Annotated in this window: 203 protein-coding genes and 3 pseudogenes (2 of these 206 only partly in view); 76 read left to right on the top strand and 130 right to left on the bottom strand. The window is 65.7% G+C overall.

Annotation, left to right across the window (positions count from 1 at the left end; translation table 11 throughout):
• On the top strand, window positions 1–1906 hold the 3' portion of the coding sequence (locus RPC_RS09355) for an AI-2E family transporter (protein WP_041801614.1). It extends 65 nt beyond the left edge of the window; only the last 1906 of its 1971 coding nucleotides appear in the window; its start codon lies beyond the left edge, outside the window; it ends in the stop codon at window positions 1904–1906.
• On the opposite strand, the gene RPC_RS09350 is transcribed toward RPC_RS09355, so the two are convergent.
• The 7 genes from RPC_RS09350 to RPC_RS09320 form a co-directional block, all read right to left on the bottom strand.
• On the bottom strand, window positions 1903–2226 hold the full coding sequence (locus RPC_RS09350; protein WP_157043166.1) for a hypothetical protein: 324 nt from the start codon (window positions 2224–2226) through the stop codon (window positions 1903–1905). The genes RPC_RS09355 and RPC_RS09350 overlap by 4 nt on opposite strands.
• A gap of 70 nt (window positions 2227–2296) precedes the next feature.
• Window positions 2297–3148, bottom strand: a complete 852-nt coding sequence (locus RPC_RS25005) for a hypothetical protein (protein WP_011472325.1) — start codon at window positions 3146–3148, stop codon at window positions 2297–2299.
• A 72-nt stretch (window positions 3149–3220) separates the two neighbouring features.
• A complete protein-coding gene (locus RPC_RS09340; protein WP_041801612.1) occupies window positions 3221–3613 on the bottom strand; it encodes a hypothetical protein in 393 nt (130 codons plus the stop codon).
• A 386-nt stretch (window positions 3614–3999) separates the two neighbouring features.
• Window positions 4000–4200: a hypothetical protein gene (locus RPC_RS09335; RefSeq protein ID WP_041801611.1), complete on the bottom strand. Its 201-nt coding sequence runs from the start codon at window positions 4198–4200 to the stop codon at window positions 4000–4002.
• 8 nt (window positions 4201–4208) lie between these two features.
• Entirely contained in the window at window positions 4209–4991 is a 783-nt protein-coding gene (locus tag RPC_RS09330) for a thioesterase II family protein (protein ID WP_011472323.1), read from the bottom strand.
• A 1-nt stretch (window position 4992) separates the two neighbouring features.
• Window positions 4993–5211 (bottom strand): MbtH family protein, encoded by a 219-nt coding sequence (locus tag RPC_RS09325; protein WP_011472322.1) that lies wholly within the window; start codon window positions 5209–5211, stop codon window positions 4993–4995.
• Window positions 5212–5239: 28 nt separating this feature from the next.
• Window positions 5240–6226, bottom strand: a complete 987-nt coding sequence (locus RPC_RS09320) for a phosphopantetheine-binding protein (protein WP_167532064.1) — start codon at window positions 6224–6226, stop codon at window positions 5240–5242.
• A 128-nt stretch (window positions 6227–6354) separates the two neighbouring features.
• Here RPC_RS09320 and sbnA point away from each other — a divergent pair.
• The 3 genes and pseudogenes from sbnA (at window position 6355) to RPC_RS26610 (ending at window position 8074) form a co-directional block, all read left to right on the top strand.
• Window positions 6355–7375: pseudogene (sbnA, locus tag RPC_RS09315) on the top strand (2,3-diaminopropionate biosynthesis protein SbnA).
• Window positions 7356–7697: pseudogene (locus tag RPC_RS26760) on the top strand (2,3-diaminopropionate biosynthesis protein SbnB); the annotation flags it as partial. The pseudogenes sbnA and RPC_RS26760, both read left to right, overlap by 20 nt.
• Window positions 7601–8074, top strand: a complete 474-nt coding sequence (locus RPC_RS26610) for a 4'-phosphopantetheinyl transferase family protein (protein ID WP_208855640.1) — start codon at window positions 7601–7603, stop codon at window positions 8072–8074. The pseudogene RPC_RS26760 and the gene RPC_RS26610, both read left to right, overlap by 97 nt.
• Before the next feature lie 302 nt (window positions 8075–8376).
• Here the strand turns inward: RPC_RS26610 and RPC_RS09305 are convergent, their stop codons facing one another.
• Together RPC_RS09305 and RPC_RS09300 are read right to left on the bottom strand one after the other, a co-directional pair.
• A complete protein-coding gene (locus tag RPC_RS09305) occupies window positions 8377–9261 on the bottom strand; it encodes an NAD(P)-dependent oxidoreductase (protein ID WP_011472320.1) in 885 nt (294 codons plus the stop codon).
• A 90-nt stretch (window positions 9262–9351) separates the two neighbouring features.
• Window positions 9352–11214 (bottom strand): potassium transporter Kup, encoded by a 1863-nt coding sequence (locus RPC_RS09300; protein WP_011472319.1) that lies wholly within the window; start codon window positions 11212–11214, stop codon window positions 9352–9354.
• A gap of 300 nt (window positions 11215–11514) precedes the next feature.
• Here RPC_RS09300 and RPC_RS09295 point away from each other — a divergent pair, with 300 nt between their 5' ends.
• From RPC_RS09295 to RPC_RS09255, 9 genes are all read left to right on the top strand, one after another.
• Window positions 11515–12210 carry a GntR family transcriptional regulator gene (locus RPC_RS09295; protein WP_011472318.1) on the top strand — a complete coding sequence of 232 codons (696 nt, stop codon included), beginning with the start codon at window positions 11515–11517 and terminating at the stop codon, window positions 12208–12210.
• A gap of 64 nt (window positions 12211–12274) precedes the next feature.
• Window positions 12275–13555 carry a formyl-CoA transferase gene (gene frc / locus RPC_RS09290; protein ID WP_011472317.1) on the top strand — a complete coding sequence of 427 codons (1281 nt, stop codon included), beginning with the start codon at window positions 12275–12277 and terminating at the stop codon, window positions 13553–13555.
• 214 nt (window positions 13556–13769) lie between these two features.
• Window positions 13770–14783: a Bug family tripartite tricarboxylate transporter substrate binding protein gene (locus RPC_RS09285; RefSeq protein WP_011472316.1), complete on the top strand. Its 1014-nt coding sequence runs from the start codon at window positions 13770–13772 to the stop codon at window positions 14781–14783.
• 126 nt (window positions 14784–14909) lie between these two features.
• Entirely contained in the window at window positions 14910–15407 is a 498-nt protein-coding gene (locus RPC_RS09280; RefSeq protein ID WP_011472315.1) for a tripartite tricarboxylate transporter TctB family protein, read from the top strand.
• A gap of 30 nt (window positions 15408–15437) precedes the next feature.
• Window positions 15438–16937, top strand: coding sequence for a tripartite tricarboxylate transporter permease (locus tag RPC_RS09275; RefSeq protein WP_011472314.1), 1500 nt, complete (start codon window positions 15438–15440; stop codon window positions 16935–16937).
• Between the two features lie 148 nt (window positions 16938–17085).
• A complete protein-coding gene (locus RPC_RS09270; protein WP_041801604.1) occupies window positions 17086–18060 on the top strand; it encodes a 2-dehydropantoate 2-reductase in 975 nt (324 codons plus the stop codon).
• A gap of 167 nt (window positions 18061–18227) precedes the next feature.
• Window positions 18228–19001, top strand: coding sequence for a fumarylacetoacetate hydrolase family protein (locus tag RPC_RS09265; protein WP_011472312.1), 774 nt, complete (start codon window positions 18228–18230; stop codon window positions 18999–19001).
• A gap of 147 nt (window positions 19002–19148) precedes the next feature.
• Window positions 19149–20531: a cation-efflux pump gene (locus RPC_RS09260; RefSeq protein WP_011472311.1), complete on the top strand. Its 1383-nt coding sequence runs from the start codon at window positions 19149–19151 to the stop codon at window positions 20529–20531.
• A 215-nt stretch (window positions 20532–20746) separates the two neighbouring features.
• Window positions 20747–23074 (top strand): PAS domain-containing sensor histidine kinase, encoded by a 2328-nt coding sequence (locus tag RPC_RS09255; RefSeq protein ID WP_011472310.1) that lies wholly within the window; start codon window positions 20747–20749, stop codon window positions 23072–23074.
• A 199-nt stretch (window positions 23075–23273) separates the two neighbouring features.
• On the opposite strand, the gene RPC_RS09250 is transcribed toward RPC_RS09255, so the two are convergent.
• Both RPC_RS09250 and RPC_RS09245 read right to left on the bottom strand, forming a co-directional pair.
• Complete coding sequence (locus tag RPC_RS09250) at window positions 23274–26240, bottom strand: bifunctional [glutamine synthetase] adenylyltransferase/[glutamine synthetase]-adenylyl-L-tyrosine phosphorylase (RefSeq protein ID WP_011472309.1); 2967 nt, start codon at window positions 26238–26240, stop codon at window positions 23274–23276.
• A complete protein-coding gene (locus RPC_RS09245) occupies window positions 26237–27697 on the bottom strand; it encodes an ATP-binding protein (protein WP_011472308.1) in 1461 nt (486 codons plus the stop codon). The genes RPC_RS09250 and RPC_RS09245 overlap by 4 nt, the downstream gene beginning before the upstream one ends.
• 371 nt (window positions 27698–28068) lie before the next feature.
• On the opposite strand from RPC_RS09245, the gene RPC_RS09240 reads away from it, so the two are divergent.
• Window positions 28069–29439 (top strand): diguanylate cyclase, encoded by a 1371-nt coding sequence (locus tag RPC_RS09240; RefSeq protein ID WP_011472307.1) that lies wholly within the window; start codon window positions 28069–28071, stop codon window positions 29437–29439.
• A gap of 188 nt (window positions 29440–29627) precedes the next feature.
• Here the strand turns inward: RPC_RS09240 and RPC_RS09235 are convergent, their stop codons facing one another.
• The 3 genes from RPC_RS09235 to RPC_RS09225 form a co-directional block, all read right to left on the bottom strand.
• Window positions 29628–31334, bottom strand: a complete 1707-nt coding sequence (locus tag RPC_RS09235) for a methyl-accepting chemotaxis protein (protein WP_011472306.1) — start codon at window positions 31332–31334, stop codon at window positions 29628–29630.
• 340 nt (window positions 31335–31674) lie between these two features.
• On the bottom strand, window positions 31675–32397 hold the full coding sequence (locus tag RPC_RS09230) for a winged helix-turn-helix domain-containing protein (protein WP_011472305.1): 723 nt from the start codon (window positions 32395–32397) through the stop codon (window positions 31675–31677).
• Between the two features lie 218 nt (window positions 32398–32615).
• Complete coding sequence (locus tag RPC_RS09225; RefSeq protein ID WP_011472304.1) at window positions 32616–34202, bottom strand: Do family serine endopeptidase; 1587 nt, start codon at window positions 34200–34202, stop codon at window positions 32616–32618.
• 334 nt (window positions 34203–34536) lie between these two features.
• On the opposite strand from RPC_RS09225, the gene RPC_RS09220 reads away from it, so the two are divergent.
• The 3 genes from RPC_RS09220 to RPC_RS09210 all read left to right on the top strand — a co-directional run bounded on the left by RPC_RS09220 (window position 34537) and on the right by RPC_RS09210 (window position 37788).
• Window positions 34537–35445 (top strand): ferritin family protein, encoded by a 909-nt coding sequence (locus RPC_RS09220; protein WP_011472303.1) that lies wholly within the window; start codon window positions 34537–34539, stop codon window positions 35443–35445.
• A 166-nt stretch (window positions 35446–35611) separates the two neighbouring features.
• Window positions 35612–36100: a ferritin-like domain-containing protein gene (locus RPC_RS09215; RefSeq protein WP_011472302.1), complete on the top strand. Its 489-nt coding sequence runs from the start codon at window positions 35612–35614 to the stop codon at window positions 36098–36100.
• A 200-nt stretch (window positions 36101–36300) separates the two neighbouring features.
• Window positions 36301–37788 carry an amino acid permease gene (locus RPC_RS09210; protein ID WP_041801602.1) on the top strand — a complete coding sequence of 496 codons (1488 nt, stop codon included), beginning with the start codon at window positions 36301–36303 and terminating at the stop codon, window positions 37786–37788.
• A gap of 70 nt (window positions 37789–37858) precedes the next feature.
• Here the strand turns inward: RPC_RS09210 and RPC_RS09205 are convergent, their stop codons facing one another.
• From RPC_RS09205 to RPC_RS09155, 11 genes are all read right to left on the bottom strand, one after another.
• Window positions 37859–38359 carry a cytochrome c-type biogenesis protein gene (locus RPC_RS09205; protein WP_011472300.1) on the bottom strand — a complete coding sequence of 167 codons (501 nt, stop codon included), beginning with the start codon at window positions 38357–38359 and terminating at the stop codon, window positions 37859–37861.
• A gap of 4 nt (window positions 38360–38363) precedes the next feature.
• Window positions 38364–40346, bottom strand: a complete 1983-nt coding sequence (locus tag RPC_RS09200; protein WP_011472299.1) for a heme lyase CcmF/NrfE family subunit — start codon at window positions 40344–40346, stop codon at window positions 38364–38366.
• Window positions 40343–40840: a cytochrome c maturation protein CcmE gene (gene ccmE / locus RPC_RS09195; protein ID WP_011472298.1), complete on the bottom strand. Its 498-nt coding sequence runs from the start codon at window positions 40838–40840 to the stop codon at window positions 40343–40345. Before ccmE ends, RPC_RS09200 begins: the two co-directional genes overlap by 4 nt.
• A gap of 3 nt (window positions 40841–40843) precedes the next feature.
• Entirely contained in the window at window positions 40844–41947 is a 1104-nt protein-coding gene (gene ccmI / locus RPC_RS09190) for a c-type cytochrome biogenesis protein CcmI (protein WP_011472297.1), read from the bottom strand.
• Window positions 41948–42080: 133 nt separating this feature from the next.
• Window positions 42081–43484, bottom strand: a complete 1404-nt coding sequence (locus tag RPC_RS09185) for a hypothetical protein (protein WP_011472296.1) — start codon at window positions 43482–43484, stop codon at window positions 42081–42083.
• A gap of 234 nt (window positions 43485–43718) precedes the next feature.
• Window positions 43719–44183 carry an RT0821/Lpp0805 family surface protein gene (locus RPC_RS09180; protein ID WP_011472295.1) on the bottom strand — a complete coding sequence of 155 codons (465 nt, stop codon included), beginning with the start codon at window positions 44181–44183 and terminating at the stop codon, window positions 43719–43721.
• Between the two features lie 259 nt (window positions 44184–44442).
• Window positions 44443–44610 (bottom strand): hypothetical protein, encoded by a 168-nt coding sequence (locus tag RPC_RS09175; protein WP_157043165.1) that lies wholly within the window; start codon window positions 44608–44610, stop codon window positions 44443–44445.
• 209 nt (window positions 44611–44819) lie between these two features.
• Complete coding sequence (locus RPC_RS09170; RefSeq protein ID WP_011472294.1) at window positions 44820–46196, bottom strand: ATP-binding protein; 1377 nt, start codon at window positions 46194–46196, stop codon at window positions 44820–44822.
• Window positions 46197–46268: 72 nt separating this feature from the next.
• Window positions 46269–46958, bottom strand: coding sequence for a response regulator transcription factor (locus RPC_RS09165; protein WP_011472293.1), 690 nt, complete (start codon window positions 46956–46958; stop codon window positions 46269–46271).
• Window positions 46959–47054: 96 nt separating this feature from the next.
• Complete coding sequence (locus RPC_RS09160; protein WP_011472292.1) at window positions 47055–47627, bottom strand: 3TM-type holin; 573 nt, start codon at window positions 47625–47627, stop codon at window positions 47055–47057.
• Window positions 47628–47629: 2 nt separating this feature from the next.
• Window positions 47630–48439: a glycoside hydrolase family 19 protein gene (locus RPC_RS09155; RefSeq protein ID WP_011472291.1), complete on the bottom strand. Its 810-nt coding sequence runs from the start codon at window positions 48437–48439 to the stop codon at window positions 47630–47632.
• 393 nt (window positions 48440–48832) lie between these two features.
• On the opposite strand from RPC_RS09155, the gene RPC_RS09150 reads away from it, so the two are divergent.
• Both RPC_RS09150 and RPC_RS25000 read left to right on the top strand, forming a co-directional pair.
• Window positions 48833–49720: a class I SAM-dependent methyltransferase gene (locus tag RPC_RS09150; RefSeq protein WP_011472290.1), complete on the top strand. Its 888-nt coding sequence runs from the start codon at window positions 48833–48835 to the stop codon at window positions 49718–49720.
• A 168-nt stretch (window positions 49721–49888) separates the two neighbouring features.
• On the top strand, window positions 49889–51040 hold the full coding sequence (locus RPC_RS25000; RefSeq protein WP_080507325.1) for a class I SAM-dependent methyltransferase: 1152 nt from the start codon (window positions 49889–49891) through the stop codon (window positions 51038–51040).
• A gap of 48 nt (window positions 51041–51088) precedes the next feature.
• Here the strand turns inward: RPC_RS25000 and RPC_RS24995 are convergent, their stop codons facing one another.
• The 8 genes from RPC_RS24995 to RPC_RS09105 form a co-directional block, all read right to left on the bottom strand.
• Window positions 51089–52915 (bottom strand): DUF2793 domain-containing protein, encoded by a 1827-nt coding sequence (locus RPC_RS24995; protein ID WP_011472288.1) that lies wholly within the window; start codon window positions 52913–52915, stop codon window positions 51089–51091.
• 191 nt (window positions 52916–53106) lie between these two features.
• Window positions 53107–56949: a baseplate multidomain protein megatron gene (locus RPC_RS09135; RefSeq protein ID WP_011472287.1), complete on the bottom strand. Its 3843-nt coding sequence runs from the start codon at window positions 56947–56949 to the stop codon at window positions 53107–53109.
• Complete coding sequence (locus RPC_RS09130; RefSeq protein WP_011472286.1) at window positions 56949–57392, bottom strand: peptidase; 444 nt, start codon at window positions 57390–57392, stop codon at window positions 56949–56951. The genes RPC_RS09135 and RPC_RS09130 overlap by 1 nt, the downstream gene beginning before the upstream one ends.
• A 169-nt stretch (window positions 57393–57561) precedes the next feature.
• Window positions 57562–58452, bottom strand: coding sequence for a DUF2163 domain-containing protein (locus RPC_RS09125; protein WP_011472285.1), 891 nt, complete (start codon window positions 58450–58452; stop codon window positions 57562–57564).
• A gap of 5 nt (window positions 58453–58457) precedes the next feature.
• Window positions 58458–59096, bottom strand: coding sequence for a phage distal tail protein, Rcc01695 family (locus tag RPC_RS09120; protein ID WP_011472284.1), 639 nt, complete (start codon window positions 59094–59096; stop codon window positions 58458–58460).
• Window positions 59097–59270: 174 nt separating this feature from the next.
• Window positions 59271–59858: a phage tail tape measure protein gene (locus tag RPC_RS09115; RefSeq protein ID WP_011472283.1), complete on the bottom strand. Its 588-nt coding sequence runs from the start codon at window positions 59856–59858 to the stop codon at window positions 59271–59273.
• Entirely contained in the window at window positions 59855–60082 is a 228-nt protein-coding gene (locus RPC_RS09110) for a rcc01693 family protein (RefSeq protein ID WP_011472282.1), read from the bottom strand. The genes RPC_RS09115 and RPC_RS09110 overlap by 4 nt, the downstream gene beginning before the upstream one ends.
• Window positions 60079–60414 (bottom strand): gene transfer agent family protein, encoded by a 336-nt coding sequence (locus RPC_RS09105; protein WP_011472281.1) that lies wholly within the window; start codon window positions 60412–60414, stop codon window positions 60079–60081. Before RPC_RS09105 ends, RPC_RS09110 begins: the two co-directional genes overlap by 4 nt.
• 627 nt (window positions 60415–61041) lie before the next feature.
• Between RPC_RS09105 and RPC_RS09100 the strand changes: the two genes are divergently transcribed.
• Both RPC_RS09100 and RPC_RS09095 read left to right on the top strand, forming a co-directional pair.
• Window positions 61042–61779 carry a hypothetical protein gene (locus RPC_RS09100; RefSeq protein ID WP_041801598.1) on the top strand — a complete coding sequence of 246 codons (738 nt, stop codon included), beginning with the start codon at window positions 61042–61044 and terminating at the stop codon, window positions 61777–61779.
• On the top strand, window positions 61776–61967 hold the full coding sequence (locus tag RPC_RS09095; RefSeq protein ID WP_041801597.1) for a hypothetical protein: 192 nt from the start codon (window positions 61776–61778) through the stop codon (window positions 61965–61967). Before RPC_RS09100 ends, RPC_RS09095 begins: the two co-directional genes overlap by 4 nt.
• A 51-nt stretch (window positions 61968–62018) precedes the next feature.
• Here RPC_RS09095 and RPC_RS09090 read toward each other — a convergent pair whose 3' ends face one another.
• Genes RPC_RS09090 through RPC_RS09075 form a run of 4 tightly spaced genes read right to left on the bottom strand, consistent with a single transcriptional unit; the run spans window position 62019 to window position 63766 of the window.
• The gene (locus RPC_RS09090; protein ID WP_011472279.1) at window positions 62019–62426 is read right to left on the bottom strand and encodes a phage major tail protein, TP901-1 family; all 408 of its coding nucleotides are present in this window, start codon (window positions 62424–62426) and stop codon (window positions 62019–62021) included.
• Between the two features lie 15 nt (window positions 62427–62441).
• Entirely contained in the window at window positions 62442–62852 is a 411-nt protein-coding gene (locus tag RPC_RS09085; protein ID WP_011472278.1) for a DUF3168 domain-containing protein, read from the bottom strand.
• A gap of 27 nt (window positions 62853–62879) precedes the next feature.
• Complete coding sequence (locus RPC_RS09080) at window positions 62880–63200, bottom strand: phage head closure protein (protein ID WP_011472277.1); 321 nt, start codon at window positions 63198–63200, stop codon at window positions 62880–62882.
• A complete protein-coding gene (locus RPC_RS09075) occupies window positions 63197–63766 on the bottom strand; it encodes a head-tail connector protein (RefSeq protein WP_011472276.1) in 570 nt (189 codons plus the stop codon). The genes RPC_RS09080 and RPC_RS09075 overlap by 4 nt, the downstream gene beginning before the upstream one ends.
• Before the next feature lie 51 nt (window positions 63767–63817).
• Here RPC_RS09075 and RPC_RS09070 point away from each other — a divergent pair, with 51 nt between their 5' ends.
• The 3 genes from RPC_RS09070 to RPC_RS09055 all read left to right on the top strand — a co-directional run bounded on the left by RPC_RS09070 (window position 63818) and on the right by RPC_RS09055 (window position 65804).
• Entirely contained in the window at window positions 63818–64579 is a 762-nt protein-coding gene (locus RPC_RS09070) for a S1 family peptidase (protein ID WP_011472275.1), read from the top strand.
• A gap of 181 nt (window positions 64580–64760) precedes the next feature.
• Window positions 64761–65354 (top strand): hypothetical protein, encoded by a 594-nt coding sequence (locus RPC_RS24990; protein ID WP_157043164.1) that lies wholly within the window; start codon window positions 64761–64763, stop codon window positions 65352–65354.
• Between the two features lie 123 nt (window positions 65355–65477).
• A complete protein-coding gene (locus RPC_RS09055) occupies window positions 65478–65804 on the top strand; it encodes a hypothetical protein (RefSeq protein ID WP_011472273.1) in 327 nt (108 codons plus the stop codon).
• Window positions 65805–65937: 133 nt separating this feature from the next.
• Here the strand turns inward: RPC_RS09055 and RPC_RS09050 are convergent, their stop codons facing one another.
• The 24 genes from RPC_RS09050 to RPC_RS08950 all read right to left on the bottom strand — a co-directional run bounded on the left by RPC_RS09050 (window position 65938) and on the right by RPC_RS08950 (window position 89024).
• Window positions 65938–66285: a DUF2019 domain-containing protein gene (locus tag RPC_RS09050; protein ID WP_041802624.1), complete on the bottom strand. Its 348-nt coding sequence runs from the start codon at window positions 66283–66285 to the stop codon at window positions 65938–65940.
• A 56-nt stretch (window positions 66286–66341) separates the two neighbouring features.
• Window positions 66342–66713, bottom strand: a complete 372-nt coding sequence (locus tag RPC_RS09045; RefSeq protein WP_011472271.1) for a DUF2019 domain-containing protein — start codon at window positions 66711–66713, stop codon at window positions 66342–66344.
• The gene (locus tag RPC_RS09040) at window positions 66710–67072 is read right to left on the bottom strand and encodes a hypothetical protein (RefSeq protein ID WP_011472270.1); all 363 of its coding nucleotides are present in this window, start codon (window positions 67070–67072) and stop codon (window positions 66710–66712) included. Before RPC_RS09040 ends, RPC_RS09045 begins: the two co-directional genes overlap by 4 nt.
• A gap of 171 nt (window positions 67073–67243) precedes the next feature.
• The gene (locus tag RPC_RS09035; protein ID WP_011472269.1) at window positions 67244–67558 is read right to left on the bottom strand and encodes a DUF3551 domain-containing protein; all 315 of its coding nucleotides are present in this window, start codon (window positions 67556–67558) and stop codon (window positions 67244–67246) included.
• A 219-nt stretch (window positions 67559–67777) separates the two neighbouring features.
• Entirely contained in the window at window positions 67778–69028 is a 1251-nt protein-coding gene (locus tag RPC_RS09030) for a phage major capsid protein (protein WP_011472268.1), read from the bottom strand.
• Between the two features lie 70 nt (window positions 69029–69098).
• The gene (locus RPC_RS09025; RefSeq protein WP_011472267.1) at window positions 69099–69761 is read right to left on the bottom strand and encodes an HK97 family phage prohead protease; all 663 of its coding nucleotides are present in this window, start codon (window positions 69759–69761) and stop codon (window positions 69099–69101) included.
• Window positions 69762–70066: 305 nt separating this feature from the next.
• Window positions 70067–70240, bottom strand: a complete 174-nt coding sequence (locus RPC_RS26465) for a hypothetical protein (protein ID WP_167532063.1) — start codon at window positions 70238–70240, stop codon at window positions 70067–70069.
• 19 nt (window positions 70241–70259) lie between these two features.
• A complete protein-coding gene (locus tag RPC_RS09020) occupies window positions 70260–70493 on the bottom strand; it encodes a hypothetical protein (RefSeq protein WP_011472266.1) in 234 nt (77 codons plus the stop codon).
• Window positions 70494–71053: 560 nt separating this feature from the next.
• Window positions 71054–71761, bottom strand: coding sequence for a PilZ domain-containing protein (locus RPC_RS09015; RefSeq protein ID WP_011472265.1), 708 nt, complete (start codon window positions 71759–71761; stop codon window positions 71054–71056).
• A gap of 727 nt (window positions 71762–72488) precedes the next feature.
• Window positions 72489–73664, bottom strand: coding sequence for a phage portal protein (locus tag RPC_RS09010; RefSeq protein ID WP_011472264.1), 1176 nt, complete (start codon window positions 73662–73664; stop codon window positions 72489–72491).
• A 266-nt stretch (window positions 73665–73930) separates the two neighbouring features.
• The gene (locus RPC_RS09005; RefSeq protein ID WP_011472263.1) at window positions 73931–75202 is read right to left on the bottom strand and encodes a DNA-packaging protein; all 1272 of its coding nucleotides are present in this window, start codon (window positions 75200–75202) and stop codon (window positions 73931–73933) included.
• Entirely contained in the window at window positions 75195–76046 is an 852-nt protein-coding gene (locus tag RPC_RS26605; RefSeq protein WP_011472262.1) for a hypothetical protein, read from the bottom strand. Before RPC_RS26605 ends, RPC_RS09005 begins: the two co-directional genes overlap by 8 nt.
• A 48-nt stretch (window positions 76047–76094) precedes the next feature.
• Window positions 76095–76247 carry a hypothetical protein gene (locus RPC_RS26460; RefSeq protein ID WP_167532062.1) on the bottom strand — a complete coding sequence of 51 codons (153 nt, stop codon included), beginning with the start codon at window positions 76245–76247 and terminating at the stop codon, window positions 76095–76097.
• A gap of 209 nt (window positions 76248–76456) precedes the next feature.
• Window positions 76457–76807 (bottom strand): DUF3147 family protein, encoded by a 351-nt coding sequence (locus RPC_RS08995; RefSeq protein ID WP_011472260.1) that lies wholly within the window; start codon window positions 76805–76807, stop codon window positions 76457–76459.
• 98 nt (window positions 76808–76905) lie between these two features.
• The gene (locus tag RPC_RS26085) at window positions 76906–77052 is read right to left on the bottom strand and encodes a hypothetical protein (RefSeq protein WP_157043163.1); all 147 of its coding nucleotides are present in this window, start codon (window positions 77050–77052) and stop codon (window positions 76906–76908) included.
• Between the two features lie 152 nt (window positions 77053–77204).
• Window positions 77205–77369, bottom strand: a complete 165-nt coding sequence (locus RPC_RS08990; RefSeq protein WP_011472259.1) for a Flp family type IVb pilin — start codon at window positions 77367–77369, stop codon at window positions 77205–77207.
• Between the two features lie 242 nt (window positions 77370–77611).
• Window positions 77612–79297, bottom strand: a complete 1686-nt coding sequence (locus RPC_RS08985; RefSeq protein WP_011472258.1) for a methyl-accepting chemotaxis protein — start codon at window positions 79295–79297, stop codon at window positions 77612–77614.
• 416 nt (window positions 79298–79713) lie between these two features.
• Window positions 79714–81291 (bottom strand): MFS transporter, encoded by a 1578-nt coding sequence (locus tag RPC_RS08980; RefSeq protein ID WP_011472257.1) that lies wholly within the window; start codon window positions 81289–81291, stop codon window positions 79714–79716.
• A gap of 287 nt (window positions 81292–81578) precedes the next feature.
• Window positions 81579–82862: a hypothetical protein gene (locus tag RPC_RS08975; RefSeq protein WP_011472256.1), complete on the bottom strand. Its 1284-nt coding sequence runs from the start codon at window positions 82860–82862 to the stop codon at window positions 81579–81581.
• Window positions 82863–82873: 11 nt separating this feature from the next.
• Window positions 82874–84934: a S8 family peptidase gene (locus RPC_RS24985; protein WP_011472255.1), complete on the bottom strand. Its 2061-nt coding sequence runs from the start codon at window positions 84932–84934 to the stop codon at window positions 82874–82876.
• A gap of 103 nt (window positions 84935–85037) precedes the next feature.
• Entirely contained in the window at window positions 85038–86198 is a 1161-nt protein-coding gene (locus RPC_RS08965) for a patatin-like phospholipase family protein (RefSeq protein ID WP_011472254.1), read from the bottom strand.
• Between the two features lie 176 nt (window positions 86199–86374).
• Entirely contained in the window at window positions 86375–86887 is a 513-nt protein-coding gene (locus RPC_RS08960) for a YcgN family cysteine cluster protein (RefSeq protein ID WP_011472253.1), read from the bottom strand.
• A complete protein-coding gene (locus RPC_RS08955; RefSeq protein ID WP_011472252.1) occupies window positions 86884–88629 on the bottom strand; it encodes an AAA family ATPase in 1746 nt (581 codons plus the stop codon). The genes RPC_RS08960 and RPC_RS08955 overlap by 4 nt, the downstream gene beginning before the upstream one ends.
• Window positions 88626–89024 carry an ATP-binding protein gene (locus tag RPC_RS08950; RefSeq protein ID WP_011472251.1) on the bottom strand — a complete coding sequence of 133 codons (399 nt, stop codon included), beginning with the start codon at window positions 89022–89024 and terminating at the stop codon, window positions 88626–88628. Before RPC_RS08950 ends, RPC_RS08955 begins: the two co-directional genes overlap by 4 nt.
• Window positions 89025–89450: 426 nt before the next feature.
• Here RPC_RS08950 and RPC_RS08945 point away from each other — a divergent pair, with 426 nt between their 5' ends.
• Genes RPC_RS08945 through RPC_RS08935 form a run of 3 tightly spaced genes read left to right on the top strand, consistent with a single transcriptional unit; the run spans window position 89451 to window position 92912 of the window.
• A complete protein-coding gene (locus RPC_RS08945; protein WP_011472250.1) occupies window positions 89451–91724 on the top strand; it encodes a transglycosylase domain-containing protein in 2274 nt (757 codons plus the stop codon).
• A gap of 34 nt (window positions 91725–91758) precedes the next feature.
• A complete protein-coding gene (locus RPC_RS08940; RefSeq protein WP_011472249.1) occupies window positions 91759–92337 on the top strand; it encodes a DUF1214 domain-containing protein in 579 nt (192 codons plus the stop codon).
• Complete coding sequence (locus RPC_RS08935; protein WP_011472248.1) at window positions 92334–92912, top strand: DUF1254 domain-containing protein; 579 nt, start codon at window positions 92334–92336, stop codon at window positions 92910–92912. Before RPC_RS08940 ends, RPC_RS08935 begins: the two co-directional genes overlap by 4 nt.
• Window positions 92913–92969: 57 nt before the next feature.
• Here the strand turns inward: RPC_RS08935 and RPC_RS08930 are convergent, their stop codons facing one another.
• Complete coding sequence (locus tag RPC_RS08930; protein ID WP_085978882.1) at window positions 92970–93731, bottom strand: hypothetical protein; 762 nt, start codon at window positions 93729–93731, stop codon at window positions 92970–92972.
• Between the two features lie 35 nt (window positions 93732–93766).
• Window positions 93767–93970 (bottom strand): hypothetical protein, encoded by a 204-nt coding sequence (locus tag RPC_RS08925; RefSeq protein WP_041801591.1) that lies wholly within the window; start codon window positions 93968–93970, stop codon window positions 93767–93769.
• A gap of 227 nt (window positions 93971–94197) precedes the next feature.
• Between RPC_RS08925 and RPC_RS08920 the strand changes: the two genes are divergently transcribed.
• Together RPC_RS08920 and RPC_RS08915 are read left to right on the top strand one after the other, a co-directional pair.
• Complete coding sequence (locus RPC_RS08920; protein WP_011472246.1) at window positions 94198–94461, top strand: PepSY domain-containing protein; 264 nt, start codon at window positions 94198–94200, stop codon at window positions 94459–94461.
• Between the two features lie 198 nt (window positions 94462–94659).
• On the top strand, window positions 94660–95625 hold the full coding sequence (locus RPC_RS08915; protein WP_041801590.1) for a DUF2336 domain-containing protein: 966 nt from the start codon (window positions 94660–94662) through the stop codon (window positions 95623–95625).
• A 270-nt stretch (window positions 95626–95895) separates the two neighbouring features.
• On the opposite strand, the gene RPC_RS08910 is transcribed toward RPC_RS08915, so the two are convergent.
• Genes RPC_RS08910 through RPC_RS08900 form a run of 3 tightly spaced genes read right to left on the bottom strand, consistent with a single transcriptional unit; the run spans window position 95896 to window position 98822 of the window.
• Window positions 95896–96240, bottom strand: coding sequence for a DUF1491 family protein (locus tag RPC_RS08910; protein ID WP_011472244.1), 345 nt, complete (start codon window positions 96238–96240; stop codon window positions 95896–95898).
• Window positions 96241–96277: 37 nt separating this feature from the next.
• Window positions 96278–96991 carry a peptidoglycan-binding domain-containing protein gene (locus tag RPC_RS08905; RefSeq protein WP_011472243.1) on the bottom strand — a complete coding sequence of 238 codons (714 nt, stop codon included), beginning with the start codon at window positions 96989–96991 and terminating at the stop codon, window positions 96278–96280.
• Window positions 96984–98822 carry a sensor histidine kinase gene (locus RPC_RS08900; protein ID WP_011472242.1) on the bottom strand — a complete coding sequence of 613 codons (1839 nt, stop codon included), beginning with the start codon at window positions 98820–98822 and terminating at the stop codon, window positions 96984–96986. Before RPC_RS08900 ends, RPC_RS08905 begins: the two co-directional genes overlap by 8 nt.
• Before the next feature lie 149 nt (window positions 98823–98971).
• Between RPC_RS08900 and RPC_RS26080 the strand changes: the two genes are divergently transcribed.
• From RPC_RS26080 to RPC_RS08890, 3 genes are all read left to right on the top strand, one after another.
• Window positions 98972–99136, top strand: coding sequence for a hypothetical protein (locus tag RPC_RS26080; RefSeq protein WP_157043162.1), 165 nt, complete (start codon window positions 98972–98974; stop codon window positions 99134–99136).
• 95 nt (window positions 99137–99231) lie between these two features.
• Complete coding sequence (locus tag RPC_RS08895; RefSeq protein WP_011472241.1) at window positions 99232–99642, top strand: DUF5330 domain-containing protein; 411 nt, start codon at window positions 99232–99234, stop codon at window positions 99640–99642.
• A gap of 229 nt (window positions 99643–99871) precedes the next feature.
• Complete coding sequence (locus RPC_RS08890; RefSeq protein ID WP_041802616.1) at window positions 99872–100300, top strand: SufE family protein; 429 nt, start codon at window positions 99872–99874, stop codon at window positions 100298–100300.
• On the opposite strand, the gene RPC_RS08885 is transcribed toward RPC_RS08890, so the two are convergent.
• The 4 genes from RPC_RS08885 to RPC_RS08870 all read right to left on the bottom strand — a co-directional run bounded on the left by RPC_RS08885 (window position 100301) and on the right by RPC_RS08870 (window position 103143).
• Complete coding sequence (locus RPC_RS08885) at window positions 100301–100942, bottom strand: DUF6456 domain-containing protein (protein ID WP_011472239.1); 642 nt, start codon at window positions 100940–100942, stop codon at window positions 100301–100303.
• Window positions 100939–101334 (bottom strand): helix-turn-helix domain-containing protein, encoded by a 396-nt coding sequence (locus tag RPC_RS08880; protein ID WP_011472238.1) that lies wholly within the window; start codon window positions 101332–101334, stop codon window positions 100939–100941. The genes RPC_RS08885 and RPC_RS08880 overlap by 4 nt, the downstream gene beginning before the upstream one ends.
• A gap of 144 nt (window positions 101335–101478) precedes the next feature.
• Entirely contained in the window at window positions 101479–101895 is a 417-nt protein-coding gene (locus RPC_RS08875) for a MucR family transcriptional regulator (protein WP_011472237.1), read from the bottom strand.
• Between the two features lie 243 nt (window positions 101896–102138).
• Entirely contained in the window at window positions 102139–103143 is a 1005-nt protein-coding gene (locus tag RPC_RS08870) for a hypothetical protein (RefSeq protein ID WP_011472236.1), read from the bottom strand.
• A gap of 315 nt (window positions 103144–103458) precedes the next feature.
• Here RPC_RS08870 and RPC_RS08865 point away from each other — a divergent pair, with 315 nt between their 5' ends.
• Window positions 103459–105108, top strand: a complete 1650-nt coding sequence (locus RPC_RS08865; RefSeq protein WP_011472235.1) for a glycosyltransferase family 39 protein — start codon at window positions 103459–103461, stop codon at window positions 105106–105108.
• A 138-nt stretch (window positions 105109–105246) separates the two neighbouring features.
• Here the strand turns inward: RPC_RS08865 and RPC_RS08860 are convergent, their stop codons facing one another.
• The 4 genes from RPC_RS08860 to RPC_RS08845 form a co-directional block, all read right to left on the bottom strand.
• Complete coding sequence (locus RPC_RS08860; RefSeq protein ID WP_041801588.1) at window positions 105247–106581, bottom strand: IS5-like element ISRpa8 family transposase; 1335 nt, start codon at window positions 106579–106581, stop codon at window positions 105247–105249.
• 214 nt (window positions 106582–106795) lie between these two features.
• Window positions 106796–108466 (bottom strand): anti-phage dCTP deaminase, encoded by a 1671-nt coding sequence (locus RPC_RS08855; RefSeq protein WP_080507324.1) that lies wholly within the window; start codon window positions 108464–108466, stop codon window positions 106796–106798.
• Window positions 108467–108756: 290 nt separating this feature from the next.
• Window positions 108757–110163: a M20/M25/M40 family metallo-hydrolase gene (locus tag RPC_RS08850; protein WP_011472232.1), complete on the bottom strand. Its 1407-nt coding sequence runs from the start codon at window positions 110161–110163 to the stop codon at window positions 108757–108759.
• Between the two features lie 20 nt (window positions 110164–110183).
• Entirely contained in the window at window positions 110184–111752 is a 1569-nt protein-coding gene (locus tag RPC_RS08845) for a helicase HerA-like domain-containing protein (RefSeq protein ID WP_011472231.1), read from the bottom strand.
• Between the two features lie 340 nt (window positions 111753–112092).
• Here RPC_RS08845 and RPC_RS08840 point away from each other — a divergent pair, with 340 nt between their 5' ends.
• From RPC_RS08840 to RPC_RS08765, 16 genes are all read left to right on the top strand, one after another.
• Entirely contained in the window at window positions 112093–112458 is a 366-nt protein-coding gene (locus RPC_RS08840) for a hypothetical protein (RefSeq protein ID WP_011472230.1), read from the top strand.
• A 21-nt stretch (window positions 112459–112479) separates the two neighbouring features.
• Entirely contained in the window at window positions 112480–112887 is a 408-nt protein-coding gene (locus RPC_RS08835) for a DUF4332 domain-containing protein (RefSeq protein WP_011472229.1), read from the top strand.
• A gap of 300 nt (window positions 112888–113187) precedes the next feature.
• The gene (gene folP, locus RPC_RS08830; RefSeq protein ID WP_011472228.1) at window positions 113188–114045 is read left to right on the top strand and encodes a dihydropteroate synthase; all 858 of its coding nucleotides are present in this window, start codon (window positions 113188–113190) and stop codon (window positions 114043–114045) included.
• Complete coding sequence (gene folB, locus RPC_RS08825; protein ID WP_011472227.1) at window positions 114042–114422, top strand: dihydroneopterin aldolase; 381 nt, start codon at window positions 114042–114044, stop codon at window positions 114420–114422. Before folP ends, folB begins: the two co-directional genes overlap by 4 nt.
• Window positions 114415–114903: a 2-amino-4-hydroxy-6-hydroxymethyldihydropteridine diphosphokinase gene (gene folK, locus RPC_RS08820; protein WP_011472226.1), complete on the top strand. Its 489-nt coding sequence runs from the start codon at window positions 114415–114417 to the stop codon at window positions 114901–114903. The genes folB and folK overlap by 8 nt, the downstream gene beginning before the upstream one ends.
• Window positions 114904–115178: 275 nt before the next feature.
• Window positions 115179–117044, top strand: a complete 1866-nt coding sequence (locus RPC_RS08815) for a methylmalonyl-CoA mutase family protein (protein WP_011472225.1) — start codon at window positions 115179–115181, stop codon at window positions 117042–117044.
• 2 nt (window positions 117045–117046) lie between these two features.
• Entirely contained in the window at window positions 117047–117511 is a 465-nt protein-coding gene (locus tag RPC_RS08810) for a GFA family protein (protein WP_011472224.1), read from the top strand.
• 60 nt (window positions 117512–117571) lie between these two features.
• Window positions 117572–119728 carry a methylmalonyl-CoA mutase gene (gene scpA, locus RPC_RS08805; protein ID WP_011472223.1) on the top strand — a complete coding sequence of 719 codons (2157 nt, stop codon included), beginning with the start codon at window positions 117572–117574 and terminating at the stop codon, window positions 119726–119728.
• 5 nt (window positions 119729–119733) lie between these two features.
• Window positions 119734–120006 carry a type II toxin-antitoxin system Phd/YefM family antitoxin gene (locus tag RPC_RS08800; RefSeq protein ID WP_011472222.1) on the top strand — a complete coding sequence of 91 codons (273 nt, stop codon included), beginning with the start codon at window positions 119734–119736 and terminating at the stop codon, window positions 120004–120006.
• Window positions 120003–120419: a type II toxin-antitoxin system VapC family toxin gene (locus RPC_RS08795; RefSeq protein WP_049766070.1), complete on the top strand. Its 417-nt coding sequence runs from the start codon at window positions 120003–120005 to the stop codon at window positions 120417–120419. Before RPC_RS08800 ends, RPC_RS08795 begins: the two co-directional genes overlap by 4 nt.
• Window positions 120420–120487: 68 nt before the next feature.
• Window positions 120488–120802, top strand: coding sequence for a nucleotidyltransferase (locus RPC_RS08790; protein WP_011472220.1), 315 nt, complete (start codon window positions 120488–120490; stop codon window positions 120800–120802).
• Window positions 120802–121146 (top strand): HepT-like ribonuclease domain-containing protein, encoded by a 345-nt coding sequence (locus RPC_RS08785; RefSeq protein WP_011472219.1) that lies wholly within the window; start codon window positions 120802–120804, stop codon window positions 121144–121146. The genes RPC_RS08790 and RPC_RS08785 overlap by 1 nt, the downstream gene beginning before the upstream one ends.
• A 45-nt stretch (window positions 121147–121191) precedes the next feature.
• On the top strand, window positions 121192–121965 hold the full coding sequence (locus tag RPC_RS08780) for a DUF3298 and DUF4163 domain-containing protein (protein WP_011472218.1): 774 nt from the start codon (window positions 121192–121194) through the stop codon (window positions 121963–121965).
• A gap of 80 nt (window positions 121966–122045) precedes the next feature.
• Entirely contained in the window at window positions 122046–123041 is a 996-nt protein-coding gene (gene meaB, locus RPC_RS08775) for a methylmalonyl Co-A mutase-associated GTPase MeaB (RefSeq protein ID WP_011472217.1), read from the top strand.
• A gap of 252 nt (window positions 123042–123293) precedes the next feature.
• Window positions 123294–123953, top strand: a complete 660-nt coding sequence (locus tag RPC_RS08770) for a pyroglutamyl-peptidase I (RefSeq protein ID WP_011472216.1) — start codon at window positions 123294–123296, stop codon at window positions 123951–123953.
• A gap of 70 nt (window positions 123954–124023) precedes the next feature.
• Window positions 124024–124275: a hypothetical protein gene (locus tag RPC_RS08765; RefSeq protein WP_011472215.1), complete on the top strand. Its 252-nt coding sequence runs from the start codon at window positions 124024–124026 to the stop codon at window positions 124273–124275.
• A 123-nt stretch (window positions 124276–124398) separates the two neighbouring features.
• Here RPC_RS08765 and torA read toward each other — a convergent pair whose 3' ends face one another.
• The 3 genes from torA to torC all read right to left on the bottom strand — a co-directional run bounded on the left by torA (window position 124399) and on the right by torC (window position 128731).
• Window positions 124399–126873, bottom strand: coding sequence for a trimethylamine-N-oxide reductase TorA (gene torA / locus RPC_RS08760; RefSeq protein ID WP_011472214.1), 2475 nt, complete (start codon window positions 126871–126873; stop codon window positions 124399–124401).
• A gap of 81 nt (window positions 126874–126954) precedes the next feature.
• Window positions 126955–127533: a TorD/DmsD family molecular chaperone gene (locus tag RPC_RS08755; RefSeq protein ID WP_415914814.1), complete on the bottom strand. Its 579-nt coding sequence runs from the start codon at window positions 127531–127533 to the stop codon at window positions 126955–126957.
• Window positions 127534–127573: 40 nt separating this feature from the next.
• Window positions 127574–128731: a pentaheme c-type cytochrome TorC gene (gene torC / locus RPC_RS08750; protein WP_011472212.1), complete on the bottom strand. Its 1158-nt coding sequence runs from the start codon at window positions 128729–128731 to the stop codon at window positions 127574–127576.
• 616 nt (window positions 128732–129347) lie between these two features.
• Between torC and RPC_RS08745 the strand changes: the two genes are divergently transcribed.
• On the top strand, window positions 129348–130712 hold the full coding sequence (locus tag RPC_RS08745; RefSeq protein ID WP_011472211.1) for a TIGR03808 family TAT-translocated repetitive protein: 1365 nt from the start codon (window positions 129348–129350) through the stop codon (window positions 130710–130712).
• Between the two features lie 7 nt (window positions 130713–130719).
• Here the strand turns inward: RPC_RS08745 and RPC_RS24980 are convergent, their stop codons facing one another.
• Both RPC_RS24980 and RPC_RS08735 read right to left on the bottom strand, forming a co-directional pair.
• Entirely contained in the window at window positions 130720–131199 is a 480-nt protein-coding gene (locus tag RPC_RS24980) for a TIGR03809 family protein (RefSeq protein WP_011472210.1), read from the bottom strand.
• A gap of 280 nt (window positions 131200–131479) precedes the next feature.
• The gene (locus tag RPC_RS08735) at window positions 131480–132262 is read right to left on the bottom strand and encodes a hypothetical protein (RefSeq protein WP_415914813.1); all 783 of its coding nucleotides are present in this window, start codon (window positions 132260–132262) and stop codon (window positions 131480–131482) included.
• 313 nt (window positions 132263–132575) lie between these two features.
• Here RPC_RS08735 and RPC_RS08730 point away from each other — a divergent pair, with 313 nt between their 5' ends.
• The 4 genes from RPC_RS08730 (at window position 132576) to RPC_RS08715 (ending at window position 136824) form a co-directional block, all read left to right on the top strand.
• Window positions 132576–133781, top strand: coding sequence for a GGDEF domain-containing protein (locus tag RPC_RS08730; protein ID WP_011472208.1), 1206 nt, complete (start codon window positions 132576–132578; stop codon window positions 133779–133781).
• A gap of 2 nt (window positions 133782–133783) precedes the next feature.
• A complete protein-coding gene (locus tag RPC_RS08725; protein ID WP_011472207.1) occupies window positions 133784–134905 on the top strand; it encodes a DUF2336 domain-containing protein in 1122 nt (373 codons plus the stop codon).
• A gap of 131 nt (window positions 134906–135036) precedes the next feature.
• Window positions 135037–135843 carry a hypothetical protein gene (locus tag RPC_RS08720; protein WP_011472206.1) on the top strand — a complete coding sequence of 269 codons (807 nt, stop codon included), beginning with the start codon at window positions 135037–135039 and terminating at the stop codon, window positions 135841–135843.
• Window positions 135844–135879: 36 nt separating this feature from the next.
• Window positions 135880–136824, top strand: coding sequence for a hypothetical protein (locus tag RPC_RS08715; protein WP_011472205.1), 945 nt, complete (start codon window positions 135880–135882; stop codon window positions 136822–136824).
• A gap of 111 nt (window positions 136825–136935) precedes the next feature.
• On the opposite strand, the gene RPC_RS08710 is transcribed toward RPC_RS08715, so the two are convergent.
• Window positions 136936–137574: an NrsF family protein gene (locus tag RPC_RS08710; RefSeq protein WP_041801585.1), complete on the bottom strand. Its 639-nt coding sequence runs from the start codon at window positions 137572–137574 to the stop codon at window positions 136936–136938.
• A 2-nt stretch (window positions 137575–137576) separates the two neighbouring features.
• Complete coding sequence (locus tag RPC_RS08705; protein ID WP_011472203.1) at window positions 137577–138122, bottom strand: sigma-70 family RNA polymerase sigma factor; 546 nt, start codon at window positions 138120–138122, stop codon at window positions 137577–137579.
• 245 nt (window positions 138123–138367) lie between these two features.
• Here RPC_RS08705 and RPC_RS08700 point away from each other — a divergent pair, with 245 nt between their 5' ends.
• A complete protein-coding gene (locus RPC_RS08700; RefSeq protein WP_011472202.1) occupies window positions 138368–139030 on the top strand; it encodes a hypothetical protein in 663 nt (220 codons plus the stop codon).
• Window positions 139031–139130: 100 nt separating this feature from the next.
• A complete protein-coding gene (locus tag RPC_RS08695) occupies window positions 139131–139910 on the top strand; it encodes an enoyl-CoA hydratase (RefSeq protein WP_011472201.1) in 780 nt (259 codons plus the stop codon).
• A gap of 353 nt (window positions 139911–140263) precedes the next feature.
• Here the strand turns inward: RPC_RS08695 and RPC_RS08690 are convergent, their stop codons facing one another.
• Window positions 140264–140545 carry a hypothetical protein gene (locus RPC_RS08690; RefSeq protein ID WP_167532044.1) on the bottom strand — a complete coding sequence of 94 codons (282 nt, stop codon included), beginning with the start codon at window positions 140543–140545 and terminating at the stop codon, window positions 140264–140266.
• Window positions 140546–141051: 506 nt separating this feature from the next.
• On the opposite strand from RPC_RS08690, the gene RPC_RS08685 reads away from it, so the two are divergent.
• Both RPC_RS08685 and RPC_RS08680 read left to right on the top strand, forming a co-directional pair.
• Window positions 141052–141852, top strand: coding sequence for a PstS family phosphate ABC transporter substrate-binding protein (locus tag RPC_RS08685; RefSeq protein WP_011472198.1), 801 nt, complete (start codon window positions 141052–141054; stop codon window positions 141850–141852).
• Window positions 141849–144233, top strand: a complete 2385-nt coding sequence (locus tag RPC_RS08680; protein WP_011472197.1) for a putative bifunctional diguanylate cyclase/phosphodiesterase — start codon at window positions 141849–141851, stop codon at window positions 144231–144233. Before RPC_RS08685 ends, RPC_RS08680 begins: the two co-directional genes overlap by 4 nt.
• Window positions 144234–144261: 28 nt before the next feature.
• Here RPC_RS08680 and RPC_RS08675 read toward each other — a convergent pair whose 3' ends face one another.
• The 7 genes from RPC_RS08675 to RPC_RS08645 form a co-directional block, all read right to left on the bottom strand.
• Window positions 144262–147600, bottom strand: coding sequence for an error-prone DNA polymerase (locus RPC_RS08675; protein ID WP_011472196.1), 3339 nt, complete (start codon window positions 147598–147600; stop codon window positions 144262–144264).
• The gene (locus RPC_RS08670; RefSeq protein ID WP_041801581.1) at window positions 147597–149198 is read right to left on the bottom strand and encodes a Y-family DNA polymerase; all 1602 of its coding nucleotides are present in this window, start codon (window positions 149196–149198) and stop codon (window positions 147597–147599) included. The genes RPC_RS08675 and RPC_RS08670 overlap by 4 nt, the downstream gene beginning before the upstream one ends.
• A complete protein-coding gene (locus tag RPC_RS08665; RefSeq protein WP_011472194.1) occupies window positions 149095–149898 on the bottom strand; it encodes an ImuA family protein in 804 nt (267 codons plus the stop codon). The genes RPC_RS08670 and RPC_RS08665 overlap by 104 nt, the downstream gene beginning before the upstream one ends.
• Window positions 149899–150347: 449 nt before the next feature.
• Window positions 150348–150845, bottom strand: a complete 498-nt coding sequence (locus RPC_RS08660) for a ferritin-like domain-containing protein (protein WP_011472193.1) — start codon at window positions 150843–150845, stop codon at window positions 150348–150350.
• A 118-nt stretch (window positions 150846–150963) separates the two neighbouring features.
• Window positions 150964–152136 (bottom strand): M20 aminoacylase family protein, encoded by a 1173-nt coding sequence (locus RPC_RS08655; RefSeq protein WP_011472192.1) that lies wholly within the window; start codon window positions 152134–152136, stop codon window positions 150964–150966.
• 335 nt (window positions 152137–152471) lie between these two features.
• Window positions 152472–153863 carry an aminobacteriohopanetriol synthase HpnO gene (hpnO, locus tag RPC_RS08650; RefSeq protein WP_011472191.1) on the bottom strand — a complete coding sequence of 464 codons (1392 nt, stop codon included), beginning with the start codon at window positions 153861–153863 and terminating at the stop codon, window positions 152472–152474.
• Between the two features lie 564 nt (window positions 153864–154427).
• On the bottom strand, window positions 154428–157016 hold the full coding sequence (locus RPC_RS08645) for an MMPL family transporter (RefSeq protein WP_011472190.1): 2589 nt from the start codon (window positions 157014–157016) through the stop codon (window positions 154428–154430).
• A 282-nt stretch (window positions 157017–157298) separates the two neighbouring features.
• Here RPC_RS08645 and ispH point away from each other — a divergent pair, with 282 nt between their 5' ends.
• The gene (gene ispH, locus RPC_RS08640) at window positions 157299–158243 is read left to right on the top strand and encodes a 4-hydroxy-3-methylbut-2-enyl diphosphate reductase (protein WP_011472189.1); all 945 of its coding nucleotides are present in this window, start codon (window positions 157299–157301) and stop codon (window positions 158241–158243) included.
• Window positions 158244–158284: 41 nt separating this feature from the next.
• Entirely contained in the window at window positions 158285–159436 is a 1152-nt protein-coding gene (gene hpnH / locus RPC_RS08635) for an adenosyl-hopene transferase HpnH (RefSeq protein ID WP_011472188.1), read from the top strand.
• 159 nt (window positions 159437–159595) lie between these two features.
• Here the strand turns inward: hpnH and RPC_RS08630 are convergent, their stop codons facing one another.
• The 8 genes from RPC_RS08630 to RPC_RS08595 form a co-directional block, all read right to left on the bottom strand.
• A complete protein-coding gene (locus RPC_RS08630; RefSeq protein WP_011472187.1) occupies window positions 159596–160603 on the bottom strand; it encodes a S41 family peptidase in 1008 nt (335 codons plus the stop codon).
• Window positions 160604–161107: 504 nt separating this feature from the next.
• Window positions 161108–161500 (bottom strand): GlcG/HbpS family heme-binding protein, encoded by a 393-nt coding sequence (locus RPC_RS08625; protein ID WP_415914837.1) that lies wholly within the window; start codon window positions 161498–161500, stop codon window positions 161108–161110.
• Between the two features lie 305 nt (window positions 161501–161805).
• Window positions 161806–162537 carry a phosphorylase gene (locus tag RPC_RS08620; RefSeq protein WP_011472184.1) on the bottom strand — a complete coding sequence of 244 codons (732 nt, stop codon included), beginning with the start codon at window positions 162535–162537 and terminating at the stop codon, window positions 161806–161808.
• Window positions 162534–164498 (bottom strand): squalene--hopene cyclase, encoded by a 1965-nt coding sequence (shc, locus tag RPC_RS08615; RefSeq protein ID WP_011472183.1) that lies wholly within the window; start codon window positions 164496–164498, stop codon window positions 162534–162536. Before shc ends, RPC_RS08620 begins: the two co-directional genes overlap by 4 nt.
• A 56-nt stretch (window positions 164499–164554) precedes the next feature.
• Window positions 164555–165811: a hydroxysqualene dehydroxylase HpnE gene (hpnE, locus tag RPC_RS08610; RefSeq protein ID WP_011472182.1), complete on the bottom strand. Its 1257-nt coding sequence runs from the start codon at window positions 165809–165811 to the stop codon at window positions 164555–164557.
• The gene (gene hpnD / locus RPC_RS08605) at window positions 165811–166650 is read right to left on the bottom strand and encodes a presqualene diphosphate synthase HpnD (RefSeq protein ID WP_011472181.1); all 840 of its coding nucleotides are present in this window, start codon (window positions 166648–166650) and stop codon (window positions 165811–165813) included. The genes hpnE and hpnD overlap by 1 nt, the downstream gene beginning before the upstream one ends.
• The gene (hpnC, locus tag RPC_RS08600; RefSeq protein ID WP_011472180.1) at window positions 166647–167525 is read right to left on the bottom strand and encodes a squalene synthase HpnC; all 879 of its coding nucleotides are present in this window, start codon (window positions 167523–167525) and stop codon (window positions 166647–166649) included. The genes hpnD and hpnC overlap by 4 nt, the downstream gene beginning before the upstream one ends.
• A gap of 193 nt (window positions 167526–167718) precedes the next feature.
• Window positions 167719–167952 (bottom strand): hypothetical protein, encoded by a 234-nt coding sequence (locus RPC_RS08595; protein WP_011472179.1) that lies wholly within the window; start codon window positions 167950–167952, stop codon window positions 167719–167721.
• A gap of 550 nt (window positions 167953–168502) precedes the next feature.
• Here RPC_RS08595 and RPC_RS08590 point away from each other — a divergent pair.
• Window positions 168503–169003: a hypothetical protein gene (locus RPC_RS08590; RefSeq protein ID WP_011472178.1), complete on the top strand. Its 501-nt coding sequence runs from the start codon at window positions 168503–168505 to the stop codon at window positions 169001–169003.
• Between the two features lie 123 nt (window positions 169004–169126).
• Here the strand turns inward: RPC_RS08590 and RPC_RS08585 are convergent, their stop codons facing one another.
• The 18 genes from RPC_RS08585 to RPC_RS08495 form a co-directional block, all read right to left on the bottom strand.
• On the bottom strand, window positions 169127–171496 hold the full coding sequence (locus RPC_RS08585) for an efflux RND transporter permease subunit (RefSeq protein WP_011472177.1): 2370 nt from the start codon (window positions 171494–171496) through the stop codon (window positions 169127–169129).
• Window positions 171497–171683: 187 nt separating this feature from the next.
• Window positions 171684–172472 carry an ethanolamine ammonia-lyase subunit EutC gene (eutC, locus tag RPC_RS08580; protein ID WP_011472176.1) on the bottom strand — a complete coding sequence of 263 codons (789 nt, stop codon included), beginning with the start codon at window positions 172470–172472 and terminating at the stop codon, window positions 171684–171686.
• 10 nt (window positions 172473–172482) lie between these two features.
• Complete coding sequence (locus RPC_RS08575) at window positions 172483–174069, bottom strand: B12-binding domain-containing radical SAM protein (RefSeq protein WP_011472175.1); 1587 nt, start codon at window positions 174067–174069, stop codon at window positions 172483–172485.
• Window positions 174070–174320: 251 nt separating this feature from the next.
• On the bottom strand, window positions 174321–175703 hold the full coding sequence (locus RPC_RS08570; RefSeq protein WP_011472174.1) for an ethanolamine ammonia-lyase subunit EutB: 1383 nt from the start codon (window positions 175701–175703) through the stop codon (window positions 174321–174323).
• Between the two features lie 66 nt (window positions 175704–175769).
• Window positions 175770–177119, bottom strand: coding sequence for a protoglobin domain-containing protein (locus tag RPC_RS08565; RefSeq protein ID WP_011472173.1), 1350 nt, complete (start codon window positions 177117–177119; stop codon window positions 175770–175772).
• A 225-nt stretch (window positions 177120–177344) separates the two neighbouring features.
• A complete protein-coding gene (locus tag RPC_RS08560) occupies window positions 177345–179051 on the bottom strand; it encodes a methyl-accepting chemotaxis protein (protein ID WP_011472172.1) in 1707 nt (568 codons plus the stop codon).
• Between the two features lie 50 nt (window positions 179052–179101).
• Window positions 179102–179515: a cache domain-containing protein gene (locus RPC_RS08555; RefSeq protein WP_157043308.1), complete on the bottom strand. Its 414-nt coding sequence runs from the start codon at window positions 179513–179515 to the stop codon at window positions 179102–179104.
• Between the two features lie 473 nt (window positions 179516–179988).
• Entirely contained in the window at window positions 179989–181188 is a 1200-nt protein-coding gene (locus tag RPC_RS08550; protein WP_011472170.1) for an NAD(P)/FAD-dependent oxidoreductase, read from the bottom strand.
• A complete protein-coding gene (locus tag RPC_RS08545; protein ID WP_011472169.1) occupies window positions 181185–182063 on the bottom strand; it encodes a transglutaminase family protein in 879 nt (292 codons plus the stop codon). Before RPC_RS08545 ends, RPC_RS08550 begins: the two co-directional genes overlap by 4 nt.
• Complete coding sequence (locus RPC_RS08540) at window positions 182060–184561, bottom strand: circularly permuted type 2 ATP-grasp protein (protein WP_041801576.1); 2502 nt, start codon at window positions 184559–184561, stop codon at window positions 182060–182062. The genes RPC_RS08545 and RPC_RS08540 overlap by 4 nt, the downstream gene beginning before the upstream one ends.
• Window positions 184562–184957: 396 nt before the next feature.
• A complete protein-coding gene (locus RPC_RS08530) occupies window positions 184958–186565 on the bottom strand; it encodes a glycosyltransferase family 39 protein (RefSeq protein ID WP_415914812.1) in 1608 nt (535 codons plus the stop codon).
• Window positions 186566–187137: 572 nt separating this feature from the next.
• Entirely contained in the window at window positions 187138–190410 is a 3273-nt protein-coding gene (locus RPC_RS08525) for a DUF2126 domain-containing protein (RefSeq protein ID WP_011472164.1), read from the bottom strand.
• A 222-nt stretch (window positions 190411–190632) separates the two neighbouring features.
• Window positions 190633–191409 carry an HpcH/HpaI aldolase family protein gene (locus tag RPC_RS08520; protein ID WP_011472163.1) on the bottom strand — a complete coding sequence of 259 codons (777 nt, stop codon included), beginning with the start codon at window positions 191407–191409 and terminating at the stop codon, window positions 190633–190635.
• Between the two features lie 24 nt (window positions 191410–191433).
• Window positions 191434–192519: a malate/lactate/ureidoglycolate dehydrogenase gene (locus tag RPC_RS08515; RefSeq protein ID WP_011472162.1), complete on the bottom strand. Its 1086-nt coding sequence runs from the start codon at window positions 192517–192519 to the stop codon at window positions 191434–191436.
• 17 nt (window positions 192520–192536) lie between these two features.
• A complete protein-coding gene (locus tag RPC_RS08510; RefSeq protein ID WP_011472161.1) occupies window positions 192537–193265 on the bottom strand; it encodes an ABC transporter ATP-binding protein in 729 nt (242 codons plus the stop codon).
• Window positions 193265–195046 (bottom strand): branched-chain amino acid ABC transporter ATP-binding protein/permease, encoded by a 1782-nt coding sequence (locus tag RPC_RS08505; protein ID WP_011472160.1) that lies wholly within the window; start codon window positions 195044–195046, stop codon window positions 193265–193267. The genes RPC_RS08510 and RPC_RS08505 overlap by 1 nt, the downstream gene beginning before the upstream one ends.
• Window positions 195043–195918: a branched-chain amino acid ABC transporter permease gene (locus RPC_RS08500; protein WP_011472159.1), complete on the bottom strand. Its 876-nt coding sequence runs from the start codon at window positions 195916–195918 to the stop codon at window positions 195043–195045. Before RPC_RS08500 ends, RPC_RS08505 begins: the two co-directional genes overlap by 4 nt.
• 255 nt (window positions 195919–196173) lie before the next feature.
• Window positions 196174–197319, bottom strand: coding sequence for an ABC transporter substrate-binding protein (locus RPC_RS08495; RefSeq protein ID WP_011472158.1), 1146 nt, complete (start codon window positions 197317–197319; stop codon window positions 196174–196176).
• Between the two features lie 202 nt (window positions 197320–197521).
• Between RPC_RS08495 and RPC_RS08490 the strand changes: the two genes are divergently transcribed.
• The 4 genes from RPC_RS08490 (at window position 197522) to RPC_RS08475 (ending at window position 200734) form a co-directional block, all read left to right on the top strand.
• Window positions 197522–197920, top strand: a complete 399-nt coding sequence (locus RPC_RS08490; RefSeq protein WP_041801572.1) for a 5-carboxymethyl-2-hydroxymuconate Delta-isomerase — start codon at window positions 197522–197524, stop codon at window positions 197918–197920.
• A 173-nt stretch (window positions 197921–198093) separates the two neighbouring features.
• Window positions 198094–199719 carry a thiamine pyrophosphate-dependent enzyme gene (locus RPC_RS08485; RefSeq protein WP_011472156.1) on the top strand — a complete coding sequence of 542 codons (1626 nt, stop codon included), beginning with the start codon at window positions 198094–198096 and terminating at the stop codon, window positions 199717–199719.
• 418 nt (window positions 199720–200137) lie between these two features.
• Window positions 200138–200473 (top strand): hypothetical protein, encoded by a 336-nt coding sequence (locus tag RPC_RS08480; protein ID WP_011472155.1) that lies wholly within the window; start codon window positions 200138–200140, stop codon window positions 200471–200473.
• A gap of 42 nt (window positions 200474–200515) precedes the next feature.
• Window positions 200516–200734: a hypothetical protein gene (locus tag RPC_RS08475; RefSeq protein ID WP_011472154.1), complete on the top strand. Its 219-nt coding sequence runs from the start codon at window positions 200516–200518 to the stop codon at window positions 200732–200734.
• 20 nt (window positions 200735–200754) lie between these two features.
• Here the strand turns inward: RPC_RS08475 and alkB are convergent, their stop codons facing one another.
• From alkB to RPC_RS08460, 3 genes are read right to left on the bottom strand one after another with little or no spacing between them, the layout of a single operon-like run.
• Window positions 200755–201405 (bottom strand): DNA oxidative demethylase AlkB, encoded by a 651-nt coding sequence (gene alkB / locus RPC_RS25805; protein ID WP_011472153.1) that lies wholly within the window; start codon window positions 201403–201405, stop codon window positions 200755–200757.
• Window positions 201406–201407: 2 nt separating this feature from the next.
• Complete coding sequence (locus RPC_RS25800; RefSeq protein ID WP_011472152.1) at window positions 201408–202094, bottom strand: DUF2848 domain-containing protein; 687 nt, start codon at window positions 202092–202094, stop codon at window positions 201408–201410.
• Entirely contained in the window at window positions 202087–203436 is a 1350-nt protein-coding gene (locus tag RPC_RS08460) for an amidase (RefSeq protein ID WP_011472151.1), read from the bottom strand. Before RPC_RS08460 ends, RPC_RS25800 begins: the two co-directional genes overlap by 8 nt.
• Before the next feature lie 393 nt (window positions 203437–203829).
• Between RPC_RS08460 and RPC_RS08455 the strand changes: the two genes are divergently transcribed.
• Window positions 203830–204243 (top strand): Zn-ribbon domain-containing OB-fold protein, encoded by a 414-nt coding sequence (locus tag RPC_RS08455; protein WP_011472150.1) that lies wholly within the window; start codon window positions 203830–203832, stop codon window positions 204241–204243.
• 5 nt (window positions 204244–204248) lie between these two features.
• Entirely contained in the window at window positions 204249–205388 is a 1140-nt protein-coding gene (locus RPC_RS08450) for a thiolase C-terminal domain-containing protein (protein WP_011472149.1), read from the top strand.
• 321 nt (window positions 205389–205709) lie between these two features.
• Here RPC_RS08450 and RPC_RS08445 read toward each other — a convergent pair whose 3' ends face one another.
• The 3 genes from RPC_RS08445 to RPC_RS08435 form a co-directional block, all read right to left on the bottom strand.
• Window positions 205710–207026: an OmpA family protein gene (locus RPC_RS08445; RefSeq protein ID WP_011472148.1), complete on the bottom strand. Its 1317-nt coding sequence runs from the start codon at window positions 207024–207026 to the stop codon at window positions 205710–205712.
• A gap of 630 nt (window positions 207027–207656) precedes the next feature.
• Window positions 207657–210446, bottom strand: coding sequence for a phosphoenolpyruvate carboxylase (gene ppc / locus RPC_RS08440; protein ID WP_011472147.1), 2790 nt, complete (start codon window positions 210444–210446; stop codon window positions 207657–207659).
• A 138-nt stretch (window positions 210447–210584) separates the two neighbouring features.
• Entirely contained in the window at window positions 210585–210830 is a 246-nt protein-coding gene (locus RPC_RS08435) for a hypothetical protein (RefSeq protein WP_041801570.1), read from the bottom strand.
• An 81-nt stretch (window positions 210831–210911) separates the two neighbouring features.
• Between RPC_RS08435 and RPC_RS08430 the strand changes: the two genes are divergently transcribed.
• From RPC_RS08430 to RPC_RS08410, 5 genes are all read left to right on the top strand, one after another.
• The gene (locus tag RPC_RS08430; protein WP_041801568.1) at window positions 210912–211469 is read left to right on the top strand and encodes a hypothetical protein; all 558 of its coding nucleotides are present in this window, start codon (window positions 210912–210914) and stop codon (window positions 211467–211469) included.
• Between the two features lie 180 nt (window positions 211470–211649).
• Window positions 211650–211913, top strand: coding sequence for a hypothetical protein (locus RPC_RS08425; RefSeq protein ID WP_011472146.1), 264 nt, complete (start codon window positions 211650–211652; stop codon window positions 211911–211913).
• A gap of 315 nt (window positions 211914–212228) precedes the next feature.
• A complete protein-coding gene (locus RPC_RS08420) occupies window positions 212229–215009 on the top strand; it encodes an ATP-binding protein (RefSeq protein ID WP_011472145.1) in 2781 nt (926 codons plus the stop codon).
• Window positions 215010–215326: 317 nt separating this feature from the next.
• Entirely contained in the window at window positions 215327–216394 is a 1068-nt protein-coding gene (locus tag RPC_RS08415) for a YeiH family protein (protein WP_011472144.1), read from the top strand.
• A 4-nt stretch (window positions 216395–216398) separates the two neighbouring features.
• Window positions 216399–217277, top strand: coding sequence for a LysR family transcriptional regulator (locus RPC_RS08410; RefSeq protein WP_011472143.1), 879 nt, complete (start codon window positions 216399–216401; stop codon window positions 217275–217277).
• A gap of 235 nt (window positions 217278–217512) precedes the next feature.
• Here the strand turns inward: RPC_RS08410 and RPC_RS08405 are convergent, their stop codons facing one another.
• A complete protein-coding gene (locus RPC_RS08405) occupies window positions 217513–218325 on the bottom strand; it encodes a crotonase/enoyl-CoA hydratase family protein (RefSeq protein ID WP_011472142.1) in 813 nt (270 codons plus the stop codon).
• Between the two features lie 105 nt (window positions 218326–218430).
• On the opposite strand from RPC_RS08405, the gene RPC_RS08400 reads away from it, so the two are divergent.
• The 4 genes from RPC_RS08400 to RPC_RS08390 all read left to right on the top strand — a co-directional run bounded on the left by RPC_RS08400 (window position 218431) and on the right by RPC_RS08390 (window position 222848).
• Window positions 218431–219303, top strand: a complete 873-nt coding sequence (locus RPC_RS08400) for an SDR family oxidoreductase (RefSeq protein WP_011472141.1) — start codon at window positions 218431–218433, stop codon at window positions 219301–219303.
• Window positions 219304–219888: 585 nt separating this feature from the next.
• Complete coding sequence (locus RPC_RS26075) at window positions 219889–220035, top strand: hypothetical protein (RefSeq protein WP_157043159.1); 147 nt, start codon at window positions 219889–219891, stop codon at window positions 220033–220035.
• Between the two features lie 193 nt (window positions 220036–220228).
• Window positions 220229–221809, top strand: coding sequence for a fatty acid--CoA ligase (locus RPC_RS08395; RefSeq protein WP_011472140.1), 1581 nt, complete (start codon window positions 220229–220231; stop codon window positions 221807–221809).
• A 259-nt stretch (window positions 221810–222068) separates the two neighbouring features.
• Window positions 222069–222848, top strand: a complete 780-nt coding sequence (locus RPC_RS08390; protein WP_011472139.1) for an enoyl-CoA hydratase-related protein — start codon at window positions 222069–222071, stop codon at window positions 222846–222848.
• Between the two features lie 205 nt (window positions 222849–223053).
• Here RPC_RS08390 and RPC_RS08385 read toward each other — a convergent pair whose 3' ends face one another.
• The 8 genes and pseudogenes from RPC_RS08385 to RPC_RS08350 all read right to left on the bottom strand — a co-directional run.
• The gene (locus RPC_RS08385; protein WP_041801567.1) at window positions 223054–223842 is read right to left on the bottom strand and encodes an enoyl-CoA hydratase/isomerase; all 789 of its coding nucleotides are present in this window, start codon (window positions 223840–223842) and stop codon (window positions 223054–223056) included.
• A gap of 124 nt (window positions 223843–223966) precedes the next feature.
• Window positions 223967–225196: a bifunctional alpha/beta hydrolase/OsmC family protein gene (locus tag RPC_RS08380; protein WP_011472137.1), complete on the bottom strand. Its 1230-nt coding sequence runs from the start codon at window positions 225194–225196 to the stop codon at window positions 223967–223969.
• Between the two features lie 182 nt (window positions 225197–225378).
• Window positions 225379–226044 carry a sulfite oxidase-like oxidoreductase gene (locus tag RPC_RS08375; RefSeq protein WP_011472136.1) on the bottom strand — a complete coding sequence of 222 codons (666 nt, stop codon included), beginning with the start codon at window positions 226042–226044 and terminating at the stop codon, window positions 225379–225381.
• Between the two features lie 74 nt (window positions 226045–226118).
• Entirely contained in the window at window positions 226119–227603 is a 1485-nt protein-coding gene (locus RPC_RS08370; protein WP_208855638.1) for an amidase, read from the bottom strand.
• A gap of 108 nt (window positions 227604–227711) precedes the next feature.
• Window positions 227712–228082, bottom strand: a pseudogene (locus RPC_RS25430) (ATP-binding cassette domain-containing protein); the annotation flags it as partial.
• 74 nt (window positions 228083–228156) lie between these two features.
• Window positions 228157–229074, bottom strand: a complete 918-nt coding sequence (locus RPC_RS08360) for an NAD(P)-dependent oxidoreductase (RefSeq protein WP_011472134.1) — start codon at window positions 229072–229074, stop codon at window positions 228157–228159.
• 15 nt (window positions 229075–229089) lie between these two features.
• On the bottom strand, window positions 229090–230340 hold the full coding sequence (locus RPC_RS08355; protein ID WP_041802589.1) for a Zn-dependent hydrolase: 1251 nt from the start codon (window positions 230338–230340) through the stop codon (window positions 229090–229092).
• A 72-nt stretch (window positions 230341–230412) separates the two neighbouring features.
• Window positions 230413–230686 carry the final stretch of a LysR family transcriptional regulator gene (locus tag RPC_RS08350; protein WP_011472132.1) on the bottom strand. The gene runs 692 nt beyond the window's last position, so the window shows 274 of its 966 coding nt (coding positions 693–966); the start codon falls outside the window, past its right edge; its stop codon occupies window positions 230413–230415.

Here is a 230686-nt window from a genome sequence, read left to right as displayed (position 1 = left end):
GCTGGCGATCCTTGCGGTCATCATCGTGATGGCGTTGTATCTCGGGCGAGAAATCTTCGTCCCAGTGGCCCTGGCCATTCTGTTGAGCTTCGTGCTGGCCCCGCCTGTGGCGTGGCTGCAGCGGGCCCATGTGCCGCGCGGCGGCGCCGTGGTCGGCGTGGTGCTGTTGGCCTTCGCGATCATTTTCGGCATCGGCAGCCTCGTTGCGACCCAACTGGCCCACCTCGCGGAGGAGCTGCCGCGTTACGAGACCACCATTCAATCCAAGATCCAGTCGCTGCGCGGTGCCACCGTCGGCGGCGGCACGCTGGAACGCGCCGCCGACATGCTGCAGGATCTCAGCAAGGAACTCGATCGACCGAACGGCACGCGCGCCGCGCCGTCGCCAAGGCTGGGGGGCGACACGCAGCGCCCGGCGGTGGCGCCGGTGCCCGTCGAAGTCCGGCAGCCCGATCCGGGGGCCCTGGAGAGCATCCGCTCGTTGATCGCACCGTTGGTGTCGCCGCTGGCGACCACCGGCATCATCGTCATCTTCGTGATTTTCATTCTGATCCAACGCGAGGATCTGCGAAATCGGCTGATCCGGCTCGCCGGCTCGCACGATCTGCAGCGCACCACGGCGGCGCTCGACGACGCCGCGGCGCGGCTCAGCCGCTTGTTTCTCAATCAGCTGCTGGTCAACGCCGGGTTCGGCGTTTTGATCGGCACCGGCTTGTGGCTGATCGGAATCCCCTCGGCCATCCTGTGGGGCATTCTGGCGATGGTGCTGCGTTTCGTGCCCTACATCGGCTCGGTGATCGCCGCGGCGTTTCCGCTGGCGCTAGCCGCAGCCGTCGATCCGGGCTGGAGCATGCTGGCCTGGACCGCCGCGCTGTTCTTCGTCATCGAGCCGGCCATCGCCCAGGTGGTCGAGCCGCTGTTGTACGGCCGCAGCACCGGGCTGTCCGCGGTGGCGGTGGTGGTGGCGGCGACGTTCTGGACCGCACTGTGGGGGCCGATCGGCCTGGTGCTGGCGACGCCGCTGACGGTCTGTCTGGTCGTGCTGGGCCGGCACGTCGAGCGGCTGGCGTTTCTCGACATCATGTTCGGCGACCGGCCCGCGCTGTCGCCGCCCGAAATCTTCTATCAGCGGATGCTGGCCGGCGATCCGACCGAGGCGACCGAGAAGGCCGAAGAATTTCTCAAGGAGCGATCGCTGGCGTCGTATTTCGACGAGGTCGCCATCAAGGGGCTGAAACTCGCGCAGATCGATCTCGATCGCGAAGCCTTGGACCAGGCCCGGATGGTGAAAATCCGCGATGCGGTGATCGAATTGGCCAACGATCTGGCCGATCAAAAAGACCGCGAACCGACCAGCGGTTCGACCGAGGACGCCGAGGCCATCGCGGCGGTCGAGCAGGCCGAGGGCACGCGCGACGAGGATCTGCCGTCGTTGTCGGAAGCCGATCGTCTGCCGGCGTGGCGCGGCGAACAGCCGCTGCTGTGCATCGCCGGCCGCACCGCGTTGGATGAATCCGCCGCAACCCTGCTGGCGCAATTGTGTACCGCCCATGGCCTCGGCGCCCGGGTGGAGAGCGCCGATTCGCTCTCGACCAAGAACATCTTCCGCCTCGATCCGGCCGGAGTCGCGCTGGTCTGTCTGTCGTATCTCGACACCAGCAGCTCGGCCCATCTGCGATACGCGGTTCGCCGGCTGCGCCGTAAAATGCCGGGGGCGAAGATCATGCTGGGCTGCTGGAACAGCGACAAAGACGGCACAGAACTCGAGGCGTTGCGCGACGGCGCCAATGCGGATTTCGTCGCGGCGACGTTGCGCGACGCCACGGCGATCTGCATCGCCGAAGCGTCCAGCGACAAACCGGCGCCCGAACAGGGCGCCACTGAGATGTCGCTGCAGTCGGCTTAGGGCAAGAACGGCTGCAACAGAGCCTTCATCTCCGGTGGAAGGTTGGCGACGATATAATCGTGAACGTCGCGCTGCGGATCGACGAACGCCATCGTTCCATGGATCACGATGCCGCCCACCACTCGGTAGCTCTCGGCCGCATCCAGCTCGACCACGAAGCCGCGAAAGCCGAGTCCTGGGTCCGGTGGGTCGCCCGAGAACGGTCGGCGCGGTCGCTCCAGCAGGCTTTTCAGCCGGGCAGCCTTCCCGTCGTCGAGTTCGAACCGCGGATTGGGCCTGCCGGAGAACACATCAATCTCGACCTGAGCGACCGGCGGCACGGTTGGCACCCTTTCGCTTCGATGGACCGCCGACGCCGCCGGCAACTCGGCGGCGCCGGCGCTGACAACGTCAAGAGATCGTAAGCCCGCGCTTGGTGACCATATAATCACAGAACACAGTATAGGGGCCACGATTACACGTCTTCGGATCGACGATTTTGTTGCCCGCATTGTCGATGTCCCTGACCGCGGTTTGGCCCGGCTTGTGTGACCAGCAGCCGACCTTGTCTTGCCGATACCAATGATAATCCGTGCCCGGCCAGATCACGAGGGCGACGTACCACCCCGCGCCGGCCGCCAGATTGGCGGTGAAATTCGCCGCGGCCACCAGGCCGTCGGCCGCCGCCGCCGGTTCAACGTGGGCGCAATCGAGCACGCTCGCCTGCTTGCCATGCGCCCTGCCCGGCTGCGCAAAGGTGTTGGTGGCGTTGTCGTTGGCATAATTGTAGCAATTGTTGTTGGGCTGAACCGACGGGATATTCCAAGCCGATGGATTGTACGCCGGAGCATCGGCCGCGTGGCACGTCGGGCACGGCGCCGCCAGCTCGCTCAACCGGAAATTCCGGGTCCCCGTCAGACTGGCGACGGCGTGCTCGTAGACGTCGGCCGGCAACTGGCCGCGAAACGCGTTGAGCAGAAAGCTCTCCGCCTCGGCGTTGTCGACCAAGTTCGGCAGACCGACGCCGCGATCCACGATCGATTCATGGATCCGAAATTGTCCGATGGCATCCGAAGTCGGATCGTGCCTGGCCACCGTGAAGCCGCGATAGCCGAGTCCACCGACGATGCCGGAGGGTCGCTGATCGGTCAACCGCGACAGCGACGACAGCCGCTCGTTCAGCGCGGACTCCTCCTGATCGCTGAGCCGCCATACCGGATTGGGGCGTCCGGAATACACATCCATTGTCACGACAGTTGCCATATTGTCCTCCTCATGATGCCCGGCTCCGACCAGAGCCGGTGATTGCGGCGATCGCCGCGTGGCAGTTTCGATTCAGATGATCGACACGCCCTGGCCGACCAGCATGTCGGCGTAGAACGAATACGCGACGACCACGTCGTCGATGCTTCCGGAGATCATCGGGCCTTGGTTGACCGTCCAATTCGCCGTGGCCGGGTCGCTGATCGCCGCCCCGGCAAAGTCGAAATTGGTGACCTGATCGCCGCCGTCCTTCTGCGACCACGAGATCGGCGGGCCGAAGGCGTCGCAGCGAACCCAATGGTAGTCCCCCGGACAGTCCACCGAATTGTCGGTCGGCGAGATCAGCAGCCCCACGACGTGCCCCGGTTTTCCGGCCGCCTGTTGCGTCGCCTCGGCGATGCTGGTGGCCGACAGCAGCACCAGCCCGTCCAACTGCGCGCCTTTCACCACATCGGCGCCGTTCATCGGCCCGGAGAGAAAAGCCGTGCATCCGACCCGGCTGCGCGAAGGAATTGGTCGCGATATTGCACGAGTAGTTGTAGCAATTGTTGTTCGGCTGGAACTTGTACGACATGAAGTTGCCGTCGCAGTCGGTGGCCGGATCATAGGCGGTGCTGGTTCCGATCACGGTCGGCGCGTATTGCGGCACCTTCTGTCCTCCGGGCACGGTGACATAGCTCGGCGCGATCATGTCCTTGGCTTCGCCGAGCAAGCGATGGCGAATGTCGTCGTCCGCAATGCGTCCGCTGAATTTGAATCTGGCTCCCGCTCTCAACATATTGACCTACTTCGACTTAGTCTCCAACGTGAGGCGCTGACGTACTTGCACTCGTCTCCGACCATCGCAGGCGTTATCGATCCGGCACCGCCTGATCGACATGGCTCCAATCGAGATATTTGCCGCGCGCGGCAATCCGCCGCCGCTGACTGCGTGCGGGTTCGACCACCACCCCGCGCAACGTGAAACGGCGGTGCAATTGCGCCGCCAGATAGCGCTGATGGGCGTCGTCGGAACTGAGAAAGACGATCTTCAGCCTCGGTTGGACGGACATGCGGCCCCTCAGCGGTTGACGACCTCGTTACGCGAGACATTGCTCGCCGGCTGAATGCATCGGAAGCGCCGTGTGATCAGTTCGGCGACCGTCTTGTGCTGATCGGCGATGAACAGATGCCCGCCGGGCAACAGGTCCAGTCCGAATGGGCCGGCGGTCAGATCCCGCCACCGGGCCAACCGCGCGACATCGACGAAGCGATCGTCGTGGCCGCCGAGCGCGGTGATCGGAATGGTCAACGACGGTCGCTGCCGAAAGACGTAGTTCTCGTGCCAGCGGACATCCGCCCGCAACATCGGCAGCACCAGGTCCGCGAGATGAGGGTCTGAGCCCAGCTCTGGCGGGAGACCTCCGAGCGCGATCAATTCGGCGAGAAATTGCGGCACCGGCAGTTCGGCGATGCGCGGATGATCGAGCCCGAGTTGCGGAGCCCCGGCTGCTGCGACGAACAAATGACGCATCGCCGGACCCGCGACATCGCGCAGAGCGTGGGCGAGTTCGAAGGCGAGAATGGCACCGCTGCTGTAGCCGAACAGAGCGAACGGCTTATCCAGCAGCGGCCGCATCGCAATCAGCAGGGCCTCGACCAAAGGCACGAGATCGTCGAGCGGCGGCTCCGCCAAGCGGTCCTGCCGTCCGGGCAGTTGGACGCCGCAGATCTCGATCGACGGCAGATGTTGCTGCAATCCGCCAAAGGCACTGCAACTGCCGCCCGCGTAGGGAAAGCAGATCAGCCGCGCCGGCGCATCGCGCCCGCTGCGGCGAATCCAGCCCGAGGAATTTCGCTGCACCTCAGCCTCCTGCGCTTCGACCAAGCTGCCCGCGCAGGCTGAGCGGACGCATGTCGGTCCAGACCTCCTTGATGAAGGACAAGCAGTGCTGCTTGCTGCCGGTGCACCCCGCGGCTGTCCAGCCCGCCGGGACCGGCTGATCGATCGGCCAGATCGAATATTGCTCTTCCGGGTTCTTCACCGCGGCATATTGCCGGTTGTCGTCCTCGTCCTGCCTCATCGCCTGCCCTCTGTTTCAGTCGCCAAAGTCAATCGCCGATTTCGGCGAGCAACGTCTCCAATTGCGTCTGATCGAGACGTTTCGCCTGCAGTTCGAACAGGTGCTGTGCCAATGCCGCGATCGTCGGCCGCTCGAACACCGCGCGCAGCGGCAATTCCAGACCGAACTCGGCGCGAATCCGCGACACCATCTGCGTCGCCATCAGCGAGTGACCGCCGAGATCGAAGAAATTGTCCTGAACGCCGAACTCGCCGGGCGGCAGGATGTCGCTCCAGATCGTCGCCAGCAGTTTTTCGTTCGGCGTTTGCGGCGCCGTCGTCGCGCGGGCCGAAACCGCCGCGACGCGCTGCAGAGCCGGCAGCCGCGCCCGATCGAGCTTGCCGCTATGCGTCAGCGGCAGGTGATCGACGACGACAAAACGCGCCGGCACCATGTAGTCTGGCAGCCGCGAGCGGCAGTAATTGCGCAGCTCATCGGCGTCGGCGGCAGGTGGGCCCGGTTCGGCGGTGACGCCGGCCACCAGGCTGCGGCTGCCGATCGGATCGATCGCGACCCACACAGCGGCCTGTCGCACTGCGGGATGGTTGGCGAGCACGGTCGAGACCTCGCCGATTTCGACGCGATAGCCGCGGATCTTCACCTGATTGTCGGCGCGACCGAGAAACGCGATCTCGCCATCGCTGCGCCATTGCGCGATATCACCTGTTCGATACATCCGCGCGCCGGGAATGGCAGAATACGGGTTGGGCAGAAATCGCTCGGCGGTCCAATCCGAATGCGCGGCGTAACCGCGGGCAAGACAGCTACCGCCGATATACAACTCGCCCGGCACTCCGAACGGCACCAGGTCGAGACCATGGTCCAGGATCAAGGCTTGCGCGCCATCGATCGGGCGGCCGATCGGTGGGGAACGCGGCCAGCCAGCGGGATCGCCGCCAAGCAGCCGATCGGTGACGACATGGGTTTCGGTCGGCCCATATTGATTGCGCAGCAGTTCGACTCCATGTTGCCGCACCAGTTCCTCGATCGCATTGGTGATGCGGAGCGGTTCGCAAGATTGCGCCAGCTCCACTTCGAGGTAGCACCTCTATCTAACTACTATCTGGAGTTGAGTATACTTAACGCATATCGCGGGGGGAGTCCATGCTCGCCAAACGCCCAAGTGAACTAATTCTCGGGGATGTGTTCGTTAGTATTCCGTTCTTGGTCCCCGGCCTCGGTATCAATGTGCATTTGAAGATCGAGGGCTTCAGTCTCGGGACGTCGATCAAGACCAAGACGGCCCGCCACATGATCGAACAGATGGAATGGTCCGGGCAGTTGCAAGCCGGTTCGCGCTTGATCGAGAGTTCGTCGGGCAATTTGGGCCTCGCGCTCAGCGCTATTGCGGCGGAGCGCAACTACCATTTCACCTGCGTGAGCGAGCCGAACCTGTCGCCGCAAACCTACAAACTGATGCGGGCCTATGGGGCGGAGGTCGCGATGGTCACCTGGCCCGACGACAATGGCGGCTATCTGGCCAGCCGGATCGCCTACATCAGGAGCCGACTGCAGCAGGACCCCGATCTGATCTGGCTCAACCAATACGCCAACCCCGACAATCCCGGGGCGCATGAGCGATTCACCGGTCCCGAGATCCTGCAGGCCTTCCCCCGGCCCGACTACGTCTTTCTGGGCGCTGGCACCACCGGGACGCTCGGCGGCGTCTCACGCTATTTGCGACGGGCGTCGCCGACCACCCGGATCGTCGCGGTTCGACGCGGTGGGCTCGATCACCTTCGGCAGCAAGCCGAGCAAACGTCACATTCCCGGTTTGGGAACCAGCCGACGTCCAGAGATCGCCGACGCTAGCGCGATGGACGAACTGGTGTACGTGTCTGAGCGCGACACCATCGCAATGTGCCGCCGGATCGCGGCGCGCGGCCTGCTGGTCGGCGGTTCGACCGGCACCGTTCTGGCTGCTGTTGCGAAGCGCGGACGCCGGATTCCGAGCAGCGCCTGCGTGGTCGCGGTTTCACCCGATCTCGGCGACCACTACGTCGATACGATTTACGACGACGATTGGGTGCGAGAGCGCTTCCCCGGCTTGTTGGAAAGCAATTGCCCGCTGGAGCCCACCGACGCCAACCAACTGGATATCCACGATGACCTGTTTGGTACCTAGCGATCGCTTTGCCTTCGGCGTGGTGCCCGGAAGCGCCGTCTCGGCGATCCTGGCCGAGGCGCTGCCGGAAATGGTCGACGTGGTGCGCGACGCCTATCTGGCGCACGCCGAAGGGCGCGCCAGCAATCCGCGCAGCCACTTCCTGCGGTTCGATGATCGGCCCACCGACCGCATCATCGCGCTTGCCGCCGATCTGCACGACGAGCAGCCGGTGGCCGGACTGAAATGGATCGCGAGTTGGCCCGAAACCGTTGCCGCGGGCATGCCGCGGGCCTCCGCCGTGCTGATCCTCAATCGGCGCGATACCGGATTTCCGTTTGCGATTCTGGAAGCTTCGATCATCAGCGCGGTGCGCACCGCAGCCTCGGCGGTGCTGGCGGCGGAAGCAATGATCGACACGATCAGACCGCGCCCTGCCGAGTCCGTGAATTCACGGCCGGACGCAATTGTGCCCGCGCCGCGTTGCGGATCATGGGACATCCAGCAACTCCGATCCCCGCGCGTCCGGATCGTCTTTCGTCCTGGCCGGCCGGCGTCTGCGGCAGCATCAGCCATGACGCGGACTATTGCGCGGTCGCCGTCGCGCAAGCGCGACATCTGCGATCGATCGGAATCGACGTGGAGCAGAACCGGGCGTTGGAAGTCGCGCTGCAGGACCACGTCTGTTCTGCGGAGGAACGACAATGCTGGCCTCGCTGACAATCGTGCGGTGCAGAGCATTGGGACGCCCTCAGTCTTTCGGCCAAGGAGAGCGTCTACAAATGCTACTATCCGCTCGCGCGCCAGTTCCTGGATTTTTGCGACGTCGCCCTTCGCTTCGACTTACCAAGCGGTCGTTTCTGTGCGCAGCCGAGGCGAAACGATCTGCCGTTTGCGGAGCTGCTGCCGTTGCTGCGCGGCAGCTTCGCCGTCGCGGGTCGGCGGATCGCGACGGCGGCATGGTTGCCGTGCGATCCGCGGCCTTGGTGATCAGCGTACTGACCTCGCGGCGAGCGCAGCCATCATCGTTCGGTTGCGCCTGAATCGCGCGCGGCCAACCCGCCGATCGCCGACCAATCGAGGTGTTCGCCACCTTGCGCCAGCAGCGCAAGAAAGCGGTCGCGCAACAGGCTGGCTACCGGCATCGGCACCTGCAAATCGCCGGCGGCGGCCAGCACCAGACTGACATCCTTGTAGCCCAGCGGCGCCGCAAATCCGGCCGGCTCGAATTTTCCATCGGCGATCAGCTTGCCGTAGGTCTTGTAGACCGGCGCGCCGAATAGCGTCGAGGTGAGGATCTCGAGATATTGTTGGCGATCGATGCCGTCCTTGGCGACCAGCGCCATCGCCTCGCCGAGCGATTCGATCACCGAGGCGATCAGAAAATTGCCGCTGAGCTTCACCAAGCTCGCGGCCTTCGGCGTCGGCGAGATCACGAAGGTGCGTTTGCCGATCGCATCCAGCGCCGGCTTTGCGGCGGCGAGCGCGGCTTCGCTGCCGGCGGCCACCACCGCCAACTCGCCGACGGCGGCGACCTCGGGCCGCCCGAACACCGGCGCCGCCAGGAAAAGCTGGCCGGCCGCCTGGTGGTCGGCGGTCAGCCGTTCGGCCAATTTGACGCTGATCGTACTCGAGGAGATATGCACCGCGGTGTTGGCAAGAGCCGCCAGCACACCCTGCTCGCCGCCGAGCACGGCTTCGACGGCGGCGTCGTTGGCCAGCATGGTGAGCACCGCGTCGCCGCGGCACGCCTCGGCGACGCTGCCAGCCACATGGGCGCCCTGCTCGGCCAGCGCATCGGCCTTGGCACGGCTGCGGTTGTAGACGGTCACCTCGTGCCCCGCCTTCAACAGCGACGCCGCCATGCCGACGCCCATCTGCCCCAGCCCGATCACACCGATCTTCATCGACTCAAACCTCCACTGAATGCGTTCGAGGTGGAGTGTATCAGATCGGATTGAGGGCGCTGTTCACATCGCCGATTGCGGAGCGCCGTCTCAGATTTCCAGCTGGGTGCCCAATTCGACCACCCGGTCGGTGGGGATCTTGAAAAAGATGGTGGCCCGCGTGGCGTTCAGCGTCATGAAAGTGAACAGCCGCTCCCGCCAATGCGCCATGCCGGGATTGAGGCTCGGCACGTAAGTCTCGCGACTGAGGAAGAACGACGTCGCCATCATGTTGAACTCCTGACCGAACGCCTTGCACAATTCCAGCGCCGCCGGCACGTCGGGGGTCTGCATGAAGCCGTAGCGGATGATCAGCCGATGGAAGCCGTCGCCGAGATCGGTCATGGTGACGCGCTCGCTGTCGGGAACGTAAGGCGTGTCCGCGGTCATCACCGTCGCCAACACGACGCGCTGGTGAACGGTCTGGTTGTGCTTCAGATTGTGCAATAGCGCCGGCGGCACGCCGTCGGTCGCGGCGGTGAGAAACACCGCGGTGCCGCGCGCCCGCGACACGTTGGGGCCGAGCGCGCGCATCACCACGTCGAGCGGCACCGCCAGTTTCTTGACCTGATTGCGCACCAATTCGCGGCCGCGCCGCCACGTGGTCAACACCGTGAACGACAGCACGCCGATGAACAGCGGAAACCAGCCGCCCTGCGCCACCTTGATGATGTTGGCGAAGAAGAAGGCGAGATCGACCAACAGCAGCGTGCCCGCCACCGCCGCCACGGCGATCCAATGCCAGCGCCACATCAGCGCCATCACGAAGGCGACCAGGATGGTGTCGATCATCATGGTGCCGGTGACGGCGATGCCGTAGGCGGCGGCGAGATTGCTCGACGACTGGAAGCCGATCACCAGCGCCATCACCGCGATGTACAGCGTCCAGTTGGTGAACGGAATATAGATTTGCCCCTCCTCCTCGCCGGAGGTGTGGACGATGGTCATCCGCGGTAGCAATCCCAATTGAATCGCCTGGCGCGCCACCGAGTAGGCGCCGGAGATCACCGCCTGCGAGGCGATCACCGTGGCGCAGGTGGCAAGCCCGACCATCGGCACCACCATCCATTCCGGAACTTGCCGGAAGAACGGATTCTGGATCGCGCTGGGATCGCTGAGCAACAGCGCGCCCTGGCCGAAATAGTTCAACAGCAGCGCCGGCAGCACCAGCGCGAACCACGCCACCCGGATCGGGAAGCGGCCGAAATGGCCCATGTCGGTGTACAGCGCCTCGCCGCCGGTGACCGCCAGCACGATCGAGCCCAGCGCAAAAAAGCTCATCATCGGATGCTTGACGATGAAGTCTGCCGCGTAAATCGGATTGATCGCGCCCAGCACGTGCGGGGCTGCGACGATATTGACGATGCCGAGCAAGGCCAGCACCAAGAACCAAAGGCACATCACCGGGCCGAACAGCTTGCCGACCAGCCCGGTGCCGCGCTTCTGGATCATGAACAGGCCGGTCAGCACCACCGCGGTGATCGGCACCACGTAGGGCGTCAGCCTCGGCGTCACCACTTCGAGGCCCTCGACCGCGCTGAGCACCGAGATCGCCGGCGTGATCATGCTGTCGCCGTAGAACAGCGCCGCCGCGATCACGCCGAGCAGCATCAACGGATAGTAGACGCGATAACCCCGGGTCAGTTCGGTGACCAACGCCAGCAATGCCAGGCTGCCGCCCTCGCCGTGGTTGTCGGCGCGCATGATGACGATGACGTATTTCACCGTGACCAGCAGCATCACCGTCCAGAACACCAGCGACAGCACGCCGAATACGTTGTCGGGGGTCACCGCGATCGGATGGTGGCCGGCAAAGGTTTCCTTCAACGCGTAAAGCGGGCTGGTGCCGATGTCGCCATAGACGACGCCGATCGCGCTGATCAGCAATCCGGCGCCCTTGGTGTTCTGGCTCATCGCGTGTCCCCGGCTAAAATTTCGAATGCGTGGCTGGGCTGAATCTGAAAATCGAATATCCCGACACGCTCTACATCGGAAAATTTGAGCCTTCGTTTCGCTTTGATGCCAGTCTCATAACCCGACGATCATGGTCTCGCAGTGCTTTCCACGGCCGCTCGGTGTCGCAGTTGATTTAGATCACCAATCCGCGACTTGCCAACGCGACCTTCGCCCACACCCCCGGGCGCGCCTTGACGCCGTGGCATCTGGTATGCCACAAAATGACGCGCGTACGCGACTGCTCGAACGGCGGACGGAATGGCAGAGCCAGAGCTTGCGATCGTCCGGATCGCCCCGGAGACCAGCTTCAAGACCAAGGCCTACGATGCCTTGAAGGAAGCCATCCTTAAGATGGATATCTACGCCACGCCGGAGCCGATCATGCTTGACGAGCGGGCGTTGTCAGACAAGCTCGGCGTCAGCCGCACCCCGATCCGCGAAGCCGTCGCGATGCTGGAGCAGGATGGCTTCGTCAAGATCGTGCCGCGGCGGGGCATCGTCGTGGTGCGCAAAACCAAGGCCGAGATCGTCGACATGATCCGGGCCTGGGCGGCGCTGGAGAGCATGGCGGCACGGCTGATCACCACCACCGCCCGCAAGAAAGACATCTCAGGGCTGCGCGACTACTTCAAGGAATTCAGCCAGTATCGGCTGCCGCAGGATCACATCGAGGAATATTCCACGGCCAATATCGCGTTTCATCAGGCGCTGATCTCGCTCGGCGAGTCGCCGACGCTGGTCGATATGACCACCGACATCCTGCTGCATGTCCGCGGCTATCGGCAATTGACGATCGGTCGCGCCGATCGCATCGCCGCCTCGCTACCCGAGCATCTGGCGATCATCGAGGCGCTCGAGGATCGCGACACCGAGCGCGCCGAGAAACTCTCGCGCGACCATACGCTGCGACTTGCTACCTATGTCGAGACACAGGGGCAGGAGCTGTTTCGCTGATGGGGCCGCCGCGCCGCCCCGCTTCCGCCCACACGCTGGGCTCGACCGACCACGGAGCACGACGATGACCAAGGCGCTGAACGGCGTTCGCATTCTGGACTTCACCCACGTCCAGTCCGGCCCGACCTGCACGCAACTGCTGGCCTGGTTCGGCGCCGACGTGATCAAGGTCGAGCGCCCCGGTGTCGGCGACATTACGCGGGGGCAATTGCAAGACATCCCGAACGTCGACAGCCTGTATTTCACCATGCTGAACCACAACAAGCGCTCGATCACGCTCGACACCAAGAACCCCAAGGGCAAGGAAGTGCTCACCGCGCTGATCAAGAGCTGCGACGTGCTGGTGGAGAATTTCGGCCCCGGCGTGCTCGACCGCATGGGATTTTCCTGGGAGAAGATCCAGAGCCTCAATCCGAAGATGATCGTCGCCTCGATCAAGGGATTCGGCCCCGGCCCCTATGAGGATTGCAAGGTCTACGAGAACGTCGCGCAATGCACCGGCGGCGCGGCGTCGACCACCGGCTTCCGCGACGGCCTACCGCTGGTCACCGGCGCGCAGATCGGCGATAGCGGCACCGGCCTGCATCTCGCGCTCGGCATCGTCACCGCCTTGTATCAACGCACGGTGACCGGCCGCGGCCAGAAGGTGACCGCGGCGATGCAGGACGGCGTGTTGAATTTGTCGCGGGTGAAATTGCGCGACCAGCAGCGCCTCGCCCATGGCCCGCTGAAGGAATACAGCCAGTTCGGCGAAGGCATTCCGTTTGGAGATGCCGTTCCTCGCGCGGGAAACGATTCCGGCGGCGGCCAGCCGGGACGGATTCTGAAGTGCAAGGGCTGGGAGACCGATCCCAACGCCTACATCTACTTCATTACGCAAGCGCCGGTGTGGGAGAAGATTTGCGACGTGATCGGCGAGCCGGATTGGAAAACCCATCCCGACTACGCCAAGCCGGCGGCGCGGCTCAAGCACCTCAACGACATCTTCGCGCGCATCGAACAATGGACCATGACCAAGACCAAGTTCGAGGCGATGGACATTCTCAACAAGGACGACATTCCCTGCGGGCCGATCCTGTCGATGAAGGAACTCGCCGAGGATCAATCGCTGCGCGCCACCGGCACGGTGGTCGAGGTCGATCATCCGACCCGCGGCAAGTATCTGTCGGTCGGCAACCCGATCAAGATGTCGGATAGCCCGACCGAGGTGATGCGCTCGCCCTTGCTCGGCGAGCACACCGACGAGATCCTGCGGCAGGTGCTCGGCTTCAGCGATCAGCAGGTCGCCGAGGTGCATGATTCCGGCGCGCTGGAACCACCGCGCAAGGCGGCTGCGGCGGAATAACATTCTCCGCGCCGCTATCGGATTCGCGCCGCGCCGGCCGGGCTCCCCCGGTTTTTGGCGGTGTTACGTTTCGTTCCGATGCCGCGGGATTCTTTTTGCAATGAGCCCCGTTTCTCGGGGCTTTTTTGTTTGCAAGGCGCCGCGGTTGATGGAACATTGTTAGCAACCACGCCGGCGAAGATCGGCTGAGCAATTCCACCGGGAGAGAAGCCAGATGATCCGTTCTGCTTCAGGTCTTGCGTCCGTTATCGTGGCAACGCTAAGCGTTGCCGGGTTCGCGACATCCGCCACGGCGGAGTGGGAGCCGACACGGCCGGTGGAGTTCATCGTCCCGGCGGGGACCGGCGGCGGCGCCGACCAAATGGCGCGCACCATCCAAGGCATCGTGACCAAACACAGTCTGATGAAGCAGCCCTTGGTGGTCGTCAACAAATCCGGCGGCGCCGGCGGCGAGGGCTTTCTCGACGTCAAGAGCGCCGCCGGAAATCCGCACAAGATCATCATCACGCTGTCGAACCTGTTCACCACGCCGCTCGCCACCGGGATTCCGTTCAATTGGAAAGACCTCACTCCGGTGGCGATGCTGGCGCTCGACGAATTCGTGCTCTGGGTCAATGCCGACAAGCCGCTGAAGAGCGCCGCGGACTATATCGCGGCGGTCAAGGCCGCGCCGACCGGCAGCATCAAGATGGGCGGCACCGGATCGAAACAGGAAGACCAGATCATCACCGTGGCGCTGGAAAAAGCCACCGGCGCCAAGCTCACCTACATTCCCTACAAGGGCGGCGGCGAGGTCGCGGTTCAGTTGGTCGGCAACCACATCGATTCCACCGTCAACAATCCGATCGAGGCGGTGGCGCAATGGCGGGGCGGCAAGCTACGGCCGCTCTGCGTATTCGACGCCAAGCCGATGGCCTATGACGACCCCATTGCCGATGGCCAGACCTGGAGGGACATCCCCACCTGCAAGTCGCAGGGGCTCGACATCGAGTATCTGATGCTGCGCGGCATCTTCATGGCGCCAAGGGCCACTCCGGATCAGGTCGCCTATTATGTGGAGCTGTTCAAGAAGGTCCGCGACACCGCGGAGTGGCAGGATTTCATGAAGAGCGGCGCCTTCAACACCACCTTCATGGCCGGCGCCGACTACGCCAAATGGGTCGATGGCGAAGACAAACGCCACGAGAAGCTAATGAAAGACGCCGGCTTCCTCGCCCAAGGCAATTGACGGACGGCGAATTGAGGAACTGCAACCGATCGACTGCAATGACCCGACAGCAGCCGATCGAAACGACCTGATCGACCACAGCGCCGGACGCCGACGCCCGCCATCCGGTTCCGTCGCGGAGATTTCATGGCCGTCATCGAGACAGAAACGTCCGCCCCCACCCAACGCGGCGTCGAGGCCGTGGTTGCGGCGCTGATTGCCGCATTCGGCGGCGTGGTGATCATCGGCAGCCTGCTGGCCGGAATCAGCTGGGGCGCCGAAGGCCCGCGCGCCGGGTTCTTTCCGTTCTATGTCGGGATCTTCATCGTCATCGCCAGCGCGATCAATCTGTTGAGTGCGTTGCGCAGCGATCCGAAGCTGCTGTTCGCCGAATGGGGCCAGATCCGCCACGTCTTCAGCGTGGCGATCCCGACCGCGCTCTACGTCGGATCGATGCCGTTCGTCGGGCTCTACGTCGCCTCCGCGGCATTCATCGCCTATTTCATGCGCCGGCTCGGCCGATATCGATGGCTGACCGCGTTGGCGGTCGCGCTCGCCATGCCGCTGATCACCTACATCGTGTTCGAACGCTGGTTCCTGGTGCCGTTGCCGAAGGGGCCACTCGAAGACTGGCTCGGCCTGTAACGCGGCCCCTCACCGTCAGGACCTGCCCGCATGGAAGAACTCGTCAATCTGTTTCACGGCTTCGCCGTGGCCCTGCAGCCGTTCAACATCGCGGTGATGCTGATCGGAATTGTGCTCGGCGTCATCATCGGCGTCCTTCCGGGCTTGGGCGGCGCCAACGGCGTGGCGATTCTGTTGCCGCTGACCTTCAGCATGCCGCCGACCTCGGCGATCATCATGCTGTCCTGCATCTACTGGGGGGCGCTGTTCGGCGGCGCGATCACCTCGGTGCTGTTCAACATCCCGGGCGAACCGTGGTCGGTGGCGACCACTTTCGACGGCTATCCGATGGCGCAGCAGGGCAAGGCCGGCGAAGCGCTCACCGCGGCCTTCACCTCCTCCTTCGTCGGCGCGCTGTTCGCCGTCGTCATGATCACGCTGGTGGCGCCGCTGGTGGCGAGCTTTGCGTTGCAATTCGGTCCAGCGGAAAAATTCGCGGTGTACTTTCTGGCGTTCTGCAGTTTCGTCGGTCTCAGCAAGGAGCCGCCGTTCAAGACCTTGGCGTCGATGATGATCGGCTTCGCGCTCGCCGCGGTGGGGCTGGATTCGATGACCGGACAATTGCGGCTGACCTTCGGCTTCACGCCGATGCTGAACGGCTTCGACTTCCTGATCGCGGTCATCGGGCTGTTCGGAATCGGTGAAATCCTGCTGACCATGGAAGACGGGCTGAGCTTTCGCGGCGGCCGGGCCAAGATCAATCTGCGCGTCGTGCTGCACACCTGGAAGGTATTGCCCGGCTATTGGATGACCTCGCTGCGCTCCTGCGTGATCGGCTGCTGGATGGGGATCACGCCGGCGGGCGCAACGCCGGCGTCGTTCATGAGCTACGGCATCGCCAAGCGGGTATCGAAGCGGGGCAAGAATTTCGGCAACGGTGAAATCGAGGGCGTGATCGCGCCGGAGACCGCGGCGCATGCCGCCGGCACCGCGGCGCTGCTGCCGATGCTGGCGCTCGGCGTGCCGGGGTCGCCGACCGCTGCGGTGCTGCTCGGTGGCCTGCTGATCTGGGGACTGCAGCCTGGCCCGATGCTGTTCGTCGAACAGAAGGAATTCGTCTGGGGACTGATCGCCTCGATGTATCTCGGCAATTTGGTCGGGCTTCTGGTGGTGCTGACTTGCGTGCCGCTGTTCGCCGCGATCCTGCGGGTGCCGTTCAGCATCATCGCGCCGCTGATCCTGGTGTTGTGTGCGATCGGCGCCTACTCGGTCCACAGCAGCACCGTCGACGTGATGCTGATGCTGGTGTTCGGCGTCGCCGGCTATCTTTTGAAGAAATGCAATTATCCGCTGGCGCCGCTGGTGCTCGCCATCGTGCTCGGCGACAAGGCGGAGGAAGCGTTCCGGCAGTCCCTGCTCGGCTCGCAGGGTTCGCTCGGCGTATTCTTTTCCAACGGCCTGGTCGGCTCGATCATGGTCCTCGGCCTCATCGCGCTGTTCTGGTCGGTGATCCACGACGGCTTCAATCGGCTGCGGACCGCAGCCGCATGAGACCTCCGTCATGCACGCGGCGACCGCTTGAACACGGCCTTGATCTGATCGATAACTGCCGATGGCAGAGCGCCAACGCCGGCGCCGCCGCGAGCCTCGTCAACCCACGGTGGCCGGGATCTGCCCGGCCCTTGCACTGGAACGATCAATGAAAGTCTGCATCTACGGCGCCGGGGCAATCGGCGGCTATCTCGGCGTGCAACTGGCGCTGTCCGGCGCCGACGTCAGCCTGGTGGCCCGTGGCGCGCATCTGGCGGCGATGAAGGCCAACGGCCTCAAGTTGTTGATCGGCGGCGAGGAGCGCGTGGCGCAGCCGCGCTGCACCGACAATCCGGCCGAGCTCGGCGTGCAGGATTTCGTCATCATTTGTCTGAAGGCGCATTCGATCACCGGCGTGCTCGAGCAGATGAAGCCGCTGCTCGGGCCGAACACCCGGATCGTCACCGCGGTCAATGGCGTGCCGTACTGGTACTTCTACAAGCACGGCAATCAGCTCGAGGGCACGATGCTGGAGAGCATCGATCCCGGCGGCCGGCAGTGGCGCGAACTCGGCCCGGAGCGCGCGATCGGCTGCATCGTCTATCCGGCGACCGAGATCGAGGCGCCGGGGGTGATCAAGCACGTCTACGGCGACAAGTTCCCGATCGGCGAGCCGTCCGGCGAAATCTCCGCGGACTGCGAACGGCTGTCGAAAGTTTTCGAAGCCGCCGGCCTCAAAGCCCCGGTGCTCGACCGCATCCGCGACGAGATTTGGCTGAAGCTATGGGGCAATGTCTGCTTCAATCCGATCAGCGCGCTGACCCACGCCACGCTCGACGTGATCTGCTCCGATCCGGCGACGCGGGCGCTGGCGAAGGCGATGATGCTGGAGACCCAGGCCATCGCCGAGAGCTTCGGCGTCAAGTTCCGCGTCGACGTCGAGCGCCGCATCGAAGGCGCTCGCAAGGTCGGCGCGCACAAGACCTCGATGCTGCAGGATCTGGAGCGCGGCCGGCCGATGGAGATCGACCCGTTGGTGACCGTGGTGCAGGAGATGGGGCGGCTGACCAAAATTCCCACGCCAGCGATCGACGCCGTGCTAGGCTTGGTGATTCAGCGCGCCAGGGTGGCGGGGCTGTACTAGGCGCTCTCATCTCATTGCGGTGGAAGCGCCCGCCGCGTCATTGCGAGCGACACGAAGCAATCCAAGGCTTCGGAGCGCGTAGCTCCTGGATTGCTTAGCCTCGCTCCACGCAATGACGTGGAAGAGGCTGGTTCCATACAATGATTAGTCGGTAGGAGGACTTCGCCGTGACCAAATGGGTTCGCTATCGCCACAACGACACGATCGGCTTCGGAACGATCGCGCACTCCGTCATTAGCGTTCACACCGGCGAGATGTTCGGCGAGGCGATGCCGACCGGCGAGACGCTGGGGCACGCCGATGTCGAACTGCTGGCGCCTTGTGAACCATCGAAGATCATCGGGCTGTGGAACAATTTTCACGCGCTCGCCGCCAAACTGAGCCAGCCGGAGCCGGCCGAGCCGCTGTATTTCTTGAAAGCGCCGTCGAGCGTCGCCGCGCCGGGCGCGCAAGTGCCGCGACCGAAATGCTACGACGGCAAGGTGGTGTATGAAGGCGAGCTCGGCGTGGTGATCGGCAAGCGCTGCGGCGCAATTTCCGTCGCCGAGGCCGACGAGCATATTTTCGGCTATTGCTGCGTCAACGACATCACCGCCGCCGACGTCCTCAACCGCGACCCCAGCTTCACGCAATGGTCCCGCGCCAAGAGCTTCGACGGCTTCGGTCCGTTCGGACCTGCGATCAAGACCGGCATCGATCCCGCCGGCCTCAACGTGCGGACCATCCTGAACGGCACCGAGCGGCAGAACTATCCGGTGTCCGATATGATCTTCAGCCCGCAGCAATTGGTCAGCCTGATCTCCCATGACATGACGCTATTGCCCGGCGATCTGATCTGCTGCGGCACCTCGGTCGGCGTCGGCGTGATGAAAGAGCCGGTCAATACCGTGATCGTCGCGATCGAGGGGATCGGCGAACTCAGCAACGAATTCCGCCGCTAACCGTCATTCGCGCAACCCGACCTCATGACACGTTGATGTCAGGCCGCGAGTTTCAACTCGGAACGATTCTCAGCCAGTGCCCGCACCGCGCGCCGGAGATCTCGCCACGGCTTTTATAGTCGGGTCCGTCCTGCTAAACCGCGCCGCATGAGCCAGTCAGTCGCCAATGTGAAAGCCCGTGTCGCCGCCATCTCGGTGTTGGCCAGCGCCACCATGGCTGCGGCCAAATTCACCGTCGGCATCGCGATCGGCAGCCTCGCCCTGATATCCGAAGCGCTGCACAGCTCGGTCGATCTGGTCGCCACGCTGATTACCTGGGTGGTTGTCCGGATGTCGGATCGCCCCGCCGACGATGCTCATCATTACGGGCACGGCAAGATCGAGAGCCTGTCGGCGCTCGGCGTCATTGCGATGCTTTACGTGCTGGCCGGCGGCATCGTGGTCGAGGCCTACAGCCGCTTACGCGAGGGCGCGCCGCCCCCGGTGCTGTCGGCGTTGCCGTTCGTGGTGCTGCTGGCCGATATCGTGGTCAATCTGTGGCGCGCCAGGGCCCTGCACAAGACCGCAGTGGCGACCAAGAGCCAGGCGCTGGCCGCCGACGCGCTGCATTTCGCCTCCGACGTACTCGGCTCGTTCGCGGTGATCGTCGGGCTGGCGCTGTCGGGATTGGGCTTCCCCTGGGGCGATGCCGGTGCCGCCATCGGGGTCGCGGTGATGATTTCGTTGCTCGGGGTGCGGCTGGGTCGCTCCACCATCCAGACCCTGCTCGACCGCGCGCCGGACGGCGTCTCCGACAAGGCCAGCGAGGCGATCAGCGGCGTCGCCGGCGTGGTCGGCATCGAACGGCTGCGTGTTCGGATGGTCGGGCCGACCTATTTCATCGACGCCATCGTCCAGGTGCCGCGCACCTACCCGATCGACCGCATCGAAGACATCAAGCGCAAGGCGCAGGCCGCCGTCAGCGGGGCGCTCGACGATGCCGACCTCACCTTCACCGCGGTGCCGGTGGCGCGCGACAACGAGAGCGTGCGCGAGCGCATCATGGTGATCGCGCGCAATTCCGGGCTGGCGATCCACCACGTCACGGTGCACGACCTCGGCGAGAAGCTCACGGTGAGCATCGATCTCGAAGTCGACGGCAACATGCCGCTGATCGAGGCCCACGACATCGCCCATCAGCTCGAGCACCATATCGTCGACGAATTCGGCACCGACGTCGAGGTCGACACCCATATCGAGCCGCTGGAGCCGGAATTGCCGCATGGCGCCGATTCCTCGGCCGCCCGGGTCGAAGAAATCCGTGCAGCGCTGGCAGGTTTCGCCTCCGACGGGGTGATCAACGACATCCATAGCGTGCGGGTGCGCGACACCGACGCGGGCGAGGTGGTGAATTTCCACTGCCATGCCGCCGCGGCGATGAGCGTGATCGCGGTGCACGAACACGTTGACGAGATCGAACGCAAACTGCGCCGAGCGTTCCCCAGCGTGAAGCGCGTGATCAGCCACGCCGAGCCGCCGAACGCCGATTGAGGGCGAGACATCGCCACGTCACCTCGCGTTCTTGTTTCGGACTCACGCGCCGTCGTTTCCCGGGCGGAAATTTTGCGTTGGAGAAGATTTATTTCGATTAACGATTTGTTGACTCTCGACAGCCCCCTCAAACTGGATTCAAATCGGCTCGATTCGAAGCGGCCGGGTGCCCTTCGAAACGGGTAAAGTCAGACATTACGCTGGGGGCCAAAAGCATGGCGCGCGCACAAGCTGCGAGCGCCTGCGCGCAATCCGATTCGATCAAGGGATTGGCGCAGTCGATCGCAAAACCGGCCTATCACCGGCTGCTGACCGCGGAGCCCGCGCTCCGCCGTGCCGTGCCCACGCTGATCATCGCCTTCCTGATCACCATCTGCTTCGGGGCTTCGGTGCAGATCATCGATCAGACCCGGCAGAAACGCACCGCGACCAACCGCGATCTCGCGGCGCTGGCCGATCTGCTCGCCGAGCGGATCGATCGCGCCGGATCGCCGCGACAACAGGACCGCGCGGCGAGCATCGGCCGTCTGCAAGGCCTGCTTCCGGGACTGGTTCCGGCCTGGGGAATTGCCGTTGGCCGTTACATCATCGTGGTCGGCGCCGATCAGAGCATCCTGGCGCGGCTTCCGGTCGATGTTCCGGTCGGCGACGCCACCCGCATCCTCGAAGTGCTGAGCGCGACGCAACCGCTCACCGCATCCGCGCCGCAATCCGGCATCACCGACATCGCCCTGCCCGACGGCCGCACCGCGATCGCTACCCAACGCGTCATCCGCTCGCTGCCGGGCCAGGTGGTCATCATTCAAGAAAATGTCGAACCGATCTGGCGATCCGACACCGCGCTGTCGATCACGCTGTCCGCCACCACCGGCTTCGTGGTGCTGATCCTCGGCTTCGCGTTTCACTGGCAATCGACGAGGGCGCGCGAGGGCGACCTGATCAACGACGCGGTGCGCGGCCGCATCGACACCGCACTGAACCGCGGCCGCTGCGGGCTGTGGGACTGGGATCTGTCGCGCGGGCGGATTTTCTGGTCGCAATCGATGTTCACCATGCTCGGCTTGGAAAGCCGCAGCGATCTGTTGACCTTCGGCGAAGTCAACGCGCTGGTGAAATCCGACGACATCGACCTGTTCGCGATCGCCAACCAACTGATCACCGGCACCATCAGCCAAATCGACCACACCTTTCGCATGCAGCACGCCAACGGCCATTGGATCTGGCTGCGGGTGCGCTGCGAACTGAGCCAGGGCGCCGGCGATGCGGGGACGCATCTGATCGGGATCGCGGTCGACATCACCGAACACAAGAGCCTCGCCGAGCGCACCGTGGAAGCCGATCTGCGGCTGCGCGACGCCATCGAGACCATCCCCGAAGCCTTCGTGCTGTGGGACGCGGAGAACCGGCTGGTGCTGTGCAATTCGCACTTCCAGCGCCTGCATAAACTGCCGGATTCCGCGGTGACGCCCGGCACCTCCTACGAGACGGTGGTCGAGGTCGGCACCATGCCGGAAGCGCGCACCCGGCTGCCCGAAGCCGGCCACCACCCGCCCGGCGCCCGCACCTTCGAGGCGCAACTCGACAACGGCAAATGGCTGCATATCAGCGAGCGCCGCACCAAGGACGGCGGCTACGTCGCGGTCGGCACCGACATCACCCGGATCAAGGAGCATGAGCAGAAGCTGGTCGAGAACGATCTGCGGCTGCGCGCCACGGTGGTCGACCTGAAGCGATCGCAGGCGACGCTGGAGCGTCAGGCCGTCGAACTGGTCGATCTGGCGCAGAAATACTCCGAAGAAAAGAACCGCGCCGAAGACGCCAACCAGACCAAGTCCAAATTTCTCGCCAATATGAGCCACGAATTGCGCACGCCGCTCAACGCCATCATCGGCTTTTCCGAGATCATGGGCAGCGGCATGTTCGGCTCGCTCGGCTCGGAGAAGTACCAGGAATATTGCCACGACATCCTGACCAGCGGGCACTATCTGCTCGAAGTGATCAACGACATCCTCGACATGTCGAAGATCGAGGCAGGACGCATGAAGCTCGATCTCGAACCGTTCGACCTCGCCACCACGCTGTCGGAATCGCTGCGGGTGGTGTCGGGCCGCGCCGACAACAAGCAATTGATGCTGCGCGCCGATATCGACAACGACATTCCGGTGCTCGCCGACCGCCGCGCCATCAAGCAGATCCTGGTCAACCTGTTGTCCAACGCGGTGAAGTTCACCCCCGACGGCGGCCGCGTCACGGTGCGCGGCCGGGTGTTCGAGGAGCAGATCGTGCTGCTGATTGCCGACACCGGCATCGGCATCGCGAAGCAATCGCTGCGCCGGCTCGGCCAGCCGTTCGAACAGGTCGAAAGCCAGTTGACCAAGACCTATCACGGCTCCGGACTGGGACTCGCGATCGCCAAGTCGCTGACCAACCTGCATGGCGGTTCGATGCGGCTGCGCTCGCAGCTCGGCGTCGGCACCGTGGTCCGCGTCGCCCTGCCGCGCGACGCCGCCAAGGCCGGCGATAAGATCTCCGCGGCCGCCTGACGTCTCTTCAACTCAGATTGAGTAAATCGCAAGACCGAGCCGTCATTCCGGGGCGCGAGAGCGATAGCTCGCGCGAACCCGGAATCTCGCAACACGCGGCGGACTCATCAGCGAGCTGCAGATTCCGGGGTCGCTCGCAAGTGCTCGCACCCCGGAATGACGCACGCTGCTTGTTGGACGCTTCCAACAAACAAATCTGCTAGCCTTGCCCCTGCAGCAGCTTCAAGAACACCGCCCGCACCTCGGCCTGGGTCTCTTTCACCCGCGCCTCCAGCGACGAGAAGTCCGGCGCGTCGCCGGCCCGCACCAGCACCCGCAACAGATCTTCGCCGGCGGTGGCCGGCACGAACTTCTCGCTGACGCACAGCCGCACGATCTGCGTGAGGTCGTGATACAGCCGCGCCGCGCTACGCAGCACTTCGGCTTCGGATTGCGGCAGCAGCCCGAGCCGCGCCGCATTTTCCAGCACCTGCAGCGTGCCGACGTTGAGGATATCGGGATGTTGCGCGGCATGAACCAGCTGCAGATACTGCGCGATGAAATCGATATCGACCAGGCCGCCGGAAGCGTATTTCAGATCCCAGATGTCGTCCTCGCCCTTTTCCTGGGCGATGGCGCGGCGCATCTCGGCGACGTCGTTGGCAATCACCGCGGCGTCGCGGGGCCGCGTCAGCACCTCGCGGATGATGCCTTCGATCTTGTCGCGAAACGCCGGCGAGGCTGATATCACCCGGGCCCGGGTCAGCGCCATGTGCTCCCAGGTCCAGGCTTCGTGCTGCTGATAGTCGGCGAAGGAATCCAGCCGCGAGGCCACCGGGCCGGCGCGGCCCGACGGCCGCAGCCGCATGTCGACGTCGTACAGCACACCGTAATTGGTCCGGGTCGTAAAGGCGCTGATCAGCCGCTGGGTGAAGCGGGCGAAATATTGCGTGCCGTGCAGCGAGCGCGCGCCGTCGGAATCCGGTTCATCGGCATCGAAATCGTAGATCAGGATCAGGTCGAGATCCGACGACGCCGTCATCTCTCGGCTGCCGAGCCGGCCCATCGCCAGGATCGCGGTTTCCTGGCCTTTGACGCGGCCGTATTGCATGGCGAACTGATCGCTGACCAAGCCGTGCACCGTGGCGACGATGCCCTCTGCAACGTCGGCAAAGGCGATCGAGGCCTGCTGCGTCGACACCGTGCCGGAGAGAATCCGCGTCCCGATCAGGAACAGGCTTTCCTGGCCGAACATCCTTAAGCGATCGAGAAACTCTTCGTAGGAGCCGGCGTCGGCCAGCGTCGCCTGAAGCCGCATCGACAATTCGCGCTGGTCCGGCATCGCGCCGAAGAACCGCGGGTCGATCAGCCCGTCCATGATCTGCGGCTGCCGCGCCACCATGTCGCCGAGCCGGGGCGCAGCGCCGAGCACCAGCGCGACGAGCGCCACCAGTTCCTTGTTCTGGCTGAGCAGCGACACCAGCCGTCCGCCGCGATGCAGCGCCTGCAGCAGCCGGTCGAACGCGATGACGGCGTTGTCCGGCTCCTCGGCGCGGGAAAGCCCGACAATGAGAGTGGGGACGAATTCCAGGAAGGCGCGCCGCGTCGAGTCGACGCGCAGCACGCGATACTCCGCCGCCATCCATTGCCGCAGCGTTTCGGCGACCATCGCCGGCTTCTTGAAGCCGAGCGCGACCAGGTGTTCGGCGAGCCGCTGATCGTCGGGGCCGGCACCGTAGTCGACCGGCGGCAGCGTCGTGGCGTCGGTCGGATCACCCGCCTCGAACAGCTTGCTGTAATGGCCCTGCACGCAATTCAGATGGAATAGCAATTGCTCGGCGAAAGCGGCGCGGCTGTCGAAGCCGAGAAAGCGCGCGAAGCGCTCCACCGCCGCGACATCCTCGGGCAGCGTGTGGGTCTGTTCATCGGCGATCATCTGCAGCCGATGCTCGACGCGGCGCAGAAACTGATAGGCAACGGTCAATTCGTCGCGCGCCTGATAGGTGATCCAGTTGCTGGTCGCCAGGATCTCAAGCGCGGCCAGGGTCGGCCGCACCCGCAATTCGCGGTGCCGGCCGCCGGCGATCAATTGCTGGGTCTGCGCGAAGAACTCGATCTCGCGAATGCCGCCGCGGCCGACCTTGACGTTGTGCCCCTCGACCGCGATGGCGGTCTGCCCGCGAAAAGTCTGCATCTGCCGCTTCATGTCGTGGACGTCGGCAAGCGCTGCGAAATCCAGATGCTTGCGCCAGACGAACGGCGCGATGTCGGCGAGCAGCGCCTCGCCGGCCGCGGCGTCGCCGGCGCAGGGCCGCGCCTTGATCATCGCGGCGCGCTCCCAGGTGCGGCCCTCGCGCTCGTAATAGTCGAGCGCCGATGCCGTCGAGATCGCCACCGCCGTCGAGGCCGGATCCGGACGCAGCCGCAGGTCGACGCGGAACACGTAGCCGTCGGCGGTGCGCTGGTTCAACAGCCGCGCCAAGCCTTGAGTCACTCGGACGAAAAACGGCTGCGGCTCGATGTCCGGCGCCACCGTCGGCGCGGCAAGATCGAAGAACACGATCAGATCGATGTCGCTGGAATAGTTCAGCTCGCCGGCGCCCATCTTGCCCATCGCCAGCACCACCATGCCGCTGCGCTCTTCGGGGCGGTCGGCGCAGGGTGGCTTGAGCCGGCCGCGGGCAGCCTCCTGGCGCAGCAGAAACCGCAGCGCGCATTGCACCGAGGCCACCGCGAGATCGGTCAGGGCCTCGGTCACCCGCATCACCGGCCAGACGTCGCCGATGTCGCACAGCGCGATCAGCAGCGCCGCTTCCGCCTTCATCCGGCGCAGCGCCTGCATCGCCTCGGTCTCGCTTGCGGCGGCAGCCACGGCGTGGCTGCTGCTTTCGATCAATTCGGCGAGCCTGCGGTCCGGATCGCAGCGCAGCAGCCGCACCAGCCGCGCCGCATCGGCGCGGATCAGATCGAACAGATAGGGCGAGGCCTCGGCGATCGATTGCAGAAGGCGTTCGGCGTTGGGAAAGCGCTCGGCGATCGCCGTGATCGCCGAGGCCTGCGCCGCATCGATGTCGCCGAACCAACCGGCCAGCCGACGCGCAGCGTCCTCGGGCGCGTACAGGCGCGGCCCCGCTGCAAAACGCCCCGCCAGCTCGATTTGGTCCGCGTCGGTCGCGGAAAGAGTCATGCCGTTGTCTGTTCTGGATTCTGGGTTGGAACGGCAAGTCCATCACCCGCGCGCGCGGGAATTGCAAGCGTTGCGCGCAATCCCGGGTCGGCATCGCTCAACCGAAGCTCGCCGCCATGCAGCGTGGCAACCGCCGCGGCGAGGCTCAGGCCCAATCCTGAGCCGGGCTGGGTGCGGCTGGCCTCGAGCCGCACGAAACGCTGCACCGCGTGTTTGCGATCGGACGTCGGGATGCCGGGGCCACCATCGATGACGCCGAGCAGCACTTGGTCGCCGTCGCGGCGGGCTTCGATGAGGATCTCCCCGCTCGACGGCGCCGCATCGGCACCCAGCGGCTGCGCCTCGGCCTGCGGCCGGCCGTATTTGATGGCGTTCTCCACGAGGTTGGCCAACGCCTGACTGATCAACTCCCGGTTGCCATGCAGCGGCGCCGGCGTCGTCTCGACCTTGAGCGAGAGGCCATTGTCCTCGGCCAACGGCTCGTACAATTCGTGGATGCCTTTGGCAATTTCGGCGGCGTCGAAATCGGCCATGTCGCCGCGCGCCTGGCCGGACTCCGCGCGGGCGATCATCAGCAGCGCGTTGAAGGTGCGGATCAGCGCGTCGGATTCCTCGATGGTGCGCTCCAGCGCGGTGCGATATTCGGCCTCGTTGTGCGACTTCGCCAGCGCCTCCTCGGCGCGGTTGCGCAGCCGGGTCAGCGGCGTCTTCAGATCGTGGGCGATGTTGTCGGAGACTTCCTTCAGCCCCATCATCAGCGCCTCGATCCGCTCCAGCATGGCGTTGAGGTTCTCCGCCAGCCGGTCGAGTTCGTCGCCGCTGCGCCCGACCGGCAACCGGCCCGACAAGTCGCCGGCCATGATCCGCTGCGTGGTGCCGGTCATGGCGTCGATCCGGCGCAGCACCCGGCGCGCCACGAAGATGCCGCCGCCGAGCCCAAGCACCACGACGATCAGCACGCTCCATTGCGCCGCGGAGCGCACCACGCCGAACAGCCGGCGGCGCTCCTCAAGATCGCGCCCGATCAACAGCCGGAAGCCGCCGCTCAGTTCCGCAACCCGCACCAGCGCGCGATGATGCGGCGCGTCGGAATCGTCGAGCCTGCGATAGAAGGTTTCCGCCCAGCCGGTGGTCGCCATCACGCCGGGCGCGAGCTGGCCAACATTGCCGGCCACCGCCTGCCCGTTCGGGGTGGTGATGAGATAGAGGTTGGCGCCCGGCCGCAGCGCGCGGTTCTCGATGGTGAACACCAGCCCGCGCAGGCCGCGGCGGGAGAAGATGTCGCTGATCTCCTCCATCTCGCCGTTCACCGTGGTGGTGATCTGGTCGGTGATCAGCCGATGCGTGTTCCAGGCGAAATACGCCAGCAGCGAGGCCGCGAACAGCGCGAACAGAAACAGATAGACCAGCGTCAGCCGAAACGCCGTGGTGCGGATCAGTTTGCTGAATGCGGTCACGGTCAGATCTTACAAGCCATTGAGAACGTTACGGTCATTCCGACGGCCGGTTCTAGCCGCTTTCCGCCGCGGCCTACAGTGACAAATTGTTCACCGGCTCATCGCGGGCTGGCAGGGATCGCGCAGCCGCTAATGGGGTGACACCCTCGTATTGCAACCTGACCACAGATTAACCGCTTGTAAGGCCCGCGTCGCGTAATTGGTCAAGTATCTGTGTAAACGCCGATGCGCGCGCGGGCACTGGATTTCCGTAGCGACGAATGGACGATGGCACTCAGCCGGCGTTCACGGATTGGTCCGCGCCACTCGCTGTCGCGATCCAGATTGCTCTCCCCTCCTCCGGGTCTTACCGAAAGTCGAGAACAACCGCGATGCGCCTCAGTCAACTCTCCATCCGCACCAAGATCACCGCCGTGATCGCGTTCCTGATCATGGCCGTGAGCGGCGTCGGCCTGCTCGGGGTCGTCAATATGCGGTCGATCAACAACGACGCGGCGGCTATTCAAAACGGCTGGTTGCCAAGCGTTCGTGCGCTGGGCGAACTGCGCGCCAGCGTCATCACTTGCCGCAATATCATCCGAGAACATCTGCTGTCGGACACCGCCCAAGCCAAGCAGGCGATGGAAGCGTTGCTCGAAGACAACGTCAAGAGCAACATCGAGATCCGGAGCAGCTACGAAAGGCTCATCAAATCCCCTACAGAGCGTGCGCTCTATGCCGAATGGGTGCAACTCTGGGAAGCCTACCTCCACGGCGTGCGACAGGTGTTGGCCTTGTCCCGCGACGGCGGCGACATCGCATCTCTGGCAACGCGCGAACTCAACTTGGACACGGTCAATCCCATCGGCAAGCGCGCCGATGAGATTCTGAAGGCGAGCATCGCCCTTAACAACCAGGGGGCTGACGCAGCCGGCAGGGAGGCCGCCGAGACCTATCAGTCGGCGCTGACGTCGCTGGCGGCTGTTCTCTCGCTCACGGTCGTCATCGGCATCACCGTCGGCGGCTATTTCATCCGCCATGTCGGCAGCGCCATGGCGTCGATCATTACGCCGATGCGCGAACTGGCTGCCGGACACCTCGGCGTGGCTGTGCCGCATCAAGGTGAGCGCAATGAAATTGGAGCGATGGCGGATGCGCTACAGTTTTTCAAGCAGGAGCTGATCGCGAAGAAAGCGGACGACGACGCCATGGCCGCGGAACTGCGCGATCGCGCAAAACGCCTGGCGGTGCTGGCCACCACCGATCGCCTAACCGGACTGTACAACAGGCTGAAATTCGATGAGACGTTGGCGAGCGAAATCGCGCGGGCCAAGCGCTACAAGATGCCGTTCTCGTTGATCATGTTCGACGTCGATCTGTTCAAGACCGTGAATGATCGCTACGGCCATCCGATCGGCGATCGCGTCTTGGTCGGACTATCCGATCTGGCGTCGAGCCATCTCCGCGAGACCGACATGCTGGCGCGGTGGGGAGGAGAGGAATTCGCTCTCCTGGTGACCGGCTCCAGCCGCATGGAAGCCTACGTGGTCGCAGAGAAGCTGCGTACCGCGATCGCACATGTCGCCTTCGATCAAGTCGGGCGCGTCAGCTGCAGCTTTGGCGTCACCGAATATCGCGATGGCGACATCCCGGAACTGATGGTCGCCCGCGCCGATGGCGCGCTGTACCAGGCCAAGCTGAACGGGCGCAATCGGGTGGAGCTGGCTTTGCCATCCGAGCCCGACCTGTCGAGCGCGGCATGACCTGAGCGCATCTCGCGGGCCGGGCTCCTGCGCCAAGGTTTCGCACCGCGGCAGAACGTCATCTGCCGCGGCTGCCGAATGCTCCTGGCGCTGATCCAGAAAACTGGATTAGCGGTCTTCCGAACAAGATCACGCCCAACGAAAGGCCAGAGCCGGATGACGAATTCGGATCATCCTGCTCGCGCCTCTCACGCCGCCCGCACCGTCTCCAAGAACTTGCTGACCTCGGCCTTGAGCTGGCCGCTGTCGCGCGACAGCGATTGCGCCGCGGCGAGCACCTGCGACGACACCGATCCGGTTTCCGCGGCGCCGCGCTGCATGTCGGTGAGGTTGGAGCTCACCTTGCTGGTGCCGTCGGCGGCATGTTGCACGTTGCGGGAAATTTCCTGGGTCGCGGCGCCCTGCTCTTCCACCGCCGAGGCGATCATCGAGGAGATTTCCGACATCCGCCCGATGGTGTCGCTGATCTCGTTGATGGCGTTCACCGACTCCTGGGTCGCCGCCTGGATCCCGGTGACCTGCTGGCCGATTTCGCCGGTGGCCTTGGCGGTCTGCTCGGCCAAGGCTTTGACCTCGGAGGCCACCACTGCGAAGCCTCGTCCGGCGTCGCCGGCGCGCGCCGCCTCGATGGTGGCGTTGAGCGCCAGCAGATTGGTTTGGCCGGCGATGGTGTTGATCAGCTCGACGACGTCGCCGATGCGGGCCGCGGCGCTGGCCAATTCGCCGACCCGGTCGTTGGTCTTGCGCGCCTGATCGACCGCTTCGCCGGCGATCCGCGCGGATTCCTGCACCTCGCGGCTGATCTCGGTCACCGACGACGCCATCTGATTGGTGGCGGAAGCGACGGACTGGACGTTGGCGGAGGCCTCACCGGAGGCCGCCGCGACCTCGACCGAAAGCTGCTGCGTCGTCTCGGCGGTCTGGGTCAGTCGTTTGGCCTCGGCTTCGAGCTGCGTCGAGGCCGCCGACACCGTCTCGATGATGTTGCCGATGGCGCCCTCGAAATGATCGGCAAGCCTATCGAGGTCCTGCTTGCGCCGCGCCGCGGCGGCTTGGTCGAGTTGGCCCCGCGCCTCGACCTCGTCGCGCGCCTTGCGCTCGGCGTTGTCGCGGATCATGCCGATCGCGTTGGCCATGCTGCCGATCTCGTCGCCGCGCGCGGTGCCGGGAATGCTGACGTCGCACGCACCGCCGGCGATCTTCTGCATCGCCGCGGTCATCCGCACCACCGGGCGAATCACGCCGAGCGCAATCCCGATAATCCCCAGCGCGATGATCAGCACCACGAGCGCCGACACGCTCCACACCCAGGTCGCCACGGTCGTCACCTCTTCGACGGCCGTGGCTTCCAGAGCAGCATTGCCGTCATTGGCCGCCTTGACGATCTCGTCGACGATCGCGCGGTGCGCGGTGTAAGCCGAAGCCAGCTGCCCATAGGCCTTGTCGGCCGCGGCGCGATCCTGGTTCTGCAAGGCGGGCAGCAATTGGTTTTCCAGCACGGCCCAGAAGCTGCGAACCTCGGCGTCGGATTTCTGCGTCAGCTTGGTCTTCAGCGCGGGATCGAGCTCGGAGCCGACCCAAAAGGCGTGGCGCTCGTCATATTCGTTGTGCAGCTTGGCGAGCCGCCGCCGATGCGCCGGCAGGTTGGCGGGATCGTGCAGCGCCAGCGTCGCCTCGAGAAATGATTCGATGACGTATTCCGGCGGCGGCAGAATATCGGCGACCAGATCGTTGCCGAGCTTGATCTGGGAATACAACGGCCCACCGACGCGAACCTGCTTGTTGCCGTACTCACTGACGGACAGAATCGTGGCGAGCCCGAAAGCCGTCACCAGCCCGAACAGCACGATCGAGGTGGAAACCGAAATACGGCGACGGGGAGCGGTCGGTGTCATGTCTAGCCTCTGTGAATTCCATAATCGACGAGAACCCGGTCAGAGGATTGTTCAGACTCGCACTTGAGTCTGCCGCCAAGGCCGTTTGGGTGCATCGATGGAGGATGGGGATCATCGCTTCGCTTGTCCGATAGGACGCGTTTTCCGGCGATGAAATGCGCCGTAATGTCTTTCGAAGATGTTTATGGCGCGTCATCTGGCGCGAGCCGCGCCGATTTATCAGCGGGCTATGTCGGAATGCGGACGTGCGGAAAGCGAGGCAGCGGAAAACGCAGTGGCTACGCACAAGGCTAGGTGCGATTGCGAGCAACAGGCAAGCAGCCGAGCGTGGCAGCGGACGTTAGCCGCCGTCCCGGATCATGTAGCCGGCGCCGCGAATGGTATGCAGCAGCGGCCGCTCGAAACCCTTGTCGATTTTCGAACGCAGCCGCGAGATGTGGACGTCGATCACGTTGGTCTGCGGATCGAAATGATAGTCCCAGACGTTCTCCAACAGCATGGTGCGCGTCACCACCTGCCCGGCGTGTTTCATCAGATATTCGAGCAGCCGGAATTCGCGCGGCTGCAGCGTCAGTTCCTCGTCGCCGCGGGCGACGCGATGCGACAGCCGATCGAGTTCGAGATCGCCGACCTTGTAGCTGGTTTCTTCCGCCGGGCCGCCATGGCGGCGCGACAGCACCTCGACCCGCGCCAGCAGCTCGGCGAAGGCATACGGTTTCGGCAAGTAGTCGTCGCCGCCGGCGCGCAGCCCCTTGATGCGGTCGTCGACCTGGCCGAGCGCGGAGAGGATCAGCGCCGGGGTGCGGTTGCCGTTGTCGCGCAGCGTGCCGATCACCGACAGACCATCGCGCTTCGGCAGCATGCGGTCGATCACCAGCACGTCGTAGTCGCCGGAATCCGCCAGCGCCAGCCCCTCCTCGCCATCGGCGGCGTGGTCGGCGACGTGGCCGACTTCACGAAACGCCTTGACCAGATAGTCGGCGGACTCGCGGTCATCCTCGATGATCAGCAGGCGCATTTCGGTTTCGGATTGGGGCAAGGCGGTATTGCTTTCTGTCACCATGGCGCGGCCCGAGGCGCCATGCAAGGCGGCGCTGGGGGAGTCGGAGAAACGGGCGGTGAGGCTGGGGGAACCTCACCGCCCGCCGCGCCTTCCAACGGAGGGGGGCATTCTCCACCGGAAGGTATCCGTGGGGACGGGCCTAAGCCCGTCCCCCGGAGCGCGCCATCGGCGGGGGCGACATGCCGACGACGCACTCCATTCGAAAAATCCCGAACCGATCAGCCCTTTGCCAACGGCACCGCCACGAAACGCGACGAGCCACCGCTGCGAACCCTGATCAGCACGCTGTTCTTGTTCTCGGTCTTCGCCGACGCCAGGGCTTCGCGCACCTCGGTCGGGCTGGCGACGCTCTTGCCGGCCACTTCCAGAATGACGTCGCCTTCCTTGAAGCCGCGCTCGGCGGCCGCACTCTTCGGGTCGACCTCGGTGACGACAACGCCATCCTTGCCGGCGCCGGCTACGGTGCCGGCGGGCGCCAGCGTCAGGCCGAGCCGCGGAATGTCGGAGCCCCGCTTGGCGTCGCCGTGATCGCCGCGGTCGACATCGGCCTTGGCTTCGATCGTGTTCGGCAACTGCCCGAGAGTGAGGTTGACCACCTTGTCCTGGCCCTTGTGGATGACGTTGAGCTTCACCGAGTTGCCCGGCGCAAAGCCGCCGATGGTGCGGGCGAGTTCACGGGCATCCTTGACCGGGGTGTCGTTCACCGCGGTGATGACGTCGCCGGATTGGATGCCGGCTTTGGCGGCCGGACCGTCAGCCTGCGGCTCGGCGACCAGCGCGCCGTCGGCCTTCTTCAAGCCGAGGCTGTCGGCGATCTCCTGGGTCACGGGTTGAATCTGCACGCCGATCCAGCCGCGGCTGACCGAGCCCTTGTCCTTGAGCTGGGCGACCACCGTCTTCACGGTCGAAGCGGGGATCGAGAACGCGATGCCGACGCTACCGCCGGACGGCGAATAGATCGCGGTGTTGACGCCCATCACCTCGCCGGAGGTGTCGAACGCCGGTCCACCCGAGTTGCCCTTGTTCACCGGGGCATCGATCTGGATGAAATCGTCATAGGGGCCGTTGCCGATGTCGCGGCCAGAGGCCGAGACGATGCCGGCGGTCACGGTGCCGCCGAGCCCGAACGGGTTACCGACGGCGAGCACCCAGTCGCCAATCCGCGGCTTGCCTTCGGCCAATTTGGCGAACGGGAAATTGTTGCCGCCTTCGACCTTGATCAGCGCCAGATCGGTGCGCGGATCGGTGCCGATCACCTTGGCCTTGAAGGTACGGCCGTCGTCGGTGGTGACTTCGACCTTATCGGCGCCATCGACCACGTGGTTGTTGGTGACCGCATAGCCGTCATCCGAGATGAAGAAGCCGGAGCCTTGCCCGGTCACCGCGCCGCGGCCGCCACGACCGCCGCGCAATCCAGGGGGCATGCCATCCGGGCCGCCGAAGCGACGGAAGAAGCGCTCCATCGGCGAGCCTGGCTGGAACGGCGAATCCTCGGCGCTGTCGTCGTTCTTGGCGACCTTCTCGTTGATGTTGACCTTGACCGAAATCACCGAGGGCTTCACCCGCTCGACAATGTCGGCGAAGCCGACCGGCTGCGCCACCTTGCGCACCTCGTTGTTGACCTGGGCGTGGGCGGCGGTGCTGAGCACATTGAAATGGTCTGGCGCGGGGCTGAGGCCATAGAGGCCGGCGCCGAGGCCTGCGACCACCGACGCCATCAGCGCAAACTTGCGCGCCGAGAACAGCGAGCGGCGCAACGGCCGATAGGACGGCAGCGAGGACAATTCGGTGGGGCGATCAGTCATTCGAAATCTCTCCAGAACTTGAAATCGACGGCGCAGGGGCAGCGCACCTTGTGGCTCTGAAGATGGGGGCGCGCGCCTTACCGCGCGCTGGCGGGGGAATTAAACTTTTGTAATTTAGCGGCGAGACCGCGTTCAGCGCCCCGGGTTTGTCCACGTTCGTACAAATCGTGTCGGGAATCGCAGCCGCATTGTCGCATCACCGATTTCCGACAATCGAGTAAGTCATTGATTGCGCTCGCTTTGCGCTTGGCCTGGTTTTTGCCAAGCAACGATCGAGGGACGCCCCCGAGGCGGTCCGCGTCATCGTAATCGTCATCAAGAAACGGAGAGCGTCGTGGCCAATATTACCTTCTCATCGCCGGTGATGGCGAGAGACGTTACAGTTTATGCGGTTGCCGGCGACCGCGGCACCATTCTGGCGGTCGCCAAGTCGCACAAGATTCCGATCCCGTTCGATTGCCAGGACGGCGAATGCGGCTCCTGCCTGGTGCAGGTCGAGCATTTCAATCCACACGCCAAGTCCGCGGTGGCGCTGACCGAAAAAGAAAAAGAGGTACTCAAGCAGCTCGGCAAGATCACCAAGGACGAAATCACCAACGCCGAGGTGAATGATATTCCGCCGCGCTACCGGCTGGCCTGCCAGTGCTTCGTGCGCAACGAAGACATCCTGGTCAGCTTCGAGGGCGACAAGACGCTGCCGGCGCAACGCATGCACGTCACCAGCGTCGCCAAGAGCTACAAGGGCGGCACCGAGATCAACACGCTGGACGAATTCTTCGGCTACGCCGCCAAGGTCGAGGAAGACGCCGCCAACAACTACGATCAGCTCGCCGCGGCGATGGACGGCGTCGGCAACACCGAAGTCGCAAAACTGTTCAAGCAACTCGCCGACTTCTCGCGGCTGCATCTGGCCGAGGTGAAGTCCCGCGCCGGTTCGATCGATCTCAGCAAGAACGTACCGCCGGACTACGCTTGGCCCAACCACGCCACCCCGGAAAGCACTGCGGCGTGGGCGGCCGATCCGTCGATGTCGCGGCTCGGCGGCTTGAAGGTGGCGCTGCAGGGCGAGCGTCGCGGCTACGAATTCTATCGCGCCATCGAAGCGACCTCGAAGAATCCCGACGTCGCCGCGGCGGCCAAGGAGTTCGTCGGCGAAGAGGCCGATCACGTCAAGATTCTCGAAGCCTGGATCACCCAAGAGGAATGGGCACTCAAGAACGCCAAGACGCACGAAAACGCCTGAGCGGCGACGTTTCGACGCAGCCGTGCACGATGAGAGTCCTGAGCGCGATTAGCACGCAGACGTGCTTTTCGCGCTCGCGCTAATTTTTGTGCAGGATGCCTTTGCTAACCGCTACCCCGCTTGGCGCAACCTAAGCTAAGAGGGAATGAACCGCGGAGGGACTACAATGGACACCGTTGAAGAATTTCTGGCCCACTCGATCAAGCTCGAACAGGAAGCAGCACTTCGGTTCGGACAACTCGCCGACGCGATGGAGTCCTGCGGCAACCGGGAGGTCTCGAAGCTGTTTCGGCAACTATCGGACTATTCCCGGATGCATCAGGCCGACGCCCAGGCCCGCGCCGGCTTCCGCGACATTCCGCAGATCAAGCTCGACGAGTTCGAGTGGCCCGGTCTGGAAAGCCCGGAGACCGCGGCAATCTGGGGCACCGACCCGTTCATCAGCCGTGACCTCGGGCTGGAGATCGCGCTGGAAGCCGAGACCAGCGCGTTCGACTGGTACAAGAACGTGCTCGACACCACCACCAATCCCGAGATCAAGGCGTTGGCCAAGGAGTTCGTCGCCGAGGAAGCCGGCCACGTCGCCGAGCTGCACCGCTGGATCGCCATCCACAAGGCGGGCGAAGCGCTGCCGCAGGAAATCGTGCCGTTCTGACCTTCGCAATCTCAGCGGATCAGGAACCAGACGGGCGTTCGCGTCATTTGCCGCCAGCAAGCTGGCGGACATTGCCCGTCCCGCGAGCTTACGATCGTCGCGCCACGCCCTGACGAATCGCTTGCCGCTGGTCTATGGAACTGAACTGTCGTCGCGGCGCTTCTCGTCCGGCAACTCGGTTTCCAGACAAGCAGGCGTCGATGGCGGATATTTGGGTTCGTAAGTCACTGAGCGATCTTCGCGCGGAAGCGGCTGTCGCCGAGTCGGAGGAGCACGGCGGCGGCCACCTCAAGCGCTCGCTCTCGGCGTTCAATCTCGTTGCGCTCGGGGTCGGCGGCATCGTCGGGGCAGGCATTTTCGTCCTGACCGGCCACGCCGCCGCCGCCAATGCGGGTCCCGCGGTGTTGCTGTCTTTCGTGCTCGGCGCCTTCGCCTGCGCCTTCGCCGGCCTGTGCTATGCGGAGATGGCCTCCACCGTCCCGATCTCCGGCAGCGCCTACACCTACGCCTACGCCACCATCGGCGAACTGCCCGCCTGGATCATCGGCTGGGATCTGATCCTGGAATACGCCGTCGGCGCCGTCACGGTTGCGATCGGCTGGTCGGGTTATTTCGTCAGCCTGCTCGCCAATCTCGGCATCCATCTGCCGCCGCAACTGACGGCGGCGCCGCTCGCCTACGACGCGGCGTTGCGGACCTGGTCGACCACCGGCGCGATCGTCAACCTGCCTGCGATGGCGATCGTCGCGGCGATCTCCGCGCTGTTGGTGGTCGGCATTCAGGAGTCGGCCCGGTTCAATACCGTGATCGTGGCGATCAAGCTCACGGTGATCGCCATTTTCCTGGTCTGCGCCGCCCCGATGGTCAGCACGGCGAACTGGGTGACGGCGGGCAATCCCGAGGGCGCGTTCATTCCGCCGAATGCCGGCACAGGGATTTTTGGCTGGTCCGGGGTGCTGCGCGGCGCCGCGGTGGTGTTCTTCGCCTTCATCGGCTTCGACGCCATTTCGACCACCGCGCAGGAAGCCAAAAATCCGCAGCGCGACTTGCCGATCGGCATCCTTGGCTCGCTGGCGATCTGCACCCTGCTCTACGTCGCGGTCGCCTTCGTGCTGACCGGCATCGTGCCGTACGACCAGCTCAACGTGCCCGATCCGATTGCGGTCGGGATCGACGCGGCCGGCATCGGCTGGATTTCGCCGATCGTCAAGATCGGGATCGTGACCGGATTGACCTCGGTGATCCTTATTCTGCTGCTTGGCCAGACCCGCGTGCTGCGCGCGATGGCGCATGACGGCTTGATGCCGAAGAGTGCGGCGGCGACGCATCCGCGGTTTCACACCCCGCACATCGCCACTATCGTCATCGGCATTCTCGTCGCCGGGCTGGCGGGCGTGCTGCCGATCGGCCTGGTCGGCGAGATGGTCAGCATCGGCACGCTGTTCGCGTTTGCGGTGGTGTGCGTCGCCGTGCTGGTGATGCGGATCAGGCATCCGGAGTATCAACGCCCGTTCAGAGTGCCGGCGATCTGGCTGGTGGCGCCGGCGGGCGCCGGGGTGTCGTTCGTGCTGATGCTGGGGCTTCCGCTCGACACCTGGCTTCGGCTGGGCGCCTGGCTGGCGATCGGGCTGGCGATCTACGCCTTCTACGGCCGCCATCACAGCAAGGCTGCGCAGCGGGTGGAGTAGCGCGTGCTACGAACGCGCCGTTCTCAGCGCGTCGCGTTGATGGGGTGTTGCAAGCCGGCGCGGGCCGAACTTAAGCCGGCTCGCGCGGCGACGGTTGCTCGTCGATCAGCCGCTCCACCCGCGCCTGCTCTTCGGGCGAGAGCTGCATCAGAGAGTCAGTATCGCCCACCGCGACGCGGGTCTTCCGCCGGCTATTGAGCCACAGCGCCAGCACGCCGCCGCCGAGCAACAACGGCGGCAGCAGCCACAGCAGCAGCGTGTGCAGTTCGAACCGCGGCTTCAGCAGCACGAACTCGCCGTAGCGCGCCACCAGAAAATTGATCACCTGGGAATCGCTGTCGCCGGCGCCGATCCGCTCGCGCACCAGCACGCGCAGATCCTTGGCGAGCGGCGCGTCGGAATCATCGATCGATTGGTTCTGGCAGACCATGCAGCGCAATTCGCGCGACAGATCCCGCGCCCGGCTCTCCTTGACCGGATCGGCCATGATCTCGTCGGGCTGCACCGCATGGGCGGTCGAGCCGCCGATCACCAACGCCGCAATCACCAAGGCTGCGCGAAACTTCTTCACTTGATCACTCCGCCGCCTGCAAGCCGCGCGCTTGTCGCGCCGGCTTCGGCGCACCGACCCGCAGCCGCCGGTCCGAAAGCGACAGCAACCCGCCGAACGCCATCAACAGCGGCCCGAACCAGATCAACAGCACCATCGGCTTGTGATAGATCCGCACCGCGATGCCGCCGTCGGCGGTGGGCTCGCCGAGCGAGACGTAGAGCTGGCTGACGCCGCGGGTCAGCAGCGCTGCCTCCGAGGTGGAGGAGCCGCGCGCGGCGAAGGCGCGCTTCGACGGGTTCATCACCCCGATCGGCAGACCCGCCTCGGTGACGGTGAACTGCGCCAGCAGCTCACGGAAATTCGGTCCCTGCCGCGACTGCAGGCCGTCGAGCTTCAACTCGTAGCCGGCGAGCTTGGCGCTCTGCCCGGCGCTCATGGTGCCGATATATTCGCTATTCCAGGTGGTCTCGCAGACGATCCCGATCAGCGCCACGCCGACACCGGCATGGGCGAAGGCGGTGCCCCAGGTCGAGCGCGGCAGGCCTCGCGCGCGGCGCCACACGATGCCGAGCGGATTGCGGAACAGGCCGATGCGCTCGACCAGATCGACCAAGGCTCCGGCGATCACGAACACGGCCAGCCCGATCGCCAGCGGCGCCAGCGTGCTGCCGCCATGCACGAAGGACCACAGCAGCGCGATCGCGATCAAGGCGGCAACGCCGGCGGCAATCAGCCGCTGCGCCGCGCCGATCAGATCGCCGCGTTTCCACGCCAGCAAGGGGCCGAACGGCACCGCCAGCAGCAGCGGCACGAACAGCGGCCCGAAGGTGAGATTGAAGAACGGCGCGCCAACCGAGATCTTGTCGCCGGTCAGCACTTCCAGCGCCAGCGGATACAGCGTGCCGATGAACACCGTGGCGCAGGCGGTGGTGAGGAACAGATTGTTGAGTACCAGCGCGCCTTCGCGCGAGATCGGCGCGAACAGCCCGCCCTGCTTCAGACTGGAGGCGCGCGAGGCATACAGCGACAGGCTGCCGCCGATGAACACGCACAGGATCAGCAGGATGAACACGCCGCGGGTCGGATCGGTGGCGAAGGCGTGCACCGAGGTCAACACGCCGGAGCGCACCAGGAAGGTGCCGAGCAGCGACAGCGAGAAGGTCAGGATCGACAGCAGGATGGTCCAGACCTTCAGCGCGTTGCGCTTCTCCATCACCACGGCGGAATGCAACAGCGCGGTGCCGGCCAGCCATGGCATCAGCGAGGCGTTCTCGACCGGGTCCCAGAACCACCAGCCGCCCCAGCCGAGTTCGTAATAGGCCCAATACGAGCCCATCGCGATGCCGAGGGTGAGGAAGATCCACGCCATCAGCGTCCACGGCCGCACCCAGCGCGCCCAGGCGGCGTCGACGCGGCCTTCGATCAAGGCGGCGATGGCGAAGGAGAACGAGATCGAGAACCCGACATAGCCGAGATAGAGCATCGGCGGATGGATCGCGAGCCCGATGTCCTGCAGCACCGGATTGAGATCGCGGCCCTCGATCGGCGGGTCGTCGAGACGCAGGAACGGGTTGGAAGTAATCAGGATGAACAGATAGAACGCGGTGGCGATCCAGGCCTGCACCGCCAGCACGTGGGCGCGCAAGCTCAGCGGCAGGTTGTTGCCGAAGGCGGCGACCAGGCCGCCGAACAAGGCCAGGATCGACACCCACAGCAGCATCGAGCCTTCGTGATTGCCCCACACGCCGGTGATCTTGTAGAGCAGCGGCTTGGCGGAATGCGAATTCTCGAACACGTTGGCGACGGAGAAATCCGAGATGACGTACAGGTACACCAGCGCGGTGAACGAGAGGCCGACGAACAGCAGTTGCGCCAGCGCCGCGGAACGCGCGACGTTCATCAAGGCGGGATCGCGCAGCCGCGCGCCGAGCACCGGCACGCTGGCCTGGATCAGCGCCAGCCCGAGCGCCAGCACCAGCGCATAGTGCCCGGCCTCGGCGATCATCGCACGGCCCCCTGTGCGTTGGTCGGTGTCGCGTCGGACCGCACGTCGGGCTTGGCGCCGGACTGTTCCTGCCAGCGGCCCTGTTTCTTGAGCGCGTCGGCGACTTCCTTCGGCATGTAGTTTTCGTCGTGCTTGGCGAGCACGGTATCGGCCTTGAACACGCCGGCTGTATCCAGCGCGCCTTCGGTCACCACGCCCTGCCCTTCGCGGAACAGATCCGGCAGGATGCCTTTGTAGGTCACCGGCACCATGGCGCTGCCGTCGGACACTTTGAAGGACACCGCCAGATTGTCGCCGCGCACCAGTGTGCCGGGTTCCACCAACCCGCCGAGCCGGAACCGCTTGCCGGCGGCGATATGCTGTTCGGCGACCATCTGCGGCGTCGAGAAGAACACGATGGAATCGCGCAACGCGTTCAGCACCAGGGCCGCGGCGACCACCAGAACCGCCGCCGCTCCGCCGATCATCGTCAACCGCCGCTGCTTGCGCGTCATGGTTTACCCATCCAGTCCGAGTGTTTTTACGCCGGCGTCGAGTTGCTTGAGCCGCTCGGTCTTGCCGGCAAGCGCCTGACGCGCCTCGACGATCGCGCTCTTGGCCTTGTCGCGATCGCCCAGCACCATATAGGCACGCAGCAGCCGCAACCATCCCTCGACGTCATCACCGTTCTGTTTCAAGCGCGTTGCGAGGCGGTCCACCATGACCTGGATCATGGCGCCGCGGTCGGCTTCGCTCATGCCTTGCGCCGCCGCCACCGCCTCATCGGGCGGCGCCGGCATCTTGGCGCCGGTCACCCGCGCCAGCGCGCTTTGCACCAAAGGCCGCCACGGCGCCTCCGCCGGCGCCTTGTCCAGCATCGCGCGCCAGATTGCGGCTGCGTCATTCGGGCGGCCGTCCTGCTCGGCGGACAGCCCCAGGAAGTAACGCGCCTTGACCTCGTCGGCATCGAGCGCCACCGCGCGTTCGAATTCCACCTTGGCTTCGGCGGTGATCACCCCGCCGGCGGCCGCGGCGATGGTCTCGCCGAGATCGGCGCGGCGCTCGGCGCTGTCCGGGCCATAGGTCAGCGCTTTGCGATAGGCCTGCACGGCGTCGTCGAAGCGTCCCAGCCGCGACAACACCGGCGCCAGCACGGTCCAGCCGCGGGCGTCGGTCGGGTTCTTCTCCAGATGCGCCTCGACCTTGGTCACCAGATTGTCGAGCGGTTCGGTGGCGCTGGGCATGCGGGTGCGCTGCGCCAGCGGAAAATCGGCTATCTGCGGCGAGCCGAGCGGCAGATAGAACGCCACCGCCAAGAGCGGCAATCCGACCAGCGCGATCACCGACACCGCGCGCCGCGCGCCGGTACGGGCAGCAGCCGGCGGCGTCCGCTCGGCGTCGGCGGCCCCCAGCAGGCGGCGGCTGATCTCGACCCGGGCGGCATCCGCCTCAGCCCCGCCGATCAGGCCGACCTCGGCATCGCGCTCGATTTCCGCGAGTTGATCCTTGTAGACGTTGGTTTCGCTGCCTTCGCGCGCGGTCTGCGGCCTGCGGCCGAGCGGCCACACCACCGCGAAGATCGCCGCGGCGGTCATCATCGCGAACACGAACCACAACGTCATGCAAACGAGTTCCCGTGAAAGCCGCCACGCCGGTCCGGCGCCGGACCCGGGTTACACCATGCCCGAGCCGCCGGCGCAATTGACTTTTGCGTCCCGGCGCTGGTGAAAATACTTGTGAATGAAGGCGTTTAGATCAGCCCGCCCGGCTCGGCTTGCGCTCCACCACCACCATGGCGTTGTCCGCCGCCCGGCTCATCAGCGAGGCGTAGTCCTGGCCGAACAGCGCCTCGCAGAACCGGATCGCCGCCTTGACCTGCATCTGCCGGAACCCGCGCACTTTCGCATCGGCGCCGCGCAACGCCTGCACCAGCGCCTCGGTGGATTTTTCGACATATTGCTGCAGGTCGGAATAGGTGCGCAGCGTCACCTCGTTGATCGCCAGTTCGCTGGCATAGGTGCGGCAGACCGCCACGAAGGCGATCAGCGCCAGCACCTCGTCGATTTCGCTGGGATCGATCTTGGTGGTCGCCGCGATGTCCTTGTCGGGGCGCTGCCGCAGCAGCCGGCGAACCCGGCCCGGCACGCTCTCGATCTCCGATTGCAGCGAATTGGAGATGTCGACCCTGATCGCGGCCATTTGCCGACCCCACACCGAGTCGTTGCGCAGATCGAGTTCGGTGCGCACGCCGCGCAAGCCATCGTGCACCAGCTTCAGGCGTTCGGCGAAGTTCTCGAAGTGGCCGCGCTTGATCTGCGCGCGCAGGTCGGCGACCAGATGCGCCAGATCGTGCAGCGCCATGGTGACGGCGACGCCAAGAGGAATTGCCGCGACCCTGACCTCGTCGTCGGAACTGGCGATCCGCACCGCGATCCGGATGATCTGCCAGGGCGCCGACAGCCGCTGCATCACCAACGACAGCGCGAACGGCAACACCAGCGGCGTCTGCAGCGAGGGAACGTTGAGCGTGGCGATCACCGAATTGACCTGGGCATCGCCGAATGCCCCGAGGCCGCCGGGCAACTTGTCGGACAATGCGTCGAGCGCGTCTCGATTCTTCAACACCGCGCCGACCGCGCGCAGGTCTTCCACCACCGCAGCCGAACCGATCCGAGCCAGCATGCGCTGATTGTCGCCGCCGGGGGCCACCGAGGTCGCCTGGGCGATCGCGTCGGCGGCGGCCATCTGTAGCTTCCGCGCGGCGTGAGCGATCTCCGAGGATGTCCCGCCGCCACGCAGCCGCGCCAGCGTCGCCTCGAATTCGGCCACCGCCTGCGGTGCGCCGTCGCGCCCGAGCCATTGCCAAACCGGCAGCAGCGAGGCGCGGCGGATCTGACCGGGCCGAACCGCGCCGGAATGTTCGACCAGGAACGGCTCGAGCGGTCGGAACAGCAGCCGTGCCGGGTCGTCGGTGCGTGCCGGCGCCTCTTCGTCGGTGCCGCGGACGATCTGGCGCAACTGGCCGAGCACGAAATTGGCGACGGTGGCGTCTTCGCCGCGTTCGATGGAGCGCTCAAATTCCCGGATCAGCAGCGCCTGGGCCTGCGGCGGCAGCTGCGCGAGATAGTCTCTGAGACGCTCGGTCGATGTCTGGCTCATGCGCCCAAATCTGCAGGCTCAGGATCCGCGCACCCATCGGCGCGCGCCGGTCCGCACGTTTCCATTGTGATCGACGCCCCGCGGCGTCACCGCTGGTTCTAACAGGATCGTCGTTAAGAAGGTCTTGAGGACCCCATAACTCGCCCGAAGTCAACGTGCGCGCGCAATCTTGTGGGGATGACGGGGCGGCCGAGGCCGGGGGTGGACGGCCGGCGAAGGGCCGCGCAGCCAAGGCTAGCTGGCGACGGTCCAGGGCCCATCCGGACCATGACAGGCGGTGCCGCGCGCGATCTCGATCTGGCCCGCGATGGTCACGGTGTGGGAATAGCCGCGGCAGGTTGCACCTTGCCGGGCATAGGCCGGGCCCGGCACGATATTACCGTAGCGTCCAGAGGCCGGATTGCGCCACGGCACCGGGGCGCCGGGGGCGCCATTGTCCAGCGCCTCGATCTGCGCCTTATAGGCCAGCCGGCGGTCGTCGTCATCGAGCCTGGTGCCGATCTTGGACCCGATCATGCCGCCGAGCGCGGCCTCGGTGACTGCCGCCGCCGCATCGCGCTCGGCCGCCCGGGCATTGGCCGGCGGTGCGGCGCTGAACGCCCGGCTGAGGCCGCCGGTGCCCAGCCCGCCGCTGGTGACGTCGCAGCCGCCGAGCAAAAGCCCGGCGAGCAAGACCAAAGCGGCGTGGGTGCGGTTCATGAGGGCCCAATGACTTCTTGCCCAGCCGGTCGCCGGACAGGGAACCCATATCCAACTGAGAATCTGGGCAGGAAAGCGGCGGAAATCGAAAGGGAGGCGCGTTCCGGCGAAATCCGCAGCGGCGGTTGCACCGTCGCCATCAGGCTGGCGGCGGGGTCGAGGAGGACTTCGGACCGTGCTGGCCGATGAAGAAAAACACGCCGGGGAAAAGAAACGCGATGATCGCAATCGTTGTCCAAATGACGGACAACGCAGTTCGCTAAGCTGCCGCCGGGGCGCGGCGGTGGCGGACGATATAATCGACGACCTTCTCCAGGTCGGCCTTGCTTTCCGGTCCGCCCGCGCATTCGCGGATGGCCTCGCTGACCAAATCGATGTTGCCTTCGGCGACAACGACCAATTGATCGATCAGCTCGGAATTCTTCATGGTGACAAGCATATCCTTCTCCCGTCACCCTAAAACCCATGGACGCCGGATTCGTTCACGCCAAAGATACACTCGGCCGATCGCAACGCAAGCAGGCCGACTTGGCGATGGTGTCGCGGTTCGGCCAAGATAGGGTTAACTCCTGTGCGGGGGCAAGCCTCTGCTGGGCAAGCCTCGCCCAGCGATTGCGTGCTCTCAGGGGCGCCCCCTCACCCCCCCGGCAACAACAGCTCCGCCCGCAGCCCGCCGATCGGGGCTTCGCTGAGCTTAAGGCTGCCGCCGTACAGCGCCGCGAGGTCGGTGACGATCGACAGCCCGAGCCCGGAGCCGGGCTTCGACTCGTCGAGCCTTTGGCCGCGGCGCAGCACCTGGGCGCGCTCGGCGGCCGACAGCCCGCGGCCGTCGTCGTCGACCACGATGCGCAGCACCGCCGCCGGATCGGCGCTGCCGGCGCGCTGCAGGGCGACCTCGATGAACACCCGCGCTTCCGCCCATTTGCAGGCGTTGTCGATCAGATTGCCGACCATTTCCTCCAAATCCTGGCGCTCGCCGCGGAATTTCGCCGCGGCGGCGGCCTCGACGTCGATCGCGATGCAGCGCTCGCGGTGGATCTTTTCCATGGTCCGGCGCAACGCCTCGATCACCGGCGCGACCTCGGTGACGGTGCCGACCACGGTCAGCCGCGCCGCGATCCGCGCCCGCTGCAGATGGTGGGTGACCTGGTCGCGCATCACGTCGGCCTGCTCCAACACCTTGGCGGCGAAGGCGTCGCCGGGGTGCGCCGCCGCTTCGTTGATGATCACCGACAACGGCGTCTTGATCGCATGCGCCAGATTGCCGACATGGGTGCGCGCCCGCTCGACGATCTGGCGGTTGGCGTCGATCAGCGCGTTAGTTTCCCGCGCCAAGGGCGCGATCTCGACCGGGAATTCGCCCTCCAGCCGCTCGGCGCGGCCGGAGCGGATGTCGGCAATGGAATCCGAAATCCGCTTCAGCGGCGCTAAGCCGAAGCGGACCTGGAAAATCGTGGTCAGCAGCAGCCCGATCGACAGCGCCAGGAAGGTGCTGGCCAGATAGTAATCGAAAGTCCTGGTCTCCTCGAAGATCTCGGTGGCGTCGCCCGCCACCGTGACCAGGAACTTGCCGTCGGCGCCGAGATCGACCGGCCGCTCCACCATCCGCAGGTTCTGGCCTTCGGGGCCGTCGACATAGCCCTGGCGAACGCCCGCGGCGGTGAGTTCGACGCCCTGATCCTGTAGGTGCGACAGCTTGCGATCCCACAGCGAACGCGAGCCGCGCAATTCGGGTTTTTCGGAATCGGTGCGCGCGATCTGCCAGTACCAACCGGACAGCGGCAGATCGAACAACGGCTCGCCGAGCGATTGGAATTGGCGCTCCGGCGGCTCGTCGGGCGTCGCCACCTCGGCCACCAAGGTGCGCAGATAGAGGTTCAGCCGGCGGTCGAAGGCGCGCTCGGAGGCCTGCCGATACACCGACGACAGCACGATGCCGGTGATCGCCAGGATCACCACCACCCAGGCGGTCGCCGACAGGAACAGCCGGGTGGCGAGCGAACTGCCGCGCATCAGCGCAGGATCCTGAGGCAGATGATGGGACGGCGCGTCATGCCCTCACAACAGACCAAGCCGCCGGCCGGATCAAGGCCGTTGATGGGCCGCGGGCGCAGCCGGCGGCGGCGTCAGCAGATAGCCGAGCCCGCGCACGGTCTGGATGATGTCGACGTCGAGCTTCTTGCGGATGCGGCCGACGAACACCTCGATGGTGTTGGAATCGCGATCGAAGTCTTGGTCGTACAGATGCTCGACCAGTTCGGTGCGCGACACCACGCGTCCGGAATGGTGCATCAGATAGGCCAACAGCCGATATTCGTGCGAGGTCATCTTCACCGGGTTGCCGTTGACGCTGACCCGTCCGGTGCGGGTATCGAGCACCACCGGGCCGCAGGTCAGTTCGGACTGCGCGTGACCGGCGGAGCGGCGCAGCAGCGCGCGCAGCCGCGCCAGCACCTCTTCCAGATGAAACGGCTTGGCGACATAGTCGTCGGCGCCGGCGTCGAAGCCCTGCACCTTGTCGCTCCAGCGGTCGCGCGCGGTCAGGATCAAGACCGGCATCGCGCGGTGATTGCGCCGCCAGGCTTCCAGCACCGAGATGCCGTCCATCTTCGGCAGGCCGATATCCAGCACCACCGCGTCGTAAGGCTCGGTGTCGCCGAGGAAGTGGCCTTCCTCGCCGTCGAAGGCGCGGTCGACCACATAGCCGGCGTCGGTCAGCGCGGTGGTGAGCTGACGATTGAGATCGGGATCATCTTCAACGACGAGCAGACGCAAGACCGTCTCCGTAGTCCAGTTATTTGGGCGCGATCGCCGCCGTGCAGATGAGGCTCGGCGGCGTGAACGACCGATGAACGCCGCGGTGCGAAACAATTACTTTTTCTTCACGACCGCCTTGACCAGCTTTTCGATCGCGCCGGGCGCGTCCTGCCCGGTCGCGGCCGAAACCTTTTCCCGGGTCCGGCCGCCGATATAGACGCCTAGCACGCCGAATCGGAAGCCCCAATAGGTCACCAGCAGCGCGGTGGCGCCGACCAGCGCGTTGATGGTGGCGACGTCGCCGGTCCAGAATTCGTGGATCAGCACCGCCCACAAGGCGGCGCATTCCAGCGTCAGCTCCCAGGCATAGGCCGGCCGCCACCAGCGCTGCACCACGTCGTCGCTGCCGATCTCGGCGCGGATGGTGGCCTGGGTCTCACTGATCGCGGTGCGCTGGGTCTCCGCCTCGGCGCGGATCGTCTCGATCCATTGCGCTTCGGCCTCGGCGAGCTTTTGCGGATCGGCCGCCGGCAGCGCCGCCTGCACAGCGGCCGGCGTCGGCGCCGCCGACCCCAGCGCCTGCGCCAGAATATTGCCGGCGGCGCCGCCGAGCGGGCCGCCCAGCGCGGTGCCGAGCAAAGGCGCGCCCGCCGCGATCACCTGTTTGCCGAGATCGTTCCAGTCCATGCTCAGCTCCTCTTGCAGGCCGCGGCCAGCGCGGCGACGAATCTTGCAACGATCGATGGTGCCGACGCGGCGGCCGGCGGCGCCGCAAGATCGCGCGGCCCCGGCACCGACGCCGGCGGCTCGGGCGCGATCGACGGACTGTCGACCGCCGGAAGCCTCGCCGCGGTCCCGGGCACCGGGGCCGCGGCGAGCGCCGCCTTCCATTTCGCCAGCCAGGCCTTGCGCTGCGACAGCCCGATGCTGCCGCCGTTCAGCCTTCTGGTGACGCCGACGATGTCGTCGGCCTTGGCGAACGGCAGGCAGCCGCAAGCGATGAAATCGGCGACGCCGCATTGCAGAAAATGTTCTGGCGACAGCAGCAGGTCGGGATGGTTGACGAGGTCGAGCCCGGTGGCCGCGGCGAGCCGTGCGTAGCCCTCGCGGCCGGTGGTCTGCGCAGCCCCGCGACCGCGGAAATTCCAGCCATCATCGGAGCCCGCGGCATTGCCCATCCGGCCGTTGTAGACCTTGTTGGCCAGCGCCTTCGGGTCGTGCGCGTAGCGCCGCGCGCTCGCCGTCGTGGGAAACCGCGACGGCCACACCTGCATCATCCGGCCGGCGGTGTAGTTGAGGTTTTCAACCACGTCGTGGCCGGCGCCGCATTCGTGGGAGATCTGCGCCATCACATGCGCGACGAGCTGCGGCGTAGTGATACCGTATTTGTCGAACACCGACGGCGCCGATGCGACGATCCCGGCACGCAGCCCGGCGATCTTGTCGTCGCCGCCGGGCCACAGACGCGTCAAAGCTTCGCCGAAGGACGATTGTGCCATGCAATTCCTCCCGATGATGGATGAAGCCGGTACTATGAGGCCCGCGACCGGAGTGACGCGCGGCCCGATCGACACCGCCCCCCCTCAGTCAGTGCTGATACCCCGCGCCAACGACGACGCTTCCGACTGGAGGACTCGATGACCGAGTGCGTTGAGCAGCGGAGACGGGCTTAGGCGTCGCCCATTCGTCGATAGGTCAATATTCGGCAGACCGGCACTGCCTTCGATAAGCTGCACGACTTGCCCTGGCTGGCCCTGCAGAGTTCAATATTCGCCGTGCATGATCGTGCGTATTGCACGACGTGCTAGCGGGCTGCTAATATCGTGAACCTTACCGTTCTCTGCTTTGCCTATAACGCGCGGTCAATCCGTGCTGCTTAACAAGGAACGTCCATGTCCATTGAGGCGCCTCAAGGCCTACGCGCACCGCTCGGACTGACGCCAGCCATTCACCAGCAGGATTTCATCTTCGATTTTGTGCAGAGGGCCATCACGCCGGAGAAAGAGGCGTTCGAATATTACTTCGGCTCCGGCCGGAAATCGGCCAATAATCTGCGCGCCGTCCTCGAGGCCGACACCACCATCGATCCGGACTGCCGTTTCAGTCTGCTCGAGTTCGCCTCCGGCTACGGCTGCGTCACCAGGCACTTACCAACCGAGTTGCCGAATGCGGAAATAACCGCTTGCGACATCCATCAGGAGGCGATGGATTTCATCAGCCGGGAAATGAAGATCGACACCGCGCTTTCCCAGACCAAGCCCAGCTTGTTCAACATCGGCAGGCAGTTTGACGTGGTATTTGCGCTGTCATTCTTCTCTCATATGCCTGATCGTACTTTCGGTCCGTGGCTCGAGGAACTGTTTCGCCATGTCAAGCCGGGCGGCTTTCTGATCTTCACCACCCATGGTGAAACTTCGATGAGAAACGAAGGAGTTCAGAGCGTCGCCACCAAGGACGGATTCTGGTTCGGCGCCAACAGCGAGCAAAAGGATCTTGACACCGCCGAATACGGCACGACGTTTTCGCTTCCCATCTACGTCACACGTCAGATCTATCGACGGCTAAAGGCGCCGATCACCGTGCTGCGAACGGCCTTTTGGTGGGAGCAGCAGGACGCATATGTGGTCGCGATGCCCGAAGACGCCAATTGGGAGCTGTTTCCGAAAGATTTCGATGGGGAGCTGTATTTGCGTCTTCATCCGGACGTGAAGGAAGCCAGCGTGGATCCTCGCGTGCATTACCTCACCCATGGCAGAGGCGAAGGACGCCATTATCGATAGGTCTCTGCAGAAGCTGCGGATGATTGATGTTACCTAACCACGCCCGAGACAACCTGGCTCCAAAGCGGGACCATCGGCTCTCGGGCGCCCCGGGTTGTGTTTGCCTCGAAAAATGTTACGAGTCACTCTTGATAGAGTGCGGGCTGGGCTCTCTGAAAACGAGGCGAGATGGATATGGCTAGCGAGAGTTATTCCGCGTCGAACGCGGTCGATGGACTCCATCTCGAAATCTTGCGGGATGGCAAGACCGTTCAAGTTCCGATGAACGAACTGCCGACGTTTCAATTCGAGGACGGTGACGAAATTTCGCTCCTTCCCGAGAGCGAGGCGTCGAAGTGGCCACTGACTGAATTTGGAGCGAGGCATGTCTATGTCGACGGTCAGGCCTACCGAATCCCACGTCGATACATCATTGCAGAATACAAGGGTTTCTCTTTACTCGAAGACCTCGTTGAATTGACCGGCGGCGGCATGGGCAATTTTGCTCAGATCGCCCAGATGCACCTTTCTATTTATCATACCTATCTTGGGCTCAGACCTGACATGACGGTGCTGGAGGTCGGAAGCGGTATCGGAAGGGACGCATTCGAATTCATCGACTATCTCAATTCCGACGGACGCTATATTGGCGTTGATATCACGCGCGATTCGATCGAGTGGTGTCGTCGCAACATCACTTCGCGACATCCGAATTTCGAGTTTCATCACTTCGATTCAAAGCACGAGATGTACAACCCTCTGGGGAAATGCTCGTCGCTGGATTTCGTTCTGCCGGCCGAAGACAATTCGGTCGATCGAATCTTTCTGACGTCGGTGTTCACCCATTTGTTCGAAGAGGAGATCACGCACTATCTAAAGGAATTCGCGCGCGTGCTTAAACCGGACGGACTGGTATACGCCAGCTTCTTTCTTTACGAGCCCGTCGCAGTCGCGCACGCCGCCAAGCAGCCGACGGGGCTGAAATTCAGGCACCCGTACAGCGACGGCTTTTTTATCGACAGCCCCGAAATCGAAACCGCCGCCGTTGCCATCACCGATGAAGCGATGACCCGTATGATTGGCCGCGCCGGGTTGACGAATGCCCGGCCTTATCTTCGCGGATTCTGGTCCGGCATCACCGATGGCGCACATTTCGGGCAGGACGCGGCGATACTGGCACGAGCAACCTCGCCTTCGAACGACGTCGCTTTTGGTCTGCTACCTAGCGACTTCGATGGTGAACTGTATCTCCGCCTGCATCCGGACGTGAAGCAGGCGGGGATGAACCCCGGGGATCACTATTTGATCCATGGCCGAAGAGAAGGGCGCCGTTACCGATAGTACCGTAGATGTGCAAGATAATTGATCCGCACCCACTGCGATGCGCCTTTACAATTCGGCATCAAACTGAATGTAGGCAACCGTCGTAGCATTGGCCTGAAACAGGCTCGCATAGCCGGCAACCCCGCCGCTCGCAAGGGAGAGATTGGCCCGCGCGCCGTATCTCGTTGGTTGGCTGAAGGCGATGGCGGTCGGTACTACAGGGCCATCATGAATCGTGAACGTACTGGCGGCTGACGAAGTCACACTGACGACTCCTCGTTTCTCTGAGCACTGCACAAACACGTACGAAGTTGTCGCTCCGACATCCGCCGCGGTGCCGAACTGTTTGAAGTTGTCGTCGACGCTGCTGATCCGTTCGCAGTAGCGCTTGCAGTCGGCGAACTCCGCGGCGAACGAGCGCATCGCGAACGGGGTTGCGACGGTGCCGGATTCCAGCTTGACCGTCGCCAGCGTTCCGGCGTTGAACTCGACCGACATCACCGCGCCGGCGGCCTGCCCGGCGATCACGATCGGGCTGTTCGCGTAGGCGCCGGACGGCGTGGCGGAGTTGATGCCGAGCCGTCCTTGCGCGGTTCCGCTCCAGCTCAGCACATACGAGCCGCCGACGACGTTCTTGGCCTCGACGATCTGCAACAGCGTCTTGCCGACCGCGATGTTGATTTGGGTGCTGCCGGCCGACTGCACGAAGGAATAGTCGCCGCCGCCGGCGCCGGCCTTCCAGCGATCGTGACCGTAGACTCCGGCCGGCAACGCCGCGGCCGAAGCGTACCACCGCTGATTGATGCGAAACTCGCCGTTGAGCAGCACGTTGGCCGCGGCGATGCCGGCATTGGCCCGCGCCTGGTCCTGCTGCGCCGAGGTCAGCGCCTGCGCGGCGTCGGCGCGCAGGCCGAGGCCGCCCGCGATCGCCTGCCAGCGCGCCGCGGTGCCGTCGTAGCGCAGCACCGCGGCCTGTTTGGCGGCGATCGTCAAATTGCCGCCGAACGAAAAACGATTGGCCGCCGCCGACGCCGCGCTGTCGTCGAGCAGCGTGATGGCCTGGCCGCCGACATTGCCGACGACGATGACGCGGCCCTCGGCGCCGCCGGCCAGCCCGCTGATGCTGCGCGCGGCGTCCGCCGACACTCGCAGCACCGCGGCCGACGCCAGCCCGGCCGGCGCGTAGTCGTTCTGATTGGCGGTGATCTCGACCGGCGCGATGATGCCGGAAAGCGATAGCGCGCGCGGCAGAACGGCGTTGCCGCTGGCGGCGTCGATGGCGAGCGCCTCGGTCCAGCTTGAGCCGTCGCCGGACACCTTGAGCTTGAACGCGTCGGAGCCGACCAGGCCGAATTCGGCGCGCCCGGAATAGGCGTCGGAGAACACCACGGAGGCGGTGTTGGCGGCGCTCTGTTTCGACACTTGGATCCGGACGTCGCCGCTGCCGCCGTCGGCGGCGTCGACCGCGGCGAACAACGCGGCGTTGGATTTGACGCTGAGGCGGTTGGCGTTGTCGGCGGTGGTGTTGACGCCGAACCGCGCGACGTTGTCGAGGCTCTGCAGAGAGCGCCAGGCGGTGCCGTCGAACACCAGCTGCGCGGCGTCCGCCACCGACCAGACGCACCAGCCGGCATTGGGCGCGAGAAAGCTCCAGGCGCCGCCCTGATAGCTGGCGATGGCGCCCGCCCGGCCGGCCCAGGCGCCGACGGCGCCGGCCGCGACGAGGTGGCGCTGGCCCTCCGCCGGGCCGGGCGGCGGCGCGCTACGGTCGCGATCCTGCACCGCGATCTGGATCGCAGCGTCGAGGATTTGCAGCGCCTCGTTGTGGGTGACGTGCTTCTGCGCCTGGCTGGCCTCGATCAGCGGCAGATGCAAATTGGCGGTGTCGGTCATGGCATTCTCCTCGCGGCGCTGCTGACTGCTGGCCTTTCATCCGGCGTGCCACGGACGCGGCGCACCACGCCGCGCATGCGGCGTGGTGGTGCGCCGCAGAGCCGGGGCCGTTACGGAACGCGGCATACGTAACGGTCCCGGTTCTGCGAAGCGGCACTGCGTGCCGCATCGCGCGCCCGCGACACGTCCCCTTACACGGCGAGCCTGCGCTCGGTGGCAAAGCCGGCGCCGACGGTGCTGGAGAGTTGCGCGACGCGGATCTGCAACGAGGATTGCGCCGCGCCGAAATCGGCGAGCTCGGAGGCTGTGGGATAGATCGCCTGCGGCGTGTTGCAGGGGATCGTGCGAAGCACCGCGGCAGCGGACAGAATCTCCAGCCGGTAGGCCTCGATCTCCTCGCCGAGCGGCACCTCGTTGTTCCAGCCGTCGCCGTCGAGCCTTGTGCGCCGGATCCAGGAAATGTGGATGCCGTCGGCCTTGCGCGACGCGCGCAATTGCACCGGCGCCAACGGCCGCAGCGCGGTGGCGCCGGGCGTCACCGTCAGCGCCACCGCCATCGCGTCGTCATGGCTGCGGCCGCTGGCGGCGAGCCGCAGTTGCATCGGCCGACCGAGCGCATCGAGCCCGCGCGCGATCGGCACCAGATGCTCGTTCAACAGCACGAAGGCCGCCCCCGCCGGCAGCGGATCGGCGATCGCGTGTTCGCTGCCGAGCTGGCCGCGCAACAGCCGCGACAACAGATAGGTGTTGCCGTCGACCAGTTCGGCGTTGGCGAATTGCACGATCTCCCAATCGCCGCTCGGGGTCTGCAGCGCGGCCGCATTGGCGCCCTCCAGCACCCGGGCGTCGCTCGCCGAACTCAGCGAGCCGCTGGCGAGCCGCACCCGGAAGCGGCCGGCGCGATCCCAGCGGGCCGGCACCGCCGCCGGCAGCGGGTCGAGCGTTTCGCCGACGGTCGCCGGCGCCGCCGCGACCGCGATCGGCGTGTAGCTCGCGCCGTCCGACGACGACCACACCGTCACCGCCCCCGGCCACGGATTGGCGCACACCGCGAGCCGGGTCAGCGTCGCCGGCGTCGCGGCGTCGAGCGAGGGCAGATCGAGCGGCAGCGCCAGCACCGGCCCCAGCGCCGGCGGAATCGTCGGCCGCCGCGGCGAAACCGCCGGCAGCGGTGCGGCGAACACCTCGGGATCGATGCTGCGGGCCTTGATCTGCCGCGCCGTGGTATCAACCAATTCGTCGATCTCGAACAGCCTACGGCGTCCTGCGAGCGTCAGCGCCACGACATCGCCGGGCGCCAGCGCCAGCCGGTCGAGCCCGAGCGCAAACTGCGCGGTCTCCCGCCCGGCCCACAGATCCTGCAGAAAGATTTCGGCGCGGCGTTTCGCGGCGGCGGCGTTGCTGATCACCGCGAGGTCGGACTGCACCATGCGGTTGGCGCCGCCGGCCAGCCGCCGCGAGGTCACCGCGGAGCGGCGGTAATCCGCCAGCGCGTCGCTGAAACCGAGCGCCACCTCGCGCGGCAGTTCGGTTTCCTGCGCCCGGGTCAGCCGGCTCGGCGCGCCGTTGTCGGGCAGCACCAGATCGTCCTCGCCGAGTTCGGCGACCGGCAACCCGCCGCGCGGCACGAAGCGCAATACGCCCTCTGCGGCATGGGCATCGAATGCGTAAGCCGCGGCGAGCGGCTCGATCATCGCCCGCGGCGACATCGGCCGGTCGACCACATAGCCGTCGCAGATCTCGCGCAGCGCCGAACTATCGACCCCGGTCACCCCGGCATCGCGCAGCAACGCCGCCAGCAGCGCGTCGAGCGGCGCGCCGCCGAGCCGGCCGGACAGCCAATGCCCGGTCGACCAGTTCGCGGCGTCGCCCCACACATCGTCGGCCGCCGGAAACACCGGATAGGGCCGCGCATCCCAGGTCCACAGATGGATCGCCGAGACCTCGACCATCCGCCCGCCATAGATCGGCGACACCGGGTTCTGCGCCTCGCCGGCGCCGAACGCCGGATCGAACGCGGCGATCAGCGCTTCCAGATAGCGGCGCTGCATCAGGTCGTCGCGCTCGCCCGAGGAAAAATACGGCACGAAATTCTCGCTGGATTTCGGGTCCGGAAACACGCTCGGCTGGTTGGCGCCCTTGTCGACCGCGGGGCAGCCGACCTCGGTGATCCAGATCGGCTTGCTGCGCGGAACCCACGCCGTCGGCGCCGACACTTCGCCGCCGCCGGTGCGCTCGTAATGCGCATTGCTCCACCACGCCCACAGGTCCTTGACCCGAAACGCCCACGGCTTGCCGCGGCCGTCGGTGATCGGCGCCCTCGCTTGTGCAGCACGCGCGGCGTCATCCGCGTAGTACCAGTCGTAGCCCTCGCCGCCCCGGACATTGCCGGCGAGATAGGAGCGGTCGTAGATCGACGCCGCGAACGCGGCGTCGCGATGCGCGGCGCCGTCGCGCCAGTCCGACAACGGCGCGTAGTAATCGATCCCCACCGCGCCGATCGCCGGGCTCGCCCATAAGGGATCGAGCGGAAACCGCAATTCGGAGGCGTCGGGCGTCACCGCGTCGGCGCCGTATTCGGTCCAGTCGGCGCCGTAGGTCACCAGCGTTCCGCCGACGATCGCCTTGACCTCGGCGGCGAGCGACAGCAGCGCCTGCACCGCGGGATAGACCCCGGCGCCGGAGCGCACCCGGGTCAGCGCCTTCAATTCCGAGCCGATCAGGAACGCGTCGACGCCGCCCGCCGAGGCGGCGAGACGCGCGTAGTGCAGCACCATGCGGCGATAATTCCAGGTCCCTCCGGTGAAGAAATGCTGCACCTGGCTGGCCGCCGCGGCGGTGCCCTGCGGCGAGCCCGGCCGGCCCGGCGCCGGATCGCAGGTGATGCGGCCGCGCCACGGATAAGGCGGCTGCGACGCCGCCCCGCTCCACGGATCCGGCAAGCCGTTGCCGGCCGGGATGTCCATCATCACGAACGGATAGAACGTCACCTTCAAGCCGCGCGCTTTCAATTCGCGGATCAGGTGCACCACGCTGTCGTCGGACGGCGTGCCGCCATAGGCCGGACGGCCGTTGACCTGCGACACCACCGGCGCGGCGGCGCGGCTCACGCCATCGACCGACCAGATCATCGGGCTGGTGCGTTTGCTGGCATTCTCGACGCCAGGCCGCACCAGACATTGCCCGGCGCGCAGATCGGAGCCGAACCACGCCACCACCAGCGCCACGCGCTCGAGGTTCGGGCAGATGCCCTGCAGATCGTCGAGCGCGGCGGCGACGTCGCAGACCGCATGGCTGACGTGGCGATTTTCCTGCGCCGAGGCGCCGAGCCCGGCGCTGCGCACCATCGCCGAGGGCTCGTAACCGAATTCGGTGGTGCCCGGGATCAGCGTCATGGCGCGGACCATCTGTTCGAGCGCGCCGATCGGCCGGACGATCTCGAACGACAATTGCGGAATCCGGTTGCCGAAATCCTTCAGCGGCAGCCGCTCGAACACCACATAGGCCAGCCCGCGATAGGCCGGCGCGTTGGCGGCGCCCTCTTTGGCGACGATCAGTTCGTCCGGGCCCTGCTGCTCGGTGCCGCGATGCACCCGGACGTTGAGGTGGGCGAGGTCGAGCGGCTTGCCGTCGGCCCAGATCCGCGCCACCCGGCCGATCACCCCCTCGCACAGCCCGACCGCGAAATTGGCGAAGTAACTGTAAGTCGTGGTCGTCGTGCTCGGGCCGCTCATCCCCTTGCCGCTGGAGGAACTGGTGTCGCTGGAGACCACCTCCTCGAGGTCGGTGGCCCAGATCACCTGGCCCGACAACCGCGCCCGGCCGTAGACCCGCGGGATCGGCGCGCCCTCGGTCGAGGCCATCACCTCGAGATCGGCGAGCCGAGGCCCTTCGACCCGGCGGTCGCTGCCGAACACCGATTGATCGATGGCATTGCCGACCAGCGCGCCGGCGATCCGGCCGGCGATGGCGCCGACCGGGCCGAACAGCGCGCCGCCGGCGCCGCCGGCGATCGAGAGCACGAGCGCGGCCATCACATCACTCCGGGAAACGAGAACGCAAACGCCAGACGTCGCCGCCACCACGGCGCGATCGCCACCTCGCAGACCGCGGCGCCGTCATGGGCGTGGATCATGGCGTGCGCGGAGCTGGCGATCGCCAGATGCTTGGCGACGCAATCGTCGCGCCAGCGAAACAGCAGCACGTCGCCGGCGGCGAATTTTTCACGCGCAATCGGAGTGAGATGCCGCAGCGCCGCCGCGGCGAGGGTGTCCTCGCCGCCGGCCTCGGCCCAGTCCGGCGCGTAGGCCGGAGGCTGTTCCGGCTCGTCGCCGAGGCAGCCCCGCCACACCCCCCGCACCAGCCCCAAGCAATCGCAGCCGACGCCCTTGCACGAGGCCTGATGCCGATAGCGCGTGCCGATCCAGCTGCGCGCCTCGGCGACGATCGCCCCGCGGGTCAATCCTGGTGAGTCCATGAGCATGATCCAATGCGCGCGTGTCCCGGACGCGCAGCAGCGTCGTTCACGCTGCTGCGCGAGCCGGGACCGTTCCAAGCGTTGCCGTTGCGACGGCCCCGGCTCACGCCGCAACGCTGACGTGTTGCGACGGGTCCGGGGCACGGCATCCGATCGCAGGCGGCGCGGCCTAGGCGCCGCCGCCCGGGCCGCTATGGCCGCCGGCGGAGCCGGCCACCGGATAGCTGATGACGAAGTCGTTGCCCGGGATCTGCGGAAAGCCGCGGAAATTATCGGCATTGCCGAAGCGGTCGCGGCAGCTCGCAAAGCGCTTGTCGCAGCCGGCGGAGACGGTGAAGCCGTCGCCGATCGCGATCGGTTCGGCGCTGGCTTGCCACAGGCTGAGTTGCACCGCGCCGGCCAGCCGGCGATGCAGCTTGATCTCGACGCCGCCGCCGGCGTTGCCGCCGCTCATCCAGCTCAATCGGCCGGCGCTGAACAGGCCGTCGGCAAAGCCATCGAGACCGGCAACGGCGATCAGCGACGCGCCCGGGATCGCGGTGACGACGCCGCTGCCGCGCCAGGCGGCGAGGTTCACCCGGCATCGCGCATCGCCGAGATCGGCGCCGCAACTCGCCGTGTAGAGCCGCCCGCTCTCCTGCGACAACAGATCCGCCAGCCCGCGCAATTCGGCGGTGAACGCTTGGCCCTCGCGCTTGACCTCGCCGAGCGTGCCGCGCGCGGTAAGTACGCGCAACGCCGGCTCCGACCAATCGACCAGGTAGCTCGCGACGAACGCCGCGTCATAGCGCCCGGCGGCGAGATCGGCGTCGCGCAACGCGTCGTCGCTGAGCGCGCCGGAGATTTCGCCGCCGTCGACCGACAGATCGAAGCGCTGCGAGGCTTCCGACGCGGTGAAGCCGGTGCCGGCACGGCACACCACGCCATCGACCGGAAGATCGCGATCATGATCGGTGAAGCCGAGCACGACGCCGTCGCGCCGCGTCACCATCCAGCACCGCGCCAGCGTGGTGACGCCGCTATCGAGCTTGGCCTGCAAGGCCGCGGGAATGGCGCGCATCGTCGTTACACCCTGATCTCGACCAGCGGAATCTTCGGGATCGCGCCGGCGGCGAACGCCGACAGATCGACCTCGAGATAATCGGTGTCGAACCGCACCGGCACGTCGAAGGAAAATCCCGCGGTGATCGCCGCGCCCGGCGGCGGAACGTGTCCAGCGACGAATCTCACAATGCCGGTCGTGGTGTCGCAATTGAACGCGCCGGCGGCGAGTTCGCTGCCGCCGACCGCGACCCGCACCGTTGCCGCCACAGGTTTCTGGATCGGCCGGGAATACGGCGCAAAGCCCGCGCCATAGGTCTTCAGCAGTTGAAACGTCGCCGTTGCGCCGTCGCCGATGCCGATGCCCTGGTCGAGCGGCGACGGCGGCCCACCTTGCGCATTCGACGAATGATCCAGCCGGTCGCGCCAGCGAAAGCCGTAGAGCTGGCCGCGGCGCTCCTCGAAGAACGCCACCACCGCCTGCAACGCCTGCAGCGTCTTGACGCCGTAGCCGGCGTCGTAGCGCCGCCGCGACTGCGCCCAGCGCGCGTTGCGCTGCTCGCGGCCGGAGCCGAACGAGACGATGTCGGTGCGCCGCTCCGGCCCGCCGGCGCTTTTCAGCGCGACGTCGAGCGGAAACAGGATTTCGTGAAAGCCGGTCATGGAGCGCTCTGCTTCGATCACGAAAATTCATGCGCCGTGTCCCGGACGCGGCGTAGCGCCTTGGCGCTACGTCGTGAGCCGGGACCGTTACGGATGCTGGGTTTGAGACGGCCCCGGCTCACACTGCACCGCGCCGCGGCGCAGTGCGTCCGGGGCACAGCGATGATGGGCCGCTCACAGCCCGCGCTGGCCGCGCGACACCGCGCGGGCGATCTGCCCGGTGATGTAGCTTTCCGAGCGGCGGAAGCTGTCGACGTCGGGCGTCGCGATCTGCACGGTGATGCTGTTGCCGCCACCTTGGCTCGCCACGCCGAGCCGGCCGTCCGGCCCGCGCGCCAGCGGCATGATCGCTTCGGGCCCGGCCTCGCCGGCGAGGCCAATGCCGCCGCCCAGCATCGGGAAGTAGCTCGGCGTGCCGATCACCCCGCCCGCGGCGAACGGTTTGATCGCCCCGACCGCGTTGGCCTGCGCCGACGGAGCCGCGCCGATGTTGCTCAACCCGGATATCAAGCTCTGCAGCCCGTTCGAGAGCGCGCCTTCGAGCGGCTTGAACGCCATCCGCACCGCTAGGTTGGAGATCCGCAGCCCGAGCGACTTCAAGACCTCGTCGAACTGCTTGCCGCCGGTGACCGAGCTGGAAAACGCCGCCGTCATCGCCCGGGCAAAGCCGTCGGCGGAACTCGAAAGGTCGCGGGTCTTCAGCGCGAGGCTGTCCAGCGTGGTCGCGGTGTCGAGCAGACTGTTATCAGTGGTGTCGGTCATGGCGTCGCTCCTGGCATGTCGGCACGATCCGGATAGCGCCGCAGCAGATCATCGAGCCCGGCGCGGTCGAGCGGCGCTGTGGCGACGCCGCGCACCGCCAAAATCGCCTGCGCCAATTCACGCGGCGTCATCGCCCAGAAATCCCGCGGCGCAAGATGCAGCACGCCGAAGCCGAACCGCATCGCTTCCGCCCAGGGAAACGGTTTGCTCGGCAACGCCGTCATCGCGCGGCGCCCGCGTTCACGTCGGCGTCCTCGAAGGTCGCGGCAATCAGTTCGGCGGCGATCCGTACGAAGCCGGCGGCGCCGCGCTGCGCCGTCATCGCCGCGACCTCGTCGTCGCTGATCGGCTCACCGGCGCCGCGCAAGCCGGCGCCGATGATCCGCACCAGGTCGCGCGCGCTCAGGCGGCCTGAGCCGAACCGTTCCGCCAGCGCCACCAGGTCGGCCGCGCCGAACGCCGCTTCAAGCTCCGCCAGCGCGCCCAGCGTCAGCACCAGCGTGCGACGCCGGCCGCCGAGTTCGGCCTCGATCTCACCGCGATATCTGTTGGACATCGATCAGGCTCCTATTGCTCCGCGAAGCGCATGATTTTGGTTGCGTGCGTTCTGCTACTCGCCTTAGAATGGCGCTATTGCCTTTGCACGTGAGGCGTCGCCATGCGTCTGCACAGCAGGTTTTTGATTTTCGGTTTTGCATTAGTTGGTTTTCAAGCGCCGGGGCCATTTCCGCCGCCCGCTTTTGCCGTCAGCGAATGCCCCTGCAAGATGACCCCGTCCGGTGTCTGCGTTCCCGACGAGGAGTGCGAAGCGCGGCTGCGCGAGCGATTGCGGCGGTTGCAGCAACAGAATCGGAGCGACCCCGACGAGATGCGGAAGTCGACCGCGAGGTCGGTCGGCACGCGGGAGCGGCCGGCGCGGGCCGCTCCGCCGCAGATGCCGGGCGAGGCCGCCCCGCCCGGACCGCCGCAAGCTCCGGCCTCTTCAATTCGAGCCGGGACCGGCCACGGTGGCGCGGCGCCGGATGCCGGCGCCGTCACCGACGCGCCCCGTCCGCCACCGCCGGCCGGGGCGCCTCCGCCGCCTCGAACTCCGGCGACGGTGGCGGCGCCCGCTCAGGCGCGGCCAATTGCTGTGCCCAATATCCAGATGAGAGGCGCCGCGCCCGGGCCCCCGGCCAGGCCGGTGCGCCCGTCTGCTGCGGGCGACGGCATTGCCGTCACCGCCGCGCCGGCGCCGCGGCTGCGCATTCTCGAGACCGGCTATGGCCGGCTGGTCGAACCCGGCGGAGAAGTGCCGGGCTATGGGCTGTATTCCTACGCCATCCTGCCGCAGGCCTCGGCCCGGTCGGCGGCGTTCCTGACGCATATCTTCACCGAGGTGCCGTCGATCGAAGCCACCGCCGCCATTCCCGCGCAGGTCAACATCCTCTACGTGCCGTTGCGCAAGGACAAGACGACGGACTTTGCCGATCTGCAGCGGCGCCTCGGCGACACGCCGGACAAGATGGCCGCCGAATACGCCACCTTGTTCTACGACTACCGCACGGCGCGCGCGCTGCTCAACCACGTCTGCAATCCGCCGGCCGATAGCATCCGCAAACTCTGCGACGGCGATCTGTCGCGCGGCCCCTATCTTTTCACCTACGCCGCGCCCGCGAGCCAGATGGACTCGGTGCCGCCGCCGTTCCTGTTCGTCGATCTCAGCGACGTCCATGAAGACGCCTTCGCCGAATTGTTGGCGGCGTTCAAGGCTCAGGTGAAGCGCGACGACATCAGCGACGAAGCGCGGATCAGGACGCTGCGGCTGCAGGTGCTGCAAATCGCGCTGAAAGCCTCCGACTGGATCAGCCCGGTGCAGAAGGCGATCGGCGACATCGTGCATTCCGTCACCGCCGACGCCCGCAATCCCGGTGCGAAATGAAGTTCGGCGCCGCCTTCCTGCTGGTTTCGACGCTGCTCGCGGTCGGCTACGGCGTGCTGTTCCAGAACGTCTATCCGCTGGTGGAAATCGACAACGGCGTGGTGACGCTGTGCGCGCTGGCCGGCCTCATCACCGCGCTGGCCGCGGTCGGGCTGTGGAAGCTGGTGGCGCGCGTCAAGACGCCGTGAGCCGTGTCCCGGAAGCGGTGCACGCGCTGCGCTACGTCCGGCGTACAACGCTCACGCCGCGACAAAGGTCAGCGCGCCGGCGCTTTCGAGCGCAAGGTCGAACGTCACTTCGCCGTTGTGCTCGCCGGCGAATTCCAGGCTGGCGATCTGGAACGCGCCTTCGATGATGCCGAAATCCGGCACCACCAGTTGGCACGGCTTGACGGCACCGTCGAAGAACGCCTGCCGCACCAAGGCGTCGGAGGCTGTGTCCTTGAACAGTCCGCGCCCGGAGATCGCGGCGCGGCGAACGCCGGCGCCGGCCAGCAATTCGCGCCAGCGATCGGCGGATTCGGCGTGGGTGATATCGACCAATTCGGCGTTGAAGGCGATCTTGCGGCTGCGCAGGCCGGCCACTGACACGAAGCCCGTGCCGTCGTGAATCTTCAACAACAGGTCCTTGCCCTTTTGCGCGCCCATGAAAGTCTCTCCGGATCAGGGGGTGGATTCGGTGACGGCACGAAACCGCACCACGGCGTGATAACTGCGGCCATCGGCCTCGCGGCGGATGTCGGCCAGCGCAAAGCGCAGGTTGACCAGCCGGTGACCGCTGAGCGGCAGCGGCGCGTCGTCGAGCGCGGCGAGCAGCGCGCCGGTGATGACGTGGGCTTGCTTGTGGCCGCCCTGCCGCGACCAGGCGTGCAGCGTCAGTTGATGCTCGAGCGTAGCGCCGCCGTCGACCGCGGCGTTGCTGACCCGCGCCTCGCCGAGCGTGACATAGGGAAACCCGGCGTTGCGCGGCGGCTCGTCGTAGACATGGGCGCCGCCGAGCGCGGCGGTGAGGCCGCTGTCGGCGGACAGCGCGTGGTGAATCGCGGCGCGCAGCGCCACGGCGGCTGTGGGCATCGGCAAGCTCCCCGACTTCGGACCCAATCACTCGACGCGCTGTTCCGCGTCGATTTCGTTGAAGCGGCCGTCCTCGATCGCGCGGATCGAGACGACGCGATAGTCGCGGCCGCGGTCGCGCAGCCGATGCTGCAAGCCGAGCTCGACATTGCTGCGCAGCGTGATGCGGACGCGGACCACGGCGCCGGCGGCGTCGGCTGCGACCTCGCCGCGCGCCGACAGCGGCGTCACCGCCGCCCACACGGTGGCCTGCGTCGCATAATCACGCGCCACGCCGCCCTGCCCGTCCGGCGTCTCCACCGGGGCGAGGATGGTCAGCCGCGTCTTCAGGCGTCCCGGATCGATCATAACGACAGCACCCGATAGGAAGCGATCATCGCGCTGACGCTGCCCGGCAGCAGCGCCACGCTCTGGCCGATCGCGGCGAGCCCGCGGTTGTCGTACCAATGCGCCACCAGCGTGCGGATGGCGTGGCGCAGCTGCTCCGGCACGTCGCCGGCCGCCGCGCCGAAGCCGAGCTGCAGATCGAGCTCGATGCCGGCGTGAGCGCGGCCGGGCTGCGGCAGCGAGCAGCGCGGCGCGGCGATCGCATTGGCCGCGGCGTCGACCACGAAACCGGAGGGATCGATCGGATGCGCGACGCCGGCTGCGTCGAACACCCGCGCCGCGGTGACCGCGCGCAGCGGCGCGATCCGCAACACCAGCCGGCCGTCCGCCGGCCAACGGTCGAGCGCCAGCCGCCAGCTCTGCAACAGCAGCGCGCGGCGGGTCAGCGCCTCGACTTGGCCGCGCGCCGCGGCCAGCAGCGCGGTGATCACCGCGTCGTCGGCGTCGTGCTCGACCCGCAAAAAGCTCTTCACCTCGGCGAGCGTCCACGGCTCGCTCGCGGGACCGACCAGCAAAATCGCCGACATGCTGCATCCTCGTGGTTGACAGCGCGGGCCGGGACGGCTTGATCGTCGCCGATGACCCGCTTGTTGTTTCAACTGCTCGCGCTCGCGCTCGCTTTCGCGCCCCCCGCCGCGGCAATGGTCGGCGGCGCGACGCCGAGCGAGGACGGCGTCGGCCGCAGCGTCGTCACCATCGTCGGCTCGCGCGGCAATTTCTGCTCCGGCGCGCTGATCGCGCCGGATCTGATCTTGAGCGCGGCGCATTGCGTGCCGCCCGGCGCCGAATTCAAGATCGTGTTGTACGACGCAGCCAAGCAGCCGATGCTGCGCGATGTGCGGCGCGTGGCGCGGCACCCCGGCTTCAATGCGCAGGGCATCGCCGCGCATCGCGCCAGCGCCGACGTCGCGCTGCTGCAGCTCGCCGAACCGCTGCGCGACAAACCGCCCGCCCTCACCGCGGCGCCGCTGGAGCCGATCCTCGCCGGGCAGAGCTTCATCGTCGCCGGCGTCGGCGTCGCGCAACGCGGCGACGGCAAGAGCGGCGGCGTGGTGCGCGCCGCGCAGCTGGTTGCGACCTCGCATCCCGGCCGGCTGCAGATCCGCCTGGTCGATCCGGTGAGCAATAACGCTCACGCCGGCCAAGGCGCCTGCACCGGCGATTCCGGCGCGCCGGTATTTCAACAACAGAACGGCCACGCGGTGATCGTGGGCGTGGTGTCGTGGTCGACCGCCGCCAACAACGCCGCCGGCTGCGGCGGCCTCACCGGCGCGACGCCGCTGTCGCTGTACCGCGACTGGCTGCTGCGCACCGCGAAGAGCTGGGGCGCCGCGCTGTAGCGGCGCAAGCCTGACCCGCAGCCGCATCGCGGCGCGATGCGCGGCGACGCCGCGAAATTCCCCTCCGCGTGGAACCTTTGCGGCGGCCGCGACTTCGTCTGGCGTGAAGATCGGGCCGATGCGAGCCGTGCGCTCATGCTTCCCCCTTTTCACTTCCCATCATCCTCGAAAGGAGGACGCCGTGCGAAAAGCTTTGCTTCTGTTGGCGAGCGCCGCCGTGATAACCGGATCCACGATGTCGGCCGACGCCCGCGACCGTTATCGCGACCGCGACGATCGCGCCGAGCAGACCACCAACCAATTGATCAACGAGGCCGCCGCGCACACCGCACGCATCAAGGTCGATCTGCATTTGACCGCCGACCAGGAAAAGAACTGGCCCGGCTTCGAAAGCGCGTTGGCCGATCTCAACAAGCGGCGGATCGATCGCGCGATGGCGATGCGCGCCGAGCGCAAAGCCGCCGGCGATGATCGCAGGGAGGCCCGCGACGAGCGCCGAAACCAGAATGACGAGCGCCGTGCGACGAATGACGATCGCCGCGCCACCAATGACGACCGCACCACCGGCAGCGCCGCTCGCCCCAGCGGCGACGAGACCAACGTGCTCGACGCCATCAACCGCGACGCCGACCGCCGCATCGAACGCGCCAACGACTGGAAGAAACTCACCGAGGCGGCGCGGCCGCTGTTTGACAGCCTCGACCAGCAGCAGAAGCGCCGCTTTACCGAAATCCTGTACCAGGGCGACCGGCAGGGCGATCGGGACTCCCGCTAATCTCGGCCTGTCATCGACGGCGCGGGCACTCTCGGGCCCGCGCCATTTCGTTGTTACGCCGCCCAATCGTTAAGCTTTGTTAACCATGTTGCGGCAACATGCCCCGATCAACCGGAGGCTTTGATGCTGCGCCTTGCCATGCCGCAATTCATGCTGCCGCGCCTCGTCCTGCTGCTCGCGCTGGCGATGCCGCTGGCGCAGCCCGCGCCCGCCGCCGATCTCGCCGGCCACAGCCGGCTCGGCGCGGTGTTCGCCGAACCGGTGAGGCCGCGACGCCATGCCGAACCGGTCGTGGTCGAAGCCCGCGACCCGCAGCTCGGCATCGCGCTGTCGCTGCCGGGCTATTACGGCAAACTCAACTCGTTCCAGTACAACAATTACTACGGCACCTCGCTGATCGATATCTACGGCCGGCTGCCCTACAGCTGCGGGCTCGTCGGCTACTGCTGAGCGGCGGACTCGTCGTCGGCTCTCGTCGCTCTCGTAGGGTGAGTTAGCGCGAAGCGCGTAACCCACCAACCACGAGTCGCGACCTCTTCGCTGGTGAGTTACGGCGCAAGCGCGCCTACCCCCCTACAAGCGCTCACGTCGGCTTGAACACCCCGCGATCCAGATTCCACAGCGACATTCCGGCATCGCCCGCCTGCGGAAACCATTTCGACCCGGCGATCGCCTCCAACTGCTGGCGTGCCTCCACCGGCGCGACCGCAAGCGTGTGTTTTGCCGCCTTCAGCCGGACCTGCATGTTGGGATGATCATACAGCGCCAGCAAGGCGCGGCGCTGATCGCCGTCACGACGCTTCAGTTCGGCCGACACCTGCTGCATTCGATCGAACAGCCGGTTAAACTTCGCATATTCGGCACCGAGCAGCGCCGCATCCTGCGCCACGCCGATTTCGACTAACCGCTTGACGAGTCCTTCAACGCTCATCTGCTGCAGGTCTTCGCCGGGCAACGGACAGCCCCTCCCCTTTGTCACTTTGTCACTCAGGTCGGCTTGAACACTCCGCGCTCCAAATTCCATAGCGACATTCCGGCATCGCCCGCCTGCGGAAACCATTTCGATTCAGCGATCGCCTCCAGCTGCTGGCGCGCCTCCGCCGAGGCCACTGCAAGCGTGTGTTTGGCCGCCTTCAGCCGGACCTGCATGTTTGGATGATCATATAACGTCATTAGTGCCCGCCGCTGATCACCGTCGCGGCGCTTCAACTCCTTGGAAATTAGGTCCATTTGGACGAACAGCCGACTGAATTTGGCTGTATCCCCCTGCAGCATTGCTTCGTCCTGCGCGATTCCCATATGGGCGAACCGCATGACAAGAGCTGGTGTCGACATTTCCACCAAGTTGGTTCGCTTCATGGTTTCAAGACCCCGAAAAAAACCAAGGCGTAGAGGCCGACCCGTCGCCTCTCCTCCCAAGTCTTATATCTCAAGTATTCACGAGGTGACCGACCACCAAAATCATCGTTAGGCTGGGAATACCATCCCGTGATCTGATAATTCTTCAACCTGGGGATGCTGACAAGGTTGGACGGGTCATCAATCTGGCTGCGCTCGATACCGACGCGCTCGGCCCAGGTTTTCTCGACGACGTGGTGATCGTCGTAACCAGGTCGCTTTTTGCCGACGCCGTCCTGCAATTCTTGATAGGTCTTGGCCGAGTCGCGCGCCGCCCGGATCAAGTCCTGACGGTCGCGGAGCCATTCCACATTATTCATCGCGCCGACAAAAATATCCGCCGCTAACCCTGGATTGCGAGCGAGGCGGGAGGGTTGAGTCAGTAGGGTGGGTCAGCGCGAAGCGCGTCACCCACCGACCGCGAGTCGGGACCTCGCCGGTGGTTACGGCGCAAGCGCGCCTCACCCACCCTACAGACTGCTGGCTGATTGCTAACGGTAGCCGCGGCGCTGCTCCAGTGGCGCATAACCGTAGGCGCTGCTGCGGCTGTCCTCGAGCGGCGCATAGGCATAGGCGCCGTAGGGTCGCTCGGCGCCGAACGCCGCCAGCGGATTGAGGCCGCAATCCGAATTGGTGCCGGAGGCCGCCGCCTTGCATTGCGCGAAACTGAAGTATTGGCAGTCGCCCGGATAGCCCATGTTTTCGCCCTGCAGGCAGTACTGATAGTCCATCGCCTGCGCGGGCGACGACGCCGTCACGGCGATCGCCGATGCGGCAGCCAGCGCCGCGATCATGATTGAACGCATGATGTCTCTCCTTCGGGTTGGATGGTGAAGACGCTCCATCCCCCGTGAGTCTTTCCATCGCCGACAAAGGACGTCATCCAGGATTCACAATCCCGCGATCCGCCTGTCCCGGCGGTCGGGTGGGCGCGCGAGGCGCGTCACCCAGCACCGTGATCGTAAGGATCGCGAAAGGCCGGGTGACGGCGAAGCCCGCCTCACCCAGCCTTCGACGTTTCGCGCTCACCCCGCCGCGAACTTCAGCAGCTTGATGGCGTCGAAGTCCTGCACGCCGCCGCCGACCCGCTTGGTGGTATAGAACAGCACGTAGGGCTTGGCGGAATACGGATCGCGCAGCACGCGGACGCCCTGGCGGTCGACGATCAGGTAGCCGCGGCGGAAATCGCCGAACGCGATCGACAGCGAGTTCGCCGCGATATCCGGCATGTCCTCGGCGTCGGCCAGCGGAAAGCCGATCAGGCTGGCGCGGCCGCCGGGCTGCGCCGGCGGCTGCCACAGATAGACCCCGGTGGAGTCCTTGAACTTGCGGATCGCGGCCTGGGTGCGGCGGTTCATCACGAAGCTGGCATTCTGCCGATAGCCGGCCTTCAGCGCGTAGATCAGGTCGACCAGCACGTCGGAGGGATTTTGCGCCGCAAAGCCGCCGGCGGCGCCGGACAGGATGCTGCCGATGTTGCCCCAGCTCCAGGTCGCGTTGACCACCGTCGGATAGGCCAGAAAACCCTTCGGCTTGTTGATGCCGTCGCCGTTGACGAAGGCGGTGCTCTCCTGCTCGGCGAACACCTGGTCGATCTCGGAGGCCAGCCACTCGTCGAGATTGATGGCCGAGTCCTCCAGCAGCGTCGCGGTCGCCGCCGGCATGGCGTAGAGCTCCATCGCCGGAAACGACAGCGCATCGAGCGTCGGCGAGGCGGTCTGGGTGCGGGCGTCGGTCTCGCCGACCCAGCCGGTGGCCGGGCCCGCGGTCATGAACGGCTTCTTGTAGACGCTGCCGGAAATCGTCCGCACCGCGGACAGCCCGCGCACCGGCGAAATCACCGCCAGCCGCTCGCCGATCGCGGTTTCCAGCTCCACCGGCACCAGATAGCCGCCGTCCGGATTGGAGCCGACCGACATCGCCTTGCTTTCCAGCGCGCGCAGCGGCGCGGCGTCGCCGCCACGGACGTAGGCCTCGAACGCGCTCTTGTGCTCGCGGCCGGCGACATCGCCGGCGTTCTTGCCGCGGCCCTCGAGCTGCGGCCGGGCCTGGCGCAGCACGAGCTCGTCGAGCTTGCGTTGCTGGGCGTCGAGCGCGGCGTTGATGCGGTCGACTTTCTCCTCCAACAGCACGTCGCCGCGGCGGCGCTCCAGCTCCGCCAGCCGCTCGTCATTGGCGGATTTGAAATCCTCGAAGGTGGCGCGCAGCTCGTCCTGCGCGTCGACGGCGATGCCGGCCTTGGTTTCCGGGGCGTGATCGTCGGCGTAGATGCTCATGCAAGCGTCCTTTCGGTGGGATGGGATTTTTTGGCGTTTGAAGATCTCGACGTCCGGTGAGTTGAAGTCGCTACCGCAGCCGACTGAGAGCGATCGGTGCGCGCGCCACGCCGCGCAGCGCCTGTTTGCGATCGGCGCGGGCGCGCAGCGAGAGTCCCGCCACGCGCCCGCGCCGCGCCGGCCGCGCCGGTGCGTCCGCGGCGCCGCCTGGTTGCTGCCCCTGCAGTAATTGCCATTGCCGCTCGGCGGCGTCGCGCGCCGGCGATGGCCGCGCGACGTCCTTCACCGCGTTGACCCGGGCGCCCGCCAACAGCGGAAAGGTGACGATGGAAATCTCCCAGAGGTCGACCTGATGCAGCCGGCGGATCCGGGTCTTCGGATCGATCGCGCCGCGCACCGTGCGATAGCCGATCGACAGCCCGTCGATCGCGCCTTCGCGGAGCAGCGCCAGCAATTCGCGGCCGCGCGCCACGTCGGGGATCAGTTTTCCGCGCGCCCGCAGCCCGCGAAAATCCTCGATCAGTTCGAGCCAGATCCCGACCGGCTCGGCGGGGTCGTGCTGAAACAGCATCGGGATCTTGCGCAGGCCGCGGCTTCGCAGCGTCTGCGCAAAGGCGCCGGGCATCACCATGTCGCGGGCCTGATCCACCGCACCGAACAGGCTGGCATAGCCTTCGATGCTGCCGTCTTCCGACAGCGCGAGGCGCGATGGCGTAAGCAATGGGGCGTGCATCGGCATCCTCGCAAACTGAGGGGAACGGACTGAGGGTCGGGATTTGATTCGATGGCGATGACGCCCGGGCGGCACGGACCAGCGACTTTTCGGGCTGGATTGATGCGCTTCACGATTCCGAGGTCGTCATTTCGGGGCGCGAGCCGCGTCAGCGGCGAGCGAGCCCGGAATCTATAACCCCTGCAGGGGCTATAGATTCCGGACTTGCTCGTTGTTCGAACTCGCAATCCGGAATGACGACGGCATTTGGGTTGGATGCACCAATCCCACCCGAAACTGCTCTTGGCGGCACGCTGTCTCGATAACTACTTCGCGCGCGGGCGGCGCCGGATCCGCCGCGTCGCCGGCTTGGCAGGAGCGATCGGCAGGCGCGGCGGCGGGTTGAGGTGTGCGAGGAATTCGCGGAACGCGGCCAGATGATCGGTGTTGGATTTGGTCTCGCTGCGCAGCGCGCGCAGCACAGTGTGCAACGTATCCATCGCGGTCTCTCCTGTGCGACTATCGGATCGTGCGGTTCGATGTGTGGCGCGCCGGGTCGCAGGCGCGCCAGGGCGGTCCGGCGCGGCGGTTGAACGCTTCGAGTTCGCGGACGAAATCGTCGAAGCGGCGCGCCGCCGCGGCCAGTTCGCGCAACGCGAACCACAGCGCGAAGCTCGCCGCGCCGGCCCATAGCAGCAGCGCCAAGTGGGCCAGATCGCCGCGGGCGATGAAGGTGTCGATCAGGTCGGACATGGTTTTCTCCCTCTCCTATTCGGAGTGGGTGGTTGCGCACGAATTGCAGGCGTCAGGATGTGTGTGTCCCGGACCAGCCGTGGCGCGCCAGCGCCGCGGCGCAGAGCCGGGACCGTTACGGATGCGGCATTCGCCACGCGCTCGCCAAGTCAGCATCCGCTATGGCGCGGGGCTCGCTCAGCATCCGTAACGGCCCCGGCTCACGACGCGGCCTACCGGCCGCGCCGCGTCCGGGGCACGGTTCTTGCTGACGCCGACACAAAGCACGCCGCGCCGTCGGTTCGTCAGAATGTTGACGAAACGCGCCCTCTCGAATGCCCGCGCCCACCACCACCGTGTCCCGGACCAGCCGTGGCGCGCCAGCGCCGCGGCGCAGAGCCGGGACCGTTACGCATTCGGCGCTCGTCACGCCGGGCTCACGGCGCCGCCCCGCGCACCGCGCCGCCTCCACGGACGTCAACCGCGTCGATGCGCCGTCGTCGTCAACCGAGGTTCAGCTCTGAGGTCTCGCGGCGCCCGCGCAGCCGGTGCTGCCAGCCGCGCATCGATCCGCTCACGCCTTAGGCGTTGAGATAGATGTAGTTGTCGTCGGTCGGCGCGGGTTGCGGCCGCGCAGCACCGCTTGGTGCCGTCGGCTGCGGCTGCGGCTGCGTCGCCGGCGGCGGCCGCACGATGCGGCTTTCCAGATCGTCGCGGTTGACCTGCTCGACGAATTTGACGGCGAAGCCGCCGTTGAGATGCCGCACCACGCGTCCGACGCAGGCGCCGACCGCCAGCGGCGTGCCGACCTCCGGCTGCACGTCGGCCGAGATCGCCACCCCCGACACCGACATGTCGATGACGAAGCAGCCGTGGATGCTGCCGTCGGCGAAAGTCAGCGTCGAATGCGGCGTCGCCGGGATGATACGCGCCTGCCGCCTGGCGTCGCGCACGCTGGGATCGCGCTGCCTGGCTTCCAGCCAGGCGAGCTGATCGGCCAGCTTGCGCCGCAGCGCATGCGGCATCGCCAGTTCGAGCAGGAAGCCGCCCGGCATGGTGTCGCTGATGCGCCCCTCGAGCCGGCCGAATTCGCTGAAATACGAGGTGATATGATCGCCGATCCGGCCCACCACCGGCACCGCCATGATCATCCGGAACGGCGACACCCGGCTGGTACGGCAGGCGAAATTGCGCGGCTTGCCCTGCATGTCGTACCAATTCGCCAGCGTGTAATGGCCGCCGACCACCAGGTTGACGGCGCGCTGCTTGAGGAACTTTTCAACCGACACGCCGCCCCCCTTTTCTGCGTCGACCGCAACATAACCCTAGTCCTATTACCAGGTTCGTTCCGGCAGTCGGATTTGCCGGATTGCAGTTATCAAATCCTTCACCGGTCGCCTCAAGAGCGATCAAATCGGGCTCCGGCGGCCGGAGCACGCCGCGACGTCGGTTCGTCAGAACGTTGACGAAATACGTCATCGCGAATGCCTGCGTCCACCACCACCGTGTCCCGGACCAGCCACGGCGCGTAGCGCCGCGGCGCAGAGCCGGGACCGTTACGGATGCGGCATTCGCCACGCACTCGCCAAGTCGGCATCCGCGCGCGGCGCCGGGCTAGCTCAGCATCCGTAACGGCCCCGGCTCACGACGCGGCCCTGCGGGCCGCGCCGCGTCCGGGGCACGGTTGTTGGGGACGCCGACACAAAGTACGCCGCGCCGTCGGCACGCCAGACCGTAGACGAAACACGCCCTCTCGAATGCCCGCGTCCACCACCACCGTGTCCCGGACAAGCCGCGGCGCGCAAGCGCCGCGGCGCAGAGCCGGGACCGTTACGGAGTAAGCGTTGGCCACTCGCCAAGCCAGCATCCGCGCGCGGCGCCGGGCCCGCTCAGCATCCGTAACGGCCCCGGCTCACGACGCGGCCTACCGGCCGCGCCGCGTCCGGGGCACGGTTATTGGGGACGCCGACACAAAGCACGCCGCGACGTCGGTTCGGCAGACCGTAGACGAAGTCGCTAACTCAGCCGATCGCCGCCCGCGATCGGCGCGTAGCCGACCGCCTCGCGCTTTTCGTTCAACGTCAGGAACTCGGCGGCGCTGACCCGTTCCCACAGCGCGGCGCGATCCGACGCCAGCGCCTCGATGCGGTCGGTGTCGATCACCACGCGCAACTGATCGCCGAATTGCGGCGCCAGCCATTGCGCCAACGCAGCGCCGATCCGGTCGGCCAGCGGCAGCACGGTCTGCCGCCAGAAATTGCGGTTGGCTTCCTGGTAGTTGGCGAAGGTGTTGTCGCCCGGAATGCCAAGCAGCATCGGCGGCACGCCGAAGGCGAGCGCGATCTCGCGGGCAGCGGCGTGCTTGGCTTCGAGAAAATCCATATCCTTCGGCGACAGCGACATCGGCTTCCAATCCAGCCCGCCTTCCAGCAGCAGCGGCCGGCCGGCATTGAGTGCGCCCTGATAGGTGCCTTCCAACTCGCGCTTCAGCCGGTCGAATTGCGCATCCGACAGCACCGCGCCTTCCGCGGCGGCATAGACCAGCGCGCCGGAGGGCCGCGCCGAATTGTCGAGCAGCGCCTTGTTCCAGCGCGCCGCGGCGTTGTGGGTGTCGACCGCGACTGCGGCGGCTTCGATCGGTGCCAGACCATAGTGATCGTCGAGCGGATGGAAGAACGTCAGATGCAGGATCGGCGGCACCCCGCCGGCTTGCTGATCGAACCGCAGGCTGCGGCCACCGACAGAATAGTCGTAGGCCTCGGCCCAGCCGTCCGGCCCGGGCACCACTTTCATGCGGTCCGGCCGCAGCGCGTGGAGTTCGCGCACCGCGTCGTCGAGCGTCACCGCTTCAAGATAGCCATTGCCGGCGAGCAACAGATGCGCCACCAGCGTTTCCAACAAGGCAGCGCCGTCCTGCCGCGGATTGGGCCGCGCCAGCAGCTGCGCCAACGGATGGCCGTCGCGCTCCTGCGCGCCGTCGAAGATCAGATAGCGGCAGGCCGCGGCGTTCTCGGCGATCAGCCGCACGCAGCGATGCACGATGGCATTGCCGAGATAACCCTCGCGCGCCAGCCCCGCATAATCCCGCGGCGTCCACCGCGCCCGCCCGCCGGTCTCGAACGCCAGCAGCTTCGCGGTGCGCGACGCTTTGATCTCGGGCGTGGCGAGCAGATGTTTCAGCCGATTGAGCATGATCGTTGTTCCAGTATGATAAGTCCCGTGCCCCGGACGCGGCGCGGCCCGCAGGGCCGCGTCGTGAGCCGGGGCCGTTACGGATGCTGAGCTAGCCCGGCGCCGCGCGCCGATCCGGGCTTGGCGAGAGCGTGGCGAACGCTCACTTCGTAACGGTCCCGGCTCTGCGCCACGGCGCTACGCGCCGTGGCTGGTCCGGGACACGGTATACGTTGCGCCGCGCGCGGGATGCGAAAAGGGGCGCGCGAGCGACCCATCGCTCCCCCTCACAGCACCCGCACCCGCGGACCGGGGCTCGCGGCGGCGTGGGTCAGCGAGGCGACCGCCCAGACCAGCGCGTCGAGCCGGTCCGGCGAGCGGCCGGACGACAGCCCGGAGGCGGCGAAGTCGCACATCTCGTCTTCCAGCGCGGCGAAGCAGCCGGCGTGTTTCACCCGGCCCTGCTCGTACAGCGCCGCCACCGGCTCGGCGCGCAGCCACTTTCCGCGCGACGCTCGGACCGATCTCACCGGCACCGTGGCGTCGACCTCGCCGATCACCGCGCGCACCATCTCGCCGCCCTGGTTGACCTCGGCGACCAGCGCGTCGGCCTCGAGCCTGCGCCACAATGCGATCGCCTTGCTGGCCCACAGCGTCGGCGTCGCCGCCGCCACGGTGTCGTCGGCCAACACATAGACCGTGCCGGCCGCGCAAATCCCCGCCGCGACGATGCCGCAGGCGTCGGCGCGCTTGCCGGAGGACGCCGGCGGATCGATCGCGACCACGATCCGGGTCAGCGCCGGCGCGTCGTCGACCCGACAACTCTCCAGCAGCGCGCGCGACCACAGCGCGTCGGCGCGGTCCTCGATGATCTCGCCGTCGAGCTCCTGACGCCCGAGCCTAGTCCCCTGATAGCGCGCCATCACGCCTTGCAGAAAGGTCGGCGCCAGGTTGAAGGCGTTGGCGCGGGTCGGCGCCCGGGTGGTGACGCAGGCCGGATCGCCCAGCAGCCGTTTCAACAGCGCGGTCGGCCGCGGCGTCGTGGTGATCAGCTGGCGCGGCTGCGGCCCCAGCCGCAGCCCGAATTGCAGCATGTCGAACGCGGCTTCGGCGTAGCGCCATTTCGCCATCTCGTCGGACCAGGCGCAGGCGAATTGCGGCCCGCGCAGGCTCTCCGGATCGTCGGCGGAGAACGCCTGCGCCACCGCGCCGTTGCTCCATTCCAGCCGCTTGCGCGACGGCATCCAGCTCGGCCGCTCATGCCGCGGATGCACCGCGAGCAGCCCGGAGACGCCTTCGATCATCACCTCGCGGACGTCGTGCTCGGTCTCGCCGACCAGCGCGATCCGCGACACCGCCCGCTCGGCGAACGGCGCAAGACCGAGCGCCTGCGCGCGGATCCATTCGGCGCCGGCGCGGGTCTTGCCGGCGCCGCGGCCGCCGATCAACAGCCAGCTCAGCCACGGCGCGCCGTTCGGCGCGAGCGGCGGCGGGCGCTGGTGATCATGCGCGAAGACGTCCCATTGCGCGTTGAGGAAGCCGAGTTCGGCCTCACTCATCCCTTGCAGCAGGAAATTCCGCTGCGACGGCGACCAATTGCTCCAGTCGTCGCGAAAGCGCGCGCCGGAACTCGTCGAGGTCGCGGGGGATGGCGTCGTCATCGGCGGCTCTCGATTGCTCGGCGGCGCGCATCCGGCGCAACTCGCCCAAGGTCTTGGTCAGGCTGGCCAGCGTGCGGGCGCGGCGCTCGGCTTCGCTGCGCTGTTCGGGTTTGAGATGGCTGCCGCCGACGATCGCCTCGATCTGGGTGATCTCGCGCTCGATCGAACGGGACACCCGATCGAGCAGTTTCAAGCCGCTGGCCGGCTCCGGATCGTCGACCCGGTCGACCGCGGTGCGGCTGACGCCGCTTGGCCCGCGGGTCTTGCGCGGCGCGGCCGGCGCGGCCGGTGCGGCGACGGCTTCGTCTTCCGCAGCGCTCGGCGCGGGCGTCTCGGCGGCTGTCTCGGCGGCCGTCTTGGTCGCTGTCTTGCTGACTGTCTTGCTGACTGTCTTGCGCGCCGTCTTGCGCGCCGGTGTGGCGACCTTGTTCGCAGGCTTCTTCGCCGGCTTGGCGACGAGTTGCTCTGCGGCCGGCTCCGCGCTCGCCTCGGCGGCTGCAGCCAGCGCCTGCGCCCGCTTGGCGAGCCTGACGCCGACCTCGTCGTGGTCGTCGACGACCAACGTCGCGTCGGCCCGCTTGCAGGTCTTCGCCAGGGTTTGCCGCCGCGCCGCCACGCTGGCGCGCAGCTTGGCTGCCGCGGCGGACGTCGTCGACTTGCCGGAACGGCTGCCTCGCGTGGCAGACGCAGCTGTGCGCCGCGCCGACGGCTTCGCCGGCGCGGTCTTTCGGATCACGGTCATCGCTCAAGCCTGTGCGAGTTGTGTGGCTCTCGCCGCTGGGTCAGATCCTCAGGTGCGGAAGAACACGAACCACACCACACCCAGAATCAGCACCGCCAATCCGAGCGAGATCGTCAGCAGCGCCAGCACCGACGGGCCGGGTTCGGCCTGGCGAGCCTCGGTCGGAGTTTCAACGATCCGGCCTTGTTGCTTGTTTGCCATTGCTGCCCTCATCGCTGGAGTGACCCCGTCGTGCGGAGCTGACAACCAACGCGGCATCAAGACTGATGTTCCGGCAAATGCTTAGCGGCGATCGCGGGGGCGATCGGCCCAGCCGCCCCGCCGCAACACCCAATTCTGGAGCATGGCGAAACCCTAGCCCGGCAGCGTCACGCTGTCAAGGGATATTTTCCTAGAACGGAGCGGCGCGGTCACAGTCGCATCCCGAACCGCGCCAGCATCCAGACCATCGCCAGATACGACAGCATGGTCAGCACGCAGCTTGCCGCCAGCGTCGGCCAGAAGCCGATGCCGGCGCGCAGCATCGCCGGCATCAGTAGGAACATCGGCAACGACGGCAGCACGTACCAGAACGTCGATTCGGCGTGCGCGGCGATCCGCGCCGCGTCGCCGGTGTCGCGCCACAGCCACAGGATGCCGAGCAGCGAGACCAGCGGCAGCGACACGATCAGCGCCCCGAAACCCGGACTGCGCCGGGCGACTTCGGAGACCACGCCGACGATCACCCCCGACAGCAGGCATTTGACGATGAAATACACCATGCCGCAGCCTAGCAGGCCCGCGGCGATCGCCCAACACGGCGATGCGTCGCTCGCACGACCAACTCAGGCGGCGGAGTCTGCCGACCCGCCGCGTCGCGTCAGTCCACCAGCAGCATGACGAAGCCGATGGCCGGCGCCAACACCATGCCGAGCGCCACCAGCGCGGTCAGAGAAGCCAGCCGCTTGCGAAACGCCAGATCCGGCGTTCCCAGCAGAATTTCGGTTTGAAGACGATGTCGTCGCATTGCGCCCCCGCGTGATCTTGCCGTTGCGGGCGTTGATACATCGCACGCGCTAAAAACCTTGCCGGAAAGTGGCTCGGATTCGGGCACGGCCGTTAGTGATGATTAATGCCGGCGGCCAAGCGGCGATCCGCCACCGCGACGCGGCGAAGCGCTTAGTGGATCGCCGATCCGACCGAGGTGTATTTGGCCGTGACGGCGGTGCCGATCGTCTGCACCGCGCCCAGAATGACGATGCTGAGGCCCGCCGCGATCAGCGCGTATTCCAGCGAGGTGGCCCCGGACCGATCGCCGAGAAACTTGCAAAGCAAACGCCGCACCGCACACTCCTGTCGATGGTTCGCGGCTTCGGCCGCGCGGGTGCGGAAAGCCTAGCCAGCAATGGTTGCCGGAACCTTCAACCGCCGGCTCGCGGTTGCTGTGTGGCGCGGCGGCACCATGGATTTGCGCGCTAGCCTCAACGGACTCTTAACATCGCGACGCCCGCCGCGCGGTCGGCGCGGCGGGCGTCGGGCTTGCTGGTGCCGGCGAGCGACGCGCCGGAGCGCGCCGCGCCGTCGGATTATGCCGCCCGCACGGTTTCGAGGAAGCGGCCGACCTCGAGCCGCAAGCGGTTGCTGTCGCGCGACAGCGATTGCGCGGCCGACAGCACTTGGCTGGAGGCCGAGCCGGTTTCGCTGACGCCGTGTTGCACGTCGACGATGTTCGACGACACCTGCTGGGTGCCGAGCGCCGCCTGCTGCACGTTGCGGGAGATTTCCTGCGTCGCCGCGCCCTGCTCTTCGACCGCCGAGGCGATAGTGGAGGAAATCTCCGACATCTTGGCGATGGTGCCGCCGATCTCCTTGATCGCCGTCACCGACTCGCCGGTGGCGGCCTGGATCCCGGCGATCTGCTGGCTGATCTCGCCGGTGGCTTTGGCGGTCTGCTCGGCCAACGCCTTGACCTCAGAGGCAACCACCGCGAAGCCGCGGCCGGCTTCGCCGGCGCGGGCGGCCTCGATCGTAGCGTTGAGCGCCAACAGGTTGGTTTGCCCGGCGATGGTGTTGATCAGTTCGACGACGTCGCCGATCCGCGCCGCGGCGTTGGTCAGGTCGCTGACGCTGGCGTTGGTCTTGCGCGCCTGCTCGACCGCGTCATTGGCGATCCGTGCGGATTCCTGCACCTGCCGGCTGATCTCGTGCACCGACGACGCCATCTCCTCGGTCGCCGAGGCCACCGATTGCACATTGGTCGAGGCTTGCTCGGAAGCCGCGGCCACCGCGGTGGTGCGTTCCTGCGAGCGCGCCGAGGTGGCCGTCAACGTCGTCGCCGAGGCTTCCAGTTCGGTCGCGGCCGACGACACCGTATGGACGATCTCGCCCACGGCGGATTCGAACGCATCGGCGAGTTGGTGCATCGCCGCCTTGCGCTCGGCCTCGAGCTTGCGATCGGCGTCGGCCTTTTCGGCGGCTTCGCGCTTGGCCTTCTCGTCCAGCATCAGCTTGATGCCGTTGACGGCGTTGGCGGTCTCGCCGACTTCGTCACCGCGATCGGTGCCGGCGATCTCGATCGCCTCGCCGCGGGCGAGACCCTGCAGATCGGTGACCAGCTGGCCGAGCGGACGGGCGATGCCGAATTGCACGATCGCAAAGGCCAGCGCCAACACCGCGAGGAACGCGCCGCCGACCGTCAAGAAGGTGGTGCGGATCGTGCTGACGACGTCGGCCGACGCCGCATCGGAGCGCGCGTTCAGATCCTTGTCGAGCGCGACGGTGATCTGCGCCATGCGATCGCGCAACGCCTGGTTGTCGGCGCCCGCGGCCTTGGCAAGTCGTGCGGCTTCCTCATTGTTGTTGGCCAACGCGGCCTTCTCGATCGGCGGATACTTCCTGGTCATGATGTCCTCGAACATCCGCGACACCTGGTCGAAGTCCGCGGCATAGGCCGGCAGGGCCTTCTTGGCGACGGCGATGTAGTCGACGAACTCCTTTTGGTTCGCCGCGATCTCGCGGCTGGTCTTCTGCATGTCCGCCGCTTCGGTCTCGGCGATGATCTCCCATGACAGCCGGCCGAAATTGTAGGCCCGGGCGTTGGCGCGGAAATTCGCCTTCATGCCCTGCACGTCCTTGTCGAGCATCTCGGCGTACAGCCGATCGATCTCCGTCATCTTCGCGGTGGCGTACCACAGGCCGCAACCGACCACGACGCTGAGCAGCAGGAGACAGGCCAGAATCTTGTAGAGGATTTTCACATTCGAGAGCTTCATTGTGATTCCCATTGCGGCGGCTCGCGCGCAGCAAGCTGCGGAGCCGGATTTCGTTATGATGCTGGTTCGGCCCGTTGAGTCGGAGCGCGCTCTGTTGATGACGCCGACCAAGCATGCCCTCTTGATCACTCGCTATTAGGCGTGATCAATCGTTCCAACTTCGTAAAACCACGAGCCGCGGTTCGAACCGGAAAACGCCTGCCTCGCGCTGCTTTTGGTAGTTCGAACGCAACAATCTTCCGAGAATGTCAGTTTCGTGAATCGAGCGCTCACTGAGTGCCCCGACTACCAATATTGCGCCCCGGATCGCCGGATCGGCACCATCACTTCGAGGCTTGCTGCGCGCATTCGCCGCACGCGATCGGAGACACCAGAACTAATCATGGTCGATCGCAAACGCTGCCGCGGCTGTGTCGCTATTCGGCGAGATCCGGCGTGACGGCTGGTCCGGCCAGCGGCAGCTCTTCCATCACCACCATGCACAGCGCCGCGGTGGCCATCAGCGCGGCGGAGGCGGCGAACACGTAGCGGAACGCCGCCACCATGTCGGCGGCAGGGATCCCGCCCACCGCGTGGCGGTGTTCGGCACCGAAGGAAATTCCGCCGCCGAGCGAACCGAGCAGGATCGTGGTGAACGCCGCCACCGTGAACGACGCCATCAGCGCGCGAAAGAAATTCATCGCCCCGGTGGCGGTGCCGACCTGCGGCCGCGGCACCGCGTTCTGGATCGACACCAGGCTGATCGAGAACACCGTGCCGAGCCCGATCGCCAGCAATCCCAGCCCGATCAGCAGCGCCCACAGCGGCAGCGGCGTCGCCAACGCCAAACCGCAGGCCATCGCCGCCGAGAAGGAGTTGCCGGCGATCGCCACCCGCTTGTAATGCGTCCAATGCGTGGTCGCGCGGCCGGCGAAGGCGGCGCCGAGCACCGACACCGCGACGATGGGAATCAGCGCCAGTCCGGAGGCGCTGGCGCTCAGCCCATAGACCACTTCGTAATACAGCGGCATGTTCACGGTGAGACCGATCAGCACGCCCATGCCGCAGCCGCCGGCGGCCATCGCAAAGGGCACCACCGAGCCGGACATCAGTTGCAGCGGCAAAAACGGCTCTGCGGTGTGCAACGCATGCCAAACGAACAGCAGCGCCAGCAACGCCGCGGCGCCGGCCATCGCCAGAATCGTCGGCGACGCCCAGGCCAGCCGCGTGCCGCCCCAGGTCAGCACCAGCATCACCGCCACCGCCGCGGCCATCAGCAACAGCCCGCCCATCCAGTCGACCTTGCGGCGGCGATGAAACACCGGGATCTTGCCCATCTTCGGCAGCAGCAGCGCCAGCGCGCCGACCCCGAGCGGCAGGTTGATCCAGAAAATCAGCGACCAGTGCAGATGTTCGGCGAACACCCCGCCGATCACCGGTCCGCCGATCGAGGCGGCGACCCAGACTCCGGAGAAATACGCCTGGTACTGGCCGCGTTCGCGCGGGGTGACCACGTCGGAGATCACGGTCTGCACGATCGGCAGGATGCCGCCGCCGCCGAGCCCCTGCAGCACGCGCGCGACGATCAGCACGCTCATGTTCGGCGCCACCGCGCACAGCACCGAGCCGGCGATGAACAGACCCATCGCGCTGATGATGGTGGCGCGGCGGCCGAAGATGTCGCTCAGCGTGCCGAACACCGGGGCCATCGCGGTGGACGCCAGCAGATACGCGGTGATCACCCAGGACAGATTGTCGACGTCGTGGAACTGGCGCCCGATGGTCGGCAGCGCGGTGGCGACGATGGTCTGGTCGAGCGCGGCCAGGAACATCGCCAGCAACAGGCTGAGCAGGATGCCGCGGACTTCGGCGCGGGTCAGCGGCGCGGCGGGCGCCAGCGGCGGCGCGGCGATCATCGCCACATCGATATCGCCGGGCGCCGCCGGCGGCGCGATCGGCGCCGGCAAGGCGCGCTGCTGGGCCGATTCGCGGCCCTGGCTCTCGGACGTGGACATACGGTGGCGCAAACTTCAGGCTGAAATGAAAGGGCGGGATGGAATCACGGCCTGCGGCGCCGCATATTGCGAACGTAACCTGCTAACGATTAACGGCCCAGCCGAGGGCGCGCATAGGTGTGTCCCGCGCCCGCGCGGATCGTTCACGGCCGCGTGACTGTTCGCTGCGCGACCGCAGCGCCTGACTGCTCACGAAGCCCTGCGAAGGCCCGCGCGAAGCAGAGGCCCGCGCCACGCCGAGATCGTCATGGCAATTGCCCCCGCCGCAAGCGGGGCGAGCGCACCAGCTACAGCGCCACCGGGTCCAGCAGGTCGATCAGATGCGGCTGTTGCGGCTCGACCGTCACCACCTTGGCGGCGAAGTCTGGATGGGCCTTGAAGAACGCCGCCAGCCCGTGCTTGGCCGGCGACCAGTTCTCGCGCACCGGCTTGGCGGGATTCTTCTTGTGGCGGTTCTTCTCCTTGGACTGCTCCTTGGTCCAGTCGGCCTTGCGCGCGACGTCGATGTCGTCGATCGGATAGGTCAGGTGGATGGTGTAATCATCGTCGGTGCCGCGGGCGTCGAGCAGCATCTGCAGCGTGTTGCGTTCCGGATTGCCGTGCTCGCCATCGCCGGAAAATACGTAGTGATCGGCGGTGACGCGCTTGAAGAATCCGGTTTCCATATTGTTGTCGCTGCCGTGATGCGGCACCTTGAGGATCTCGAGATGCAGCTTGCCGCCTTTCTTGAGCAGCCCGACCAATTCCATGCCTTCGATGATCTTGTCGCCGCGGGCGTCGCCGGTCAAAAGGATGCGCTTGTTCTGCAGTTCGGCGAGCACCACGATGCTGGAGAGGTTGGGCACCGATTGGTCGACATAGGCCGCCAGCGCCGCCTCCGGGGTCTTCTTCTTGCCGGCCTTCTGGGCGCGCAGCCATTTGTCGTGCGCGGCCTGCAGCGCCTGCAGCTCCTGCTGCATCGGCCCGATCACCGCCACCTTGAGGCCGCCGGCGAGCGCCACCGGCTTGGCGGCCGGTTTGGCCAGGATCAGGTCGCCCTTGAATTTGTCGTTCGGCTTCCACTTCAGCTTATCGGCGTTGTCGCGCAGGGTGCGTTCCTGCGGAATGCTGGCGAGCAGTTCGATGGTCTGCTGCTCCACCTCGCGTTCCGGATCGAGTTCTTGCAGCACCGCCGGGCTGTCGAGCCCGGCCAGCACCGACGCGGTGCCGAACCCCGCGGTCAAGGCGCCGGGCTTGGTGCCGAGCAGATCGTCGAAGCTGTTATGCCACAGGGTTTTCACCTTGAGCTTGAGATCCGCGGTCTGGTGCAGTTGCTCCTCGGACAATTCGATGATGCCCCGGATGTGATCGTCGTCGATATGGCTGACCATCACCACGTCGAGCGGCAACGGCTCGGTCTCGTCGATGCCGCGCGCGCCGCGCACCAATTCCAGCCGCGGCTTCAATTGCGGGGCGTAGACATCGGACGGGCCGCCATCGATCAGGATCAGATGCGGGTCGTCGTCGGAGCCGTAATGCAGCATCAGACAATCGCCCTTGCGCGCCGGCAATACGTCGAGACTGAAATGCATCGCTCCCTCCCTCAAATCGATTGAAAGGCCCGCAGCACGTCGAGCATGCCGTGGCCCTGAAAGGTCTTTTCCCGCCCGAGATCGGTGGCGCTGTCGCACAGGATGCGCTTGACCCGGCGCGGTTGTCCGATCAATTCCTCGTAGCGCGCCAGCAACATCGCCGCGGCGCCGGAGACGTGCGGCGCCGCCATGCTGGTGCCGGATTCGGCGCCCCAGCCGTGGTCGAGCACCGTGGACTGCACCCGCTCGCCGGGGGCCACCAGATCCGGCTTCAGCCGGCCGTCGCCGGTCGGCCCGCGGCTGGAGAAGAAGCTGACGCCGTAGGTCTGCGGCCAGTTGCCGTGGGTCGAGCCGACGGTGATGACGCCGTCGCCATTGCCGGGATCGGTGATGCTGAACGCCGCGTAATTCTCGAAGATGCCCTCGTTGGTTTCGAATTTCTGGAAGCCGCGGTTGCCGGCGGCGGCGACCACCACCACGCCGCTGTCGACCAGCCGTTCGCATTCGTTGCACACCGGGGTGCGCCCGCAGGCGTAGTTGCGGACGTTGTGCGGGATCGACAGGCTGAGATTGGCGCCGTGGATGATGATGTAGTTGTGCCGCTCGTTGACGTAGCGGATGTATTGCAGCGCCGCGATGATGGCGAATTCGGTGTCTTCCAAACTCTTGCCGAGCACGCGGAAATCATACAGCCGGATATCCGGGCACATGCCGTCGGCGAGGCCGCCGCCCTCCGGCAGTTCGCCGCCGGTCTTGTCGGCGCCGAGAATGCCGGCAACGTGGGTGCCGTGCGAACTGGCCGGCGGCGGCGCAGGCTGCTTCAGCGTGATCAGCTTCTCGACGATGCCCCAGTCGATCGGCTTGCCGGCGCCGGCGTCGGTTGCCACCTTCTTCAGATATTTGACCACCTCAGCTTTCGGCCGTCCGGTCGCCGCGGCAAGCTCCTGGCATTCGACATCGTCGAGATCGTCGATGTCGTTGCTGACGATCTCGCGGATCTTGCTGAAGTCGAAGGTCTTGCGCACCCGCGATGACGGGATCGGCGGCTCGCCGGGTTTCGGTTTGTTCAGCGCCACCTGGAACGCCGGGTGGGTACCATCGATCCCGGAATCCAGCACCGCCCAGATGATCGACTTGCACTTCACCCGAAACAACGCGTGCACCGCATCGGCCTTGACCGACGGAACCGAGCGATCCAGCGCCAACTCCGCCTTGCGATTGAGCGAGACCTGAAAGATCAGACCCGGATTGCTGTCGGGATCATCCTCCGGGTCGCTGGGCGCTTTCGCCGCGGTCGCCTGGCTTGCGGCCTGCACCGTTTCGTAGAGTTCGACCATGCCGCTGATGATCTCGGGGATATGATTTTTATAGAGACGCAACGCCTGCGCGATCTCCAGCTTCGGCCGTTTGTCCAGCGGCGTCGCCGGGTCGTCGAAATCCTGCGGCCGCGGCTGCCGCTCGGTCCAATAGATCAGTCCAGCGAGCGCGATGTAGCGGTCGAGCGAAGTGATGGTCAGGGCCGCCGCATCGCCGCGCGGTTTGCCGGCGTCGAGGTCGAGCAGTTGCGTGAGCACCTCGGGCGCGGTGCCGCCGATCCGGCCCTGCACCTGCGGCTGAAACCACCATTGCGTCAGCGGCACCACCACCCGCAACACCTCCTCGAAGGTCAGCTTGGCGGCGACCAGGCCCTGCAGATAGGCGATCTTCGGCCGCGCCTTCGGATGGATGTCCTTCACCGCCTTCGAGACCCGCAACGCGACGTCGGCGGCGGTGGCATCCTTGTGCGGGGTGATCAGTAGATCCTGCGGCCGTCCGGGATCGGCCGCATAGGCCGCCCAGACGTCGCCGAGCAGCGGCGAATCCTGCAGCACGCGGCGGTCGTCGGCGGGACCGAGCAGGATGGTCTCGACCAATTCCGGCGGAATCGAGAACTGCCGCGGCGTGGGCGTTGCGGCGGCTTCTGCCCCCGAGGCGGAGGGCTGCACTGTTGCATCGTCGGTCGCGGCGGCGGGTCGCCGGCGTCGCGGCGGCCGCGGGCTTTGGCTCTTGCGTCCGGCACTCTTCTTCGCCATTGGCAGCTCCATCGTGCAGCGCGGCGACGGCAGTCAGACGAGATCACCCACATGGCAACAGGCGCGGTCGGCAACACAATCAGCGGCGGTCCTGCCGCGGCGATCAGACCCCTGCCTTCGGATAGGGAAACGCCGGCTTGGGCTGCAGGTCTGGATCGACATATTTGCGCAACGCCGCGTCGGCGATCGCATAACCCCAATTGATCAGCCGTTGCTGGGTCAGATCGTCGAGCCGGGCCAGCCGGGTCGCGATGTTGGCCAGTTCGGTGGTGCGCGGCAGCGGGCAATCCAGCGCGTCGTGCAGATGATACTCGGCGATGTCGGCGCGAATCCCCCAATAGGTGCCGTTGCGCCCGGTCGGATCGTCCGGATTGTCGGCGCCGCGCTGATAGGAATCGATCAGCTGGCGGACCCGCAGCGCGCGGACCTGGCTGTTGATCAGGTTGAGCACCCGATAGGCCTGCCGCAGCCAATCGGTCGGCGGCGATTCCTCCGCGGCGGTCTTGCCGCCGGCGTCGGAGACCAGGATGGTCTTGTAGCGCTTCCAGGCGGTTTCCAGCCCGAGATTGTCGTAGACCCCGCCGTCGGTGAGGATGACGTCGGTGGTGAATGGCGGCCGCTGCAGGTCGTCGCCGGTTTTCGGCACGAAATCGGCGTTGCTGAGCGACAGCCGCGCCGGCGACAACACCGGCGGAAACGCCGAGGAGGCCGCCACCGCCTGCGCCAACGCCAGCGTCGGCGATTTCACTTCGCCGACCCGGTAGTCCCACATATACGGCTTGGAAAACCGCCACAGCACGGTGGACTGCATGTTGGTGGCGTTGATGACGAAGCGCGGCGCGTCCGGCAGATCCTGCAGCGTCTTGCCGTTGAACAGCGCCGAATCGTAGGCCTTGGCGATCCGGCCGGCGACGCCGCCGGGCAGCAGCAGGCCGAGGATCACCGCCGGGATGTCGATGGTGGTGGATGCCAGCGCCCGCAGCGGCGTCACCACTTTGGGCACGAACTCGCTTTGCACGGTGCCGGGGGCAAAGCTGAGCTGCGACCATTGCAGCCCGAGGAAGCCGGCGGTGATCGAACCGCCGGAGACGCTGGAGATCCGCTTAAGCTTGCTGAGCCAGCCGCTCTCATACAGCCGCCACAGCGCGCCGATGTGAAACACCATGGCGCGATAGCCGCCGCCGGACAGGCACAAGGCCGGCGCGTTTTCGGGCTGCTCGGATTCGGAATCGCCGGGAATCAGTCGGACAGGAATGTCGCTCATGCGACGGCCCTCGGTGCAGCGCCCGTGCGATCGCGGGCGCGTTGCTAAGAACTGACGACGGGCAGACTAGCGCGTGATGCTTGCAAAGGGAAGCGGATACACCAACGATGATAGTTCGGAGCGATTTCCGTCCACGGTTTCGTGCTACGCGGCGGCAGGCAGCCTGCTACCAGCCGCTACGCCGGCCGCTTCTTCAGCCGGGCACGCTTCGGCAGCAGCCCCGGCCACTGCACGATGTGCTGTTCGAGGTGCTCGTCGTTGACGTCGAGTTCGGTGCCCTGCACCCGGCCGCGCACCGAGACGCCCGCCTCATGCACGGTGTTGGGATCGCCGGAAATCAGCGGGTGCCACCAATACAGATCGCGGCCTTCGGCCACCAGCTTGTAGGCGCAGCTCGGCGGCAGCCAGTTCAGGGTGCGGACATTGGCCGGGTCGAGCCGCACGCAGTCCGGCACCTGGTCGGAGCGGTTCGCATAATCCTTGCAGCCGCACAGCCCGGCGTCGAGCAGCCGGCACGACACATGGGTGAAATAGATCTTGCCGGAGTCCTCGTCCTCGAGCTTTTCCAGGCAGCAGCGCGCGCAGCCGTCGCACAGGCTCTCCCATTCGGGCCCCGACATCTGTTCCAATGTCTTGGTTTTCCAGAACAATCCCTCCTGCGCGGAGGGCTTTTTGGCGGGTGCGGTCATGCCGTTGAATGTTTCCGAGGTGGGCGCCCACGACGACGTTTGGGTTTGGGCGGGTTCTGCACCGGCTGGCTGTTCCGGCGGCTGCTCAGCCAGCGCAAGATCGGCTCGGCCGGTTTACGAATCTCCGGGCTGAAGTCCAGCAGAAACTGCTGGCCGCGCACATAGCCGACAAAAGCCGCATAGAGCGGCGCCTGGCGTTCCGCCTGACCGGACTCGACGAACCAGCCGATCAGCTTTTCGCCATAGCCGCGGGCTTCGGCAATGCGCAGAAGGCGCAGAAGATCCTCGAAAAACGTCGACCGGAGCTGGTCTTGATCGCCGGCGAGCGCTTCTTGAAGATGTAGCATGGCGGCGCCGAAATTGTCGCTGGAGATTTCAACGGCGGCGTCCAGCAGTTCCCGTCCGACCGGAGGGAGTTCGCCAAGCGCAGCACGGAGCGGCGCGAGTTCCGCCATCCGGCCCTCGCCCACCGCCTCGAGCGCTTCCAGATACAGCGGATGCCAATTTGCGCGGCCCTCGGACATCGCCTGCGATTTCATTTTCGCGAGTTCGGCCGCCGCGCAGAAGCTGCTCAGGAACGCCGTCAGCCAATAGATCTTCTGCCGCGTGCGCCTCGTGCCGTGGCGCATCAGGTACCAGATGTTGAAGAACCGCTCGACCAGCTGATAGCCGGCGCGCGCGCCCGACGTCTCCACCTCTTCGACCAGGCCGTCGCGCTTCAGCCTGTTGAGCTGCGGCGAAATGGTCGTAACGTCGACCGCGGTCGCCAGGCTGAGATCGTGCGAGGTGATCGGGTGCCAGTGCAGCGCGATGGCGTCGATCACCGCGCGTTGCAGATCGGTCTGATACTCCTCGACGCGCGCCTTGTAGAACGGCGTCAATTGATCGAGCAGCACTTCGAGATCGGAAAACACCGTGTCGCTTTCGCTGCGCTCGAGCAATTGATAGACCAGAGTCAGCACCCGCGGGTTGCCCCCGGTCAACGTGTGCAGCGTGCGGATTCGTTCGGGCTCCCGCGCAAGAATTTCGCTGACCGCCTTGCCGGCTTCGCCGCGGGCTTGGGCCAGCCGGTTCATGCACTGCAGCAGTTCGGCTTCCGAGAGCGGATCCAGCATGTGCGGATGAAAGAATTCGTAGAACGCGGCATCCCGCTCGCCCGACTGGCGCAGCAGCTGCGTGGCCGCGCCGAACAGCACCGGGCCGCCGGGCGCTTGCAGAATCCGCCGCAACTCCCAGTTCTGTTCGGCCGACAAAGCATCGAGGATCAGATCGAGATTATCCACGAACAGCACCGGCCGGCCGCCGAGCCGCTTCGACAGCGCCAGGAACGCCTCCATGGCGGAGTTCGAGTCGCGCCACTGCGGCGTCAGCAGGCTGCGATCGATCTCGGCCGCGACATCCGCCTTGGCTTCGCTCTCGCACCATTCGGCGAGCGACTCCGCGCAATTGCGCCAGAACGCATCCAGCGAGCGGACATTGTATTGCTCCTCGCGAAACGTCAGCGGGATGAAGCGCTGCCGCAGCGCGGGCTCGCTGGAAATGCCGATCGCCAAACGCCGCAGTAGGCTGGTCTTGCCCATGCCGCGCGGTCCGACGATGATGTGATGCTCGGCCAGCTCCGGCATATCGCGCAGCTTGTCGAGCAGGAACGCGACGAAATCGCCGCGCGCGACGAAGCCGGCCAGGAACGTCTCGTCGTCGAGACGGCGCGGATCGTAGATCGCCATGCCGAGCGTCGTCATGAGCAGATGTACTTCTGCCAGTAGCGGCGTAACAGACCTGAGCGAAACCGCAACTTGCACAAGTGATCAAGAAAACCCGGCGTTGCCTTGATGGGATAGCCGTCGAAATCTCCGGCGATTAGTTGCCGCAGGCAGTGTGCAAGCTGCCCCTTGGCGCGTTGCGCAAGTGTTCCGGCCTCTTCGATCTTCTTGCGGAGGTCGCGAAGAAATTTGTCTTCGGCGCTCATGCCCTCGACATCGCAAAAGATCGTCAGCCAACCTTGCGCGGTCAGCCGCCTTTCCACGTCGTGCATCAACCAGGTCTTGCCGACGCGACGCGGCGCCAGCATTTGGGCGCTGTGGCCAGCCTCCAACAGCCGCAGAAGTTCTTGGGTCTCCGATTCACGATGCGCCATCCCCCCCTCTTCCTTCTACCATGCCCGCCCGCCCAACTGAGTGAGTGAGTGACTGCCCCCGCCCCCGACCGACCGACTGACCGACTGACCGACTGACTGACCGACTGACCGACCGATCGACCGACCGATCGACCGACTGACCGACCGACCGATCGACCCGACGCACAAGGCAACATTGCATTTATTCAATGCCGAATAAGTTCATTTTTGAAAATATCCTATTTTAAATAATATCACGGTACCGGAGTGCCTGTTGCGAGTTTAGCCGGCTGAGCCGAGTGTCCCTCTTGGTCAGACCTAGGCGGTCCGTTACAAAGGTCGTTGAGTCCCCGGGCCACCACATCGGCCTTGGGTTTGCCGCAACATTCCAGCAAGACGTCTTGCCGGCGCCGTTTCGCGCCTCAAACGCTGCAAGTTAGGTTCCCGGTGCGTCAGATCGTGCCACCCCAGTGGAAGACCAAGATCCGGCATTTCTTGCTGGATTTCGATGCGCGCATTGATTCCACGCTGTTTTCTTCGCTGGTCGGGTTGCGCGAACTGTACGAGCGGTTCTCCACCTTCATGGACCGCTTCCATGTCGGCCGCTGGAAGCGCTGGGTGTTCATCGAGCCGTTGTCGGAGGCCGCCACCATCGGGCTGTGCGGACTGATCCTGATGCTGGCGCTTGCAGTGCCGGCGTTCCGCGAGACCGCCGACGACGACTGGCTGAAGAAATCCGATCTGGCGGTGAGCTTCCTCGATCGCTACGGCAATCCGATCGGCAATCGCGGCATCAAGCACAACGACTCGATCCCGCTGGAAGACTTCCCGGACAATCTGATCAAGGCGACGCTCGCCACCGAAGACCGCCGCTTCTACGATCATTTCGGCATCGACATCGCCGGCACCGCGCGCGCGCTGGTTACCAACGCGCAGGCCGGCGGCGTGCGCCAGGGCGGCTCCTCGATCACCCAGCAACTCGCCAAGAACCTGTTCCTGTCGAACGAGCGCACCATCGAGCGCAAGGTCAACGAGGCGTTCCTGGCGATCTGGCTGGAGACCCGGCTGACCAAGAACGAAATCCTCAAGCTCTATCTCGACCGCGCCTATATGGGCGGCGGCACTTTCGGCGTCGACGGCGCGGCGCATTTCTACTTCAACAAGTCGGCGCGCGACGTCAATCTCGCGGAGTCCGCGATGCTGGCCGGGCTGTTCAAGGCGCCGACTAAATACGCCCCGCACATCAACCTGCCGGCGGCGCGCGCCCGCGCCAACGTGGTGCTCGACAACATGGTCGAGGCCGGCTTCATGACCGAAGGCCAAGTGTTCGGCGCCCGGCGCAACCCCGCCACCGCGGTCGATCGCCGCGACGAGAATTCGCCGAACTGGTATCTCGACTGGGCGTTCGACGAGATGCGCAAGCTGGTCGACACCTTTCCGAAATCCTATGTCGAGCGGGTGTTCGTGGTGCGCACCGCGATCGACATGAACGTGCAGCGCGCCGCCGAAGCCGCGATCGAAGACCAGCTGCGGCAATTCGGTCGCGACTATCACGCGACGCAAGCCGCCACCGTGGTGTCCGATCTCGACGGCGGCATCCGCGCCATGGTCGGCGGCCGCGATTACGGCGCCAGCCAGTTCAACCGCGCCGTCGACGCCTATCGGCAGCCGGGTTCGTCGTTCAAGCCTTATGTCTACACCACCGCGCTGCTGAACGGCTTCAAGCCGACCTCGATCGTGGTCGACGGCCCGGTGTGCATTGGCAATTGGTGCCCGCAGAACTACGGCCACTCTTATTCCGGCGCGGTGACGCTGACCCAGGCGATCACCCATTCGATCAACGTGGTGCCGGTGAAGTTGTCGATCGCGCTCGGCGGCAAGTCGCCGAACCCGGCCAAGGCCGGCCGCGCCAAGATCGTCGAAGTGGCGCGGCGCTTCGGCATCAAGGCGCCGCTGCCGGATACGCCGTCGCTGCCGATCGGCGCCGACGAAGTCACCGTGCTGGAGCACGCGGTGGCCTACGCCACCTTCCCCAACAAAGGCCGCTCGGTGACGCCGCATGCGGTGCTGGAAGTCCGCACCGGCGCCGGCGATCTGGTGTGGCGGTTCGACCGCGACGGCAAGAAGCCGCTGCAGGCGATCCCCGCCTCGGTCGCCGCCGACATGGCGGGGATGATGAGCCACGTCGTCAGTGAAGGCACCGCGCGGCGCGCCGCGCTCGACGGCATTCCGACCGCCGGCAAGACCGGCACCACCAATGCGTATCGCGACGCCTGGTTCGTCGGCTACACCGGCAACTTCAGCTGCGCGGTGTGGTACGGCAACGACGACTACTCGCCGACCAACCGGCTGACCGGCGGCTCGCTGCCGGCGCAGACTTGGCACGACATCATGCTGGCGGCGCATCAGGGCGTCGAGATCCGCGAAATTGCCGGCATCGGCGCCGGCACCAAGCTGCCGCCGACCGCCGCCAACGCCGCCGCCAACCTCGCCTCGAAGACCCCCGACACCCGGCAAGGCCCGCCGCCGATCCTGACCCGGCGCGGCGCCGATATCCTGGTGCGGGTCGAAAAGATGTTTGACGAGGTCAGCAAGACGCTCAACAAGCTTCCGCCGGGCGAACCGGTCAAGCCGGTGTCCTCCACCTCCGTCGCGTTCCCGGACAGCTTCGCCTCAGCAACGCGCAGCGACCCCGCGGGTGCTGCGCCGCGCAAGAATTGAGTGTTGCGGTGAAGCGGCAAGAAACGGTCCGAACGTGCGGCTGACATTTTCCATCCTGATCGCGCTGATCATCGCGGCCGCCATCGGCGTCGGCACGACGTGGATGACCGCGACCCGCGGCACCGATCTCAACACCTTGACCATCGGCGCCTGGACCGCGCGGCCGCGCACCGGCACCGCCGACATCGATCCGTACGCCCGCGCCTCGATCGCGCGCAGCGGCGAATTGCCGATCGGCACCGGCGACGGCATCGCCTTCACCGCGACCGCCGACGACGCCAAGCGTCTGCTTGACGGCCGTTGCGACGTGGTGGTGAGCGGGGTTACGCCTGCGGCGCGGTTTTGGACGCTGACGCTGTACGACACCAAAGGCCGGTTAGTGGCGAATTCGCTACAACGCTACGGCTTCACCAGCCAGGAGATCGTGCGCAGTTCGGATGGGGCCTTCGAAGTCCGGATCGCCTCGCGCGCCCGCGCCGGCAACTGGCTGCCGACCGGCGCGATCGAGCGCTACAGCCTGATGCTGCGGCTGTACGACACCCCGGTCGGCGTGGCGACGCGGACCCAGCGCGACGCGCCGATGCCCGCCATCAAGACGGTGGGCTGCCCATGATCCGGATCCTGTTCACCCTGGTCGGCGGCGTGGTGCTGGGCGCGATCGTGCATCTGGTCAGCGTGTTGGCGCTGCCGCGGATCGCCACCCAGGACGCCTATTCGCGGCTGACGCCGATGACCAAGCTCAACGCCGTCACGCCGTTGCCGGCGCCGGAGCCGAACAACGCGCCGATGCCCTATCTCGACCCGGCATTCGCCACCGCGATCTGCCGCTACGACCTGTCGAGCGGCCCGATCAAGCTCGCCGTGCCGGTCAGCCAGTCCTATACCTCGGTGTCGTTCTACACCCGCGGCGAAATCGCCTACTATGCGATCAACGACCGCTCGGCGGGGCGCCGGGTGATCGAGCTCGACCTGATGACCGAAGCCCAGCACGCCGAATTGCCGGAAGAAGAAGACGTCACTTCGGCGGACCGGCTGATCATCGATTCACCGAGCGCCACCGGGTTGATTGTGCTGAAGGCGTTGGCCGCGGAGCCCGGCTTGATGCCGCAGGCGCAGGCCTCGCTCGCCGCAGCAAGCTGCAAGGTGCAGACCGAGCCGGTGGCGACCGCGCAACGGCCGAGGAAATAACCCGCGATCCCGAAAGCGGCTCGCGATTTCCGGACCGGGTCACGCTCAATCTGGAGTTCAGCCGCGCACGCTGAGCGCCACGCCGACGCCGCGCTGCTGCGGCCCCCACGCCGACGGCGCGTTGGCATTGGCCTCGAGTTCGTTGATCAGCCGATCGGCGTCGGCGGCGAGACCATCGGGGGCCTGCAGCACCAGCCGCTCCAGCGCCCAGCGATACGACGCCACCCGGCGATGCAGGGATTGCTGCACCCACTGCACGATCAGCGCGTTCTCTTCCATCCGCGCCACCGCGTCGGCGCGCTCGCGCGCCGACAGGTCGGAGATGAATTTCAGGCTGGCGTTGCGCTTCTTGTCGAGCTCGACGACCTTGGCGCCGCTGGATTGGAACGGGTCGAGCCGCAACAGATCGTTGCGCACGTCGTCCATCAGTTGGGCGTAGCGCGAGGTGTGCGAACGATGCGGCTCGTCGATCAGCATCCGGCCATAGGCGGTGCGGTCGAACACCGGGGTCTGCCGCCACGGCGAGGCGATCGCACTGTAGTCGCCGAACACGCTCTTCCAGGCCGGGCGCGAATGCGGCGGCTCGATCAACGGATAGGCGAAGTCGCGCAGCGACCGTTCGTTGTCGGTCAATTGGAATTCGGAGGCGCGCAGCCCGACGCTGCCGGTGACTTCGGTGCCAAGCCAACGATGCATATCGTCGCTGCGCATGTCTTCGCGGGTGCGGCCGAAATCGCCGCCGCTGCAGCCGCACAACGTCGCCGTCAACAACGCTCCCGTCAGCAACCGTAACGCCACGCCTTTGGAACTCACAGCCATCGCGGATCGCGGCCTGAACATCGCATCCGCTCGAATCACGAACGTGCGCGGCGCCGCCGGCGCCGTCCCGGCGCCGCTCCCTGTTCCGGCCCGCCGCCGTCCGTGGTCTCGCTGTGACGCTCGATCCGGACCACCGGAAGGATCAGCACCGTCGCTTCTGTGTCGCGCGGAGCCACGGCCATGGTTGAACCCAGCCGTCGCGATGTCGCTTCCGCTGGAAATGCAATGATCGTGCCCATGTCAGTTCTTTCCGCGCCCTTTCCTGGTGATTTGGCCGGCGCACGGTCATTAAGAACAGGCATGGTTAATGGCGTCTTAACACCAACCGGTCGTCGCACGCCTCGGTTGCGTGGATTCGCCGCGCCCGCCCGGCCCCGTTCTCCGGAACGTTGCCGTCCGGGCCCGGTTTTCACCCGTGGCTGTCAGCCATGGACATCATGTCCCGAATAACAACAGGGAGACCGACATGAACTGGATCGTCGCGGCGACGCTAGCAGGACTGATCGCAGCCGGATCGGCCACGGCGGCGCGGGCCGAGCAGCCCGGCGCGGACTGGATGCCGGCCGAACAGGTCAAGCAGAAGCTGATGCAGTCCGGCTATACGCAAATCACCGACTTGAAGGCCGACGACGGCCGCTGGGAAGGCGAAGGCGTCAAGAACGGCAAGAAGATGGACTTCCACGCCGATCCGAAGACCGGCGCCATCACCAACGAGAAGCTGGACGACTGAGCCGGCACTTAGCTCATCGCTCATCGCAGCGCCGATTGCCGGCCCCCTGGTGCGGCGATCGGCGCTGGAGCGCGTCGGCATCGCGCCGCACGCGTTGCTGGAGACGGGTTAGGGGTTAACGAAGCGTTGCCCTTAACGCGCTGTTAAAGCAACCGGGATAGGTTGAATCAAATTCATCCCATCACGCGTAGCGTTGACATGACCGCACCTCCGATGTTTCCCGGTTTCGACGGACTGATGACGTTGTCGCGCCGCGAAGGCGTCGACATTCGTCCGACGCTGTTGCGGGTGCTGACCGATCTGTACGTGCAGACCAGCGTGCATAGCGCGGATGAGGAACGTCAGTTCGTCGAGCTGACCTCGCGGCTGATCGATCAGGTCGACGATACGACGCGCGCTGCGGTGCGCGCCCGGCTGTCGATCTATCCGCACACGCCGAGGCCGATCGCCCAGCGGCTGGGGCTGCTGCCGGTCGATCGGGACGAGCTGCCGCTGGCCCGCGCCATCGCGCAGACCGTCTCGCCGCCGCTGGTGCCGGAGCCGCGGCCGCCGAGCGCCGCCGAGCAGCGGCTGACGGCGCAGCTGACGATGCAGCCGAACGACGCCGCGCAGATCAACGACATGTTCTTCGCCGCCAACGCCAACGAGCGCGCGCGGATACTGCACAATCTCGCCGATACGCCGTTGCGGCCGGCGGCGCGGATCTACAGCGTGCGCGCCGCGCGGGCGATCCAGACCCTGGAAAACGCGGCCTACGCCGCCGATACCGATAGTTTCACCCGCGAACTCGGCGACGCGCTGATCCTGCCGTTTCGCGTTGCGACCCAGGTGGTCAACGATCCGGGCGGCGAGCCGATGGCCTGCGCCGCCAAAGCGCTGGCGATGCCCGGCGAGGTGTTCGAGCGCGTGCTGATGTTCCTCGATCCGACGCTGGGCGCTTCGGTCAACCGGGTGTACCGGCTGTCGCGGCTGTACGACAACCTCAGCGAACGCGCGGCGTTGATCATGCTGGCGGCATGGCGCGGCACCGCGGTCGCGGTCACCCGCGCGAAGTATCGCCCGGCGCTGTACGAGGACGAACGCCAACGCGCCCGCGCCGCGCAGCCGCAGCCGCGGCCGCTGCAGCAGCCCGGCGTGGCGGCGGCGCGTAGCTCGTCGAAGTAAGCGCACGGTGAAGTGGTTCACTTTGACCTGATCCGACGTCGCCCCAAGGGTAACGTCGTCATTCCGGGGCGCGAGTTCGTCAGAACGAGCGAACCCGGAATCTGCCGCGCGTTCAAGAGACCTGCAACCCGGTCGCGAGATTCCGGGGGCGCTCGCAGCTTCGCTGCTCGCGCCCCGGAATGACGGCGCGTTAGGAAAATGCGCAGCGACCCGATTTGAATATCCGGCGTTGCTTCGGCAGGGCGCAACAGCTCTGCCTTTGGCAGATCGCTAGCCCTTCGCCAGATCGAGGAAGTGCCGTCCGGCCTTGTCCTCGATCTCGACGATCCAGACGTCGGGATCGAACTTGATCTCGCGGGTCAGCCGGTCTTCGACCGCCTGCTCGGCCACCGGCGCCGGCGTCGCGGCGGCAAACACCCGCTCGATCGGCCGGCTGTCGTCATAGGCGGTTTGCGGCGCCGGGGTGAACAGCATGGCGTTGCCGTTCAGCAGCGCCAGCTTGACGAACACCGCGCCGGCCTCCTCCGCGCCGCGCCGACGCACCGCGCCGAACACGCCTTCGGTCTGGCAGCGGCGCAAATACGCCGCCACCCAAATGCTGCTCTTCAATCTCATGGAACGACGTTACGGGTGTTGCGCCGGCGCGGCAATGCTACTCGATCGGCCGGCCGGTCATCGCCGACAATTCGCGCACCAGACGATCCGAGATCTGCCCGGTGACCGGGATCTTGCGGTCGCGCTCGAATTTCTGGATCGCCGCCTGGGTGTCGGAGCCGACGGTGCCGGTCGGCTTCAATTGGCCGTAGCCATATTCGGTCAGCGCGCGCTGCACCTGCGCGATGCGGCGCGACGAGGTGATCAGATCGCCGAGCGGATCGCTACGGGTTGCTGCCGGCACCGGCGCCGGGGGGCGCGGCACCGCCGAAGCGGCGGCCGCGGCGGGCGTCGCGGTCGATACCGGCGCTGTGGTCTTGGTCGGGCTGGCGAACAGATCCACCGCACGGCCGTCGGCGGATTTCGCCTCCGCTCGTTCGGCGGCCTTCAACTCGTTGGGGCGCGGTTCAGCCAAGCGGCCGGCGGCGTCAGCCGGGCGCGGACGCGGCAGCAGATTTGCGACCGAGGGCGGCAGGCTCGGCGCCGTCATGCTGCTGCCGAACATCGGCGACGGATGCCGGCCTGCCTGCATGAACAGCGCGTTGGTGATGATGGCGATCACCGCCGCCGACGCGAACATCGCCGCGACCAAATCCTTCGGGCTGTGCAGCAACAGCCGCATCGTCAAGCCGCGTTCCTGTTCGGCGTCGATTGCGACCGCGCGGCCGCGACGAGGAATTTGATTGTCGTTTCTGTCGGCTTTCCTAGGCACTCTTCTTCACCTGTCGATCCTGCGGCTGGCTCTCGTTCTGAGCAGCCATCTGCGGTGCCGGACTGAGCACCGCGATGTTGGTCTTGTCCTGCGGCCGCGTGAATGCCAAGGGCAGCATCACCGTCACCGTGGTTCCTTCGTCGAGCTTGCTCTCGACGCTCATCTCGCCGCCGTGCAGCGCCACCAGGCTCTTGACGATCGACAGCCCGAGGCCGGTGCCCTCGTGACGCCGATGATAGCTCTTGCTGGCCTGGAAAAACGCCTCGCCGATTCGCTTCAGATCGTCGGCGCCGATGCCGACCCCGGTGTCGCTGACGCGCAGCGCGAGCCTGGCGCCCTCGACCGCCGCCGACACCGTGACGGTGCCGCCGCGCTCGGTGAACTTGATGGCGTTGGAAACCAGATTGAGCACGATCTGCTTGAACGCGCGCGGATCGCCGGTGAGCTGCGGCAGGTTCTCCGGCGCGCGGGTGACCAGATCGACTTCGTTCTCGCGCGCCTTCAGCGCCAACAGGTTGCAGCAATTCAGCAGCGCCGGCCTCGGCGCGAACGGCTCCGGCAAAATCTCGAACTTGCCGGACTCCATCTTCGACATGTCGAGGATGCCGTTGACCACCGACAGCAGATGTTGCCCGGAATCGTTGATCAGCTGCGCGTATTCCTTGCGGCGCGCCGCGCTGATCATCAGCACGTCTTCCTGCACGATCATCTCGGAGAAGCCGATGATGGCGTTGAGCGGCGTGCGCAGCTCGTGGCTCATGGTGGCGAGGAAATGGCTGCGCGACGCATCGGCGCGTTCGGCCGCGGCGCGCGCCAGTTCGAGCGCCTGCTCCTGCTCCTTGCGGTCGGTGACGTCGCGCATCACCGCGACGACCTCGGCTTCCGACGTGGCGTTCTTGGCGGACGGCTCCAGCGGCCGGCAGCGCATTTCCAGCCAGATGAAATCCGCGGTGTTGCAGCGGCCGCGGTCGCCGCGCGGGACATCGCGACGAATCCGGAACTCGACGCTGCGTGCTTCGCCGCCACGCCCGGCGTCGGACAACGCGGTGAGAAACGCCGGGCGATCGGCGACGTGCACGCGATCGAACAGGCCGTGGCCGAGCAGCCGCGACACCGGCACGCCGAGCAGCGGCTCGGCGGCGGGCGAGACGAACAGCACCGCGCCGTTGCGGGCGTGGCGCGAGATCACGTCGCTCATGTTGCGGGCCAACAGCCGATAGCGATCCTCTTCGTCGTACAGCAATGCGACGCTGGTGCGCGCCAGCGATTCCGTGCCGTAAGCCAGGCCGCAGGCATAGAGCAGCGCCGAGGCGATGCCGATCGCCATCATCGTGCCATGGCTGGCGGAGGCCTGCGACACCGGCAGCGCCTCGAAATGATTGAGTGCGATCAGCGCCGCCGCGCAGCCGAGCGCCAGCGCAGAGGCGAACGCCACCACGCGGCGCGACGCCGACAGCGCCGCTTCGAGCGGAATCACCACCAGCCAGATCGCCGCGAAGGATTCGATGCCGCCGGTGTTGATCGCGACCGCCATGATCAGTCCAGCCATCGCCAGCGCCGAGAGAATGTTGGCGCTCTCGTAGCGCCCGGTGCGCGACAGGAAATAGGACAACAGGATCGGCGCGATCAGCCAGGCGAACGCCGCGACCTCAAGGCCGGCCGGGGCGCCGTGGATCGCCAGATAGACCGGAAACGCCGCCAGCGCCGCGAGGCTGCCGAACAGCCGCGGCGCGATGAATGCGCGATGCCGGGCGCTGATCAGCGCGTCGTAGCGCGCCGACGGGTGCAACAGCGTATCCAGGCAATCGCGGATGATGGTCGACACGGTCACGTTGCTTGCGCCTCGGCTTGCTCGTCACGACTGACGCGCCGGAACGCCCCCTTATCGTTTGCGCCAAAGTGTCAGACCTAAATTAAGCGAACGCTAAGGCACACCCTGCGCTCGCGAGGCAACGCCGGTTGTGCTCAGTTTGATGCGCGATGAGCGGTCCATTCGGCGCGGATGGTGAACGACAGGTTTCCACCGCGGCGCCAACATGGTTTCGAATTGGTGCATGCCGCGTAGCTGCGACGACGCAGCAGCAATGGAAAATTTACGCCAATTTTGAATCGAATGCGGAACTGCTGGATTTGCCGACAATTTGAAGCATCCGACTCACCAGCCATTCAGCGACGCCTGCTAACTTCGCGTCGATTGCGAGGACAATCGCAACGGGGTGATTGGTCGACGGGGTCGCGTGATGTTTTTCCTGCTTCGTATGGCGTTCTGGCTCGGGCTGGTGCTCGTGCTGCTGCCAAGAGAGAAGACACCTGAGTCTGACAAGCTGCCGCAGCTCGGCGCCTCCGAGGCGGTGACCGCCGCGAGCGCCGCGGTGTCCGACATGAGCCAGTTCTGCAAGCGGCAGCCTGCCGCCTGCGAGATCGGCGGCCAGGCCGCCACCGTGATTGGCCAGCGCGCCACCGAAGGCGCGCGCAAGATCTACCAGATCATCATCGAGAAGCGCGGCAACGACGACAAGCGCGGCAACGACCACACCGGCTCGATCAACGCCGTGGCGAGCGCCGACGAAACGCACCAGGACACGCTGGCGCCGGACGATCTGGTGACGGAATGGCGGTTGTCGCCGCCCGAAACCACTGCCGCCAATTAGAGCATCCGCCGCCCAGCCGCGCCGCAAGCTGCCCGCGGCGCGAGCCACTGGCCTCCCGATCGCGCAGCCGCATGGCCGCCCGGTTCCCGCCAAGGCGCAATTTCGCCGCTCGCCGTCGATATCGCTTTCGAGGCCGCGCGATCCCATATATCTGTCGGGTTCCATGCTCGCGCGCGCTGTGGCTCAGCTGCGGAACGGCGAGCGGCCGCAGCTGAATGGACACGACGCGATGACGATCGACGAGATCCGAGAGAATTTCGCACTGCTCGATGAATGGGACGACCGCTATCGCTACGTCATCGAACTCGGCCGCATGCTGCAGCCGATGCCGGAATCCGAACACAACGCCGCCAACAAAGTCTCCGGCTGCGCCAGCCAAGTCTGGCTGTCGCGCAAGCTCGAGCGCGACGCCAATGGCGAACCGAAGCTCAGCTACCTCGGCGACAGCGACGCGCATATCGTGCGCGGCCTGATCGCGATTCTGCTGACGCTGGTGTCGGGTCGCTCGCCGCAGGATATCCTCGCCGCCGAGCCGCTCGCGGTGTTCGACGAACTCGGCTTCCGCGAACATCTGACGCCGCAACGCTCCAACGGATTGCGTTCGATGGTCGAGCGGATCCGCCACGACGCCCGCGACACCCTCGCCGCCTCCACCTGATCAGCCGGCGCTGAAACCGGCGTCGTCGGCCATCCAACTGCGCAGCCGCGCCGCGGCGGCGCCGGTGGCCTGGTCGTCGAGGCCGTAGTGCCGCGCCAGCCGATCCAGCGCCAGTTGCAGCACCACCTTGGCTGAGCGCGACGGCCAGCCACGTTGGCTCTCGACCTCTTCGAGGCCGCGCAGAAAACAGCACACGTCCATCAGCAGCCCGGCGAATTCCGGCCCGCAAGCCTGCAGCGCCGCGCGCAGCCGCTGCCGCGACGCGATCACCACATCGGTCATCTCGCCGCCGCCGCCGCCCGCGGCACGCTGCCGTCCGCTCGGCGCATCCCAGTTCGATGTCACCCGCGGCGTCAATTGCCCGCGGGTGAAATCGGCGCGCAGCTTTTCGCCGGCGATGAATTGCGTCGGCGTGATCATGGCGCGGCCGTCGCGGCCCTTGCGGCGGGCGAGCCAGGCCAGCGGGCTCTCGCCGTCGTTCACCGTCACCTTGGACAACCCCGCTGCGGTCATCACCTCGCGGCGCGCCAGTTCCAGATGCCGGGCGCGAAAGCCGTCGATCGCCTCGCCGGCCTCCGCTGTCGCAGCGGACCGCGCGGCCTCGGCGGCGTGGCGCGCGGGCTTGCGGTTGCGGTCCGTCATCGTCGCGCCCCCGCGGCGCGGCGGCTTGCGGCCGGTTCGGGCGTTGCGGTGCCGCAGATCCGTTCCAGCGTGGCCAGCCGGCCATCCATCCAGACGTCGTCGCGGCTGTCCTCAACCACCCGGCAGGCATGCGCCACGGTGGTGCGATCGCGGCCGAACAGCCGGCCGATCGCCTCGAAGCTCAGTCCGAAGCCGATATGGCTGAGATACATCGCGATCTGGCGGGCCAGTGCGATGCGCGGCGAACCGCGCGGCGCGCCGGTCAGCAGGCTGACGCTCAGCCCGAAATCGGCGGCGACGCAGGCCACCACCCGGCGCACGATCTGATCGGGCGATGGCGGCTGGCCGGGCGGCGCGGACGATGGTGCAATCGCGCAGGGCGTGTCGAGCATGGTCGGACCTTTCTAGGAATATTTTCCTACATCCTAGTCGGCCTGGCAATCCCCGGGGATAGCAATCCTCGAAATTATTCGGCGGCGGCTTGCCGCCCGCGGCGCGGCAGCGACCAAGGGCGGTCCCCGCCCCGGCCGCCTTGCCTATTTGCCGCGGCGGCGGCGCTGCTGGCCGAGCCCCATCTTCTTGGCGAGCTGCGAGCGCGCCACGGCATAGTTCGGCGCCACCATCGGATAATCCGGCGCCAGGCCCCATTTGTCGCGGTATTGCTCCGGCGTCATGTTGTATTGGGTGCGCAGATGCCGCTTCAGCGATTTGAAGCGCTTGCCGTCCTCCAGACAGACCAGATAATCCGCGGTCATCGATTTCTTCAGCGACACCGCAGGTTTCGCCGGCTCCGGCGGCGGCTCGACGCGGCCGGCCGAAACCCGGACCAGGGCGGCGTGAATCTGGCCGATCAAACCCGGCAAATCCGCCGCCGGTGTCGGGTTGTTGCTCACATAGGCGGACACGATGGTTGCCGTGAGATCGATGAAGCTCTTACCCGTGCTGTCGGTCATGACCTGAAACTTTGCTGACGCCTGAAACTTTGCCGACGCCTGATCTGTGGAAACGGTGGCGAGAAGTCGCAAAGGCCCGGCGCCCCGAGGCATGCCCGGAACGGACCAAGATACCACGACCGGCGCTTGCAGATCGCGTCCTTTACTCGTCGATTATTGGCGATTGCTTTGCGCAAAACAAGAACAACGCTGCCATGCGGTGGCTTTATTTCGATTTGCAAGTGTTGCGCAATAAACCGCCGGTCAACTGCGTTGGTCGAGATGCGACCGCAGCTCGTCGATCGAGGCGAAGCGCATCTTGCCCTCCGGCATCTCGGCTTCGATCGATCCGTCTGAATATAACGAATAGCCCATCCCATCAACCACGCCGGACTTCAGCACGGTGACCTGCGGCGCCTCATCCGGCTCATCGGACACGGGCGCGGCCGGCTCGCTGGCCGCGGTCGGATCGTGCGCCTCGGCGCCCGGGAACAGCCGGGCGCGGAGCGGCTCGGGGCGGGCGCGCTCGGTTTCCGGCCAGGCTTCTTCGAACGTGGCGCGGCGCGGCTCGTTCGCCAACAGCGGCAGCTCCGGCAGCGCGGAGCCTCCCGCCTCGGCCGCCTGTTCGGCGCGCGCCGCGCGTTCGCGCTCGCGGCGGCTGGAGGCGAACAGCAGGTTGCGGCGCTGCTTTTGCGTCGAATCGCTCGGCGGCGCCGGTTCGGTTTCAGCCTCGGGCTCGGGCTCGGGCTCGGGTTCGGGGTCAGCGGATCGGGTCGGCGGCGGGCTGCGCGTCCGGCCGCGATCCCCTGCGATCTCGTCCCGCCACGGCGGCGGCGGCGAGGACTCGGCGGGAGCCGCGAATTTCTCCGCCGCCGAACGCTCGCTGCCGCGCGCGGAACTCGCCTCCGTCGCGCCGGAGCTGTCCGGGCGCTCATGCGCCGGCCGGTCGCGGCTGAACAGGAAAGTCTCGCCGTCGCCCGGCGTATGGTCCGGCGCCGGAGCCTCCAGCGGCGGCAGCCGTCGCGCCGCGTGAGCCGCGTTGTTGGAATGCGGCGCAGCGGCGGTGGCGGCGGGGGCGCCCGATACGGCTGCGCGCAGCGCATTTACCGCCGCACGCATTCCGAGCATGAGCGCGCCGGTGGACGCCACGATGGTGCCGCACAGGATCATCGTGTTGCCGAAGCTGAATTCCTTGACTGGGATACCGAACGCGATCGCCGCGAGGCCGACGAGGAGCAGGCCAATTCCGGCCGTCAACAGCAAAATCATTCTCAACTCCACGCCGCCGACGCTCCCCGAGCGACCGCCATTGCCAAGATAACGTCATATGGCGCGGGTCGCCAACCTGCAATTGCTGCTGTGGCTTTCGAACAACTTGTTGTCTTCAGCTGGCGTTCATCAGATGTCGGCTATGAAAAACCCCAAGTTCACCGGCGTCTCACGCTTTTGCATGGCACCATGCGAAGGATAAATTGCGCCGTAATTGCAAATTACTTGGTGACGGAAATGGGCTATAGACGCCCCGGGAATGGGCCCGACGCACCAGAATGTTGGGTCACTGCGACGCTGGGTTAATCAACGGTCATGTCAGCCATAACGACTTCTTCCTTCGATACGCCCGTGCGGCGCTCGGCGGAACGAACTTGCGACGACCTTTCGATCGCGGCGTTGGCCGTGGTCAGCCTGATCGCAGGGCTGACATTTCGCGACTACGGGCTGGGCTGGGACGATTACACCCACGCCGAATACGCCGATCTACTGTTGCGAATGTACGGCTCCGGCTTCCGCGATACCGCCGCGCTATCGTTTGCCAATTTATACATGTATGGCGGCGGCTTTGATATCGCAGCGGCGCTGCTGCACAAGATCATTCCGCTGGAATTGTTCGAAACCAGGCGGCTGCTCGGCGCGGTGGTCGGCGTCATCGGCTTGGCGGTGACCTGGCGGCTGGCGCGCCGGGTCGGCGGTCCGTTCGCCGGGCTCGCGGCGCTGTTGCTGCTGGCGCTGTGCCCGACCTTCTACGGCCACATGTTCATGAATCCGAAGGATGCGCCGTTCGCCGTGGCGATGGTGATCCTGATGCTCGGCCTGGTTCGCCTCGCCGAAGAATATCCCCGGCCCTCGCCGCACACCGTGCTGATCGTCGGGCTCGGCGCCGGGCTGTCGATCGGCTCGCGGATCCTCGGCGGTCTGGCGCTGGTCTATGCGCTGATCGGCTTCGTGCCGCTGCTGATTGAGGAAGTCCGCAGCAACGGCCTGCGCGAAGCCGCGCGCCGGTTTGCCCAGATGAGCTACGCGCTGATCCCCGGCCTGATCTTCGGCTACTTGGTGATGGGGCTGATCTGGCCGTGGTCGATCATGGAGCCGGCCAATCCGCTGCGCGCCCTGACCTATTTCTCGCATTTCTTCGAAAAGCCCTGGAAAGAGATGTTCGACGGCGCGCTGGTGTCGGTGCCGGACATGCCGTGGTCCTACCTGCCGACGCTGTTCGCGCTGCAACTGCCGGAAGTGCTGCTTGGGCTGGCCGCCGGCGGCGTGGTGATGACCATCGTGGCGCTGTCGCGCGACACCGTGACGCCGCGGCGCAAGACCATCCTGCTGATGCTGACGGTGGCGGCGACGCTGCCGCTCGTCATCGCCATGGTGAAACGCCCGGCGCTGTACAACGGCATCCGGCATTTCATCTTCGTGATCCCGCCGATGACGGTGCTGGCCGGCGTCGCTTTAGCGCGGTTGATGGATTGGATCGGCGCCCGCCACCTCGGCTCGCAGGCCGCGGCGGTGGCGATCTTCGCGTTCGGGCTGATGCTGCCGTTGGCCGAAATGATCCGGCTGCATCCCTATCAATACACCCACTTCAACCACGTCGCCGGCACCGTGCGCAGCGCCGAATCGCTGTTCATGCTGGACTATTGGGGTCTAGCGCTAAAGCAGGCCTCGGACGCGCTGCGCGACGAAATCGCCGAGCGCGAGGAAGTGCCGCCGCGCGGGCGCAAGTGGAAGGTCGCGGTGTGCGGCCCGCAGCGCCCGGCGCAGGTTGCGCTGGGGCCGGACTTCACCATCGGCTGGGACAGCCACGCCGCCGACTTCGCCATGACGCTCGGCGAATTCTACTGCAAAGGCCTGACCGCGCCGATCATCGCCGAGATCAAGCGCGACGACGTGGTGTTCGCGCGGGTCTACGACATCCGCAGACAGAGCATCTCCAGCCTGTTGTCGATCCCGGCGCCATAGCGACGTCAGCGGCCGGAATTGAAACGCCGGCGATTTTGCTGTAGCTTCAGGTCACATCCCTCTGCACATCGATCCAAACGCCGCCCAATCCCGGGCGGCGTTTTTGGTCGTCCGTGAAGATCCCGGACACGCGCCGATTTAGGCGTATTGCATCGATCCGATGACGCGGTAGAGCGCGGCGAATAGGGCGCGCAAAAGCCGCTCGAACCATCGCAGCAGCAGGTGGAAGTTGAAGCCGGCGGCGGCGAGGACCGGGTTGATGCGGTCGCCATCGCGTCCCTTGAGATAATTGCGGCCCATGCGGTGGTCGGCCTTGAGATGACCGATCACCGGCTCGACCGCGGCGCGGCGTTTCATCTCGCGGCGAATGATTTTGGTGACGCGGCGGACTTGGCCGGAGATCCAGACCTTGAAGCGGTTCGGATAGTTGTGGCCGCGATAGCCCTTGTCGACATGGATGCGTTCAACCACGACGCCGGTCTGGGTTTGCAGATCGGCGATGACCGGGTCGAGGGTGTGGCCGTCGAACGGATTGCCGTGCAGCGCCTTGGCGTGCAGCACGAACTGGCCGCCCTTCGGCGCGGTGACCGGGGTGATCACCGAGACCTTGCAGCCGAACTCGTATGGCTTTCGCGCCTTGCCCTTGCCGATGCATTCGACCTCCGGAGCGTGCAGCGCATAGACCTTCTGGCCGCGCTGGCGATGATCCTGCTGCATCACCCGAACCGCGAGATCGAGCAGCGGCGCGAAGCGATTTTCAAGCGCGGCGTTGCCCTCGATCTTGCGGCGGATGTCGCGGATGATCCGCCCGAGCCTGGTGCGCAGGAATTTCAGTGCGCGATGGGCGCGCTTGAACTGATGCGCGTGGGTGTAGCGCCCGACCATGATCGCGGCGCGCTTGGCGAGCCGCAGATAGCTTTGCCGCAGCGCCACGCCCTCGCGCTTGGCCAGATCGACCAGATTCTGGATCGCCCGGTGGGTGAGCCGGGCGTCGGTCGGATGCGCGATCGCCTTCTCCTGCACGGTGGTGTCGACCACCACCCGCTGCAGATCCTTGGTCTGCAGCGCGCCGGCGCGATGCGCCACCGAAAGGCTCTCCTGCAACAGCGCCGCGAGTTGCTCTTCGCCCAGCCGCTTGCGCCAGCGGCTCAGCGAGGAGCGGTCGAACGGCAGGTCGTGGCGGAACACCACCTCGCCGCAGAAGAACTGGAAATACGGGTTCTCCACCCAACGCGCGCACAGCACCTCGTCGCTCAAATTGTGCATGTGCTTGAGGATCAACAGGCCGGCGATCAGCCGGGTCGGCAATGGCGGCTGGCCCGGCCCCGGCCGATACACCGCGCCAAACCGCGTGGCCAGGAAATCCCAGTCGATCTCTGCCGCCAGCCGCACCAACGGATGCCCGAGATCGATGATCTCTTCCAGCGCCGGCCGGAACATCTCGGCCTGACGATCGTCGCGCGGCTTGCTCATCGCCCCCTCCATGCCAGCAAAACGCCGCCCAAAGGAACCACAAACCGCCCAAAATGAGAATCCCAAAACGCAGGAAAACCGCAGTCAACCCACCGCTTTCCTGCAAAATCGAAGACTTGCACGAACTCGATTAGCCCGAAAAATCAGGCGCTTCCGAATTGTTCACGGACGACTTTAGAGCCTACAGGTGGAGGCAAAGAACCCAAAGTTGATTTCAAGATAGTGCGGGCCTCTCCCGAAGCCGTTTGTCTTGCTTCAATTCATTTGAAACTAACGTTTCCAAGTTGATGTAGACAGCATAGTAAATCTCGATAATGGGCACGCCAATGCCGGCCGTCCATCTGATAATTTTTCCAGTTTCCTTGTCCTTTCGGCGCCCCTTCTCGAAAAAGTCACGATACCTAAGAGGCGAAATCCCAAGAAAAGGCGTGAATTTGACCTTTGCTATCTCTTCATCACCCTCAATTTCGATGGAGTCTGAGTGCAATTCACGAGCATAGCTTTTCGGATAGGGCTCGAGGAATACAACGGTGTCTATGCCAGACGCCACAATGTGCTTCGCGCAAATATGACAAGGAAAAGTCGTGCAGAATAGCGTTCCAGATTTTATTTTGATGCCGAGGCGCGCAGCATCAGTTATCGCAGACATCTCAGCGTGTATCACCCTTCCGAATTCGAGAAGGTCCATTACTTTAGATTTTCGCAGGGCATCATCTTGCATGATGTCTCTCACGGCCGCTATCGAGTTTATTTGTTCTGCAAGCTTCTTGCGCTCGAATAGGGTCTCCAAGATGTCGTGCAATATCTCTCGCTTGATCCTCTCGTTCGGATCTTCGCCCAAGGCAAAGTCTCGACGATCCTCTGATCCGTCGGACCAGTAACTACCTCCCCCATACTTTGGAACTTCATTGCATCCAAGGGTGGCAACCTCTCCGCTTGCCCTGAAGATCGCCGCACCAACTTGGCGGGACAGGTCGCCTGATCTGAGGGCAGCTGACTTCGCAAGATACATCCCGTATTCGTGATGGTCTGGCGTCAGAGAATTATCTCCAAAAATCAGATTGACAAATCTCTTGATCATCGCCTCGCAGTTCTTTCGGTTCACCCCATCAACGAAGACGTCTCCAAGGGGGAAAGTTTCGCGAATTTGCTGCCCGTAAGGCTTATCGGCCTCCTGATAGTCTTTCGCCATCAGGGAGATGGCTTGACATTCAGCCTCACTATCTTCGAGTCCTCCGAAATTGGACGCTTTAATTTTTTTCTTCAAAAGCAATTCTCGCTCCGCTGGCGAACTATATGCGGATATCTGGAAAAACAGCTTTCCGTATACCTGCCTTAACAGCCCAATCTCTTTCGGCCGTTTGAACTGCCTGATAAGATAGGCTTGTTTTGGAATCGGTAGCTGCAAACGTTCTTGGAGAAGCCTAGCATCAGAGGGCAGTTTCTCGGCGGCTCTCTCTGCAAGTTCCCGATTCAATCTTTCTCTGACCGATTGAATTGCGGTGATTGCGATCGCGGCCAGAGCATCTTCTCGTTCAATTCGACTGCAAATCTCATCAGCGTATTCGATGCGGGAATTTATTCTATCTAGATAGGTCTCATTCTTTAAAACGAGGTTAGACGGAACGTCTTGCATGATTTCGGTAATATGAATAGGAAAGGCGCTGTATTTCTGAAGCGTAAGTTCAGTACTCAGAACCTCCATGATCATATCGAGATCGACGCCAACTGGCGCCACCAGTCCGAAAAACAGCTCTGGATGAGCGATCCTTTTTACACTCACGCCTTTTCCCCAGCCAATATTATAGATACACTTTATTAACCAAATCGGTTGCACTTGAGAGTGAATGGGCGTCTCTTTAGTGAGAGAGTCGCCTACAATCATCTGTATGGAACTCTAGCTGAGACCATGGAGGGTTGTACAATGTCAATTTGTATTCGACTTGAGTCGGGGTGGTTGCTGAGGCAGTTGGAATCCGCAGCGCAACGTGCAAACGACCTTCCATATTGGCTAACGCAGCCAAATAGATCACCTGAAGATATTCAGCCACTCGATCCAGCGGACACAGACCGACCGCGCCCCATAATTGAACCCGTAAATGGACTCTAGGACGAGTTGTTTTTAATCAATTCTGTGACCCACGCGCTGAACTGAAATCTCACTGCCCCCCTCGCTTACTTCGGCGCCTCCGCCAGCGCCGCCAAGATCCGCACCCATGAGCGGATGCCCTTGTGGAAGCTTTTGACGTCGTACTTCTCGTTCGGCGAATGGATGTTGTCGTCGTCGAGCCCGAAGCCGACCAGCAGCGTATCGACGCCGAGGATGCGCTTGAAATCCGCAACGATCGGAATCGAGGCGCCGGAGCCGACCAACAGCGCGTCCTTGCCCCATTCGTCGGTCAGCGCGCGCTGCGCCGCGGCGAGCGGCTTCATGCCCCAGTCGAGCGCGATCGCCGGCGCGTTGGAGTGATCGAGAAACTCCGCCTTGCAATCCTTCGGCAGCCGCGCGGTGACGTAGGCGCGGAACGCGTCGCGGATTTTTTTCGGGTCCTGGCCATCGACCAGCCGGAACGACACCTTGGCCGACGCATGCGCCGGGATCACCGTCTTCGAGCCCTCGCCGATGTAACCGCCGACGATGCCGTTGATGTCGCAGGTCGGCCGTGACGAGATCTGCTCGATCAGCAGCCGGTCGGTCTCGCCGGCCGGGATCGACAGCCCGATCGGCTTCAGGAACGACTCCGCGGTGAGGTCGAGCTTCTTCCACTGCGCCAGCACCTCGGGCGGCACGTCTTTGACGCCGTCGTAGAAGCCCGGAATGGTGATGTGGCCGTTGTCGTCGTGCAGGGCGCCGAGAATCCGCGTCAGCACCCGGATCGGGTTCTGCGCGCCGCCGCCATAGATGCCGGAATGCAGGTCGCGATCCGCCGCCTTGATGATCACCTCTTCATAGACCAGCCCGCGCAGTGAGGTGGTGATCGCCGGCGTATCGCGGTCCCACATCCCGGTGTCGCACACCAACGCGTAGTCCGCGGCGAGATCTTTCTTATGCTGTTCGAGGAACGGCACGAAATTCTTCGAGCCGACCTCTTCCTCGCCCTCGATGACAATGCTGAGATCGATCGGCAAAGCGCCGGCGACGGATTTCCACGCCCGGCAGGCTTCGATGAAGGTCGAGAGCTGGCCCTTGTCGTCCTGCGCGCCGCGCGCCACGATGATCTTGCGGCCGTCGGCGTGATCGGCGATCACCGGCTCGAACGGCGGCCGATGCCACAGGTTCAACGGATCGACCGGCTGCACGTCGTAATGGCCATAGAACAAGGCGTGCGGGCGATCACCCGTATTGCCGTTGCCGCGCGCCACCACCGCCGGATGCCCGCCGGTCGGCCGCACCTCGGTGGTGAAACCGAGCGTCGCGATATCGGCGGCCAGATGCGCTGCCGCGGCCTTGCAGTCGTCGGCGAACGCGGCGTCGGCCGAGATCGATTTGATCCGCAGCAGCGCGAACAAGCGCTGTACGCTGGCGTCGAAATCGGCGTCGACTCGCGCGAGCACGGACTGCAGTTGCGACGGTTCGGTCATTTGCTTACTCCTGTTGAAATCTAGCGCCGCAGCAGACTGCCGAGCGCGCCGCGGACGATGGCGCGCCCGACCGAGCCGCCGAGCGACCCACCAAGCGATTTGCCGAGATCCGCCATCACGCCGCCGACCACCTTGTTAGTTACGGTGCGGGTGACGTCGCGCGCGATCACCTGCCCGGTGGAGCGTTTGCCGCGCGGTACGTTGCTGCCGAAAATGGTGCCGACGATGGCGCCGAGTTGTCCCAGCACGCTGCCGTCGCCGCCGGCTTCGGTGGCGGCGGCGCTGCCGCCGACGCGCTGCTGCAGCATTTCATAAGCGGATTCCGAATCCACCGCGGTGTCGTATTTGCCCTTCACCGGGCTCGCATCGATGATGGCCTTGCGCTCGTCCGGCGTGATCGATCCGATCCGCGCCGAGGGCGGCCGCACCATGATGCGCTCCACCATCGCCGGCGTGCCGTTGCCTTCGAGGAACGACACCAGTGCCTCGCCCTTGCCGAGTTCGGTGATCACTTGCGCGGTGTCGAGCTTCGGATTGGGGCGGAAGGTCTCTGCCGCGGCGGCGACCGCCTTCTGATCGCGCGGCGTGAACGCACGCAACGCGTGCTGCACGCGGTTGCCGAGTTGCGCCAAAACCTTGTCCGGCACGTCGATCGGATTCTGCGTCACGAAGTAGACGCCGACGCCCTTCGATCGGATCAGCCGCACCACCTGCTCGACCTTGTCCATCAATCCCTTCGGCGCGTCGTTGAACAACAGATGCGCCTCGTCGAAAAAGAACACCAGCTTCGGCTTCGCCAGATCGCCGGCCTCGGGCAATTGTTCGTAAAGTTCCGACAACATCCACAACAGGAAGCTGGCATAGAGTTGCGGCGACTGCATCAATCGGTCCGCCACCAGGATGTTGATATTGCCGCGGCCGTCGCGATCGGTGCGCATGAAATCCTTCAGCGCCAGCGCCGGCTCGCCGAAGAATTGCGCGGCGCCCTGATTTTCCAACACCAGCAATTGCCGCTGAATGGTGCCGACGCTTTGCTTGGAGACATTGCCGTATTGCGTGGTCAATTCGGCGGCGTGCTCGGCGATGAACGACAGCATCGCGCGCAGGTCTTTCATGTCGAGCAGCAACAGCCCCTGCTCGTCGGCAACCCGGAACGCGATGTTGAGCACGCCTTCCTGCACATCGTTGAGGTCCATCATCCGCGACAGCAACAACGGGCCCATTTCAGACACAGTGGCTCGCACCGGATGACCCTGCTCGCCGAACACGTCCCAAAACACCGTGGTGAACTGGTCGGGCTGAAACGCGAGCCCCATCGCTTTGGCGCGCTGCAAAATAAAGTCTTTAGCCTCACCGACCTGGGAGATTCCCGAGAGGTCGCCCTTGATGTCGGCGGCGAACACCGGAACTCCGGCGCGCGCGAAGCCTTCCGCCATCACCTGCAGCGACACCGTCTTTCCGGTTCCGGTGGCGCCGGTGACCAGACCGTGGCGATTGGCGAGCGCAAGCCTGAGCCAAGCTATCTCGGTTATCTTGCCGATGAAAATCGCTTCGTCGGTATCTTCGATACCACTCTTGGTGCTCGCCATGGTCTCGCATCTCCGCGTGTATGGCTGGTCGCCGAACACCATCATTCTAACGTAGGCGCATGTGGTGCGAAACCGTTCTGATCGACGCGGGTTATCGACCGACATTCTGCGCGACGCAGCCGAATCGGTTTGGCGATCTTGCATATGTATGAAGACGGACCGAGAGGTGTGCACAATTTGAGTGAATCGTGCATTCGTCTCTTGCAATGTTGCAACACTCGCCGCGCGATGCAGTGAGAATCACCTCGCGCGGTCGCGGATCGCTTGTAATTCAGCGCACGTCGGACCAAGATCATTTCAACAGAAGGATCCGGCAAACAACCGGGTGAGGCGGGGCGCGATGGACGAACTGATTGACAGGCTGACCTCAAAGGTCGGCCTCGAACGAGATGTGGCCGGCAGAACGGTCGGCATCATTCTCGGATTTCTCCGAAGCGAAGGCCCCCCCGACAAAGTTCAAGCGTTGATCGACACCATTCCGGGCGCCGAAGCGGTGATCGAGCCGATGGGCTCGAGCAAGGGGTTCGGCAAGTTGCTCGGCGGCGGCGTCATGGCGCTCGGCGCCAAGCTGATGGGCCTCGGCCTCGGCGTGACTGAAATCCAAAACGTCGCGCGTGAATTGTTTAGATTTGGCCGCGATAAGATCGGCGCCGACCAGATGGGCGAGATCATCGCAGGGACACCCGGTCTCAATAAATTCTCTTGAACCTTTGTATCTCCGAGTGTCATGACATATTCGATTAACAAGATTGACGGCATCACCGCCTACGCAGCGACGAAACTGAAATCGGTCGGGATTCGCACCACGGAAGCGCTGCTCGAGGCGGCGCACACCGTGAAAGGCCGCAAGGCGCTGTCCGCCAAGACCGGCATTCCCGAACAGCAATTGCTGGAATGGGCCAACATCGCCGACTGCATGCGGATTCCCGGCATGGGCAAGGCCAAGGCGCAACTGCTGCGCGCCTCCGGCGTCTCGACGCTGCGCGAATTCACCCTGCGCAACCCGTCACGGCTGGCGCAGAACATGAAAGAGGCCAACACCAAGCGCAAGCTGGTCCGCGTGCTGCCGTCGGAAAAATCCGTCGGGCAATTGATCGAGCAGGCGCGCAAGCTGCCGCTGAAGATCTCTTATTAGTAGCGGCTGCGCTCGACAACGCTACCGCGCGCGAAGCTTCCCTTCTAACGTTCCAGTTGCGACTCCCGTGTCCCGGACGCGGTGCCGCGCCTTAGCGCGGCGCCGCGAGCCGGGACCGTTTCAAACACCGCGTTCCGTAATGGCCCCGGATCTGCAGCGCACCACGCCGCTTCGCGGCGCGCTGCACTGCGTCCGGGGCACGTTCCTCGTTCTCTAGCTCTTGCTGATGCGGCCCGCCCCTCCACCAGCCCCACAGCGCACCAACTTGACTCCGCGCCACGGACCGCGCAAAGCCTGCGCATGATCGCGACGACGACGAGGCCCGCCGCAGCGGCCGCACCGCCAGGTCATCCGCTGTTACAGAATTTGCTCGCGCGGCCGGTGGCGGCCGTGATGGGCGTGCTCAACGTCACCCCGGATTCGTTCTCCGATGGCGGCCGCTTTCTCGCGCCCGACGAGGCGCTGGCACAGGCCGCGAAACTGATCGCCGACGGCGCCGACATCATCGACATCGGCGCGGAATCCACCCGCCCCTATGGCTCGCAGCCGGTCTCCGCCGCGGAAGAGATCGCGCGGTTGCGCCCGGTGCTGGCGGACGTCGTGGCGCTCGGCACCCCGGTGTCGATCGACAGCATGAAGGCCGAGGTGGTGGCGTTCGCCTTCGAGCAAGGCGTGGCGATCGCCAACGACGTCTGGGGGCTGCAGCGCGATCCGCAGATGGCCGGCGTGATCGCCGAACGTGGCGCGCCGGTGATCGTGATGCACAATCGCGACGCGGTCGATCCGGCGCTCGATATTCTCAAAGACATCGCCGAATTCTTTGCCCGCTCGCTGGAGATCGCCGCCAAGGCCGGGATTCCGCAAAGCCACATCGTGCTCGATCCCGGCATCGGCTTCGGCAAGACGCCGGAACAGAGCCTGGCGACCTTGGCGCGGCTCGACGAACTCAGCGTATTCGGCCTGCCGCTGCTGGTCGGTGCCTCGCGCAAGCGCTTCATCAGCACGGTGTCGCCGTCGGAGCCGCGCCAGCGGCTCGGCGGATCGATCGCCGCGCATCTGCTGAGCGCGCAACGCGGCGCCAAAATCATTCGCGCCCATGACGTCGCCGAGACCGTGCAGGCGCTCCGCGTGGCGCAGGCAATCGAGGACCGACGATGAACGACACCATCTTTATCAGGGGTCTGGTGATCCACGCCCGCCACGGCGTGATGGAGCACGAGACCGAGGTCGGGCAGCGCTTCGTCATCGACCTCGACCTCACCGCGGATCTGCGCGAATCCTCGCGCACCGACCGTTTGTCCGACACCGTGTCGTATTCCAACGTGGTGGCGAGCGCGACCGCGGCGTTCAAGACCACCAACTACCGGCTGTTGGAGCGCGCCGCCGGCGCGGTCGCCGACGCCATCCTCGCCGCCTTCCCGCGCATCACCACGGTGCGGGTCACCGTGCACAAGCCGCACGCGCCGATCGCCGCGATTTTCGACGACGTTGGCGTGATCCTGACCCGCAGCCGCGAGGCGCGCTCCGATGCCTGAGGCGCTGATCGCGCTCGGCGGCAATGTCGGCGACGTCCGCGCCACGTTTCGCCGCGCCATTCCGATGATCTGCGGCATGACGCAAGCCGCGCTGCTGGCGCGGTCGTCCGACTATGCCACCCCGCCCTGGGGCGAAGAGCAGCAGGACCGCTTCGTCAACGCCTGCATCGCCATCGACACCAGCCTCGATCCGCACGCGCTGCTGTTCAGCCTGCACAAGATCGAGCAGCGCCTCGGACGCGATCGCGCCAATGAGCGGCGCTGGGGCCCGCGCACCCTCGATCTCGACCTGTTGGCCTATGACGACGTCAGCATCGACCACGGCTTGCGGCTGCCGCATCCGCGGATGTTCGAGCGCGCCTTCGTGCTGGTGCCGCTGATGGACATCGCGCCCGACCAGTCGATCGGCGGCCGCACCCCGCGCGAAGCGCTGGCCGCGCTCTCGACCGACGGCATCGAGCGGCTGCCGGACTTGCACTGAGGCACGTGCCCCGGACGCAGTGCAGCGCGCCGCTCTTGCGGCGTGGTGCGCTGCAGAGCCGGGGCCGTTCGGATCGCAGCGCTTGGAATGGTCCCGGTTCTGCGGAGCAGCGCTTCACGCCGCGCCGCGCCCGGGACACGACAGACGCTTGCGCAACCATGTGGAATTGCGCCGCACCCTAGCCTTTTGGCCCGAAACAACCGTTTGGCTTGGCGCCCGCCCCGTGGCATTTTCCGCCCGCAACAACCATGACGCGCCCGGAGTTAGCTTTTACGATGCCCACCACAACCGACGACCTGCGGCTGGCGGCCGATTTCGCCCCGGCGACCTATGACGACTGGCGCAAGCTGGTCGACGGCGTTCTCAAGGGCGCGCCGTTCGAGAAGCTGGTCGGCAAGACCTATGACGGGCTGAAAATCGATCCGCTCTATCCGCGCGCGCAGGACGCCACGCCGATCGCCGGCCGCGCCGCAGCGGCGCCGTGGCAGATCATGCAGCGGATCGATCATCCGGACGCCGCCAAGGCCAACAAGCAGGCGCTGGACGATCTCGCCAATGGCGCCACCGGCCTAACCCTGGTGTTCGAAGGCGCCAATGGCGCGCGGGGCTTCGGCTTACCGGCGACGCAAGACAGCATCGCCACGCTGCTCGAAGGCGTCTATCTCGACGCTGGCATCGCCGTCGAATTGCAGGTCGGACCGCAGGCGCGGATGGCGGCGATCTATCTCGCCGAGCACATCAAGGCGGCCGGCACCGATCCGGCGACATGCGAGATCCGCTTCGGGCTGGATCCGATCGGCGCCTGCGCGGTGTGGGGTTGCAGCGCCTATAATTGGTGGGAGATCGCGCCGGCCTTCACCGACGCCATCAAGAAGCTCACCGACGCCGGCTTCAAGGGACCGTTCGCGGTCGCCGACGGCCGGGTGATCCACGACGCCGGCGGCTCCGAGGTGCAGGAGCTGGCCTATGTGCTGGCGGTCGCGGTCAGCTATCTGCGCGCGCTGGAAGATGCCAACGTGCCGCTCGACGCCGCGCGGTCGATGATTTACGCACGACTCAGCGCCGACGCCGATCAGTTCCTGACGCTGGCGAAATTCCGCGCGCTGCGGCTGTTGTGGGCGCGCGTCGAGGAAAGCTGCGGCCTTCAGCCAAAGCCGCTGTTCATCGCCGGCGAAACCGCGTGGCGGATGCTGACGCAGCGCGATCCTTACGTGAACATGCTGCGCAATACGGTTGCGACCTTCGCGGCCGGCCTCGGCGGCGCCAATTCGATCGCCGTGCTGCCGCACACCGCGGCGCTCGGATTGCCGGACGCCTTCGCACGCCGCGCCGCGCGCAATACCCAGCTGGTGCTGCTTGAGGAATCCAATCTCGACAAGGTGTCGGATCCGGCCGCCGGCTCCGGCGGCATCGAGGCGCTGACCAAGCAGCTCTGCGACGCCGCCTGGACGCTGTTCCAGGAGATCGAGAAGACCGGCGGCGCGTTCTTCGCGCTCGGCGAAAACCTGCTGCAGCCCAAGGTCGCGGCGACCCGCGCCGCGCGGCAGGCGGCGATCGCCAAGCGTCGCGACGTGCTGACCGGCGCCAGCGAATTCCCCAATCTGCACGAGGCCCGCGCCGCGGTGCTGAAGGTCAAGCCGGTCGAAGCCCAGCCCTACGGCAAGGACAAGATCAAGTTCAATCCGCTCGCCCCGATCCGGTTGGCGACGCCGTTCGAGGCGTTGCGCGACAAGTCCGATCATCTGTTGGCCCGCAAGGGTGCCCGGCCGAAAGTGTTTTTGGCCAGCCTCGGCACGCCCGCGGACTTCACCGCGCGCGCGGGCTTCGCCAAGAGCTTCTTCGAGACCGGCGGCATCGAAGCGATCGACACCGAAGGTTTCGCCGATCCCGCCGCGCTCGCCGGCGCCTACACCGCCTCGGGCGCTCCGCTGGTCTGCCTATGCTCCTCCGACAAGGTCTATGCGACCGCTGCAATCGACGCCGCCAAAGCCCTGCACGCCGCCGGCGCCAAGCATATCTATCTGGCAGGACGCCCCGGCGAGCAGGAGGCCGGCTATCGCGAGGCCGGGGTGACCGATTTCATTTTCGCCGGCGCCGACGCGCTGGCGATGCTGATCGATGCTTATCGGAGGCTGGAGTGACCATGACATCGGCGACCGCGCCCGTGCTGACCGGCGGCTGCCAATGCGGCGCGATCCGCTTCGCGCTGCGGGCACCGCCGCAGCTCGTCAGCATCTGCCATTGCCGGATGTGCCAGAAGGCCAGCGGCGCGCCGTTCGCCGCATTCGCCGAGATCGCGCGCGAGGATTTCGCCTGGACCCGCGGCCAACCGGCCGCGTTCCGCTCCTCCTCGATCGCTGAGCGCAGTTTCTGCGCCGCCTGCGGCACGCCGCTGAGCTACCGGCGGCTCGCGGGGTCTTCGATCGAGATCATGACCGGCACCTTCGACCGGCCCGAATTGCTGGCGCCGACGCTGCAATTCGGCACCGAATCCCGGCTCGGCTGGGTTGGCAGCATCGCCGATCTGCCGAGCAAGACCACGCTGCAGAACTACGGGGCGGAGCGGCTCGCGAGCGTCGTGAGCCACCAGCACCCCGACCACGATTAGGACCACTGACGCGCCGCCCCACCAGTGATAGGCTCGGTGGCGCATAACAGGCAGGATGAGATGAGCCAGATTCCGAATTTCGCCGACGTCGCATTCCAGAGCGCCGCGGTCGCGCCGGCCGGTGGCCACGCCGAACCCTGGCTGACGCCGGAAGGCATCTTGGTCAAGCCCGGCTATTCCGAGGCGGACCTGAAAGGCATCGACTTCCTCGATACCTATCCGGGCATCGCGCCGTTTTTGCGCGGCCCCTACCCGACCATGTATGTCAACCAGCCCTGGACCATCCGGCAATATGCCGGCTTCTCCACCGCGGAAGATTCCAACGCGTTCTATCGCCGCAACCTCGCCGCCGGGCAAAAGGGCCTGTCGGTGGCGTTCGATCTCGCCACCCACCGCGGCTACGATAGCGATCATCCGCGGGTGTCTGGCGACGTCGGCATGGCGGGCGTGGCGATCGATAGTATCTACGACATGCGCACGTTGTTCGCCGGCATTCCGCTCGACCAGATGAGCGTGTCGATGACCATGAACGGCGCGGTGCTGCCGATCCTGGCGCTGTTCGTCGCCGCCGCCGAGGAACAGGGCGTGCCGCCGGAGAAACTCTCCGGAACCATTCAGAACGACATTCTGAAAGAGTTCATGGTGCGCAACACCTACATCTATCCGCCGGCGCCCTCGATGCGGATCATCTCCGACATCTTCGCCTACACCTCGGCGAAGATGCCGAAGTACAATTCCATCTCCATCTCCGGCTATCACATGCAGGAAGCCGGTGCCACGCAGGACCTCGAGCTCGCTTATACGCTCGCCGACGGCGTCGAATATCTGCGTGCCGGCATTGCGGCGGGCCTCGACGTCGATCGCTTTGCACCCAGGCTGTCGTTCTTCTGGGCAATCGGCATGAACTTCTTCATGGAAGTCGCCAAGATGCGCGCGGCTCGGCTGTTGTGGGCCAAGCTGTTGAAACAGTTCAACCCGCAGAATCCGAAGTCGCTGTCCTTGCGCACGCATTGCCAGACCTCGGGCTGGTCACTGACCGCGCAGGACGTCTACAACAACGTGATGCGCACCACCATCGAGGCGATGGCGGCGACGCAGGGCCACACCCAGTCGCTGCACACCAACGCGCTCGACGAAGCGCTGGCGCTGCCGACCGACTTCTCGGCGCGGATCGCGCGTAATACGCAACTGTTCCTGCAGCAGGAGAGCGGCACCAACCGGATCATCGATCCGTGGGGCGGCTCCTACTACGTCGAGCGACTGACCCGCGACCTCGCGGCGAAAGCCTGGGGCCACATCCAGGAGGTCGAGAGCCTCGGCGGCATGGCCAAGGCTATCGAAGCCGGCGTGCCGAAGCTGCGGATCGAGGAAGCCTCCGCCAAGACCCAGGCGCGGATCGACGCCGGCCGCCAGGCGGTGATCGGCGTCAACAAGTACAAGCCGGTGGATGAGGCAGCGATCGATGTCTTGAAGGTGGATAACTCCACCGTGCGCCGGCTGCAGATCGACAAATTGAAGCGGCTGCGCGGCGAACGCAACCAGGCCGACGTCGACGCCGCACTCAATGCGCTGACGCGCTCGGCGTCGGAGGGCAACGGCAATCTGTTGGCGCTCGCCATCGACGCCGCGCGGGTCAAGGCCACCGTCGGCGAAATCTCCGACGCGTTGGAAAAGGTGTTCGGGCGGCATCGCGCCGAGATCCGCTCGATCACCGGGGTCTACAAGCGGGAGGCCGCCACCATGTCGAACCGGGTTGAGAAGCTCAAAGCGCTGATCGATGCGTTCGAGGACGCCGAGGGCCGCCGCCCGCGCATCCTGGTCGCCAAGATCGGCCAGGACGGCCACGACCGCGGCCAGAAGGTGATCGCCTCGGCGTTCGCCGACATCGGCTTCGACGTCGACATCGGGCCGCTGTTCGCCACCGCCGAGGAAGCCGCCAAGCAGGCGGTGGAGAACGACGTCCACATCCTCGGCGTCTCCTCGCTCGCCGCAGCGCATCTCACCGCGGTGCCGGAATTGAAGGCGGCGCTGAAGAAGCAGGGCCGCGACGACATCATGGTCATCATCGGCGGGGTGATGCCGCCGCAGGACTACGACACGCTGTACAAGGCGGGCGCCGAGGCGATCTTCCCGCCCGGCACGGTGATCGCCGACGCCGCCGAGGAACTGATCCACAAGCTCAACGCACGGCTGGGGCACGCCGAGGCCGCGGAGTAGCCAGCATGAGACATGTCGCCGTCACCGACGCGAAATCCCAGCTGGATGATCTGCTGGCGGAGGTCGAGGCGACTGGCGACGACGTGGTCATCACCCGCGATGGCGTCGCGGTGGCGAGGCTGATCCGAGAGGGATCGCCGGAGCGGCATGAACTGCCGCCGGCTGCGATTGAACGGCGCCGCGAGGTGATCGATAGGATCAGGCGGCGCGCTGCGACAATCAATCTCGGTGCGACGCAGCAGGAGATCAAGCAATGGATCAATGAGGGGCGCCATTGATCGTTCTCGACGCGTCGATGGCAATTGCGTGGCTGCTCAATGAGGCCGGGTTTTCGGACGACGGCCTGAACGAAGTGATCGCGACCGAATCCATCGTCGTCCCGGCTCATTGGTCAGCTGAGGTCGCCAATGCGCTGCTCGTCAACCTGCGAAGAAATCGAATCTCGCAAGATACCCTGGCGGCGGTCGTCAGCGACCTCGGGCTGCTCGATATTTCCGAGCAGCCGTCGATTTCGACTGACCGAATTCTCGACCTCGTAGGCTTTGCCGAACGTCACGGGCTAACCTCTTATGACGCCGCCTATGTCGAACTGGCGTTTGAACGCAGCGCTCCACTGGCGACCCTCGATCAGCAAATGCGGAGAGCGGCCGCCACCCTTGAAATCCCATTGATTCCGAAGGCTAGTATCTAGCAGCCGCGATCTCTCGGACGGCTTCACTGACAGCTGCCGGATCGCGCGCAATGTGCTAGAATAACGCCATGACCGACGTCGCCGACATCACGCTGGAGAGCATTCTCGCCAAGCTGCGCGGGCTGACACCCGCGCTGCAGGCGCTGGGCGTCAGGCGGCTTTCGGTGTTCGGCTCGCGCGTCCGCGGTGACCATCGGCCGGACAGCGACCTCGATCTTCTGATCGAGACCACCGGCTATGACGGAACGCCGAAATTCGATCTGCTCAAGGTGATACGCTTGATCGAGGACGCGATCGGGATTTGGCCCCACGTCATGCAGCCGAGCGAATTGACGCCGCGCATCCGCGAACGCATGGCCGACGATCTGATCGAGGTGTTTTGATGCCTCCGTCAGCGGAAGACCGGCTGCAGGATATCTTGGGGGCGATTGCCGAGATCGAGGATCTGCTGCGCGGAAAAACCTTCGATCAATTTGCCGCCGACCGACGCATGCGGCTGCTCATCGAACGCTATCTGGAGATCATTTGCGAGGCTTCCCGCCGGCTCCCGGAAGCCATCAAGCTGGACGCGCCGGACATCAACTGGCAGGGCATGATCGACTTCGGCAATATTTTGCGGCATGCTTATCACTCCACGGAAGCAAACGCCGTCTGGAATATCATCCATACGCACCTCCCGCCCTTGAAGTCGTTCGTCGAACGGCGCATGGCGACGTCCGGCGGATAGCACCATGCGCATTTCCCAACTTCCTTCCATCGAAGGCCGACTGACATGATCTCCTTCCTCCGCGGCCCGCTGATCGCTCTCGCCGCCCTGGCTCTGCTCACCCCCGCTTTTGCCGAGGACGCCAAGCCGGATTTCGCGATCAAGACCAAGTCGATCGAGGCCACCGTGCTGCTCGATGGGCCGATCAAGGCCGATCCGGCGCTGGCCGCCGATTGTCTCGCTGAGGGCAAGCGATGGGCCGAGAAGGCCCGCGCCGACGCCGACCGCGAGCGCAAGCAGACCCCGGACATGTTCCGCGACGGCGCCTGGACGGTGGAGCGCAAATACGACGTCCGCTCGCTGGTCAAAGATCGCTACGTCAGCATCGTCCGCTCCGACTACATCAGCGCCGGCGGCGCGCATCCGAACGCCGATGTCGACACCATCCTGTGGGACAAGACCGCGAACAAGCGGATCAGCATCCGGCCGTTCTTCACCGAGACCGCCGACGGCGGCCCGACCATGACGGCGTTGCGTCAGGCGGTGGTCGCGGCGCTGAAAACCGAAAAGCGCAAGCGCGACATTCCCGAGGTGCCGGGCGCCGACTGGGCCAAACCGATCGAGCCGAAACTCACCAAGATCGGCGCAGTGACGCTGGCGCCCTCCACCGAGCCCGGCAACAGCTCCGGCCTGACCTTCCACTATCCGCCCGATGCGATCGGCCCGCACGCCGAAGGCGACTATGTCGGCTTCGTGCCGTGGGACAAGTTGAAGCCCTATCTCACCCCGGAAGGTGCCGCGATCTTCGGCGGCGCGCGGCCGCGCGGCGACGAGGACTGACGCTGCGCTCCAGCTTTTCCGACTTTCTCACTCTGACGGCCGCGCAATGAATTTGCCGCCGGCCCCCGAAGGCGACGATCATGGCTGCAACGATGACCGCGAGGCCGCTCGACATTGCGACGCTGGCAGGCGAGGTCCGCGCCGGCAACCGCGCGGCGCTGGCGCGCGCCATCACGCTGATCGAAAGCCGCCGCGCCGATCACCAGACCGAGGCGCGGAAGCTAGTGCAGGCGCTGCTGCCGCTCACCGGCCAGGCGCTGCGGGTCGGCATCACCGGCTCGCCCGGGGTCGGCAAATCCACCACCATAGAGGCGCTCGGCATGTTCCTGGTCGAGCGCGGCCATAAGGTCGCGGTGCTGGCGGTCGATCCGACCTCGGCGCGCTCCGGCGGCTCGATCCTCGGCGACAAGACAAGAATGGCGCAACTGTCGTCGACCGACGCCGCCTTCATCCGCCCCTCGCCGGCCGCCGGCACGCTCGGCGGCGTCGCCGCCAAAACCCGCGAGGCGATGCTGCTGTGCGAGGCGGCCGGCTTCGACGTGGTGCTGGTGGAGACCGTCGGCATCGGCCAGTCCGAGACCGCGGTCTGCGACATGACCGATTTCTTTCTCGCCCTGATGCTGCCCGGCGCCGGCGACGAGCTGCAGGGCATCAAGAAGGGCCTGGTCGAACTCGCCGACATGATCGCGATCAACAAGGCCGATGGCGACAATCTGAAGCGCGCCAACCTCGCCGCCGCGGAATATCGCGGCGCGCTGCATATCCTCACCCCGCGCTCGGCGCATTGGCAGGTGCCGGTGGTGACCTATTCGGCGCTCGCCGGTCTTGGCATCGCCGAATTGTGGCAGCAGGTCGTCGCACACCGCGACGCGATGCAGGCCTGCGGCGAATTCGCCGCGCGGCGCCGCGAACAACAAGTGAAGTGGATGTGGACCATGCTGGAGGATCGCTGGAAGGCGCAGCTGCGCGCCGATCCGGCGATCCGCGCCAAGGTGCGTAGCACCGAGCAAGCCGTCGCCGAGGGCCAGATCACGCCGGCGCTCGGCGCCGATCAAATCGCGGGCTTGCTGACTTGAGGGACTATGCGAGCGCCGTCAATGTGAGGAGCCGCGCCGCTTGGCGCGGCGTCTCGAACCATGCGGCCGCCAGGTTTGCGCTTCAAGGCGAGCTTCCTGCGCCAGCAGCGACCCATACGGCGCGGAGCTGCGTTTTTTTGGCCGTGGGGTAGTCCGGTTTCTTGCCGCTTCCGACGCCAGGCGTAATAGGTCCTTCGTGCGCAGGGACGACCCGCGCACAGCCCCCGAGCCAACTCACATGAGCGAACCCAGATGACCGCTCCGCTACGCATCCTGATCACCGGCTTCGGCCCGTTTCCCGGCGCGCCGTATAATCCGACGCCGGCTTTGGTGGCGCGGCTCGTCCGGCTACGCCGCCCGGCGCTCAGCGAGGTCGAACTGATCGGCCACGTCTTCCCGGTCAGTTACGCCGCGGTCGACCGCGAGCTGCCGCAGCTGATCGCCAGGCACGCCCCGGATGCGCTGCTGATGTTCGGGCTGGCTGCCCGGACGCCGTTCCTGCGGATCGAGAGCCGGGCCCGCAATGCGGTGACTATGCTGTGGCCGGACGCCGCGCATAGCCGCGTCCGCAGCGCCGCGATCCTGCCGGGCGCCGAAGCGCGAAGGTTCGGGCCGCACACCGAAAAATTGCGACGTGCCGCACTTCATACCGGCATCGACGCCCGCGGCTCGCGCGACGCCGGGCGCTATCTTTGCAACTATCTGTGCTGGCGCGCGCTGGAGGCCACCGACGCCGCGCAGGGACCGAGCCTCGCCGCCTTCGTGCACGTGCCGCTGGTGCCGCGCCCCGGCGTTCCGCAGCACAACCGCGCGCACCGTATCACTGCTGAGCAGTTGGTTGACGCCGCCGAGGCCGTGCTACTAGAACTGCTGGCACAAGTGCGCCGCGTGCGGACTGTCACGCCGGCGTGATCGCCGTTCTTCCGGAATCCGAATTGCAACCCCGGTCCCGGTTCGGCGTTGCCGTCTCCAGAGGTTCCCAATGCCATACGCGCTGTTTTGCGACGACGCCAAGGTGAGCAAGACCTATCCGACCGAGGCCAATGTGTGGAAACACGCCAAGGAGAGCGGGCTACTGATCGACGTCGAGCCCAAGGACAACACGCCGACGCCGCGTCGGGTGCTGGAGGCCGGTTACGAGATCCGCCCCTGCGAGCCCGACCCCGGCGAAAATCCCGAGATGAACGAGCGCGAGGCGCGCGAGCAGCGCGATTTCCAGTTGCAAAAATCCTGATTCCCGCGCGCGCGGTGCGACCGCGTCGATGTTCGACGCAACAACGCCGGTGCACGCTGTCGCGGCACCGGCGTTGTGTCGGAATGAATCCGCCGGGAGAGTATCCCGGCGGATTGATGTGGGTCAGGCCGCCCCTGCGGGGGCGGTGAACACGCCAACCGTAACGGCCGGGCCGGTGTATTTCTCGACGTTGCCGATGACCGTATGGCCGCAATTGCCCTGGGCCAGTTTCGACGTGCCGATGTCCATCGTCAGCACGTTGACGTCGCCGTAACGGCACAACGTCCCCTTCTTGCCGGGTTCGGCCGGGTCGTACCAGCCGCCCTCGTTGACACGGATCACGCCGGGCCGGGCATTCTCGGTCACCTTGGCACCGGCGAGAATCTGGCCGCGGTCATTGAACACCCGCACCACGTCGCCATCCTTGATGCCGCGCGCCTCGGCATCCTTCGGGTTGATCAGGCATGGCTCGTGGCCGGCGACCTGGTAGGTTTCCCGCAGCTTGGTGCCGCAGAGCTGCGAATGCAGCCGGCTCGCCGGATGCGAGGTGGCGATGTGCAGCGGGAACTTGGCTGTCGGCCCACCCAGGCGTTCGGCCGGCTCCATCCACATCGGATGCGGTCCGCAATCGTCGTAGCCCATCTTCTCGATGTTGCGCGAGAAGATCTCGAACTTGCCGGTCGGCGTGCCGAGCGGCTCCAGCAGCGGATCCTCGCGGAATTTGGCATAGCGCACGTAGCTCTTGCCCACCGTCACCGGGAATTCCACCACGCCGGCGCCGTTCCAGAATTCATCGAATTCCGGCATCGGGTATTTCTTCGCCTTGGCCTGGGTCAGCGCCGCCTCGTAGAAGGATTTGATCCAATCCATCTCGGTCTTGCCCTCGGTGAACTCCTTGCCCTTGCCGCAACGCTCGGCGAGCGCGGCGAAGATGTCGTAATCGTTGCGGCTCTCGTACACCGGATCGACCACTTTCTTCATCGCCAGGATCCCAACGCCGGCGTAGTCGCCGATGGTTTCGATATCGTTGCGCTCAAAGGCGGTCGTCACCGGCAGCACGATGTCGGCGTGGCGCGCGGTCGGGGTCCACTGGAAATCCTGCACGATGAAGGTTTCCACCTTGGACCAGGCCGCCACCATGCGGTTGCGGTCCTGATGGTGGACGAACGGATTGCCGCCTGCCCAATACACCAGCTTGACGTCCGGATACTTGCCCTTGGTGCCGTTGAAGTCGAACTCCTTGCCGGGGTTCAGCAGCATGTCGACGACGCGGGCCACCGGAATCGACGACGCCCCACCGGTGCTCAGCCAGGGCGCGCCGGCCTTCTCCTTGCCGCCATCGGTGATGCCGGTCAAAGCCGGCGCATCCGCCGCCGGCGCGCCGCCGTTGGAGTAGTGATAGCTGAAGCCGAAGCCGCCGCCGGGCAGACCGATCTGGCCCAGCATCGCCGCCAGCGTCACCAGCATCCAGTGCGCCTGCTCGCCGTGATGCTGGCGCTGCATCGACCAGCCCGCAGCAAGCATGGTGCGGCCCTTGGCGAAGCGGCGGGCAAGATCGCGAATGGTGTCGGCGGGAATTTCGCAGATCGCCGCGGCCCATTCGGCGGTCTTCGGCGTGCCGTCCTTCTCGCCGGTCAGATAGGGCAGGAATTTGTCGAAGCCGGTGGTGTAGGTCTTGAGGAATTTTACGTTGTGCAGCTTCTCGGTATAGAGCGTGTGCGCGATGCCGAGCATCATTGCCACGTCGGTCTGCGGCCGCGGCGCAATCCATTCGGCGGACATCGTCTCGCAGGTCTTGGTGCGGATCGGATCGATGCAGATTACTTTGGTGCCCTTGGCTTTGAGCGCATTCAAGCCCTCATAGGCGCCGTGATCCGGAACCAGCCAGCCGATCTGGTTGGTGACCGCGGGGTCGCAGCCCCAGAACACCATCAGTTCGGTGTTCTCGACCACTACCGGCCACACCGTCTGCTGCTCATAGACCTCGAGCGAGCCGACCACATGCGGCATGATGATCTGCGCCGCGCCGGTCGAGTAATCGCCCGACGAAGACACGAAGCTGCCCTTCACATTCATCAGCCGGCGCAGCAGGCTGCGGCAATTGTGCAGCCGGCCAGGGCTCTTCCAGCCATACGATCCGGCATAGGTCGCGGCCGGGCCGTAGGTCTTGTCGACCCGCTGCATTTCCTTGGCGACAAGATCGAGCGCCTGATCCCAGGTGACGCGGACGAAATCGCCGGAGCCGCGGGAGTCGCGTTCGGCGGCGGCGCCCTTTTCCAGGAACGCGCGACGCACCATCGGATATTTGATCCGGGTCGGCGAATACACCGAATCCAGCACGCCGGGGAGCTGGTGGCTCGGCGCCGGATCCTTCTCCCACGGCTTCAGCGAAGTGATGCGACCGCCCTCGACCTTGGCGCGGAACGCGCCCCAGTGCGAGCCGGTCAACACCTCGCCGTCCGGCACGCCGGCGGCGCGGGCGCCCTGCGCCAGCAGCGACGGGCCGAAGATTCCAAGCGCGGCGAGCGCGGCGCCTCCGTTCAGCACCGAGCGGCGCGACAACGTCTTACTGAATTGGTCGATCGATTGGATAGTCATGTGAGACTCCATGGGACGAATTGAGTACCGAAACTTGCAGCCGGTTCGGGGAGAACTCTCCGAGCCGCAATGATGATGGTGCTACGCGGCCGAACGACCCGTGGTCGGGGCGCTGGTGTCGCGCGTGAGCAGCGCGGTCAGCAGCATCGCCGCGCCGCCCCAGAATCCACGATGGTCGCGCACGTGGCAGGCGGCACAGAAATCCGGGATCCAGCCGCAGAGCCGCTGCTGCAATGCAAAGCGGCCCGGATCGTCGGTGGCGATGAGTTGCGAAAGCAGCGACAGCTCCACCGAAACGTGGTCGGCAGGCTCCGCCAGTCCGGTGGCGACCGAGACATCGTGCGCCGCCAGCAGCGCATCCATTTCCGCGGTCGGCGCTTGAAACGGCCGCCCGCCGCAGCGGAACGCCGATTCGTAAGGCGCGATCGCATCCGGTCCGCCGATGCCGCTGAACAGCCGTCCGAACGCAATGCCCAATCGCGCCGTCAAGGCCTCGTCGTCGAGTTCGGCGGCGAGCACGTCACGGATTTGAGCGACGCCTTCGGCGAGGTCGTGTTGCCGAGCCAATTCGCCCAGCCAGACGGCGGCTTCGCCGCGTCGATAGGAGGCGACGCTGTCGCGCGAGGGTGGCGCCGCGAACACCGCGGCGAGCCACAGCAAACACTGTGCATGTCCCGCTATTCGGTCAGCATGCGAGACGTCACTCATGCTTGCCTCCGGTGTCCTGCGCGTTCATCTGGACGTACTTCTGAACCATCCGGAACTGCTCGTCGTCGAGGGTGACGAAGCGTTTCATCGCGTTCAAATTGCCGATCCACTGATTGGCGAGGAAGTGCCCGGTCGCCGGCAAGGCGTGGCAGAGCCCGCAGCTTGATGAGTACATCTCGGCGCCGTAGGCGTTGAGCTTGGCCGCATCGGCGACCAGGTTTTCGTTCTTCACCCAGACCGCGAGCTTGCCTTCACTCCAGACCTGATCGGTGTCGGGATCGGTCATGGTGCTGACGCTGGTGACCTTCTCCACCGCTTCGGGACCGAGCGCGGCCGAGGGAATCCGCTTGCCCTGTCGGGCATAGAGCATCTGCTCGGAGCCTTCCTGCTGCCAGCCGGTCAGTTGCACCTGCAGCAAGGGGCCGTCCACTGCCGTGACCTTCATCGGGGTCGCCGCCAGCAGCCGGCCGTCGGCTGGATCATCCTTGCCGGGCTTGTCCAGATAGAACGACGTCGTGATCAAGGTGGCGAGGGTGTCGCCGACCTTGGGCTGCAACGTCTTGGCCGATGCCGCCAGCTCGTTGAAGATCGAACGATAGCCGACGCTCATGTCGGGCATCTTGTGGGCGATGCCCTTGTGACAATCGATGCAGGTCTTGCCGTCGGCCATGCCCTTCTGCATGGCCTCCGAGGCGGCCGGGCGCTGCTTGTGGAAATCCATCGTCTGGAACGAGTGACAATTGCGGCACTCGCGGCTGTCGGTGTTCTTCATCGTCGCCCACACCCGCTTGGCCAGTCCAAGACGCGCGGCCTCGAACTTCTCCGGGGTGTCGATGGTGCCGACCAACTTATGGTAGATTTCGCTGCTGGCCTCGACCTTGCGGATGAACTTCGGCAGCCATTGCTTCGGCACATGGCAGTCCGGGCAGGCCGCACGAACGCCTGAGGCGTTGGTGTAGTGAATCGATTTTTGATATTCCTTGAAGACGGTGTCGCGCATCTCGTGGCACGAGATGCAGAACTCGAGGCTGTTGGTGGCTTCCATCGCGGTGTTGAAGCCGCCCCAACCGATCACTCCCGCGACAGCACCTGCCACGGCAACGAGGGCCAGGGTCCATTTCGAACCGCGGCTGCGCAGAAATTGAATCACGACGTTTTCCTGTTCTTACGGAACGGAGCTTTCAGTCCGCAGGATCGACTGACCGCGGACCTTGATCGGTGATGCGAAGGAGGTTCTGGGGGACCTCGGGTGAAGCGCAGCGCTTGATGAAGCGTCCGCGGCGGTTGGCACCGTCACAATGGAGATTCCACTCTGTGCGGCGAAAGGAGAATGGGCGCCTCGCGCTCAGAACATCTTGATCCACATCAAGTAGAGTTGGACGAAAGTACTAAGTGCGCCCACTGCAACCACCGGCATTGCTTACGTGACTACTCGCGCAACCACGCGGTTGCAGACCGTAACCGTCTCGCGTCGCAGACTACACTGGAGGTTCATCAGTGAATCGCATCGGCAACTTGCGCGGGATGGCAGCGCTGGTCCGTCCAGCACTACGCCTGATGCGGCGATCGGTTAACCCTGCTCCGCAACAAAGCCAACCAGCTCCCGTGCGGAGCCGCGCCGCGCGGGATATCTTTGCGTCGCCCTTCACGAACGACTTAGGGGGCGGCTTGATAACCGAATCAGACCGTTGAGCTGGTGATTGCGCAAGCGCCGAAGCGATCCGCAAACGCCGAATGCATTTTCGTCCGATGTCAGGACCCATGCGATGCCGCTCAGCCGCCGTCACCTCCTCAACGCCGCAGCCTTTGCAGCCGGCGCGCTGGCTTTACCAAGTAAGCCCGCCCGCGCGGCGCCGCTGACCTCGTCGCTCGGGCGCGACGCCAGCCAATACGGCGTGCGGCCGAACAGTCCGGACGATCAGACCAGAGCCTTGCAGCGCGCCATCGACGACGCTGCGCGGGCGCAGACACCGCTGGCGCTGCCGCCGGGGGTCTATCGCACCGGCCCGCTGATGCTGCCGAACGGCGCGCAGCTGATCGGTGTGCGCGGCGCGACGCGGCTGCTGTTCAACGGCGGCCGCTCGCTGCTGGAAAGCCAGGGCGGCAACGCCGTGGAGCTGAGCGGCCTCACGCTCGATGGCGCGCAGATCAAGTTGCCGCAACGTCGCGGCCTGGTGCATTGCCAGCAGGGCCGTGAACTTCGCATCACGCAATGCACAATCGCCAATTCCGGCGGCAACGGCATCTGGCTCGACAATATCGCCGGCGACATCAGCGATAACGGCTTCAGTAACATCGCCACCACCGGCATCGTCTCGTTCGACGCCCAGGGCTTGATCGTGGCGCGCAACAGCATTTTGGGCACCAACGACAACGGCATCGAGATCCTGCGCAGCGCGCTCGGCGACGACGGCACGCAAGTTCTCGACAACCGCATCGAGGACATCAAGGCCGGCCCCGGCGGCTCCGGGCAATACGGCAACGCCATCAACGCGTTTCGCGCCGGCAACGTCGTCGTGCGCGGCAACCGCATCAAGAACTGCGATTACTCCGCGGTGCGCGGCAATTCCGCCTCCAACATCCAGATCACCGGCAACAGCGTCAGCAATGTCCGCGAGGTGGCGCTGTATTCCGAATTTGCCTTCGAAGGCGCGGTGATCGCCAACAACACCGTCAACGGCGCCGCGGTCGGCGTCTCGGTGTGCAATTTCAACGAAGGCGGCCGGCTCAGCGTGGTGCAGGGCAATCTGATCCGCAACCTCACGCCGAAGCGGCCGATCGGCACCGCGCCGGATGACGACGCCGGCATCGGCATCTATGTCGAGGCCGATACTGCGGTCACCGGCAATGTGGTCGAGAACGCGCCGTCGTTCGGCATCGTCGCCGGCTGGGGCCGCTATCTGCGCGACGTCGCGATCAGCGGCAATGTGATCCGCAACGCCTTTGTCGGCATCGGGGTGTCGGTGGCGGATGGCGCCGGCACCGCGCTGGTCGGCAACAATGTGATCTCGGAGACGCCGCGCGGCGCGGTGGTCGGGCTCGATCATGCCCGGCCGGTGACGCCGGATCTGGCAGCGCCCGGCGCAGCCAAGTTCGCTCAGGTGGTGATGGGGATCAATGCGGCGCGGTGAGCGCGAATTACAGCGCCGGGCGCAACAGCGGATAGCGCTGCTGCATCACCACGAGGTCGAGCTGCCGCTCCCAGGACACCGGCTCCGCCGCGTCCTCGTCGGCCGCCGCCGCAACCGGCTCGGTCCGCTCGACCGGCGCCACCGGGGCTGTGTATTGCACCGCGGCCGGGTGGCGGGGCGCGGTCCAGGTCGCGGGCGCCTCGCTCGGCAGCACGCTCTGGCGGGGCTTCAGTTTGGAATTAACGCCGAGCCAGGACAGGTCGACCGGCTGGTTGTTCGCCGTGGCTTCGCGGGTCAACAGCCCGCGCCAGGTCTGCACCGCCAATTTGGCCTCCTGGATGTTGTCCAGGAAGTCCAATTCGCTGTGATAACGCCGCCAGCGCCCGGTTTCGAACAGTTCCGTGAGGTATTCCAGGCGCTGCTCAGCCAAAATGCACCAGCGCTCCACCACCGCGCGGCCGCGGGTAACATCCGATTGCTCGATCATGAAATAGCGAGTCCAAGGGGAGGTGAAGCTGGACGCCGACGCAACCTGACGAATCGACTGAACAATAATGGTAATAGTGTTAACAGAAGTTTACCGTGTTGAGCTTGAGGGTATCCCCAGGCAGCTGCGTGTCGCGGCGCTCGGCGCCAGCTTCGCGCAAGCTCCAAACGAAAGACCCGCCCGGGGGGGACAACCGGGCGGGTCGAGCCATATTGGCGCTGGGTGGATGGGCGCTCGCGCCGAATACGGCATCGTTGGGGAGGGATGTCCGCTCCCACCCCTATTGGTCGGGATCGCCGGGCAAACGTTCAAGACCGTCGGCGGTTTTTTTACCGCCTGCGGCGCCCGGCAGCGCGACCGCGAGGCTGACGATCGGTTCCGCCTGCAGCCGCGTCGCCAGATCGTCGAGTTCCGCCGGCCGCAGCGGCCGATCGCCGAACTGCAGGCGCAACAGACCGTCCGGGCCGCTTGCGACGATGCTCGCCTGATAGGCGTCGAGCAGGCGGCCGATCTCGGCGATCCGTGCGTCGGGGGCGAAACGCACCAGCGCGCGCGGCCGCGACGCGGCGGCCGGGCCGCTGATCACCGGTTCGGAGCCGGCCGCCGCGCTCTGGCCCGCCGCAAGCTGATGGCCGCGGAGCGGCTCCCGGCTGGCCAGCAGCGCGCCGATCAGGCCGGCCTGCAACAGCAGGCCCAACGCCCCGGCCAGCGCGGTCCAGCCGACGATGCGCGGCGACAGCTGGCTGAAAGCCTCGCCGAGCCGCGCCGAGGAGCGGTCCGGCCGGCGCCGCAGCGCGCCAGCAGGCGGTTCGGCGTCGATCGCGGCGAACAGCTTTTCCAGCGCCCGCGGCGATGGCGCGCCGAGGCTTTCATCGAGGCGGATGGTGGCCGCGCATTCGTCCTGGATCGCGGCGAATTGCGCCGCAAGGCGAGGATCGCTCGCCAGCGCCCGTTCGACCCGCTGGGTGTCGCGCGCGCCGAGCGTCCCGGCCGCATACCACGGCAACAACGCCTCGATCGCGCCGGGTCGTTGCTGCTGATCATTCTTGCTCATCGCCATCACGGCCGGCCTCGCTCCGCGCCTGACTGGCCTCACGGTCTTGTAGAATTTGTCGTTGCGAAGCGGGAAAGGTTCGATGCTGCCGGTAAAATAATCCCACCCGAACGGTGCCGCAACGGGTCCCTCCCCCCGGCCGCACCGTGGCCTTGCAAATCTACCGCCCGCAGCGCCCGCGCGGCCTCCGCGCACACGAAATCTATCTAACAAGATCAAATGTTTAGTAGCCTTTCGCGATGACCTCGCGGGGCCAAAAGATACCAAACCTAAAGGCTTTGCGATTAGCCTTGAATAATCGATCGCAGCCGTCGACGGAAACATGGACGCCACCGCAACTTCTCCTTTCTCCGATCCGTTGGGCGCCCACAGCGAGGGCGACCTGCGCCCTGCCGCGGTCCTGGCGCAACGCGCCAAGCAGCGGCGTCAGATGCTGGATCTGGCCGGACTGAGCTACGTCATCGATGCCGGCGTTCTGCTGATCTATGCGGCGGCGGGAACCGTGCCGGCGATCGTCGGTGCGGCGCTTGCGGGTTGCGGCCTGGCCACGGTGACGCTGTTCCTGGTGTTGTCGGAATTCGGCTTCGCGGATCGCTTCCGCGATCATTACTGCGTGCTTCCGCAATCCACCATCAACCTCGTCATCCTGCTGGGGTTCGCGTATTTCGTCCCGCAGGTCGGGGTATTGTTTCTGTGCTCGCTGTTCATCGTCTACGGCTTCAGCGCGCTGCGCTCGACGCCGCGCCAGACGGTGATCGCCTGGAGCCTGATGGCCGTCGGCGTCGGTGCGCTGTTGCTACTGAGCGAGCGGCCGATTTCGCTGCCGATGGCCACCCCGCTTGAGCGCTTCGCCACCATGCTGGTGTTCGTTCTCGCGCTCGGCCGCTGCATGTTCATCGGGGTCGTCTCCAGCGCGCTGCGCGAAAGGCTCTACCGGCGCGGCGTCGAACTCAAGGCGACCTACAAACGCATCGAAGAGCTCGCCGAGCTCGACGAACTCACCGGGGCGTCCAACCGCCGCTGCATCATGCGGATGCTCGACGACGAAATCCTGCGCGCCCGCCGCACCGCGATGCCGCTGACCATCGCGCTGATCGACCTCGACTGGTTCAAGCGGATCAACGACCTCTACGGCCATCCCACCGGCGACGAGGTGCTGCGGACGTTTGCGATCACGATCTTCGCCAACATCCGCAATGTCGACCGCTTCGGCCGTTACGGCGGCGAGGAGTTCTTGCTGGTGCTGCCCGAGACGACGCAGGACAGCGCCCAGCCGACCCTCGACCGGCTGCGGCGGATCGTGGCGGATCTCGACTGGAGCGCGTTCTCGCAGGGCATGACGGTGACGATGTCGGTCGGGATCGCCTCTTGGTGCAACAATGAAACGCCCGAAGCGTTGCTCGCCCGCGCCGACGACGCGCTCTACGAAGCCAAGGCCGATGGCCGCAACCGCGTCGCGCTGTCGCGCCCGGCGCCGGGCGCTGCGCCGGACCGGGCGGCGGCGCGGGCGCACGAGCTCCGAGTCTGATCATGCATCTGAGAGCCAAGGCTGCTTCCGAAAACCTGCTCGACGAACTGCAGGACACCCTTGCCCATGGCCCGGTGGCGCGCCGGGTGGAAACGCTGCGCCGCGTCACCGATCTGTTCGTAAGCGGCGCGGTGGACTATTCCGACGAGCAGGTCGCGCTGTTCGACGACGTGTTTGCGTGTTTGGTGCGTCACATCGAGGCCAAGGCGAAGGCCCTGCTGGCGCAGCGCCTGGCGCCGATCGCCAAGGCGCCGCCGCGCATCATCCGTCATCTGGCATTCGACGATCTGATCGACGTCGCGGCCCCGGTGCTGACCCAGTCGACGCAACTCGACGACCACGCCTTGATCGAGAATGCCCGCAGCAAGAGCCAGGGCCACCTGCTGGCGATTTCCAAGCGGCAGGTGTTGAGCGGAGCGGTGACCGAGGTGCTGGTCGAACTCGGCAACATCGAGGTGGTGCACAGCACGGTCAACAATCCAGGGGCGGAGTTTTCGGCACAAGGCTATTCGACGCTGGCGTCGCGGGTCGAGATCGACGACACGCTGTCGGCGCTGATCAGCATGGTGTCGTCGATCCCGCGGCATCACTACCTGAAATTGATCGCCAAGGCCTCGGTGTCGGTGCGCAGCCGGCTGGAGGCCGCGCATCCGCAGGAGGCGAACGAGATCGCAACCGCGGTCCGCGAAGCCTCGCGGCGCGCCCGGCTGGCGCCGGCGGCGATGAGCAAGGAAACCGTGATCGCCCACGGCCTGGTGCGCGCGCTATACGAGGACGGCAGGCTCGACGAAAAGCTGGTCGGCAACTTCGCCGAGGAAGGCAAGTTCGACGAGACCAACGCCGCGATCGCCTGCATGGCCAACGTCACGGTATCGGTCGCCGAGTCCATAATGATCGAATCCCGGGCCGAGGGCGTGCTGATCTTGGCCAAGGTCGCCGGACTGACGTGGTCGACGGTGCGCGCGATCATCAGTCTGCGCGACGAATTGTCCGGCATGAAGAGCGCCGACATCGAGGCCTGCCGGCTGACCTACGAGCAATTGCGGCCGAGCACGGCGCAGCAGGTGCTGCGCTTCCACCGGATGCAGCAGGAAACCGGCAGCACCGCCGCGCCTCCGACCTGACCGCCGCAACAACCCGCGCCGCAAGCCAGCCATTGCCGGCCCACAGCCCTTCCACGGCGGTTGTTTTCGGCTCCGACGCGCGTTAAAGTTGACGAAATTCTTTGATCAATTTTCTGAATTTGGGGATAGCCATGGCTGTCGTCAATGACAACGAGCCGCATTCCGCAAAGAAATCCGCCATCCAGAGTGCTTTGACATACGTCACCGGCGCGACCGCCGCCGCGGGCGCGGTGTGCGGAACGGCGTGGTACTTACTTAGTCCACGGGTTGATAAGTACATCGACGATCATCTTTCGGAGAAGATGAAAGTAACACCGCCGCTCGGCCAAACCGCGGGCCCCGGCGGCGCGCTTCAGGCCGGCGAACTGCAAGTCGCCGAACTGCAGCGCAAGATCGAGACCTTGTCGACGTCCGTCGCCGCGCTGTCCAGCCGCCTCGGACAGGCCGAGGAACTTCAACGCCAGCTTGAAAGCCTCGGCAAGATCGTCTCGGAAATCAAGACGAGAGCCAATTTCAACGCCACGTATGGATATTCATTCCGCTTCAAGGGCGCTGAAATTCTCGCCCAGCAACGCCCGCCCAGCCGGCTCTACTTCTACGCCACTCGGGACGACGAAGTGAAAGTCAGCGTGTACCTCGCGACCCAGAAATTTCCCATCACCATGAAGGTCGATGGGATCGCAGTGCGACCGAAGGTTCGGGATTCGCGCGACTCGATCCGGGTGACTGATCAACTGGTGCACACCTCCTTGGAAGAGGTGATCGCGGTCAAGGAAGGCGCCGGCAACAAGGAAGGCGCGCCCCCCACCACCGAAGATCCGCGCCCACAGAACGTCCACTACATCGAATTTCTTCCCGGCGACGTCAACTATCAGTTCGGAAAGAACGACGACTACGATGTATCCGGCATCGTCCTCGTCGCCAGGAAGAACATCTGAGGCATCCGCGCGGTGGCACACGGTCGTTTCCATTTGATGGCGGCAACGGCGGCCCTTGCCGCCGTGGCTGAATTGGCGCTGTCCGGCGGCGCTCTGCAGGCCGCTCAATTCAACTGGGTCGCCATCGCCCCACACGTCTCCGTGCTGCGGCAGGCCACCTACAAGACGCCCTCCGGAGCGGAGATCAAATTCACCGCCGTTCGCTTCCATCTGGGCTATGTTCGGCTCCGGCTGGTCGGGACCGCGGAGGCGGTCGCCGCAGGCCGCGAGGTCAAGGACGGAATCGCCAAGTCGATCGTCAACGGCGAACAGAAGGCCGAACTGCTCAGTTACAGTTTGGAGGGCGTCTTCGGTCATCTCAAGGACAAACCGTTGGTTCTCGGTGCAGTCGGCTGGGCCGTCAGCCAGCGCAGCCCGGTCCAGCTCGGCCTTCTGAAAATCAAAGGGCACACCGCATCGAATCTGGTCGCAAGATCGACCTTCAGCGCCGTGCTATGTCTGCACGACGAGGCCGGCTACCCGGGTTACGATGCGACCGTTCCGGTGCTGTTCAGTTCGAACGATATTACCAAACTCAACCCGCGCGCCGCCAAATGTCGCGACGCGGTGCAGGTTGGCCCGCGAATTGTCGAAGAGGGAGCCCGGCGTGGAATAACCGAGGCAGAACTTCGAACGCCGCGATATCAACGCGGAATATTCTTCGTGGATGACCCGCACCGCAACGATTGGCCGGAAAAATCGCGCGATTCGGCGCGCAACGGATATTTGCTGGTGACGCACAACAAGGTGCATCTTTACGATCTGCAGACCATGTTGCTCGAGAAGGACCTCTACAACGGGGGCGACCCGCATTGGGCCGTCAATGTCGCGGGCGACGACCAAACCGGGCTGCTGATCAACGACGGCGCGGAGCCCGAGCTGATCGAGAACACACTGGCCACCGTGGGATCCGCGCTCATCGTCGAACATCGGAACAATTGATCGACGGTTCGACGAGAGTTCGTCGAACCGATGCGCGCGCGGTGGCGTGACGACGATCGACGGCGCTGGCGTCGACCGAAGGCGCGAGACATCCGGAACAATCGTCGCGGATCAGTAACGCAACACGCGCGCGCCGATCGCGGCGCCGAGCAACGTCACCAGCGCCACCGCCAAAGTGTACCAGGTCGCCACGAACAAGGGCGAGTCGTCGATGCAATGCGCGGCGTAGAGCGCCGCCGCCAGCCCCGACGACAACAGCCCCGCGATCGCGCCGGCCAACGCCGGACGCGCCGGCGCGCCCTGACGCAGCCCGATTAGCGCCGCGGCCAATAGCGGCAGCGACAACGCCGGGATCGACGCCATGCACAACAGCGCGTTGTGGCCCATCAGCCGCAGCAGCGCCGGCGTGGGGGGCGGCGCCAGCGCCTCGCCGGCGATGCCGAGCGCCAGCAGCGCCACCGGAACCAGCAACAGCCCGAACCAGCGCCGCGGCAATTGTTGCGGCCGCGACACCTGCAGCGCGAGCGCCAACGCCACGAGCGCCAACGCCAGCGTCACCACGAACTTCAAATCGAATAAGGGATTGCGCAACGCCTGCATGAAGTCCGGGCGCAGGCCGAGCGTCGCCAGCAACAGCGCCAGCGACGCCGCCCATGCCACCGGCACGGCGATCGCCAGGGTTGGCCCGGGCGGGCGGGCCGGATAGCCGTTGTCGGCGGCGAGCGTTGCGATCAGTCGGTCGGTGTCCATGGTCATTCCGTCCGCAATTTGCTGGCGAGCCGCGACAGGCCGCGATGCAGGGCGACCCGCACCGCGCCCTCGGTGATCGCGAGCTTGGCCGCGGTGGTCTTGATCGATGCGCTGTCGACCGCGATCGCCTGCAGCACGTCGCGCTGCCGCGCCGGCAGGGTCTCCAGATGGCTGGCGATCTCGCTTGTGGGCAGCGTTTCGGCGGCCGGCGCGCTCGGGATCGTCTCGGCGAAATCATCGATATTGACGAACACCCGGCGGCCGCGGCGGCGCAGCGCGTCGATCAGCTTGTTGCGGGCGATCGCGAACAGCCACGGCGCGAATGGCGCGCTGGCGTCCCAGGTGTGTTTCTTCAGGTGCACGGCCAACAGAATATCCTGCACGATGTCCTCGGACTGATCGATCGGCTGGCCGGCGCGGGCCAGACCGCGACGCGCCGCGGCGCGCAGCACCGGCGTGACCGCCTTCAGCAGACGATGATAGGCCGCGCTGTCGCCGGCGTTGGCCGACCGCATCAACCCGGTCCATTCCTCGTCACGTCCCTGCACGCAGGCTCCTGAAAATCAATTCGTACGGATCGCTGATTTGTTACGCCCGCCGCGCAAGATCACGGCCTCGTGATCTCAGGCCACGGAGAAAGGTAGTTTCGAACCGATCGCACCGGCTGGTTCGACTGCTATCTCATCTTGCCCTGGTTTTGCCGCGGTGCGGCGAACAATCCCCTTGTTTTTGCCCCTTTGAGAACACGCCAAGCGTCTCTTTTCGCTCCGGGACTGGCAACTGGAGAGATGTCATGAAGGCCAGCGGGCGCTTCGCATTGATTGTGGCCACGACGGTGTGGATGTGGGGATGGGGCGTGCCGCCGGTAACGGCCGACGCCGCGCCCGGTTCGCAGACCGCGAGCAACGACAAGACAGCGGTGGGCAAGCCGCTGTCGCTGAAGAAGCCGGCCAAGCCGCACCACGCGGCCAAACACGCCCCGGCGGCGCGCCACGCCGCCAAGCCCAAGTCCACCGCCCTCAGCAAGGGCGGCAGCAATGCCGACGCGCTCACCAACGTCACCGCCGATGCCGAGGATGGAGCTCCGCTTCCGGCCAAGGTGGCCAACGCCCATGCGGAAATGCCGGCTGCGGCCGCCGACATGCCGAGCGCCCTGCTCGCCCAGGCCGAAGCCGCCAGGCAGGACGCCGCCAAGGCTACCGCGGCGCCCGCTGCCGCCGTGGTGGCCCCCGATCAGATCAACGATGTCGACCTCGCCGCCAATGTCGAACAGGCTCCGGCGCCGGGCGTGGCAACGACCATCGGCAAGAGCGCCGAGCCCGCGCCGCAACAAACCGCCACCCAAGCCAGCAATGACGACTCGCTGTGGGGCAATACCTCGTTGATCGGCAAGATCTTCATCGCGTTCGGCGGGCTTTTGACGGTGGCCTCGGCGGCCCGGATGTTCATCGCCTGAACGCCGCGCCTCGTCGACCGGCGCGGCCGGTTGGCGGGGCCTTGAAGCGGGCCCCGGCAGCGGGCACATTGCGCGGCATCATCCAGCAGCGCGGTGTCCCATGAACAGCTACGAATCCATCATCGTCGAACGCAAGGCCGCAGTCGGCCTGATCCGGCTCAATCGTCCGAAACAACTCAACGCGTTGTCGTTCGGGGTGTTGGGCGAGATCGCGCTGGCGATCGACGAATTGGAAGCCGACGCCGCGATCGGCTGCATCGTGCTGACCGGCAGCGAGAAGGCGTTCGCCGCCGGCGCCGACATCAAGGAGATGCAGCCGAAGGGCTTCATCGACATGTTCAACGCCGATTTCACCGCGATCCGCGGCGACCGCGTCGCCACTTGCCGCAAGCCGACCATCGCGGCGGTCTCCGGCTACGCGCTCGGCGGCGGCTGCGAATTGGCGATGATGTGCGACTTCATCATCGCCGCCGAGACCGCCAAATTCGGCCAGCCGGAAATTACCCTCGGCACCATTCCGGGGATCGGCGGCACGCAGCGGCTGACCCGCGCGGTCGGCAAAGCCAAGGCGATGGATTTATGCCTCACCGGGCGGATGATGGACGCCGCCGAAGCCGAGCGCGCCGGCCTGGTCAGCCGCATCGTGCCGGCGGACAAACTGATGGACGAGGCGATGGACGCCGCCGAGAAGATCGCGGCGATGTCGCAGCCGGCCGCGGAGATGGCGAAGCGCGCGGTGAACCGCGCCTTCGAAACTACGCTTGCCGAGGGCATGCAGGTGGAGCGCGATCTGTTCCGGGCGACTTTCGCGCTGGACGACCGCGCCGAAGGCATGGCGGCGTTCATCGAAAAGCGCCCGGCGCAAATCCGTAACCGTTAGAGCCTGATCCCGAAAATTGGATCCCGATTTTCGGAAACGGTCATGCTCAATCAAAAAGCCCGCGCAGGATGACGATTCGAAGAAACCGCATCCTGCTCCGGACAGTTTTCGTCGGTTCGATCGCTTGACGATTCCCAGTCCCTCATTCCGGGCGCGAGCAGCGTTGGCTGCGAGCCAGCCCGGAATGCACAAGGACCGCAGCCGATTTGGATTGCGGACTTGCGCGTTCTTCGAACTCGCAATGACTGCTGATTTCGATCAGCTAAATTGATCAGCTGATAAGTCGCGACGATCCCAACCGTCCTCGGTAGCCCGCCGTTGATGAGGTCGCGGATCGCCGTTGCGATCAGGCTCTAGTGCGCCTTGTGCAGATATCCCGCAGGCATCGCAGGAACGATGTCGGTGAGGTTGGCTTCGACGTCGATCGACGGCGCCGCGCGCTCGTGGCAAAGCCGAATCTGCTTGGGCGGAAAAGCCGGTCCATGGAGCGAGGTCGGACGAGAGTTATTATCGCCCAAGGCGCGCCCGGTTGCAGTGCAGATAAAATGCTGCTTCGCACAGGCCAGACAGAACACGGCTTCATAGGACTGCCGATCGCCGGTGGGCGCGTCGATAGTGACCCAGGTCTGGGTCATGAGTCCGCTTTCCGGACAGCGATAAACGAGCAAGGTTGCCATGCTATAGAAGTTGCATGTTCTCAGACGGCGACGATTGACCCAAGTCAAACTCGGAATGCGGTCATTTGTCGCGAAGGCCCGTCAGATTGCTGTCGCATTGACGGCCGTGTGCATTTCGCGACGTAGCGCCCGTCACCGGCATCGATCATCAGCGCTTCCAAGCACTCATCCGGCTGCAACGACACGATACGCCGCCACAGCCTGCCATCGTGCAACTTGCAGCCGGTCCGCAGCGCTCACGCGACTGGTAGTTTTACGCGGCCTCGTTCCGCGTAGTGATACCAGGCAATAGGTTTGTGCAAAATTAGTCGTTGACGCGCAATTTCGCCCGCGCTGGACGCCAAGACGCGTCGGCACGGCTATTGCGCAAACACGGTTTCGTGAGTTCTCCGATGCGACAGGCGAATCGATCGGCCAGCTCTCGGGCGCGCGCCGCGCGGCGATGGATCGGCCGGAGCATCGTCATGCTCGGTGCGCTCAGCGTGCTGATCGCGACGGCGATCGTCGGTCCGGCCGGCGCCGAGTTGCTTCGCACCGGGGGGACCGGATCAATGGCGCGCGCCATGCAACGGCTCGGCGCCGCTTACCGCGCCGAGCAGCCGGACAGCAAGCTCGAGTTCATTCCGAGCCTGGGAAGCGCCGGGGCGATCGCGGCGGTGATCGATGGCTCGCTTGACTTCGCCATCACCGGACGGCCGGCCAACGCCAAGGAAGCCGCACATCCGCTGACCACCGTGCTGTTTGCCCGGACGCCGTTCGGGCTGGTGAGTTCGCAGCCGAACCCGGGCAACATTCGCAGCAACGACATCGCCGGGTTGTTCGCCGACCCTCAATCCAAATGGCCGGACGGCACCCCGGTCCGGGTGGTCTTGCGGCCACGCAGCGAGGTCGACGCAGGCCTGATGGACAGCACGTTTCCCAGGCTGGGCGCTGCGGTCGAGCAGTTGCGTCGGCATAGCGAGGTCCCGCTGGCGGCGACCGATCAGGACAACGTCGCCATGGCCAGCCGGATCGCCGGCTCGCTCGCGGTGGTGACGCTGACCCAGCTGTTGATGGAGCAGCCCGGGCTTCGCTTTCTGTCGATCGACGGCGTCGCGCCGACACTGGAGAATTTCGAGCGCGGCGATTACCCCTACGGCAAGGATATCTATCTGGTATTTCCGTTGCGCGAACAGCCGGCGCTCGAACGCTTTATCGCCTTCATGCGCTCCGCCGAGGGCGACCGGCTGCTTCGCGAAACCGGCAATCTGGCGGCGCGGCGATGAGCGATGACGTATCGCAGATCGACACCAAAGTGCGGGCGCTGCGCAGGACGGTGAATGCGATTGCGTTGTCGCTGGTCGCCGCGATCACCATCTTGGCGCCTTTGGGTTACGGTTTGATCGACTATCGCTATGAAGAAACCCACGCGTCGTTTCGCGCGAAACTGAGCGCCAGCCGGGTCGCGCAATATATCTATCAGCATTCTCAATTGTGGCAGTATCAGACTGCCAGGATCGCCGAGCTGATTCGGTTGACGGAATTGCCGGACAACGCCGGGCGTTATCGGGTGATCGATCAGGCCGGCAAGGTGGTGCTTTCCGAGGACGCCGTGGCCGCTTATGCCACGATGACGCGGACGGTCCCGATCTCCGTGGCCGGGGTCTCCATCGGCAGGGTCGAATTCACGGTGCCGCTGGATTCGATGATCCAGCGCCTCGGCATTGCGACGCTGCTCAGCCTGTTGCTGGCGCTCTGTGCCTACGCCACGATCCGCATCTTCCCGTTTCGCGTGCTGGACCGGGCGCTCGAGGGACTCGATAGCGCCCACCGCATGATCGTTGACAAGAATGCCGCGCTGGAACAGCAAAACCACGAGTTGATGGAGCGCGAGCAGGCGTTGCGATCGACCAAGGCGATGCTGCGGCAGCGCTCGGAGCAGTTGCTCGAAGCCCAGCACCTCGGCAAGATCGGCGATTGGAGTTTCCGGCTCGGCGACAAAACATTATGGTGGTCCCCGGAGATCTATCAGCTGCTGGCCTACGATCCGCAGAGCTTCCGCCCCGAGCGGAACGCGGTGACGGCGCTTTATGTCGGCGACAGCGCCCGCCGGCTGCAGCAGGCGCAGGCCGAAGTGATGCGGACCGGATTGGTCAACAGCGTCGACATCAAGGTCAAACGCGGCGATGGCTCGATCGGCGACCTGGCGATCACCAGCAAGGCGATGATCAACGCCGACGGCGGCATCATCGGCTTATCCGGAACGATCCAGGACATTTCCGCACGCAAGAGCGCCGAGGCGCAGTTGGAGAAGCTGGCTTACTACGATCCGCTCACCGGTCTCGCCAACCGCAGCCTATTTCATCTTGAGATCAGCGAGCTGATGGTCCGCAACCGACGAACCGGGTCTGACGCCGCGCTGCTGCTGCTCGATCTCGACGGCTTCAAGGAAATCAACGACACGCTCGGCCACGGCGCCGGCGACGAACTGTTGCGAAAGATCGGGCAGCTGATCTCGCAGGCGTTGGGGCCGGGCAACTTCCTGTCCCGGCTTGGCGGCGACGAATTCGCCATCGTGCTGAGCCATCCGACCCCGCGTTCCGAAATCGAACAGTTGGCGACTACGTTGCTGGCGGCGATCGCCGGGCCGATCGCACTGGAGCGCGGCGAGGCCGCGATCAGCACCAGCATCGGCATCGCGATGATTCCGCGCGACGGCAGCACTCTCAACGAGATCCTGCGCAGCGCCGACCTGGCGCTGTACCGCGCCAAGGAAGACGGCCGCGGCCGCTACCGATTCTTCGAAGCCGGAATGAGCGCGGCGGTGCAGCACAAGATGGCGCTGAGCCGCGATCTGCGCGCGGCGATCACCGACAATGTCGGGCTGTCGGTGCATTACCAACCGCAGATCGAACTTTCGAGCGACCGCGTCGCCGGATTCGAAGCGTTGATGCGCTGGAGCCATCCGACGCTCGGTAGCATTTCGCCGGCGGAATTCATTCCGCTCGCGGAAAGCTCGCACCTGATCTGCGATCTCGGACTCTGGATCCTGCGTGAAGCCGCGACCCAGGCCAAGCGCTGGCTCGATGCCGGCGAGCCGCCGCGGGACATCGCGGTGAACGTCTCCGCAGCGCAGATCTGGCATACCGACTTCGTCAGCGACGTGGTCCGCGTGCTCGAGGACACCGGGCTGCCGCCGCATCTGTTGTGCCTGGAGTTGACCGAGAGCCTGCTCGCCGACCACGCCGAGGGCCGGGTCCGCAACGTGTTGATGCAATTGAAGCGGCTCGGCGTCACGCTGGCGCTGGACGACTTCGGCACCGGCTATTCGTCGCTCGGCTATCTCACCCAGTTGCCGTTCGACAAGCTGAAGATCGACCGGGTGTTCATCGACGGCATCGCCGGCTCCGAGCGCAGCCGCAAATTGCTGCAAGGCGTCATTGCGCTCGGCCGCGGCCTCGGCATGACCTTGGTGATGGAAGGCGTCGAGCGCGCCGAGGAAGTCGATATTCTGCTCGAGTTCGATTGCGACGTGGTGCAGGGCTTCTTCTTTGCGCGGCCGACGGTGGCCGCGACCGCGCTGGACTTCGCCCGCGCGTTCGACGGCAAGGTCGAGCGGCGGGCCGGCGCGGGATTCGAGACGGCTGCGCGCGCCGCGGTGGGCTGAGGTCGCGCGGCGCGACGCCATAATTCTCTCAGCGAAAATCCCGCGACGGCGGCAAGATGCGGACGTCGCGCGGGTGGCGAATTTTTTGCGCGGGGTTGTCGGCGTGGTCGCGGCGATCGTCGTTGAGCGGTTCGATCAGCGCCGCGCCTGCGGGAAGCGCCGGCCGGGTGCGCAGATTGTCCGACAGCCGCGCCATCTCGTAGCTGCGATCGATCAGCCTTTCCGCGACCAGATGCACGACACCCTCCGGGCTCGCCTGGATTTTTCCCTCCACCAGCAGCAGCCGCGCGCCCATCACTTCCTTGCGGAATTGCTCCAGCACCTGCGGCCACACCACGACGTTGGCAATGCCGGTCTCATCCTCCAGCGTCATGAACACCACGCCGTTGGCGCTGCCCGGCCGCTGCCGCACCAGCACCACGCCGGCGCAGCGGCTGCGCGGTCCGTTGCGACGCAGCGCCGACACCGCGGCACACGTCACCACGCGCTCGCGATCGAACATCGCGCGCAAAAATTCCATCGGGTGGCCCTTCAGCGACAACCGGATGGTCTGATAGTCGGCGACGACGTGCTCGGCGAGCGGCATCTGCGGCAACGGCCTCGCCGCTTCATCCGGCTGCTCGCGCGCGGCGCTTATTTCGAACAGCGGCAACGCCACGTCGTCGGGTAGTCGCCGCACCGCCCAGAGTGCCGCACGACGATCGAGCCCGATCGAGCGAAACGCATCGGCTTCGGCGAGCAGCAGCAGCGCCCGCTTCGGCAACGCGGTCGCACGCGCGAACTGTTCCAGCGAGACGAAGCGTTGCCGGCGCCGGGTTTCGACGATGCGCGCCGCCCAATCCTCCACTTCCGGCCGGCCGACTTGTAGCCGCAGATGGGCGGCGTCAGAATCGGTGCAGCGAAAACCGTCGATCTGGCGGAAGCCGAGCCGCAGCGCGTGATAGCGCCCGCAGCGTTCCTCCAGCGTATTCTGTCCGAAGCTGAACGACACATCGACCGCGCGCACCTCGACGCCGTTTGTCCGCGCGTCGCGCACGATCTGCGCCGGCGCATAAAATCCCATCGGCTGCGAATTCAACAAGCCGCAGCAGAACGCGTCGGGATGAAAGTGCTTCAGCCAGGACGACACATAGACCAATTGTGCGAAGCTCGCGGCGTGGCTTTCCGGAAAGCCGTAACTACCAAATCCCTTGATTTGGTCGAAGCAGTTTTTCGCGAACACCGGATCATAGCCGCGCGAAATCATGTTGTTGACCATCTTGGATTCGAACTTGCCGATGGTGCCGACGTTGCGGAACGTCGCCATCGCCCGGCGTAGTCCATTGGCTTCTTCCGGAGAAAATTTCGCCGCCTCGATCGCGATCCGCATCGCCTGCTCCTGGAACAGCGGCACGCCGAGCGTCTTGTGCAGTACCTTGCGAAGTTCGTCCTTGTCGCCGTGCTGTGGCGACGGCGACGGATAGTACACCGGCTCCTCGGCGTTGCGCCGGCGCAGATAGGGATGCACCATGTCGCCCTGGATCGGGCCGGGCCGCACGATCGCGACCTCGATGACGAGGTCGTAGAATTGGCGGGGCTTGAGCCGCGGCAGCATGTTCATCTGGGCGCGGCTCTCGACCTGAAACACGCCGAGCGATTCACTACGGCACAGCATGTCGTAGACCGCCGGCACTTCGCGCGGAACGGTGGCGAGCGCCCAGCGTTCGCCCTTGTGCGCATCGATCAGGTCGAAGCATTTGCGGATGCAGGTCAACATGCCGAGCGCCAGCACATCGACCTTCATCATCTTCAAGGTGTCGACGTCGTTCTTGTCCCATTCGACGAAGGTGCGGTCGTCCATCGCGGCGTTGCCGATCGGCACGTAGCTGTCGAGCCGGTCCTCCGTCAGCACATAGCCGCCGACATGCTGCGACAGATGCCGCGGAAAGCCGATCAACTCGCTGGCGAGATCGATGGCGCGGGCGATCAAGGGATTGCGCGGATCGAGCCCGGCCTGCGTCACCTGCATCTCGTTGAGGCCACGCCCCCAACTGCCCCACACCGTATCGGCCAAGGCCGAGGTGACGTCCTCGGTCAGCCCCAACACCTTGCCGACGTCGCGGATCGCCGAGCGCGGGCGATAGTGGATCACCGTGGCGATGATCGCGGCGCGGTCGCGGCCGTAGCGCCGATAGATGTATTGCATCACCTCCTCGCGCCGCGAATGTTCGAAATCGACGTCGATGTCCGGGGGCTCCAGCCGCTCCTTGGAGATGAAGCGTTCGAACAGCAGATCGATCTCGATCGGATTGACCGCGGTGATGCCGAGCACGTAGCACACCGCGGAATTCGCCGCCGATCCGCGACCCTGGCACAGGATGTTCTGCGAGCGCGCGTAGCAGACGATGTCGTGCACGGTGAGGAAATAATGCGCGTAGCGCAATTTGCGGATCAGCCGCAATTCCTTGCGCAGCGTCTTCTTGAGATGCGGCGAGATGCCCCGCGGGAAATATTTGTGGGCGCCGGCCCAGGTCAGATCCTCCAGATGCCGCTGCGCGGTCTTGCCGGCCGGCACCGGCTCGTTGGGATATTGATATTGCAACTGATCGAGCGAGAACTGAATGCGCGCGGCGAACCGCATGGTCTCGGCGATCGCCTGCGGGCAATCGCGAAACAGCCGCGCCATCTCCTGCGCCGGCTTGAGATGCCGCTCGGCATTGGCCTCGAGCCTTGTGCCGATGCTCTCCAGCGTGAGCTTCTCGCGCACGCAGCTCAGCACGTCCTGCAACGGCCGTCGCGCCGGGTGATGATACAGCACCTCGTTGGTGGCCAGCAGCGGCAGCCTTGCTTGCGCCGCGAGCTGCTGCAGCCGCTGCAGGCGCCTGCGGTCGTCGCCGCGATACAGCAGGCTCGCCGCCAGCCAGACGCCGTCGGCGGCAAAGCCCTGCAGCCGCGCCAGCAGCCGGCCGGCTTCGGCGTCCTCGAAGCGATGCGGCAGCGCCAGCACCAGCAGTTGGCCTTCGGCGAACTCCGCGAGATCGTCGAGACCTAGATGGCATTCACCCTTGTCGGCGGCGCGCTTGCCGCGGGTCAACAGCTGGCACAGCCGGCCGTAAGCGGCGCGGTCGCGCGGATAGACCAAAATGTCCGGCGTGCCGTCGATGAACACCAGCCGCGCGCCGATCAACAGCCGCGGCTTGTGCGCGAGGCGCTCGTTGCGCAATTCGCTATAGGCCCGCACCACGCCGGCGAGCGTGTTGTGATCGGCGATCCCGATCACCGGCAACCGCAATTCAGAGGCCTGCTGCACGTAGTCCTGCGGATGCGAGCCGCCGCGCAGAAAGGAGAAATTCGTGGTGATGCCGATCTCGGCATAGACGGGCGTCATGCGAACAGCCCATGCATGAACCAGTTTGGCCGCGCCGACTCGCCCTCCTCGTCTGCGCTGAGTTCGCGCTCATACAAGCCGTCGCGATACAGCCAGAACCGCAGGCCCGTTTCGTCCTCGACGCGAAAGTAGTCCCGCGTCAGTAGTGCTGCGTCAGACCGCCACCATTCCATCGCCACCCGCTCCGGGCCTTCGACGCGGACCACCGCGTGGCTAACGCGGCGCCAGCGAAACCGCGCCGGCGGGCCGTCCGGCACTTCGGCGATCACCTTGATCGGCTCCGGATGCGCGAACAGCCGCAGCGGCCGCAGCGGCGGCTCGCCGGCGATCCGCGCCGGCCATGCCGCCTGCGCGGCTTCGACGAGATGCTGCTGCGCGCTCGAAGCCCACGCGGCGTCTTCCGGAATGTGGCTGTCGCGCGGCAGATGCACCACGACGCGGCGGCCGCCGATCCGCGCGGCGATGCGGTCGATCAGCGCCGACAACTCATCATTGTCGTGAACGTTCGCGTCGAGGTCGCGCTGCTGCTGCACCACGATCTCGGTCTGGCTTGCGGAGAGCCGGATCAGATCGAAGCCGAAGCCGGGATCGAGCGGATCGGCGATGGCGTCGAGCCGTTCGCGAAACAGCCGATCGATCACCACGGCCTTGGTGACCGGCTGGCCGGTCTGCACGTCGACCGCGCGCACCGCGCCGTCGCTGCGAAAGAAGCTGGCCTTGAGTTGCCGCGCGCCCTTGCCGTGGCGGGTCATCGCTTCGACCAGCGTCGACGCCAGCGCCGACAGCGTCGTCGCGATCACCGTGTCGGTCGCCACCGGCTCGGCGAAGCGTTTCTCCACGATGTAGTCCGGCAGCGGCTGGCGCGGGCTGATCGGCGCGTCGCGCAATCCCTGCGCCTGCTCCAGCAGGCTGGTGAAGGCGGCGCCGAACCGCGCGGTGATCTCCGGCCGCGCCCGCGTCGCCACCTCGCCGATGGTTTTCAGCCCGGCGCGGCGCAAGCCATGGCTGATCGCGGGATCGGCACCAAGTGCCGCCACCGGCAGCGCGCTGACGGCGTCGGCTTCGCCGCCGACGCTCACGATGCAGCCATGCTGATAGCGACTGAGCGTGCGTGCGGCGACCGCGGTGCCGGCGATCGCAGCACTCACCGCAAAGCCCTGCACGGTCAGCGCGCGGCTGACGCTCTGAAGCATCAAAGCCTCGCCGCCGAACAGATGCGCGCAGCCGGTGATATCGAGCAGCAGCCCGTCGGGAGCATCCAGCGCCACCAGCGGCGTGAAGCGGTCGCACCACGCGGCGATGCTCTCCAGCGCATGGGCGTCGGCTGCGGGATCGGCGTCGAACACCATGAGGTCGGGACAGATCGCCCGCGCATTGGCCAGCGGCAGCCCGATGTCGAGCCCAGCCTTGGCGGCGGCGTCATCCAGCGCCGCAATCTGCAGCGCGTTGGCAAGCCTTGCGACCACCACCCAAGGGACGCCGGCCGGCGCAGCGTCAGCCGGCGCGGCGCTGCGCGACGGCTTTCGGCGCAGGCGGTCGGTCGGCAATCGCGGCAGCCACAGGCTGAGGATCCGCCGCGTCATGGAAAACGCACGCATCACATTTCCATTCCATGATCCAACGGCCGTTCGGGCCGTGACGGTTGCGGACAAGTTCGGTGTCGAGCAGCGGCGCGCCCCACGGTTGAGTGGAGGCTTGCCAGCGCGGGGCCGGCGGCGAATGCGCCGCGCGGACGATCCAGCGGGTCTCCGCGGTCGAGGCGGTCGGCGTCGCCGCCACCCGCAGCATGAGCGCAGTGACGCCGGAGCCGCGCGCCGCCAGCGTCAGCTTGCGGCTGGCGACCAGATCGAGCGGCTTGGCCTCGCCCCAGATTTCCAGCACCACGCAGCCCAGCGCGTCGCAGGCCAAGGCATCGGCGGCGCTGCGTAGCGCGCTGTCGAGATCGGCGGCGCGCACGGTGACGACGAGCCGCGGGTCGAGCCCGAATTCGCTCAAGCCTCGCAGCGACAGCGCGCCGGATTCCAGCTCGGCGAAATCCTGCCGCACCCATAACAGCGGCCGCCGCGGGCTGACCCGGCTTGCTAAGCCGGCGATGAAGCCGGTGGCCGCGGCCACGTGGCGGCCTTCATGTGCGAACACCTCGTGCAGCGCGCCGAGCGCCAGCCCGCCCTGCAGCGCGGCGTCGGCCTCGGCATGGCCGAGCGCCGCGCGCGGCAACGCCCGCGCCTCGCTCTGGCTCTCGATCCGTTCGATGTCGCCGCGCAAATGCGCAAGCGTGCTCAGGCGCGCGCTGGTCATGCGCTCGCTCCTTTGTTGCCGTTGCCAGGTTTTGGATGAACCTGCGCCTGGCTCATTTGTTCATGATATGTTCTAATATAAAGCTAACCCCGGCCGAGGAGTCAATCGGGATCGTACGCAGCGCCGCGAAGAAGTTTTTTCGGCAACGAAATCAATGCAATGGAGAAGCATTGTGTCCCGGACGCAGCGCAGCGCGCTTGCGCTGCGAGAGAGCCGGGACCGTTACGAATGCCGCGTTCTGTAATGGCCCCGGCTCTGCAGCGCACCACGCCGCAAGTGCGGCGCAGTGCGCTGCGTCCGGGGCACGCTTCTTGAGAGAGTTGGCTATGTGGAACGTGGTCGCAACGTTGGTTGCACTGGTCAAACAAAGAAAGCGCGCCCCCCGCAAAGAGGAGCGCGCTCTTCCTTTCAACGACGCATGATGACTGCGCCTCAGAGAAGCGCTTCGCTTACGCTGCGGCCGCCAGATTGATCGCGGAATCAGCCAGCGTGGTCAGCGACTGGTCGGTCTTCTTTTCTTCCTGCAGGGTCTGGTCGAGCAGACGGGCGGCGTCCTTCAGCCCGAGCTGGGTGGCCCACTGCTTCAAAGTGCCGTAGCGCGAGATCTCGTAGTGTTCCACGGCCTGGGCGGCGGCGAGCATGCCGGCGTCGAGCGCTTCAGTGCCCTTGTACTCGTCCATGATCTCCTTGCCCTCGTCGAGGATGCCCATGATTGCGTCGCAGGTCTTGCCGCGCGCCGGCTTGTCCAGCAGTTCGAAGATCTGCTCGAGGCGCTCGATCTGGCCTTCGGTTTCGCCGTGGTGCTTTTCGAACGCGGCGCGCAGCTTGTCGGAGGTCGCGGCCTTGGCCATTTTCGGCAACGCCTTCAGGATCTGCTTCTCGGCGAAGTAGATGTCCTTCAGGGTATCGAGGAACAGATCGTTGAGGCCCTTGTCCTTGGTCGGCATGTTGAACTCCATTGTGCGATGAGGCGGGGTAGTCCCGTGCCTCAACGCAAAGTGAAGATCATCGTTCCTGTTACTTGGCCCACCGATTATCTGTCTGCCAACCGACTCATCCGGCAGCTCAGGCCGCCAGCGTGGTCTCGACCAGCTTGATCCAATAGGATGTTCCATAGACGATGGCGTCGTCATTGAAATTGTAGGCCGGGTGATGCAGCCCGGCGCTGTCGCCATTGCCGACGAAGATGAAGGCGCCCGGGCGGGCTTCCAGCATATAGGCAAAATCCTCGGCGCCCATCAGCGGCGGCATGTCGTGGACGTTGCCGTCGCCAGCGATGGCGCGGGCGACGCGGCTGGCCGCTTCGGTCTGCGCCGCGTGGTTGACCAGCACTGGGTAGCCGCGATCATAGACCAAATCGATGGTGGCGCCGGTCATCGTGGCGACGCCAGCCACCACCTCGCGCACCCGCTGTTCGGCGAGGTCGCGGACGTCCGCAGTGAGCGTACGCACGGTGCCCTTCAGCTCCGCGGACGCCGGAATCACGTTGCGGGCATTGCCGGCGTGGAACTCGCAGATCGACAGCACCGCGGACTCCAGCGGATCGACGCTACGCGACACGATCGATTGCAGCGCGGTGACCAGCTGCGCGCCGACCAGCACCGAATCGACGCATTTGTGCGGCCGCGCGGCGTGGCCGCCGACGCCATTGATCTTGATGTCGATGGAATCCGTCGAAGCCATGATCGGTCCCTGCCGCAGCGCGAAGCAGCCGACCGGCAGGCCGGGGCCGTTGTGCATACCGTAGACCTGGTCGATCGCGAAGCGCTCCATCAACCCGTCCGCGATCATCGCCGCGGCGCCGGCGCCGCCCTCCTCGGCCGGCTGGAAAATCACCACGGCGTCGCCGGCAAAATTGCGGGTCTCGGCGAGATAGCGCGCGGCGCCGAGCAACATCGCGGTGTGGCCGTCATGGCCGCAGGCGTGCATCAGCCCGGGCGTCTGCGAGGCGTAGGGCAGATCGTTGGCTTCGGTGATCGGCAGAGCGTCCATGTCGGCGCGCAGCGCGATGGTGCGAACCTCGCTGCCGTCAGCCGGCTTGCGGCCCTTGATCACGCCGACCACGCCGGTGCGGCCGATGCCGGTGACGACCTCGTCACAGCCGAATTCGCGCAGCCGGTCCGCCACGAAGGCCGCGGTGCGATGCACCTCGTACATCAGTTCCGGATGCGCATGAAGATCCCGGCGCCAGGCCACGATGTCAGGCTGCAGATCGGCGACGCGGTTGATCACGGGCATGAGAGGCTTTCCAACTGGTTCCAGGCTCCGTTACCATTAACACGGCTGCGCCGCCGACCCAAGGCAGCCACGCGTCTCGCTACAAGCACGCCTCATGCAGAGGCGTCGCGCCTCTCCAAGTACGACCTCGCTCCAAGCACGGCGTCATCCTGAGGCGCCCGAGCAACGCGAGGGCCTCGAAGGATGCGCCGCAGGCAAGCGTAGCCGCATCCTTCGAGACGCCCGGCTTCGCTCTTCGAGCTTCGCCGGGCTCCTCAGGATGACGACCCATCAGTTGTTGCGAGCTGTAGCTCTGCGGAAAACCAACGCTGATGACAGCCGCAGCCGCAATCGGCTCAGGCCGATTTGCGCACCGCGTTGTCGACCAGCGTCTTGCCGAGCGACCAGATCGCGCCCGGCACCTTGTGGCTGTCGGCGATCACCGAATCGAACGAGGTCTCGATCCACTTGCAGTCGTCTTCGGTGATGGTCAGCGACGGCAACAGCTTGATGGTGTGGCTGCCGTGGCCCGACACCTGGGTCAGGATCTTGTGATCCTTGAACAACGGCACGGTGATCAGCTGGCAGAACAGCCCCTTGTTGGCGGTCTCCAGCATGGTCCACGACGCCTTCAGCCGCAGCGATTTCGGCGGGCCAAACTCGACGCCGATCATCAATCCTTTGCCGCGGACTTCCTTGAGCAGTTCATAGCCCGGCACCATGCGGGTCAGCGCCAGCCGCAGTTCGGCGCCGCGCTTGGCGGCGGATTCCACCAGCTTCTCGTGCTTCATCACCTCGAGCGTGGCGATGCCGGCGGCCATCGCCAGATCGTTTTTGGCGAAGGTCGAGCCGTGCACCACGGCGCGATCCATCCGGTTGAAGATCTTGTCGAAGATCGACTTGCGCGTCAGCACCGCGCCGACCGGCACGTGACCGCCGGACAACGACTTCGACAACAGCACCATGTCGGGCTCGACGTTCCAGTGCTCGACCGCAAGGAAGCGGCCGGTGCGGCCGATCCCGGTCTGGATCTCGTCGGCGACGAACAGCGTGCCGTAACGTTTGCAAAGCGCAGCCGCGCCCGGCAGGAACTCGTCGCTGGGCATATTGACGCCCTTGCCCTGGATCGGCTCGACGATGAAGGCTGCGATCTCGCGGGTCGACAGCACCTTCTCCAGCGCTTCGAGATCGTTGAACGGGACCGTGGTGACGCCCGGCAACAGCGGCCCGAAGCCGCCCTGGAAATTCTGGTCGTCGGTCAGCGACAACGCGCCGTAGGTCAGGCCGTGATAGCTGTGTTCGCAATTGACGATGCCGGTCCGGCCGGTGGCGACGCGGGCGAATTTGATCGCCGCCTCGACGCTCTCGGCGCCGGAATTGGCGAAGAACACCTTGTCGAGATACGGCATGTATTCGAGCAATCGCTCGGCCAATATGCCCGCCAAAGTGGAAACGTCGAGTTGCACGAGATTCGGCATCTCGGCGTCGAGCACGCTCTTCAGCGCTTGGCGCAGCACCGGATGGTTGCGCCCGATCGCGAATACCCCGAACCCGCTCAGCAAATCCAGGTACCGTGCACCGTCGCGATCGAACAGATACTGCCCGGACCCGCGCTGGAAGCCGACATCATAGCCGATGGTCTTCAGTACTCTCACGAGTTGTTCGTTGAGATGGCGCGCGTGCATGGAACTGCGCTGCGCCTCCCGATCCGCGAACATCTGGGATACGTCTAAATTCGGATAGGCCATCAGCTACATACTTCGGTTGATGGGCAGGTCGTCAACTGAAAACGCCGGATGCGGCGTTTTGACTGATCTACCACAGTTTAGGGGTCGCGGGTCTGAACAAATGTTGCACAGCCCATGGAATAAGATGCGGACTTCGACCTGTTTCGGAGCTTCTTTGACTTGCAACGTGGCCCCGCGCTCGCCGCCGCTCCGACGGATGACTGGAAGCTGAAGACGGCCTCGCAACCCTTGAGTCGCTGACTGCAACGCGAGCATGTGGGGAGCTGACGTCTGCAAAACGATACCGGGCCGAACAGATAAGAACAATGCCGATCCGGCAAAACAAGGGCAGCCGAAGCTGGCCGGGCGGATTTTGTGTGATCCAAATCGACCCAGCCGGCGTCGGCCGAGAGGTAAATGCGGCCCACTCCGAGACAGGCGCGTTGACGTCTCGCCAAGCGACACCCACGGCTCCGTCCGACACGGGAGCCAACTCCGATCACCCATCACAACGGCCTCCGTTCACCGTGATCACAAGGGGGCAGTCGCGACCGCTGGCGAGTCGGCCCAGTCGGCGACGTCTGCCTAATCCGTGGGATGTCGTGGCTTTCCCATCAGCGCCGGCTGAAACAGCAGCACGGCGGCCAGCGTGGTGAGCAGCGACAGCGCCAACAACTTGCCCATGCTCGCGGTGCCGGGATGGCTCGACAGCCACAGGCTGCCGAACGCGGTCGCCGTAGTGAGCGCGCTGAAGAAGATCGCCCTGGTCAGTGCAGACTGCAACAGGTTGGTGTGGCCGGCACGCCACGCCGTCACGTAATAGATCTTGAACGCCACGCCGATGCCGAGCATCAGCGGCAGCGCGACGATGTTGGCGAAGTTCAGCGGCAGGTCGATCAGCACGCAGATTTCCAGCGTCACCGCGCCGGCGACCAACAGCGGCACCAGCGTCAGCAGCACGTCGCCGATCCGGCGCAAGCACACCCACAACAACAAGCCGATCACCAACAGCGCCCACAGCCCGGCCTGAATGAACGCCGACACGATGGTGTCGCCGGATTTCAGAATCGACACCGGCCCGCCGACCGCATCCGGCGCCGCCGACAACACCGCGCCGGCGAAGGCGCGCAGCGTATCATTGTCGTTCGGATCACCCTGCGGCAGCACCTGGACGCGCACCTGGCCGTCCTTGGTGGTCCAGGCCGACACCAGACTGGCCGGCAAGTTCTGCACCGTCACCGGCGCCGCCTGCAGCAGACTGCGCAACTGCTCCAGCGCCAGCTGCAGCGGCGCAACGAACACCGTCTGCACCTTGTCGCGGGTCGCCTGATCCGCCGCCACCAGCTTGCCGAGCGCGTCCGCCAGCCGTCGCGACGCCTGCGCGCCGGGGCCGGTCTGCTCGCCGGCGGTCTTGCGGAGATTGTCGGCCGTGCTCTGCAACGCCGCGACATTCTCCGCGTCCGACGGCGCCGGGTCGACCGAATCCGGATTGAGCGCGGGATTGAGGATCTTGGCGCCGTCATGGATCAGCTTGAGTTTCGCCGGTTGATCGTCCGGCACGAAGCTATCGAGCGACATCGTCCGCAGCACCTGCGGCAGCTTCTGCAGCTTGGCTTCGACCTGTTTCGCCGCCTCGACGGAAGGCGCCATCACGTTGACGGCGTTGGCGCCGGCGTTGGGATCCTTGCGCAGATCCAGGAAAGTGGCGATCGATTCCACCTTGGGGTTGCGCAGATTGATCGGGTTGAAATCGAAATGCAGGAAGTACAACAGCGGCAGGCCGAGCACCGCGATCAGGATGGTGCCGCCGACGATGCCGACCCGATGCGTCTCCAGAAAATGATCGACCGGAGCCAGGAAGGCGTAGCCGAGCGGTTCTTTTTCGCCGGCCGGATTGAGCAGATCGAGCAGCGCCGGCAGCACGGTGATGCTGGAGAGAAACGCGATCACCATGCCGGCGCCGGCGATCTCGCCGAGTTCGGAGACGCCTTTGTAGTCGGTCGGCAGGAAGGACAGAAAGCCCGCGGTGGTCGCCATCGCCGCCAAGGACAGCGGAATCGCGGAATATTCCGCGGCTTTCACCAGCGCGATGCGCAGGTCGTTGCTCTTGTAGCGTTCCGAGCGATAGCGAACGCTGAACTGGATGCCGAAATCGACGCCGAGCCCGACGAACAACACCGCAAAGGCGATCGACAGCAGGTTCAGCGAGCCGACCATCATCAGGCCGACCGCCGTGGTGATCGACAGCCCGACGATCAGATTGACGAACACCGCAAAGATGATCTTCGGCGAGTGCAGCGCCAGGAACAGGATCAACAACACCACCGCCACGGTGCCGACACCGTTGACCAGCGCGCCCTCCTTAACGGTGGCGAATTCCTCGTTGGCGATCGGAACCGGCCCGGTCAACCGAACCCGGGCGCCGTACACGCCGGCGAGATTGAGATCCTCGGCGGCCTGGCGGATCGCGTCGGTCGCGGTCTTGCCGGGCTGCAGGGCCTGGAAGTCGAGCACCGGCTTGACCTCGATGAAGGCTCTGCGATCGCTGTCGGTCAAAGGGGTCGGGCTGGCCAGCCCGCGCCAGGAAAAATACCCGGTGCCGGTCTTAAGAACGGTTTCGATGGTTTCGGCGATGGTGGTGAACGGCTTTGCGGTGCCATCGAGGCTGACCTCGCCGCGTTTCACCCCGGCGAGGCCGGTTTCCAGCGCGCCGGTCAAGCCGCGCAGGCTGGGGTCGCCGGCCATGATTTCCAGCAGCGGCGCCGCCGCCTGGAACTGGCCGGTCAGTTCGCCGACTTCCTGGGTGGGCAGAAACAATAGCCCGTTTTTCTCGAAGAATGCCCCGCCGCCGAGCCGCTGCACGGAGTCGAAGTCCTTGTGATTGGTGGACAATCGCTCGGTGAGCGCGTTCCCCGCGGCATTGGCGAATTCCGCCGTCGGGGCGTCCACCACCGCCAGAATCAAGCGCTCCTGGTCGAACGCCTTGTCGAATGCGATGTCGCGCTTGCGCCAGTCGAGATCCGGGGAAATCAGCCGGTTGATGTCGGTGTTGATGCCGAAGTTCCGCGCGGTGTACACGCCCGCGGCGATCGCAAGGATTATTGCGATCAGGACAGTAAAAGCGGCGAAGCGGGTGCAAGCTTTGACAATGGATACGACAAGACTTGTCAGCACTTTTTCTCTTTCTATTGCTCTCGGCCAGCCTAAAATGCGCCTGATCTATCCGCAGTTCCGACAGCCGATCCGGCGCCGCCAACTCTTGCCTTCAATGATGCGACAAAATGGCCTAAGACGATCGGGAGGATCGTTGCTGCCGAATTAATCGCTTGAGGCTCGGTTGCCAACCGCGTTGAATCGTGGCGGGGACCGTATATGTCGACGGCAGACCATACCAGCCGTACCGTGGTAAGGTTGACCGCTTAGTTTTCACCGCACGCGCAAATCAGGACGGTGCCCTTGTATAATGTTCGTCCCCTTGAGGTTTTTCTGGCGCAGCCGCGCGGATTCTGTGCCGGCGTGGTCCGCGCAATCGAAATCGTGGAACGCGCGCTGGAGAAATACGGCCCGCCGGTCTATGTGCGACACGAAATCGTGCACAACAAATACGTCGTCGAAAGCCTGAAAGCCAAGGGCGCGATCTTTGTCGAGGACCTGTCTGAGGTTCCGCCCCAGGCGGTCACCGTGTTCAGCGCTCATGGGGTGGCCCGCAGCGTCGAGGAAGAGGCCGCCGCGCGCGGGCTTCCGGTGCTCAACGCCACCTGCCCGCTGGTCACCAAGGTGCACAACCAGGGCAAGCGCTATATGTCCAAGGGCCGCGCCCTGATCCTGATCGGGCACGCCGGCCATCCCGAGGTGGTGGGAACCATGGGCCAGGTCCCCGGGCCCGTGCTGCTGGTGCAGAACGTCGAGGACGTCGCCGCGCTGACGCTGCCGGCCGACACCCCGGTGGCCTACATCACCCAGACCACGCTCAGCGTCGACGACACCAAGGACATCATCGCCGCGCTGGCGCAGCGGTTTTCCGACATCCAGGGACCCGACATCCGGGATATCTGCTATGCGACACAGAACCGGCAATCCGCGGTAAGAGACCTGTCCAAATTGGTCGATCTCATCCTGGTGGTGGGCGCCACCAACAGTTCCAATTCCAACCGGCTTCGTGAGATCGGCACCGAAGTTGGAATTCCGAGCTACCTGATCGCCGACGGCAGCGAACTCAATCCGGACTGGCTGAAAGGCGTCAAAGCGGTCGGCATCACCGCCGGCGCATCGGCCCCGGAGGTTCTGGTCGACGACGTGATCGAAGCGCTGCGGCGGATCGGACCGGTGGTGGTGTCGGTGCTGCCCGGGCGGGAAGAAAACATCGAGTTTCTGCTGCCGGCCGAATTAGCCCCGGCCTGAAGCACGCCTTGAAATTGGTTCCAGGAAAGAAAAAACGACTTATGGCAATTCCGTTTTTCAAAGAGCTGCGGATCGGCGGCTATCTCATCAAGCAGAAGATGCTCGGCCGCAAACGCTACCCGCTGGTGCTGATGCTCGAACCCCTGTTCCGTTGCAATCTGGCCTGCGTCGGCTGCGGCAAGATCGACTACCCCGACGCCATCCTCAATCGCCGCATGACCGCGCAGGAATGCTGGGATGCCGCCGAGGAATGCGGCGCCCCGATGGTGGCGATTCCGGGCGGCGAGCCGCTGATCCACAAGGAGATCGGCGAAATCGTCCGCGGCCTGGTGGAGCGTAAGAAATTCGTCTCGCTGTGCACCAACGCGCTGCTGCTCGAGAAGAAGCTGCATCTGTTCGAGCCGTCGCCCTATCTGTTCTTCTCGGTGCATCTCGACGGCATGAAAGAGCACCATGACAAGGCGGTGTCGCAGGAGGGCGTGTTCGACCGCGCGGTGTCGGCGATCAAGGCGGCGAAGGCCAAGGGCTTTACCGTCAACGTCAACGCCACGGTGTTCGACGGCCATTCCGCCGCCGACATCGCCAAGTTCATGGACTTCACCACCGAACTCGGTGTCGGGGTGTCGATGTCGCCGGGCTATGCCTATGAGCGGGCGCCCGATCAGGAACACTTCCTCAACCGCACCAAGACCAAGAAGCTGTTCCGCGACGTCTTTGCGCTCGGCAAGGGCAAGAAGTGGAACTTCATGCATTCCGGGCTGTTCCTGGATTTCCTCGCCGGCAATCAGGAATACGAGTGCACGCCCTGGGGCATGCCGGCGCGCAATATCTTCGGCTGGCAGAAGCCCTGCTACCTGCTCGGCGAGGGCTACACCGCGACCTTCAAGGAATTGATGGAGACCACCGACTGGGACAGCTACGGCACCGGCAAGTATGAAAAGTGCGCCGACTGCATGGCGCATTGCGGCTACGAGCCGACCGCGGCGAATGCCTCGCTGGTCAATCCGTTGAAGGCGCTGTGGGTGTCGATCCGCGGCATCCGCACCGCGGGACCGATGGCGCCGGAGATCGATCTGTCGAAGCAGCGGCCAGCGCAGTACATCTACTCGTCAGAGGTGCAGAAGCGGCTGTCGGAGATCCGCCGTGACGAGGCTGCCGAAGTGAAGCAGTCACAGGCCTCGAGCGCGGCCTGAGCCGCGGTCATCCGGTTTCGAATAACGATCGAAAAAGCGCGGCCGCGAGCCGCGCTTTTTTAGTAAAGTAGTCGATATGCCTGGCGATATGGCGGAAACGCGTACTACGCGTGGTTAAGGCGCCGCCGAAAACGTGGCCCGATGGGCCACACCATTCCGCTATCTCGCCAACGGCGCTGCTGGCTGCCCCTTCGCCAGAGCCACGGCAGTTTCCTGTGTGGTCTCAAGCTTGGCCTGAACGTCAGGACGCACGCCGACGCCCCCCCAATTGCTGCCCGTGGTCGGGTTTTCAGCCCTGCCCGTCGGCACGACAACGAAGATGTCGGAACCGAGGTCAGTCAGACCGCCCGGGTTCGCTCCCCCGCGGGTTTGTTCGCCGACCACGGTCGCGCGCTTGAGCACCTGCAAATCGTAGGCAAGCTCCTCGCCCGCCGAATAGGTCTTTGAGCCCACCAGCACATAGACGGGCTTGCCAAGATAGGATACCGGCGTCGGCGAACTCCAAAACGACTCCGTTCTGAAAGTCGATGTGCCACGATTGCGCCAGATGAGGTCGTTGATATGAACGCGCTTGTCCGGATCGAGGAAGAAACTGACAAAGTACGCGACAGATGCCGGGTGTCCGCCGCCATTGTCCCGGATGTCGATGAGAAGCGCGTCGGTATCGGAGACGCTGCGCATGGCGTCGTTGGCCGCCGGATTGAAGATTTCGGGGGGCACGAACCGCGACAAGTGGATGTATCCGATATTGCCGTCCAATCGTTTCACCTCAAAACCGGCACCCTGAGGCGCGGCCTGCGGAGGCTGGTTGCGGAACGGAGAGCCAAAGATCACCCTCATATGACTGTCCTTGGTGATCGCCCGGAGTTGTTCAGTCAGTCGCAGAGCGAACTGGGCTTTATCGGTCAAGCCGGCATAGGCGTTCCCTGCCAATGCTTTCTCTAACGCATCCGCAGCCTGCACCCCCTTATCCGCGAACACATAACCTTCGCGCAGCTCCACAGCGATGCCGCTAATCACCTTCCTGACCGTTGTCTGATCCAAGGACATGGCTTGCGTCGGACCGGAAACAACCTCGGCAACGGCCATCGACGGCGCCGCCACAAGCGTGGAAACTGTCGCGAAGCAGGCGATCAGGAATGACGAGCGACGGTCCAGCATCTGCATCTCTCGGTTGCGTTCGACCCAATTTATCAAGTGCGTAACTTATCAAGTGCGCAACAGTGAGTGCGAGGTTTCGGACAAATCTGTGGCGAACGCGATTTCCGCTTCGGGGCGCAAGCCGCCATCGCAATCCAAAGCGATCGGCGCGGTCTTCGTGAACCCAACGCATCAACGCCCCTCTTCGGACGTCTCAACGCAAATGCAAAGTTAGACCAAACCGCCGAGCTTGCTGTCGGCAAACCAATTGGTCACCCGTATTCTATCGTTCGACGAAGGCCGATGCCGCCAGAAAACATCGAGTGGGAGGTCGAGAAGCGGCTGTCGGAGATCCGCCGCGACGAGGCCGCCGAAGCCAAGCAGTCAAAGGCCTCGACCGCGGCCTGAGCCGCGGTCATCAGGTTTCGCATAACGATCGAAAAGCGCGGCCGCGAGCCGCGCTTTTCTTTTGGTAGCCTCCACGATCGTGGACCGGTGGCGAAGCGAGACGCCGCATGCCGCGCTGGCTCCTCAAAGCCCGTTGGCGCCGGCTTCGGCGGTGGCCATGTCGTCTTCGACCGAACTGCCGCTGACGCCGATCGCGTCGATGATGGTGCCGGATTTATCGCGGATCAGTTGGCCGCCACCGAACACCGCCAGGCCGCCATTGGTGACCTCGATGCCGTAAAGCGGCTCGCCCGGCTGCGCCAGGTCGCCGAATTCCTTCGACGACATGTTGAACATCCGCGCCGTCTTGGCCTTCTTGATGGAGACGTCGATGCTGCCGAGAAACGCGCCGTCCATGCGCGCGAAAGCCTTCAGATTGCCGCCGGCGTCAACCACGGCGATGTTCATGAGCGTGCCCTGCTTCACGGCCGCCGCCTTGGCGACCGCGATCACCTTTTCGGCCTGAGCGAGGGTGATATCGCCGGGAAGGTAGAGCTTGGTGGCGTCGGCAGCGATAGCCGCAGAGGACAGGCAAAATATGAGGGCTGCTGTCCCAGTGCGATTCTCATCATGGCATTCTCCTAACCGCGGTTGCGTTGACGAAGACCTCACCATCTTGGAAGGTCTCATCGCCGAGCCGCGAAGCTAGGCCAAATTGCCATCAATGCTGTCGGCAGCCCGACAGGCCCGCCTGAATTCTATTCGGCCAACCGACAGCCCGCCGTCATGACGTGGGCGGCGTTCACGGACGCCTCCCGCAATAGGCGGCGGCGTCGCGCGCCTCAGAGCTCCGCGACCAGGCCGCCGACGTCAAGCATCAGGCCTCGACAGCCGCGGAGGCTGCGCAGCGCGCGGTTGAAGTCGATTCCGGTCGAGACCAGGGCCTTGATGGTCGAGGGGTGCCGGGCTATGCCGCGCAGCACTTTGGCGATGTCGATATCGCCGTTCGACTTGATCGCGGTCGAGACCAGGGCGGGCAGTGCCCGGCTGGCCGGATCGCTGACCACGCGCAGCGCCGCGAACGGCAATCCGGAATTGTCCGCATAGGCGGCGGCGATATGGCTTTCCATGTCGACCGCGGCCGCGCCGGTTTCGGAATGCAGCGCCGCCTTGGCAGCCCGTGCGCCGACCACCTTTTCGACCCCGGCGAGGCCGCCGCGAACCACCCGTCGGCCGCCGATGCCGATGCCGGCCAGCAGTTCCTCGCTGAATTCCAGCGCCGTCAGCCAGCGGCGGTCGCCCGCCATGACTTCGGTGGCCACCACGATGTCGCCGGATCTGAGTTTCGGGTCGAGGCCGCCGGCGACCCCGAAGCTGACCACGCCGCGAATCGTCGTCGGATCGAAGCCGGCGAGCAACGCGCGCAGCTGCTTCGGATCGCTACTGCTGCAGATGACGGTCAATCCCGGACCCGCCGCGATGCGGGCTTCCTGCACCAAACCAGTCACGATCAACACCGGCCGCGGATCAAACGAATTGACCGCGGACGCATGGTCCCCCGCCCCCAAAATCACATCCCGACCCCTACCACCTTACTGTTGGTGCTCCTCAGGTTTCGATACCGCGCCAGCGCCCACAGCGGAAAGAACTTCGCATAGCCATGATAACGCAAATAAAACACCCGCGGAAAGCCCGTCGCGGTGTATCGCTGCTCGTCCCAGAGCCCTTTTCCGGTCTGTGTGCTTTTTAGGTACTCCACGCCGCGGGCAACTACGGGGGAATCCACCTCACCGGCCGCCATCAGGCCGAGCAAAGCCCATGAGGTCTGCGAGGCGGTGGTCGGCGCCTGCTCGTATCGCGTGTAATTCAGCCGGTAGCTCTCGGCACCCTCGCCCCAACCGCCGTCGGGGTTCTGGACCGAAGCCAGCCAGGTCACCGCCTTGCGAATCACCGGATCCTGATGATCGACCCCGGCGGCGTTCAGCGCGCACAGCACCGACCAGGTGCCGTAGATGTAATTCAGCCCCCAGCGGCCGTACCAGGAGCCGTCCGGCAGCTGAGTCCTGCGCAGATATTCGACGCCGTCGGCGACCGCCTTGCTGCTCGCCGCGGTCTCGCCGAGCTGTGACAGCATCGAAACACAGCGCGCGGTGACGTCCTCGGTCGGCGGGTCGAGCATCGCGCCGTGGTCGGAGAACGGGATGTTGTTGAGGTAATATTCCAGATTGTTGACGTCGAACGCCGCCCAGCCGCCGTCGTCGGACTGCATGCCCTCGATCCACTCCCGGGCCCGGGCGATCGCCTCGTCATATTCGCGGCTGCCGGTGGCGCGGCGCGAGCGGTCCATCGCCATCACCACCACCGCGGTGTCGTCGAGGTCTGGATAGTGCGCGTTGTTGTACTGGAACGCCCAGCCGCCGGGCCGCAGGTTCGGCCGCTTCACCGCCCAGTCGCCCTTGAGGTCGAGCACCTGCTTGGGCAGCAGCCAGTCCATACCGCGCTTGGCCGGCGGCACCGCCGCCTCGCCGCCGACTTCGAGCAGCGCGTGGCAGGTCAGCGCGGTGTCCCACACCGGCGACACGCAAGGCTGGCAATAGGCTTCGTCCTCGCCGATCACCAACAGCTTGTCGATGCCGCGCCGGGTGATCGCGCGCGGCGGATGATCCTCGGGAAAGCCCAGCACCTTGTACATCATCACGGTGTTGGCCATCGGCGGATAGATCGCGCCGAGCCCGTCCTCGCCGTTCAGCCGCTCCTCGACGAAATCCACCGCGAGCTTGATCGCATGATCGCGCAGCCGCTTCGGGAACAACGGCTCGATCGTGCGCAACACCGCATCGATGCCGGCGAACAGCTTGAACAGCGCCCAGCTCTGATGCGGCGCCTTGGCCGGCATCTTGATCGACTTCGGATCCTGCAAGAACAGTTCGTCGAGTCCGATGTCGAGCCGGTTGACCGCGCGCGGCTTCAAGGCCGCCAGCACCATCAGCGGCACGATGGTGGTGCGCGCCCAATAGGAGATCTTGTTGAGATGGAACGGCGACCACATCGGCAGCAGCATGATCTCGACCGGCAGCACCGGCACGCTGCGCCAGGTGGTGATGCCGAACATCGACAGCAGGAAGCGGGTGAACACGTTGCTGTGGATCGCGCCGCCGCGCGAGCGGATCGCCTCGCGCGCCTTCGCCATGTGCGGCGCGTCGATGTCGTCACCGATCATCTTCAGCGCGAAGTAGCCCTTGACGCTGGCGCTCATGTCGAAGCCGCCGTCGTGCACCAGCGGCCAGCCGCCATGGGCGCCCTGCACGCGGCGCAGATAGTTGGCGATCTTGGCCTCCAACGCGGCGTCGACCGGCTCGCCGAGGTAATGCCGCAGCAGCACGTATTCCGCAGGAATGGTGCAGTCGGCCTCAAGTTCGAACACCCAGTGCCCGTCGGGCTGCCGATAGCCCAGCAAGGCGTTGGTCGCGCTCTCGATGCTCGCATCGAGAGCGCCGATTGCCGCCGCGGGCTGCTTGTTGTTCCCGGACTCCATCTCGCTCGTCGCTCCGTCGCTACTCGTTCATCATCGCCAAGGCACTGCCGCTTAGCTCATCGGCTCCGGCCGATCGCCTGCACCAGCTCGGCGGCGCGGTTTCCGGACCGCACCGATCCTTCGATCGTCGCCGGCAGCCCGGTATCAGTCCAGTCGCCCGCCAGCACCAGGTTGTTCCAAGCCGTGATCGCTCCCGGGCGCAGCGCGTTCTGCTCCGGCGTCGCCTCGAAAGTGGCGCGGCGCTCGCGCACGATCTGCCACGGCGGCAGGTCGGCCACGATCCCGGTCAGCGTACAAATCTCCTGCCAGATCTGCTGCGCCAATTGCTCGCGCGGCAATTCCACCAGGCGGTCGCCGTTGCTGATGGTGACCGAAAGCCGGTTCGGAAACGCGAACAGCCACTCCACCAGCCCGCCGACTACGCCGACCAGCGGCGGCTGGCCGTGCGGCGGCGCATAGTTGAAATGCGCGTTGACGATCGCGCGATATTTGCCCGGCGTCTTCAGGCCTGGCAGCAGCGACGCCGCCGGCCGTGGCGGCACCGCCAGCACCACGGCGTCGTCGGGGCCAAGCGCGACGCTGTCGTCGCCGAAATCCAATGCGCTGATCTTGTTGTCGGCCATGGTGAGTTTGCGCAGTTCATGGCCGAACTGCACGCTGGCGCCGGAGCTGCGCAACAGCTCCACCGCGGGCTCCACCAGCACCGCGCTCAGGCCGTCGCGCGCGATCAGCGGCCGGCAGGCCTTGCCACCCGCCAGCAACGTCTCGCGGACCACCGCGCCGGCCAGCCCTGCGGAGCCTTCCGGCGGATCGACGTTGAGGGCGGCGAGCAACAGCGGCTGCACCAGGTTGCGATACAGCGTGCCCTCGCAGCGGATCGCGTCGCCGACCAGCCGGCTGGTCGGCGCCCAGATCAGCGGCATCAAAGCCAGATAGTCGCGCAGCGTGGTGCCGGGCACCCGGCGCGCGTCGTCGAGCACCCACAGCGGCAGCCGGCCGTCGCCGAGCTGTAACGTCCAGCGCTGATCGTTGGCCAAATCGACGAACGGGAACTGCGCGGTCGCGGGCCCGACCAGGCCGGCCTCGGTGCCGATCGATCGCGCATAGCCGACCGCGGCGCTGTTGCCGGACAGCAGCAGATGATTGCCGTTGTCGATGGTCAGCCCGGTCGCTGCGTCGAAATAGGAGCGGCAGCGGCCGCCGGCCTGCTGCATCGCCTCGTGGACGTGAACCTGGTAGCCGGCCTTGGCAAGACGGATCGCGGCGGACAGCCCCGAAATTCCGGCGCCGATGATATGCACGGTGTTGGGCATCAGATGATCGCGTATTGCAGCAGGATCGCGATCCGCGAGGCCTTGCCGAGTTTCACCGGCGCGCGCGGCAAATCGAATCCGCGCGCGATCAACAGTTGCAGAATGGCGTGATAGTACTTCGACATGATCCGCGGCGCCCGCACCAGCCGGCGCGGGTTGCGGTTCATCACCTCGTCGGCGCGCTTGAAATGCGTCTGCGCCCGCGCCACCAGCGGCACGCAGACCCGCGACAGCGCCGGGTCGGCGATCACCGCCTGCGGCTCGGTGCTGGTGATGCCGACGGCGAGCAGGCCTTCGCGCGGCAGATACAGCCGGCCAATCCCGGCGTCCTCGTCGATGTCGCGCAGGATGTTGGTCAATTGCAGCGCGCGGCCGAGGTGATGCGCCAGCGCGACGCCGTCGTCCTCCGGCAGCCCGAAGATCCGCACCGACAGCCGGCCGACCGCGCTGGCGACGCGGTCGCAGTACAGATCGAGCGTCGCCTCGTCGGGGGCGCGAATGTCCGCCGGCACGTCCATTTCCATGCCGTCGATGATGTCGAGGAAATCCTGCTGCTTCAGTCCGAAGCGCTGCAGCGACGCGGTGTAGTCGCGCAGCCGCGGCGGCGGAGCGCCGCGATACAACGCCTCGATGTCGTCGCGCCATTGCTGCAGATCCGCCAGCCGCTGCGGACGCGGACCGTCGGAATCCGCGATGTCGTCGACGTAGCGGCAGAAACTATAGACCTGAAACATCGCCTCGCGCTGTTCGCGCGGCAGGATGCGCATCGCCGCATAGAACGAACTGCTCAGCGCGACGCCCTGATGCTTCGCCGGCGTGGAGGTGGCTTGCTGGTTCATGCGCGCGGCGCCGGTTTTGCCGCCGTGCGGCGGCCGATGATGCGGCGGACGAGCTCCGCGGAAATGCCGCCGGCGCTGCAGAGCAGTAGATCGAGCGGCTTGAGGTGGACGCGCTCGCACAGCGGATCGCGCACCTCGAGCAATCCGACGATCTTGTCGGCGAACGCCTGGATCACCGCCACCTCGAGCCCGAGCCGGACATCCTTGACCTCGGCGCTGAGCGATCTCGCCTCACTGAGCAGGCCTTCGGTGCGCAGCGCCAGCGCGTGCAGGCATTGCAGCAACGCCGCCGAGGCGCGCGGCTGTCCCAGTTCCTCGGCGGAGGCGCCGGCCTGCGCCAGCGCGTCGCGCGGCAGATAAACCCGATTGAGGGCTTTGTAGTCTTTGCCGCAGTCCTGCAGATGATTGTTGATCTGCAAGCCGGCGCACAGCGCATCGGAGGCCGGCCAGGTGGCGGTGCTCTCGCCGTGAACGTCCAACATGAAGCGGCCGACCGGCATGGCCGAATAGCGGCAGTAGTGGATCACCTCGTCCCAGGTCTCATAGCGCGACTTGGTGACGTCCATGCGGAACGCGATCAGCACGTCGAGCGCGTGCCGCGGCGGCATCGCCCGCGCGGCCAAGGCGCGACGCAGATTCACCGCTTCCGGCTGGCTGTCGCCCTGCCCGAGCAATTCGGATTCCAGGAGATCGAGATAGCTCAGCTTAGCCTGGTCGGCGAGTTCGGCGTGGTCGGCGATGTCATCCGCGGTGCGAACGAAATTGTAGAACGCCAGGATCAGGTCCCGGTGCCGCGGATGGATGATCCAGGACGCCACCGGAAAGTTCTCGTCCTTGTGGGTCTTGCCGGATCGCAGCTCGCTGGCGGAGGTCATCGGGACGGGTTAACTCGCTCAAAACAGGTTGACGTCGCGCGTCGTCGCTCCCCCGGGACAGCCCAGGAGCGGGACGGATCGCGACGCCATATAAGGGAAATTCGCCGGCTTCACCAACGATATCTAAGACTTGTCGCCTTTTCCGGGACTTCCCGGACCGCCGCGCGGTGCGGCGGCCGGGTAAAACGCCGGTTTACTGGCCGTGGTTGAGCAACACCTGGTTGCACGCCTTGGTCAGCTTCGGGCGATTCTCTTTCAGACACGCCAGAATGACGAAGTCACCTTGATCCATCAGCGGCCGGCAGAAGCGCGAGACGTCGCGTGAGCAGGCTTCCTGCTCCTGTTTGGTGCCGCTGCGTTGTTGCTGGGCATCGGCGCTGGAAATGGCAACGAGCAGCAAGGTCAGTGCGAGAATAATTTTCGGCATTGGTGTCCTTCACGGTGGGGCGGAGAGTTCAATTCCAAAATCAGTGGATTCGATCGCAGTGCAGACTAAAATGCGGACGGCCGCACGAGCCACGTCCAACCACTGAAAAGATCAAGCGCTGTTGCCAGCGCTGTTCCCACAATGTCGGACGTGTTCGCTGGGCCGAGGACGCTTACGCGGATCTGCCCTTGCGGTAAACCCATCTTGGGGACGGTTCGCAGCAGATGCGCTTGCAAATGCGGCCAAATTTGCGGCGCTGTCAAAATCAGACAAGTTTGGCGGCCATCCCCTGCGCCCGCGCATCAGCCTTTCAAATTCGAATGAATTGCGCACCATCAGGAACTCGACCTGTTTGGCGTCGGCGGCGGCGTCATGATTCTGATCGAAACTGCGCGCAGCAATGAGTCGACCGGCGCGGGTCGCAGCTGGCGTTGCACCGGCTGCGACCCTACCTATATGGGCTTGAACCGAACCACATTCGACCCGACTAACGTGACGGATGCGGTGAACCACCCTTGCGGGAACGGCATTTTTTCAGAGGTAACGAAATATGAGACTGCTTCGCTCCGGATTCTCCATGCCCGCGCTCAAGGCCGCAGGCGTCGCCATGGCGCTCATGCTGTCGGCATCGGCGAGCCAAGCGCAGTCCGCACCGTTTGCGGGGTTTGACGGCGTGTGGTCGGGCACTGGTACGGTGTCGCTGTCCGATGGCTCCAACGAGCGCATTCGTTGCCGTGCTACCTATCGGGTGGGCGGCGGCGGCCAAGGGCTGAACCAGACCCTGCGCTGCGCCTCCGACAGCTACAAATTCGACCTTAGCGCCAATGTGGTAAGCCAGGGTGGCACGGTGTCCGGCACCTGGAGCGAGGCCAGCCGCAACCTCAACGGCAATCTGCAGGGCCGTGCCGGTGGCGGTCACATCGACGTATTCGTCGAAGCCGCCGGCTTCGCCGCCAATCTGGTGCTGACCACGCGCGGCAACAAGCAGTCGGTGTCGATCAGCTCCAAGGGCGAGATCCGCGGCGTCAACATCAACATGGTGCGCAGCTAAGTCACCGCCGCCGGGCCGGACAACCGGCCGCAGTCAGACGAGAAGCGCGACCGAATTGGGCGAACTCCGCCCTCTCCGGTCGCGTTTTTATTTTGGCTTACACGGCAAGCATCGCGCCGCTCGCTACTTGGCCACCTTCGGGCGGCTGAATGCGCCGCGCAATCGCTGTGACAGCGTGATCAGGAACATCGCGGTCGGCCGCAGGATGAACAGGTCCGCGACCAGCGCCGCAACCATCGCAAAGGCGCTGAGCCAGCCGAACAGCCGCAGCGACGGCAGGTCGGAAAACACCGTCACCACCAGGCCGCAGGCCAAGACCACCGTGGTCAGGATCAAGGCCGGGCCGACCAGCACCGTCGCCCGCTCCACCGCCAGCGCCGATCCGACGCCCGGTTTGTCTTCCAGCCGCAACCGGTTGAGGAAGTGGATGGTGGCGGAAAGCCCCAATCCGAACGACACCGTCAGCGCCACCACGCTGGCGAATTGCAGCCCCTCGCCGAGCGCCCACAACACTGTCCCGGACAGCACCACCGGGAAGATGCCCGGCAGAATGCAGGCGAACATCACCACGAAAGAACGGAATGCCAGGCCGATGAACACCGCCACCAGCACGAATTCGATGGTCAGCCCGTGGTTGAGCTTCTGGATCATGTTGGCGGAGTTGCGCGCCGCGATCGCCGACAGTCCGGTCACCGCGACCTCATAGCCGGGATGCTTCTCGCGCACCGCGTCGAGCGACTTATCGAGCTTCTCCACCACCGGCAGGATTTCGCTGGAGTCGAGATCCGGCACCCGCCCCGACACCACCACCGCGGTCTGGTCGGCGGAGATGAACCGGCGCACCAGATGCTCCGGAATGACGTTGACGTATTCCTGCAACGTCGCGACATCGGAGCTGCCGGCCTTTTCGGCGAGCCAGCGCCGCAGCGTCTCCAGCGACCAGACATTGCCGACGCCGGCCTGCTTTTCCACCATGGCATGGACGTCGGCGATGGTCTGCAGCGTCTCCGGCGAGTACAGCGTCTGGCCTTTGGGGAATTCCACCAGAATGTCGATCGGATTGGCGCCGGTCAATTTGGCGTCGAGCCGGCCGGATGCCTCCACCGCCTGCTGCTTGTCCGGCACCTGATCGGCGAGCCGATAGCGCGGCTCCAGATTGGCGTAGATCACCGCCAAACCGCCGACGACGATTACCGCGATCAGGCTGAACAGCCCGGGGCGGCCGACCATCCGCACCGCGATCCAGTAGCAGAACCGCCGCAGCGCGTTGACCCCGGCATCGGCGGCCTGGAATTTGGCGGCGAACACCTGCTCGTTGCGCACCAGCAGCACGCCGAACACCGGCACCAGCGACAGCACCGCAATCAGCGCGATCACGGTGGCGGCAAGCCCGGCCTCGCCGAACGCGCGGATCAGATCGGAATCCGAGAATTGCAGCGCCAGGAAAGAGATGCCGGCGGTGGCGTGGGTCAAGACGCAGGCCGGCCCGACCACCAGCACGGCGTTGCGAAACGCGGTGAAACGGTCTTCCCCCGCCAGCAATCGATCGCGCGCGGCAAAGGTCAGCTGCATCGAATCCGAGAAGCTGATCACCATGATCAGCGGCGTCATCACGTTGAGGAACATGTTCAGGCTGAAGCCGGCCCAGCCCAGCGCGCCGAGCGCCAGCAGGATCGCCAGCAGCGGCGGAAACGCCGCCACGATCATGAACGATACCTTGCGGAAGAATACGATCGCGATCAGGCAGCCGGCCAGAATCCCGGCGACGTTGTAGATCAGTCCGTCGCGCTCCACCGCGTTGCGGATTTCGAGCTGCATCACCGGCACGCCGGACAATTGCTTCGACAAGCCGCTGTCGGCGAGATCGTCGTTCATGATCTTGCGGATTTCGCCGACGGTGGTGCTGAGCCGATTGTTGCCGACCACGTCCGGATCGAGCGACAGCACGATCAACGCCAGCGTGCCGTCGTCCGACAACAGCTTGCCACGGATGATCTCGTTGCTTTTCACCGTCTCGATGAATTTGTCGTAGTCGGCGCCTTCCGGCAGTTCGTTAGGAAACAGCGCCGCCGGCAGCTTGCCCGGCGCCGGCGCCTGCCGCGCCGAAAACAGCGAGATCAGCCCGCGGGTGCCGTCGACCAATTGCAGGTCGGTGACCAGATCGCGGAGCTTCTCCAGATTGTCGCGCGCCAGCAGCGTCTTGCCTTCGACCACCACGAGGACGTCGAATTCGGTCGACGGAAAGCGCTTGGTGACCTCCTCGTACTGCCGATATTCCTTGGAGTTGGAGCGGAACAGCTGGCTCAGCGAATCGTCGATCTTGATCCGTTCGATGCCGAAGATCGCGGCGACCACCAGCGCCAAGAGGATGATGCAGGACAGGATCGGGGTCCGCACCGCGATCAGTCCCAGCCGCTCGATGCCAAAGGCGATGCTGACCGACCGTCGTTTCAATTCATCCACGTCGGAGTCGTTCGCGTTCTTATCAAGCATGCACTATCCAGTCTTGTCGGCGTTGGTCATTTTAACAGCTGTTCCGGGCATCAATGCGACCGTCGCCGAATCGCTGCTAGTCCTTGAAAACAAGCAACAAATCGGCACGCCCGGTTTAGCAGGTCGGGATCGGGCCTCGCAAGCACGGCGTCCCCGCCGACCGGTTGCGGCGGTTCGCTGCGGATGCTCACGTTTGCTCGACCCGTCGCGGAGCGAGATCGCGGGCTTGCAGCGCGCTGTCGTCCTTCAGCGCGACGCCGGAGATTTGCCGCGCGAAACTCTCGCGCAGCAGCCAGCCGATCTTGTACGCCGCTTCGTCATTGCTGATTCCGGCGGCATGAATGTTGGAGACGCAGTTGCGCTCGGCGTCGGTGATGCCTGGGCGCGGCGCGAAGGTGAGGTAGGCGCCCATGCTGGCCGGCGCCGACAGCCCCGGCCGCTCGCCGATCAGCACCAGCACCATCCGCGCGCCGAGCAGCACGCCGATCTCGTCGCCAAGCGCCACCCGCGCGCCGGTCGCCACCGCCGCTACGCCGATCGTGAGGTCGGCCGCGGCCAGCCGCGGCAACAAGCCGCGCACCACGTCGACCGCACGGGCGTTGACCGCGGTCGGCGACAGCCCGTCGCCGACCATCAGCGCCAGATCGCAGGGCGCGCCGACGCCGCGGCGCGCCAGCGCGTCATGCGAGGCCGGATCGAGCTGCCGGCCGAGATCGGGCCGCACCAGATAGTCGCGGCGGCCGCGGGCGCGGCTCGACACTTCGCAACTCGCAAGCCCCAGCGCCGCAAGCTCCGCGGCCAGCCGCGCGCTGTCGAACGTCGAATGCACCGCGTCGCGGGCGCGGGCGTGATCCAGCGTGAAGTCAAGCAACGCCTGGGTCGGCAGGCTGGCGCCGGTGCGGCCGAGCCCGACCCGCGCCGGGGTCAGCCGGCGCAGGTCGCGCGGCGATTGCAGCAGGGGGGGGCGCGGGTTCATGCCGGGCGTTTCATTCAGCAGGCACCGCGGCTTCGCGCAGCCGCAGCGAATAATTCGAGGCCGTGGCCTGCCCGATGCAGGCCTGTCGGGCGTAGACGATCAGATGATGCGCCACCAACATGACGCTGATAAAATGCTCGAACTCGCCGCGCCGCATCCGCCGCCAGGCAAATTTCCAGAACGCCCGGCGATAATCGCCCTTGACGCCGATCTGCCAGAAGATGTTGCGGATCATGATCAGGCCGCGCTTGATGTTGGCCAAGGAGGCGCGCTGCCGCGTCGCCGGCAACCGCCGCCGGTTGCCGTAGGTGTGCTCGATTTGATATTCGAAGCGCGCCAACAGCTTGTCGGGCTGATAGGCCTCCGCCATGCAGTCCTTCCAGGTCGCCACCACGTCGTCATAGGGCAGCAGGAAATCCACGTTGGAATCGCGGTCGTCGTCGGCGATCAGCCGATGCTCGCGCTCCAGGCGGTCCCACAACGGCGTCTTCGGCAGCGCCTGCAAGAGGTTGATGGTCAGCAGCGGAATCTGCGATTCGGCGATGAAGTGCAGCAGGTTCTTGCCGGTGTCCGGCTTGTCGGTGTCGAGCCCGAGAATGATTCCCGAGACCACCTCGATGCCATAACCGTTCAGCGTCTCGATCGCCTCCATGATCGGGACCGTCATATTGTGGTCCTTGTGCATCGCCCGCAGCGCGTCCGGCTCCGGGGTCTCGATGCCGCAGAAGATCGTGACGAAATACGCCTCGCGCATCAATTGCAGGATTTCCGGGCGCTTGGCGATGTTCAGCGTGGCTTCGCAGGCCAGCCGGATCGAGAACCCGGTCTTCTTCTGCCACTCGACGAGATGCGGCAACAGATCGAGCGCGGCCTTGCGGTTGCCGATGAAATTGTCATCGACGAAATACACCGAGCCCTGGATGCCGCATTCCAGCATGCGGTCGAGCTCGGTGACGATCTGCTCCGGCGTCTTCAGCCGCGGGTTGCGGCCATAGAGCCCCGGAATGTCGCAGAACTCGCATTGATAGGGGCAGCCGCTGGAATATTGCACGCTGCCGAGAAAATACTTGCTGCATTCCGCGAGCTCATAGGCCGGAATCGGAAACAGCGTCATGTCGAGACGGTCTTCGGTCTGCAGCACCACCTGTTGCTCGGGCCGCGACGGATCGCGCGCCAGCCGGGCGATCAACGCGTCGGTGGCGTCGCCGAGTTCGCCGATGTGCAGATAATCGAAGCTCGGATAATGATCCGGACAGGCGCTGACCGAAGGCCCGCCGATCGCCACCGCGAGATCGAAGGCGTGCGCGCGCCGGCAGATGTCGTTCATCTGGTTGCGCTGGATGTGCATGCCGGAGACGAACACCGCCTCCGCCCATTCGAAATCCTCGGCCGAGGCGGCGCGGATGTTTTCGTCGACGAAGCGGACCTCCCAATTCTCCGGCAAATAGGCCGCGATCACCAGGATGCCCTGCGGCGGCATGAACGCCTGCACGCCGTCGGTCAGCGGATAGGCGTGTTCGAAGGTGCCGAACGACGAGGTGTAACGTGGAAACACGCACAGGATGCGTCGGGCCGTCTGGCCACCTTCAGCTCTCATCGGACTCCCCCTGCAACAGACTCATCGACCCGCGGCAACTCCCGGTTCATCCAAGCGCGATTCTGGGGAGAGGTGGCAAATGCTTGACGCCAAGGCAATCCGCAGTGAGCCGAACCGTTCCACGCATGAGAACCGCTGAGCCCGTGTAATTAAGCATGGCTGTCGAGGCTGGGCCAGAAATTCCTCAAGATTGTGGCGGCCCTCGGCGTCAGCCTCGCGCAAGGCCGCTCCGGTTCAAGCGTCGCAGGCGGTTACGCGATCAGCCGCGCGGCGAATTCCGGCAGCAGCAGCTCGCGCTCGGAAAGCCGGAAATCGGCATCGGCCAGCCCGGCGCGCAGCAGCCAGTCGTCGAATTCCGGCGCGCGCTTCAGGCCGAACAGCTCGCGAACATACAGCGCGTCGTGAAACGAGGTGGACTGATAGTTCAGCATCACGTCGTCGGCGCCCGGTATTCCCATGATGAAGGTGACGCCGGCGGCGGCGAGGCAGGTCAGCAAGGTATCCATGTCGTCCTGATCGGCCTCGGCGTGGTTGGTGTAGCAGATGTCGACGCCGAGCGGCAGGCCGAGCAGCTTGCCGCAGAAATGATCCTCCAGCCCGGCGCGGATGATCTGCTTGCCGTCCGCAAGGTACTCCGGACCGATGAAGCCGACCACGCTGTTGACCAGCAGCGGATCGAAGGCGCGCGCCACCGCGTAGGCGCGGGCCTCGCAGGTCTGCTGATCGACGCCGTGATGGGCATTGGCGGACAGCGCCGAGCCCTGCCCGGTTTCGAAATACATCACATTGTTGCCGACGCTGCCGCGCGCCAGCGACAGCCCGGCCTGATGCGCCTGTTTCAGCAGCGCGAGATCGACGCCGAAGCTGCGGTTGGCGGCTTCGGTGCCGGCGATCGACTGGAACACCAGATCGACCGGCAGGCCCTGCTCGATTAGCGAAAGCGTGGTGGTGACGTGGGTCAACACGCAGCTCTGCGTCGGGATCTGAAAGCGGGTGATAATGTCGTCGAGCAGTTGCACCAGGCGACCGAGCACCGCCGGATCGTCGCTGGCCGGATTGATGCCGATGCAGGCGTCGCCCGATCCCAGCGTCAGGCCATCGACGACCGACGCGGTGATGGCGCGCTCGTCGTCGAACGGATGGTTCGGCTGCAGCCGCACGCTCATCCGGCCGTTGAGCCCGATGGTATTGCGGAACCGAGTGACCACCGCGCATTTTTTCGCGACCAGAATCAGGTCCTGGTTGCGCATCAGCTTCGACACCGCCGCGGCCATTTCCGGCGTCACGCCGCGCGCGATGCCCGCCAGCACCGCAGGCGTCGCCGCGTCCGACAACAGCCAATCGCGGAAACCGCCGACGGTGAGCGTTGCGATCGGCGCGAACGCCGCCGCATCGTGGCTATCGAGAATCAGCCGCGTCACCTCGTCGGTTTCGTAGGGCACCACCGCCTCGTTGAGAAACTGCCGCAGCGGCAATTCGGCGAGCGCCATTCTTGCGGCGATCATCTGCTCGGCGCTGTCGGCCGCGAGCCCGGCGAGACGGTCGCCGGAGCGCGCCGGCGTCGCCTTGGCGAGCAGATCGCGCAGATCCGCGAAGACAAAGCTGTGATGATCGATGGTGTGGCGATAGATCATGGCGGCTCCGATGCTGCCGTGCGCTGGGCGCGGCGACAGCTCGGAAACCTACCACGTCAGGCGGCGTTACGCAGCCCGAACGGTGAGCAGGAAGCAGGTCACTTCCCCGCGCAGCTTCTCCGACTGCCGCGACAGTTCGGACGCCGCGTTCAGCACCTCGCCGGCCGCGGCGCCGGTGTCGCCCGCCGAGGCGGTGATGCCGGCGATATTGGTCGACACCTCGCCGGTGCCGCGCGCGGCCTCTTGGATGCTGCGCGAGATCTCGGCGGTTGCGGCGCTTTGCTGCTCCACCGCGGCGGCGATCGTCGAGGAGATCTCGTTCACCGCGCGGATCACGCCGGTGATGTTCTCGATCGCCGCGACGGATTCGCCGGTCGAACTCTGGATGTCGCCGACCTGGCCGGCGATCTCGGCGGTGGCTTTGGCGGTCTGTTCGGCGAGCGACTTCACTTCCTGCGCCACCACGGCGAAGCCGCGCCCGGCGTCGCCGGCGCGCGCCGCCTCGATGGTGGCGTTGAGCGCCAGCAGATTGGTCTGCGCCGCGATGTTGTTGATCAAATCGACCACCGCGCCGATCTTCTGCGCGCCGTCCGACAGCCGCTTCATGGTCGCCGCGGTCTGATCGGCGTCGCGCGCGGCGCCGCCGGCGATCCGCGCCGATTCGTTCACCTGGCGGGAGATTTCCAGCGTCGAGCTGGTGAGTTGTTCGGTGGCCGAGGCCACCGACTGCACGCTCCTGGAGGCGTCCTTCGAGGCGCTGTTCACTATTTCGGACCGCGAGGCCGCGGCCTTGGCCGATCCGGACATGGTTTCCGCGGAGGCCTGCAGTTCTGTCGCGGCGGACGCCACGACGTTGACCACCCCGCCGATCGACGTTTCGAATTCGCCGGCGAGCTTCTGCAGCATGGTGCGGCGGTCGCGCCGCCCGGCTTCGATGTAGACCGCGATCGCGTAGTCCATGTCCAGCATCGACGCCTTGATGATCGCCTGCTGCAACGCGGTCTTCTTTTGCAGCGCGCGGCGGTCGAACCGTCCGGTCGGCATCCGCAGCGCCACCGCCTCCATCAACCCGGATATCAGCGCGTTGTAACCGCCGATGTACCAACGCGGCTCCAGACCGAGCTTGTTGTGAACCTCGCCGACCTTGGTGACCGACGCCTCATAGGCCTCGTCGAACTTGCCGTCGAGGATCACGCCCCAATGCTTGATCTGCATCTTGCGGGCATGCACCATCCGCTCCGGCGTTTTGAAATGCGCCGACACTTCCGGGAAACGGGCGATGTGCTGATAGAACCGGTCCAGGATCGGCTCCAGCTCGGCCAACACGAAGGCCTTCCCCGCCCGCAAGGCGGCGATGGTTTCCTGATCGATCGAATTGAATCTGAGGCGCTCGGCAATCGTGCTGGTGTTGCTCATGTCAGTCTCGCGGCTTGGACCGGCAGAGCCGGAGCTGGGACAATATCGATCGGCTGATCTCGTGTGGCAATTGGCGTCGTTCGGGTGCCTTGAAAAACGGGAGTGACAAACACCGTTATTGAATAAAATGATCGCAAACAGCGAATTTTCTATGAGTAATTGGCCGCGTACAACTACGCGTCGGCCGCTTCGGTGAATGGCGCTGACGCGCTACGCGCCGATCGATCACGCGACCCGGACCGTGGCGAGGAATTTGTTGACCTCGGCCTTCAGCCGCTTGTTCTCGCTCGACAGCAACTGCGCCGAGGACAGCACCTGGGACGACGCCGAGCCGATGTCGGTGGCGCCGCGGCTGACGTCGCCGATATTGTTGGCGACCTGGGTGGTGCCGATCGCCGCCTGCTGCACGTTCCGGGCGATGTCCCTGGTCGCAGCCCCCTGCTCCTCGATCGACATGGCGATGGTCGCGGCGATGCCGGACACCCGGGCGATGGTGCCGCCGATTTCCTTGATCGCCAGCACCGATTCCTGGGTCGCCGCCTGCATTTCGGCGATCTGCGCGCTGATCTCGGCGGTGGCCTGCGCGGTCTGCTGCGCCAGGTCCTTGACCTCCTGCGCCACCACGGCGAAGCCGCGGCCGGCCTCGCCGGCACGGGCGGATTCGATCGTGGCATTGAGCGCCAACAGATTGGTCTGCCCGGCGATCTTGGCGATCATCTCGGTGACGTCGCCGATCCGGCCCGCCGCCAACGCCAGCTTGGCGATCCGCGCGTCGGTGTGTTGCGCCTGTTGCACCGCCTCTTCGGTGATCTTGCCGGACAATTGCACCTGGCTGCCGATCGCGCTGATCGAGGCCGCCATCTGCTCGGTGGCGTCCGCCACCGATTGGACGTTGCTCGAAGTCTCCTCCGACGCCGCGGTCACCACGCTGCTGAGCTGCTGCGTCGCGGCACTGCTGTTGGCCAGCACGATCGCCGAGTTCTCCAATTCGCCCGATGCGGTGCCGACATGTTCGATGATCTCGCCCACGGCGGCTTCGAACCGCTCCGCGAGCTCGTGCAATTCGCGACGGCGGGCGGCGGCCAATTCGCGGTTCTTGTCTTCGCGCTCGGCGACCTCGCGCTCGGCCTTGGCGGCAGCCTGAATCTTGAATTCCTCGACCGCGCGGGCCATCTGGCCGACCTCGTCGTGGCGATCGAGTCCCGGCAACTGCACGGCGAAATTGCCGGAGGCCAATTCGCGCATGGCGCGCGACATCGCCACCACCGGGCGGGAAATGTCGCGGCCGATCAGGAACGACAGCAGCACGCCGGTGAGCGCCACCGCGACCAGGATCACCAGCAACAGCGATTGCTGCTGATCGAGCCGCATCCCGGAACGCGCGACTTCGAGGTCGCGGCTGTCGTTGCTGGCGAGCGTCAATTGGTCGGTCAATTGATCGATCTCGCCGAAGAACCGCTCGGCGCCCTTGATGAACATCATCGCCGAACCGGGATCTCCGTCGGCCATGTCGATGGCGCCGGCCGATTGCTTGAGATAGCCGGCCACCGCGGTCTTCAGCTTGGTGAGAAGCTGCGGCTTCACCGCGGCGGGATCGAACACGCCTTCAATCTCCTTCACCGCGGCGGGAACCTTCGCCGCGGCGACGGTGGCCTCCTTGGCGGCTACGGCGATCCTCTTTGCGTCGGTCTCATTGGCCGCCATCGCGGCCAGCCGGTACAGCTTGGCGTGCGCTTCCCATAACGTGGAGTCGAGTTCGCCGGCGAGTTCGGACTGCCGCACCGGCCCGGAAATCAGCGCGTCGGCGTTTTCGCGGTTGAGCTTCAACGTCTGCAAGGTGTAGGCGCCGACACCGACCAACGCGATGATCAGCAACGCTGGCGCGAGCTGAACCTTCCACGGCAAACCGAGGTTCCTGATCAGCTTCAGCATGGCACCCTTCGCTCGTTCGGCGCGTCAGTCGGCAGTCGCGGTGCCGGTGGCTATTTGTAGATCCCGGCGCAGACCGCGGTGTTATCCAGCTTCTCGCAATACATCTGCTTCGGCTCGACCTTCTTGCTGACCGGATTGACGAATTTGTAGTCCTGCCAGAACGACGGCTGCTTGGCGGCGAGTTCGACGCGTTCCTTGACGTACAGTTTGCCGTCGACGTCCTGGGCGTCGATCATGTCCTTGCCGACGAATTTCTGATTGGAGCCATGCGCCAGCACTTTGCCGTCGAGCTGATAGACCACGACGTAAAGGTCGCCTTTGACAAATTTGCCGGCCTTGTCGCTGATTTCCGGATAGGCCTTGTCCGGCCCCTGCTCCTTGATGAACGTCACCGCGTTCTTCACCATGGCGATGGCGTCGTCCTTGCCGACCCCCTCGCCGGCATAAGCTGCGAACGGCAGCATCGCGGAAATGATAGCGGAACACAGCAGGCGGGTCGTCTTGGCGCTCATATCGGGTCTCCATCCACACAGGGGGCCGGCGGCCGTCACCGCCGCGCTTGGTGGGAGAGCCTGACACGAGAACACCAACTATAAGTTAAAGCGCGCCAGGTAGTAACCCCAGGTAGCAACATTACCAATGAGGCCGTCATTCCGGGGCGCGAACCGCGCCAGCAGTGAGCGAACCCGGAATCTCGCGACGGACAATAGGGCGGAACGTTCGATGCGCCCGACGCCAACCAGGACGTCATTCCGGGGCGCGAGGCCGCAGGCCGAGCGAACCCGGAATCTTGCAACAAATAGAACGCTTGTACGGGTGGCGAGAGTCCGGGTTCACACGCAGCTGAAGTTGCTCGTGCCCCGGAATGACGGAGCGTATTTGTGAGGTACGATAACGGAACGTATTTTGGGGCGATCGTCGTGCTCGACCGATCGAACTACACGGCCCGGCCGGCCGCGACGCCTGACGACCACGCCCATTGGAAATTGAAGCCGCCGAGTTGGCCGGTGACGTCGACCACCTCGCCGATGAAATACAGCCCCGGAACGCTGCGCGCCTCGAAGGTTTTCGACGACAACTCGCTGGTATCCACCCCGCCCAGCGTCACCTCGGCGGTGCGATAGCCCTCGGTGCCGTTGGGCTTGAGCCGCCATTGCTGCACCGCGGCGGCGGCGGCCGCCAGCACCTTGTCGGAACAGTCGGCGATCCGCGCCGGCTTGCCGAGCCGCTCGGCAATGGCCTGCGCCAGCCGCTTCGGCAACAGGGCGCCGAACGCCGCCGCCAGTTCTTGCCGCGGATGCTCGCGGCGCGCATGTTTCAGCGCAGCCAACACGTCGGTGCCCGGCGCCATGTCGATGACGATGTCGTCGCCGTCGCGCCAATAGGAGGAGATCTGCAGGATCGCCGGCCCGCTCAGGCCGCGATGGGTGAACAGCAGCGCCTCGTCGAATTTCGCCTTGCCGCAGGCGACCACCGCGTCGACCGCGATGCCGGAGAGTTCAGCAAATTGCGCAAGCTCAGCCGGCGCAAAGGTCAACGGCACCAAGGCGGCGCGCGGAGGGACGATGGTCAGCCCGAATTGTTCGGCCACCTTGTAGCCGAAGCCGCTGGCGCCGATCTTCGGGATCGACGGCCCGCCGGTCGCCACCACCAACGCGCGGCCCTCGAGCCGGCCGTGATCCGTAGTCAGCGTGAAGCCGTCCGCGGTCCGCTCGATCGCCGGGCTGCGAATCCCGGAGCGGATCTGCACCCCGCCGCCGCGGCATTCCGACAGCAGCATGTCGATGATCTGCTTGGCCGAGCCGTCGCAGAACAATTGCCCGCGGGTTTTTTCGTGATAGGCGATGCCGTGTTTCTCGACCAGCGCGATGAAGTCGTGCTGAGTGTAGCTACTCAGCGCGGAGCGGCAGAACCGCGGATTCTGCGATTGGAAATTCGCCGGCGTGGTGTTGAGGTTGGTGAAGTTGCAGCGGCCGCCGCCGGAGATCCGGATCTTTTCGCCGGGATGCTGGCCTTGCTCGATCAGCAGCACCGAGCGGCCGCGCTTGGCCGCGACGCCGGCGCACATCAGCCCCGCGGCGCCGGCGCCGAGAATGATCACGTCATAGGTCGTTGCAGCGCCGCCGGGCTTGCTCATTCGACCGGCACGACGTCGACCGCGACCCCAAGTTTCTGCCGGCGCGATCCGACGATCACGCCGTCGACCGGCGAGACGTCGGAAAAGTCGCGGCCCTGCGCCAGCACGATGTGATCGTTCTCGACCAGGATGTCGTTGGTCGGATCGAAGCCGACCCAACCGATCGGCTCGCCGCACCACACCGCGACCCAGGCGTGGGTGGCGTCGGCGCCCTGCAGCCGCGGCTGGCCGGCCGGCGGATAGGTGCGCAGATAGCCGCTGACATAGGCGGCCGGCAGCCCGAGCCCGCGCAGCCCTGCGATCATCACATGGGCGAAATCCTGGCAGACCCCGTGACGCTTCTCGAACACTTCTTTCAGTGGGGTGTGAATCTCGGTGGCCTTCGGATCGTATTTGAAGCCGGTGCGGATCCGGTGCATCAGATCGACCGCGCCGCGCAAGATGCCTTCGCCGCGAGGAAAGCTCGCCGCCGCGTAGTCGGTCACCGGCTGTTCGAGCGGCGCCAACGGGCTCGCGAACACATAGCCGATCGGCGAGCCGGCGCTGAGGCTGGGCGACGCGAACGCCGCCTCGCGGACGTCTTCCCAGGCGGGGCTATCGGCCGAACGGCTGCGCGCCTCGCGGTTGACCGCGACGCGGGAGCGGGAGTCGATCCGCAGCAGGCGATGTGGGGTTTCGATCAGCACGCTTTCGGTGTCGGTGCCGAAGAAATCCAGCCGGCTCGCGCGATTGATCGGCCGCGGCTTGATCTCGACCGCGTGCGAAATCAGCTGCTGGCCGTCGCCATTGACCGGCTTCAGCCGCAGCGAGCAGCGCGCGTAGCTCACCGAACTGCCATAGCTGTAGGTGGTGACGTGCCGGATGTCGTAGATCACGCCAGCCCCATCAGCTTCTCCGGCCGCATCGCGCTGGCGCCATGCGGGAAGTAGCGCGAGCCGATCGCGTCGGCGAGCTCGAGCAGCTGCTGCTCCAGCGCGAACAGCGACTTGGTGTCGAGCGTGGCGGCCTCGGCGGTGATCATCGTGGATTGCAGCGCCACCGCGAGGCGTTGCGGCCGCTCGATCAGGCCGCCGGCGCGCAGCGTCGGCAGGCTGCCGATATGATCGTTGAGCTCCTGCACCTGGAACGCCACCGAGCGCGGATTGTAGGGATCCAGCACCACGAGATCGCGCACCGGCGGCAGCAGCGCGCCGACCAGGTAGCGCGAGCGGTAGGTGATCTGGCAATCCACCAGCGTCAGCAGGATATCGAGGTCTTCGGCGGTGGCCTCGTCATAGGCGAACTGCCGGGCAAACCGCGTGGTGTTGATGGCGCGCTCGATCCGGCGGCCCATCTTGAGGAAGCGCCAGCCGGCGGCGCGGTTCATGTTCTCCTGGGCGAGACCGGCGAAGCTCGCCAATTCCTGCAGCGTCAACTCGGCGGCGCTGACCACGCCGTCGTCGTCCTCCACCGGCTGCGCCAGCCGTTCCGCCATCTGGGTGATGACCTGCCAGGCGTCGGGCGACAGCCGCTCGCGCAGCGAGGCGGCGTTGCGCTGCGCCGCCTGCACCAAAGACAGCGCCGAACCGAATTCCTTGTCGTTCTGCAGCGCCTCGGCGGCGATCTTCGACGGATTGGCGCGGGCGCCCAAGGCGGTGGCGCCCCAGGTGACCAGCAGGCGCTGGATCCGCTCCAGCGATTGATGCTGCGGGCCCTTGCCGGGGTCGCGCTGCGGCACGCTGAGCGCGCGCACCAGCCGCAGCGTTCCTTCGGCGCGCTCCAGATAACGGCCGAGCCAGAACAGATTGTCGGCGGCGCGGCTCGGCACCCAGCCGGCGATCCGCTTGATCCGCACCGTGTCCACGGTCGGCAGCAGCGTCGAGGCGGTCACCGCCTTCTCCGACACCACCCAGACGTCGGCGGCGCGCGCGCCCTGCCCCATCGACACCGCGCGGGAATCCAGCCGCTCGGCGATCCGGCAGAACCCGCCGGGCATCACCGTCCAACCGTCGGCGGTGGCGGCGGCGAACACCCGCAGCACGAACGGCCGCGGCGCCAGCTTGCCGTCGTCCCACACCGGCGTGGTCGACAGGCTGACCAGTTCCTGGCCGACATAATCGATGCCGCGGTTGCTGATCGCGTTGCGCAGCCGGTCGCGCTCCGCCGCCGACAGATCGGCGGCAAGCACCGGCCCGGGACCGGGGAAGCCCGGCACCGCGCCGCCATAGGCGCCTTCGATGGCGAAATCGTCGAGCCGCGCCAGCACTTCCTCGCGCGCACTCTGCTGGCCGCACCACCAGGTGGCGATATGCGGCATCTTCAGGTCTTCGCCGAGCAGCCGGCGCGCCAGATTGGGCAGGAAGCCGAGCAGCGCGCGGGATTCGATTACGCCTGAGCCGGGCATATTGGCGACCACCACGCCGCCCTTGCGCAGCACGTCGATCAGCCCGGGAACGCCGAGTTGCGAGGAGGCGTCGAGCTCCAGCGGATCGAGCGAATTGGAATCCACCCTTCGCAGCAGCACGTCGAGCCGCTTCAGCCCGGCGACGGTACGGATATGCACCCGGTCGCCGGACACCGCGAGATCGTCGCCTTCCACCAAGAGATAGCCGAGATAGCGCGCCAGCGTGGCATGCTCGAAATAAGTCTCGCTGAAGCGGCCCGGCGTCAGCACCCCGATCCGCGGCTCGTCGCGATCGGCGCTGGCGCGCAGATGGTCGCGGAACGCCTCGAAGAACGGCGCCACCCGTTCGGCATTCATCGATTTGTAGAGGTCCATGAAGGCGCGCGACAGCACCAGGCGGTTTTCCAGCGCGTAGCCCATGCCGGACGGCGCCTGGGTGCGATCGCCGAGCACCCACCAGCGGCCGTCCGGGCCGCGGCCGATATCGGCGGCGTAGAGGTTGAGATAGCGCCCGCCCGGCGGCTTGATGCCGCACACCGCGCGCAGATATTCGGCGCTGCCGGCGATCGCCGCCGCCGGCACCGCGCCGTCGGCCACCAGCTTTCCGTCGCCGTACAGATCGGTCAGCACGCTTTCCAGCAGCGTGGCGCGCTGAACGATACCGGCGGCGATCTGCTGCCACTCGGTTTCGTCGATCAACAGCGGCACGTGGCTGAGCGGCCAGGCGCGTTCGCTGGTCTCGCCCGGCGCGCGATACGACACCCCGGCCTCGCGCAGATGCCGGTCGGCGGCGCCGAACCGCCGCGCGATCTCCGGCGGGGTGAGGCTCGCGAAATAATCGAAGAACCGGCCCCAGACCTCGCGCGGCGCGCCGTCCGGGGCGATGAACTCGTCGGGAATGCCAGGCAGCCGCACGTAATCGCGGGTCCACTGCGCGACCTTGCGGTCGCGCGGACGCACCTTGCTACCGTGGACGGCGGAGTCCGCCATGACCTGGTCTCCCGAAAACTGCGATGATTCAGAGGCCCTCGCCAGCGTGGTGCCGAAACAGAGCATCTGCAGCCACCCTAGCCCATAATCGGCGCCAGCGTGAGCGCCTTGGCGGCGATATCCCCGCACCAAATGATGAGATCGGTTTGTGCCGGATGCGTGATCGCGATCTGCAGTCGCCCAGCCGGGCCGTTTGGACCGCAGTCGCGAGGTTCGGCCCCCGGGCGGAGCGCAAGGCGATGGCCGCCGCGACGTCCCCGGACGTCGGCAAGGCCTGGAGCGGCAAGGCCTGGATTCGCAAGGCTTGGATCGGCAAGGCCGCCGATTTCCGCGGCCAAGGGATGTGAACGTGGTCGCGGAATGCGGCGATTCAAGACACGCTCGCCGCGCGCGGCCTTAGGGCGAATCCGCGGCTTGCGGGCTCACGAAGTACACGCTCCAGTCCGTTCGCGGCCCAACTCTGCCGCGAAAGACCCGATGCGTGGGCATCACAATGTGCTCGGCACCGCCGGCATGGGATCGCATCCATGCTTCGCAACTCTGAAAACGATCGTCGTTCGGGTCACAAATTCCGACAAAGCCAAGGGCTCTTGCGGCGGCCGGTGATGCGAGGCCCGACGGCCATTTTTCGTTCGGAGAAAGCGTGGTGGGATGATCGGGACTATAGAAAGTCATTGGCTGGCCTATTGCGGTCGTACCAACGACGATCGACCAACGACGATGGAAGCGACGGTGCCATGCGGCGGTCAGGTCAGCGGCGAGCTCCGAGCGGGCTCCGGTTCTATAATCGGCGGCCGATTTCCGCGGCATCGTATAGCTTGCTATGAGCGGTGAAGCCGCCAGCGTCAATAACGATATCATCAGCCAGACCGATAGAATTTTCGGCAGCGCAACCCGTTGAACCGGCAATGCCGGAATCGCCATCAGGCACAATGGCACCAGGAAAAACAGCGAGATTCCCCAATCGGTCTTGATATGGACCGCAAAAGCGATCGCCCCGAGCGGGGGGCCGATCGCAACCACCGCCTGAATGATCCAGACATTGATTGCCTGCGCCCGCCGCATGTCCGGCCGTGCCAGCCGCGCTCCCGCACAAGACGTTGGATCAGCAATCAACACGGAGCGCCATCGCCCCCACACCAGCACCACCGCCGACAGAACCAGGGGGACCGCCAAGAGCGCAATATTGTGCGCAATATAGCCCCGGACAAACGTCAACGCTTCAGCGCGCGTCGATAGCGCATAAGTATCTTCCGCGTAGGACAGCGGAAGGAAATCGACCTGCGCGAGCCAGGCCACATGCGGCACCATGGCGACGGCCATCGCAACGATGGCGACCCACGGCGCCGGAGATCGAAGAAACGCCGTTCGCGCAGGGTGAACCAGCGCTGCGATTCCGATCGCGCCGATCATGGTGAGCGCCCAGTATTTCGTCAGCAATGCGAGAGCGCAGGCGATGCCAAGCCAGACACCCGAACGCACCGTTCGTTTGTCGAACGCATCCAGATAGGCCAACACGACGAGCGGAAGCGTGACCAGTTGAAGCAGGTCGGGATTGTACTTGAAGCCCTTGAAATTGAAGATTGGATACAGCGCAAGCATGACGAGAACGAAAAAGGCGCGGCGCCGATCCACCACCCGCAATGCGATCATCCAGCAGATCAGCATCCCTACGCCGACGACGGTCATCGCCAGCGCGTAGGTGGCCCAATCCGTCGTCGGGAAAACAGAAAACCACAGGCCCGCGACCCAGCCCGAGAGCGGGGGGTGCTTGCCGTAGCCGAGCAAATAGCTCTGCCCCCATCCAAAGGCTTCAGCTACGTCGAAGTGAATGTCCTGCGCCGCCTTGAGCAGTGTCAGAATGACGGTCCACAACAACGCATGAACCGCGATGAAGCCCAACACAAAACCGCGGCAATCGCTGGCATCCGTAGCGAGCTTTGCAATTGATGCCTGCCATCGGCCCGAGAACCTCGCCACACGCGCTACAAAAGACAAACTCAATTCCCCAGTGCCTATCATTGTCGGCGGCGGCACGCGCAGGGGCCAATAGCTTCAAAGGGTAAGGGGCGCAAGACGATTTGTTACGGCCACGCGTAGCAAAGTAACAATTCCAGCTTGAAATGCACTTCGCGCAAAGCGCACTCCATCAAACGTGGACATAACCTGGATATGATCTTCACCGATGCTCGGCGCTAGAGCATTCGGTTGGGATCGAAGCATCCAAGCCAAACGCGGCCGTCATTCCGGATTGCGAGTTCGAAGAACGAGCAAGTCCGGAATCCATATCCCCTGCAGGGGTTATGGATTCCTGGCTCGCTCGCAGCTCAAGCTGCTCGCGCCCCGGGATGACAGCAGGGGGACTCTTGAAGCGCAGCAAGCCAACTCGAAAAGTCTCGAACAGCGACTCCGACGATATTTGCGTCGAAAGCGAATCCCGCCGATCGCAGTTAGTTGACGCGGCGCTGACCGCGACCTGCAAGCGACCCGGCAACAGCCGGCGATCCTGTTCGCGACAGAATTGGATGCGCTCAACGGCCTGCTGCGCGGCAACTACCTCGCCGCTCCCGCTCGCACTAATGCGGCAGCGGCGTCCGCAGATCGAGGGTCAGCGGAAATTCGAGGCTGCGTTCTTCGCGCGGCGGATCGACCTTGCCGGGCGTGTGGCCGTGGTCCTGAAACCGCGCCAGCCGCCGCGCCTCGGCTTCATACGAGTTGACCGGCTTGGTCTCGTAGGAGCGTCCGCCCGGATGGGCGACGTGATAGACGCAGCCGCCGAGCGAGCGGCCGTTCCAAGTGTCGACGATGTCGAACACCAGCGGGGTATGCACCGGAATGGTCGGATGCAGCCCCGAGGCCGGCTGCCAGGCCTTGAACCGCACCGCCGCTACCGCCTCACCGGAGCGCCCGGTCGAAGTCATCGGCAGCCGCCGTCCGTTGCAGGTCACCACATGGCGGCCCTCGACGAAACCTTCGGTCTTCAGCTGCAGCCGCTCCACCGAGGAATCGACATAGCGCACGGTGCCGCCGGCCGAGCCTTCCTCGCCCATCACGTGCCAGGGCTCCAAAGCCTGGCGCACTTCCAGCGAGACGCCGCCATGGCTGACGCTGCCGAACACCGGAAAGCGGAATTCCAGCTGCGCTTCGAACCATTCCGGCGAGAACTCGTAGCCGGACTCTCGCAACTCGGCGAGCACGCCCTTGAAGTCCTCCCACAAGTAGTAAGGCAGCATGAAACGATCATGCAGCGTGGTGCCCCAGCGCACGAACTTGCCATCCAGCGGCTCGCGCCACAGTTTGGCGACCAGCGCCCGGATCAGCAATTGCTGGGCGAGGCTCATCCGCGGGTCCGGCGGCATTTCGAGCGCGCGGAATTCCACCAGGCCGAGCCGGCCGGTCGAGCTGTCCGGCGAATACAGCTTGTCGATGCAGATCTCGGCGCGGTGGGTGTTGCCGGTGATATCGACCAGGATGTTGCGGAACAGCCGGTCGACCAGCCACAGCGGTCCGGTGACGCCGGGCGGCGGCACATGCGCGACCGCGATCTCGAGTTCGTAGAGCCCGTCGTGCCGCGCCTCGTCGATCCGCGGCGCCTGGCTGGTCGGGCCGATGAACATCCCGGAGAATAGGTAGGACAGCGACGGGTGGCGCTGCCAATACAAAACAAAACTCTTCAACAGATCGGGCCGGCGCAGGAACGGCGAGTCGGAAGGCGTCGCGCCGCCGACCACGACGTGGTTGCCGCCGCCGGTGCCGGTGTGGCGGCCGTCGACCAGGAAGCGGTTGGCGCCGAGCCGGACCTTGGCCGCCTCCTCGTAAAGCGCAAAAGTGGTCTCGACCGCCTGCCGCCAGTTTGCCGCTGGATGAATATTGACCTCGATGACGCCCGGATCCGGCGTCACCTTGATCACTTCGATGCGCGGATCGAACGGCGGCGGATAGCCCTCGACGTGGACCTGCATCTGCATCTCTTCGGCGGTGGCCTCCACCGCCGCGATCAGTTCGAGATAATCTTCCAGCTTCTCCACCGGCGGCATGAACGCGCACAGCACGCCGTCGCGCACCTCGATCGACATCGCGGTGCGCACCGGGACTTGCTTCTTCTTCGGCTTTTCCGCGGACGACTTCGCCGCGGCCTCGGCCGATGCTTCGCCAGCCTCCGACAACGGATCGCGCGGCTCCAGCGGATCCTGCTCGACGGTGTAGGGGAATTCGTCCTCGGGAATATGCGGCAATGACGAGATCGGCAGCCGCAGCCCGAGCGGCGAATCGCCCGGCGTCAGAAACAGATTGCCGCGGCGGAATTTCCAGCGCTCGCTGCGCCAGCGATCGGCCTCGGCGTTCCAACGCTGGATCGGCAGCACGTAGCCCTTCGGCACGTTGAGGCCCTGATCGAACACCCGCGCCATCCGCGCGCGCTCTTCCGGATCGGCGAGCTTGGAATCGCTGGGATCGACATTCGGCGGCAGCCCCGCTTCTTTCTGCAGCCAGTGCGCCGGGTCTTCGAACGCCGGCAGGATGTAGTCGGAATGAACGCCGAGCCGCTTGGCGGTGTCGACGGCGAAGCGCTGCGCTTCCTCGATCTTGACCGGACGCTTGCCCTCGACCGGCGCGATCAGCTGCGGGTTTTTCCAGACCGGCACGCCGTCCTTGCGCCAATACAGCCCGAACGCCCAGCGCGGCAGGCTTTCGCCGGGATACCATTTGCCCTGGCCGAAATGCAGCAGCCCGCCCGGCGCAAAGCGCTCGCGTAGCCGGCGCAGCAGATCGTCGCCGAGCACCCGCTTGGTCGGGCCGACCGCGGCGATATTCCATTCCGGCGATTCCAGATCGTCGATCGAGACGAAGGTCGGTTCACCGCCCATGGTCAACCTGACGTCGTCGGCTTTCAGATCGGCGTCGACCTGTTCGCCGACCTGATCGAGCCGCGCCCAGGCTGCGTCGGAGAACGGCTTGGTGATCCGCGGCACCTCGCGGATCCGCTTCACGCTCATCTCGAAGTTGAAATCGACATTGGCGAAGCCGGCCATGCCGGAGATCGGCGCCGCCGAGCGATAATGCGGCGTCGCGGCGACCGGGATATGGCCCTCGCCGGCCAGCATCCCCGAGGTGGCGTCGAAGCCGATCCAGCCGGCGCCGGGGATATAGACCTCGGCCCAGGCGTGCAGATCGGTGAAATCGTTCTCGACCTCGACCTTGCCATCGATCGGGGCGATGTCGGGCCGCAACTGAATGAGATAACCGGAGACGAAGCGCGCCGCGAGGCCGAGCCGGCGCAGCGTCTGGATCAACAGCCAGGCCGAATCACGGCACGAGCCGGCGCCGGTCTGCAGCGTATGCTCCGGGGTCTGGATCCCCGGCTCCATGCGGATGATGTAATTGATGCGGTCGCGCAGCCGGGCGTTGAGATCGACCAGGAAGTTGACCGTGCTCGGCGCCTCGCGGGCGATCTCGGCGAGATAGGCCTCGAACAGCGGCCCGCTCGGCTCGGTGGCGAGATAGGGCGCAAGCTCGGTCTGCAAATCATTGGTATAAGCGAACGGGAAGCTTTCGGCATAAGGCTCGACGAAGAAGTCGAACGGATTGATCACCGTCATCTCGGCGGAGAAATCCACCTCGATCTTCAGTTCGCTGGCCTTCTCCGGAAACACGAAGCGCGCCAGCCAATTGCCCTGCGGGTCTTGCTGCCAATTGACGAAGTGATTCGAAGGCGTGACCTTGAGCGAATAGCTCAGGATCGGGGTCCTGGTGTGCGGCGCCGGCCGCAGCCGCACGGTTTGCGGGCCAAGATCGATGGGGCGGTCGTATTTGTAATGCGTGACGTGGTGTAGGGCGACGAAGATCGACAAAGCGGGCAACTCCAGCAGCTTTTTTGAGCAGAACACCGGAGCCTGCGCGGATCAAGCTTTAACAACGGGCAGCGCTGCCTAGGCGGCGTGCGATATTGCTCAGCGGGTCGCCGACGTCACGTTCGAGCCGTCGAAAGTTGCGGTGAGGAGAAAAACCGGGGTCCCGGGTCTGCAGAGCAGCGTGAAGAACCTGCACCGCGCCCGGGACACGCGCCGCAAGCGTTACGCCTTGCCGCCGGAGTTCTTCCGCGTCTCGCCGACCCAGGCCTTCGCACCCGTCGCCATGATGCCGCTGTCGTTCAATAGCGTCACCAGCTTGAAGCCCATGCCGATGTTTTTCGCGGCACCCGCCGGACCCGAGCAATGGATCCCCGGATAAATTCCGCGCTTGTCGCATTCCTTCAACAGCTTGTCGTAGATCTTCAAAATCTCCGGCTCCTCGCGATCGAGCTTCGGAACCAGACCATAGGAAAAGCCAAGATCGGACGGCCCGACATAGACCCCGGCGATGCCGTCGACGTCGAGGATGGCCTCCATGTTGTCGACCGCGGTCTTGGTCTCGATCATCGGAATGCACAGCGTCTCGTCATTGGCCGTGGTCTGGTAGTTGCCCGACGAGCCGTACAGCCCGGCGCGGATCGGGCCGTTGCTGCGGGTGCCGCGCGGCGGATATTTACAGGCTTGCACGAAGGCTTCGGCCTCCTGCTTGGTATTCACCATCGGGCAGATCACCCCGTAGGCGCCGCCGTCCAGCACCTTGCCGATGATGCCGGGCTCGTTCCACGGCACCCGCACCATCGGCGTCACCGGATGCGCCTGCATCGCCTGGAAACACTGCACCATCGAGGCATAGTCCTGCACGCCGTGCTGCAGATCGACGGTGACGCTGTCGAAGCCGCATTGCGCCATCACCTCGGCGGAGAAACCCGACGGGATCGCCAGCCAGCCGTTGACCGCGACCTTGCCGGCCGCCCAGATTTGTTTGACGTTATTGGTCATCTTGTCTCCTGACGATTCAGATTGTCACGCCGCTGCCGTCTGCACCGCGCGTTCGGAAACGCCGAGTTCGCGCGCGGTGGTGACGATCGCCGCCCAGGTGTCGTCGGGCAGCGGCACGCCGTTCTTGCTGCGCTCGGCGCGGGTGCGGGCTTCGGGATCGCCGGGGATCAGCACCTCGTCGCAGCCCCCGGCCGTCTTGCTGTCCTTGAAATATTTCACGTAGCGCGCCACGTCGCCGTCGAAGAGATGCTCCGGGTCGATGCGCTGCGGATCGACATAGATCGCGAACATGCCATTGGCAAAGCGCCGGTTCGGCCCGGTGGCGCCGGTGCCGGTCAGCGAGCCGCCGAGCAGTTCGCAGATCAGCGCCAGCCCCGAGCCCTTGTGCTCGCCGAAGGCGCGGATCGCGCCTGTGCCGTGATCGTGGATGCGCGGGCTGTCGGGCGTGTACGGTCCATAGAGCTGCGCCGGGTCTTCGCTGAGCGTGCCATCGGCGGCGATCAGCGCGCCGCTCGGCAACGTCTTGCCGCCGCGGCTCGCCACCAGCACCTTGCCCTCGGCGACGATCGAGGTGGCGAAATCCAGCACGATCGGCGACAAGCCGTCGCGCGGAATGCCGACGCAGAACGGCGCGGTGGACAAACGTCGTTCGACGCCGCCGAACGGCGCCACCAGGATCGAGCCCGCGGCATTGACGAAGTGGATCGAGACCAGGCCGGCCGCAGCCGCCATCTCGGCCCAGTCGCCGACCCGGCCGATGTGGCCGGAATTGCGCAGCGCCACTGCGGCGAGCCCCGACGCCTTGCATTTCTCGATGCCGATCCTCACCGCCTCCGGCGCCACGGTCTGGCCGTAGCCGAACCGGCCGTCGACCACGGCCAGCGCCGGCGTGTCGACCACCATCGCGATGCTCTGGTTGGGGACCACCGCCCCCTCCTCTTTCCAGCGAATATAGACCGGCACCCGGATCACGCCGTGGCTGTCGTGCCCGGTGAGATTGGCGGTGGTGAGGTAGCTCGCGATCCGCCTGGCCTCTGCTTCCGACGACTCCGCCCGGACGAACACCTCGGCGACGAAATCGATCAACTTCTCAGCTTGGATAATCACCATTACGGAGTTTCTTCTGGTTAAGCGCGGACCCTGGCGTGGCCGCCGAGGTAGGCCGCGGCGATGGCTTCATTGCCCCACAACTCGTCGGGCTGGCCGCCGAGCACGATACGCCCGGTCTCCAGCACATAGCCAGTGTCGGCAACGGAGAGGCCCATGCGCGCATTCTGCTCGACCAGCAGCACGGTGGTGGTGCGGCGAATCTCCGAGATGATTCGGAACACCGCCTGCACGATCACCGGCGCCAGCCCCAGCGACGGCTCATCGAGCAGCAACAGCCGCGGCTTGGCCATCAGCCCGCGCGCCACCGCCACCATCTGCAACTGCCCGCCCGACAAGGTCCAGCCCAGCGAATCGGCGAATTTCCGGATGTCCGGAAACAGCTCGAACATCGCATCGGCCTCGCGCGACAACTCAGCCTTGCGAACCCGGCGATTGGAGGCGCCGAGCATGATGTTCTCCTTCACGGTGAGGCCGGGAAACACCCGCCGGCCTTCCGGCACGTGGCTGATCCCCATCCGCACGATCGCCTCCGGGCCAAGCCCGGCAATCGATTTGCCCTCGAACAGAATCTCGCCCGACGCGGGCTTGGTGAGCCCGGAGATCGCCCGCAGCGTGGTCGACTTGCCGGCGCCATTGGCGCCGAGCAGCGTCACCACCTGGCCCCGCGCGACGCTGAGCGACACCCCGCGCAGCGCTTCGATCTCGCCGTAGCGCACCACGAGGTCGCGGATTTCCAGCAGCGGCATCATTCGCTCCCGAGATAGGCGGAGACCACGTCGGGATGGCGCAGCACCGCCATCGATTCGCCGTCGGCGATGCGGCGGCCGAAATTCAGCACGGTGATGTGCTGCGCCGCCTCCGACACCAGCGTCATGTCGTGGTCGATGATCAGGATGGTGAGGCCTTGGGCGGCGATGCGCTTCAGCAATTCATGCAGTTCGAGCTTTTCGCTGGAGTTGAGCCCGGCGGCCGGCTCATCGAGCAGCAACAGCGTCGGGTTCGCCGCCAGCGCGCGGGCGATTTCGATCAGCCGTTGGTGGCCGTAGGAAAAGCTGGAGATCAATTCGTTGGCGCGGGCACCTAAGCCAACGAACGCCAGCGCCGACATCGCGCGCTGATGCAAGGCGGCGTCGCCGCCGTTGCCGATCAGCGTGTTGCCGGGCCGCTCGGCGCCGATCACCACGTTCTCCAGCGCGGTCATCGAGCGGAACAGCCGGATGTTCTGGAAGGTGCGGCCGAGCCCGGCCGCGGCGCGCAGATGCGGCGGCATGGTGGTGACGTCGGTGCCGTCGAGCAGCACCTCACCGGCGGTCGCGCGATACAGCCCCGACAGCACGTTCAACGTCGTGGTCTTGCCGGACCCGTTCGGCCCGATCAGCGCGTGCACGCCGCCGCGCTTCACCGCGATGTCGACATTGTCCACCGCCTTCAAGCCGCCGAAATATTTCGCGAGCCCGGTGACCTGCAGCACGATGTCGCCGCCGACATGGGCCGGCGACAATTGCAGCGGCGGACCGGCGGCGTGCAGCTTGGCCTTGGCGCGCCAGCGCTGCGTCGCGGCGTTGACGAAGCCCCAGATGCCGTCCGGCATGAAGCGGATGATCAGGATCACCGACAGCCCGTAGATGGCGAGGTAGAGTCCCGGCACGCTCTTCAGGAAGCGCAGCCATTCCGGGATCAGGATCAACAGCGCGGTGCCGATCGCCGAACCGATCGGCGACGCCCCGCCGCCGAGCAGCGACATGGTCAGGAACACGATGGATTCGGCGAACGAGAACTGATCCGGGCTGATGTAGGAGAACCCGCCGGCGAACAGCCCGCCGGCCAATCCGCCCAGCACCGCGCTCAGCGCAAACGCATAGACCTTGGTGCGAAACACGTCGATGCCGGCGACGCCGGCGGCGAGTTCGTTGTCGCGCACCGCGCGCATCGCGCGGCCGAGCCTTGTGTCCGGCAGATGCCAGACGAAATAGCCGACCAGCGCCAGCATCGCGACGCAGAACGCCAGATAGGCCTGCGACGATTGAAACAGCGCCGGGCGACCGATGCGGCCGACGCCGTCCGGCCCGTGGGTCAGCCAGATCGCGTTGATCATCACCAGCGTGACGATCTGCTGGAACGAGATCGTCACCATCGCCAAGTAGTGCCCGCCGAGCCGCAGCGTCGAGGCGCCCAGCACCGCGCCGGCCAATAGCGCGATGCCGCAGCCGGCGGCGAGGCACAGCCAATAGCTCAGTTGGAAATCCGTGGTGCCGATGCCGACCGCATAGGCGCCGAAGCCGAAGAACGCCGCCTGTGCCAGATTGATCTGGCCGCACAGCCCGAGCACCACCGACAGCCCGAACACCGCGATCGCAAACGTCGTCGCCTGCATCAGAATGTTGAGGATATAGCCGTCGAAGCTGACGGTGGCGGCCAGCGCCACCACGATCGCCGCGCCGAGGAAATACGGCAGATGCCGCAACAGCAGCGGCTTGCCGCGCAACGCCGCGACCGCGAGCGGCATGTTGTCGCTGCCCGCGCTCATGCTTTCTCCGCGACGCGTTCGCCGAAGATGCCCTGCGGCCGGAACACCAGGAACAACACCAGCACCAGAAAGGCGAAGGCGTCCTTGTACGGCACGGAGATATAGGCCGCGCCAAACGTCTCGATGATGCCGAGCGACAGCCCGCCGATGATCGCGCCGGTGACGTCGCCGAAGCCGCCGATGATGGTGGCGGCGAACGCCTTCAGCGCGATGGTCGAGCCCATCTGGATCGAGACGAACAGCACCGGCGCCACCAGGATTCCGGCGAGCCCACCGAGCACCGCGGAGTAGATGAAGGTGATCATGATCATGCCCGACACCGAGATGCCGAGCAGCGAGGCCATCTCCTTGTCCTGCGAGGTGGCCTGCAGCTTCTTGCCGAGCATGGTGTGCTCGAAGAACCAGTAGTTGAACGCCACCAGCGCGCAGGTGACGGCAATGATCAGCAGATATTGGCTGTCGAGATAGACCGGGCCGAGTTGGATGCCGGGGGTTTCGAACCAGCCTTCCAGCACCTGCGGCTGCGGGCCGTAGATCGCCAGCACCGAATTGGCCATCAGGATCGAGGCGCCGATGGTGGCGATGATCACCGGCAGAAACGTGCGATGCCGCAGCGGGTAGTACACGCCGAGATTGAAGATCGCCCCGAGCAGCGCCATGCCGGCCAAGGCGCACAGGAAGGACAGCCAATACGGCCAGCCGAGGTCGACCGCGAACACCACCATCAGATAGGCCGCCACCATCGAGAATTCGCCTTGCGCGAAATTGACGACGTTGGTGGCGCGGAAGATCAGCACGAAGCCGAGCGCGACCAGCGCATAGACCGCGCCGATGCCGATTCCGGTGAATAGAAGTTGCAGGGCGAGGTCCATCAGCGGTGCTCGGTGCGAGAACGATGCAGACGACGAACGACGGTGGGTGGATCAGCTCGCGACCACCAATGGGCATTGTGTCATTCCGGGGCGCGAGCCCTTTAGGGCGAGCGAACCCGGAAGCCAGTATTCCAGGGCGGTGAGTACTGGATTCCGGGTTCACTCGCAGCGAAGCTGCTCGCGCCCCGGAATGACAGTTTCCGATCAGTCAACCACATCGACACAAACCGGCCGCTTGCAACGCGTGCGCCGCGCTCAATCCGTGAACTCGATGTGCTTGTCGAACACGATCTTGCCCTTGTCGTTCTTGACGATGTTGTAGCCGTGCAGCCCGTCGCCTTTGTCGTCGAAATTGTATTCGCCTTCGGCGCCGGGGAATTTCTTGATGCCCAGGATCGCCTCGCGGATCTTCTGCGGATCGGTCGAGCCGGCCTTGTTGATCGCCGCGGCCAACACCGTCACCGCATCGAACGGCCACGAACTCTGGTTGTCCGGCGCCACCTTGACGGCGTCGCGATACAGCTTGCCGAACGCTTTGGCGGCTTCGCTGGACTCCTCGGCATAGTCGGCGACGCCGTAAGTTCCGTACAACGCCGGGCCGGCGAGCTTCAGCGCGGTGATGTTGACGATCGAGGGCGAGCCGACCCACGGGATGGTGACGCCGAGCTGGCGCAACTGCCGGGCAAAGATGCCGAGATCGTTCTCGAAGGTGAAGTACGAGCCCAGAATGTCGGCGCCGGACGATTTGATCGCCAGCACCACCGGGGTGAAATCCTGGCTCTGGTTGGCGTAGCCCTGGTCCAGCACCGGCGGCGCGCCGAGCTTGTTCAACGCCTCGCTCAACGCCTTGCCGCCGGCGGTGCCGAACGCGTCGGTGGAATGCAGCACCGCCCATTTCTTCTTGCCGAGCGTGTTGACGCCGTAATCGGCGATCACCCGGCCGGAATAGCTGTCGTTGGGCCGGAACCGAAACAACCAGGGATTGCCGAGCTTGGTGAGATTGGGATCGGTGCCGCCGAACATCACCGGCTTGCCGAGCTTCATCACGTCCGGCGCCATCGCGTGCACCTGGGTGGAGCGGATCGAGCCGAGGAAGCCGACGATGTCGGGCTGCGCGGCGAGCTTGGAGAACGCCAGCACGATGCCGGGGTTGGTGGTCTGATCGTCCTCGACGATCAGTTCGAGCTGTTTGCCGAGCACGCCGCCGGCCTTGTTGACGGCCTCCAGCGCCAGCTTGGCGCCCTTGACGGCGTAGCCGCCGGACTCCGCGGCGGGGCCGGTCACCGGCGCGCACATTCCGATCTTGATGGTGGCGCCTTGCGCCCGCGCGCGGCCGATCAAGTAGGGGGCGGTCAGTCCCACAGCCAAGCCGGCCGCGACCTCGCGTCTCGTCAGCGTCATCCAGTCCTCCCTCGCGGCCGAACTTGCTGCCAGCCTGCATGGTCAAGTTGATCGAAAAATCGCCGAGCTGTCTAGCGCCTCGCTGCAAAGTGTTCGCAGTCGGTTGCGTTGAGCTTCGTGCACTGCAGCGAAGATGGTTGCGAGACGACGGTTTGCTGTTAATCATCGGCGCTCCCGCAGCCTCCCGCAGAGCGAGCTCGCCATGCCGCACTTCACGATCGAATATTCCGCCAATCTCGACGACCGCGTCGACCTCGCCGCCGTGGTCGAACTGGTTCGTGCCGCCGCGGTGGAGACCGGGCTGTTTGCACTGGACGGCATCCGCGTCCGCGCCGTGCGCTGCGACAACTACGCCATCGCCGACGGCCGCGACGGGCTGAGCTTCATGGCGATGCTGCTGCGGCTCAACGAAGGCCGCGAGGCGGTGGCGCGCAAGCACGCCGGCGACCACATCTTCCGCAAGCTGTCGCACTATCTCGAGCCGCTGTTCGCCGACGACAGCTTCGCACTGTCGTTCGACATCAAGGTCCACGACAGAGAGGCCGGCTGGGAGCGCAACAGCATCCACGACCTGTTGATCAACGAGGTCCGGCACGGCTGAAGCGCCGCGGCCGCGCCGCGCGACGGCAGCACGATCCTACCAGCGCAACGATCTTTGGCTTTCCCCCTCCGATCAATTATATCTCGCCGCTCACCGGACCCGGTCGAGATCGCGGCGGAGCATCGCTGCGCCATGGCGTGATCGACCGCCCCCGCAAGCGATGGGAATTCACGATGACGGCAATGACCGGCGGCGAAGCGATCGTCGATGGCCTGCGCGCGCACGGCGTCGACACCGTGTTCGGGCTGCCCGGCGCGCAGATCTACGGGCTGTTCGACGGCTTCGCCAAAGCGAAGTTGAAGGTCATCGGCGCGCGGCACGAGCAGGCCTGCGGCTACATGGCATTCGGCTACGCCCGCGCCACCGGCCGCCCCGGGGTGTTCAGCGTGGTGCCGGGCCCGGGCGTGCTCAATGCCTCCGCGGCGATGCTCACCGCGTTCGGCTGCAACGAGCCGGTGCTGTGCCTCACCGGCCAGGTGCCGAGCGCGTTCCTCGGCCGCGGCCGCGGCCATCTGCACGAGATGCCGGACCAGCTGGCGACCTTGCGCAGTTTCCTGAAATGGGCGGAGCGGATCGAATATCCCGGCGCCGCGCCGACTTTGGTGTCGCGCGCGTTCCAGGAGATGCTGTCCGGCCGGCGCGGCCCCGCGGCGCTGGAAATGCCGTGGGACGTCTTCATGCAGCGCGCCGCGGTCGGGGCTTCGACGGCTTTGCCGCGCTTTCCGGCACCATTGCCCGATCCGGATCGGGTCGCCGCCGCGGCGGCGCTGATCGCCGCCAGCAAGACGCCGATGATCTTCGTCGGCAACGGCGCCTTCGAGGCCGCCGATGAGATCCTGGAATTGGCCGAAGCGATCGACGCGCCGGTGGTGGCGTTCCGCTCCGGCCGCGGCATCGTCAGCAACGCTCACGAGCTCGGTCTGTCGTTTGCCGCGGCCTACAATCTGTGGCCGTCGACCGACCTGATCATCGGCATCGGCACCCGGCTGGAATTGGCGACGATGTATCGCTGGCCGTACCGGCCCGCCGGGCAGACATCGATCCGCATCGACATCGATGCGTCGGAGATGCGCCGCTTCACCCCGGACGCGGCGATCGTCGCCGACGCGCAAGCCGGCACCCGCGATCTGTTGGCCGCGGTGCGCAAGGGCGGCTACGCCAAGTCGAGCACGCGCCGCGGAGAGATCCGTGAGGCCTCGGCGCTCGCAGCACAGCAGATCGAAATCGTGCAGCCGCAGATGGCTTACTTGAAGATCTTGCGCGAGGTGCTGCCGGCCGAGGCCATCGTCACCGACGAACTGTGCCAGGTCGGCTTCGCCTCCTGGTTCGGCTTTCCGGTGTACCAGCCGCGCACCTATCTCACCTCGGGCTATCAGGGCACGCTCGGCTCCGGTTTTCCCACCGCGCTCGGCGCCAAGGTGGCCTATCCGGACCGGCCGGTGGTGGCGATCACCGGCGATGGCGGCTTCATGTTCGCGGTGCAGGAATTGGCCACCGCCGTGCAGTACAACATCGGCGTGGTGACGCTGGTGTTCAACAACTCCGCCTACGGCAACGTGCGGCGCGATCAGCGCAGCATGTTCGATGGCCGCGTGGTGGCGTCCGATCTGCACAACCCGGATTTCGTCAAGCTCGCGGAGTCGTTCGGCGTGGGCGCGTGCCGCGTGCGGTCGCCAGGCGAATTTCGTGCGGCGCTCGAAACGGCGCTGGGCGACGGCGGGCCGTATCTGATCGCGATCGAAATCGAAAAAGACGGCGAAGCAAGCCCCTGGCCGTTCATTCATCCGCCGAAGCCGTAATGGAACCCCGCTGCCCCGTGCAAAGGCTTGAGGAGCACGTGCCTCGTTTGTGACGCTTTTCCGTGCTTTATGCGGTATCGGGGAACTAACGATCATAGTGCGCGTTGCCTAGGCACACTGCGCAGTGAACTAGCTCCCGTAAGATCGGCAGTCCCGATAAGTCAAAGCCTGCCAATTGCCGCGACGTTGTCGCGACAGTTCGGCCGTTTGACCGACCGGGTTGGATGCGGAACGAGCAACGAGGCTCGTTCGGTAGAACTCGCCCGAGATTCGCAAAGCCTCAGTTTTCGGCAGCAGAATCTTCCAAGTTAACCGCGTTTCGTCGCTCCGGTTTACCGGATCGTCGCCGCGTGCATTGAAACACCTACAGCGTCTTCGACGTGACACGATTGGCACCCGATTGACAAAAGGAAAGACCATGTTGATCACCCGCGCGGTTCTCTGCGGAACCATGCTGCTCAGCGCCGATCTTGCGGTGGCGCAAAGTCCGTTCGACGGCGTCTGGAACGTCACCGTCGTCACCAACGCCGGCAGCTGCGAACCGAAGCTGAGCTATCCGGTGGTCGTCGCCGATGGCCGCGTCACCGGCTCGCCGGACATCACCGGCAGCATCGGCCGCGCGGGCAACGTCAGGGTCTCGATCCGTGGCGCCTATGCCAACGGCCAACTCAACGGCAGCGCCGGGTCGGGCAAATGGAACAGCGCCGCGGCCGGCATGCCGTGCAGCGGTCGCTGGGAAGCCTCGCGCGGCTGAGCTTCAGCGACACCGAGCAGGTTTGCCCCGAAGGAGAAGGCGATGAAGGATTTTTCCCATGCGTCGTTTCCGCCGGAAACCATCCGGCTGATGCAAACGGCTCTGGATGGCGCGGTGGCAGCACTGCCGCATCCGGTCAGTTCCGCGCATGTCCGTTCGATCGCCGAAACCATCCTGCGCACCGCCAAGGAAGGCGAGCGCGACGCCAAGGCGCTGGAGCGCATGGCGCTGTTGGAACTGCAACTGTCGCCGCGCGAGTAGCGGCTCGCTTCGCGCGAGGTCTATCGCGCCTTGCGGAAGGTGAGATTGATGCGCTGCCGGCCGAGCAACGGATGCTCGCCGTCCTTCAACGCCGCCACGCCGTGAAACGCCAGCCGCGCCGCGCCACCCCACGCCACCACGTCGCCATGCTCGAGCGCAAAGCGCTGTGGCTTGTCGCTGCGCTTTGCGCCGCCGAACATGAACACCGCGGGCAGCCCGAGCGACACCGAGACGATCGGCGCGGTGAAATCGGCTTCGTCCTTGTCCTGATGCAGCGACATCTTGGCGCCCGGCACGTAACGATTGATCAGGCAGGCGTCGGGGTGAAAATTGGCGAAGCCGGCCTCGCTCGCCGCGCGAACCGCCAAATCCATCAACACCGCCGGCATCGGCGGCCACGGCCGGCCGCTGTCGGGATCGATCGCGTCGTAGCGATAGCCCTTGCGGTCGGTGACCCAGCCGACCGCGCCGCAATTGCTCATCGCCACCGACATGGTGTGGCCGCCCGGCGTGATCATCTGGCGGAACGGCGCCTCGGCCAGGATCGCGCGCAACGCCGCGATCAGTTCGCGCTCATCGGCAAGCGCGAAGCCGCGCAGCAGCGTTGCGCCCTCGGCGATCGGCTGCCGCGCCGGGCGCGGATCGATCGCTTCGAACAGATCGCCGCCCACCCTCAGCCAACCACAGGCAGCACCGCCACGTCGTAGCCGTGGCGGATCACGCGGTTCAGCACCGGATCCTCGATCTCGTAGTCGAACCGGCTGGCCGGGCGGATGCCGCCCTTGGCGGCGAAGGTGCCGCCGAACATCGCGCAGCCGTCCGGCAGGCCGGTCTCGCCGAAGCCGCGCGAGATCAGCTCCGCGGCCGGCAGCATGCCGTCGAGCGTGCCCTCCTGATACAATACGCGCTGGCCATCGATGGTGGCGAACGAGCGCAGGATGATCTTGTCCCAATGATCCGCCAGTTCGGCGACGTCCCACAGCTGCGGCGCGATCGGCTTGTCGCACATCTGTTTCGACACGGTGATGTTGTAGGTCTCGACCTTGCGGTCGGTGTGGTCGGAGCCGACGCCGAGCAGCACCCTGCCCTGCGTGCCGATCAGCACGAATTCGACCTCGCCGCTGGAATGCCGGCCGCTGCATTCGATGCTGCCCGCGGTGGTCAGCCGCCGCGCCGACACCCGGTAATAGATCGGCGTCGAGGCCGGCCGCGTGATGCCGATCGCTTCGAGTTCGGCGATATGCTTGTCGCGCGCCACCGGATCGCGGCCGGTCCAACCGGCGATCACCGCCTGGTGGATCGGCAAGGTCAGCGCGGTTGCGCCGTCGTTCGTCGTCAATGTGAATGCGATTTCAACCACGAATAAGACTTTCCATACCTGCTGCGAGTTCAAAAATCCGCTGATCGGTGCCGGCACTGCCCGCCAGCATCAACCCGACCGGCACCTCGCCGTCGCGGTGACACGGCAGCGAGATCGCGCAGCCGTCGATCATGTTGATCAGTGTGCAATTGCGCAATGCCAGCAAATTGGCCTTGGTGAACGCTTTGTCGTCGGCGAGGTCGGCGATCTTCGGCGGCGTGTTCGCGGTGGTCGGCAGCACGATCGCATCATACGGCGACAGCCGCTGCGTCGCGCGCGCCACCAGCGATTTGCGCGCGTTGATCAGGTCGATGTAATCGGCGGCGCTCTGCGTCTCGCCGCGGATGATGCGGTCGCGCACCCGCGGATCGTAGACGTCGCCATTGGCGACGATCAGATAGCGATGCCAGGCAAAACTTTCGGCGGCGGTGAACCCGCCCTTGGCACTCATCGGCGCGACGTCGAGAAATTCCGGCACCGCGATCCGCTCGATCCAGGCCCCGGCCCGCGACAGTGTTTCGAGCGCGCGTTCGAACGCCTGCGCCACCGCGTCGTCGAGGTCGTCGAGCGCCACCGTGGTCGGCACCGCGAGACGCATACCGCGCACCGGCCGCGACTGCAGCGTGGTCAGCGGCTGATCCGCCAGCACCGCGTCGAGCGTGGCGCAGCATTGCACGCTACGCGCCAACGGCCCGATACTGTCGAGCGTCGGCGACAGCGGCACCGCGCCGTCGAGCGGCACCCGGGCTTGCGTCGGCTTGAAGCCGACCACGCCATTGAACGCCGCCGGAATCCGGCAGGAACCGCCGGTGTCGGTGCCGAGCGCGCCGTGCGCCATGCCGTCGGCGACCGAAACCGCCGCACCGGCGGAGGAGCCGCCGGGCACATGGCCGACGTCGCGCTGCCAGGTGCTCTTCGGTGTGCCGTAATGCGGGTTGATGCCGATCCCCGAATAGGCAAATTCGGTCATGTTGGTGCGGCCGATCACCACGAAGCCGGCGCGGCGCAGCCGCGCCACCGCGGCCGCGTCGGCCTCCGCGGGCGGGTTGTCGTCGAGCGCGCGGGAACCGGCGCGGGTCACCTGGCCCTTGATGTCGAACAGATCCTTGATCGAGACCGGAATGCCCGCGAAGGCCGATGGCGCGGCGTTGGCTTTGCGCAACGCGTCCATCGCCTCGGCTGCCGCGATCGCCGCCGCGGCATCGACGCGTACGAACGCCCGCGCGCCCTCGCCGTTCGGATCTTGAATCGCCGCGAGGCATTGGTCGACCAGCTTGCGGGCGCTGGTGCGGCCGGCGTCGAGGTCAGCCGCGAGCGCGGCAAGGGTCGGAAGCGTGGGCATCGGCAGTATCCGCTGAAAAACATCGCGATCGATGGACCGCTGACTTGGTATCGCCGATGCCGGCGCTGATTTCCAGATCAAGCCGCAGGCAATCGCACGATTTGTGCTCAGCGACGCTGCTATGCGCGCCAACTGTCGCAGCCGCGCCTGCCGTGCTGCGAAATTCTAATCGATCGATCGCGCCCGCGCTTATCGATAGCGTTGAAGCCGCTGCCAGGAGCAGTCTTCGTCGCGATGCCGACCGCCGTTGCGTGAGATCCACGCATCGCGCGGATCTGCCGTGCTCAGGGGAACCCGCGATGCGACCGCGGGCATTGACGCTGCCGGATCGATATCGCATCAACATCGCAACGGCGGGACAACCGCCCAAGATCAAAGGGAGAGACCACACCCATGGCAGAGCCATCGCGCGCGCGACCGAAACCAACTCCGGAAACCCAACATTTCTGGGACGGCACAAAGGCCGGCGAATTACGATTGCAGCGTTGCGATGCCTGCGCTCATGTGTATTTCCCGCCGCGGCCGTTCTGCCCCAAATGCGCCAGCCGCAACGTCACCGTGTTCCGGGCCTCTGGCCACGCCACGCTGTACAGCTACGTCATCAATCATCGCCCCGCCGCGCCCGGCTTCACCGCGCCTTACGCCATCGCCGTGGTCGAACTCGCCGAAGGCCCGCGGATGATGTGCAACATTCTCGATTGCCCGCAGACGCCGGAAGCGCTCGAACTCGACATGAAACTCGAAGTCGCGTTCGAGAGGCTCGACGACGCCGTCACGCTGCCCCAGTTCCGTCCGGCGAAGGGATAGCGATCATGCGCCAGAATGCAGTCGCCGTGGTCGGCGCCGCCGAAACCACCAGGCTCGGCGTCATCCCCGATATGTCGCAGATCCAGTTGCACGCCGACGCCGCGCTCAACGCGCTGGCGGATTGCGGCTTGAAACTCTCCGACATCGACGGCGTCGCCACCGCGGTGGAGACGCCGCAGCAGATCGCGCATTATCTCGGCATCACCCCGCGCTGGGTCGACGGCACGTCGGTCGGCGGCTGTTCGTTCATGCTGCACGTCCGCCACGCCGCCGCGGCGATCGAGGCCGGGCTGTGCAACACCGTGCTGATCACCCATGCCGAAAGCGGCAAGTCGATGATCGGCAAACTGCCGCGCTTCACGCCGCCGGACAGCCTCAACGGCCAGTTCGAAGCGCCGTTCGGCGTGGTCGGCCCGCCCAGCATGTTTCCGATTCCGGTGCTGCGCTACATGAAGACCCACGGCATCACCCACGAGCAATTGGCGATGGTCGCGGTGGTGCAGCGCGAATGGGCCGCGCTCAACCCGCGCGCCACGATGAAGGCGCCGATCACCGTCGACGACGTGCTGAACTCGAAAATGATCGCCTATCCGTTCCGGCTGCTGCAATGTTGCCTGGTCACCGATGGCGGCGGCGCGCTGATCCTGACCTCGGCCGAGCGCGCCAAGGATTTTCCGCACAAGCCGGTCTATGTGCTGGGCACCGGCGAGAGTGTCGAGACGCCGATGGTCTCGCAAATGCAGAGCTTCGACAGTTCGCGGGCGTTCCGCACCGCCGGGCCGTTGGCGTTCCGCGAAGCCGGCATCACCCACAGCGACGTCGATCACCTGATGATCTACGATGCCTTCGCGCATCTGCCGCTGTACGGGCTCGGCGATCTCGGCTTCATGCCGCACGAAGACACCGGGCCGTTCATCGCCGAGGGCCACACCCGCCCCGGCGGCCGGCTGCCGCTCAATACGAACGGCGGCGGCTTGAGCTACATGCACTCCGGGATGTACGGCATGTACGCGCTGCAGGAGAGCGTGCGGCAGATGCGCGGCATCGCGCCGGCGCAAGTGGCGGAGGCGAAGATCTCGGTGTGCCACGGCGTCGGCGGCATGTTCGCGGCCTCCGGCACGGTGATCTTCACCAACGAGGGGTAGTACGACGTGTCGTGATGGATCGCTGTGCAGATCCGTCATCGTGGTCGCGAGAACGGAAAAATCAGCGCTACGCGTGCGGCGCCGTCTTGGAGATGGCTGCCCCTCCGCGTCATGGCCGGGCTTGTCCCGGCCATCCACGAAAACATCGACGGCCTTGCTTGTGGGCGTGGATGGCCGGGACAAGCCCGGCCATGACGTGGTAAGTACTGTGCCTCATCGTCATCGCTGAACTCGCGAGCAAACGACGAAGCGCGCGCCGGCGGTGGCGCGCGCCTCGGGATTATTGCGGATGTCCGTCAGCAGGCGCCGGCGGTCTTCCGTTCATTTCACCACCAGCGCGATCGGGCCGCTCTTGCCGCCGTCGGCCGGCTTGACGGCGGCGACCGCGGTCAGCTTCGCGGCGCCGACGCCGAGCTTGCTGAGGCTCCCGACCACCGCCTCGGCGCGCTTCTGCGACAGCCTCAAAGCCTTCTTGCTGCCGCCGTCGAACGGCCCCGCGACCTCGATCTGCACCGGCTGGCACAGCGCGATGGCCGAGCCGAGCTTCGTCAGCGCCGCGAGCGAGGCCTTGCTGAGTTCGGCGCTCTTCGGCTCGAAGCTGATCTTGTCCTCGGCGATCACCGCGGAAAGTTTCTGCTGGCAAGCCTTGGCGTCGAGCAGCGCGGCGGTCTTGGCGCCGACCGCGGCGTCGGGCTGCTTCGCCGGCATGCTTTCGGCATCCGCGGTGGCAAGCTGCTGATGCGCGTGGCCCTCCGACGCTTTGGCCGCGGCCTCCGCCTCAGCCTTGGCGGCGGCTTCCTTCGCGACGGCTTCCCTCGCCGCGGCTTCTTTGGCAGCCGCTTCCTTGGCCGCAGCCTCCTTCGCAGCAGCCTCCTTCGCAACGGCCTCCTTAGCCGCAGCCTCCTTCGCAGCCGCTTCCTTGGCCGCGGCTTCGCGTTGCGCCGCCTTGGTCATCGCCTGATGCGCGGCGGCTTCCTTGGCCGCAGCTTCCTTGGCGGCGGCTTCCTTGGCGGCAGCTTCCTGCGCCGCGGCTTCCGCGGCCTTGGCTTCGGCGGTCAGCTTGGCGATGGTCTTGGCCGACAGCGCCGGACCAGAGAGATCGTCGACGTCCGAGACCCGCCGCACGCCGGGCACCGCGAGAATTTGCGTGGTCAGCTCGGCGCGCTTCGTCGCGTCGACATCGGCCGGCAGCAGCACGTCGCGGCCGGCGACGTCGAGATTGAGCGGATCGCCGCCCGCGGTCTCGACCGCCGTGGCGACGCGCTCGCGCAGATCCTTGTCGAGGCCGGGCAACGCCACGATCGCAAACACCACCCAGATCAAACCGCTCGCGAACAGCCCGACCCACCAGCCTTCGTAGCGCACCGGCAAAAGTCCCACGCTGGCGCCGGCCAGGCCGCCGATCACATAGGCCACCGCCACGGCGAAGCCGGCTTCGAGCAGGATCTCGGCCTTGCCACCGATCAGTTGCGTTGCGATCAATACCAACGGAATCGCCAGCACGACGCCGACGCGCTTGATCCAGTAGTCCGGCAGATCCGCGGCCCAACCGAACCGGTTCGCCAAGAACGGCGTGGCCGCGCCGGCAACAAGGGCGGCTGCCAGCCACATCCAATAATGCGTGAGCAGAAATAACATCAGCAGCGTTCCTTCTCGACAGAGGGCGATGTTTGCAGACGACAATGCATGGTGAGGTTGGCCCGACCTTCCAAACCACTCGCAGCGACAGATGCAGGGCAAGCGCTGCAGGCGATCGGTCTCGGGCTTTGGCCTCGGAGCTGATCAATAGCGTCGTTAGCCCGGCTGCAGCCATCTGACTAAAGTTTGATCGGCAAAGATTAGCTGCACCAAAACTGTGCACCCCGCCGAAGAACACAGCAAGCTGTACGGGAGTACGCTAACTAACTGTAATAGGGTGAGGTAAGACGGGATTTCGCTGAGAGAAGTTTGCGCAGCGAGGCCAACTACTCTTCGTTCAGGACAGCGGCATCCACCGGCTCCCCACTTGCGGGGCAAGGAAGCGATGCCGAACCGCTCCTACCAAATCGACCGACGATGGCTCGCCTTAGAGCATTTTCGGGTAGGATTGATGCGGTTCAAGGGCCCCGGGCCGTCATTCCGGGGCACGAGCAGCGTCAGCTGCGAGTGAACCCGGAATCCATAACCACCGCGGGGAGTATAGATTCCGGACTTGCTCGTTCTTCGAACTCGCAATCCGGAATGACGGCGACAGTTTGGTTGGATGATTCAATCCTCACCGAAAATGCTCTAGCCGCTGTTGCGCAACCCGGCGGAGATGCCGTTGATGGTGAGCTGGATGCCGCGCAGCACCTTCTCGTCGATGGCGTGGCTGCGGTGCTCTTTCAACAGCTCGACCTGCACGTGATTGAGCGGATCGAGATAGGGAAAGCGGTTGCGGATCGAACGCTCGAGACGCGGGTTGCTCTGCAGCAGCCGGTCCTGCTGCATGATGTCGAGCAGCGCCTGGATCGAGCCGTGCCACTCGGCGCGGATCCGGCCGAAGATTGCCTGCCGCAGCTGTTCGTCAGGCACCAATTCGGCATAGCGCGAGGCGATCGCGATCGAACTCTTCGCCAGCACCATGTCCATGTTCGACAGCAAGGTGCGGAAGAACGGCCACTCGCGATACAGTTCCTGCAGGAACGCCATGCCCTTGTCGGGATGCTCTTTGACGAAGGCCTCAACCGCGCTGCCAAAACCGTACCAGCCGGGCAGCATCAGCCGGCATTGCGCCCACGAGAACACCCAGGGGATCGCGCGCAGATCCTCGATCTTGTGGGTCTTCTTGCGCGACGCCGGGCGGCTGCCGATGTTCAGCGTGGCGATTTCGGTGATTACCGTGGAAGCCCAGAAGTAATCCTCGAAGCCTTCGGTCTCGTAGACCAGGCCGCGATAGGCCTTGAAGGCGAATGACGACAATTGCTCCATGGCGTCGAGATATTCGGCACGCGGCGCGCTCTGCCGCGGCATCAGCAGGCTGGCCTCCAGCGTTGCAGCGGCAAGAATCTCCAGATTGTTGCGGCCGACCTCGGCGTTGGAATATTTGCTGGTGATGATCTCGCCCTGTTCGGTGATGCGGATCTGACCGTTCACCGCGCCGCCGGGCTGCGCCAGGATGGCGTCGTAGCTCGGCCCACCGCCACGGCCGACCGAGCCGCCGCGGCCGTGAAACAGCCGCAGCCGCACGCCGTGATGCTCGAACACCTTCACCAGTTCGATCTCGGCCTTGTACAGCTCCCAGCCCGAGGTGACGAAGCCGCCATCCTTGTTGCTGTCGGAATAGCCCAGCATCACTTCCTGGACGCCGCCGCGGCTATCCACCAGCCGGCGATAATCGTGCAGCGACAACAGCCGGTCCATGATCCCGGCGGAGGCTTGCAGATCCTCGATGGTCTCGAACAGCGGCACCACGTTGATGGCGCTGCGCCCGGCGTGATCGACCAGGCCGACCTCCTTCAATAGCAGCACCACCTCGAGCATGTCGGAGACGCCCTTGCACATCGAGATGATGCATTGGGAAATCACGGTGTGACCAAAAGCGGCGTGGGCCTCGGCGGCGGTGCGGAACACGGCGAGTTCGCCGAGCGTCTCCTCGCCATATTTCACGAACGGCGACGCCAACGGCCGCGTCGAGCGCAGTTCGCCAGCGAGCAGCGCGATCCGCGCCTCCTCGTTCATCGCCATGTAGGACTTGCCCGGCATCGCGGCGTCGATCAGCTCGGTCATGGTGCGCTCATGCACCGCGGAGTTCTGCCGCATGTCGAGGCTGGCGAGATGGAAGCCGAAGCAATCCACCGCGCGGCGCAGCTGGCGCAGCCGGCCGCGCGCGATCACCGAGGCCTGGTTGGCGATCAGCGAGCGATGCAGCACGTCGAGGTCGGCCTTGAACTCCTGCGGATCGGCGTAGGGCTCGGCGGCGCCGACCGGAGCGCGGATATCGTCGAATTTCAATTTGTGCGCGGTGGCGGCGAGCCGCGCATAGATCCCCGACACTGCCAGCCGATACGGCTCGCCGCTGCGATGCGGCGAGGTGTCGGGCGAGCGTTCGGCCAACAGCCGCAGGTCGTCGGAGACGTCGGCCAGATGCGCGGCGATCGACAGTTCGGAGCCCAGCGCATGCAGTTCGTCGAGATAGAAGCGCAGCGCCCGGGTGCTCTGCAGCCGCAGCGCGCCGCGCATCACCTCGGCGGTGACGAACGGGTTGCCGTCGCGGTCGCCACCGATCCAGCTGCCCATCCGCAGGAACGAGGCGAGCTCCTCGTCGCGGCCGTCGTCGTCGTTGAGACGATCTTCCAGCAAGCCGTGCAGCCGCGGCACTTCGCGCAGGAAGCTGTGGTCGTAGAACGACAGCCCGTTCTTGACCTCGTCGAGCACGGTGAGCTTGGTCCGGCGCAGCATGTTGGTCTGCCACAGCGTCAGCACGGCGCGGCGCAGCTGCTCCTCGTGCTGCGCGACTTCCTCCGCCGTCATCTGCAACCGCTCGCGGCGGTCGAGCAGGCCTGCGACCTCCATCTCGCGGTCCATCGTGCTCTTGCGGCGGACCTCGGTGGGGTGCGCCGTCAACACCGGGCTGACCAGCGCGTGGGCGAAGAAGCGGCGCAGCTCTTGCGCGCTGATCCCGACCGCGCGGGCATGCGCCAGCGTGCCGACCACCGAACCCGGCCGCGGGGTGCCGCTCAGCGCCCGCATCTGCCGGATGTTGTTCTGGTCCTCGGCGATGTTGGCGAGATGCGAGAAATAGCTGAAGGCGCGGACGATGCGCACCGTGTCGGGGGTCGACAACCCGTCGAGAATGGCTTCGAGCTCGCTGCGCGCCGGCTTGTCGTTGTCACGGTGAAAGCGGATCGAGGTCTGCCGGATGCGTTCGACCACGTCGAACACGCCCTCCCCCTCCTGGTCACGGACGGTGTCGCCGAGAATCCGCCCCAGCAGCCGGATGTCGTCGCGCAGCCTGGCATCCTCGTCGATCGCGGCGGGGTCCTCGGCGACGGGAGTCTTTTGCGCGATCGGGTCGATGGGCATGATCTTGGACGACATCAGCAGATCCTCCAGGATGTTGCCGGCACCCTTTCACCTCGCAAGTTTTTCGCAACAAGGCAAGGTCAAGAAATCGGCGCAGCGCGCGCGGAGGGGACGGAGGCGCGGCTCGGTCGACCGCGGCGCCCCGCCGCTCGATCAGGCCGCGGCGCGGACCGGCTTGGTCGCGAGCAATCCCGGCCGCAGCGCGTCGGCGGCGTCGGCGCCGGAAATCACCACCGCCTCGATGCCGGGACCACGGGTGGCGGCGCCGGCGATCACCAGATTGCGCAGCGGAGTCTTCACCGGCAGCGCGCCGCGCGCGGCCCTGGTGCCGTAGATCGTGCCGTCGGCGGTCCAGCCGTAACGGGCATAGGTCACCGGGGTGGAGTCGGCGCGGAACACGATGCGCGCGTCGAGGTCTGCAATGACGTGGCACCGGGGCCAGCTCGAACATCAGCCGATAGAGCTGGCGGCTTATCCTCTGTGCTGCTGCCGAAGCTGTTGATGCGACGCGGCCTGGCGCGAATGGCGCAAGGCGACGCTCGCAACGCCTGGCCGGCGCCGGACTTCGCCGCAGCGCCGACGCCGCCCGGCGAGGGGGCACGGCGGATCGCCGCCACCGCGGTGGTCTGCAATGGCGATCCGCGCGAGGCGCTCGTCAGGCTGGTCGACGACGCGTCGTTCGCCGCCAAGCTGCAAGCGCAACTCGGCCCGTTGCGGCCGGCCTGTTCGGCGGTCAGCGTGCATCTCGGCCTGCGCGGCACGCAGCATTTGCCGCCGGTGCTGCACGTCGCGACGCCGGCCGGCAAGGCCGGGCTGGTGTTTCCCTCGGCGGTCGATCCGTCCTGCGCGCCGCCGGGCTATTCGACGTTGGAAATCGTCGCGCTGGTCGACCATGGCGAGGCGCTTTGCTGGTTGCCGCCGGGCGGCGTCAATTCGCCGGCCGAGCTCGAAGTCTGGCGGCAATCGCCGGACTATCTGGCCCGCAAGGCGGCGATGGGCGACCGGCTGATCGCGCGGGCCCGGGCCAGGGCGACTTGAAGATTTCGTTGAACGATATGGTGAATGAATTCGCTGCAGCCGGCGGCTGCGATCGGCGGCGGCAGAAAGCCGCTTTTGTCTTGAGTCAAATCGGACGCCGCGGTTGGGACGTAGATAGTCAGCAGCGGCCAACCGCCGATGGAACTGCACTCAGGCTCGCTTACAACAAAGGACGTATCGATGGCCGACGTCGACAAGCATCTAGACGCCCGGATGGCCCGGATCGAACTCGCGGTGCAGCGCGTCCAGCTGTTCATCGTGATGGTGGTGGCGCTGTTCACCATCAATTGGTGTCTGGCGTTGGCAGAGCGCGCATTCCCCGACGACGAACTGGTGATGTGGTTCTACGGCAGCCGCGGTGCGGCGCTGCTGCTCGGCATTCTGCTGTCCTACGCCGCGGCGAAGATCATCGGTTATCCGCTAAAGGTGCTGGCCCGCGCCTGAGCCGGCGACCCGGCAAGCTCCGCACTGGTAGTTCTACTAGGCGTCGAGCGTGGGTTCGGCTGCGCGGATCGCCGGCCTGCCGGCAGTCTTGTCGTTGACGGATGCCGTTTTCCCGCTGCCATTCGCGCCAAACTCGCGCTAAAGTCGATTCGCACGAAGCTCGCCCAGAGCGGCGCTTTTGGCCGCGTTTGTTGGTAACCAGGATCAGCAGGCTCGCTCGACCGCCTCGGCAGATTCAACCAGCGGCCTGATCATGGCGCAGCGGGCTCTGCACCTCGGCGGCATGAGCTGAGCCGACAAAGGCCGGGGATTCGCGTGAGCCAGGGATTGAGCCTTTCGACCCGCCTGACGATCGCCATCGTGGCGCTGGTCGTCGCCACCGCCGGCACGGTGGGCTATCTGAGCTATCGCAACATCGCTGCCATCGCGGTGCCGCGCGCCCTGGTGCGGCTCGACGCCCATGCCCAATCGGTCGCCGTGGATCTCGCCAACATCGTCAAGAACGCTCGCGCCGATGTGAAAGGGTTTCGCGACGTGATCGGACTCGAGGAGATCATCGCCCTCAGTCGCGATCCGTCGCTCGCGAGATCGGGTGGCTTGACACCGGCGCAATGGCGGGCCCGGATCGCACGGCGCTTCGCCGCCGAACTGGAGGCCAAACAGCACTATGCGCAATTCCGGATCGTTGGAATCGCCGATGGCGGCCGCGAGCTGATCCGGGTCGACCGTCGCTCGGGTGACGGCAAGGTGCGCATCGTCGCCGACGCCGACTTGCAGCAGAAAGCCGACCGCGGTTACTTCAAGCAGGCCGCCGCAGCGCCCGACCGCAGCATCATCGTGTCGCCGATCGAACTCAATCAGGAGAACGGCGCGATTGAACTCCCGCCGCAGCCGGTGGTGCGCATCTCCTCGCCGATCTTCGCACCGGACGGCCAATTGTTCGGACTGCTGATCGTCAATATCGATCTGCGGCCGGCCTTCGCGACGCTCAAAGCGCGCGCCGCTCCCGACACCACCATCTATGTGGTGAATGAGCGCGGCGACTACCTGGCGCATCCGGATTCGGAGCGCGAATTCGGCTTCGAGTTCGGCACGCCGTTCCGCGTCCAGGACGATTTTCCGGCGGCTGCGCGGGCCCTGGCCGAGGGGGATCCGCACCCCGGACTGATCGAACACCGCGGCGGCAAACGCTACGGCCTGGCGATGGCTTCGCTGCGGCTCGGCGATGGCCCGCCGGTGTCGGTGGTCGAGGTGATCCCCGAGGACAAGATCATCGCCCTCGCGCTGAAGGCGCTGCGCGACTCCAGCCTGCTCGGCGGCACCATCGCGGTGCTCGGCGCGATGCTGCTGGGGTTCATTCTCGCCCGCACCCTGACCCGGCAATTGACGCAGATGACCGCGGCGGTCTCAGGCTTTGCCGATGGCAAACCGCTGGTGGTGCCGCTCAATGCCGGCGGCGAGATCGGCGTTCTGGCGCGGGCATTCCAGAACATGGCGCGAGAGGTCGACGAGAAGAACGCCGCGATCCGGCGCGAAAAGGACATCTTCGAGGGCATCATGTCGGCGATGGCCGAGGCCGTACTGCTGATCGATGCCGACGGCATCATCGTCTATGCCAATCGCGCCAACCAGGAACTGCTCGGGCCGATCGCGACGGACGGCACCACATGGCGCGAACTCTACGACATCTATCTACCCGATGGCACCACGCTGCTGCCGAGGCAGCAATGGCCCTCGGCGCGATGCCTGCGCGGCGAACAGGTCGACGGCTTCGAACTGGTGTACCGGCGTCGCGACAGCGGCAAGACCGTGCATGTGATGGGCAGTGCGCATCCGATCCGCGGCGCGGAAGGTGCGCGCGCCGGCGTGGTCGTGGTCTATCGCGACGTCACCGCCACCAAGGAGATCGAGCGCCAACTGCACCAGTCGCAGAAGCTCGACGCCATCGGCCAGCTGACCGGCGGCGTCGCCCACGACTTCAACAACACGCTGACGGTGATCACCGGCACCGCCGAAATCCTGTTCGAGAGCCTCGCCGACCGGCCCAACCTGCAGCAGATCGCCAAGATGATCGACGACGCCGCCGGCCGCGGCGCCGAGCTTACCAAGCATCTGCTGGCCTTTGCCCGCCGGCAGCCGCTGCAGCCGCGCAATGTCGACGTCAACACCTTGGTGCTCAACACCGCGCAATTGCTGCGGCCGACGCTGGGCGAGCAGATCGAGATCGAATCGATGCTCGGCAACGACGCCGAACCGGCGCATATCGATCCCTCGCAGCTGTCGACCGCGCTGCTCAACCTTGCGGTCAACGCCCGCGACGCGATGCCGAACGGCGGCAAGCTGACGCTGGAGACCGGCAACGTGGTGCTCGACGAGACTTACGCGCACGCCAACCCCGAGGTGACGCCCGGGCCCTATGTGATGATCGCGGTCAGCGACAGCGGCACCGGCATCTCGGCGGCCATCCTCGACAAGGTGTTCGAGCCGTTCTTCACCACCAAGGACGTCGGCAAGGGCACCGGGCTCGGGCTCAGCATGGTGTACGGTTTCGTCAAGCAGTCCAACGGACATATCAAGATCTACAGCGAGGAAGGCTACGGCACCACGATCAAGCTGTATCTGCCGCGCGCCAGCGCCGACGCCGAAGAGCTCGCGCCCACCGCGCCGATCAAAGGCGGCAGTGAAACCGTACTGGTGGTGGAAGACGACGCCATGGTGCGCAATTTCGTCGTCACCCAGCTGCGCAGCCTCGGCTACAAGACGCTGACGGCGGCGAACGGCGCCGAAACGCTGGCGCAGATCGACGCCGGCGCGACGTTCGACCTGCTGTTCACCGACGTCATCATGCCCGGCCTCAACGGCCGGCAACTGGCCGAGGCCGTCAAGCAGCGGCGGCCCGCCACCAAGGTGCTCTACACTTCGGGCTACACCGAGAACGCCATCGTGCATCACGGCCGGCTGGATCCCGGGGTGTTGCTGCTGCCGAAGCCGTACCGCAAATCCGAACTGGCGCGACTGATCCGCGCGGCGCTGAATTCCGGCATCGCTCCTGCCGACGACATCCACATCGGACTATCAGGGCGCGTGTCGTCCTGAACCGCGCATAGGGCGCCGAGCCGGCCTGCGCAGGCCGTCAGCTCAACCCGTCATGGCCGCGCTCGTCGCGGCCATCCACGCCCACGAGCGCGGCGTGCCTGTTTCCGTGGATGGCCGGGACAAGCCCGGCCAAGACGCGAAGATGTGGCTTCGATACACCAGCAACGTTGGAGGCGGATCGCATTTCGGCCGGCCTCCTCGGGATGACGCCGCGACGGGTCTAATCATCGAACAATTCGATTGATTGCAGCGTAATTATCTGTTGGATTGATCTGTCTGTAACGTCCGATGGTGCGGTGGCAACGATGGAGCCACCGATGACCACGATCCCGGCAGCCAAATGTCCCGAACCTCGCCAGCCCGATCTTGCCCCCGCATCGGCGCCGCTGTTCCGCGGGCTGCTCGCGATCGCCCCGGGGCTGGCGTTGACGGCGTGCATCGGCGCCGCGGCCTTCGGATTGCGGCTGTTGCCGGGGATGAGCGTGGTCAGCCCGATGATCCTGGCGATGCTGATCGGAATCGCGCTGCACAATCTCGTGGGCACACCGGCCCGCGCCAGGCCCGGCATCAAATTCAGCGTCCGCCGCGTGCTGCGCTTCGCCATCATCCTGCTCGGGCTGCAACTGTCGGCCGCTCAGCTGATCGCGGTCGGCGGCCGCGGCCTCGGCATCATCGCGGCGAGCCTGCTCGCGACCTTCGCGGTCACCAGCTGGATCGGGCGCCGGCTCGGCGTCGACCGGCAATTGACCCAGCTGATCGCGGCCGGCAGCTCGATCTGCGGCGCCTCCGCGGTGATCGCCACCAACGCGGTGACCGATGCCCCGGACGAGGACGTCGCCTATGCGGTCGCCTGCGTCACGGTGTTCGGATCGGTGGCGATGTTTGTCTATCCGCTGCTGCCTGGGCTGCTGGCGCTCGATCCGCAGAGCTATGGCCTATGGGCCGGCGCTTCGATCCACGAAATCGCCCAGGTGGTCGCCGCGGGATTTCAGGACGGCCCGCAGGCCGGCGAGTTCGCCACTATCGCCAAGCTGGCGCGGGTGGCGATGCTGGCGCCGATGGTTATCGCGCTCGGCGCGTGGGCGGCGCGCAGCGCCCGCCGCAACGGCCACGATCGGCAGGCGGCGCGGCCGCCGCTGCCGTGGTTCGTGCTCGGCTTCGTGGCGCTGGTCGGGGTCAACAGCCTGATCGCCGTTCCGCCGCAGGCGAAAGCCTGGATCGTCGTCGTCACCACCTTCTTGCTGACGGTGGCGCTGGCGGCGATGGGGCTGGAGACCGATCTGCGCAAACTCGCCGCCAAGGGCATCCGCCCGGCATTGCTCGGCGCGCTGGCCTTCGTGTTCATCGCCAGCTTCAGCCTGGCGCTGATCAAGCTCACCGGATGAAACCATGACGCTGGATCAGCTTCGCATCTTCATCGCGGTCGCCGACCTGCAACACGTCACCCGCGCCGCGAGCGAGCTCAATCTGACGCAATCGGCGACCAGTTCGGCGATCGCCGCCCTGGAACAGCGCTACGCGATCAAGCTGTTCGATCGGGTCGGCCGCGGCATCGCCTTGACCCAGACCGGCCGCGCCTTTCTCGGCGAAGCCCGCGCCGTGGTCGCCCGCGCCGACGCCGCGGTGCAGGTGCTGAACGATCTCGCCGGGTTGAAGCGCGGCACGCTGGCGTTGGCGGCGAGCCAGACCGTGGCGAACTACTGGCTGCCGCCGCGGCTGCAGGCGTTCCGCAAGCGCCATCCCGGCATCGCCGTGCGGGTGACCATCGCCAACACCGAGCAGGTGGCGGCCGCGGTGCACGAAGGCCGCGCCGATCTCGGCTTCGTCGAGGGCCCGGTCGACGATCCGCTGCTGGCGGCACGCCGCATCGACGGCGATACGCTGCTGATCGTGGTCGGCACCAAGCATCCTTGGGCGGGGCAGCGCCGGATCGCGCCCGCGCGGTTGACCAGCAGCGGCTGGGTGCTGCGCGAGCCCGGCTCCGGCACCCGCGCCATCTTCGAGGCGGCGTTACGCAAGGCCGGCGTCAAGCCGAGCGAATTGCGCGTCGAACTGGAGCTGCCGTCCAACGAAGCGGTGCGCGCCGCGGTGGAAGCCGGCGACTGCGCCACCGCGATCTCCGATCTGGTGGCGGCGCCGGGGCTGTCGGCCGGCACCCTGCACCAGATCAAATTCGAGCTGCCGCGCCGCGCATTTTTCGTGCTGCGGCACAAGCAGCACGCCGCCAGCCGCGCCGAAACCGCGCTGCTGGAGTCGTTCCTGCCGTGACCGACGTGGCGTGGCGCGTGAGGCCCCGTGTCCCGGACGCGGTGCAGCGCCTTAGCGCTGCGCCGTGAGCCGGGACCGTTCCAAGCGCCGCGATCCGTAACGGCCCCGGCTCTGCAGCGCACCACGCCGCAAGCGCGACGTGGTGCGCTGCGTCCGGGGCACGGTTCACGTCAAAGGCCTCAAGTACATCAGCTCGTCATCGATACGGCCAATACAGGGTTGGCGGCGAACGCCCTCACCCATCCACGAACCTTGGCGCGCGCTTTTCGATATTGGCGCGCACCGCCTCGATCTGGTTCTTTGAACCGATCAGCTGCTGCTGTTCGAGCGACTCCGCGAGCAGCGCCGGCCCAGGATCGACCGAGAGCTTGTTGTACAGCCGTTTCGCCGCGCGGATTGCGTCCGGGCTCCTGCCGGCAATCTCGATCGCCATCTCCAGCGCGGCCGCGCGGGGATCATCGACGATCTTGGTCGCCAGGCCGTAGCTCAGCGCCTCCTGCGCCGAAAACATCCGGCCCGTATAAGTGAGTTCGCGCAGAATATCGTCGCGCACCAGGCTGGCCAGGATCGGGGTGCCCGCCATGTCCGGCACCAGCCCCCATTTGATTTCCATGATCGACATTTTCGCATCCGGCGCCAGCAGCCGGATATCGGCGCCGAGTGCCAGCTGGAAGCCGCCGCCGAACGCCACGCCATGCACCGCGGCGATCACCGGCACCGGCAATTGCCGAAACCCCCACACCGCCTGCTGGGCGAAATTGGCGAGGCCATGGCTGCGCACGGTGAGATCGCGCGCTTGCCCGCCCAAGATGCCGTGGCCGCCGTTCTCATTCATCGCGGCAAAACGCCCCATGTCGAGCCCGGCGCAGAACGCCCGGCCCTCGCCGCTCAGCACCACCGCGCGAACGCCCTGCTCGCCGGCGAGCCGCGCGGTGGTGGCGACCAAGGCCTCGAACATTGCGGCATCGAGCGCATTCATCTTGTCGGCGCGCACCAGCCGGACATCGGCGACGCCGTCGCTGATCGTCACCGCAACGCGATCGTTCATTTGCTGGTCCCCTGCCGTTTGTACCGCCGCTACAGAAAAGCGTTGTCGGATTTTAGTCAATCACCTAGTGAAGTAACAATCGTTCTCCAGACCGGGGTGCTTGCGATGTTCAATGATCAGCTTCTGGCCGGCCGGCGCATCCTCGTCACCGGCGGCGGCACCGGGCTCGGCAAGGCGATGGCGGCGAAATTCCTCAGCCTCGGCGCCGAGCTGCACATCTGCGGCCGCCGCAAGGGCGTTTGCGACGAGACCGCGACCGAGCTGATGGACGAATTCGGCGGCAAGGTGATGAGCTACGGCGTCGACATCCGCGACGCCGGTGCGGTCGACCACATGGTCGAGAGCATCTTCGAAGAAGCGCCGCTGACCGACCTGATCAACAACGCCGCCGGAAATTTCATCTCGCGGACGCAGGATCTCACCCCGCGCGGCTTCGACGCGGTGGCCAACATCGTGATGCACGGCACCTTCTACATGACCCACGCGGTCGGCAAACGCTGGATCGCGGGCGGCGATCGCGGCAATGTAGTGTCGATCACCACCACCTGGGTGCGCAACGGCAGCCCCTATGTGGTGCCCTCGGCGATGAGCAAATCGGCGATCCACGCCATGACGATGTCGCTCGCCGCCGAATGGGGCCGCTACGGCATCCGGCTCAATACAATTGCGCCCGGCGAAATTCCCACCGAGGGCATGAGCAAGCGCATCAAGCCCGGCGACGAGGCCGGCGCCAACACCATCCGGATCAATCCGATGGGCCGGGTCGGCACGCTTTCGGAATTGCAGAACGTCGCGGTGTTCCTGATTTCCGGCGGCTGCGACTGGATCAACGGCGAAACCATCGCGATGGACGGCGGCCAGGCCTTGGCGAGCGGCGGCAATTTCTATCAGCTGCGCGACTGGAGCGACGGCGAGTGGGCGGAGGCGCGCGATGCCATCAAGGCGCAGAACGACAAGGACCGCGCCGCGCGCGGCTGAGGCGGATGTTGCGCAACGGCAGCCGCAGCGCCGCCATCCTTCGCGGCGCTCCACCGCCTGCGATTAATCACCCCGCAAAAAAAGCGCGGATAGCAATCCCCGCGTTTTCGACGTCGCTTATTATCACCCCGTCCTCGCTCACGAGGGGCGCTTCTCGAGGGCGCTCATGAGGCGGAGCGAGGATGCGGTGTCCTGCGCGCGCGGTTCGCACCCGCAAGCCCGGGACGCCCCGGGTCGCCGTCCGGGCCTACTACGGGGCTCTGCCACTTGCTGGTTGGCTGGACGCGGGACAGGTGAAGGCGGGGAAAGCCCGCCGGATCGGCGGTGCGGAGTGCATCGCGCCTGTCCCCGGAAGCACGGTCCTGGGGTCGACAAATCCCGCGATGGAGCGCCGCAAGGCGTGCGCGGCCTTGCGCTGCTTGCGAGCAGCGCCGGGCAGCGCCACTCAATCACGGTTGCGCCTTGCGGCGCTCCGTCCCCCTCACCTGGCGAGGGGGGAACTAACAGCTCCCCTCGCGCAATGTCTTGCGCGAGAGCGACGGCGCGTGGGCTAAGAGTTATCGGACGTGGCTGTTTGACAATTGCATGGCGATGGATGGCGAGGCGCGTCGCCTGAAGCGTGTGACGCAAGCCGCGCGCCGTCATCCTGAAGGCCTGCCCGAAAAAGCCATCAATGAAATTCGGCGTTACCCCCGCCATTGCGAGGAGCTGTTGGTGCGAACGTCATCCTGAGGAGCCGGACTGCGCCCGCGCGGCGAAGCCCGGCGTCTCGAAGGATGGCCGCGCAGACAGCAGCCGCCACAGCGCCCCCAAGCGCCGGAACTACCTCCCTTGCCATCTTGTGTTTGCCGGCAAACCGCGTCACACTTTCCCCAACGCGATCATACTGCGACAAATAATAACAACGCGACCGAGGGGAGTTGAGATGTCCGAATCCGCGGAGCCGACGACGCTTGCCGACGTGGTCCGCGCGCAGGCCACGGCGCGCGGCGACGCCATCGCGTTCGAATTCGAGGGCAGGCGCACCAGCTTTGCGGCGCTCGACCGCCACAGCAACCGCGTCGCCCGCGCGCTGCTCGCCGCAGGTATCCAGCCCGGCCAGCGGATCAGCTATCTCGGCAAGAACAGCGACGTCTATTTCGAACTGCTGCTCGGCGCCATGAAGGCCAATGTGGTGATGGCGCCGGTGAACTGGCGGCTGGCGCCGCCGGAGATCGCCTTCATCGTCAACGATTGCCAGGCCGCGGCGCTGTTCGTCGGGCCGGAATTCGTCGCCGCCGTCGGCGCGCTGGCGGCGCAACTGCCCGGCGTCAAGACCTTCATCGCCACCGAGGGCGGCGCGGCGGAGTGGCCCGACTACGCGGCGTGGCGCGACGCGCAATCCGACGACGCCCCCGCGATCGCGCTTGGCCCGCGCGACGTCGCGATCCAACTCTACACCTCGGGCACCACCGGCCACCCCAAGGGCGCGATGCTGAGCCACGCCAATTTCCTGGCGCTGGTGCGGGCCGGCAAGGACGCCGAGCAACCGCAATGGAACCAATGGCGCGAGGACGACGTCTCGCTGGTGGCGATGCCGGTGTTCCACATCGGCGGCTCCGGCTGGGGCGTGATGGGGGTGTATCACGGCGTCAAGGGCGTGATCGCCCGCGAATTCGACCCGCACAAGATCCTGGATTTTTTCGGGACCTTCGGCATCACCCGGGTGTTCCTGGTGCCGGCGGCGATGCAGTTCGTGGTGCGGCAGCCGCGCGCCCGCGAGATGGATTTCTCGAAGCTGCGCTACATGCTGTACGGCGCCTCGCCGATCCCGGCCGCCTTGCTGAAAGAATGCCTCGCGCTGTTCAAATGCGGCTTCGTGCAGATGTACGGCATGACCGAGACCACCGGCACCATCGTGGCGCTGCCGCCGGAGGATCACATCGAGGGCTCGGAGCGGATGCGCGCCGCCGGCAAAGCGCTGCCCGGCGTCGAACTGGCGATCCTCGATCCCGACGGCAACAGGTTGCCGCCGCGGCAAGTCGGCGAGATCGCCACCCGCTCCGGCTGCAACATGGTCGGCTACTGGAACCTGCCGGACGCCACCGCCAAGACCATCGACGCCGACAACTGGCTGCGCACCGGCGATGCCGGCTATCTCGACGAGGACGGCTACCTCTACATCCACGATCGCATCAAGGACATGATCATCTCCGGCGGCGAGAACATCTATCCCGCCGAGGTCGAGAGCGCGCTCAACGACCATCCCGACATCGCCGAAGTCGCGGTGGTCGGCGTACCCGACGAGATCTGGGGCGAAGCGGTCAAGGCGGTGGTGGTGATGAAGCCCGGCAAGCAAGCCAGCGCCCACGACGTCATCGCCTTCGCGCACCAACGCATCGCCAAGTTCAAATCGCCGCGCACGGTGGACTTCATCGCCGCGCTGCCGCGCAACGGCGCCGGCAAGATCCTGCGCCGCGCGCTGCGCGAGCCCTATTGGGCCGGCAAGCAGCGCCGGGTGAACTGAGCGGGGGCCGACCCGGAACCGCGCAACGCCCGCGATAAGTATCCGGCGTTCCAACCTACTACTTTAGACGCATGTAGGTCGTCAGGTCGTTAGCTGCGAATTCCGCGCCCCGGAGAGTGACAGCTGATTAGCTGTCGCACGTAGCGTCACATTGTCGCGAACGGGTTGTGAAGCAAGGCTGCTACGCGCATTTCGGTGATGACTTTCGGTTGCGCGGCCGCCATGTTCGCGTGGGGCAAGAAACGATTCTGGGGGCGAAATGACTCTGCAGTTCTCCACGGTGACGCACCGCGGACGCATCACCATTGTGACGCTGTCGCGGCCGGAGGTGATGAACGCGCTGCACAGCGACGCGCATTTCGAGCTGCATCAAGTGTTCAACGAGTTCGCCAACGATCCCGAGCAATGGGTCGCGATCGTCACCGGTGCCGGCGACAAGGCGTTCTGCGCCGGCAACGATCTGAAATGGCAGGCCGCCGGCGGCCGCCGCGGCTGGGATTCCAGCGGCTTTGCCGGGCTCACCGCGCGGTTCGACTGCGACAAGCCGATCATCGCCGCGGTCAACGGCGTGGCGATGGGCGGCGGCTTCGAGGCGGCGCTGGCCTGCGACCTGATCGTCGCTTCGGAGAACGCGGTGTTCGCGCTGCCGGAGCCGCGCGTCGGGCTTGCCGCGCTGGCCGGCGGGCTGCATCGGCTGCCGCGGCAGATCGGGCTGAAGCGGGCGATGGGCATGATCCTCACCGGGCGCAACGTCACCGCCCGCGAGGGCTTCGAGCTCGGCTTCGTCAACGAGGTGGCGCCGGCCGGCGAAGCCCTCGCCGCAGCCGCGCGCTGGGCGGAGACGATCTGCAAGAACTCGCCGATGTCGATCCGTGCCTCGAAACAGGCCATTCAACGCGGCTCGATGGTGTCGCTGCAAGAGGCGATCGGCGATCAGCGCGACTATCCGGCGGTGCGGGCGATGGTGGCATCGCAGGACTACATCGAGGGGCCGAAAGCCTTCGCGGAGAAACGCGCGCCGAGATGGGTGGGGAAATAACACGAGGCCGTGGACGCACGGCGCACGCAGACTAAGCTACATGATAGACGTCATCCTGAGCAGCCCGGCATAGCGCGCAGCGCGTAGCCGGGCGTCTCGAAGGATGCGCCGCACGCACTCATCGCGCCATCCTTCGAGACGCCGCGCGAAGTCGCGCGGCTCCTCAGGATGACGGCGCGTGACGCGCTGAAGGCAGCTCGTTCAACTACCGGCCCTGAAATTTCGCCGCGCGTTTTTCCAGAAACGCACCGACGCCTTCCTTGAAGTCCGCGGTGGCGCCGGCGATGCGCTGCGATCGGCATTCCAGGTCGAGCTGCTGCTCGTAGCAATTCTCCGCGCTGTCCCAATACAATTTTCGGATCAAGGCCAGCGCCACGGTCGGGCCGTTCGCCAAGTCGTGCGCGAGCTTGATGGTCTCGTCCCACAGCGCCGCGTCGTCATGGACCCGGTTGACCAAGCCCCATTGCAACGCGGTCTCCGCCGGCAGCTTGTCGCCGAGCAGCGACAATTCCACCGCCCGCGCCTTGCCGATCAGCCGCGGCAACAGCCAGGTCGAGCCGCAATCCGGCACCAGCCCGATGCGGCGGAACGCTTGCAGGAAATACGCCGAGCGCGCGCACAGGATCATGTCGCCCATCAGCGCAAAGCTCATTCCGGCGCCGGCCGCGGCGCCATTGACCGAGGTGACGATCGGGCAATGCCAATTGCGCAGGCGGCGCAGCAACGGATGGAACGCGGTCTCCAGCGCCGCACCGGTGTTGACCTTGCCGGGCTTGTTCAGGCGACCCTGCAGATTGGCGCCGGTGCAGAACGCCCGGCCGGCGCCGGTGAGCACCAGGCAGCGCACTTTCGCCTTGTCGTCCTCGATCGCGTCCAGCGCTTCGGCGAGTCCGCCGAGCATCTCGACCGACATCGCGTTCATCACCTCCTGATGGTCGAGCTTCAGGATCGCCACCGCGCCGTCGACGTCGAGTGTCACGTGTTTGAACTGCATGGTTTCCTCTGCTGCTTCGCGCGGTTGATTTCGCGCGATGGAATTTTTGTGCAAGCCGCACCGCATCTTCGAGTTTTCCCGCGCGCTTGTCCACGACGCGCCGGCATCAGGCGGAGGTCTCGCCTCAGCCGCGCTCGCCGGCGCGGGTGACGATGCGGATCTCCGAGGTCAGGGTGCGGTGTACCGGACACTTGTCGGCGATCTGCATCAATCTGTCACGCTGCCCCGCATCGAGCACCCCGTCGAACCAGATCAGCCGCTCGATCCGGTCGAGCATCCCGGCCTTGGTCTCGCACGCGGCGCAGTCCTCGGCGTGGATCCTGCTGTGGGCCAGCGACACCGTGACCCGGTCGAGCGGCAGCGCCTTGCGGTCGGCATAAAGCCTTATCGTCATCGCCGTGCAGGCGCCGAGCGCGGCGAGCAACAGATCATACGGCCCGGGACCGGAATCGTCGCCGCCGGCCTCCTTGGGCTCGTCGGCGGTGATGCGGTGCGGGCCGAGCGCGATCGATTGCAGAAACTTGCCCTGCCGGGTCTCGCGCACCACGACGCGGCGCGGCTCCATCACCTCGTCGGACGGCGCCGGCTGCGGCACCGGATCGAGATAGCGCTCAGCCCAGGCGGCGATCAGATCGGCGACGTAGCTGGTGTCGCGCCGGTCGGTCAGAAGATGATCGGCGCCCTCCAGCGAGACGAAGCTCTTCGGATGTTTCGCCGCGACGAAGATTTTGGTGGCGTTGTCGATGCCGACGGTGTCGTCGGCCGGCGCGTGCAGGATCAGCAGCGCCTTGCGCAACGTCGCGACCGAGGCCAGCAGATTGTGCTCGGCGATGTCGTCGAGGAACTGGCGGGTGATGGTGAACGGCCGCCCCGCCAGCGACACCTCGACCGCGCCGCTGGTGCGAATGGCCTCGAGCTCTCCGGCAAACAGTTTGGTGACGTGGGCCGGGTCCGAGGGCGCGGCGATCGTCACCACCGCTTTGGCCTCGGGAATTTTCGCCGCCGCGGCCAGCACCGCGGCGCCGCCGAGGCTGTGGCCGATCAACAGCGCCGGCGCCTGGTACTCGGCGCGCAGATGATCGGCGGCGAGCACCAGGTCGGCGACGTTGGAGGAGAACGTCGCATTGGCGAAATCGCCCTCGCTGTTGCCGAGCCCGGTGAAATCGAACCGCAGCACCGCGATGCCTTGCGCGGCGAGCGAAAGCGCGATCCGCCGCGCTGCCAGCCCGTCCTTGGCGCAGGTGAAGCAATGCGCCAACAGCGCGTAAGCGCGCGGCGCGGTATCCGGCAGGTCGAGCGCGGCGGACAATTCGACGCCGTCGCTGCCGGGAAAACGAAAACGCTCAATCGGCACGGCGGGGCTCCATTTGGATGGGCGGCATTCTGTGAAAGGCGTGATGGCTTTCGCGTTGCGGCGTCTGATCCCAACCTCGAAGTCTATCGTAGCGGCGCGGCATCCGCACCCTCTCCGCGTGCGGGGAGAGGTGACGCCCTGCCCGCATTGGGCACTGCGGCGCAGCCCGCGGCATCATCGTCTCAGTCCCCCGAATAGCGCTGCTCCAGCCAGGGGTCGCCGCGGTTGTGATAGCCGCGCACCTCCCAATAGCCCGGCGCGTCGGCGGCGACGAATTCGATGCTCTGGATCCACTTGGCACTTTTCCAGAAATACAGCTGCGGCACCACGAGGCGCACCGGGCCGCCGTGCTCCTGGGTCAGCGGCGCTCCGGACCAGGCCTGCGCCAGCAACGCATCCTCCGCGGCGAAATCTTCCAGCGCCAGATTGGTGGTGTAGCCGTCGTAACTATGCAGCAGCACGTGGCGCGCCTCGGCGTGCGGCCGGCATGCCGCCAGCAGCTCGCGCGTCGGCAGCCCCTGCCATTGGTTGTCGTAGCGCGACCAGGTGGTGACGCAGTGGATGTCGGAGACGAACTGCGCCTGCGGCTGCGCCATGAACTGCGAGAAATCCCAGAATTGCGGCGCCGCCACCGCGCCATGAACATCGAGCCGCCAGCGCTCGCGGCCGATCTGTGGCACCACGCCGAGGTCGAGCACCGGCCAGTCGCGGGTCAGATGCTGGCCGGGCGGCAGCCGCTGCTCGGCAGGCCGCGCGGTGCGGCCCGTGAGAAACTTGCCCTCGCGCGCCCAGCGTTGCTTGCTCTGGGTCAGTTTGGACTCGGACGACGGCGCGGTCTCGTCGGTCATGGTCGCTGCTCCTTCGCGCGGTGCTGCGATCCTGAGTGTGTCATATCGACCGCGCCGCCACAGGCGCGCGGCGATCACATTTGCGCGGGGTGCGCGCCGGCTGACGGCGCCGGGCGCGGATCGATCGGGGTGGAGCCACGCAGCCCCAGAATATCCTCCAGGACGCGGGCGCCGGCCAGTAGCCGCGCCTCGCCGCGCGGCGGCGCCACGATCTGCAAGCCCACCGGCAAGCCGGTGGCGGTGAAGCCGCACGGCAGCGACAGCGCCGGACAACAGACCAGGGTGATCGCATAGACGATCGCCAGCCACTCGACGTAGTTGTCGAAGCTGTGGCCGTCGCATTCGGCGACGTAGCGGTTCTCGATCGGGTACGGCGCCACGATGGTGGCCGGCGTCAGCAGCAGATCGTAGGTCTGGAAAAATTCCAGCGTGCGCGCGGTCATCGCCACGCGCTGCGCTTCGGCGCGCGCCAGATCGTCGACCGTGAGCTTGAGCCCCTGCTCGATATTCCACACCACTTCCGGCTTCAGCTGGTCGCGGCACTCGCGCAGCAATGTCGCCTTGCTGATCGCGAAATCGAACGCGCGCAGCACTTGAAAACACTCGTGCGCTTCGCGCAGATCCGGATGCGCCAATTCCACCGCAACGCCGGCATCGGCAAAACGCAACGCCGCCTTGCGGGTGATCGCGGCGACCTCCGGATCGACCGGGGTGATGCCGAGGTCGGGCGAATAAGCGACGCGCTTCGGCGGCGCGCCGTAACGCGCGGCGCGGCGGAACGAGTCGCGCGGCGACGGCAGCGACAACGGGTCGGCTTGCTGTTCGCCGCTCATCGCGTCGAGCAACAGCGCGAGGTCCTCGACATTGCGCGCCATCGGACCGGCCACGCCGAGCGTGCGATCGATCTTGGCGGCCGGGGTGTGGGCGACGCGGCCGATGCTCGGCCGCATCCCGACGACGCCGCAGAAGCTCGCCGGGTTGCGTAGCGAGCCGCCCATGTCGGTGCCCTGCGCCAGCCAGGCCGTGCCGGTGGCGAGCGCCACCGCGGCGCCGCCGGAGGAGCCCGCGGCGGAGCGCGACAGATCCCAGGGATTGCGGGTGGCGCCGAACAGTTCGTTGAAGGTGTTAGCGCCGGCGCCGAATTCCGGGGTGTTGGACTTGGCGTAGATCACCGCGCCGTTGGCTTCGAGATGCTCGACCATCAGGTCGGAGCGCGCCGGGATGTGATCCTTGAAGATCTTGGAGCCCTGCGTCGACAGCACACCCTCGACGTCGCTGAGATCCTTGATCGGCAGCGGCAGGCCGGCGAGCAATCCGCGCTCGCCGCGCGGCCGCTGCATCAATGCGTCGGCGTGGCGGCGGGCGCGCTCGAAGCAGCGCGTCGGCAACGCGTTGACCGCGCCGTCGACGGCCGCGATCCGCGCCTCCAACGCATCGAGCAGTTGCAGCGGCGTGACTTCGCCAGCGTTGAGCTTGTCGACGACGTCGCACGCCGTCGCCCGGATCAGTTCGTCAGATGTCACGCGCGTCCCCCCACGTCTCGATGCAGGCTGGTGCATGACGTGGCGGCACGTCAACCACCGCCGCTGCATGAGCGCTGCGCAGAAACACGTCAGATGTCCAACATGAGGTTGTTTCGAGCACCCGTCCGCCGTGCGGGATCAGGCGAGCAGCACGGTGATGTCGGTGGTTTGGCGCAATTTTTCCAGCGCCTTCGAGAGTTGTTCGAGGATCACCGGCGCCAGGCTCAGCGTCGGCTCGTCGAGGATCAGGATCTTCGGTTGCATCATCAGCGCGCGGCCGATCGCCAGCATCTGCTGCTCGCCGCCCGACAATGTCTGCGCCATCTGCTTTGGCGTTCCTGCAGAATCGGAAACAGTTCGAACAGCCTGCCGATCTGCTTGGCGCGCTTGGCGTCGCTGAGATGATGACCGCCGAGATCGAGATTTTCCCGCACGCTCATCTTACCGAACAATTCGCGGCTTTCCGGGCATTGCACGATGCCGCTGCGGGCGATCTTGGCGGGGCTACCGCGCCGAGGCGGCAGCGAGCATCCCTGTTGAAGATGATCGTGTCGGACAACCGGGATCCCTTTTCGGGATCATGCTCCAGCTATCCTTCCGCCACGATCCGCCGGCAATGCTGCAGCGCCGCCTCGACCAGATTGGCGCTGGCCTCCGGGGTGCGAAACGCGGAATGCGCCGACAGCGTGACGTTGGGCAGCCGCGTCAGCGGATGATCGGCCGGCAAGGGTTCGGTGTCGAACACGTCGAGCCCGGCGTGGCGCAGATGCCCGGACTGCAACGCCTCGATCATCGCCGTCTCGTCGACCAGCGCGCCGCGCGCGGTGTTGACCAGGATGGCGCCGGGCTTGATCGCGGCGATCCGCTGGCGCGAGAGAAAGCCGCGGGTCTCGTCGTTGAGCAAGAGATGCAGCGACACCACGTCGCTTTGCGCCAGCAGCGTATCGATGTCGACGAAGCTCACGCCCTCGCATTGCTTTGGCGTCCTATTCCAGGCGATCACCTTCATGCCGGAGCCCTGCGCGATCCGCGCCACCTCGGCGGCGATGCCGCCGAAGCCGATCAGCCCGATGGTCTTGCCGGTGAGCTGCACGCCGTCCTGGCGCAGCCAATGCCCGGTGCGGATGCCGCGATCCATCGTCGCCAGATTGCGGGCGCCGGCCCACATCAGCGCGATCGCGGATTCCGCCACCGCGGTGTCGCCATAGCCGCGGATCAGATGCACCGCGATGCCGAGTTCGGCGAGTTCCTCCGGATTCATGTAGCTGCGCGCGCCGGTGCCGAGAAACACCACGTGTTTCAGGCCGATGCATTGCCGCGCGATCTCGGTCGGCAGCGCGGTGTGGTCGATGATGGCGATCGCCGCGCGGCCGAACAACACGCGCGGCAATTGCTGCGGCGTGACGTCGGGATCGCGGTTGATGATGATCGGCAGATCGAGCGGGTTGGAGATCGTCTCGAACAGATCCGCGAGCGTTTCGCTGGCATCGACAAAAACGGCGTGCACGGCGCGCTCCGCCGCTTACTTCGCCACGCCGGCGAGCGCCAGCACGGTATGCAGCAGCACGTTGGCACCGGCGCCGCAATCGGCCTCGGTGGCGTCTTCCAATTCGTTGTGGCTAACGCCGTCCTTGCACGGCACGAAGATCATCGCCGCCGGCATTGCGGTGGCGAGGTTGCAGGAGTCGTGGCCGGCGCCGGAAGTAATGCGGCGATGGCTGTAGCCGAGCTCGCCGGCGGCTCGCTGCACCGCGTCGACCAGCTTGGCGTCGAAATGCGTCGGCTCGATCCGCCACACCAGATCGAGCGGGATTTCGACCTTGCGGCGGCCGGCGATCTCCGCCGCGGCAGCGCGCAAATTCTTGTCGAGCGCATCCATGATCGACGCGTCGGCGCTGCGCATGTCGATGGTGAAGGCGATCTCGCCGGGAATGACGTTGCGCGATGGCCGCGCGATCGCCGCTTCGCCGATGGTGCCGACCGCGTTGGGGCCGAGTTCGGTAGCGATCCGCTCCACCGCAAGCACGATCTCGGAAAGCGTCGCCAGCGCGTCGCGGCGCAGCCGCATCGGCGTCGAGCCGGCGTGGCTTTCGAAGCCCACGATCTGGCCATCGTACCACAACACGCCCTGCCCGGAATCCACCACGCCGATGGTCTTGCCTTCGGCTTCCAGGATCGGGCCTTGTTCGATATGCAGCTCGACGAAGCTGGTGAATTTCTGCGTCCCGACCGCCTCGCTGCCGCGATAGCCGATGCCGTCGAGTGCCGCGGCGACGCTGATGCCCTCGCCGTCCTTGCGCGCCAAAATGTCCTCGACGGTGAAGTCGCCGACATAGGCCGCCGATCCCATCATCGCCGGCGCGTAGCGCGAGCCTTCCTCGTTGGTCCAGTTGGCGACGCACAAAGGCAGCTCGGTCTCGATGCCGGCGTCGTTCAGCGTGCGCACCACTTCGAGGGCGGCGAGCGAACCGAGAATGCCGTCGAACTTGCCGCCGGTCGGCTGGGTGTCGAGATGCGAGCCGAGCCCGATCGGCGGCTTGCTCATGTCGCGGCCACGGCGCAGCGCGAACATGTTGCCGAGCGCATCGACATGCACCTCGCAGCCGGCGGCCTCGAGCGCTTGGCGAAACCAGTCGCGGACCTGCTTGTCTTCGGCGCTCAGCGTCAGCCGCCGCACCCCGCCCTTCGGCGTGCCGCCGAATTTCGCGGTGTCGTTGATCGTGCTCCACAGCCTTGCGGAATCGATTTGCAGATTGGAGGCGAGCTTGCTCATGCGAATGTCCAGATTGCGATTCGCGTCATCGATCGGACGGTGCATTGTCCATGGCGTGGCGACGGCGCCGCGTCAACCGATCGGTTCGCGCGACGGCTGCTTGGCCGCGGGCTGCGACTGCGGCTGCGGCTTGGCGGGCGCCTGGCCGGCAAAGCCGCCGACCTCGGCGATCTCGGTGGCGAGATGGGCGACGCGTTCCACCGCGGTGGTGTCGGCCGAATCCAGCCAGCTCGCCGAAAACGTCAGCGGCGGAATATGCAGGTCGGTCTTCAACAGTTGCAGCCGGCCGTCGCCGAGTTCGGCTTCGACGATGTCGGTGGGAATCACCGCGATGCCCAATCCCTCC

It is taken from the genome of Rhodopseudomonas palustris BisB18 (assembly GCF_000013745.1).
Lineage (GTDB): Bacteria > Pseudomonadota > Alphaproteobacteria > Rhizobiales > Xanthobacteraceae > Rhodopseudomonas_A > Rhodopseudomonas_A palustris_F.
This window is presented reverse-complemented; position numbering and strand designations above follow the sequence as displayed.

What these genes read in the sequence shown, in the direction of transcription:
- RPC_RS25005 (WP_011472325.1), bottom strand. Translation starts at nt 3,148, where the DNA reads ATGGCAACTGTCGTGACAATGGATGTGTATTCCGGACGCCCCAATCCG.
- RPC_RS09340 (WP_041801612.1), bottom strand. Translation starts at nt 3,613, where the DNA reads ATGAACGGCGCCGATGTGGTGAAAGGCGCGCAGTTGGACGGGCTGGTG.
- RPC_RS09335 (WP_041801611.1), bottom strand. Translation starts at nt 4,200, where the DNA reads ATGTCCGTCCAACCGAGGCTGAAGATCGTCTTTCTCAGTTCCGACGAC.
- RPC_RS09325 (WP_011472322.1), bottom strand. Translation starts at nt 5,211, where the DNA reads ATGAGGCAGGACGAGGACGACAACCGGCAATATGCCGCGGTGAAGAAC.
- RPC_RS26610 (WP_208855640.1), top strand. Translation starts at nt 7,601, where the DNA reads ATGGATCGCGAGTTGGCCCGAAACCGTTGCCGCGGGCATGCCGCGGGC.
- RPC_RS09305 (WP_011472320.1), bottom strand. Translation starts at nt 9,261, where the DNA reads ATGAAGATCGGTGTGATCGGGCTGGGGCAGATGGGCGTCGGCATGGCG.
- RPC_RS09300 (WP_011472319.1), bottom strand. Translation starts at nt 11,214, where the DNA reads ATGAGCCAGAACACCAAGGGCGCCGGATTGCTGATCAGCGCGATCGGC.
- RPC_RS09295 (WP_011472318.1), top strand. Translation starts at nt 11,515, where the DNA reads ATGGCAGAGCCAGAGCTTGCGATCGTCCGGATCGCCCCGGAGACCAGC.
- frc (WP_011472317.1), top strand. Translation starts at nt 12,275, where the DNA reads ATGACCAAGGCGCTGAACGGCGTTCGCATTCTGGACTTCACCCACGTC.
- RPC_RS09285 (WP_011472316.1), top strand. Translation starts at nt 13,770, where the DNA reads ATGATCCGTTCTGCTTCAGGTCTTGCGTCCGTTATCGTGGCAACGCTA.
- RPC_RS09280 (WP_011472315.1), top strand. Translation starts at nt 14,910, where the DNA reads ATGGCCGTCATCGAGACAGAAACGTCCGCCCCCACCCAACGCGGCGTC.
- RPC_RS09275 (WP_011472314.1), top strand. Translation starts at nt 15,438, where the DNA reads ATGGAAGAACTCGTCAATCTGTTTCACGGCTTCGCCGTGGCCCTGCAG.
- RPC_RS09270 (WP_041801604.1), top strand. Translation starts at nt 17,086, where the DNA reads ATGAAAGTCTGCATCTACGGCGCCGGGGCAATCGGCGGCTATCTCGGC.
- RPC_RS09260 (WP_011472311.1), top strand. Translation starts at nt 19,149, where the DNA reads ATGAGCCAGTCAGTCGCCAATGTGAAAGCCCGTGTCGCCGCCATCTCG.
- RPC_RS09255 (WP_011472310.1), top strand. Translation starts at nt 20,747, where the DNA reads ATGGCGCGCGCACAAGCTGCGAGCGCCTGCGCGCAATCCGATTCGATC.
- RPC_RS09250 (WP_011472309.1), bottom strand. Translation starts at nt 26,240, where the DNA reads ATGACTCTTTCCGCGACCGACGCGGACCAAATCGAGCTGGCGGGGCGT.
- RPC_RS09240 (WP_011472307.1), top strand. Translation starts at nt 28,069, where the DNA reads ATGCGCCTCAGTCAACTCTCCATCCGCACCAAGATCACCGCCGTGATC.
- RPC_RS09235 (WP_011472306.1), bottom strand. Translation starts at nt 31,334, where the DNA reads ATGACACCGACCGCTCCCCGTCGCCGTATTTCGGTTTCCACCTCGATC.
- RPC_RS09230 (WP_011472305.1), bottom strand. Translation starts at nt 32,397, where the DNA reads ATGGTGACAGAAAGCAATACCGCCTTGCCCCAATCCGAAACCGAAATG.
- RPC_RS09225 (WP_011472304.1), bottom strand. Translation starts at nt 34,202, where the DNA reads ATGACTGATCGCCCCACCGAATTGTCCTCGCTGCCGTCCTATCGGCCG.
- RPC_RS09215 (WP_011472302.1), top strand. Translation starts at nt 35,612, where the DNA reads ATGGACACCGTTGAAGAATTTCTGGCCCACTCGATCAAGCTCGAACAG.
- RPC_RS09210 (WP_041801602.1), top strand. Translation starts at nt 36,301, where the DNA reads ATGGCGGATATTTGGGTTCGTAAGTCACTGAGCGATCTTCGCGCGGAA.
- RPC_RS09200 (WP_011472299.1), bottom strand. Translation starts at nt 40,346, where the DNA reads ATGATCGCCGAGGCCGGGCACTATGCGCTGGTGCTGGCGCTCGGGCTG.
- ccmE (WP_011472298.1), bottom strand. Translation starts at nt 40,840, where the DNA reads ATGACGCGCAAGCAGCGGCGGTTGACGATGATCGGCGGAGCGGCGGCG.
- ccmI (WP_011472297.1), bottom strand. Translation starts at nt 41,947, where the DNA reads ATGACGTTGTGGTTCGTGTTCGCGATGATGACCGCCGCGGCGATCTTC.
- RPC_RS09185 (WP_011472296.1), bottom strand. Translation starts at nt 43,484, where the DNA reads ATGAGCCAGACATCGACCGAGCGTCTCAGAGACTATCTCGCGCAGCTG.
- RPC_RS09180 (WP_011472295.1), bottom strand. Translation starts at nt 44,183, where the DNA reads ATGAACCGCACCCACGCCGCTTTGGTCTTGCTCGCCGGGCTTTTGCTC.
- RPC_RS09175 (WP_157043165.1), bottom strand. Translation starts at nt 44,610, where the DNA reads ATGAAGAATTCCGAGCTGATCGATCAATTGGTCGTTGTCGCCGAAGGC.
- RPC_RS09170 (WP_011472294.1), bottom strand. Translation starts at nt 46,196, where the DNA reads ATGCGCGGCAGTTCGCTCGCCACCCGGCTGTTCCTGTCGGCGACCGCC.
- RPC_RS09160 (WP_011472292.1), bottom strand. Translation starts at nt 47,627, where the DNA reads ATGGACTGGAACGATCTCGGCAAACAGGTGATCGCGGCGGGCGCGCCT.
- RPC_RS09155 (WP_011472291.1), bottom strand. Translation starts at nt 48,439, where the DNA reads ATGGCACAATCGTCCTTCGGCGAAGCTTTGACGCGTCTGTGGCCCGGC.
- RPC_RS09150 (WP_011472290.1), top strand. Translation starts at nt 48,833, where the DNA reads ATGTCCATTGAGGCGCCTCAAGGCCTACGCGCACCGCTCGGACTGACG.
- RPC_RS25000 (WP_080507325.1), top strand. Translation starts at nt 49,889, where the DNA reads ATGGATATGGCTAGCGAGAGTTATTCCGCGTCGAACGCGGTCGATGGA.
- RPC_RS24995 (WP_011472288.1), bottom strand. Translation starts at nt 52,915, where the DNA reads ATGACCGACACCGCCAATTTGCATCTGCCGCTGATCGAGGCCAGCCAG.
- RPC_RS09135 (WP_011472287.1), bottom strand. Translation starts at nt 56,949, where the DNA reads ATGGCCGCGCTCGTGCTCTCGATCGCCGGCGGCGCCGGCGGCGCGCTG.
- RPC_RS09130 (WP_011472286.1), bottom strand. Translation starts at nt 57,392, where the DNA reads ATGGACTCACCAGGATTGACCCGCGGGGCGATCGTCGCCGAGGCGCGC.
- RPC_RS09125 (WP_011472285.1), bottom strand. Translation starts at nt 58,452, where the DNA reads ATGCGCGCCATTCCCGCGGCCTTGCAGGCCAAGCTCGATAGCGGCGTC.
- RPC_RS09120 (WP_011472284.1), bottom strand. Translation starts at nt 59,096, where the DNA reads ATGACCGGCTTTCACGAAATCCTGTTTCCGCTCGACGTCGCGCTGAAA.
- RPC_RS09115 (WP_011472283.1), bottom strand. Translation starts at nt 59,858, where the DNA reads ATGACCGACACCACTGATAACAGTCTGCTCGACACCGCGACCACGCTG.
- RPC_RS09110 (WP_011472282.1), bottom strand. Translation starts at nt 60,082, where the DNA reads ATGACGGCGTTGCCGAGCAAACCGTTTCCCTGGGCGGAAGCGATGCGG.
- RPC_RS09105 (WP_011472281.1), bottom strand. Translation starts at nt 60,414, where the DNA reads ATGTCCAACAGATATCGCGGTGAGATCGAGGCCGAACTCGGCGGCCGG.
- RPC_RS09095 (WP_041801597.1), top strand. Translation starts at nt 61,776, where the DNA reads ATGAAGTTCGGCGCCGCCTTCCTGCTGGTTTCGACGCTGCTCGCGGTC.
- RPC_RS09090 (WP_011472279.1), bottom strand. Translation starts at nt 62,426, where the DNA reads ATGGGCGCGCAAAAGGGCAAGGACCTGTTGTTGAAGATTCACGACGGC.
- RPC_RS09085 (WP_011472278.1), bottom strand. Translation starts at nt 62,852, where the DNA reads ATGCCCACAGCCGCCGTGGCGCTGCGCGCCGCGATTCACCACGCGCTG.
- RPC_RS09080 (WP_011472277.1), bottom strand. Translation starts at nt 63,200, where the DNA reads ATGATCGATCCGGGACGCCTGAAGACGCGGCTGACCATCCTCGCCCCG.
- RPC_RS09075 (WP_011472276.1), bottom strand. Translation starts at nt 63,766, where the DNA reads ATGTCGGCGATTTTGCTGGTCGGTCCCGCGAGCGAGCCGTGGACGCTC.
- RPC_RS09070 (WP_011472275.1), top strand. Translation starts at nt 63,818, where the DNA reads ATGACCCGCTTGTTGTTTCAACTGCTCGCGCTCGCGCTCGCTTTCGCG.
- RPC_RS09055 (WP_011472273.1), top strand. Translation starts at nt 65,478, where the DNA reads ATGCTGCGCCTTGCCATGCCGCAATTCATGCTGCCGCGCCTCGTCCTG.
- RPC_RS09050 (WP_041802624.1), bottom strand. Translation starts at nt 66,285, where the DNA reads ATGAGCGTTGAAGGACTCGTCAAGCGGTTAGTCGAAATCGGCGTGGCG.
- RPC_RS09045 (WP_011472271.1), bottom strand. Translation starts at nt 66,713, where the DNA reads ATGAAGCGAACCAACTTGGTGGAAATGTCGACACCAGCTCTTGTCATG.
- RPC_RS09040 (WP_011472270.1), bottom strand. Translation starts at nt 67,072, where the DNA reads ATGAATAATGTGGAATGGCTCCGCGACCGTCAGGACTTGATCCGGGCG.
- RPC_RS09035 (WP_011472269.1), bottom strand. Translation starts at nt 67,558, where the DNA reads ATGCGTTCAATCATGATCGCGGCGCTGGCTGCCGCATCGGCGATCGCC.
- RPC_RS09030 (WP_011472268.1), bottom strand. Translation starts at nt 69,028, where the DNA reads ATGAGCATCTACGCCGACGATCACGCCCCGGAAACCAAGGCCGGCATC.
- RPC_RS09025 (WP_011472267.1), bottom strand. Translation starts at nt 69,761, where the DNA reads ATGCACGCCCCATTGCTTACGCCATCGCGCCTCGCGCTGTCGGAAGAC.
- RPC_RS26465 (WP_167532063.1), bottom strand. Translation starts at nt 70,240, where the DNA reads ATGGATACGTTGCACACTGTGCTGCGCGCGCTGCGCAGCGAGACCAAA.
- RPC_RS09020 (WP_011472266.1), bottom strand. Translation starts at nt 70,493, where the DNA reads ATGTCCGACCTGATCGACACCTTCATCGCCCGCGGCGATCTGGCCCAC.
- RPC_RS09010 (WP_011472264.1), bottom strand. Translation starts at nt 73,664, where the DNA reads ATGCTCAATCGGCTGAAACATCTGCTCGCCACGCCCGAGATCAAAGCG.
- RPC_RS09005 (WP_011472263.1), bottom strand. Translation starts at nt 75,202, where the DNA reads ATGAGTGAGGCCGAACTCGGCTTCCTCAACGCGCAATGGGACGTCTTC.
- RPC_RS26605 (WP_011472262.1), bottom strand. Translation starts at nt 76,046, where the DNA reads ATGACCGTGATCCGAAAGACCGCGCCGGCGAAGCCGTCGGCGCGGCGC.
- RPC_RS26460 (WP_167532062.1), bottom strand. Translation starts at nt 76,247, where the DNA reads ATGGCAAACAAGCAACAAGGCCGGATCGTTGAAACTCCGACCGAGGCT.
- RPC_RS08995 (WP_011472260.1), bottom strand. Translation starts at nt 76,807, where the DNA reads ATGGTGTATTTCATCGTCAAATGCCTGCTGTCGGGGGTGATCGTCGGC.
- RPC_RS26085 (WP_157043163.1), bottom strand. Translation starts at nt 77,052, where the DNA reads ATGCGACGACATCGTCTTCAAACCGAAATTCTGCTGGGAACGCCGGAT.
- RPC_RS08985 (WP_011472258.1), bottom strand. Translation starts at nt 79,297, where the DNA reads ATGAAGCTCTCGAATGTGAAAATCCTCTACAAGATTCTGGCCTGTCTC.
- RPC_RS08980 (WP_011472257.1), bottom strand. Translation starts at nt 81,291, where the DNA reads ATGTCCACGTCCGAGAGCCAGGGCCGCGAATCGGCCCAGCAGCGCGCC.
- RPC_RS08975 (WP_011472256.1), bottom strand. Translation starts at nt 82,862, where the DNA reads ATGCATTTCAGTCTCGACGTATTGCCGGCGCGCAAGGGCGATTGTCTG.
- RPC_RS24985 (WP_011472255.1), bottom strand. Translation starts at nt 84,934, where the DNA reads ATGGCGAAGAAGAGTGCCGGACGCAAGAGCCAAAGCCCGCGGCCGCCG.
- RPC_RS08965 (WP_011472254.1), bottom strand. Translation starts at nt 86,198, where the DNA reads ATGAGCGACATTCCTGTCCGACTGATTCCCGGCGATTCCGAATCCGAG.
- RPC_RS08960 (WP_011472253.1), bottom strand. Translation starts at nt 86,887, where the DNA reads ATGACCGCACCCGCCAAAAAGCCCTCCGCGCAGGAGGGATTGTTCTGG.
- RPC_RS08955 (WP_011472252.1), bottom strand. Translation starts at nt 88,629, where the DNA reads ATGACGACGCTCGGCATGGCGATCTACGATCCGCGCCGTCTCGACGAC.
- RPC_RS08950 (WP_011472251.1), bottom strand. Translation starts at nt 89,024, where the DNA reads ATGGCGCATCGTGAATCGGAGACCCAAGAACTTCTGCGGCTGTTGGAG.
- RPC_RS08935 (WP_011472248.1), top strand. Translation starts at nt 92,334, where the DNA reads ATGATCCGGATCCTGTTCACCCTGGTCGGCGGCGTGGTGCTGGGCGCG.
- RPC_RS08930 (WP_085978882.1), bottom strand. Translation starts at nt 93,731, where the DNA reads ATGGCTGTGAGTTCCAAAGGCGTGGCGTTACGGTTGCTGACGGGAGCG.
- RPC_RS08925 (WP_041801591.1), bottom strand. Translation starts at nt 93,970, where the DNA reads ATGGGCACGATCATTGCATTTCCAGCGGAAGCGACATCGCGACGGCTG.
- RPC_RS08920 (WP_011472246.1), top strand. Translation starts at nt 94,198, where the DNA reads ATGAACTGGATCGTCGCGGCGACGCTAGCAGGACTGATCGCAGCCGGA.
- RPC_RS08915 (WP_041801590.1), top strand. Translation starts at nt 94,660, where the DNA reads ATGACCGCACCTCCGATGTTTCCCGGTTTCGACGGACTGATGACGTTG.
- RPC_RS08910 (WP_011472244.1), bottom strand. Translation starts at nt 96,240, where the DNA reads ATGAGATTGAAGAGCAGCATTTGGGTGGCGGCGTATTTGCGCCGCTGC.
- RPC_RS26080 (WP_157043162.1), top strand. Translation starts at nt 98,972, where the DNA reads ATGAGCGGTCCATTCGGCGCGGATGGTGAACGACAGGTTTCCACCGCG.
- RPC_RS08895 (WP_011472241.1), top strand. Translation starts at nt 99,232, where the DNA reads ATGTTTTTCCTGCTTCGTATGGCGTTCTGGCTCGGGCTGGTGCTCGTG.
- RPC_RS08890 (WP_041802616.1), top strand. Translation starts at nt 99,872, where the DNA reads ATGACGATCGACGAGATCCGAGAGAATTTCGCACTGCTCGATGAATGG.
- RPC_RS08885 (WP_011472239.1), bottom strand. Translation starts at nt 100,942, where the DNA reads ATGACGGACCGCAACCGCAAGCCCGCGCGCCACGCCGCCGAGGCCGCG.
- RPC_RS08880 (WP_011472238.1), bottom strand. Translation starts at nt 101,334, where the DNA reads ATGCTCGACACGCCCTGCGCGATTGCACCATCGTCCGCGCCGCCCGGC.
- RPC_RS08875 (WP_011472237.1), bottom strand. Translation starts at nt 101,895, where the DNA reads ATGACCGACAGCACGGGTAAGAGCTTCATCGATCTCACGGCAACCATC.
- RPC_RS08870 (WP_011472236.1), bottom strand. Translation starts at nt 103,143, where the DNA reads ATGATTTTGCTGTTGACGGCCGGAATTGGCCTGCTCCTCGTCGGCCTC.
- RPC_RS08865 (WP_011472235.1), top strand. Translation starts at nt 103,459, where the DNA reads ATGTCAGCCATAACGACTTCTTCCTTCGATACGCCCGTGCGGCGCTCG.
- RPC_RS08860 (WP_041801588.1), bottom strand. Translation starts at nt 106,581, where the DNA reads ATGAGCAAGCCGCGCGACGATCGTCAGGCCGAGATGTTCCGGCCGGCG.
- RPC_RS08855 (WP_080507324.1), bottom strand. Translation starts at nt 108,466, where the DNA reads ATGATTGTAGGCGACTCTCTCACTAAAGAGACGCCCATTCACTCTCAA.
- RPC_RS08850 (WP_011472232.1), bottom strand. Translation starts at nt 110,163, where the DNA reads ATGACCGAACCGTCGCAACTGCAGTCCGTGCTCGCGCGAGTCGACGCC.
- RPC_RS08845 (WP_011472231.1), bottom strand. Translation starts at nt 111,752, where the DNA reads ATGGCGAGCACCAAGAGTGGTATCGAAGATACCGACGAAGCGATTTTC.
- RPC_RS08840 (WP_011472230.1), top strand. Translation starts at nt 112,093, where the DNA reads ATGGACGAACTGATTGACAGGCTGACCTCAAAGGTCGGCCTCGAACGA.
- RPC_RS08835 (WP_011472229.1), top strand. Translation starts at nt 112,480, where the DNA reads ATGACATATTCGATTAACAAGATTGACGGCATCACCGCCTACGCAGCG.
- folP (WP_011472228.1), top strand. Translation starts at nt 113,188, where the DNA reads ATGATCGCGACGACGACGAGGCCCGCCGCAGCGGCCGCACCGCCAGGT.
- folB (WP_011472227.1), top strand. Translation starts at nt 114,042, where the DNA reads ATGAACGACACCATCTTTATCAGGGGTCTGGTGATCCACGCCCGCCAC.
- folK (WP_011472226.1), top strand. Translation starts at nt 114,415, where the DNA reads ATGCCTGAGGCGCTGATCGCGCTCGGCGGCAATGTCGGCGACGTCCGC.
- RPC_RS08815 (WP_011472225.1), top strand. Translation starts at nt 115,179, where the DNA reads ATGCCCACCACAACCGACGACCTGCGGCTGGCGGCCGATTTCGCCCCG.
- RPC_RS08810 (WP_011472224.1), top strand. Translation starts at nt 117,047, where the DNA reads ATGACATCGGCGACCGCGCCCGTGCTGACCGGCGGCTGCCAATGCGGC.
- scpA (WP_011472223.1), top strand. Translation starts at nt 117,572, where the DNA reads ATGAGCCAGATTCCGAATTTCGCCGACGTCGCATTCCAGAGCGCCGCG.
- RPC_RS08800 (WP_011472222.1), top strand. Translation starts at nt 119,734, where the DNA reads ATGAGACATGTCGCCGTCACCGACGCGAAATCCCAGCTGGATGATCTG.
- RPC_RS08790 (WP_011472220.1), top strand. Translation starts at nt 120,488, where the DNA reads ATGACCGACGTCGCCGACATCACGCTGGAGAGCATTCTCGCCAAGCTG.
- RPC_RS08785 (WP_011472219.1), top strand. Translation starts at nt 120,802, where the DNA reads ATGCCTCCGTCAGCGGAAGACCGGCTGCAGGATATCTTGGGGGCGATT.
- RPC_RS08780 (WP_011472218.1), top strand. Translation starts at nt 121,192, where the DNA reads ATGATCTCCTTCCTCCGCGGCCCGCTGATCGCTCTCGCCGCCCTGGCT.
- meaB (WP_011472217.1), top strand. Translation starts at nt 122,046, where the DNA reads ATGGCTGCAACGATGACCGCGAGGCCGCTCGACATTGCGACGCTGGCA.
- RPC_RS08770 (WP_011472216.1), top strand. Translation starts at nt 123,294, where the DNA reads ATGACCGCTCCGCTACGCATCCTGATCACCGGCTTCGGCCCGTTTCCC.
- RPC_RS08765 (WP_011472215.1), top strand. Translation starts at nt 124,024, where the DNA reads ATGCCATACGCGCTGTTTTGCGACGACGCCAAGGTGAGCAAGACCTAT.
- torA (WP_011472214.1), bottom strand. Translation starts at nt 126,873, where the DNA reads ATGACTATCCAATCGATCGACCAATTCAGTAAGACGTTGTCGCGCCGC.
- RPC_RS08745 (WP_011472211.1), top strand. Translation starts at nt 129,348, where the DNA reads ATGCCGCTCAGCCGCCGTCACCTCCTCAACGCCGCAGCCTTTGCAGCC.
- RPC_RS24980 (WP_011472210.1), bottom strand. Translation starts at nt 131,199, where the DNA reads ATGATCGAGCAATCGGATGTTACCCGCGGCCGCGCGGTGGTGGAGCGC.
- RPC_RS08730 (WP_011472208.1), top strand. Translation starts at nt 132,576, where the DNA reads ATGGACGCCACCGCAACTTCTCCTTTCTCCGATCCGTTGGGCGCCCAC.
- RPC_RS08725 (WP_011472207.1), top strand. Translation starts at nt 133,784, where the DNA reads ATGCATCTGAGAGCCAAGGCTGCTTCCGAAAACCTGCTCGACGAACTG.
- RPC_RS08720 (WP_011472206.1), top strand. Translation starts at nt 135,037, where the DNA reads ATGGCTGTCGTCAATGACAACGAGCCGCATTCCGCAAAGAAATCCGCC.
- RPC_RS08715 (WP_011472205.1), top strand. Translation starts at nt 135,880, where the DNA reads ATGGCGGCAACGGCGGCCCTTGCCGCCGTGGCTGAATTGGCGCTGTCC.
- RPC_RS08710 (WP_041801585.1), bottom strand. Translation starts at nt 137,574, where the DNA reads ATGGACACCGACCGACTGATCGCAACGCTCGCCGCCGACAACGGCTAT.
- RPC_RS08700 (WP_011472202.1), top strand. Translation starts at nt 138,368, where the DNA reads ATGAAGGCCAGCGGGCGCTTCGCATTGATTGTGGCCACGACGGTGTGG.
- RPC_RS08695 (WP_011472201.1), top strand. Translation starts at nt 139,131, where the DNA reads ATGAACAGCTACGAATCCATCATCGTCGAACGCAAGGCCGCAGTCGGC.
- RPC_RS08690 (WP_167532044.1), bottom strand. Translation starts at nt 140,545, where the DNA reads ATGACCCAGACCTGGGTCACTATCGACGCGCCCACCGGCGATCGGCAG.
- RPC_RS08685 (WP_011472198.1), top strand. Translation starts at nt 141,052, where the DNA reads ATGCTCGGTGCGCTCAGCGTGCTGATCGCGACGGCGATCGTCGGTCCG.
- RPC_RS08680 (WP_011472197.1), top strand. Translation starts at nt 141,849, where the DNA reads ATGAGCGATGACGTATCGCAGATCGACACCAAAGTGCGGGCGCTGCGC.
- RPC_RS08675 (WP_011472196.1), bottom strand. Translation starts at nt 147,600, where the DNA reads ATGACGCCCGTCTATGCCGAGATCGGCATCACCACGAATTTCTCCTTT.
- RPC_RS08670 (WP_041801581.1), bottom strand. Translation starts at nt 149,198, where the DNA reads ATGCGTGCGTTTTCCATGACGCGGCGGATCCTCAGCCTGTGGCTGCCG.
- RPC_RS08665 (WP_011472194.1), bottom strand. Translation starts at nt 149,898, where the DNA reads ATGACCAGCGCGCGCCTGAGCACGCTTGCGCATTTGCGCGGCGACATC.
- RPC_RS08660 (WP_011472193.1), bottom strand. Translation starts at nt 150,845, where the DNA reads ATGCCGACCAAGGACAAGGGCCTCAACGATCTGTTCCTCGATACCCTG.
- RPC_RS08655 (WP_011472192.1), bottom strand. Translation starts at nt 152,136, where the DNA reads ATGCCCGTGATCAACCGCGTCGCCGATCTGCAGCCTGACATCGTGGCC.
- hpnO (WP_011472191.1), bottom strand. Translation starts at nt 153,863, where the DNA reads ATGGCCTATCCGAATTTAGACGTATCCCAGATGTTCGCGGATCGGGAG.
- hpnH (WP_011472188.1), top strand. Translation starts at nt 158,285, where the DNA reads ATGGCAATTCCGTTTTTCAAAGAGCTGCGGATCGGCGGCTATCTCATC.
- RPC_RS08630 (WP_011472187.1), bottom strand. Translation starts at nt 160,603, where the DNA reads ATGCAGATGCTGGACCGTCGCTCGTCATTCCTGATCGCCTGCTTCGCG.
- shc (WP_011472183.1), bottom strand. Translation starts at nt 164,498, where the DNA reads ATGGAGTCCGGGAACAACAAGCAGCCCGCGGCGGCAATCGGCGCTCTC.
- hpnE (WP_011472182.1), bottom strand. Translation starts at nt 165,811, where the DNA reads ATGCCCAACACCGTGCATATCATCGGCGCCGGAATTTCGGGGCTGTCC.
- hpnD (WP_011472181.1), bottom strand. Translation starts at nt 166,650, where the DNA reads ATGAACCAGCAAGCCACCTCCACGCCGGCGAAGCATCAGGGCGTCGCG.
- hpnC (WP_011472180.1), bottom strand. Translation starts at nt 167,525, where the DNA reads ATGACCTCCGCCAGCGAGCTGCGATCCGGCAAGACCCACAAGGACGAG.
- RPC_RS08595 (WP_011472179.1), bottom strand. Translation starts at nt 167,952, where the DNA reads ATGCCGAAAATTATTCTCGCACTGACCTTGCTGCTCGTTGCCATTTCC.
- RPC_RS08590 (WP_011472178.1), top strand. Translation starts at nt 168,503, where the DNA reads ATGAGACTGCTTCGCTCCGGATTCTCCATGCCCGCGCTCAAGGCCGCA.
- RPC_RS08585 (WP_011472177.1), bottom strand. Translation starts at nt 171,496, where the DNA reads ATGCTTGATAAGAACGCGAACGACTCCGACGTGGATGAATTGAAACGA.
- eutC (WP_011472176.1), bottom strand. Translation starts at nt 172,472, where the DNA reads ATGAACCCGCGCCCCCCCCTGCTGCAATCGCCGCGCGACCTGCGCCGG.
- RPC_RS08575 (WP_011472175.1), bottom strand. Translation starts at nt 174,069, where the DNA reads ATGAGAGCTGAAGGTGGCCAGACGGCCCGACGCATCCTGTGCGTGTTT.
- RPC_RS08570 (WP_011472174.1), bottom strand. Translation starts at nt 175,703, where the DNA reads ATGATCTATCGCCACACCATCGATCATCACAGCTTTGTCTTCGCGGAT.
- RPC_RS08565 (WP_011472173.1), bottom strand. Translation starts at nt 177,119, where the DNA reads ATGAGCAACACCAGCACGATTGCCGAGCGCCTCAGATTCAATTCGATC.
- RPC_RS08560 (WP_011472172.1), bottom strand. Translation starts at nt 179,051, where the DNA reads ATGCTGAAGCTGATCAGGAACCTCGGTTTGCCGTGGAAGGTTCAGCTC.
- RPC_RS08555 (WP_157043308.1), bottom strand. Translation starts at nt 179,515, where the DNA reads ATGCTGCCGTTCGCAGCTTATGCCGGCGAGGGGGTCGGCAAGGACGAC.
- RPC_RS08550 (WP_011472170.1), bottom strand. Translation starts at nt 181,188, where the DNA reads ATGAGCAAGCCCGGCGGCGCTGCAACGACCTATGACGTGATCATTCTC.
- RPC_RS08540 (WP_041801576.1), bottom strand. Translation starts at nt 184,561, where the DNA reads ATGGCGGACTCCGCCGTCCACGGTAGCAAGGTGCGTCCGCGCGACCGC.
- RPC_RS08520 (WP_011472163.1), bottom strand. Translation starts at nt 191,409, where the DNA reads ATGACCAATAACGTCAAACAAATCTGGGCGGCCGGCAAGGTCGCGGTC.
- RPC_RS08515 (WP_011472162.1), bottom strand. Translation starts at nt 192,519, where the DNA reads ATGGTGATTATCCAAGCTGAGAAGTTGATCGATTTCGTCGCCGAGGTG.
- RPC_RS08510 (WP_011472161.1), bottom strand. Translation starts at nt 193,265, where the DNA reads ATGCCGCTGCTGGAAATCCGCGACCTCGTGGTGCGCTACGGCGAGATC.
- RPC_RS08505 (WP_011472160.1), bottom strand. Translation starts at nt 195,046, where the DNA reads ATGAGCGCGGGCAGCGACAACATGCCGCTCGCGGTCGCGGCGTTGCGC.
- RPC_RS08500 (WP_011472159.1), bottom strand. Translation starts at nt 195,918, where the DNA reads ATGGACCTCGCCCTGCAACTTCTATTCACCGGAATCGGCATCGGCGCG.
- RPC_RS08495 (WP_011472158.1), bottom strand. Translation starts at nt 197,319, where the DNA reads ATGACGCTGACGAGACGCGAGGTCGCGGCCGGCTTGGCTGTGGGACTG.
- RPC_RS08490 (WP_041801572.1), top strand. Translation starts at nt 197,522, where the DNA reads ATGCCGCACTTCACGATCGAATATTCCGCCAATCTCGACGACCGCGTC.
- RPC_RS08485 (WP_011472156.1), top strand. Translation starts at nt 198,094, where the DNA reads ATGACGGCAATGACCGGCGGCGAAGCGATCGTCGATGGCCTGCGCGCG.
- RPC_RS08480 (WP_011472155.1), top strand. Translation starts at nt 200,138, where the DNA reads ATGTTGATCACCCGCGCGGTTCTCTGCGGAACCATGCTGCTCAGCGCC.
- RPC_RS08475 (WP_011472154.1), top strand. Translation starts at nt 200,516, where the DNA reads ATGAAGGATTTTTCCCATGCGTCGTTTCCGCCGGAAACCATCCGGCTG.
- RPC_RS08460 (WP_011472151.1), bottom strand. Translation starts at nt 203,436, where the DNA reads ATGCCCACGCTTCCGACCCTTGCCGCGCTCGCGGCTGACCTCGACGCC.
- RPC_RS08455 (WP_011472150.1), top strand. Translation starts at nt 203,830, where the DNA reads ATGGCAGAGCCATCGCGCGCGCGACCGAAACCAACTCCGGAAACCCAA.
- RPC_RS08450 (WP_011472149.1), top strand. Translation starts at nt 204,249, where the DNA reads ATGCGCCAGAATGCAGTCGCCGTGGTCGGCGCCGCCGAAACCACCAGG.
- RPC_RS08445 (WP_011472148.1), bottom strand. Translation starts at nt 207,026, where the DNA reads ATGTTATTTCTGCTCACGCATTATTGGATGTGGCTGGCAGCCGCCCTT.
- ppc (WP_011472147.1), bottom strand. Translation starts at nt 210,446, where the DNA reads ATGTCGTCCAAGATCATGCCCATCGACCCGATCGCGCAAAAGACTCCC.
- RPC_RS08425 (WP_011472146.1), top strand. Translation starts at nt 211,650, where the DNA reads ATGGCCGACGTCGACAAGCATCTAGACGCCCGGATGGCCCGGATCGAA.
- RPC_RS08415 (WP_011472144.1), top strand. Translation starts at nt 215,327, where the DNA reads ATGACCACGATCCCGGCAGCCAAATGTCCCGAACCTCGCCAGCCCGAT.
- RPC_RS08410 (WP_011472143.1), top strand. Translation starts at nt 216,399, where the DNA reads ATGACGCTGGATCAGCTTCGCATCTTCATCGCGGTCGCCGACCTGCAA.
- RPC_RS08405 (WP_011472142.1), bottom strand. Translation starts at nt 218,325, where the DNA reads ATGAACGATCGCGTTGCGGTGACGATCAGCGACGGCGTCGCCGATGTC.
- RPC_RS08400 (WP_011472141.1), top strand. Translation starts at nt 218,431, where the DNA reads ATGTTCAATGATCAGCTTCTGGCCGGCCGGCGCATCCTCGTCACCGGC.
- RPC_RS26075 (WP_157043159.1), top strand. Translation starts at nt 219,889, where the DNA reads ATGGCGATGGATGGCGAGGCGCGTCGCCTGAAGCGTGTGACGCAAGCC.
- RPC_RS08395 (WP_011472140.1), top strand. Translation starts at nt 220,229, where the DNA reads ATGTCCGAATCCGCGGAGCCGACGACGCTTGCCGACGTGGTCCGCGCG.
- RPC_RS08390 (WP_011472139.1), top strand. Translation starts at nt 222,069, where the DNA reads ATGACTCTGCAGTTCTCCACGGTGACGCACCGCGGACGCATCACCATT.
- RPC_RS08385 (WP_041801567.1), bottom strand. Translation starts at nt 223,842, where the DNA reads ATGCAGTTCAAACACGTGACACTCGACGTCGACGGCGCGGTGGCGATC.
- RPC_RS08375 (WP_011472136.1), bottom strand. Translation starts at nt 226,044, where the DNA reads ATGACCGACGAGACCGCGCCGTCGTCCGAGTCCAAACTGACCCAGAGC.
- RPC_RS08370 (WP_208855638.1), bottom strand. Translation starts at nt 227,603, where the DNA reads ATGCACCAGCCTGCATCGAGACGTGGGGGGACGCGCGTGACATCTGAC.
- RPC_RS08355 (WP_041802589.1), bottom strand. Translation starts at nt 230,340, where the DNA reads ATGAGCAAGCTCGCCTCCAATCTGCAAATCGATTCCGCAAGGCTGTGG.